Genomic DNA, 230,686 nt, shown 5'->3' with positions numbered 1-230,686 from the left:
CCCACTCCTGCGGCGGCGGCCGACGACAGCAGCAGCGCTCGTCGGGAGATCCGGGGGGACTGGGGTCGGGTCATGGCGGAGTCCTTCACAGGCGGTCGAGGTGTGTGGCGCGGGGCCGAACGGTCCGAGCCGCCCCGAGGCTCTGCGAGATCACTCGCCCGCCGATCCTACGTGGCAGGCCGTCTCCATGCACGGCCGAGGGGCCGGGGGCACCTCAGCCCCGGGCCCGGCGGGGGACGAGTCCGCCGAGGAGCGACGTCAGCCGCCGCCACCGCGAGCGGGGGTTCGGCACCGAGGTCTGCAGCACGAAGCTCGGCCGCTCGGTCGCCGCGACCACCCGGCGGCTCGCCGCGCGCTCGAGGATCTCGCGGGTCAGCTCGCCCGCCTCCGCGTGCACCGCGAGGCCCGACTCCGCCAGTCGCGCCGCGATCTGGACCTGGTGGTCGTCGACGTGCTCGCCGTGCGCGAGGCGGCGCGGGACGAGGATCGGGACGCGGCCCTGCTCGATGGCGCTGAGCGCGGTGCCCACGCCCCCGTGCGCGATTACGACGTCGGCCTCGGCCATCGCCGCCACGAGCTCGCCGTGCGGCACCGAGGGCCGCCCGTCGATGCCGAGGCCGGAGACGTCGGTCATGCCTGTCTGCCAGAGCACCTCGACACCCTCGAGCAGCGGCACCACGGACTCGAAGAAGCGCGAGAAGGGGTACCCGTCCTGCGTCCCCACCGAGACGACGGCGCGGCGGATGGGCTGCGGCGGCACGTCCTCGACGTGGTAGTTCTCGAAGATCGCCCCGCCGAAGCGCCAGCGCGCATCGGCCCACGAGCGGTACTGCGTGTAGGTCGCGACGCCGGGGAGCTTGGCGAGGATGCGACCCGAGAAGGAGGGACCGTCGACCCGGGCGGCGCTCTCGATGTAGTGCGCGGGGATCCCCTGCAGCACCGCGAGCGGGAGGATCGAGAGCGCGGGGCTCGCTCCGGTGCTGAAGACGGCGTCGAACCGGCGGCTGCGCAGGATCCGCCGGCCGAGGAGGACGTTGCGCAGCAGCGGGACGACCGCGCGCGGCGGCGCCTCGTGGAGTGCCGCGACCTCGCGCCCCGCCAGGAGGCTGCGGCTCAGTCCGCCCTCGGGGGTCGCCCAGAACTGCTCCTCGACCGGGATCCGGAGCTGTTCGGCCAGCGTGTGCAGTTCCGACAGGTGGCCGCCGCCGGAGCAGACGAACAGATACGACGCCACGGCGTTCCTTTGCTTCCGGTCGGGGGGAGCCGATGGTGAGGGGGCGGTCACCACAGGGTTCACGAGCAACCTGCGTAGTGCGAGACGGATCGGAGCCTAGCAGGAGTGCATCCCCACCCGAACTGGGGACTTCGACCGGCCCTGTCCACGGCCCGCCGATGCCCTCCCACGCCCTCGCCCGGGGGTCAAGGACGGGCGCGGATCCGCCCGGAGTCGTAGCGTCGGACTCCCGCGCCCGTTCCGTGGACGCGACGAGAGAGGCCACTGATGAGCGAGAACGAGCAGAGCCGGCCGGTCATGGACGGCAGCGACGACGCGACCAACGACGAGAAGCTCAGCGGCCTCGTCGAGCAGGTCGACCACGACCACGGAGCCGAGGGCGCCGGAGCGATGGCCGATGCGCTGCGCGACCGCGCCGACGAGACCGACACCGACATCGTCGACGAGAAGGAGTGACGGGCGGTCGCGTCGATCGGGGTCGCGTGACTCCGCTCGACGCGGCTCCCCTCAGCTCGGCAGGGCCGCTCGGGCGCCGCGGAGGAAGACGGCGGTCATGATCGCGCGGGTGCGCGCAGGCGAGGCGTCGAGGGGGCCTAGGAGGTCCTCGATCCGCTCGAGGCGGTCGTAGAGGGTCTGCCGCCCGATGCCGAGCGCCGCCGCGGTGGCCGTCTTCCCGCCCCAGAGGGAGGCGTAGGTCTCGAGCGTCGGCAGCAGGTCCGGCCGCTGCGCCAGGAGGGGCCCGAGCAGGTCCTCGACGAAGTCGTCGGCCTCGTGCGCCTCGCGCAGGGCGCTGGCGAAGCGCTCGAGCCGGTGCTGGCGGGCGTCGATCACGCCCCCGGGCCGGGCCCACTCGCGCACCCCCCGCACCTCGGCGAGCTCCCGCTGGAGCGAGCGCTGGTCGCCGATGCCGCTCCCGACGCACACCTGGCCGGCGTGCATACCGGCCGCCCTGACGAGCAGCTCGGCGCGTGCCCGCTCCATGGCCGCCACCGTCGAGAAGGCGAGCAGCGCGAGGACCTCCGTGCCGACCACGCTGAGCACCGGCTCCGACTCGCCCACCGCGCGCAGGGCGCCGCGCACCTCCCGCAGCACCCGCTCGTCGTGCTCGACGTCAGCCGAGACCCCGAGGTAGCGCTCGCGCCCGCCCGCACCGAGCCGCTCGAGGAACGCGTCGACCTGCAGATCCAGCGTGCTGGGCGGCTGCGGAGCGCTGAGCACCGCGATCAGCTGCGCCGCGAGCCGCTCGTCGACCGACGGAGGCCGGTTCCGGAGGACCGCGATCGCGAGCACGTCGGGCGCCCGATCCAGGGCCACCGCGACCGAGTGCACGTCGGCGTCGACGTGCGCGCGGAGGTACAGGGTGCCGAGCAGGGAGTCGCCGGCGTGCAGCACTCCCGAGAAGGCGCCCGCTGTCCTGGCCGTGTCGATGCCCCCGCCGGGATCCGCCCGCGCGAGGGGCTCGCCGGTCGCGGAGACCAGAGAGGCGCTCGCGCCCGTCTCGGAGGCGACGACCTGCAGCAGCTCCTCCACCGTCGCCTCCCCGGCCGCCGCTTCGCCGAGGCGACCGGACAGTCTGTCCGCCAGCCGCAGACTCCGGAACTTCTGCTCGGTCAGCCGGGTGTTGATGCTCTCGCACACCTGCACGAACGGCACCCGCTTCGCGAGCGAGAGCACGGGGAGCCCGAGCCGGTCGGCGGCCGCCACGAGCGGCGCGGGCACCTCGGGCAGGCGCGGCGAGAGCTCGACGGCCAGGGCCCCGACTCCGGCCGCGACCAGGGATTCCACGTAGCGGCGGCACTCGGCGGGGTCCTGGTCCGACGCCAGGTGCACGCCCTCCATCAGCAGCAGCTCGCCACCCAGGAGGAGCGGTCCGACGTCGAGCTGCTCGCTCGCGTGCGCCCAGCGGATCATCGCGCGCAGCGCCGGGTCGCCTCCGGCCACGACGACGGGGAGGGCGGCGGAGAGCAGGGGGTCGCGGAGGGCGTCCAGGAGCAGGTAGGCCATACAGAACGTCCTCTCGCGTCACGGCGAATTTACACGGGGGCGCGTCGCGCGAAACCGGTCCGGAGCAAAGTGGCCTCACCGCCGGTCGAGGACCTCCCGCACCACGTCCGCCCGGCGCCCCCCGCTCCCCCACCGCTCCACCTCACTCCGAGAGGATCCGCCATGAGCACCGACGCCCTGCACGGCACCGCCGATTCCGAGGAGGCGCTCGCGCCCCTCCCCGACTCCCGTCGCACCGCCCGCCTCGACGGCCAGTTCTGGATCTGGGCCGGCGCCAACATCGCCCCGATCAACTGGGTCCTCGGCGCCCTCGGCGTGAACATGGGCCTGGGGCTCTGGGACACGGTCACCGTCCTGGTGCTGGGCAACGTGGTCGGCATGGCCGTCTTCGGCTTCTTCGTGCTGCTGGGGCAGCGCACCGGAGCGACGGGCATGCTCATCGGCCGGGCCGTCTTCGGGCGCCGCGGCAACTACGCCCCCGCGGCGGTGCAGGCGGTCGTGGTGATCGGATGGTGCGCCATCAACACCTGGATCGTGCTCGACCTCGTCATCGCGCTGCTCGGCTCGGTCGGCCTCGTCGATCCGGAGGAGTCGAACATCGGCTGGAAGATCGCCGTCGCGGCCGTGATCATGGCGATCCAGGTCGGGATCTCGTTCCTGGGCTACCGCGCGATCGCCGCGTTCGAGCGCTGGACCGTGCCGCCGACCCTGATCGTCCTCGCGCTGATGTCGGTCGTCGCGTGGTTCTTCCTCGACATCGACTGGTCCTACGCCGGCCCGGCCGAGGGCGCCCTCACCGGCGGCGACCGCCTGGCCGCGATGTCGATCGTGATGACCGCGATCGGCATCGGCTGGGGCCTCACCTGGCTCGCCTACGCCGGCGACTACTCCCGCTTCGTCAGCCCGCGCGCCTCGCGGCCGAAGCTGTACTTCGCGAGCGTGCTCGGCCAGTTCATCCCGGTCGTCTGGCTCGGCCTGCTCGGTGCGACCCTCGCGACGAAGAACGGCGGCGTCGACCCCGGCGAGCTCATCGTCGACAACTTCGGCGCCCTCGCGATCCCGGTGCTGCTCCTGGTCGTGCACGGCCCCATCGCGACGAACGTGCTCAACATCTACTCGTTCAGCATGGCCACGCAGGCGCTCGACGTGCGGCTCGGACGCCGCACCCTCAGCCTCATCGTCGGCGTCCTGGCCTTCGCCGCCGCGGTCTTCTTCGTCTTCCAGGACGACCTGGCGACCACGCTCGACGCGTGGCTGGTCGGACTCGTCGGCTGGGTCGCTCCGTGGGGCGCGATCGTGCTCGTGCACTACGCGGTCTTCGAGAAGCGCGTCCGCTCCTTCGGCCACCTCTTCGCCCCGGTGGGCTCGCCGCTGCTCCCGGACGTGCGCTGGCGCGCCCTGCTCTCGTTCGCGATCGGCGCGACGCTGACCTGGATGTTCATGAACGGCTCCGTCCCCGCCCTGCAGGGGCCGGCCTCGACCGCCCTCGGCGGCATCGACGTCTCGTGGCTGGCCGGCGCGGTCTCGGCCGGCGTCGCCTACCTTCTGCTCGGACGTCGCGACGCGACGGCCTGGGTCGAGAGGCGCGAGGCCCTGGAGCGGGCGCCGCGGGCGGCCGAGCCGGTCCTCGGGTAACCGGCCCCGTCCCTCCGCTCTCCTCTCACCCCCGCTGGACCGCCCGCACCGCCTGCTCCAGACGCTCCACCGCACCTCGAACCACGAACGGAACCGCCATGCCGCTGCTCATCACCGACGCCTCCGTCATCACCATGGACCCGGTCTCGGGCGCCGTGCCGATCACGGCGAGCATCCGGATCGTCGACGACGTGATCGTCGCGATCGGCCCGGGGCTCGCCGCGGAGCCGGGCGACGAGGTGATCGACGGCCGCGACCGCCTCGTCACCCCCGGCTTCGTCAACGCGCACACCCACTCGTGGGAGTACCTCTACAAGGGGCGCTACGACAACCTGCCGCTCGAGCTGTGGATGCTGCTCTCGTACCCGATCCTCGGCGACAGCCGCGTCGCGCCGGACCTGGTGCGGCTGCGCTCGTCGCTGTTCGCGCTCGAATCGCTGAAGGCCGGCGTGACGACGCTGGTCGACGACGTGCTCGAGAACCCGGATCAGGACGCCGCGCAGCTCGCGGCGGTGTTCGACGCGTACGACGAGATCGGGATCCGGGCGAACATCTCGGGGCACGTGATCAGCAAGCCGTTCTTCGAGACGATGCCGTTCCTCGAGGAGCTGCTGCCGGCGGACGTCCTCGAGTCGGCGCGGGCGGCCTCGCGGCCGACCACCGAGGGGTACCTCGCGTTCAGCCGTGAGGCGTTCGCGAGCCAGCACGGGCGCGGCGGGGGCCGGCTGCGCTACATGGTCGCCCCCTCCGCTCCGCAGCGGGTCGCGCCCGAGCTGCTGGTCGGAGCGACCGAGCTGGCGCTCGAGCACGACGCGGAGTGCCACATCCACGTCCTCGAGACGAAGACCCAGCTCGTCACGGGCGAGGAATCGTACGGGGGCACCCTCGTCGAGTACATGGAGCGGATCGGGGCGCTCTCGCGGAACACCACGTTCGCGCACGGGATCTGGCTCACCGACTCCGACATGGACCGGGTCGCGGCGGCCGGCACGTCGATCTCGCACAACCCGCTGTCGAACCTCAAGCTCGGCTCGGGCATCGCGCCGTGGCGGGCTCTGCACGACGCCGGAGTGAACCTGGGGCTGGGCACGGACGGCTGCTCGAGCAGCGACTCCCCGCGGATGCTCGACGTGATCAAGGCCGCGGCCCTGCTCCACAAGGTGACCGATCCCGACCTCGCGTCGTGGCCGACCGTGGCGGAGGTGCTCACGGCCGGCACGATCGGCGGAGCGCGCAGCGCGGTGCTCGACCACGTCACCGGCAGCATCGAGGTCGGCAAGCAGGCCGACCTCGTGCTGTTCGACCTCGAGACCCTGAACTTCACGCCCCGGCAGCGACTCGAGAACCAGCTCGTCTACTCCGAGAACGGCTCCTCGATCGACACGGTGATCGTGGCCGGCCGGGTCGTGGTGGCGGGCGGCGAGTCCACGACGGTCGACGAGAAGGCACTGCGGGCGGATCTGGCTGCGCAGCTGGGCGGGATCGTCGCGTGGCAGGACTCGCTCGACCGCACCAACGGCGTGCTGACCGCGCCGTTCCACCGCATGTACGAGCGGGCGATGGCGCGCGACGCGTCGATCGACCGGTTCAGCGGGCGACGCCTGGTCTGACGGCTCGCCCCTGCGCCACCTCCGGCTCGCAGGAACCCGTTCGGCTCGCGAAACTCCGCAGATTCTGCGAGCCGTGCTCGAATCGACGAGCCGGAGATCGACGCCCCTACGCCGGTCGCATCGTCGACTCGCAGGAATCCGTTCGGCTCGCGAGAATCCACAGATCCCGCGAGCCGGACACGAATGCACGAGCCGGAGATGAGGCCGGGCGGGCCGCGGGTCAGTCGGCGAAGATCTCGCCGACGGGCTCGCGCTTCTCGGCCTGGAATCGGTCCTCGGCGCGGCCGAGCGCCCAGTAGGCCGACAGCGACAGAGCGCGGCGCTCGAGGCCCCAGTCGTCCTGCAGGAGGGCGCGCAGCTCCTTCATCGCCCCGCGCTCGCCGTGCGCGAAGACGTCGAGCACCCCGGTCGGCCGCGACTCGGCGCGGACGGCGGCGACCAGCGCTCGGCCGGCGGCGAGCTCGCCGCGGTGCAGCCAGCGGACCTCGACGCCGTCGGGTGCCGGAAGGGGCTGCTCGTCCTCGGCGCCGTGCACCTCGATCAGCGCGAGACCGCTCGCGTGCGCGGGCATCGACTCCAGCGCCGCGGCGATCGCAGGCAGAGCGGAGTCGTCGCCGAGCAGCAGGTGGAACGCCCCCGGCTCGGTGCTCGGCGACCACGCGCCGCCCGGGCCGTTGAAGGCGATGCGGTCGCCGGGGACGGCCGACGCGGCCCACGGCCCCGCCACTCCGTCGTCGCCGTGCAGGACGAAGTCGATGGCGAGGCTGCGGTTCGCCGGGTCGACGGAGCGGATCGTGTAGGTCCGGCGCACCGGCAGGTCCTCGGGGGCGAGGGTCGCCCGCAGCGCGTCGAGGTCGTAGGGCGGCTCGACGTCGACACCGGCGCGGGGCAGCAGCAGCTTCACGTACTTGTCGGTGGTGGCGAGAGCCGCGGGGTCCGCCTCCGCGGCGAAGGCGTCGAAGCCCGGACCGCCGAGGTGCACGCGTGCGAGGTGGTCGCCGAACCGCTCGGTCCGCAGCACTGTCAGCACGTGCTGCGTGCGCACGGGGCGCTCGCCCCGGGGACGGGCGGCGGCGGGGCTCGCGGACGGGGATGCGGAGGCGGAGGCGTCGGTCATCCCTCCAGCATGCCCTCCCGCCCGAGGCGCGCTCTAGCGAGCGCCAGGGAGTTCCCCGGCACGGCGCGGTGCCGGTGCTGCGCCGTAGCCTCTCCTCCGTGCCCACGACCTCGGATCACCTCCTTCCGCGCAGTCCTGTCCCTGCGGCGCTGCGCGGGCTCGGTGGCGCACTCGTGCTGGTGCTCGCACTCGCGGCGTGCGCTCCCGATCCGGGCGTGGCTGGAGCGGGCGCCTCGGGTGCGCCCGCCGCCAGTGCTTCCGCGACCCTCCCGCCCGACGCCCCGGAGATCGACGCCGCCGCGATCGACGCCGCCCTCGCCGCCGACGAGGCCGAGTACGACGCCCGCATCGGACTCGTCGCGGTCGACACCGAGGACGAGCGCACCCTCGAGCACCGCGCCGACGAGCGGTTCCGCTCCGCCTCCTCGATCAAGGCCCTGGCCGCGGGCGCGCTGCTCGCCCGCACCGAGCCGGCGGATCTCGAGCGCGTCGTCACCTGGAGCGACGTGGTCGACCACTCCCCCGTCACCGGTCCCGCCACTGCGACGGGCCTGCCGCTCGGCGAGGTCGCCGAGGCCGCGGTCCGCCTCAGCGACAACACCGCTCACAACGTGGTGCTGCAGGAGCTCGGCGGGCCGGCCGGACTGCAGGAAGCGCTCCGCGCACTCGGCGACGACGTCACGCGCGTCGACCGGATCGAGCCCGAGCTGAACCGGGTCTCACCGGAGGGTCTCGACACCGGCACCGCGCGGTCGCTCGCGGCCGACCTGCGCGCGCTCCTCCTGGGCGATGCCCTCGATCCGGCCGATCGGGCCCAGCTGCGCGACTGGATGAGCGGCAACGCGACGGGCGACGCTCTCGTGCGCGCGGGCGCTCCCGACGGCTGGAGCGTCCTCGACAAGTCCGGCGGCGCGGGCGGTCTCCGGAACGACCTCGCGGTCGTCGAGCGGCCGGGCGCGGCTCCGATCGTGATCGCCGTGCTGACCGAGCGCCGTGACCCGTCGCTCCCCTACGACGACGCCCTCGTCGCCCGCGCCGCGTCCGTCGCGCTGGAGGCGCTCCGCTGACGTGGAGGTCCCGGCGTGTCGGAGCCGGTCGGGTCAGCCGTCGACGGAGCGAACGGACTCGATGCCGCCGATCTCGGGGACGATCTCGACCTCCCACCGGCGGTGATCGGTTCCGGGCTCGACGGTGTCGAGGTAGTCGCGCACCTGCTGAGCGGCTCTGTCGAGTAAGTCGACCTGGGTCGCGGTCTCGCCGTCGATCCGGAGCTCCCAGCCGTGCACCCAGCGGTGGGCGGTGACGGTGACGGTCATCGGTCCTCCTCGGAGAGCGATTCAACCGCGCCCGACCGGCAAGCCCGATCCCGGCGCGAGACGCCGCGCCTACCCTGAAGCCGTGCCTCCCGCTCTCGCCCCGGCCGCCGGGATCTCCGTCTCGGCCGTCCTCCTCTTCGGACTCCGCCTCCCGCTCGCGGGCTACCTCGTGCTCGGCGCGAGCCTGCTCCTGGCCCTCGTGATCGACCGCGTCCTCGCGGTCGACCTGTCGCTGATCGCCGCCGGGCTCGTGATCGTCAGCACGATCTCGGTCGAGGCGAACCTCGACTACCCGAACATGGCCCTGATGGGCGCCGTGCTGTCCGCGGCCGTCGCCGTGCCCTGGGCGATCGACCGCTACGGCACGAAGCGGTCGATCATCCGCTTCCCGCTGCGCACCGGGCAGAAGTGGACGCCGCTCGAGAAGTCGTACCTGCCCGCCGTGCTCGTGCTCGGCTGGATCCTGCTGCCGTTCTACTTCATCCGCTCGGGCGCCTACCTGAACTGGCCCGCCATCCACGCTCCGGATGAAGTGGCGCGCCTCTTCGTCGGAGTCGGCTTCGTCGGCATCTGGGACGAGCTGTTCTTCATCTGCGTCGTCTTCGCGGTGCTGCGCCGCCACCTGCCGATGTGGTGGGCGAACGTGCTGCAGGCGGTCGTGTTCGTGTCGTTCCTCTGGGAGCTCGGCTACCGCGAGTGGGCTCCGGCGTTCACGATCCCGTTCGCGCTGCTGCAGGGCTGGATCTTCTCGAAGACGAAGTCGCTGACCTACGTGATCTGCGTGCACCTGCTCTTCGACCTCGTGGTCTTCCTGGCCCTGGTGCACGCGCACAACCGCGACTGGCTGCGCTGGTTCGTGTACTGACGCCTCCCTTCCAGGGGCCAGTACGGGCGGAGTGTTACGGCGGACGTCACGCGGCCGACGCAGGGCGGCGGCGATGCTCCATCATCGTCCCCGTGCGCCGACGGCGCCCGCTCCGCCCCGTCCCGGAAGGACAGCAGGCATGATCCGCCTTGAGCAGCTCACGAAGGTCTACGGACACGGCGACGGCGCCGTCACCGTGCTCGACCGCCTCGACTTCTCGGTCGCGACGGGCGAGATCTTCGCCGTCGTCGGCCCGAGTGGCGCCGGGAAGAGCACGCTCGCCGCGTGCGTGAACCTCCTCGAGCGCCCCACCTCCGGCTCGGTCGTCGTGAACGGCGATGCGCTCTCGCAGCTGTCCGAGCAGGAGCTGCGCGTCGCGCGTCGCCGCATCGGCACCGTCTTCCAGTCCGACGGCCTCTTCAGCCGCCGCACCGCGGCCCAGAACGTCGCGCTGCCGCTCGAGTACCTCGGAGTGACCCCCGCCGAGACGAAGCGCCGCGTCGCCGAGCTGCTCGACCGCGTCGGACTCGCCGAGCGCGCCCGCCACTACCCGCACCAGCTGTCGGGCGGGCAGCGCCAGCGCGTCGGCATCGCCCGGGCCCTGGCCCTGCGTCCCAGCGTGCTGCTCTCGGACGAGGCCACGTCAGGGCTCGACCCCGCGTCGACGACCGCGATCACGACCCTCCTCAAGGAGCTGCGCGACGACCTCGGCCTGTCGATCCTCTTCATCACGCACGAGATGGAGACGGTGCGGCAGGTCGCCGACTCGGCCGCCCTGCTCGATCACGGCCGCATCGTGGAGTCGGGGCGCCTCGTCGATCTGCTCCGCGACGCCTCCTCGCCGCTGGGCCTCGCGCTCAATCCGCTGCGCCCGGCCGCGACTCCGGCCCCCGGGCTCACCGAGTGGGTGCTCGGCTACGCGCGCTCCGACGTGCCGGCCGACTGGATCGCCCGCCTGGGCGAGACGGTCGGACCGGTGTCGCTCCTGGGCGCCGCCATCGAGACGATCGGCGGCCGGGCCGTCGGCCACGCCACGATCGCGCTCGGACCCGTCGACGAGCTCCGTCTCGTCGACGCCGCCGGAGCGCTGGGCCTGTCGGTCCGCCCGGCCCCCGCGCGCGTCGACTCCGCCCCGCTCGAGCTCACCGAGGAGATCGCCGCATGAGCCTGCACCTCGACAACCGCGTCCCGATCGCCGAGATCCCGGCGCTCGTGCTGCCCGCGCTCGGCGAGACCCTGATCATGGTCGGCATCGTGATGACGATCGTCGTGCTCGTCGGCATCCCCCTGGGAGCCGCCGTGCACAACCTGGCGCCCGGCGGACTGTTCGAGAACCGCGCCGCCCACCAGACGCTGAGCTGGGTGATCAGCATCGGCCGCTCGCTGCCGTTCCTGATCCTGATGGCCTCGATCATGCCGTTCACCCGGCTGATCACCGGGACCAACATCGGCATCGCCGCGGCCGTCGTGCCAATGTCGATCGCGGGCATCGCGTTCTTCACCCGCATCGTCGAGAACGCGCTGCGGAGCGTGCCGATCGCGCTGACCCGCGTGGCCCGCGCCTCCGGAGCGTCGCGACTGCAGGTCATCCGCTCGGCGCAGCTCAGCGAGGCCGTGCCGCAGATCATCGGCGGCCTGACCATCAACACGATCGCGATGATCGAGTACTCGGCCATCGCGGGCACGATCGGAGCCGGCGGCATCGGCTACGTGGCCGTCACCTACGGCTACCAGCGCTTCGACAACACGGTGATGCTCGCGACGATCGTGATCCTGGTCGCCACGGTCGCGCTCGTGCAGCTCACCGGCGACGCCCTCGTGCGCGCCACGACGCCGAGCGCCTCGCGCACCCGGCGGTCCGAGCGCGTCGCCGTCGCGGTCTGAGACAGCTCTCCTCTCTTCTCCCCCACCCCTCGCCCGGCCTCCCCCCGCGGCGTCCCTCTCGCGCGCCCGGAACCCGGCGCGCGCACTCCGGAAGGCCTCTCATGCCCACGCAGAACGACACCCCCGCCACCTCCGACACGCTCGGCTTCGAGCTGAAGAAGAAACGCCGCTGGCCGTGGATCGCCGGAGGCGCGGTCGTCGCGCTCGGCGTCGGCGCGGCGATCGTCGTCCCGATCCTCTCCCCCGCCGTGTCGGCGAACGAGACCGAGGGAGCGACGCTCTACGTCGCGACCGCCGAGGGCAACGCGTCGGAGCAGGCGCTCGTGCAGTTCGTCGCCGACGAGGTCGCGCCGAAGTACGGCATCGAGGTGGAGTTCAAGGGCCTCTCGGACAGCAACACCATCAACCGCGCCGTGAGCGAGGGCGAGGTGGCGGCGACCGTCTACCAGCACAAGCTCTGGCTCGGGCAGGTGCTCGAGTCGAACCCCGACTTCGAGGAGGAGGCGGCCACTCCGGTGTTCCGCTGGGGCTTCGGACTCTGGAGCGACAAGTACGGCGACGTGTCCGAGATCCCCGACGGCGGCACGATCTCGCTCTACTCCGACCCGGCGAACGAGGCCCAGGGCCTCTGGCTGCTGCAGAGCGCGGGGCTGATCGAGCTGAAGCCGGGCACCGAGCCCGGCACGGCGACGCAGGACGACATCGCCTCGAACCCCAAGAACCTGAAGTTCACCCTGCTCGACTTCGCGGCCCAGTCGCGCGCGCTGCCGGACCTCGACGCGGCCGTCGGCTACACCGAGTACTACCTCGCCGCCGACATCCCGATCGAGAAGCAGATCTTCGCGCCGACCGCTCCCGACGACTTCGCCGGGCAGCTCACGATCGGCTCCCGCTACGCCGACACCGAGAACATCCAGAAGCTCGTGCAGGCGTTCCAGGACCCCGCGGTGCAGGAGTTCCTGGCGACCGACGAGACGGTGAAGGGCATCCTGCTGCCGCTCGAGGGCTGACGTCGACGGCCGGCGGCCGGGGTCTCCTCCGGCCGCCGGATTCGTGATGCGTTCGTTGTGTCGGGACGTCGTGTCGCAGGGCTCCGCTCCGCCAGGATCAGCACCAGGGGGCGCATCGCCCCCGGATCCATGGGGAAGCCGGGAGAGCGCACTGCGCCCCGGAGGAAGTAGGAATCGTGCGTACAGCGCGAGGGGGCCGCACGGCCTCCGTCATCACGACCGCCGCACTGCTGGGAGCGCTCGCGTTCCCGAGTGCGGCGGGGGCCACCGAGATCCTCGAGGCGCGCGCCTCCGAGGCGACGCCGACCGCGGTCGCGCCGGTACTCGAGCCCACGCCGACCCCGGTCGCCACGATCGATCCGGAGGCGACGAGCACGCCGGAGCCGACGAGCACGCCGAAGGCGACGGCCGAGCCGGTCGAGGCACCGATCGCCACCGAGGCGCCCGTCACCGCACCGCCTGCGCCCAGCGCGGCACCGGTGGCAGTGGCCCCGGTCCTCACTCTGCCCCGCACCGACTTCGTCGCGGGCGCCGGCATCATCGGCGACCGCTCGACCGGTTGGGGCGACGGCCTCGACGTCGTCGGCTCCGGCTTCGCCGCGGGCTCCTCCGTCGTCGTCGCGCTGATGGACGGCCCGACCCCGGAGGCCCGCACGACCGTCGTCGCGTCCGCCACCGGCGAGGTCGTGCTGAACGACTGGTTCCCCGGGAGCCTGGACGACCGCAACAGCCTGTATCCGCACCTCCCCCGCGCCGGGGAGCAGATCACCGTCGTGGCCTCGGCGACCGACGCGGTCGGGGGGCCGCTCCTCTCGAACGCCGTGCCGCTCACGGTCACGCAGCCGGACCCGGCCGTCTCGTTCGTCCTCGCCGAGGACGGCTCGCCGTTCGAGCTCGGCGCCGAGGTGAGCGTCGCCGGCTTCAGAATCTTCGGCATCGCCGCCAAGCTGCGGGGCTTCGACCGCGACGAGGACGTCACGATCACGCTGACCGCGCCCGACGGCTCCGTCACGACCATCGAGAACGGAGACCCGCGGACGGCGATCTACGGTGAAGCGGATGTCATTCTCGACGAGAGCACGATGGTCGACCAGTTCGGCACGTTCACAGTGACGGGCACGGGGGCGGCCAGTGGACGCACCGCCTCGGCCTCGCTCGTGCAGGTGCCCGACAAGCCCGGCGTCCGGATCTGGCCCCAATGGGCTCCCCTCGAGCCCTCCGCCCCCGACGACGAGCTGACGAGCGGCGGTGCCGTCTTCGGCTTCGCCGCGGGCGAGCGCGTCTCGGTGAGCATCCACTCCCTCGACGGCACCCGCCAGCGCCTCGTCGACGGCGGCACCCGTCTCGACTTCACCGTGGACGCGGTCGGCTGGAGCCTGATCGCGCTGGGCGAGTACCCGCTCGCCGACCCGGAGCCCGAGATCTACTGCGTCGTCGCGCTGGGCACGACCAGCGGTCGCACCGCCACTGCGGAGTACGACTACGGCCGGTCCGTGTCCGACCCGGTCGACTGCTCGGCGGCCGAGGCGGCGGCTCGCGCGGGCAGCGGCGCGGGCTCCGGAGTCACGGCAGGTCGGCCCGTCCTCGCCACGACCGGCGTCTCGCCCGCGACTCCCCTCGCCCTCTCGGCGTTCGGGATCCTCGGCGGACTCGCGCTGATGATCACGCGCCGCCGCCGCGCCTAGCGGTCACGGCAGCACCGGAGGGGCGTCCCGAGAGGGGCGCCCCTCCGTCGTTCCATCAGTGCGCGCCGCTCGAGGCGCAGCGTTCAGAGGTCGCGAGAGAAGCAGAGCGACCACTCGCCGCCGATGTAGGCGCCGAAGAGCGGGACGGACGTGTAGCCCTCGCGCTCGTAGAAGCGGACCGCGTCCGGCTGCCGGGTGCCGGTCTCGAGGACGAGTCGCGTCGCTCCGAGCCCCGCCGCGAGCTGCTCGAGCCGGCGGAGGACGAGGGTCGCGACGCCGGAGCCGCGCGCCGACGGGTCCACGAACATCCGCTTGACCTCGATCACTCCGGGGCCGAGGACCGAGTCGGCCAGCGGGCGGAGGCCGCCGCAGGCTCGCGCTGTGCCGCCGGCGTCGCGGGCCACGACGAACACGGGGACATCGGCGGCCGAGGGAGGCACTCCGGGCTCGTGGTCGGTGCTGCCGTAGCGCTCGTCGAGCTCGACGCGCTGAGCGGCGCGGAGCGCATCCGCGTCGGGATGGTCGTAGGGGATCGTCTCGAGCTGCCAGGTCATGGGCGCCTCCGTTCGGCCTTCACCGTAGCGGGGGGGGCACGGACGTCAGGCGACCGGGAAGGCCCGGCGGCGGGTGGTAGCCCTCCGACCCCGTCCCGTGGCAGGGTCGGGAGCGCCGACGAGAGGACGAGGATGTCGAACGACCGAGCACTGCGGGTGGCACTCGTGGGGACCGCTTTCATGGGCAGGACCCATTCGCACGCCTGGCGCACCGCCGCCCGCTTCTTCCCCCTGCCGCTCGAGCCCGAGCTCGCGGTGCTCGTCGGGAGCAACCCCGAGACGACCCGCGAGCGGGCGGAGGTCCTCGGCTGGAGCGAGTCCTCGACCGACTGGCGGGCGGTGATCGAGCGCGACGACATCGACCTGATCGACATCTGCACCCCCGGAGACACGCACGCCGAGATCGCGATCGCGGCTCTCGAGGCGGGCAAGCACGTGCTCTGCGAGAAGCCGCTCGCCAATTCCGTCGAGGAGGCCGAGCGGATGGCGGCCGCCGCGCGCGCCTCCGACCGCGTCGCGATGTGCGGATTCAGCTACCGCCGCACTCCCGCGCTCGCCCTCGCCAAGCGCTTCGTCGACGAGGGGCGGCTCGGGGCGATCCGCCACGTCCGCGCGCAGTACCTGCAGGACTGGCTGCGCGACTCCGAGGCGCCGCTGACCTGGCGCCTGCAGAAGGACCGGGCAGGATCGGGCGCACTGGGCGACATCGGCGCGCACAGCATCGACACGGCGCAGTGGCTGACCGGCCGGCGGATCTCCTCCGTCTCGGCGGTGCTGCGCACCTTCACGACCGAGCGCCCGGTGCTGGCCGAGCAGTCGGGGCTCGGCGGACGCGCCGAGGAGGGGGCGGAGCGAGGACCGGTCACGGTCGACGACGCGGTCGCGTTCACGGCGGCGTTCGAGGGAGGAGCCCTCGGCGTCTTCGAGGCGACCCGCGTCGCGACCGGCCGCCGCAACGCCAACCGCATCGAGATCGACGGCGAGACCGGCTCGATCGCATTCGACTTCGAGCGGATGAACGAGCTCGAGTACTACGACGCGCGCGACGCCGACGAGGCGCAGGGGTTCCGGCGCATCCAGGTGACCGAGCCCGCGCACCCGTACATGGAGGCGTGGTGGCCCACGGGGCACGGCATCGGCTACGAGCACCTCTTCACGCACCAGGTCGTCGACCTCGTCGAGGCGATCGCGGGCGGCACCCCCGTGGCTCCGACGTTCGACGATGCGCTCGACGTGCAGCGGGTGCTCGACGCGGTCTCGACGAGCGCCGGGCGCAACTCCGAGTCGACGTCGATCGCGCGGGGATCCGGCCCGGTCTGATCCTCAGGGGCGGCGATCGATCGGTGGACCCTCGCCGACCGACCGGCCGGAGTCGCGGAGCCGGTCTCGCCTCGTGAGGCGAGCTTGCGCCATAATGCGCCTATGAGCAAGAAGATTGACGCGGCCCACCAGGCACTGGTAGCAGCCCTCGACAAGCACGCCCGACTCGTCTCCGACAAGGACTCGAGCCCTCGGAAGGTCGAGCGCGCCGGAGCCGAGCTGCGGTCCGCCACGAAGGCGTACGCCGCGCTCGTCACGGCCCGCACCGGATCGGCGAGCCCGTTCGCCGACCTCGCGGATCCGCGCCTGGACCAGCCGACCATCGCGTCGCTCCGAGCCGAGCGCGACGCGATCGCGAAGCGCCTGGCGAAGCACGAGGCCGCGGAGGCCGAAGCCCTCGCGGGCTGACCCTCCTCCCCGGCGGCGCGAGTCGTCGTGTTACGCGCATGTTTCGCATCCACGGCGCGACATCCGTACCGTGGTCCCCGGGATCCGCGTCGACGCGGCGTCGTGCGACCGGAGGCCGGTCGCAGCGCCGGCGGTGATCAGCACCGCCCGTGGTCGCCGCTCCGTCAGAAAGCAGCACCGAGCGGATCCTCTCCACGGAAGGATCCACACAGCATGTCCCTGCGCACGACGCTCCTCGCGACCACCGCGATCACCGCCTCCGCCCTCCTCCTCGCCGGCTGCTCCGCCTCGGCGGGCGGGAGCGACACCGTCCGCATCGGCGTCGTCGGTGCCAGCGACCCCTACTGGGCCACCTACGAGGAGGCCGCGGCCGACGCCGGCATCGACGTCGAGATCGTCGACTTCAGCGACTACAACCAGCCCAACCCGGCGCTGTCCGAGGGCGAGATCGACCTCAACCAGTTCCAGCACATCGTCTACCTGGCGCAGTACAACACGTCCGCCGACGAGGACCTCGTGCCTATCGGCGCGACCGCGATCTATCCGCTCGGCCTCTACTCCACGCAGTACGACAGCGTCGAGGACATCCCCGAGGGCTCGACCGTGGCCGTCCCGAACGACGAGAGCAACCAGGCCCGCGGTCTGCTCGTGCTCCAGTCGGCCGGTCTGATCGAGCTGAAGGACGGCGGCAGCATCTTCTCGAGCGTCGACGACGTCGACACCGCGACGTCGAAGGTCGAGGTGACCGCCCTCGAGGCGTCGCTGACCCCGACCTCGCTGCCGGACGTCGCCGCCGCGATCATCAACAACGACTTCATCGAGAACGCCGGCCTCGAGGCCACCGACGCGATCGCGACGGACGACCCGAGCGACCCCAACGCGCTCCCCTACGTCAACGTGTTCGCCGCCCGCTCCGAGGACGCCGACAACGAGACCTACCAGGAGCTCGTCGACATCTACCAGAGCACGCAGGCCGTGCTCGACGGAGTGTCGGAGCAGTCCGGCGGCACCGCGATCTTCGTGAAGACCCCCGCCGACGAGCTGGAGGCCTCGCTCGAGACCGTCGAGGCGGACACCGCCGCGCAGGGCTGACCCGCCCTCCCCTCGCGACGGGATCCCCTGCTCCGGCGGGGGATCCCGTCCGTCCGCCGGGACACCGGCACCCCCGCCCGAACCCCTCGAAGGGAGCGCCGTGCCGCTCATCCGCCTCACCGACGTGAGCAAGGTCTACCCGCCCCTGTCCCGCGGGGCGACGGCCTCGACCGCGGTCGACGGCGTGAGCCTCGACATCGAGGCCGGCGACGTCCAGGGCGTGATCGGCTACTCCGGTGCCGGGAAGAGCACGCTCGCGCGCCTCGTCAACGCGCTCGAGCCCGCGACGTCCGGCAGCATCGAGATCGACGGCCGCGACATCGTCGGCCTGCCCGAGCGGGAGCTGCGCCGCATCCGGCTCGGCATCGGCATGATCTTCCAGCAGTTCAACCTGTTCGGCTCGAAGACGGTGTGGCAGAACGTCGCCTACCCGCTGCAGGTCGCCGGCACTCCGCGCGCCGAGCTGAAGACCCGCGTCGACGAGATGCTGAGCTTCGTCGGCCTCTCGGACAAGGCGCGCAGCCACCCGGAGCAGCTCTCGGGCGGGCAGAAGCAGCGCGTGGGCATCGCCCGTGCCCTCGCCGCCTCGCCGCGCATCCTGCTCGCCGACGAGGCCACCAGCGCTCTCGACCCCGACACGACCGGCGAAGTCCTCGCGCTTCTCCGGCGCATCAACGAGGAGCTCGGAGTCACGATCCTCGTCATCACGCACGAGATGGACGTGATCCAGCAGCTCGCGACGAAGGTCGCCGTGATGGAGTCGGGTCGCATCGTCGAGCGCGGCGACGTGTTCGACGTGTTCTCGGCTCCGCGCGAGCCGGTCACCCGGCGCTTCGTCTCGACCGTCGTCCGCTCCGTGCCCTCCCCTGCCGAGGCGGCCGTGCTGTGGCAGCGCCACCGCGGCCGGCTCGTGACGCTCTCGTTCTCGGACGGCTCCGCCTCGCAGGGCGACGTCTTCGCCGACATCGCCGCCGCGGGCGTGCCGCTCGAGCTGGTCTACGGAGGCATCACCGACGTCCGCGGACGCGCCTTCGGCCACCTCACGGTCGCCCTCGACGCGTCGGACGACGTCGTCGAGCCCCTTCTCGCCCGCCTCGGCGCTCGCGTCGGCCTCACGGAGGTGCCCCGTTGAACGCCCTGATCGAGCTGCTCCCCGAACTCGCGAAGGCCACCGGCGAGACGCTCTACATCGTCGCCCTCAGCCTGCTCTTCGGCGGGCTCGGCGGCCTGCTGATCGGCCTCGGCCTCGCGCTTACCCGCGGCGGCGCGCTGTTCGCGAACCGCCTGGTCTACGGACTGCTGAACGTGATCGTCAACGTCTTCCGGCCGATCCCGTTCATCATCTTCATCGCGGCCGCCCAGCCGCTCGCCCGCCTCGTGGTCGGCTCGGGCATCGGCACCGACGCGATCATCTTCTCGCTGTCGCTCGCCGCCGCGTTCGGCATCGGCCGCATCGTCGAGCAGAACCTGCTGACCGTGCAGCCCGGCGTGATCGAGGCCGCACGCTCGGTCGGAGCGAGCCGGCTGCGCATCGTGCGCACCGTCCTGCTCCCCGAGGCGCTCGGCCCGCTGATCCTCGGCTACACCTTCGTCTTCGTGGCCATCGTCGACATGTCGGCGGTCGCCGGGTACATCGGCGCGGGAGGCCTCGGCAACTTCGCGATCCAGTACGGCTACCGCCAGTTCGAGCCGGTCGTGACCTGGGGTGCGGTGCTCGTGATCATCGTGATCGTGCAGCTGGTGCAGCTGCTGGGCAACGTGCTCGCGCGGCGGGTGCTGCGGCGCTGAGGGCGAGCGGAGTGACGGGGCCGGTCCGAGCGCGCGGGCCCGCGCCTCGTAGGCTCGTCGCACCATGACCTCCACCACCGTTCCGACGCTCGTCGCGGTGCTGGTGCTCGCGCTGGTGACGACGGCGATCGTCGCCGCGCTGCGACTCGAGCGGCCCGGTGCCCAGGCGGTCGCGATCGCGCGGGCGGCGCTGCAGCTCGGACTCCTCAGCCTCGTGCTGCACGGCATCATCGAGGATGCGCGGCTGGTCGCCGCGTTCCTGGTGCTGATGCTCGTCGCGGCGACGTGGACGGTGCGCACGCGCGCGGGCCTGGACCGTCACGGCCTGCGGACGTTCGTCGTGCTCCTCGCCGCGGCGGGCGTCCCTCTCGCGGTCGTCGCGGCGACCGGGGCCGTGGGATCGGAGCCGCGGTACCTGCTCGCGACCGGCGGCATCGTGATCGGCGGCGCGATGACCGCGGCCTCGCTGATGGGGCGGCAGCTGCGGGCCGGTATCGCCGCGGGGACGGAGGAGGTGGAGGGCTGGCTGGCGCTGGGCGCCACTCCGCGCCGCGCCGCCCTGCGCCTGGTGCGCGCGGCAGCCTCGACGGCGCTCGTGCCGGCGACGGACCAGACGCGGACGACCGGGCTCGTCACCCTGCCTGGCGCCTTCGTCGGGGCGGTGTTCGCGGGAGCGTCGCCGCTGGAGGCCGCGCAGTTCCAGCTCGTCGTGCTCGCCGCGGCCCTCGCGGCGGGCGCCGTCGTCGCGGCGACGACCGCGCTGCTGTTCGGCGCGCCGCGGCGGCACCCGGAGTAGGGCGGGGGCTTGTGGAGACGGGGGTCTCGATACGCGGCGTGCCGCCGCTACTCGACCAGCAGGGATGCGCGCAGCCGCGCCCACGCCCTGCGCCCCGCATCGTCCCTCGCTGATCGAGTAGCCCGCGGGAGCGGGCGTATCGAAATCCGCCCCGCCCGCGAGTCGACGCCGACCGGGCTTCGGCTGACTCTGTGCGCCCGCTCCGCGACGAGTCCCCCTCCGCAGCCGCGGTGAGTGGACGCGAACAGGGCACCGGCGGGCGGGCAGGGCCCGTTGCGCGTCCACTCGGAGGAGCGGCGGGACGACGGAGGGGCCGGGCCGCCGGCGGGGAGCGGTGGCTCCTCGGTCGGCGGACCGGCCCCTCGGGGTCGGCGCGCGAGCGCTAGTAGCGCGGCTTGCGGTCCGGGCGCTCGGACGAGCGCGACGGGCCCGAGGGGCGTCCGCCGCGGTCGGCGCCGGCGCGGCTCGGGCGGCGGTCGGGCTTCAACTCGATCAGCTGACCGCTGATGCGGGTGTCGGCGAGGCGGTCGAGCACGTCCTGGGGCAGGTCGGCCGGCAGCTCGACGATCGAGAAGTCGGGGCGGATGTCGATGTGCCCGAAGTCGCCGCGGTTGAGGCCGCCCTCGTTCGCGAGGGCGCCGACGATCTGGCGCGGCTCGACGCGCTGACGGCGGCCCACCTCGATCCGGTACGACGCGAGGTTGCTGTTCGCCGGACGCTGACGGCGCTCGGGACGCTCGCCCCGGTCGCGGTCGAAGCGGTCGCCGCGCTCGGGGCGGTCGCCCCGGTCGGGACGCGGCTCGCGGTCCTCGCGCTCGCGGCGGGCGAAGCGGGGGTCGTCCGGCGAGAGCAGCAGCGGCTCCTCGCCCTGAGCGACGATCGCCAGCGCCGCGGCGACATCGGACTCGACGACGTCGTGGTGCTCGACGTAGTGGCCGATGATGTCGCGGAAGCGCTGCAGGCGCTCGGAGTCGGCGAGCGCCGCGGTGATCGCGTCGTCGAAGCGCGAGAGGCGCGTGACGTTGACGTCCTCGACGCTGGGCATGCGCATCTCGGTCAGCGGCTGGCGGGTCGCCTTCTCGATCGCGGCGAGCAGGCGGCGCTCGCGCGGCGTGACGAAGCTGATCGCCGCTCCGCTGCGCCCGGCACGGCCGGTGCGGCCGATGCGGTGCACGTACGACTCGGTGTCGATGGGGATGTCGTAGTTGACGACGTGGCTGATGCGCTCGACGTCGAGGCCGCGGGCCGCGACATCGGTGGCGACGAGGATGTCGAGCTTGCCCGACTTCAGCTGCTCGACGGTCCGCTCGCGCTGGGCCTGGGCGACGTCTCCGCTGATCGCGGCGGCGGTGTAGCCGCGGGCGCGCAGCTTCTCGGCCAGCGTCTCGGTCTCGCTCTTGGTGCGGACGAAGACGATCATGCCCTCGAAGTTCTCGACCTCGAGGATGCGGGTGAGGGCGTCGACCTTCTGCGGGTACGACACCATCAGGTAGCGCTGCGTGGTGTTCACCGAGGTCGTGGTCTTGTTCTTGACCGTGATCTCCTCGGGCTCCTTGAGGTACTTGCCCGAGATGCGGCGGATCTGCGAGGGCATCGTCGCCGAGAACAGCGCGATCTGCTTCTCGACGGGGGTGTCGGCGAGGATCGTTTCGACGTCCTCCGCGAAGCCCATCTTGAGCATCTCGTCGGCCTCGTCGAGCACCAGGTACTTCAGCGCCGAGAGGTCGAGGGTGCCCTTCTCGAGGTGGTCCATGATGCGGCCGGGCGTGCCGACGACGACGTGGACGCCGCGGCGCAGCGCGGAGAGCTGGGTGCCGTAGCCCTGGCCGCCGTAGACGGGGAGCACGTGCACGCCGCGCAGGGCCGACGCGTAGCGCTCGAACGCCTCGCACACCTGGAGCGCGAGCTCGCGGGTGGGCGCGAGCACGAGGGCCTGCGGGGTCTTCTGCGAGACGTCGAGCCGGGAGAGGATCGGCAGCGCGAACGCGGCCGTCTTGCCGGTGCCGGTCTGGGCGACGCCGAGGACGTCGCGGCCCGAGAGGAGGGACGGGATCGTCGCGGCCTGGATCGCCGAGGGCGTCTCGTAGCCGACCTCCTTGAGAGCCTTGAGGACGGGCTCGCTGAGGCCCAGTTCGGAGAAGGTGAGCGAGCGGGGCTCGTCGGAGGCCGCGGCGGCGGGTGCGGCGGGGGCCTCGGTGGTCGGAGCCTCGGAGGCACTCTGAGCCGCGGTCGCGCTCTGATCCTCGGGGGCGGTATCGGGTGTTTCGGTTGACGCCATGGTGCAACGGTAGGCCGTCGAGGCCCTCCGCGGTGGCCGCATCGCCCTGATCGGCCCGGATCGTAGCCGATCAGGGGGCCTGTGGAGGCGATTCGGAGGTCCGCGGCGCCGATCCCGGTGCGCGAAGGGCCTCCCCCGGCCGTCGAGTACGGTGCCCGATCCGTCGCGGACGGCCGCCGTTCTACGATCCGGGCGACCCTCCGCGACGGATGGCCGAGACGAGCCCGGCGGCCCGCCCGCCTCAGTAGAACTCGACCGTGTCGACGCGGTTGATCAGCTCCTCGCCGTCGAGGAACCGCGTCGCGTTGCGCGCGAAGAGCTCGGCGATCAGCCGGTCCTCGGCGGAGTTCAGCGCCGCGGTGTGCGGGCTGATCAGCACGGCCGGATGCGTCCACAGCGGGCTGTCCGCGGGGAGCGGCTCCTGCGCGGTCACGTCCAGCACCGCACAGCCGACGCGGCCGTCGTCCAGCGCGGCGAGCAGCGCCTCCTCGTCGATCACGGTGCCTCGGCCGACGCTGACGAGCGTCGCTCCCGGCCGCAGCGCCTCGAAGAACGCGGCGCCGACCAGCTTCTCGGTGGCGGAGGTGCCGGGCAGCGTCACGACGACCCCGTCGATCCGCTCGGCCACCTCGGCGATCGCGTCGGGCCGCACGATCTCGTCGACGTGCTCGACGGAGTCCTCGTGCCGACTCGTGCCGATCACCCGCGCACCCAGGCCCTGGAGCTTCTGCGCGGTGGCCCGGCCGATGGTCCCGAGTCCGACGATCAGGATCGTCTGCTCCGAGATCAGGCCCATCGTCCAGCGCGAGCCCCACTCCTTCCGCTGCTGCAGCTCCTGGAGCCTCGGCAGCGACTTCGCGCCGGCGAGCAGTCCGAACACCGAGAACTCGGCGAGCGGCTGGGAGTGGACGCCCGCGCTCGTCGAGAACGCGATCCGCTCGAGCGAGTCGGGGTCGAGCCCCGCGGCCTTCACCTGGCTGCCGCCGCCCGCCGGCATCGTCTGCACCCACCGCAGCGACGGATTCGCGGCGACGGTGCGCGCGAGGGCCGACGGCGTCTCGTCCGGGACCCCGTAGAGAACCTCGGCGGAGTCGACGAGCTCGTCGAACGCGGCCTGCTGCTCGGGAGTGCGCTCGAAGGCGGGATCACCGCCGTGGTCGCCGGGGTGGCGCATCGGCGGGAGCAGGCTCTGGTCGGCCACGAAGTCGAGGCGCGGCTCGAGCTCCACCACGCGGGCGATCAGCTCGTCGCTGATCGGGGTGGCGGCGACGACGCGGAGGCGGTCGGTCATGGGGAGGTCCTTCGGTCGGGGTCGGAGGGGAGCAGCCGCATCAGAGCACTCGCGCGGTCCAGAGGATCCCGCGCTCCACGAGCGTGCGCACCGTCGGATGACGCAGCACCTCGACGCTGTGCCCGGGGGTGCTCACCGCGATGCGCCCGCGCCCCCAGTCCCGGGTCCAGACGGCCGGTGACGTGACGGGGCGGTGCCACTCCTGCCAGGCCTCGGCGGGATGCGTGGTCGTGGCGAGCACGTCGCTGAGGTCGTCGTGCAGCACCCAGTACTGCTCGGTCACGAGCTCGAAGTCGTCGAGTCCGGCGGTGATCGGGTGCTCGAGCCCGGTGAACTCGATCCGGTGCCGACGGAAGGCGTCCTCACTCCCCTCCGTCACCGCGGGGTGCGTGGCGAACTGGCCGCCGACGAGCTGCAGGTAGTCGGAGGAGGCGCGGAAGGAGTCGGCGATGCCGCCGTGCCAGCCGGTGAACCCGGTGCCGCCGGCCACCGCGGCGCGCAGGCCCGCGATCGCGGCGGGCGACGCCTCCGACATGGTCACGCACTGCACGACGACGTCGAGGCCGGCCATCGCGTCGCCATCGGCGTAAACCTCGGGCGAGTCCTCGACGCGGACCGCGAAGCCCTGTTCCTCGAGGAACGGGAGGAACAGGTCGGTCGCCTCGACCGGCTGGTGCCCCTCCCAGCCGCCGCGCACGATGAGTGCGCTCCTGGTCCGCGTGGTCTCCGGCATGCTCGTCCTCTTCCTCGTCGACGTCCCCTCGACGATGCCATGCCGAACGCCGCAGGCGCGCACACACGGGGCGGATCCTGCGGTTCCGGGACGGGAGGCGCGCAGAACATCTGCTGAGAAGGGGGTCTCTCGGCTGTCAGCGGTCAGAGCCCCTTCTCGGCTCAGGTTCTGCAGGGCTCATCGCCCTATGTGGTCCGGCGGTCCGGGCCTGTACCGCTAAATCTCCGCAAGCGAAGTCCTAGAGTGGGCGAAAAGCCGCAGATGCGGAAACGCTCCGACCCGAGGATCCGCATGCTCCGTGTCCGCTCCCTCGCCGCCCTCTCCGCGGTGGCCTTGGCGGGCTCCCTCGCCGGCTGCTCCCCCGATGCAGCGCCCGAGCCCCGCGGCATCACCGTCTTCGCCGCCGCCTCCCTCACCGGCGTCTTCACCGAGCTCGCCGACGAGTTCGAGGCCGCGAACCCCGGCACCTCGGTCGAGCTCTCGTTCGCCGGATCCTCCGATCTCGCCACGCAGATCGAGAACGGCGCGCCGGCCGATGTCTTCGCCTCGGCCGACACCGCGACGATGCGGACGGTGCAGGAGGCGGGGCTCACCGCCGCCGATCCCATGCCGTTCGCGACGAACGTGCTCGAGATCGCCGTGCCGCCGGGGAATCCCGCGGAGGTCCGCTCCCTCGCCGACCTCGCCCGCGAGGGCGTGGCGACGGTCGTCTGCGCACCGCAGGTGCCGTGCGGAGCCGCGGCCGACGCCGTCGAGCGGGCGGCGGGCCTCACGATCGAGCCCGTCAGCGAGGAGTCCTCGGTCACCGACGTGCTCGGCAAGGTCCGCTCGGGCGAGGCCGACGCCGGCCTCGTCTACGTCACCGACGTCCGGGGCGCGGGCGACGACGTGCTCGGCGTGCCGTTCGCCGAGGCCGGGCAGGCGGTGAACACCTACCCGATCGCCCCGCTCACCGGCTCCGAGGCGGCCGCGGCGTTCACCGCGTTCGTCACCGGGGACGCCGGCCGCGCGGTCCTCGCCGCGGCCGGCTTCGGCGCTCCCTGACGACCACCCTCAGCGCAGCAGCCGCCGGCCCAGTGCCACCACCGCGAGACCGCCGAGCACCCAGGGCCCCGCGACCAGCAGCGGATCCAGCACCTGGTGCCGCACGTCCGCGCGGCCGCGCCGCGACGCGATCGGATGCGCCTTCAGTTCGGAGAGCACGCCGGTCTCGGTGACAGGGTTGTCGGGCCGCAGCGTTGCGAGGGAGCGCAGGTGCGCCCCGGTCGCGTCGACCCGGTCGCCCAGCACCAGCAGCAGCCAGTGGGCCGCGCGCCCCTCGCTGAAGCGGTCGTACGCGTAGCGGCGGATCGCTCCCGAGACCCCGTGCAACGGCTGCGCGGTGCCGAAGACGGGCGGAAGCTCCTCGTGCTCGATGCTCTTCTCGCGGTACTCCCCCGGATCCATCGGCTCGGGCTTGTGCCAGTGCGCCCCGGTCTCGAGATCGAAGCGCTCGCGCGGGAACGAGGGCCGGTCGGCCGGGTCGAGGTCGGCGCCCCAGCCGGGGATGCGGGCGCGCAGCTCCTCCGCGGTCGGCGGCGGGATCGGCTTGTCAGCGGTGTACGGCACGGTGACCTCCTACGGCACCACGACGGTCTTGATGCAGCCGTCGAGCTTGGATGAGAACAGGTGGTACCCCTCGGCGATGTGCTCGAGCGGGATGCGGTGCGTGATCATGTCGCTGGGCTTCAGGTACCCCGCCCGGATGTGCTCGAGCAGGCGCGGCCACTGGCGCTTCACCGGCGCCTGGTTCATCCGGAGCGTGAGGCCCTTGTTCATCGCGTCGCCGAACTTCACGGCGCTGAAGAGCGGACCGTAGGCGCCCATCACCGAGATCGTGCCGCCCTTGCGCACGCCGTCGATCGCCCAGTTGAGCGCGACCGGCGAGCCGCCCTGCAGCTTGAGCTTGGCCGAGGTGACGTGCTGGATGAGACTGCCGTCGGCCTCCGCCCCGACCGCGTCGATGACGACGTCAGCGCCCAGGCCGCCGGTCGTCTTCTTGAGGTGCACGACGACGTCGTCGTGCTCGAGGTAGTTCACGGTCTCGGCGAGCGCGAAGTCGCGCGCCTTCGCCAACCGGTACTCGAGCTGGTCGACGACGATCACGCGACCCGCTCCCATCAGCCAGGAGGAGCGGGCGGCGGCGAGGCCGACGGGCCCGGCCCCGAGCACCACGACCGTGTCGCCCTCGACGATGTCGCCGAGCTGCGCACCGAAGTAGCCGGTCGAGAACGCGTCGGTCAGCAGCAGCGCGTCCTCGTCGGGCAGCCACTCCGGGATCACGCTCGGCCCCACATCGGCGAACGGCACGCGCACGTACTCGGCCTGCCCGCCGTCGTAGCCGCCGGTCGAGTGCGAGTAGCCGTAGATGCCGCCGATGGCCGTGGCGTTCGGATTCACGTTGTGGCAGTTGGAGTAGAGGCCGCGCGCGCAGAAGAAGCACGTGCCGCAGTAGATGTTGAACGGCACCATCACGCGGTCGCCGACCTTCAGGTTCTGCACCGACGAGCCGACCTCGTCGACCACTCCGATGAACTCGTGGCCGAAGGTGTGGCCGATCCTCGTGTCGGGCATGAGCCCGTGGTACAGGTGCAGATCGGAGCCGCAGATCGCGGCGAGCGTCACCCGCACGATCGCGTCGTTCGGGTGCTCGATGCGGGGCCGGTCCTTCTCCTCGACACGGACCTTGTACGGACCCCGGTAGGTCATGGCGCGCATGCGTCCTCCTCCTCCTCGACGCCGACAGCCTCCGTCGCGCTCCCGCCGGAGCTGTAGGGGGTTGCCACTGCCAGGCCTTCCGTGGAAGCCCCCGGGCGTCTCCGCGTCCGCGGTCGTAGAATCCTCCTCATGCCGCAGATCCGGATCCGTGACGCCGCCGCCGCCCTCGGAGTGAGTGACGACACTCTGCGCCGCTGGATCGACAACGGGGTCCTCGAGAGCGGCAAGGACGCCTCCGGCCGCCTCGTCGTCGACGGTCTCGCGGTGGCCGAGCTGGCCCGGGCGAACGCGGTGCTGCCGGAGGATCCGTCGCCCGTCGCGCGCTCGGCCCGCAACCGCTTCGTCGGCATCGTGACGAGCATCGTGATGGACACCGTGATGGCGCAGGTCGAGCTGCAGTGCGGTCCGCACCGGGTGGTCTCGCTGATGAGCAGCGAGGCCGTGCGCGAGCTCGGCCTCGAGCCCGGCTCCCCCGCCACCGCGGTGGTGAAGGCGACCACCGTGATCGTCGAGACGCCGCTGCCGCGCACCTGATGCGCACCGGATCCGCGCCGCCGCGCTGGGTCGCGGCCCTCGCCGCGGTCGGCGCGCTGCTGGTCCTGCTGCCGCTCGTCGCGATCCTCGCGCGGGTCGACTGGCCGCGCTTCGTGCCGCTGATCACCTCCGACTCCTCGATCGCGGCACTCCTGCTGAGCCTGCGCACGTCGGCCGCGGCGACCCTCCTGTGCGTGCTGCTCGGGACGCCGATGGCGCTGGTGCTCGCGCGCACCGCGTTCCCGGGGCAGCGGATCCTGCGCGCGCTGGTGCTGCTGCCGCTGGTGCTGCCGCCGGTCGTCGGCGGACTCGCGCTGCTCTACACCTTCGGTCGGCTCGGCCTGCTGGGCGGTGCGCTCGACGCGGTGGGGGTGCGGATCGCGTTCTCCACGACCGCGGTGGTGCTCGCGCAGACGTTCGTGGCGCTGCCGTTCCTGGTGCTGAGCCTGGAGGGCGCGCTGCGCACGGCGGGGGCGCGCTACGAGGCGGTCGCCGCGACCCTCGGCGCGTCGCCGGGCACCGTGCTGCGCCGGGTCACCCTGCCGCTGATCCTGCCGGGGCTGGCGAGCGGAGCGATCCTGTCGTTCGCGCGGGCGCTCGGCGAGTTCGGCGCGACGCTGACCTTCGCGGGCAGCCTCGAGGGAGTGACGCGCACCCTGCCGCTCGAGATCTACCTGCAGCGCGAGAGCGATCCCGACGCGGCGGTCGCGCTGGCCCTGGTGCTCGTGGTCGTCGCGGTGCTGGTGATCGGGCTGGCGTACGGCCGGCGGGGGGCGCGATCGTGACCCTGCGGTTCGAGGCGCGCCTCGCCTCCCGCGGCTTCGACGTGGCGCTCGAGGTCGCCGACGGCGAGACCGTGGCGGTGCTCGGGCCCAACGGCGCCGGCAAGTCGACCCTGGTCGAGCTGCTCGCGGGCCTCGTGCGCGCCGATTCGGGCAGCGCTCGCCTGGGCGACTCCGTCCTCTTCGGGCCGGGTGCGTGGACTCCTCCGCACCGTCGCGGCGTCGCCCTGCTCGCGCAGGACCCGCTGCTGTTCCCGCACCTGAGCGTCCGCGAGAACGCCGCGTTCGGTCCGCGCAGCGCGGGGGTGGGCCGGGCGGAGGCGCGCGCGCGTGCCGAGCGCCGCCTCGCCGATGTGGACGCCCTGACCCTCGCCGATCGCCGGCCGGGGACCCTCTCGGGCGGGCAGGCCCAGCGCGTAGCACTCGCACGTGCCCTCGCGACGGATCCGCGACTCCTGCTGCTCGACGAGCCGATGGCGGCGCTCGACGTGCGGGTCGCGCCGGTGCTGCGGCGGATGCTGCGGACCGTGCTCGGCGACCGCACCACGATCCTCGTCACCCACGACGTGCTCGACGCGTGGACTCTCGCCGACCGCGTCGTCGTGCTGCACGAGGGCCGCGTGGTCGAGGAGGGGCCGACCGCCGACGTGCTCGAGCGGCCGCGCACGGCGTTCACCGCCGAGCTGTCGGGGCTGCGCCTGGTGCGCGGGGTGCGGACGGCCGTCGGTCTGCGGTTGGAGGACGGGCGCGAGATCGCGGGGGTCTCGGATGCTTCGGCAGGGTCGGCCGTCGCCGCCGCGGTGCGCCCCTCCGCGGTGACGCTGGGTGAGGGCGGGCTGCGGGAGGAGATCGTCGATCTGGAGCCGCGCGGGGACGCGGTGCGGGTGCACGGGCGGGTGCTTGCGGCCGACGTGACTCCGGCCGAGGCGGCGCGGCGCGAGCTGGCGCCGGGGGTCGAGGTCGGGTTCGTGATGGAGCCTGTCGAGCTGTACGCGGTGTGAGCTAGGACGTCGGCGCCCGGCGCGCAAGGGGCGCGGGCACCCGGTGACGGCGGGCGGGGTGGCCCCTACGGTGGGCACATGACCGACTCCGGCTCCCCCGCCCTGCACCACGACGTTCTCGTCATCGGCGGTGGCAACGCGGGGCTCTCGGTGGCGGGGCGGCTGCGGCGCTACGGAGTGTCGGACGTCGCGGTGATCGAGCCGCGCACGACGCACTACTACCAGCCGATGTTCTCGCACGTCGCCGGAGGCACGGCGCCCGCCTCGAAGGCGACCCGTCCGCAGGGCGAGGTGACGCCGAAGGGCGTGACGTGGATCCGGGACCGGGTCGCGACGATCGACCCGATGGCCAAGACGGTGACGCTCGAGAGCGGACGCGCGGTCGGCTACGGCCAGCTCGTGGTCTGCCCGGGCATCCGGAAGGACTGGGACGCGGTGCCGGGCCTCGTCGAGGCGATGGAGTCGCCGGTCGGCATCTCGAACTACGAGTACGAGTACGCGCGGAAGGCGTCGAGCGTGCTGCGCGACGTCCGCTCGGGGACGGTGGTCTTCACGCAGCCGAGCGGGCCGGCCACCTGCTCCGGGGCCTCGCAGAAGCCGATGTACCTGGCGTGCGACTACTGGCGGAAGACCGGGGTGCTCGACGACATCCACGTGGTGCTCGTGGTGCCGACTCCGACCCTGTTCGGCATGCCCCTCATCGACGCCGAGCTCGAGCGCAAGGTCGCGGAGTACGGCATCGAGGTGCACTACGACCGCGAGCTCGTCGAGGTGGATGCCGCATCGCAGACGATCGAGCTCGCGGGCGACGACAGCTCCACCGCGCTGCTCGGACCCGACCACTCGACGTCGCTCGAGGGTCTGGAGGGCGACCACCGCGAGACGCTGGCCTACAACGTGCTGCACGTCGTTCCTCCGCAGTCGGCGCCCGCTTTCCTCGAGGGGTCCGGCCTGACCGCCGGGGGCTTCGTCGAGGTCGACCCGCTGACGCTGCGGCACGTCCGCTTCCCGGACGTCTGGTCGCTCGGCGACGCGGCCGCGACGACCAACTCGAAGTCGGGCGGGGCGCTGCGCCCGCAGGCGAAGACGCTGGCCAAGAACCTCGTGGCGGCGCGGAAGAGGAAGCCGTTGCCGATGACCTACAACGGCTACTCCGTCTGCCCGTTCGTCGTCTCGCGGAAGACGGTCGTGTTCGCCGAGTTCGACGACCGCTACCGGCCGAAGCCGACGATCCCGTTCTGGAAGGGGCTCGCGAAGGAGCGCCGGGCGACGTTCCTCGCGGACCGGTTCGTGCTGCCGTGGGTGTACTGGAACCTGATCCTGCAGGGACGGGCGTGAGCACTGGTCGCGCGGCCGCCTCGCCGGCGTACACGACGACGGTGGTGCTGGCCGTCACCGGGCTCGTGCTCGCGCTGTTCCCCATGGTCGACGTCGCAGGGCTGGTGCTGAGCATCATCGCGTTCCGGAGGAGTCGCCATGACGGCGGGCCGCGCGGGCTGGCGCTCGCGGGGATCATCGTCGCGTCGGTGACGATCGTGCTGTTCACGGCCGGAGCGGTGCTGCTCGGGACGCTGTTCGGCGGGCTCTTCGCGACGTGCGCGGAGCTGGGCGAGGGCGTGCACGTGGTGGACGGGGTGACGTACACCTGCTCGTGAGGCGCTGACGAGCCTCAGACCGACGAGGCGATCCCCTGCCCGAGGGCGGCGAGGACGTTCTCGTTGCGGCGGTAGTGCGAGAACTGGCCCAGGCGCGTGCAGGTGACGAGGCCCGCGCGCTGCAGGGTCGACATGAACTGCGACGCCGTCGACTGGGATACCTGCGCCCGCGCCTGGATGTGCTTCAGGCAGACTCCGACCTCGGCGGCGGGCCTGTCCTGAGGCGGGAACGACTCCGGATCGCGCAGCCAGCCGAGGATCGCGAGCCGCGTCGGGTGGCCGAGGGCCTTGAACGCCGCCACGAGCTGCTCGTCCGTCAACTGCACCATGCGCCTACTGTATCGCTGTATCGGGATATGTCGATGCTGTGCGACCTCTTAGATCGGTAAATCGCGATTCAACGATGGAGGAAGCATGACAGCACGTACAGCACTGGTCGTCGGAGCACGCGGAGTGATCGGAGGGACCCTCGTCGACCATCTCGAGCAAGAGGGCGGCTGGAACGTCGTCGGGCTCTCCAGGCGCGGCGGAGCGGACGGCGGCGTCGTGCGACACCGCTCCGTCGACCTGCTCGATGCGGAGGGCACCGCCCACGCTCTGCGCGACCTCGCCGACGTCACCCACGTCTTCTACGCGGCCTACCAGGACCGGCCGACGTGGGCGGAGCTCGTCGCACCGAACGTCGCGATGCTGAGGAACGTCCTCGACGCGATCGAGCTCGTCGCACCCCGCCTCGAGCACGTCAGCCTGATGCAGGGGTACAAGGTCTACGGCGCCCACCTCGGGCCGTTCGCCACGCCCGCCAAGGAGGACGACCCGCCCCATATGCCGCCGGAGTTCAACGTGGACCAGCAGCAGCTGCTCGAGCGGCGCCAGGCGGGAGCGGCCTGGTCGTGGTCGGCGCTGCGGCCCTCCGTCGTCGCGGGAGTCGGGCTCGGCAACCCGATGAATCTCGCGGTGGCGATCGCGGTCTACGCCTCGATCAGCAAGGAGCTGGGCGTGCCCCTGCGGTTCCCCGGCTCGCCGGGTGCGTACGACGCCCTGATCGAGACGACGGACGCGGGACTCCTCGCGCGGGCGACCGTCTGGGCCGCCACCGACCCCGGCAGCCGGAACCAGGCCTACAACATCACCAACGGGGATGTGTTCCGCTGGTCCCGGATGTGGCCGGCGCTCGCAGCGTTCTTCGAGCTGGAGACCGCCCCTCCCCTCCGGATGGAGCTGGCCGAGGTCATGGCCGACAAGGGTCCGCTGTGGGACGGAATGGTCCGCCGCCACGACCTGCTGCCCACCCCCTACGAGGACGTGTCACCGTGGCGGTTCGGCGACTTCGTCTTCTCGTGGGACTACGACGTGCTCGCCGACGCCTCGAAGTCGCGACGCGCAGGCTTTCACGAGTACGTCGACTCCGAGGCGATGTTCCTGCGGATCTTCCAGGACCTCCGCGACCGGCGGATCATCCCCTGAGCCTGCCTCCACCTCCGGAGGCGGATCAGCGTCGCTCCATCGGGCGCTTTCCGCTGCTCCGGAGCCCGGAGAGCAGCAGAACGCGTCCAATGGCGGTGAGGATCGCGTGCGGAGGAGCGACCGCAGGGGGGCTAGCCCTCCGCGCCGACCGGCGCGGCAGGCGCTGCGGGCACCGCCGCCCGCCGGAAGCCGTGCACGGTCAGGTACACCCCGAGGAACAGCTCCCACGCGATCTCGGGGAGCGTCAGCAGCCCCGACCGCACCGACGTCTGCTCGTAGGCGCCGAAGAGAACGGCGATGCCGGACAGCGACATGAGCGGCCCGCCGACCAGGCCGAGGAGTGCGACCGGTCGCGGCACGAGGTGCGCGCGGTACAGGAGGAAGCCCAGGAGCAGGCCGTTGCCGATGCCGACGACGAAGCCGGGGCCGAGGAGGAAGGTCGCGTCGTGCACCGCGACGAGCGCCTGGGCGACGGCTCGCGTCGCTCCCTCCTCCGCACCGTTCGACGCCTGCCGCAGCTCGACGACCGACACGACCGCGAGCATGCCGACGACGATCAGGGTGCACTCCATGACCCGCGCGACGACGTAGGCGAGGGCGGCGGTCTCGTGGTGCCGGCGGAGGACCGGGTAGAGCCCGAGCGCCGTGCCGAGGTTGGTGATGACGAGCACGATCTCGCAGACCACTCCGATGAGCACGCGGGTGTCGGCTCCGGGACCGAGCACGTAGTCCGGATCGGTGAGCAGCGGCAGGTAGAGCACGGCCCCGGCGACGGCCGACGCGAAGGTGAGGAGGAAGAGGACGCCCGTGAGGCGGGCGGTCCGATCGACGGAGGGCATGGGCGTCCTGTTCCCGGCCGTGCGGCCAACTCGTGGTGTACGGCGTACACCTTCGGCCGCGAGGCTAGGTGTATCGCGTACACTTCGTCAAGAGGCGACGGGAGGAACGCGTGACCGAGCAGACCCCCCGACGACCGCGCCTGAACCGCGAGACGGTCCTGCGCGCCGGCGTCGCCCTCGCCGACGAGGTCGGGATCGACGGCTTCACCATGCGCACGCTCGCCGAGCGCCTCGAGGTCGTCCCCATGGCCCTCTACAAGCACGTGCAGAACCGCGAGCACCTGCTCGACGGCATGGTCGACCTGGTCTGGAGCGAGGTCGCCCTGCCCGACGCGGCCCGCGGCTGGAAGCCGGCGATGCGCGAGCGCGCCGCCTCCCTCCGCGCCGCCCTCACCCGGCACCGGTGGGCCGTCGGGCTGATGGAGGCGCACGGGCGGCCCGGATCCGAGAACCTGCGCCAGCACGACGCGATGATGGGATGCCTGCGTGAGAGCGGCTTCTCGTTCCGCACGACGGTCCACGTCACGTCGCTCCTGGACGCGTACGTCTACGGCTTCGCCCTGCAGCAGAAGACGCTCTCGTTCGAGACCCCGGAGGAGTCGGCCGAGGCCGCGGCCGCGACGCACCGGGACCAGCCCGCCGAGGCCGCGGCGCTGTACCCCTACCTGATGGAGGTCGTCGTCGAGCTGGCGCGCGAGGGCTACGACTACGACGCCGAGTTCGAGACGGGGCTCGACGTGCTGCTCGACGGGGTCGAGGTGCTGCGGGCGGGGTGGCGGTCGGAGGCGGCGACGTCGCGAACGACAGCGGCCGCGACCGCGACCGCGAAGGACACAGCACCAACGCGAGAGTAGAACAAAGATGAATACGATTCGGAGGGTGAAAAGGTGGACACCGCGCCGAGTCCGTTCACTCCTGGCTATGGCAGGAAGCCTGCCGTCTTCGGCGGTCACGGAGAAGAGCTCACCGAGCTCCGAGTGGTGTTCGACACGCTCGACTTCGGCGAGAACCACTCCGTTCTCGTCTCGGGTCTGCGCGGCGCAGGCAAGACGTCGTTCCTGACGACTCTTCAGGACGAGGGCCGAGCACGCACCGCGCCCTGACGGACCCGACGTCGTCCCGGGCAAACGGCCGATCCTCTCGCCCCGTTCGCCACTTCCTGCTGCGTCAGCGAGCCGAAAGCAGCGGAGAGTGTCCAACGGAGAGACGCCCGGCGCCTCAGCCCGCCTGGTCCGGCAGCGCCGCCGTCCCCGTCGTGCGCAGGCGCTCCTTCACCAGCTCCGGGAACAGCGGCCGGCCGTAGAAGTAGCCCTGCGCCCGCTCCGCGCGCAGCGAGGTCAGCAGCGCGTGGGCCGACGGCGTCTCGACGCCCTCGACGATCGTGTGCATGTCGAGGTCCGAGACCAGGTTGATGATCGAGCGGAGGATCGTGGCGTGCTTCGGGTTCTCCTCGTCCGCCAGGAAGACGCGGTCGATCTTCACGATGCTCAGGGGCACGGTGAGCAGGGCGGCGGCGGCGGCGTGCTCCTGGCCGTAGTCGTCGAGGGCGATCGCGATGCCCTCCTCCGTCAGCCGGCGCACCCGCTCGATCACCTCGGCGTCGACGCGGCCGATCGAGCCCTCGGTCAGCTCCAGGCAGAGCTGGATGCCCTTCTCGGCCGTGCGGTGGCCGCGGACGAGGTCGAGGAGGTCGTCGTGCAGGAGCTGGTCGGCCTCGAGGTTGACGCTGAGGAAGGCGACCGTGTCGTCGATCTCGCGGAACTCGACCATGCAGGCGACGGCCTGGTCGATGATCTGCATCGTCAGCCGGTCGAGCAGGCCCAGTGAGCGCGCGACGTCGATGAGCGTCGGCGGGCTCAGCGGAGTGCCGTCGCGGCGGGTGTAGCGGGCGAGGGCCTCGAAGCCGATGATGCGGCGCTCGGCCACGTCGATGACCGGCTGGAACGCGACGCGCACCGCCTCGTCGAGCACGGCCTCGTGGATCTCGGTGAGCAGGTCCTCGCCCGTCGGGTCCTGGGGCGCCCCCTTGCGCTCCTTCTTCGACTCGTACATCCGCTCGTCGGCCTCCTGCATGACCCGGTCGAAGCTGCCGCCGTCGACGGCGACCGGGGCGCCGATGCTGATGCGGGGGTGGAGGGTGAGACCGCCGACGAGGACGGGGCGCTCGACGGCGCGGCTGATGCGCTGGGCGACGGCTCCCGCCGTGGCCGAGTCGAGCAGCACGGCGAACTCGTCGCCGCCGATGCGCGCGACGACGTCGTCGCTGCGCACGCTCTCGCGGATCCGGCGGCCGACCTCCTCGAGGACGGTGTTGCCCGTCGAGTGGCCGTGGGTGTCGTTGATCGCCTTGAAGGCGTCGAGGTCCATGAACAGCATCGCGCGGCGCGACGGGTCGGTGATCGCGTCGAACTCCTCGTAGAGGCCGCGGAGGTTCGTGAGGCCCGTGAGCGAATCCGTCGTGGCCGCATCGCGCAGGGCGCGGGTGTTGCGGCGGTCGTAGAGGGCCTGAGTGGCGATGTGGGCGAGGGCCAGCAGCGTCCTGTGCTCCAGGGGGCTGAAGCCGTCGGAGTCGGGGCGGCGGGTGAGGACCACGTGGCGGACGCCGGTGCCCGGCGCGGTCACGGGCGCGGACAGCTCGAAGGGCCGGCCCGGCTCCTCCGCGATGCGGATGCTCGCCGACGGGATCGACTGCCGCGCGGACTTCTCGAGCGTCTCGAAGATCGCGGCCTGGTCGCCCCACGGCAGCGCGAGCGACGCCTGCACGAGTCCCTCGAGCTTGCGCTCGACGCGGGTGCGGCGCAGGTGCTGGCTGACGACCGCGATCGCCAGCGCGATCAGCAGCAGGGTGTTTGCCGAGCGGATGTCGACGCCGACGCCCAGGTCGATCCGCTCGATCCCGGAGGAGAGCCGGGCGCCGTAGGCGAGCGCCACGAGTCCGATGTTCAGGGCGAGCGCGAGGGCGACGCGGTCCGCGCGCAGGGTCGGGCGCGGCGCGTCCGGCACCTCGTCGAGCGTCAGCCACGCCTGCAGGTACTCGACCCCGATCGCGAGCAGGCCGTAGGCGAGCACCGCGGGGACGGCGGCGATCACCGGCCACCAGCCCGTGTGCGGGAAGAGCGAGAGCGTCAGGAGGAACGCACCGCCCGACAGGCCCGCGAGCCCGGTCAGGTAGACGATCACCATCCACGGCCGCCGGTTGACGACCAGGTACGCGGCGAGCGCCAGCACCCAGAGCACCAGCGCCTGGGGCCGCGGGACGTCCTCGGCGAGGAACGCGAGGACCGACACCCCGACTCCGAAGGTCACGGTGCCGATGCCGGAGGAGAGCTCGAGCCGGAACGACGCGGTGATCCACATCGCGGCGAGCAGCACGAGGAACGGCAGGCCGAGCGCGGGCAGCGCGGTCGCGTTCGGCACGAGCAGGACGGCGGTGAGGAGCAGCCCCGCGGCACCGACGCCGAGGCGGAGAGCACGGATGCGCGCGGAGGCGCGGGCCCGGTCGCCGTTCGGCAGCACGATCGTCTCGTCAGCGCGCGCGCTCACGACTCCGTCACTCACTCGGACCCCCCGCGTCCGCTCTGGTGCGGATGGGCCCACTCTGGCAGATCGGCGGGCGCGAGGGCCCCTCCCCTGCGGGATCGGGATCGGCGCTCCGGCGACGCGGGACGGGAGCCGCGCCCCGCCTGTGGCGCGACGCCGTCACGGCCTCAGCCCCGCACCGGCAGGCGCGCCGCGAGCCGCGCGCCACCCGAGGCGGACGGCAGCAGTTCGAGCCCGCCTCCGTAGACCGCGAACTGGCGGGCCAGGCGGTCGAGACCGCTCCACTCCGGAGCCTCGCCCGGGCCCCGCCCGTCGTCCTCCAGGGACACCAGCACGGCAGGAGCGTCGTCGACCGCGACCGTCAGCCGCACCGCGGCCGCCCCGCCGTGCTTGAGCGCGTTCGTCAGCGCCTCCTCGACCGTGCGCACGAGCAGGACGCGCTGCTCCAGGGGGACGGCGCGCTCCTCCACCTCGGCGTAGCGCTCGTCGATGTCGAGCTCCACCGCGATCTCGAGCGGGAGCCGGGCGAGGAGGTCGCGCACCGCCGCCACGAGGCCGTGGTCGATGTCGACCGGGTAGAGCGCGCCGCTCGCGGCTCTCACCTCCTGCTCGCGGAGCTCGTCGAGGCGGTCGGCGATCGAGACGACGCGGGAGCGATCGGCCGGGGCGTCCGCCGCCGCGCGCAGCTCCGCGCTCAGCACGACGAGCGAGTTCTGGAGCCGCCCGTGCAGGTTCTGCGCGACCTCGCGGCGCACGCGCAGCTCCTCCTCCTGCAGCGCCTGCACGGCCTGGACCGCCTGGAGCAGCACGCGGGCGTTCTCGCGCTCCTTCTCGCGCACCCGCCGCGCGGTGCGCACGAGCAGGAAGCCGAAGGCGGTGATCATGCCGATGACGACGGTGCCGACGGCCAGCTCGACCACGAGGGCGTCGACCGCGTCGAGCGGGTACACACCCGCCAGCACCTGCAGCGTGCAGCGCACGAGAGCGACGCCCACCGCGAGCGCGACGACCGCGGGCAGCGAGACGCGACGCGGGAACCGCTCGGGGCGCAGCACCGCGAGCAGCAGGACCGCCAGGGCGATCGCCGAGACGTTGACGCTCACCCGGACCACGACGTCCAGGACGGGCCCGCCCGACACTCCGCGGACCGTCTGCGACAGCATGCCGAGCGCGAAGACCGCCTGCAGCGCGGCCAGCACCGAGAGCACGCCGCCCAGGAGCGACACGACTCCGATCAGGATGCGGTTGTCCTGGCGGAGGTCCTCGCGCGTGGGCCGGGTGCCGTCGACGAGGGTCATCCGGTGTGCTCGAGGAACTGCAGGGTCGCCTCGACCCGGGGATTGCGGGCGCCGTCGGCGCGCAGGCCCAGGCCCGCGTAGACCGCGTTGACGTGGTTGTCGACCGAGCGGACGGCGATGCCCAGCTTCTCGGCGATCGCGGCGTTGGTGAGCCCGGCCGAGAGCCAGGTGAGCACCTCGTACTGGCGGCGGCTGAGGGCGGCGACCGGCGAGTTGCGGCGGGCGGTGCGGGCGGCGACGAGGGCCGGATCCAGGACGGTCCGCCCGTCGGACGTCGCGCGGATCGCCGTCAGCAGAGCCGGGGTCGAGAGCGAGGACGTCTTCGAGAGGTAGCTCCAGCCGCGCGCCTCGGAGCGGTCGAGCCGGAGGAAGCGGTGCATCGCGTCGACGGCCGAGAGCAGCACGACGGCGAGCTCGGGATTGCGGGCGCGCAGCTCGCGGCCCAGCTCGATGCCGTCGCCGTCGCCCAGCTCGATGTCGAGGATCGCGACGTCGAGCGACTCCGGCTGCAGCCGCTCGCGCGCCTCGGCGACCGAGGAGGCGTCGACGACGCTCCGCACGCCGGGCACCGAGCGCAGCATCGACGCCAGCATCTGCCGGTAGAGGGGCTGGTCGTCGACGACGGCCACCCTCAGATCCCGAACGCCCCCCACGGAAGTCACGGATCCATGATCGCGCATCGACACGGCGGTCGAGGGCCCCCGGGCCCCGGGATATACCCCTAGAAGAGGGCCCCGCTGAGGGCGAGACCGAGGAGCGCCGCGGCGAGCGCCGCCGCCCACGTGCCCAGGCCGTAGGCGAGGGCCGCGGCCCGGCGCCCCTCGAGCAGCATCCGCGCGGCCTCGACGCTCGCCGTGCTGAAGGTGGTGAATCCGCCCAGGAGCCCCGTGCCCAGCAGGATCCGCCACTCCTCGGCGACGACGCCCGCGAGGGCGAGACCGGCGACGAGTCCCAGGAGCAGCGACCCGGCCACGTTGATCAGGGCCGTGCCGATCGGCCAGCGGACGGGCACGAGCGAGCGCGCGACTCCGTCGACCACGAGTCGGGCGGCCGAGCCGGCACCACCGGCCAGCGCCGTGCCCAGGAGGAGGGCGAGCGGAGTCACTCCGCGGCCCGTCCGGCGGGCGTCGGTTCTGCGCGCGCGGTGCGGTGGGCGAGCAGGATGCCCAGCACGGCGGCCGAGGTGCCGAGCACCAGCGTGATCGCGACGGCGAGCGCGGCCTCGGCGACGCGTCCCGCGAGGAGCAGCTCCGCGGTGTCGAGCGAGAACGCGCTGTAGGTGGTGAAGCCGCCGAGCACGCCCGTGCCGAGTAGGAGCCTCGCCGTGCGACGGCCGCCGTCGTCGGGGCCGCTCCGGGCGAGCGACTCGAGGAGCACGCCCAGGAGGAACGCGCCGACGAGGTTCACCGCGATCGTCGGCAGGGGCAGGCCCCCGACCGGAGGCAGTGCGAGCGCGGTCGCGTACCGGGCGGCGGTTCCGGCGGAGCCGCCCGCCGCGACGAGGAGGATCGGACCGGCGCGCAGGTGCAGCGGGCGCGTCACTCCGCCAGATCCCACGGCACGCGGTGCGCCGGGTCGCGCTCGGCACGCGGCACCACCACGACGGGCCGGTGCTGGCGGTGGGCCAGGTGCACGGCCACGCTGCCGCTGAGGAACTCGGCGATGCTCGCGAGCACACCGGAGTCGCGGGTGCCGACGACGATCATGCGCGCGTCCGTCTTCTCGGCGGCATCGCTGAGCGCGAGCGCGGGCTCGCCCTCCGCGACCTGGAACGTGTGCTCGGCGCCGTCGAGGATCGACTCGACCTCGGCCACGAGGCTCGGCGGAGCAGTCGGGCGATCGGCCGGACGGCCTCGACCGACGACCGGGATCGCGCCCGTCATCGGATCGACGTACTCGCCGACGAGGTAGGGATCGGGGGCGGCGTAGAGGACGAGGAGCGGAGCGCCGAAGTCCTTCGCGAAGCGCGCGGCGGTGCGCAGGACCTCCGGTCGCTGGCCCTCGGCGACGCCGACGAGCACGGGACCCGTGGGGGTGGACTCGGTCATGGACGGCTCCTTCCCTTGCCCGTCCATCCTGGCACCGGGGACCGCAGGACGGGTCGTGATCCTTTCGTTATCTGCGAGGGTCGGGTTAGACTCGCTCCTCGCCGGTGCCCGACCGGCCCCGCCGGTGGCCCCGAAGCCCCGCGGACGGACGATCCCGAGGAGTACGCGCGCGTGTCGAACCCTGGCGTTCCCGAGAATCCGGAGCGCGTGGAGGGGGCGGCACCGGTGCCGTCGACGCGGCGCGAGGCGCGAGCGGCGGAGGCTGCTGCGGCGGCCCGCGTCGTCGCTCCCGCTCGCGCTGCGACCACCCCGCGCTCCTCCGCCCGCCCCGCCGCGTCGAGCACCCCCTCTCTCAGCCGCCGCGCGCTCGGCTTCGCCACCTTCTCGATCGTCGGCGGACTCGTCGCGACCACCGCGATCCCGGCGTACGGCGCCCGCGGCACCACCGCCGCCTCGGGCGGAGCGGGCACCGCCGCGAACCGCGCGGGACTGCAGAACCTCACCGTCTCCTCCGAGACCGCCGGGCAGACCGCCGTGCGCGACGCCTTCGCTGCGCCGACGCAGGCGCAGCTCGACGAGGCGAGCCGCCAGGCGGCCGTGCTCTCGGGCTCGAACGGCGGAGAGTTCACGACCGTGCAGACGCGCGCCGTGGGCGACGACTACCCGTGGCCCTCCGAGACCATCGACGACGACGGCGGCGGACTCTCGCCGCTCGGCTACTACTACCGCGAGTGCGTCGACTTCGTCGCCTGGCGCCTCAACCGCGACGCCGGCGCGACCGCGGCGCCGTGGACGTACACCTGGGGGAACATCACCCCGATGGGCGGCAGCGCGTGGGAGTGGCCCGACAACTGGGCCGCCAAGGGCTGGGCGACGAGCAGCGTGCCGATCGTGGGCTGCGTCGCGTGGTGGACCTACAACCACGTCTCGTACGTGCAGAAGGTGAACGACGACGGCACGGTGCTCCTCGAGGAGTACAACTACGGCGGCAAGCACAGCTACGTGACGCGGACGTACCCGACGGCGCAGGTGCCCCTCTTCCTGTACCCGCCGGCGCTGTAGCGCTCGGGCGCTCGCGCGGTCACGGCAGCAGGGTCAGGAGGGTGTCGAAGGCGGGGGTGCGCGGGTCGACGAGATCGAAATGGTCGGCTCCGGCGAGTTCGAGGAGGCGCGTGGACGGATGCCGGGCCGCGTAGGCACGGTTGAGGGACGGCGGCGCATCGGAGTCGTCCGTGCCGTGCACGAGGGTGACGGGCATCGGAGGTGTCGGCAGCTGCAGCGGGTCGGCGGGGGCGAGCGGATGGTCGCCGAGCAGCTCGAGCACGGCGGCGTCGCTGAGGCCCAGCTCGGCGGCGGCGCGCAGGTCGGCGACTCCGGCGAGCGCCACGACCGCCTCGACGTGGGGCGACGGATGCGCGGCCTGCGACCACAGGGCGAGGTGCCCGCCGGCGGAGTGTCCGACGAGCGTCGTCCGCGGAGCCGCGCCCACGAGAACGGGCAGGGCTGCGAGGAACGCGACGACGTCGGCTCCGGTCCCCGGCCAGCCGCCTCCGGGATCGCCGACCCGGCGGTACTCGGGCAGCAGCACGTCGTACCCGCGGTCGGCCAGCGCCGCGGCGAGCGGACGGAGGTGGCTGCGATCCCAGCGGGCGCGCCAGAATCCGCCGTGCACGAGCACGACGCGTCCGCGGCCGGATGATCGCGGGGCGTAGCGGTCCGCGATCTGCTGCGGAGCCGCTCCGTAGCGCAGGACCGCGTCGGGCTCGCGCGCCACGAGGTCGAGGAGGTCGGTCACCCCGGCACTCTAGGCGGCCGGGCTGCGGGCATCGGGTCTCGAGACGCGCCTGCGGCGCTACTCGACCAGCAAGGGAAGGGGCGCCGCCTCCCCCTGCTGATCGAGTAGACCGCGCAGCGGGCGTATCGAGATCCGCCGACTCCGGACCTGGTGGGTCTCGGTACGCCCCTGCGGGGCTACTCGACCAGCAAGGGGGGAGGCGTCAGCTCTCGAACCAGCCGCGGGGGTGGTGGTCGGCGGTGAGCGGGGTGCGCTCGCGGGTCGGGCGGGCCCAGCGGACGGCGTTCGCGAGCACGCGCTGGATGTCGGGGTGGTGGTAGACGGGGTAGTCCTGGTCGCCGGGCGAGAAGTAGAACACCTTCCCGAGGCCCCGCGTGTAGGTGACTCCCGAGCGGAACACCTCGCCGCCGGTGAACGTCGAGAGGAACACCGTCTCCTCCGGCACAGGGATGTCGAAGTACTCGCCGTACATCTCCTGCTGCGGGATCACGATCGGGCTCGGAACACCCTGCGCGATCGGATGCGTCGGAGCGATCGTCCAGACCAGCTCGCGGTCCTGATCGTTGCGCCACTTCAGCGAGCACGTCGTGCCCATCAGCGCCTGGAAGATCTTGGAGTAGTGGCCGGAGTGCAGTACCAGGATTCCCATCCCCTCCTGCACGTGCCGCAGCACCCGCTGCACCACCTCGTCCGACACCTCGCCGTGCGCGATGTGGCCCCACCACAGGAGCACGTCGGTGCGTGCCAACGCCTCCTCGGTGAGACCGTGCTCGGGCTCGGGGAGCGTCGCGGTGCGCACCGCGACGCCGTCGCCGAGTGATTCCGTGAGGCCTTCCGCGATGACCCGGTGGATGCCCTCCGGGTAGTGCTTCATCACCGTCTCGTCGCCGCGGGTCTCGTGGCGGAACTCGTTCCAGACGAGGACCTCGACGGGTCCGGCCGGGGTGCTCGCGGGGGTCGTGTCGAGGGCGCTCATGCGACCGCCACCTCCTTCTTCTCGGCTGCGGAGCGGTAGATCGCGTCGATCACGCGGCTGCGGTGCAGCGCGTACTCGCCGTAGTGACCGGAGTAGCGGGGCTCGCCGGCCGGGACGTCGGCTCCCGAGGCGATCGCGTCGAGGAACTCGGCGATGACCGAGCGGTGGTGGCCCGACGGCACCGGGATGGTCGGGCGCGAGGTGGTGGGGGCGCCGGCGACCTCGGAGTAGAGGGTCACGGTGCCCTCCGTCGCGTAGTCGGCGACGTGCAGGCGGGCGCCGCCCGCGGAGCCGAGGAGCTCGACCTCGATGTCCTCGTCGACCTTGGAGTAGCTGGCCCAGGAGGCGTCGAGCTGCAGACTGCGTCCGTTGTCCAGGCGCAGGAGCGCGCTCGAGAAGTCCTCCACCTCGAACGCGTGCGTGCCGCTCGCCGCGACTCCGTAGGGGCGGCCGCCGCGCCCGGAGCGCCCGATCTCGCCGTAGGCGACGGCCGAGACGCTGGTGACGCGCGGCTCGTCGAGCAGGTGCAGCGCGATGTCGAGGACGTGCGAGCCGAGATCGATCAGCGGACCGCCTCCGGCCAGCGCCTTGCTGGTGAACCAGGAGCCGATGCCGGGGATGCCGGTGCGCCGCTGCCAGCTCGCGCGGGCGTGGTAGACGTCGCCGAGCGGAGCGTCGTCGAGGTAGCGGCGGAGGTACGCCACGTCGGCGCGGCGGCGATGGTTGTAGGCGATCTCCAGCACGCGGTCGGCGGCGCGAGCGGCCTCGACCATCTCGGCGGCGAGGTCGGCGGTGGTCGCGAGCGGCTTCTCGCAGAAGACGTGCTTGCCGGTCGCCAGCGCGGCGACGGCGATGGGGTGGTGCAGGTGGTTGGGCACGCCGATCGAGACGACGTCGAGGTCGTCGCGCGCGACGAGGTCCTCCCAGTCGGAGTAGAGGTCGGGGACGTCGCGGGTCGCGCCGAGTTCGCGCAGGCGCGCCTCCTCCTGACCGGCGAGGGCGACGACGCGCGCGCCGGGAAGGGCCTGGAAGGCGTCGAGGTGGGTGGTGCCGGCGAAGCCGAGGCCGACGACGCCGACCCGGAGCTCGGAGGTGTTCTCAGTCATGCTCGAAGCCTAGTCGAATTGATTCGAGCGCTGGATAAACTCTGGGTGTCCAACTTCGACAACGGCGCCCGGCCCGAGGTCGACTGGACGCGAAGCGGGGCCTGAAGCACATCGACGACCCGGTTCGCGACGACTCGGCGGGGCCAGTGACGCCGACTGGGCGGGGAACGGGCTCCGGCGCAGGCGCGAAGCCCGGTTCGCGTCCCCTGGAGTGCCGCGACTCCCCTGCCGATCGAGTGGACCGCGCAGCGGGTGCATCGAGATCCACCAGCACTGGAGGACGGGGGTCTCGATACGCGGCCTGCGGCCGCTACTCGACCAGCGAAGGAGAGGCCGGGCCACCCCTGCTGATCGAGTAGCGCGCGCAGCGCGCGTATCGAGATCCACCAGCGCTCGAGGAGGGCGCCGCGGTCTGCGAAGGGTGAGGCGGGCGCTGGCAGCATGGGGGCATGAGTGCAGTGGAGCAGCAGGCCGGGATCGACGACGACGAGGTTCTGCGGAGGCTGCCGAAGACGGAGCTGCACTGCCACTTCGCGTCGACGATGAGCGCCGCGCATCTCGTCGCCTCGGCGGACCGCTACGGGGTGGAGCTGCCGTCCACCGACCCGGCGACGCTGTTCGACTTCGCCGACCTGCAGGAGTTCCTGGTCGCCTTCCGCGCCGCTCACCGGGTGCTGCGGACGCCCGCCGACCTCGCGACGGTCGCCTACGACGGGGTGCGCGCGGCGGCGGCCCAGGGACTGCGCTACCGCGAGTACGCGATCAACCCGCAGTACTTCGCCGACTCGGCCTACCTCGGCTGGAGCGGGCTCGGGTACGCCGACGTGCTCGATCCGATCCTCGACGGACTGCGCGCCGCGGAGGCCGACCTCGGCGTGGGATTCCGGATGGTCGTGGCCGTGAACCGCAGGGAGTCCGCGGGCAGCGCCGTCGAGCTGGTCGAGACGATCCGCCGGCACCCGCGCGAGGAGGTCGTCGCCCTCGGCATGGACGATCTGACGCCCGAGGGCGCGGAGGATCCCGGCCGGTTCCGCGAGGCGTTCGCGCTCGCGCGCCGCTCGGGACTCGCGCTCACCGCCCACGTCGGCGAGACGGACCGCTCCGAGCCCGACTCCGTGCGGATCGCGCTGGACGTGCTGCAGGTCGACAGGATCGACCACGGCTACCGGATCCTCGACGACCCGGATCTGGTCGCGAGAGCCCGGGATTCCGGCATCGGATTCACGACCACTCCGGTGTCGACGACGATCTGCTCGGGATGGACGCTCGACCCGCAGCACCGGATCGCGGAGATGGTGCGGGCGGGGCTGCGCGTCACGGTGTCGACGGACGACGCCGTGTTCTTCCGCACGGACATCGGCCGCGAGTACCGGGAGGCGCTGCCCGCGCTGGGGCTCGGGATCGAGGAGGCCTGCACGATCGCACGGAACGGGGTGGAAGCCGCGTTCTGCCCACCGGAGCAGAAGGCGCGGCTGCGGGCGGAGTTCGGTGCGGTGATCGCGGGGCTGCTGGGCGAGCGCGAAGGCTTCTCGAAGCGCTCCGACCCGCAGAAGTAAGGCTCAGCGCAGCCGATCCGTCGCATCGGCGCGGATCGAGCCCCTCAGCCTGAGTTCTGCTGACGAGGCGACGGCAGGCGCGCCAGCAGGTCGGCGTGGGCGCGCACGCGCACCGCATCCACGCCGGCGTCGTCGTCGAGCGAGATCAGCAGGATCTCGAGGCCCCGCCAGAACGCCACGATCTCGCGGGCCAGCACGGGCACCTCCTCCGCCGGCACGCCGGATTCGGCGAGCGCCCGGCGCAGCTCCGGCTGCAGGAACTCGTCGAAGCGGCCGCGCGTCGCCCGCCACTCCTCGGCCTGCTCGAACGCCGCGAGCCCGAAGACCTGGAAGAACAGCCGCAGGTAGGGCCGGTTGCCCGCCGAGGCGAGCGCCTCCCAGGATCGGTCGAGCCGCTCGCCGAGCGGGCGGCCGGGCACCAGCAGCTCGTCGGCCGCGCGCTGCATGTCGGGGAAGCGCACGGCCGCGGCGATGAGCGCCTCCGACAGCAGCTCGGCGCGGGAGCCGAAGTAGTAGAGCAGCATGCGGTTGTTGGAGTCGGCCGCGCGGGCCAGAGCACGCAGCGACACGGTCGCCACGCCGTGCTCGAGGATGTGGTCGACGACGCTCTCGAGCAGCAGCGATCGCCTCGTCGGAGCGGTGGTCATCGCGTCGCTCCCCTCGGCCGGACCCGCGTCAGCGTAGCGGCACCCTGCCGCGTCCCACGAGCCGTGGTGTATCCATGGGCGGGAGCACGGTGCACGGGCACCGCGCCGCACCGGAGGGGGACGCGATGGCACCGCCGCGCAGGAAGGCCACGCTGCTGGCCGTCGCCGAGCACGCCGGGGTGTCGCTGAAGACCGCGTCGAACGTCGTCAACGGCACCGGGCGGATGGCCGACGAGACCCGTCAGCGCGTGCGGGCGGCGGTGGACGAGCTGGGCTACACCGTGAACGTCGCCGCGAGGAACCTGACCCGCGGGCGCACCGACTCCGTCACGCTGGCGGTGCCCACCCTGAAGGCCGCCTACCTGGCCGAGCTCGCCGAGGTCGTGGTCGACACCGCGCGCCGGAGAGACCTCGTCGTCTACGTGACGACGTACCCGGACGAGGGCCGCACGGGCTCGCGCCGGCTGCTGCAGCAGTTCAACTCTCAGCTCACCGACGGGCTGCTGCTCTCGCTGTCCGAGCACGAGACGCTCGACCGCGAGGCGCTGGACGTGCCGTATCCGCTCGTCTGCCTCGGCTCGCGGAACACCTACGGCCTGACCGATCGGGTGACCACGGACGACGTCGACGACGCCCGCACCGCCACCGCGCACCTGCTCGAGCGCGGCAGCACGTCGATCGCGGTGGTGGGCGCGCACGTGCCGTTCGACGCTACGGGCATCGGCGCCGCGCGCGAGGGGAACGCCGAGCTGCGCCTGCGCGGGGTGCTCGAGGAGGTGACCGCGTGGGGCGGCACCCTCGATCCGCGCCTGGTCGGAGTGACCGGCTACGACTGGACCATCGGCTCGGGATTCCGGGTGGCCCGCGATCTCATCGAGTCCGGACGGTCGTTCGACGGCCTCGTCTGCCTCAACGACGGCCTGGCGATCGGAGCGGTCTCGGCGCTGCGCGAGGGGGGCCTGCGCCTCCCCGAGGACGTCCAGGTCATCGGCTTCGACGACGTCGAGGAGTCCGCGTACCTGAATCCGCCGCTCACGACGATGGACTCGCGGATCGACTGGATCGCGGAGACCGCGCTCGACAAGCTGATCGCCCGGATCGACCGCGCGGCGGGCGCGCCGACGACCGAGTTCGCCCACTCCAGGGTGATCGAGCGGGCGACGACGAGGACTGTCGGAAAACGCTTCTTGCGGACGGAGCCGTCCTCGGTCTAGATTCGCCCCCGTGGTACAGCGCTGTACCACGTAGGACCTGCGACGACGGAGGACTCCCTTGACGCGATCGATCCCACGATCGACCACCCGCCCGGCCACCCGGCCCGCGACTCGACGGCTCACCGCCCTCGTCGCGGCGCTTCTCGCCGGACTGCTCGTGCTCACCGGCCAGACCGCCGTGTCGAGCGCCGAAGCCGCCGAGGTGCAGACCTCCACGGTCGCCTTCACCGACACGACGACCGTCCGCGGCACGCCGCTGAAGACCTTCTACGAGGGCGCCTGGTCGAAGAACAGCACCCACACCTGGGCGACCGGCGGAGCCGCGTTCGAGATCGCGTTCACCGGCGAGACCATCGCCCTCTCGGGCCGCAAGGCCACCACGAACGGCACGGCCGACGTCTTCGTCGACGGAGTGAAGGTCGGCTCGGCCGACTACCGCGGCGCCCGGTCGACCACCACGGTGCCGATCTTCAGCCACACGGGCCTCCAGCCGGGCGAGCACGTCCTGCGCGTGGTCACCGTGGGCTTCATCAACCACGCCTCGGCCGAGTTCACCGCCACGACGCAGGTCGACGAGCGGGCGCGCCTCACGGAGGCACTCGACCGGCTGGGCGCGTCGTCCGCCGACGACTTCACCGCCTCCTCCTGGACCGCCTTCTCGGCCGAGCTCGCGGCCGCCACCGCGGTGCGCGACTCCGCCGCCGCCACGGACGCCGAGCTGATCGCCGCCCGCGCCGACCTCGAGCAGGCCGCGACCGCCCTGGTGCGCGTCTCGGGGCTGCGCGAGATCCTCGAGCAGTACCGCACCCGCGTCCCCTCCGCCTACACGGCCGAGTCGTGGGCGCCCTTCGCCGCCGCGACCGTGACGGCCGGCGACGTGCTGGAGGACCCGGCCGCGAGCGCCTCCGCCGTGGTCGCCGCGAAGAACGGCCTGCAGACGACGGCCGCCGCGCTCGACCCGCTCTCGGACGGCGACCTGCAGACCATCGAGAACAACCGCTTCTGGCGCGACACCGCGGGCGACCCGATCTTCTCGCAGGGCGGCGGCATCTTCCGCTTCGGCGACCGCTACTACTGGTACGGCGTCGAGTACACCGGCTCGCAGCAGTACTACGACTCCCCCACCCGCACCTACACGCGGGCCGGCGAGGTCGACTTCGTGGCCGTCACCGCGTACTCCTCCGAGGACCTCGTGAACTGGACGTTCGAGAACGACGTCGCCACGAAGGACACCCCGCTGCACATCCCGACGTCGAAGGACGTCACGGGCTCCTACTTCTCGGACATGGAGACGCTCGCCGACGCCGTCTGGATCGGGCGCCTCGGAGTCGCCTACAACGAGAACACGGGACGCTACGTGCTGCTCACCCAGTTCGAGAGCCCGGACCCCGCTCGGATCACCAACGCCGGTGTGCTGTTCCTCAGCGGCGACTCCCCCGTCGACGACTTCGAGTACGCGAACCTGCAGACCCACATCCCGGGCGTCTACAACAACCCGAACAAGCCCGGCTGGAACCAGGGCACCGGCGACCAGACCGTCTTCACCGACGACGACGGCTCGGACTACCTGGTCTTCTCGTACCGCGACGGCCGCAGCCGCACCTACGTGGGCAAGATCAGCGACGCCGACTCGCTCTCGGTCGAGACCGCCGTCGAGGTGTACCGCGGCGCGGGCCGCGAGGGCAACGCGATGTTCAAGCTCGACGGCCAGTACTACGTCGCGAGCTCGGACCTGCACGGCTGGAACACCTCGCAGACCTACCTCGTGCGCTCGCTCGAGGGACGGATCCAGGGCCCCTACTCGAGCATGTACGTGCTGCCGGGCACCGAGAAGGACTACAGCCACGTCACGCAGAGCGGCTTCTTCCTCACCGTGCAAGGCACCGAGCAGGACACCGTGATCTACGCCGGCGACCGCTGGGCCGACTTCGCCTGGAACGGACTCGGCTACAACCAGTGGGTGCCGCTCTCCGGCACCGGCGCCGACGTGTCGTTCAACTCGCTCAGCGAGTGGGAGATCAACGCCCGCACCGGCGCGTGGGAGGTGGGCGAGGGCAACAACTGGATCCTCAACCCCGACTTCGCCGCCGACCGCATCGCCGTGACGACCGTGACCGGATGGACGCAGGTCACCGACCCCTCCTCCGCCACCACCGCCTTCGTGCAGAACACCTCGCCGGGCGCCGACGGCTCCCGCTTCGCCCTCCGGCTCGGCGCGGCCGAGGCCTTCTCGGGCGGGGTGCAGCAGGAGGAGGAGGTGCCCGCGGGCGTCTACTCCCTGGCCCTGAAGGCGAGCAACCCGGGCGGCCTCACCGCCGCGCAGGTGTCCGTCACCGGCGCCGACGGCGTGACGCACACGACCGCGATCCCCGTGACCGCCGTATGGACGGACGTCGTGTCCGAGCAGTTCGTCCTGCCGGCCGGCACCGCCCGCGTCGCGATCACCGCGACCGGCACCGGCGGGCAGTCGGTGAGCGTGGACGCGCTGTCGCTGCGGAAGCAGAGCGTCGACACGGCGCCGCTGCAGGCCCTCGTCGACGCGACGACCGGCCTCGTGCCCGCCGACTCCACGGTCGGCAGCTGGGCTCCGTTCGCCGAGGCCCGGTCGGCGGCGACCGCCGTGCTCGCCGGTCCGGCGACGCAGGCGGCCGTCGACGCCGCCCGCACCGCGCTGGAGGCGGCCCGCGCCGCGCTCGTCCCCGCCGTCCGCTCGATCGTCGTCGCCCCGGCGACGGTGCTCGTGCCGGTCGGAGCCGCGTTCGACCCCGCCTCGATCACGGTCACCGCGGCGCTCGCCGACGGCGGCACCCGCACCCTCGCCGCGAGCGAGTACCGGGTCACCGGGTTCGTGACGACGACGGCGGGCGTGCGCACCGCGACCGTCGCGGTCCTCCCGGCGCTCCTCGCCGAGGGGGCGACCGTCGAGGCCCCCCTCACCGTGTCGGTGCTGCCGGCCTGGAACGCGAAGGCGGTCTACCAGAAGGGTGCTGCGGTGCTCTACGCCGGATCCGAGTGGCGCGCCTCCTGGTACTCGAGCAACCAGAAGCCGGGCGACGTGAACGGACCGTGGCAGCAGATCCTGACCGCGCCCGACGGCACGGCGATCTGGACCGCCTCGCGCATCTTCGACACCGGCGACGTCGTCGTCCACCAGGGACAGCGCTTCCGCGCGAAGTGGTGGACGCGCAACCAGGCCCCCGGCGACCCGTACGGCCCCTGGCAGCCCCTGCGCTGACCTCCCTCCGCTCGCACTCGGACCCCCGAGTGCGCCCCCGGCCGACCCCGGAGGAGCGGATCCGACCACGATCCGCCCCTCCGGGAACGCCGCGGAAACCCTCCAGCACCCGACACAGCACCTGCCATCACAGACAAGGAACAGACACCGTGCGAACTCTCTCCAAGAAGGTCACGACCGCCGTGGCCGTCGCCCTCCCCCTCGCTCTCGCCCTCACGGCCTGCTCCGGCGGAGGCTCGTCCTCCGGCGGCGACGGCGGAGGCGACGGGGACAACACCCTGACCGTCTGGGCCTGGGACCCGGCGTTCAACATCGCGGCCCTCGAGGAGGCCGAGAAGATCTACCAGGAGGACAACCCGGACTTCTCGCTCGACATCATCGAGACGCCGTGGGAGGACCTGCAGCCCAAGCTCACGACCCTCGCCCAGTCGCGGCAGTACGAGGAGCTGCCCGACATCTTCCTCATGCAGAACAACGCGTTCCAGAAGAACGCGCTCAACTACCCCGAGATCTTCAGCGAGATCTCGACCGACGCCGTCGACTTCTCGGAGTTCCCCGAGGCCGTCACCGCGTACTCCACCGTCGACGGCGTCAACTACGGCGTCCCGTTCGACTCGGGCACCGCGGTCACCGCGCTGCGCACCGACGTCCTCGAGGCGGCCGGCTACACGATCGACGACTTCACCGACATCACCTGGGACGACTTCCTCACCAAGGGCAAGGACGTCCTGGCGAAGACCGGCTCGCCGCTGCTGTCGGGCCAGGCCGGCTCCGCCGACATGATCATGATGATGCTGCAGAGCGCGGGAGCGAGCCTCTTCGACGACGAGGGCATGCCCACGATCAGCGACAACGACGCGCTGCTCAGCGCCATCGACACCTACAAGCAGCTCGTCGAGTCGGGCGTCTTCGTCGAGGTCAACTCGTGGGACGAGTACCTCGGCACGTTCGTGAACGGCTCGGTCGGCGGCACCATCAACGGCATCTGGATCGTCGGCTCCATCCAGGCCGCCGAGGACCAGGCCGGCAAGTGGCAGGTCACCAACGTGCCGTCGCTCGACAGCGTCGACGGTGCGACCAACTACACCGCGAACGGCGGATCGTCGTGGACGATCAGCTCGAACGCCGACGTCGACCTCGCGACCGACTTCCTCGCGTCGACCTTCGCCGGCTCGACCGAGCTGTACGACACGATCCTCCCCGCCACCGGAGCGGTCGCCAACTGGCTCCCCGCCGCCTCGTCGGCCGCCTACGAGCAGCCCAGCGAGTACTTCGGCGGACAGCCGATCTTCTCGGAGGTCGCCCAGTTCGGCGCCGAGGTGCCCAGCAACAACACCGGTGCGTACTACTACGAGGGCCGCGACTCCGTCAGCGCTGCGATCACGCAGATCATCGGAGGCGCCGACCCGGCCAAGGCGCTCGAGGAGGCGCAGGCGAACGTCGAGTTCGCGATGAGCTGACCGCTCCAGACCGGGCCGGGGCGCACGCCCCGGCCCGGTCCCCCCTCCCTCTCCTCCTGCAGATTGCGAGCACCCCGTGACGACCTCCGCGCCACCGCGCACCCGACCCCGCGTTCCGCCGCAGAGGCAGCGCGACTCCCGCCGACCCGTGAGGATGACCGGCGAGCGCCGCCGCAGCCTCACCGGCTGGGCCTTCCTCCTGCCTGCGTCGCTGCTGATCCTGCTGGTCAGCTTCCTGCCGATGGCGCAGGCGTTCCTGCTCTCGCTGCAGACCGGACGCGGCGCGAACCTCTCGTTCGCCGAGCCCTTCTGGCTCAACTACGAGCGGCTGCTGCAGGACGAGATCTTCCGCCTGACGCTGCAGAACACCTTCATCTACCTGCTCATCCAGGTGCCCGTGATGCTGATCATGGCGCTGGTGCTCGCCAACCTGCTCAACGACCGCACGCTGAAGTACAAGACCTTCTGGCGCACCGCGATCTTCCTGCCCTGCGCCGTCTCGCTCGTCGCCTACTCGCTGGTGTTCCGCACGATCTTCGCGAACGACGGCTTCGTCAACGACCTGCTGCTGGGCATCGGCCTGATCGACAGCCCGGTCAACTGGCTCGGCAACCCCGACACCGCGCGCTTCGTCATCATCCTCGGACTGCTCTGGCGCTGGACCGGCTACAACATGGTCTTCTACCTGGCGGCCCTGCAGAACGTCGACTACTCGAGCATCGAGGCGGCGAAGATGGACGGCGCGAGCTCGCTGCAGACCTTCTTCCACGTCACGATCCCGCAGCTGAAGCCGATCATCCTGCTCACCGCGATCATGTCGACGAACGGCACCCTGCAGCTCTTCGACGAGTCGTGGGCGCTCACCCGGGGCGGACCGGCGTACACGACGATGTCGATGTCGCACTACCTCTACGAGGTCTCGTTCCTCAAGAACCCGAACTTCGGCTACGCGTCGGCGCTGTCGTACGTGATCCTCATCCTCGTCGCGGTCCTCGCGTTCGCCCAGCTGAAAGTCGGTGACAAGCGTGACTGACCCCGCCCGCACCCTCCCCGTGACGGATGCCGTCCTCTCGCTCCCCGAGACGGAGTCCTCCGGGCCCTCGACCCCCGCCAAGCGCTCGGTTCCGGTGGCCTCGCGCCTGCGCGCGGTGCCGAAGTACGCGTTCCTGACGGTCTTCGCGATCTTCTCGATCTTCCCGCTGTACTTCATGGCCGTCTCGGCGACCAACACCAGCCAGGACGTGCTCGACTCGCGGATGCTGCCCGGCACGCAGCTGTTCGAGAACTTCAGCAAGCTCTCGGGGCTGCAGGACGTCGGCGGAGCGATGTGGAACTCCGCCACCGTCGCCGTCGGCACCACGATCCTCGCCCTGATCGTCTGCTCGATCGCCGGCTACGGCTTCGAGGTCTTCCACTCGCGGGGCAAGGACCTCGTGATGGCGATCCTCCTGATCGCGATCATGATCCCGTTCGCGGCGACCATGATCCCGCTGTTCCAGGTCTTCGCCGAGCTCGGGATGGTCAACTCGCTCGCCGCGGTGATCATCCCGGCGATCTCGACGCCGTTCCTGATCCTGCTGTTCCGTCAGGCCTCGCGCTCGTTCCCCTACGAGATCATCGAGGCCGCGCGGATCGACGGAGTGAGCGAGCTGGGCATCTTCGCGCGCATCTACCTGCCGTCGATGAAGTCGACCTACGCGGCCGCCGCCGTCATCACCTTCATGACCGCGTGGAACAACTTCCTCTGGCCCAAGGTGATCCTGGTCAACAACGACTTCCAGACGATGCCGATGCTGATCTCGAACCTCGCCGCGGGCTACGTCACCGACTACGGAGTGCTGATGCTGGCCGTGCTGCTGGCCTCGGTGCCGACGATGGTCGTCTTCATGATCCTGCAGCGCTCGTTCGCCGAGGGCATCACGGGAGCGATCAAGTGAGCCTCGCGCACGATCCGCGGCCGGCCGCAGCCGCCTCGCCGGGGTTCGACCCGTCGCGGCTGTCGGATCCGGGGTACTTCGCCGAGAACCGGCGCCCGGCCCACTCCGACCACCGCTGGTTCCGCTCGGTGGACGAGGCCGCGACCGGCGTCAGCTCGTTCGAGCAGTCGCTGAACGGGCGCTGGCGGATCCACTACTCGCCCGATCTCGCGGGCACGGTACCCGGATTCGAGCAGCCCGACTTCGACGCGGACGACTGGGACACGATCCCGGTCCCCGCGCACATCCAGCTGCACGGCTACGACCGCCCGCAGTACGTGAACACGCAGTACCCGTGGGACGGGCACGAGGACCTCGCCCCCGGGCAGGCTCCGCAGCGCTTCAACCCCGTCGCGTCGTACCGGACGGTGTTCACCCTCGACGCGCCACTGGAGCCCGGCGAGCGGATCGCGCTCGACGTGCGCGGCGCCGAGAGCGCCATCGCGCTCTGGCTGAACGGGCGCTGGCTCGGCTTCTCGGCCGACAGCTTCTCGCCCGCCGAGTTCGACCTCACCGACCTGCTGGTCGAGGGCGAGAACGTGCTGGCCGCGAAGGTGGTCAAGTGGAGCGCCGGGTCGTGGCTCGAGGACCAGGACTTCTTCCGCTTCTCCGGGATCTTCCGCGACGTGGTGCTGCTGCGGCGCCCGCGGACGCACCTGGAGGACCTGCGCGTGACGACCGTCGTCGGCGACTCCTGGGCCGAGATCGCGGTGGAGCCGAGACTCGACGGCGACGGCTCGGTGGTGGTCGAGCTCGAGGGCGTCGGCGTGCTGCGGCAGGACGAGGACGGGCGGCACCGCCTCCGACTCGCCGACCCGCGGCTGTGGAGCCCCGAGGACCCGCACCTGCACCGCCTGATCGTGCGCGTGCGCGACGCCGAGGGCGCCGAGACGGAGGTGGTCCCCCAGTCGGTCGGCCTCCGCCGCTTCGGGATCGAGGACGGGGTGCTGCGGTTGAACGGCCGCCGCATCGTGTTCTTCGGAGTGAACCGCCACGAGTTCGGCGTCGACGGCCGCGTCGTCACGCGCGAGCAGACGGAGGAGGACCTGCGGATCCTCAAGCGCGCCGGCGTGAACGCGATCCGCACCAGCCACTACCCCAACAACTCCTTCTTCTACGAGCTCGCCGACGAGTACGGGTTCCTGGTCATCGACGAGATGAACCTCGAGACGCACGGCGTGTGGGACCGGGTGCGCTACCTCGACGCTCCGCTCGAGGAGGCCGTGCCGGGCGACGACTCCCGCTGGGCCGCGGCGCTGGCCGACCGCGCACGGAGTCTCGTCGAGCGCGACAAGAACCACCCGAGCGTGGTGATGTGGTCGCTCGGCAACGAGTCGTTCGGCGGCAGCGTGCTGCGCGACCTCTCGGACTGGTTCCGCGAGGTCGACGACCGGCCCGTGCACTACGAGGGCGTGCACTGGGACTCCCGCTACCCCGACACGACCGACGTGGTCAGCCAGATGTACACGCCGGCCGCCGAGGTCGAGGAGTACCTGCGCGAGCACCGCGACAAGCCGTTCATCCTCTGCGAGTACGCCCACGCGATGGGCAACTCGTTTGGCGCGGTAGACCGCTACCTCGATCTCGCCGCCCGGGAGCCGCTGTTCCAGGGCGGCTTCATCTGGGACTTCGCCGACCAGGCGATCGCGATGGTCGACCGGCACGGCGTGCCCTACTTCGGCTACGGCGGCGACAACGGCGAGGCTCCGCACGACGGCGACTTCAGCGGGAACGGGATCCTCTTCGCCGACCGCACGCCCACGCCGAAGCTGCAGGAGGTCGCGTTCCTCTACCAGCCGTTCCGGATCGATGTGTCGGAGGAGGGGATCGCGATCGAGAACCGGCTGCTGTCGACTCCGTCGTCGGCGTTCGACGCGGTCGTGACGCTGCGGCGGGAGGGGCGGGTTCTGGCCGAGCAGCCGCTCGAGACCGCGGTCCAGCCCGGCGGGCGCGCGACCTTCGCGAGCCCGGTGCCGGTGCCCGAGCTGCCGGGCGAGTACACGCTCGACGTCGAGCTGCGGCTGGCGTCGTCGACCCGCTGGGCCGAGGCGGGGCACGTGGTGGCCCGCGGTCAGCGGGTGCTCGAGGTGGTCGGCCGACCGCACGTCGAGAGCCGGCCGCGACCCGAGGTCGTCGAGGGCACCCACAACGTGGGCGTCCGCGGCGAGGGGTTCAGCGTGCTGTTCTCGCGCCTGCACGGCGGACTGCAGTCCTACCGCTGGGGCGGCGGGGCCGAGGGCGGGCGCGAGCTGCTCGACTCGATGCCGATGCCGTCGTTCTGGCACGCGCCCACCTCGAACGAGCGCGGCTGGGGCGGGCCGTTCGAGGACGGCCAGTGGCTGCTCGCGAGCCGGTACGCCCGGGCGGCGGGCGGGGCGCTGCGGACCGCGCGGGTCTCCTCCGACGACAGCGCCGTGACCGTGGGGTACACCTACGAGCTGCCGACCACCCCGCGCGCCTTCTGCGACGTCGACTACCGGGTGACCGGCGACGGGCGGATCGAGGTCACGGTCGCCATGGACGTGCCGGACGGCCTGCCCGACCTGCCCGAGTTCGGGATGCAGTGGACGACGAGCGCCGACGCGCACCGCCTCCGCTGGTACGGCGACGGACCCGACGAGTGCTACTCCGACCGCCGCCTCGGCGCGCGGCTGGACGTCTGGTCGAGCGACGTGGGGCGGGAGCTGACCCCGTACCTGAAGCCTCAGGAGGCGGGCAGCCGCACCGGCGTGCGCTGGGCCGAGGTCACCGGCGACGACGGGTGGGGCCTGCGTCTCGACTGCGACGGCGGGATGGAGTTCTCGGCGCTGCACTGGACGCCGTTCGAGATCGAGAACGCGCAGCACCCGAACGAGCTGCCCCCGGTGCAGCGGACCGTGCTGCGGCCGGCGCTGCGGCGGCGCGGGGTCGCGGGAGACGACTCCTGGGGGGCGCGGACGCATCCGGAGTACCTCGTGCGGCCGCGCGACGGCCGACTGGTGTTCCGCTTCGGGGTCTCGGGGGTGTCCGGGAGCTGACGCGAGGCACTGCCTCCGCTACGGCGAACCGATTGGTTCAGATCGCCGCCCGTCCTTGATGACGGGCGGCGATCGCCGTACTCGACGAGAGGGAGGCGCGGCTCGTGCAGTCGGAGCTCCGCCGCCGAGGGCGCCTCGACCCGGAGCCGGTCGGCGCGACTTTCCGCGAGCGCATGCTGGGCGCGGGGCTGCACCTGGCGCCCGAGCACCACGTGGAGTCCTTCCGACCGGCGGCCACCGAGTAGCCCCGTCCGCAACCGAGGTCAGGAGTGGCCGCGACGGCCGATCCGGGACGCGCAGCCGCTCCCGACCTCGGTTCCGAACGCCGCGAGCGTCACAACGAAGGCTGAGACGAGCGATCCGCGCGACAACCGCCGGATCGGGCCGATGAGCCTTGTTCGTGCAGGCCCGTCGTCGGCCCCCCGCAGTGCGGCCCGCGCAGAACCTCGGCCGGAAGTGGGGCTCAGCCACCATCGTGGCTGACGGGCATTCCTGGCCGAGGTTCTGAACGCAGTGGCAGGGAGACGGGGTCAGGTGACGCGGACGAGGGTGCGCTGCCAGCCGGACGAGCCGTTGGGGGCGATGGGGGCGCGCTCCTCGATCTGGAGGGTGCCGTTCGCGTCCGTCGCGCGGACGGCGACGTAGTGCGAGCCGGACTCGGCCTGCCAGTCGACGTACCATTGCACCCAGGTGTCGGTGTTGACGGGGGTCGAGAGCGTCGCGGGCTGCCAGTCGCCGTTGTCGATGCTCACCTCGACCTTCTCGATGCCGACGGTCTGCGCCCAGGCCATGCCGGCGATCTTCGTCGGGCCGGCGGGGATCGCGGCGTCGATGCGCGGGGTGTCGATGCGCGCCGACATCTTGATCGGAGCCTCGGCGGAGTAGCCGCGCGGGGTCCAGTAGGCCTCGTCGGCGGCGAAGGTGGTCACCTTCAGCTCGGTCAGCCACTTCGTCGCCGAGACGTAGCCGTACAGGCCGGGCACGACCATCCGCACCGGGAAGCCGTGCTCGAGCGGGAGGGGCTCGCCGTTCATGGCGACCGCGAGGATCGCGTCGCGCCCGTCGTCGGTGAGGGCCTCGAGGGGCGTGCTCGCGGTGTAGCCGTCGACGCTGCGCGAGAGGACCATGTCGGCTCCGGACTGCACGCCCGCGCGGGCGAGCACGTCGCGGATCGGGACTCCGAGCCACTTCGCGTTGCCGACCAGGCCGCCGCCGACCTCGTTCGAGACGCAGGTCAGCGTCACTCCGTACTCGTCCAGGCCCATGTCGAGCAGGTCCTGGAACGACAGCACGACCTCCTGGTCGACCATGCCGGTGATGGTGAGGGTCCAGGTCGACGGGTCGATGCTCGGAACGGTGAGCGCGGTGTCGACGCGGTAGAAGTCGGCGTTGGGGGTGAAGAGCGGCGTGATCCCGTCGATGTCGAGCTCGGCGCCGGCGGGCACGGTCAGGGCCGTGCGCGGGCTCGGCAGGCGCAGCGCCTCGCGCACCCCGGCGATGGTGGAGGTGGCGGCGCTGACGACGCGGGCGCCTGCCCCGACGACGATCGCGCCGACGGCGGCGATCAGCGACACGCGGAGGAAGCCGCGGCGCTCGAGTCCGGCCGAGTGGGCGGGCACGCGCCCCTGCGCCTCCGCGGCCCGGGCCGAGCGCCAGCGGCGCAGGCGCGAGGTGAGCAGGTGCAGCACGACGACCGCGACGACGAGTCCGACGAGGGTCGGCACGGCCGACAGCGGAGTCGCTCCGGCGCGCGTGACGATCGCGGCGATCGAGAGGACGCCGGCGAGCACGAGCACGAGCTGCCCGAGCGGCGGCCGTATCAGCTGCAGCACTCCGGCGAGCGCGGCGGCGACGAGCACCGCGACCCCGATCCCGGCGAGCAGGAAGACCTTGTCGTTCTCGCCGAACGTCGTGATCGCGAACTCCTTGAGGGGCCGCGGCACGATGTCGACGATGAAGGAGCCGAGGGCGAGGACGGGGCTGGCCGTCCGGGCGACGGCGAGGGCGATCAGCTCGGCGACCGCGAGGAGGACACCGGCGGTGACCACCCCCGCTAGGGCGGCGAGCAGGAGGAATCGCCTCTGGCGCACGGGTCCCGCTGTCTCGTTCATAGGGGCAGTTTTCGCCCCTGACCTGCCCGTTCACCGGGTACCCCTGGTTTGGTCGCGCGGGCCCCGATCCGATAACGGTTCGGTAACGCTTCCCGCTCGGATCCCCTCCGCGAGATGCCACTTCAGTACACGACACGCCGGAGAACGCGTACCGGAGTGGCATCTCGCGGCGATCAGCACCAGTCGAGCGACGCCCCCGCCAGCACGTGGTCCGACCCGCCGGTCTCGACGTCGATCAGCACGGTGCGGTCGACCACGGTCGATCCGGCGGGGGCGGTGTGCACCGCCAGGTACTGGCCGTTCGGCGACAGGCACGTCGAGACGAGGGCCGATCCCTCCGCGGGCCGGAACAGCTCCCGCTCGGCGTACCCGTCGAAGAGGACCACGGCGCTGGACACGTCGAAGGCGCCTCCCGAGCGGTCCGTGACCGTCCGCAGGTAGGAGGATCCGTCGAGCAGCCGCTCCTCGCTCGACGCCGCGCCGTCCGCCCGGGCGGGCAGCTCGAGCGGAGCCTCCCGGCCGGTGCGCAGATCCACTACGGCTCCCCCGCCCGGGTCCGACACCACCAGGTCGGACGTCCCGGGCACGAACCCCCGCAATTCGCCGTGCTCGCCGAGGACGGTCGGCGCCTCCGTGCCCGCGTCGACGCGCAGGAGCACGCCGTCCTCGGTGAGCGCGGCGAGCGACGTCGATCCGGGCTCGAAGGCCCACTGCGCGATGGCGAGCGCAACGCCGTCCTGCCCGGCGACGACGACGGGCTCCGCCTCGGGGTCCGAGACGTCGAGCGTCCGCAGCACCGGTCCGTCGACCGTGGCGACGGTGTACCCGATGCGGGGAGCGGACGACGAACCGCGGATCTCGATCACCGCCGAGGGGATCGGGACGGTGCGCCGGGCGCCGGTGACGACGTCGACCGTCTCCAGGAGCGCCGTGCCGCCCTCCTCCACGACCGCGGCCAGCACCGTCCCACTCACGGCGTAGGCCGACATGGAATCGGCTTCGAAGAGCACCCGCTCCTCGCCGCCGTCGAGCGGCCGGCCCGTGATGCGGTCCGGCCCGTCGTCCGAGGTCTCGAGCGCGAGGACCTCGGGCTCCGCCGTCGTGAACCGTGTCACGAGATCCGACGTCGTGCCGGTGCGGGAGCGGACGTCCGCGATCGTCACCGTGTAGTCGGTGCCGTAGCGCAGCAGCTCGGTGAAGGAGATCGTGATCTCGGAGCCCACCACCGTCACCTCCGATCCGGCGGCCGGCTCGATCGACACGCGCTCGGCCACCGAGCCGTTCACCGGGCGGTCGAGCCGCAGGCGCAGCCGGGCCCCGTCGCGCTCGACCACGCCCTCGGGGCTCACCTGGACGCTCGTCACCTGCGGTCCCTGGCGTGTGGTCGCCACCGTGAGCGAGGCCACGAGGAGCAGCAGCACCCCCACCGCCGAGCGCAGCACGAGCCGGTACCTGCGCATCGGCCGGTCCACGGGCTCCGGAGGGGGGCCGACGGCCGGACGGGACTCAGTAGACATAGGGCATCGCCGGTTCCGCGATCGGAGTGAGGACGTCGGGATCCAGCACGATCGACTCGGCGCTGGTCGCGCTCGGGTTCGTCGCGAATCCGCCCGAGACCTCGAGCCAGGAGTCGACCTCGTACTCCTGCTGCCAGCCCGGCCGGTGCACCGGCACGCCCACCGGCTGGGCATCGACCGCACAGCAGGTGACCACGAACCGTGCGACGTAGAACACGTTCTCGGGGTCGTCTTCGTCGGGAGTGACGAAGCCGCTCACCGTCGCGGAGCGGCCCGCGAAGAACTGCTCCGGCTCGCCCTGCGCCAGCAGCGCCGCCCAGTCCTTCACCGTGTAGTCGGCGTACTCGCCGGTCGGCTCGGACGCCTCGATCGCGCCGGTGTTCATCTGGCGGGCGCTCGCCGTGGCGGTGGTCAGCGTCGCAGGCGGCAGCACGAGCAGGGCCACGAGCGCGCCGAGGACGATCGCGGACCCGCCGATCGCGACGAGGGCGGAGCGGCCCGTGCGCTCGTGCGCGCCCTCGTCCCCTCCGTCGTGCGCGTGCGTGTGCGGCTCCGCTCGCACGACCGCCGTGGCCACCACCACCAGCACCGCCGCGATCACCGCGAGCACGGTCGTGAAGACGAAGTACCGCGGATGGATGTAGAGGCCGAGCCGACCGGTCGCGGCCAGCCAGAGGGTCGCCGCGAGCGCGACCAGGCTGAGGACCACGCCCTGCCAGCGCCGAACGAGGCCGGCGAGAGCCTCCGCGCGCCGGCGCTCACGCGGCAAGGTTCACCGCCAGGCCGAGTGCCGCGGCGCACAGCGTCACGAGTGCGGTGATCCGCACCAGCGCCCCCGCCGTGAACGTCGTGCGCAGCAGCGCCAGCATCTTGATGTCGATCATCGGCCCGAAGACGAGGAACGCCACGATCGCCCCGGGCAGGAACGTGCCGCCGAAGGAGAGCACGAAGAACGCGTCGACGTTCGAGCAGACCGAGATCACGAAGGCGAGCACCATCAGAGCGAGCACCGACCAGAGCGGATCCGCGCCCAGCGTCGTGAGGAGGTCGCGCGAGACGCCGACCTGGATCAGCCCCGCGATCGCGGCTCCGACGAACAGCGCGGGGAGCATCGCGCTGGTCTCCTCCGCCAGCGTCGAGAGCCCTCGGCGCACCCGGGTCGCTCCCGAGCCGTGCGCGGCGTCGCCCGCCGCGCACACCGCCCGGAACACGGGGGTGAGCAGCTCGGTCGGGCGCGGATGCAGGCTCAGCAGCCAGCCCACGAGGTTCGCGATGACGAAACCGCCGACCACCCGCGAGACGAGGATCCCGTCGGCCCAGCCGAAGGCCTGGTACGTCGTCACGATGGTGATCGGGTTCAGGATCGGCGCGGCGAGCAGGAAGGTCACCGACTCCGACACGCTCAGCCCCTTCGCGACCAGCCCGCGTGCGAGCGGCACGTTGCCGCACTCGCAGACCGGCAGCAGCACGCCCAGGAGCGAGATCACGATCCTCCGCGGCAGCGCGCGCCGGGGCAGGACCCGCAGCAGCACGCGCTCCGGGACCCAGAGCTGCACGGCGATCGACAGCAGGATTCCGAGGAAGACGAACGGCAGCGACTCGATCACGATGCTGATCGACAGCGTTGCGAAGTCCCGCGCCGTGTCGGTCAGAGCCGCGTCCGGCGGAGCCACCACGCGCAGCAGGAGGAACGCGCCGAGCAGCCCGGCTCCGATCAGCATCCGGGGCGGCCGGGGCCGGCTCCTCGCCGGCGGCGGCGGAGCGGGGGTCAGCACGGTCATCGACGACTCCTCCTGAGGTCACGACGGGCGGCACGGACAGCGGCCGCCGGGGATCCCCCCGACGGCCGCCGCCGTTCAGTGCGGTGCGCTCAGCAGGTGCGCGCCGTGTAGGTCGCCGGCGTCGCGGCGGTGACGGGCGAGCCGTTCACCGTCCCGGTCGCCGTGACCGTCACGGAGCCCGCCGCGATCGACGTCGCGCGCGTCGTGAACGCGTGCGTCACCGTCTTGCCCGGAGCGACGCCCGTGAAGGCCTTCGATCCGAACGGCGAGCCGATGGTCAGGCCCGTCGTGACGCTCGAGTCGTTCCGAGCGGTCACCGTCAGCACGACCTTGCCGGTGACGCAGCGCGACGACGTGGTCACGGTGGTCTTCAGCGCCGGGGCGGTCGCCTTCACGATCGCCAGGCGGTAGGTCGCCGTCGTCGTGTGGTCCTGGGCGGCGGAGGTGATCACGACGTTCGTGGTCCCTGTCGCGGCCAGGCGCACCGTGCGCAGCTCGGTGTCGTCGATCAGCACGCCGTCCACGCGGACCAGTCCGCTCGCGACGGCCGGGTCGAGGTCGAGCGAGACGCTCGTCGTCGAGGCGGGCACCGTGAGCGTGTAGTCGCGCACGCCGGTGGCCAGCGCCGGAGCGAGGGTCCCGACGCCCGACGTCATCCTCGCAAGCTCGGCGTTCGTGCCGAACGAGGTCGACTCGGTCGTGTAGACGCCGAAGACGCCGCCGACGTTGCTCGTCGTGTTGATGCCCTGGAAGCGCACGGTCACGACCGGCACCTTCTGGCCCTTCGCGTCGAGCACGTAGTTGCCGGCGAGGTCGCGCTTGTAGCCGTCCCGCGCAGCGATCCCGTCGAGGACCGCCTTCGGGATCTCGTCGTACTGGATGTACCAGTTCGTCGATCCGGCCGCGCCCGAGACCACCTCGGTCTTGAGCTTCACGCCGTTGAGGAGGACGTCGAACGTGCGTCCCGCGTCGCCGCCGTAGTAGCGGACGCCGAGGTAGTTCTTCGGCAGCGTCGGGTCGACGATCATGTCGTACTGGAACCAGGCCTCGGGCGAGCGCTCACCGTCACGGTAGCCCTCTCCCCGCCAGGTCCCGACGCTCGACCGGTTGTACTTGTAGTTCTTGTCGGCCTCGCTGTTGTTGTTGTCGAACGAGGTGAGCGAGTCGATCGTCGTCTCCTCGGTGCGCAGCTGCTGCTTCTCCTTGAGGATCAGCGCCTGCGCCTCCGGGGAGTCGGGGGCGATCAGCGTCAGGTAGGTCGCGTACCGGGCGTCGTAGAGGCTGTAGTACGGCTCGAAGACGCGGGCCGCGGAGGCGGCGTCGACGTTCTTCATCCCGAACCGCATGGTCTCCAGGCCGTTGTTGTTCACCGCGTCGGGCAGGCGCACCAGGTTGTCCCGGATGCCGGCCTTCCAGGCGTTCGCGTCGGCGACGGTCACGCTGGAGTTGACGGACTTGTCGGCGACGCCCATCTGCACGAGCACGCCCGCGGGGTAGGACGCCTCGACGTTGTTCCGGTTCAGCTCGGTCGCGAGCAGCACGGGGCCGTACTTGAACGCCGCGAAGTTCGCGTTCTCGGTCTCGGCAGAGACGGTGACCTTCACCGGGAGCTTCCAGGTGAGGGTGTCACCGGCCGCGACGGGGACGACGACGTAGCCGCCCTCGGTGATCGAGGCGATGCTACGCGGCGCCCCGTTCACGGTGAGGGTCGGCGCTCCGTCGACCCAGGCGGGGATGCGGAGGCGGACGGTCGTCCCCTCGGCGACGGCGCCGCCGTCGAGTCCGGCGATCGAGTAGGTCGCGGTGTCGGTGTCGGGGATGTCGGCCGTCTGCGTGAGCTTCAGGTTCGACGCCTGCGAGCTGAGCACCGAGGAGCGGAACAGGTTCACGTAGACCGTGCGCTCGCCCTCGAAGTAGATCGAGTCGCCGAGCTTCGTGAAGCTCTCGATGCCCGATCCGTGGTCGCACCAGAACTCGTCCTGCTCCTTGCCGAAGACCTTGGCGTAGCCGGCGGTCTGGGGCTGGAAGTAGGTGACCATGCCGGTCTCGGGGTTCTGCGAGGCGAGGATGCCGTTGATGTACGCGTCCTCGTAGAAGTCGGCGTACTTGACGTCCTTCGTCACCTGGAACAGCGCCCGGGAGAGCTTCAGCATGTTGTAGATGTTGCAGCCCTCGGACGTCGAGTTCTCGCCGTATCCCGTGGTGCGACCGCTCGTCGCGTACTGGTAGAGCGTGCCGGGAGCGTGGAAGTGCTCGGACTCGCTGTTGCCGCCGTTGGCGTAGGTGTGCGTCTCGTCGACCATGCGGAAGAAGTTCTCGGCCGCTCGGCGGTACATGCCGAGGTCCGCCTTCTCGGCGTCGGTCAGCGTGGCGTACAGCGCCGGGTCGTCGGTGAACACCGTGTAGCGCTTGAGCGCGCCGATCAGCTTGGGGATCGTCGTGTTCGCGTGGAGTCCGTTGAGCACGTCCTCGTTGTTCGCGAGGCGCTCGAACAGGGCCCGCTCGTCGAAGTACTCGGCCGCGCGCTTGTGCTCGGACTTGCCGGTGATCTCGAAGAGCTTGTAGAGCGCCTCGTTCATTCCGCCGTACTCGGTGCGCAGGAGCAGCGTCGGGTCGGCCTGGCGGCCGCCCCAGTTGCGGATCCAGGTGCCGAAGCCGTCGGCGACCGTGAGGGCCTTGGCCGACACGTCGCGGGGAGCGTACTTCTGGGCGTCGAGGAGGCCCGCGAGCACCTTGTGCAGGTTGTAGAACGGCACGAGCAGTCCGTCGGCTCCCGAGGGGAGGTACGAGACGGGGAACGGCGAGACGTAGCCCGCGTCCGTCGGGTTCTTGAGCGCATAGGCGTCCTGGACCCGCTTCAGGCCGTCCACCGAGGCGGTCAGCTTGGCGAGCAGGGTCGCCTTCGTGGTCGGGTCCTCGGCGGTGGAGTAGGCCTGCGAGAGGGCCGAGACGTAGTGGCCGAAGAAGTGGCCCTGGAAGCGGACGTTGGTGTCGCGCTCCCATCCGCCGTACCCGCCGGCCGTCGTGGGCGCGAGGCCCGCCTCGCGGTAGAAGGAGTAGAGGAAGCGCTCGGGGTCGAGGCTGAGCAGGTACTCGACGGTCTGCTTCTCGCCGTTCTCGAGGTACGGGTCCTCGACGTCGACGTCGGAGAGACCGGCCTCGAGCAGGTAGATCGAGCTCTCGAGACCCTCGGGGAGGACCTGGACCGTGAAGGTCTTCGTCACCGGCACGCTGCCACCGTAGCTCGCCGAGCCGGTGAGGGTCACGGAGGAGGGGGTGGAGCCGGTGGGCGGAGTGACGACCGCGTTGCCGCCGTCGATCGCGATCCGCGCGGGGTCGGAGGAGGTCCACGAGAACGTGGAGCCCTTGGCTCCGGTGGTCGGCACCGGGAAGTCGAGGACGGTGCTCGAGGGCAGAGCGACCGCGTCGAGGTCGCTCTTCGCGACCGCTGCGGCGTCGAAGGAGGGGTTCCCCGCCTTGGTGAGCGTCACGACGTCGGTCGTGGTCGCGACTCCGTTGTAGAGGACGTACTCGTCGAGCAGGCCGCGCAGGTGCGCGCCGTTGTACTGCGGGCCGTTGAAGCCGATGGTCTTGGTCGACGTGCCCTCGGAGCCGAGGACGCCGGACGCGGAGGTGGAGGGCGCGGTCTTGACCGCGCTGGGCTGCTTGACGCCGTTGCGGTAGAAGGCGACCTGCTTGGTGGCCTTGTCGTAGGTGGCGACGACGTGGGTCCACGTGTTCGTGGGGAAGAAGGAGGCGCGCGGGGACTCGACGGCGACCTTGTAGGGCTGACCGGTCGAGGGGCCGATCGAGAGCGCGAGCGGAGTGCCGTCGCCCTCGGAGGTGAGGTACCAGCCGTCGGAGTTGTAGGCCGTCTTGTTCCAGGTGAAGACCTGCTCGCCGGTCATGGCGACGCTCGGGTTGTACCAGAACGAGACGGTGAGGTCGGCGGGCTGGAGCGCGGCCGAGGTGCCCAGGCTCACGGCGTTGGAGCCGTCGAAGGCGAAGGCCTGGCCCGAGAGGCCTGCGGCGTAGCCCGCGGTGCCCTTCTGCATGCCCGTGGGGGTGCTGCGGCCGCTGGTGTCGGTCAGGCTGCCGTCGAAGGGCAGTTCGAGCACCTTCTTCGCATCGAGCGAGGTGCTCGGAGCGGCGTTCGCGGGCGCTCCGACCGACAGGAGTCCTGCCGCGAGCGCCATCACCGCCGCGACTGCGATCGGGGTCCGTCGTCTGGTCGTCATTCGTGGTGCCTCTCGTCGTTGAGATCGTCGTCCGGGGCGTCGGGGGGCGCCGTGGACGGGGATGTGCCGAATGTTACCGTTAACAATTACCTTTCGGTGAGGTTTCGGCGGGCGGACTGAGCGGGCTCGAAGGGGGCGCGGCGGTGCGGGTGGATCTCGATGCGCCCACTGCGCGGGCTACTCGATCAGCAGAGGCCATGCCCCGCTGGTCGAGCAGCCCCGCAGGGGCGTCTCGAGACCCGCCGCGGTCAGGCCCCGCGCTTCTCCAGAGCCGCCCGGAGGTACGGTGCCGTGCGGCTGCCCTCCACTCGGGCGACCTCCTCGGGCGCGCCCGTCGCGACGATCGTCCCGCCGGCCCGCCCGGCGCCCGGACCGAGGTCGATGACGTGGTCGGCGTCGGCGACGATCCGCATGTCGTGCTCGACGACGATCACCGTGTTGCCCGCGTCGACGAGGTGCTGCAGGTGCGTCAGCAGCCGGTCGGCGTCGGCCGGATGCAGTCCCGACGTCGGCTCGTCGAGCAGGTAGAGGGTGTCGCCCCTCTGGGCGCGCCGCAGCTCCGAGGCGAGCTTCACCCGCTGCGCCTCGCCGCCCGAGAGCTCGGGGGCGGGCTGACCGAGCGCGACGTACCCGAGGCCGACGTCCACCAGCGCATCGAGGTGCCGCGCCACCTCGGGCTCCGCCGAGAACACCTCGCGCGCCGCCGAGACGCTCAGCGCGAGCACGTCGGCGATGCTCCGCCCGTCGAGCGTCACCTCCAGCGTCTCCGAGTTGTACCGCGTCCCACCGCACTCCGAGCAGGGCGCCTCCACCGTCGGCAGGAACAGCAGCTCCACCTCCATGGTCCCCTCGCCCTTGCAGACCGGGCACCGTCCGCTGGGCAGGTTGAACGAGAAGCGGCTCGCGGAGTAGCGGCGGCGCTTCGCCTCCGGGGTCGCGGCGAAGAGCGCTCGCACGCGGTCGAACAGACCGGTGTAGGTGGCGACGTTCGAGCGCGAGGTGCGCCCGATGGGCGTCTGGCTCACCTGGACCACCCGGCGCAGACGTTCCACCGGTCCCTGCGCCCGGCCGAGCGTGACGTCCGCGGCGGGGCCGAGCAGCGGATCCACTCCCCCGCGGTCGTCCTCGGGAGAGGTGTCCTCGGCGAGGTCGGCGTGCAGGCTCGCGCGCAGCAGATCCGGGAGCGCCTGGTTCACCAGCGTGGACTTTCCCGATCCGGACACCCCGGTGACCGCCGTCAGGGCACCCACCGGGAACGAGACCGCGAGGTCGCGGAGGGTGTTGCGCGTCACTCCGCTCAGCTCGATGCTCTGCGACGAGCGGCGACGCTCTCTGAGCGGAGCGACGGAGTCGGCGTCCGGGAAGAGGTACCGCCGCGTCGCCGAGTCGGAGACGTGCCGCAGCCCGTCGAGCTCCCCCGAGTAGACGACGGAGCCGCCCCCGGTGCCCGCCGCGGGGCCGATGTCGACGATCCAGTCGGCCTCGCGCACGACGTCGAGGGAGTGCTCGACGAAGAAGACCGTGTTGCCTGTGGCGCGGAGCGTGCGGAGGATGCCGAGCAGCGCCTCCGTGTCGGCCGGATGCAGACCCGCCGACGGCTCGTCGAGGACGAACACGACGCCGAACAGCCGCGAGAGCACCTGGGTGGCCAGCCGCATCCGCTGCAGCTCGCCGGAGGAGAGGGTCGGCGTCGACCGGTCGAGGGAGAGGTAGCCGAGGCCGAGGTCGACGATCGGAGCGAGGCGGGCGATCAGGTCGCCGACCAGGCGCTGCGCGGCCAGCCGCGTCTCGGGAGCGGGGGCGCCGGCACCGAGGGGGATCCAGTCGGGCTCGAGCACGCGCCGGAGGAGCACCTGGAGGTCTTCGAGCGGGAGCGCGGCGAGCTCGGTGATGTCGTGACCCTCGAAGGTGACGGCGAGCGCCTCCGGCTTCAGCTTGCGGCCGTGACAGGTGCCGCAGGCGACGCTGACCAGGAACGTCGCTGCGCGCTCGCGCATCCGGGCGCTCTTGGAGCCGGCGAAGGTGTCGAGGACGTAGCGCCGCACTCCGAGGAACGTGCTCATGTAGCGCGGCTCGAGCCCCGCCGCGACGGCCTTCCGCACCTCGGCCGGCGAGCGATCGGTGAAGATCGGGACCTGCGGCGACTCGTCGGTGTGCAGGATCCAGTCGCGCGCGTCGACGGGCAGCGTCCGCCACGGCACGTCGATGTCGTGCCCGAGCGAGATGAGGCTGTCGCGCAGCTGCTTGCCGTGCCACGCCGTGGGCCACGCGGCGAGGGCGCCGTCGCGGATGCTCAGCGAGTCGTCGGGCACCATCAGCTCGTCGGGCACGTCGTAGACGCGGCCGATGCCGTGGCAGGTCGGGCACGCGCCCTGCACCGTGTTGGCCGAGAAGTCCTCGGCGAGGAGCATCGGGGCGCCCTCGGGGTAGGTGCCGACACGCGAGAAGACCATGCGGACCACGCTCGAGAGGGTGGTCGCGCTGCCGAGGGTGGAGCGGGCCGAGCCGGCGGAGCGGCGCTGCGGCAGGGCGACGGCCGGCGGGAGTCCCTCGATCGAGTCGACGTCGGGCACGCCGACCTGGTCGATCAACCGGCGGGCGTAGGGCGCGACCGACTCGAAGTAGCGGCGCTGCGCCTCCGCGTAGAGGGTGCCGAACGCGAGCGAGCTCTTGCCCGAGCCGGAGACGCCGGTGAACGCGACGAGCGCGTCGCGCGGGAGGTCGACGTCCACACTCTGCAGGTTGTTCTCGCGGGCGCCGCGCACGCGCACCCGGTCGAGGGAGGAGGGGGGCGTCGTTCCAGCGGCAGGCATCCGCTCAGCATCCCACCCCCCGATGGGCGCCCGCCGAGCGCGGGGGCGGGGTGCGGCGGATCCCGAGCCGGCCGTGCACCGGAAGCCCGGCGGACGGGGATCTCGATACGGCCGCTCCGCGGCCTACTCGATCAGCACGACGGCCCGAGGCCGGCCTGCAGCCGGAGTCCGTCGAGCAGTAGGTCGAGCCCGGAGCGGAACACGTCGAGGTCGTCGTGCGTGGCCATCTCGTCCGCGACCTGGTGCGCGAACGGGAACGCCTCGGGGTCGAGTGCGCGCCAGCGGTCGGCGAACTGCGCCAGGAACTCCAGTCGGCCGAGTCTGCTCTCGAGGAACTCCTTCGGCGGCGGCTGCGCGAGGTCGATCGCGACACCCACGACGTAGCTCACGATCGACGACGCCGCGTGGAAGCGCTGCCGGGGCGTCAGGTCCAGCCGCATCAGCTGCTGGCCGATCCGCTCGTGCATCGCCATCGAGTTGGGCTGCAGCCCGTTGTTGCGGAGCATGAACTGGCCGAACCACGGCCGACGGACGAACTCGTCGAAGAGCGCGAGGGCCAGGGCGCGCAGGTTCGCCACGGGATCGGGTCCGTGGGTGAGCGGCTCGCTGTCCTCGAGGACCCGGCCCATCACCTCCTCGGTCGCCAGGTCGAGCAGCTCGTCGCGGCTCGCCACGTACCAGTAGATGCTCGCCACTCCTCCGCCGAGCCGCGCCGCCAGCGCCCGGAAGGTCAGCGCCGGCTCCCCCGATTCGTCGAGGATCGCGATCGCCTCGGCGAGCACCGTGTCGAGCGAGTGCGACGCCCGCTGGCGCCCCCGCGCACGGGTGGGTGCCGCTTTGGTTCGCGCGGTCTTCTCGGTCGGATCTGCAGGCATGTGTTGCATCGTATCGAACATCGTTCTATGTTATCGAACGTCGTCCGATACTCGTACGGCGTTCGATCCGAGAGGTCCATCATGAGCACGCTCGTCGCCACGCCCACCACGCCCCCCGCGTACACCTCGCTGCGCGCCGCAGCGCTCCCCCTTGCGGCGCTCTGCCTGGCCTTCTTCGTCGAGATGGTCGACAACACGCTGCTCTCCATCGCCCTGCCCACGATCGGCCGATCGCTCGACAGCGGCACGGCCGGGCTGCAGTGGGTGACGGGCGCCTACTCCCTCACCTTCGGCGGCCTGCTGCTGATCGCCGGCTCGGCCGCCGACCGGTTCGGCCGCCGCCGAGTGCTGCTGAGCGGTCTCGCGGCCTTCGGCCTGATCAGCCTCGCCGTCGTCCTCGTCGCCGACATCGGCCAGCTCATCGCGCTGCGGGCGCTGCTCGGCGGCGCCGCTGCAGCCATGGCCCCGGTCACGATGTCGCTGATCTTCCGCCTCTTCGACGACGCGAGACTGCGCATGCGCTCGATCACGATCGTGATGATCGTCGGCATGTCCGGATTCGTCCTGGGCCCGATCCTGGGCGGCTCGGTCCTCAGCCACCTCAGCTGGCAGTGGCTCCTGATCGTCAACGCGCCGATCGCCCTCCTCGCCTGGATCGGCGTCCGCGTCGGCGTGCAGGCCGACCGGCGCGCGGATCTCACCTCCGAGCGGCTCGACCTCCCCGGCGCCGCCCTCACCGTCACGGCCATCGGACTCGGCTGCTACACCCTCACCAGCGGCGTGCAGGACGGCTGGCTCTCGCTCGCGACCCTCGCCTGCGCCCTCGGCACGGTCGCCGCGATCGTCGGCTTCGTCCTCCGGGAGCGGCGCGCAGCCTCGCCGATGATCGACCTCGCACTCCTGGGCACCGGACCGGTCCGAGGCGCGGCGCTCACGCAGCTCGCGGCCTCGATCGCCTTCGCCAGCGTCCTGTTCGGCCTGATCCTGCACTTCCAGTACGCGTACGGATGGAGCCCGATGCAGGCCGGCATCGCGAACCTGCCGATCATCGTCACCATGATCGCCGCGACGCCGATCGCCGAGCGGCTCGCGTCGCACCTCGGCCACCGCCTCGCCTGCCTCGTCGGCACGGCCCTGCTCGTCGGCTCGCTTCTGGGCATGGCCTGGGCGGTGGACCACGGCTACCTCGCGATCGCCGCGATGATGGTCCTCCTGACGATCGGCCTGCGGACGATCATGACCATCTGCGCGGTCGCCCTCATCGAGGCGATGGACGAGAACCGCACCTCCATCGGCGCCGCGCTCAACGACACCTCCCAGGAGGTCGGCACCAGCATCGGCACGGCCGTCGTCGGCACCCTCATCGCCGCGCTGGTCACGACGACGCTCCCGTCCGGCGCCTGGAGCTCCGACCTCGTCCAGACCTTCTTCGCCGGCGAGCGGATCGCGTACCTGGCCGTCGCCGTCCTCGTCGGCCTGATCGCGACGATCGGCTCGCTCTCCCTCACCGACTCGCGAGTCACGGAGGAGCCCGCGCCGTCCGAGACCCCCCGCACCGCTGAATGACCCCGGCGGACGGCACCGCGTCCCGATCGGCCGCTGACTTCCGCTGGTCGATTAGCCGCGCCGCGGCGTATCGAGACCCGCACCCACCAGAAGCCCGGCAGACGCGGATCTCGATACGGCCGCTACGCGGCCTACTCGATCAGCAGAGGAGCAGCGCTCAGCAGCGGCGGGCCGCGTAGGGCGCCTCGAGCACCGTGGAGGCGCCTCCGACGGTCACGGTCGCGCTCAGCGACCCGGCCGCCACCGACACCGCGCGGGTGGTGAAGGCGTGGGTCGCGGCCGCTCCGGGCGCCGCGGTCAGCACGGGCGACGTGCCCCAGGCCGAGCGCAGCACGACACTCGCCGGCGAGGCGCCCGTGTTCCGCACCACTCCGGTCGCCACGACCTTGCCGCCGATGCAACGGGTCGACGCGGTGAGCGTCGCGGACACGGCGGGCGCCGTCACCACGACCGTCGCCGTGACGCGTACCGCCGTCGAGCTCGACAGCACCTTGCCCGTCGCGTTCCACGCCGTCGATCCGCCGGCACCCACCCACTGGTTCTCGTTCGCGCCGATCGTGCGCGCCACTCCGGTCACCGCGTAGCGGCCGGGAGTGGAGGCGCGGACCGCGGACGTGTCCCAGGTGATCGGCTGCGAGGCCGTGCCGCGCCCGTAGGCGAGGACGACGTCGGTCCGAGCGGGAAGCGCGGCGACGACCGCGTCGGCGGCAGCTCCGGAGGCGACGCTCACGTCGCCCAGGTCGGCGCGCACGGCCGACGCCGCGTCCGCCTTCCGCACCTCGTCGTACTGCCCCGCGGTCAGCGACACGATGCCGCCGTGCTTGGTCGACGGCGCCATCGAGAACCCGGGATCGGTCAGCTGCGTCCAGCCCGCGTCGAGGTCGGTGGTGACCATCGGGCGGTAGCCGGTCGAGGGGATCACGTCGACGTACAGGTACCAGCGGTCCTCGTCGTGGTCCTTGAAGACCGCGGGTCCTTCGACTCCGCCCGCGTTGCCGCCGGCCCAGACCGCTCCGATCCGGTCCTGGATCGGTGTCCACCGTGCCGTCGGCAGCCACCACTGGGCGGCGGTCGTCGACTCCATGTAGATGCCGCGTCCGGTGCCGTTGTCCTTCGAGATGCGGTAGGTGGTGCCTCCGTCCTGGATCAGCGTCGTGTCGATGACGTCGGCTCCGGTGTCGACGAAGGTGCCGCCGTAGGAGTAGGTCTCCTGCGTGAAATCGGTCGTCGAGCCCCAGAGGATCCGCGACGCTCCCGTGCCGGGCGTGTGCGCCGCGGTCGGGTAGACGGTCGAGGACCAGTAGAGGACGAACGAGCCGTTCCCCTGCCCGTCGAAGTCGTCGACCCAGGTCGCCTCGGGCGCCCACATCATGCCGGCCTCGAGGGCCCGCCGCCCGGCGTCGTCGAGTGACACGTCGAACTGGCGCAGGTCGCTCCACGACACGAGGTCGGTGGACTCCCAGACGTTCATCTTCACGCTGCCCTGGGTGGTCCAGTAGCACCACGAGGTGCAGGAGCCGGTGCCGCTGTCGCCGCCGAAGACTCGGAGGTCGGTGGCGATGATGTAGTACTTCTCGGTCTCGGGATTGTAGGTGAGGTACGGGTCGCGGACGCCGGTCGTGCCGAGGTCGGACGCGAGGATCGGCTTGCCGCCGTTCAGCGGGTCCCACTTCTCGGGGTCGTCGCCGCGCGAGACGTCGAGGTAGATCTTCTCGGCGTAGCCCTGCGCGTCCTCGATGAAGTGGACCATCAGGTACCCGTAGGGGGTGTCGACGCCGACCTGCGGCTCGACGGTGACGGCGATCTGGCGGGTGGCGGCGACTCCGCGGATGCTCGCCGTGGCGGTCAGGGTGCTCGTGCGCGCCTGCTGGCCGGCCGCCGGGCGGTCGGCGCTCAGCGTGCGGCCGTCGGCGCCGATCCGCAGGGCGGGGTCGCTGGAACTCCAGGTCACCGCTCCCCCGTAGTCGGGGAGGTTCGTGGTCGAGTCGTCGACGGTCAGCGGAGCGACTCCGTCGAGCACCGCGGAGGCGAGCGGCGCGAAGGTGCTCGCGTGCAGCTGCGCGTCGGCGGTCGAGACCGAGGCGACCTCGGTGCCGGTGAGCGCCCGGTCGTAGACACGGAACGTCGACACCTCGCCCTTGTAGAAGGGGTCGGGGTACGGCGCGCGGCCGATGGTGTTCAGCGACTGGTCCGTCACCGAGGACGGACGCAGCGCGGTCGGTGCCGAGGCCACGCGCACGCCGTCGACGAAGAACGAGATCGTGCCGGCCGCGCCGTCGATCACCGAGGTGAGGCTGTACCAGCGGTCGGCGGCGATGCCCGAGGCGCCGCGCGCGTTGTTCTCGGCCCCGCCTCCGTTCGTCGTGATCGCCGTGCGGACGCGGTCGCGGACCGACGCGAACCAGTACTGGCTCGTGCTGTCGCTGCCGATGTTCCAGAGGAAGTGGAAGGTCGAGAGCATCGACGCGTCGGCGCGGGTCTCGACCGTCACGGTGGCCGACGAGCGGCCGGTCAGCAGGTCGTCGGGAAGCTCGACCCACGGCGCGGCGCTCGTCTTGGCGCCGCCGGGGAGACGGAGCGACGTGCCGGTCCACAGGGAGTCGGTCCCGTTCACGACGCGCGCGGGCCCCACGGCCGAGGCCGCCGTGTTGGGCACGCTCGCGCCCGTCGCCTGGGTGAAGCGGTACTCCGCGAGGAGTCCGGACTGCGGGATCTGCGCGGGCTCCGCGGCGGCGACCGGAGGGGCGACGAGGCCCGAGAGCAGCACCGCCCCCAGCCCGAGCGTCGCGAGGGCGGCGCGCAGCGGTGCGCGCCTGGTGCTGGTGGTCATGGTGTGCTCCTTCGCACGAGGGGGTGTCGGGGTGGATCTCGAGACGGCCGCTGCGCGGCCTACTCGATCAGCGGGCAACCCTTGCTGGTCGAGTAGCCGCGGAGCGGCGTATCGAGACCCGCGACTCCAGAGGACGCGGATCTCGATACGGCCGCTGCGCGGCCTACTCGATCAGCAGAGCGGAGGCCGCGCAGCGGCCTACTCGATCAGCGAGGGTGCGGGCCTAGCCGCAGGTCAGCGCCGCGTACGCGGACTGCACTGCGGCCTTGCGCCCGGCGTCGTCGATCCCGGCCGCGGTGACCGTCGTCGATCCGGCCGGCAGGGCCACCTGGCGCGTCGTGAAGCTCGCCGTCGCGGTCTTCCCGCCGCCCAGCGCCGGGAAGGTCTTCGTCCCGGACACCGAGGCGACCGTCACATCCGCCGGCAGGTCGTCGGTGTTGCGGACCGTGGTGGTCAGCACCGCCTTGCCCGAGATGCACCGTGCGGTGGTGGTCGCGGTGACCGTGAGCGGCGTCGTCGACTCCGGGGCACCGACCGACACGCGGTAGCGCTGGCAGTCGTTGTTCAGCACGTCCCACTGGCCGATCAGCGTCCCGTCGAGGGCCGAGCAGTTGAACAGGTCGAGCGCCTTGCCGCTGTGCACGGCGCGCAGCTCGACGGTGCCGTCGTTCGCCGGACGGAGGCGCCAGGCGCTCCCGGTGACGCCGCACGCGCCCTGCGTGACGGTCGCGCCGTTCGCGGTGGAGCCTCCGGTGACCGCGAGGCACTTGCCCGCTGCCGTCACCGGGTGCATCTCGACGTCGCCCGCGCCGGTCGGCGTGAACGTGACGCGCTGGCAGGCGGCGCCGGTCCACTCCCGCTGCTGCAGGGCCGTGCCGTCGGCGGTCGAGCAGCCGGGCAGGTCGAACGTCTTGCCGGTGGCGAACGAGCTCACGGCGACCGCTCCGGAGGGTCGGAGCGACCACTCCTGCGCAGCCGCACCCGATGCCGTCGCCTGCCGCACCGAGGTGCCCGACGCCTCGAGCAGTCGGCCGCTCGTGCGCGAGGTCAGCGTCGAGTACCCGCCGGTCCCCGGGTTCACGCTCCACTGCTGGCAGCCGGTCGCGAGCCACGAGGACTGCTGGATCCCCGCGCCCGAGGCCGTCGAGCAGCCGACCGGCCCGAGGGACTTGCCGCTGCTGGCGTTCACGATGCGGACGAAGCCGTCGCCCGTGCTGTCGAGCTTCCAGTTCGCCCGGGGGGTCGAGCAGGAGCCCTGCACGACGGCAGCGCCGTCGCCGCTCGCGGTCGGCGAGACCGTGGCGCACTGGCCGGTGCTGCGGTTGACGAGCTGCCACGGAGCGCCTTCGACGCGGGCCGTGATCGGCGCGTTCTCGCCGCTGGGGACGGGGATCTGCGCGCTCGTGCCGAGCGGGGTCCCGAAGTCGGGCTCGCCCTCGGCGGTCCAGTCGACGATGTGCGCACGCGCCGAGCGCTCGCGCGAGCAGCCGCCGTCGGGGCGGGCGTTCGCGTGGTAGAGGTTCCACGTCTCGGTGCCGTCGGGCGAGTCGAAGAAGTCGTTGTGCCCGGTGCCGAACTCGCCGTTCGCCTTCGAGAAGACCGGTCCGTCGCTCTTGGTCCAGGAGGAGGCGAGCACGGGGTCGCCGGTGCCGTCGTACTCGAGGGTGGCGAGCTGGTAGTCCTCGGTGCCGCAGAAGCTCGCCGAGTAGACGATCCAGGTGCGGCCGTCCTTCTGCAGCGGGACAGGGCCCTCGTTCACAGGGGCGCCGATGGTCTCCCACGGCTCGACCGGCTGCGAGAGCACGTTCAGCGGTCCGGTGGCGGTCCAGGGGTCCGACATCCGGGCGATGTAGTTGTTCTGCAGGCGGTTCGGCCCGGGCGAGAACGCCGACCAGGTGATGAAGAGCTCGCCGTTCAGCTCGAGGTACGCGCCGTCGATGTTCCAGTCGTCGGTCGGGATCGGGCGGCCCTTGTAGGTGTAGGGGCCCATCGGGTCGTCGCCCGCGCTCTCGATGACCTGCAGGTGCTGGCGGTCGAAGTTGCCGGCGGTGCCCATCGTGTACATGAGGTACCAGCGGGGCCCGTTCGGCCCGTTCAGGCGCTGCAGCTCCGGAGCCCACATGTTGGCGTTCCGGCCGGGGTTGGTGTCGGTGTACACGGTCACCGGAGTCGTCGTGCCCAGCGCCGCGAGGGTCGGGGCCTTCCGCATCACGACGCGGTTGTCCCAGGTCGTGGCGACCATGTAGTAGTTGCCGTCGTGGAACTCGATCGTCGGGTCGGCGGTGTCCGGGTCGATCGGGTTGGTGAAGGTCGGCTCCCCGAGCGCCGCGGCCGGAGCGGCGGCGAGCATCGGGAGGGCGACGACGCTCGCGAGGAGGATCAGGAGCCCGGCCGTGAGGCGGCGGCGCACGGACGTCAGCACGTCGTCACCACCCGGGGACAGACGCTCGTGGGGCAGGGGGCTGCTGTCATGGGTGACTCCATCGTCGAGGGTGCGTCGCGGGGACGCGGTGCGCTGCGGACAGCCGGGAGGCCTTGGTGCGGAGGGGCGCCTGGTCGTCCTCGACCTGCTCGCCCCCGCGGCCCTCCGGCCTTGTTCACGGTAACATCGCGCCTCGCGAGCGGTCAATCCGTCCGCCCGCGGCCCGCGACCCCGGCCGGGCGCGGCGCTCCTCCGTCAGCCCGCGTTCGGCAGCAGCACCTCGACGCGGCCGTCGGACACCCTGGTCTCGAACCTCGGCTGCGGCGACGTGGCCGGGCCCCGGAGGACCTCGCCCGAGTCGAGCGAGAACACGCTCCCGTGCCACGGGCACGAGACGCACGCCTCGCCGGACCGGTCGCCGACGGCACCCTCGTCGAGGGGGCCGGAGAGGTGGCTGCAGACGTTCGACAGCACGCTCACCCGGTCGCCGCGGCGGAAGGCGAGCAGCGGCACACCGCCGACCTCCTTCACGACGGTCTCGCGCTCGGGCAGCTCGTCCAGCGGCGCGAGGTCCTGCCAGCCCGAGGGGAACCGGTGCGGCACGTCCTCGGCGTGGTTCGCACCCGCCGCCTGCCGGTAGCTGAGGTGGCCGCCGAGGTAGCCGCCGCCCGAGACGACGGCGAGCCCGAGCATGCCGAGGACCTTGCCGCTCGTCCGGCGCCCCCGCGCCCGCTGCACGAAGGAGGCGGCGTAGAGCGCCGTTGCGACCACGTTGGCGGAGGCGTGCACGAGGCCGACCCGTGTCTGCTGCTCGTGCAGCTCGGACCAGTCCGTCCATCCGGCCGCCGCTGTCGGCAGCACGCTGACGACACCGAGGCCGACGAGGGTGCGCGCCGCGCGGTCGTTGCCGGGCAGCAGGTCCAGGACCGCGGCCGACACCCACGCGCCGGTCGGCACGAGCACGAGCAGCGGATGCACGGGATGCCCCACCGGGACGCCGTGCAGCACGTCGCGCACGGGCTGGGGGCGGATCACGGAGTTCACGACCGCGCGGGCCCGCTCGACGAGCGGATCCAGAGCGGCGGCGTTCTCGAGGCGGCTGACGAGTCTCACGAACTTCATTTCGCGCATGCTCCAGGACACCGCGGGAGAACCGGGCGCACCAGGGGGTTGTGGCGGAGCGGCCGGAGCCATGGCGGGATCAGCGCGGACGAGGCAGCAGCTGCACGGCGCCGAGGGTCGCCGCGATCGCGGCCCACCGCACCCGCATTCACCGCCCCCTCCACCGCAGAGTCCCGCGCCTGACGGCGCACTCGGCGTGCTTAAAGCGTTCCCAGCGCGATCCGCGGCAGCAGGCGCTGGATCGCTGTCGCGGCGGCTCCTCTCGCCCATTCGACGAGCCCTCCGTCATCGACGATCAGCGTCAGCGGATCCGCGTCGGGGTCGCGGGTGCCCGCGATCACCGCGTCCACCACCTGGGGCTGCTCCGTGTAGAGGGCGACCCCCTCGCCGGCGAGGATGACGGTGTCCGCCATCGACAGATTCGCGATGGCGGCGATCATCGTCCCCAGCGCGCGCGCGGAGTCGTCGAGGATCCTCGCCGCTCCCGCGTGGCCGTCGCGAGCGGCCACGAACCCTTCGGCGAGGGACAGCTCCCGCCCCGTTGCGATGAAGAGCTGCCGGGTGAGCGAGGGCAGGCTGAGCATGGCGGTCGAGCAGCCGCGATGGCCCGCCTCGCAGACCGGCCCGCCCGGGTCGAGCGGGTAGTGCCCGCCGAGCCCCAGACCCGCGGACGGCGGTGCGACGACGCGGTCGTGCACGACCAGACCGTAGCCCACACCCGCACCGACGGTGAGGACGGCGAAATGGGGGATGCCGCGTCCCCTGCCGAACCAGTGCTCGGCGCCGGTCAGCGCGACGACGTCGTTCTCGAGGGCGACCGGGAGGCCGAGTGCGGAGGAGAGCGGGCCGGCGAGGTCGACGTCGCGCCACCCCAGGAACGGCGCGCGGCTGACCCTGCCGTCGGCGCCGATGCTGCCGCCGACGGAGACGCCGAGACCGGCGAAGAGGGCGGTTCCGCCGAGCTCCTCCACCACCTCCGCGATCGCCGCGATCACGTCCTCGGGACGCCTGCCGGGCAGGGCACGCTCGAGTCCGACCTCGGTCCGGGCGCGCAGATCGGTCCGGACAGCGAGGATCTCGCTGCCGGTGACCTTGACGCCGACGAAGCTCAGGGCGTCGGCCCTGATGTCGAGCGGTCGGGCGGGTCGGCCGACGCCCGCGGTCAGTTCAGGGCCCTCGACGAAGAGGCCGCCGTCGATGAAGGGACGAGCGAGACGGGTGAGGCTGGCGGGTGAGAGCCCGAGACGGCGCCCCAGGTCGGAGCGGGCGATGGGGCCGTGGATGAGGACTTCGCGCGCCAGCAGCTCGGCCGAGCTGCCGGAACCGTCATCGGACCCGATGGTGTCGGTCACGGCACCCCTTCTTTTCGTTTCAACAGGAATGTAGCGGCTTGCGGGCGGTCCGGCACAGAAAGAGCACCGCTCGGATCGCCTTGACACCCCTATTACTTCTGCTATAGAAATAACGCATGCACCGCAGCATCGCGTCCACGAACGAGTCCCACGCCCGGATCGGCCTCGAATCCCGCCTGTTCCACCTGGAGAGCGGCGGCACGAGCGTGGTGGTCGACGCCCGGCTCGAGACCTTCCCGACGATCGTCCACTGGGGTGCCGCGCTCGGGAATCTTTCCTCCACTGAACTAACTTCTCTCGTCGACGCCGCTCTTCCGCAGCGCGTGTCCGGCGGACTCGACGCCTTCGCCCCCCTCGGACTCGTCGCCGTCGAAGCCGACGGCTGGCAGCACGCGCCGACGTTCGAGGGCACGCACGACCGCAGCACGGCGTCGGAGCGTTTCGACGTCGTGAGCATCGAGTCGATCGGCTCCTCCTTGCGCATCAGCGCGATCGGAGCAGGCGTGCGCGTGACGATCGACCTGGAGGTCGACACCGCCGGTCTGCTCACCCAGAGGGCCCGGGTCGAGAACCTCGACGCCCGACCCTTCCGCCTCGAGCGACTGGAGCTCGGCTTCCCCCTTCCCGCCACCGCGCGGGAGATCCTGGACACCACCGGTCACCATCTGCGGGAACGCCACCCGCAGCGCCACGAACTGACGATCGGCGAGCACGTCCGTACGACGCGGCGCGGACGCCCCGGAGCGGATGCGACCCTCCTGCTCGCCGTCGGCACTCCCGGCTTCGGATGGGAGCGCGGTCTCGTGCACGGCGTCCACTTCGGCTGGAGCGGGAACTCCGCCGTCCGCGCCGAGCGCACGGTCGAGGGCGTCTCGTTCCTCGCTACCGGGGAGCTGCTGCGCCCGGCCGAGGTCGAGCTGGCGCAGGGCGAGAGCTACGAGACCCCCGTCGCCTACGGCTCCTGGGGTGACGGCCTCACCGCGCTGCAGTCCCGGTTCCACGCATCGGTCCGTGCGCGACCGCAGCACCCCTCGACTCCGCGACCGGTCACACTCAACACCTGGGAGGCGGTCTACTTCGACCACGACCTCGGGCGTCTCACCGCCCTCGCCGCGCGCGCCGCGCGGATCGGCGTCGAGCGGTTCGTCCTCGACGACGGCTGGTTCCTCGGTCGGCGCGACGACACCGCCGGCCTCGGCGACTGGACCGTCGATCCCGACGTCTGGCCCCAGGGTCTCTCGCCGATCATCGACGCCGTCACCGGGCTCGGGATGCAGTTCGGCCTCTGGGTCGAGCCGGAGATGATCAGCCCCGACTCCGAACTGGCGCGCGCGCACCCGGAGTGGATCCTCGGACCAGCCGGGCATCTGCCGCCCTCGGGACGGCAGCAGCAGGTCCTCGATCTCTCGCAGCCGGGCGCGTTCGACCACATGCTCGGCGCTCTCGACGCGCTGCTGGCCGAATACCCGATCGCCTACCTCAAGTGGGATCATAACCGCGACCTGATCGAGGCGGTGTCCCCGGCCACGGGGCGAGCGGCCGTGCGCGAGAACGTGCTCGCGCTCTACCGGCTGCTCGACGAGCTGCGTGCACGGCACCCAGGAGTCGAGATCGAGTCCTGCGCCTCCGGAGGCGCCCGTGTCGACCTCGGGATCCTCGCTCGCACCGACCGGATCTGGACCAGCGACTGCATCGACCCACTCGAGCGGCAGACCATCCAGCCCTACACGCAGCTCGTCGTTCCACCTGAGCTGATGGGACAGCACATCGGCGGCCCCCAGTCGCACTCGACCGGCCGCACCCAGTCGCTCGCGTTCCGTGCGGGCACTGCACTGCCCGGGCACCTCGGCATCGAGTGGGACGTCTCGGATCTCGACCCCGCCGTCGAGGACGAACTGGCAGCCTGGGTCGCCTTCCACCGCGAGCACCGCGTACTGCTGCACACCGGCACCGCCGTGCGCGCCGACCTCGCGGATGATGCGGCCGCGCTCTCGGGCGTGGTCGCCGCCGACCACTCGGCCGCCCTGTTCACCTTCGCCCAGCTGCGCACCGGCGAGAGCTACCCGCCGGGACGCATGACCCTCCCCGGACTCGACCCGGACGCCGCCTACTCCGTGCGGCTGGCGCCGGTCACCTCGCCCCTCGGCGGTCCCGGGCAGTCGCCGCTCCCCTGGACCGAACGCGAGACCGTCCTCAGCGGACGAGTGCTGGCGACCGTCGGCCTGCAGGCGCCCGTCCTCGCTCCCGAGCAGCTCGTCGTCCTCATCCTCACGGCGATCTGATCGGCCTTCCTCGTTCACTCCACCGGCGGACCGTTCGCCGATCCCCGCGCCGGCATCACCTCGTGAGCCAGCGCGCTCGATCTCATCCCCCCGCGCAAGGAGGCGCTGCATGACCCCCCGACACGATCCCCCCGGGTTCTCCCGGAGGCTCTTCCTCTCCGTCCCCCTCGCCGCGGCGTCCGCTGCGGCCCTCGCCTCCTGCGCCTCCCCCGGGGCTGCGGACGGCGTGACCACCCTCGACTTCTTCCAGTTCAAGGCCGAGGCGGTCGAGGACTTCGCGCGCATCATCCGCGACTTCGAGGCGGCGAACCCCGACATCCGCGTGATCGCCAACAACGTGCCCGACCCGGACACGGCGATCCGAACGCTCCTGGTCAAGGACAAGGTCCCCGACGTGCTGACCCTGAACGGCAGCGGCTACTACGCGGACCTCGCGAAAGCCGGCGTCTTCCACGACTTCACGGGCGACGAGCTCGTCGACCGGGTGAATCCCGCGGCGCTCGAGATCCTCGCCGACCTCGGCAGCTTCGAGGGCGACGAGATCAACGCCCTCGCGTTCGCGAACAACGCCGACGGCATCCTCTACAACCGCACGATCTTCGCCGAGAACGGCCTCGAGGTGCCGACGACCTGGAGCGAGCTGATCGCGGTCTGCGACGCCCTGGTCGCCGCGGGCGTCACTCCGTTCTACGGCGCCCTGCTCGACAACTGGACCGGCGCCCCCGCCTTCAACGCCATCGGCGGGCAGCTCCAGCCCGAGGGCTTCTTCGAGGCGCTGCGGCAGGAGGGGGCGGACCTCGGCCCCGACTCTCCGGTCTCGTTCTCGAAGGACTACGCGACCACGATGGAGCGACTCGGCACGCTCTTCTCCTACACCCAGGAGGGCGCGTTCGGCCGCGGCTACGACGACGGCAATCAGGCCTTCGCCGCCGGCGAGGCCGCGATGTACGCGCAGGGCATCTGGGCGATCAACCCGGTCCGCACGAACAACCCCGACATCGACCTCGGCGTCTTCCCCTACCCGGTGCTCGACGATCCCGCCGAGACCCGCGTCACCTCCGGGGTCGACGTCGCGATCGCGATCGGACGCGGCACCCCGAAGCTCGAGGCGGCCCGCCGCTTCGTCGACTTCCTGCTCACCCCCGGTGTCGTCGAGCCGTACGTCGCCAGCCAGGCCGCGTACTCGCCGCTCGTCGACGCCGCGCCCAACGCCGACCCGACCCTCGCCGAGCTGCAGCCGTACTTCGCCGAGGGGCGCCTGATCGGCTTCGTCGACCACCAGATCCCCGCGAGCATCCCGCTCAACCCCACCCTCCAGGCGTTCCTCGCCGACGGGGACGCCGATGCGGCGCTCCGGACCCTCGACAGTGAGTGGCGCAAAGTCGCGGCACGCACGACCAGGAAGTGACCCGGCCCATGACCACGACCACCACGGCGCCCGCGCAGACGCTCGCGACGACTCCGCCCCGCTCGCCGCGCAAGCGCACGATCGGCCGCACCTCGAAGACCTTCTACTGGATGACGATCCCCGCGGTCCTCCTCTTCTTCGTGCTGCACACCGTGCCGGTGCTCACCGGCATCTTCTTCAGCTTCACGAACTACGCCGGCTACGGCGCGTGGGACCTGATCGGCTTCTCCAACTACGTCGCCCTCCTCCAGGACGACCGGGTCTGGAAGGCCTACGGCTTCACCTTCGGCTTCGCGATCGTGGCGACGATCCTCGTCAACGTCATCTCGCTGGCCATCGCCATCGCGCTGAACGCGAAGATCAAGTTCCAGACCGCGTTCCGGGGCATCTACTTCATCCCGTACGTGCTCTCGACGCTGGTCATCGGGTACGTGTTCCAGTACCTCTTCGCGAACTCGCTGCCGCAGATCCTCGGAGGCATCCCGGTCGTCGGGGAGAACATCCTCGCGAACCCGGACTGGGCCTGGGTCGCGATCGTGGTCCTGGCGGTCTGGCAGGCGTCGGCCTTCTCGATCATCATCTACCTCGCCGGCCTGCAGACGATCCCGGGGGAGCTGTACGAGGCGACCTCGCTCGACGGAGCGTCGACCTGGCGCCAGTTCACCTCGATCACGTTCCCGCTGATCGCCTCGTTCTTCACCATCAACATGGTCATCTCGATGAAGAACTTCCTGCAGGTCTTCGACCACATCGTGGCGCTGACGAACGGCGGGCCGGGCACCTCGACGGAGTCGATCACGCTGCTCATCTACCGCGGCGGCTTCCAGGGCGGCGAGTACGCCTACCAGACGGCCAACGCCGTCCTCTACTTCCTCATCATCATCGTGGTCTCGCTGATCCAGTTCCGGGTCCTCAGCCGCAGAGAGGCGTCGTTCTGATGACCGCCACCGTCACTCCCACCACCGCCATCGCCCTCGGCCAGGACGGCACCGGTAAGCGCCGCCCCTCCCGCGACACCTACCGGATCAACTGGTGGGCGACCGCGCTGATCGCCGTCTGCTCGCTCACGATCCTCCTGCCGCTCTACTTCGCCGTCGTGACGGCGCTGAAGACGCCGGACCAGCTCGGCGGCACCGGCTTCGAGCTGCCGACCTCGATCTCGTGGGGCAACTTCGCCGAGGCGTGGACCGCGACCCGGTTCCCTCAGGCGTTCGTGAACACGGCGCTCATCACGGTCGGAGCCGTCGTCCTGACGCTCTTCTCGAACTCGATGGTCGCGTACGCCGTCGCCCGCAACCTCGACAAGCCGTTCTTCAAGGGCGTCTACTTCTACCTGCTCGCCGCGGTCTTCGTGCCCTTCCCGATCATCATGCTGCCGGTCGTGAAGGAGACCGCCCTGCTGGGCCTGGACAACCAGGTCGGCCTGATCCTGCTCTACGCGGTCTTCGGCCTGTCGATCAACACGTTCATCTACACGGCCTTCATCCGCTCGATCCCCATCGAGCTCGAGGAGGCGGCGCGCACCGACGGGGCGTCGACCTGGCGCACCTACTGGCAGGTGATCTTCCCGCTGCTCGGACCGATGAACGCCACCGTCGGCATCCTGACCTGCGTCTGGGCGTGGAACGACTTCATCCTGCCGCTCGTCGTGCTCTCGGACCCCGCCGCCCGCACCCTCCCGCTCGCCGAGTACGTCTTCCAGGGGCAGTTCAACACGAACTACACGGTCGCCTTCGCGTCCTACCTCATGGCGATGGCCCCGCTGCTGATCGTCTACCTGTTCGCCCAGCGCTGGGTGGTCAGCGGAGTGATGCGCGGCTCGATCAAGTAGCGGAGCGGCAGCCCCGCGTGGCCCCGCTCCGTACCGACGGCCGTAGCGGGGCCACGCGGGGCTGCCGTCGGACAGTCGTGCTCACGATCCCGTGGGTCCTTGGTCTGCTACGGGTAACGTTGTCATGGCGCTTGCGCAATCTTCGGCGTCGGTACAGCTCACAGCGATGTCGGGAGGATCCATGGTCAAGGCACCCGGCATGGTGGACGTGGCTCGGTTGGCAGGCGTGTCGCATGTGACGGTGTCGCGGGTCCTGAACGGGCACCCTCCCGTCCGGCCGGAGACGCGCGCGAAGGTGGAGGCCGCGATCGAGGAACTCGGCTATCGCCGGAACAGCCTCGCGCGAGCCTTGAAGAGCGGCCGATCGTCGACGATCGGAGTGGTCATCGCCGGGTCGGAGTTGTTCGAGCTGCCGCGGATCCTGCTCGGTGTCGAGAGCGAGGCGAAGAGCGCCGGATTCTGGGTGACACTCGCGAGCTGGCAGGGGGGCGACCAGGGCGACCTGGAGGAGACGCTGAGCAGGCTGTCGGATCAGGCCGTCGAGGGCATCGCCGTCATCGCCGACCGTCCGCTCGCCGTGGAGGCGCTCGCGTCCGTTCACACGCGCGTCCCCACGACGGTCGTCATGTCGGGTCAGGTCGAGGGGACCGGTCTGAGCTTCGTCGAGCTCGATCAGGTGCTCGGGGCCCGCCTGGCCGTCCGTCACCTGCTCGAGCTGGGGCACTCTTCGGTGGCTCACATCAGCGGCGCGCTGCGCACCTTCGATGCTCGCGCGCGCGTGGAGGGGTGGCGTACAGAACTGCACTCCGCCGGTCGAGGCGAGGGCCTGCTGCTCGAGGGCGACTTCACGGCCGACAGCGGATTCCGTCTCGCGAACGAGCTGCTCGAGCGGCCGGAGGCTCTGCCGACGGCGATCTTCGTGGGCAACGACCACATGACCATGGGTGTCCTGGCCGCTTTCGCGCGTCGAGGTGTCAGCGTGCCGGAGGACGTGTCCCTCGTCGGCTTCGACGACATCGCGGGCGCCGGGTACCTCGTGCCGGCCCTGACCACCGTCCGTCAGGACTTCGTGAATCTCGGGTCGCTCTCCATCAGGATCCTGACCGAGATGATGCGGGGGGACGCGCCGCGTGTGGCGCGGATCCCCCCGGACCTCGTCCTGCGTGAGAGCACCGCTGCGCCGAGGAGCGGACTGGTCGGTCAGACCGCCGGAACCAGCCGAGCGGCTGATTCCGCGAAGGCGCTGCGCACGTCCTCCTCTGCACTCACGTCGAGGTAGTCGAAGTGCGGGAACCGCGCTGATGCGGTGGACCGGTGTCCGTTCGCCGTGGCATAGGGGCCGAGCAGGACTCCGACGAAGCCGCCGGCGGTCTGCGTACTGAGCAGTCGTCCATCCGCCTGCCCGAGCCGGGTCGGGAGCAGGTGACCGGAGGGCCGGAAGGCGATCGTGTAGTCGAGGCCCGCCGCGCCCACCAGGATCTCGACGTCGCCGTCCGGCAGCTCCGCGACAGCCGTGTCCGTGCGGACACCTGCGGCGAACTCCGACAGGACGAGCTCGCGCCCCTCCCGCCCGCGGCGCACGGTCACCGTGACGTGCCCCGACTCGCCCTGGTGCAGCGCCAGCCCCGCCTCCTCCCCCGCCTCGAGCGGTGCGAAGTCGACGACGAGGGTGGCGGTGAAGTGCATCGACGTCTGCCTGCGGCCGACGAACGAGGGGCGGCCGCGACCGGCGAGGGTCCCCGATCCGGTCGGCAGCGAGAGCACGCCATCGGGGCAGCGAGGGGGAAGCGCGCGCAGGGAGAGCCACTCCGGTCCGAGCGCACCGTTCACGTCCGGACGCAGACCGGATCCATCCGGTGCTTCGCGGCGACTCGTCGCACTGCTCTCGGCCGACGCGGTCATCCGTGGTCGCGTCTCCAAGCTCCGGACGCGGCCGGTGCCCGGGGCGAAGACCGGCCCCGCCGCGCTCCACGACACCGGTACCAGGAACACCTCGCGGCCGAGCACGTGGTGTCCCTCGCTCGGGCGGGTGCCGAGCAGCACTGCCCAGGTCTCCCCCGTCGCCGTCTCCACCAGGTCGGCGTGGCCGACGTTCTGAATGAGCTCCTCCGGACCGTGGTGCCGATGGGTGAGGAGCGGGTTCCGAGGGTCGCCTGTGTAAGGGCCGGCCACCGTCTCAGCGCGAGCGACGGTGACCGAGTGGTTCCCCTCGGTGCCCCCTTCGGCCGCGATGAGGAAGTAGTCGTCGCCGCGTCGGTGGATGTGGGGCCCTTCGACCCACGCTCCGCGGACGGCGCCGTGCCAGAGGACGTGCGTCGGACCGATCAGTCGCAGCGTGTCGAGGTCGAGTTCGCGCATCCACAGCTCCCCCGGCCCTCCGACGGCGGGATGGAGCGCGTCGCGGCATCCCGTGAACCAGCAGCGTCCGTCGTCGTCGAAGAAGAGGGACGGGTCGATCCCCTCCGCGTCGAGGGTGACCGGGTCGGACCAGGGGCCAGCGGGGGTGGTGGCCGTCGCGAGCAGCGTGAGGATCCCCTGCCGTTCGCGGGCAATGGTGGTGACGACGTAGAAGACACCGCGGTGGTGCCGGATCGTCGGAGCCCACAGCCCGTCGGAGACGTCCAGACCGCCGAGGTCGATGACGCCCGGGCGGTCGAAGACGTGGCCGATCGGAATCCACGACACCAGGTCCCTGCTGTGGAACACCGGAATTCCGGGGAGGTAGGCGAAAGAGGAGACGACGAGGTAGTAGTCGTCGCCGACGCGGCAGACCGACGGGTCGGGATGGAACCCCGGGAGGACGGGGTTGGTGAAGACGGCCATGGCTTCCCTCGAGGTGCGGCGCTGATGCGCTTGACAGATGACAACGTTAACATCAGCATAGGTCCGGGCGCCAAGAGCCCTCAACAGCACCGCACCGCACCCGGGATTCACCGGGGCGGGTACACGTCGAAGGAGATGTGGGATGTCCGCAGCCCGTTCCGAAACTGCACACGCCTCGGCAGCAGCACGCCGCCGTCGCACCATCCGAGCGGGCGGGGTGCTCGCCGCGGCAGCACTGGCCTTCTCGCTGTCCGCTTGCTCCAGCGGCGCTGAGGCCGGCGGCCCGGTCGAGCTCGAGTTCTGGACGTACAGCCTCAAGGGCGGTGACCCCGCCGCTCAGGCGATCATCGACCGATACAACGAGGAGAACCCCGACGTCACGGTGAAGCTCTCCGAGGTGGGCGGCACCGCCGAGACGGCATCGAAGCTCCTCGCCGCCGACCGCGCCGACGAGGCGCCCGATGTCGTTCAGGTCGAGTACTTCGCCCTGCCGTCGCTCGTCGTCTCGGGAGCCGTGAAGGACATCACCGAGGACGTCGCCGACGCGAAGGGCGGCGTCGAGCAGAACATCTGGGACCTCACCACGTTCGGCGACGAGGTTTACGGCGTCCCGCAGGACATCGGCCCGATGATGCTGACCTACCGCGCCGACCTGTTCGAGCAGTACGGCGTGGCCGTCCCCACCACCTGGGCCGAGTACGCGGACGCCGCCGAGAAGATCCACACCGCCGACCCGGAGGCGTACATCGCCAGCTTCTCGGCCACGCAGTTCGAGTTCTTCGCCTCGCACGCCGCGCAGGCCGGCGCTCAGTGGTGGACGAACGACGGCGACGCCTGGTCGGTCGACATCGACAGCGAGGAGTCGCTGCAGACCGCCGACTTCTGGCAGGACCTCGTCGACCGCGACCTCGTCACGGTCGAGCCCCTGCTCACTCCGGAGTGGAACGCGAAGGCCAACAGCGGCAAGATCCTCAGCTGGGCCGCCGCCTCCTGGGCGCCGAGCGTCATCTACTCCGTCGCCCCGGACACCGCGGGCAAGTGGGAGTCCGCACCCCTTCCGCAGTGGACCGCCGGCGACGCGGCCGTGCCGTTCCTCGGCGGATCCGCTTACCTCGTTCCCGAGAAGTCGCAGCACGCGGAGGAGGCGGCGAAGTTCGCCGCCTGGCTCGGCGCGTCGGACGAGGGCTCGGAGCTGCTGCTCACCCTCGACATCTTCCCGGGCGGGAACGCCGGCCGCGAGGCGACGCTGAGCGCGGCGCCCCCGAAGCTGATGCCGCAGCAGACGGACTTCTACCAGGTCGCCGACGAGGTCATCGCGAACACGACGGTGCCGGTCGTATGGGGCCCCAACGTGAACGTCGCCGCGTCGACCTTCGGCGACGCCCTCAACGAGGCGGCGCTGAGCAAGACCTCCTTCCGCGACGTCTACACGGCCACGCAGGACGCGGTCGTCGCCGACCTCGAGAAGCAGGGCTACACGGTCACCGAGTGACCACCGGGAGGGGCGGCACCCACCGCCCCTCCTCCCTCGCACCACTCCCCAGCACCACCGAGCAACGGAGCACGAGCCGCTGATGTCAGCCACCGTCGACAGCACCGCCCTGCGGGAGCGACCACCCGCCACCACCCGGCGCCGATCAGCGCGCAGCGCCCTCGTGCCGTGGATGTTCGCCGGACCGGCGATCGCCTTCTTCGTCGCCTTCCTGATCATCCCGATCCTCTACGCGATCTACCTCAGCTTCCGCGGCTTCGTTGTCGACGGGGGCGGCGCCTTCGGCCGACGCGTGGAGACCTGGGTCGGCTTCGACAACTACGTCGCCGCGCTCACCGATCCGGAGTTCGTCGCGGGCCTCGGCCGGGTCCTGCTCTACGGACTCATCGCGATCCCGAGCGTCCTGGGCCTGGCCCTGCTGTTCGCGCTCCTGCTCGACACTCCGCGCGTGAGGGCCCGAAGCTTCTCGCGGACCGTCATCTTCCTGCCCTACGCCGTCCCCGGCGTCATCGCGAGCCTGCTCTGGGGCTTCCTCTACCTGCCCAGCACGAGCCCGGTGAGCTGGATCACCCGTGCGCTCGGCGGCGGATCCGTCGGCTTCTTCGAGGGCCCCGCGCTGTACTTCTCGTTGGCCAACATCGCGCTCTGGTCCGGCGTCGGCTTCAACATGATCATCATCTTCACGTCGCTCCGAGCGATCCCCACCGAGATCTATGAAGCGGCCCGCATCGACGGGGCGAACGAGCTGCAGATCGCCTGGCGGATCAAGATCCCGCTCGTGACCCCGGCGCTCGTTCTGACCGGCCTGTTCTCGATCATCGGCACCATCCAGCTCTACAGCGAACCCGCGACCCTGCGGCCCCTGACGACGACCATCTCGTCGACCTGGGTGCCTCTGATGAAGATCTACCGCGAGGCGTTCACCAACGACAACCTCGGAGGCGCTGCAGCCGCCTCCGTCGTCCTCGCGATCGGCATCCTCGGCTTCTCGCTGCTCGTCCTCCGCTTCTTCCAGCGCCGCACCTTCGGAGACAACTGATGAGCACCGCACTGCACTCCTCCGCCCCCACCGACGCTCAGGAGCAGCGGGCGACGTCCGCTCGAGGAGACCGTCGGACTCCTCCCCGAGCACCGCGCCGACCGCTCGGCTCGACCCTGGCCACCGCCGCGCTCCTCCTGGGAGCCCTGTACTGCCTCGTCCCCGTCCTCTGGGTGGTCATCGCCGCCTCGAAGTCGCCGCGCGAACTGTTCACGACCTTCTCGTTCGCGCCCGGCTCCGGAATGCTCGACAACCTCGTCGCGCTCAGCGCCTACGGCGGAGGGCAGTTCTGGCAGTGGGGACTGAACAGCGTCCTCTACGCCGGAGTCGGCGCCGTCGCCTCGACCCTCGTCTCGGCCATGGCCGGCTACGCACTCGCCAAGTTCCGCTTCCGAGGCCGCGACACGCTCTTCGCCGCGATCCTCGCGGGCGTGCTCGTGCCCGGCATCGTGCTCGCCGTCCCGCAGTACCTGCTGCTCGCGAGCGTCGGTATCGCCGGGACCTACTGGTCCGTGCTGCTGCCCGTCATCATCAACCCGTTCGGCATCTTCCTCTGCCGCGTCTTCGCCGCCGCCGCCGTACCGGACGACACCCTCGAAGCCGCCCGCATCGACGGCGCGAGCGAGATACGCATCTTCGGAGCGATCGCGCTGCCGATGATGTCCCAGGGACTCGTCACCGTGTTCCTGCTCCAGTTCGTCGGCATCTGGAACAACTTCCTGCTCCCCTTCATCATGCTCAGCGACCAGGACAAGTACCCCATCACCCTCGGGCTCTACACCTTCCTCTCGAAAGGCGCCGGCGACTCCGACCTCTACCCGCTGGTGATCATGGGCTCAGCGGTCTCCGTCATCCCGCTGATCATCCTCGTGCTCGTCCTGCAGCGGTTCTGGCGAGCCGACCTCCTCGCCGGCGGTCTCAAGGGCTGAGCCGCCACTCGCCGTCAGGCGATGCCGCACACATCTCGACGAGGTCCTCGAAGCGCACCTCGTCGTCGTCCCCGGCGACGACGAGTACCGGCATCGCACGCCGCGCGAGGTCCTCGACGCTCAGCAGCGGGGCGATCTCGTGCAGAGCGGCCGATTTCGCCACGACCACTTGCCAGTGGTCGCGGCCGTCGGATGACAGCTCCGCGTCGGCGTCGGCCATGAAGGCCGGTGGGTCACCGCCGAGAACTCCGTCCCGCCATGCATCACCGTAGGCAGCACCTGAGCGGGGCGGCAGTGGCAGGTACTCACCCTCTGACGCGAGGGGTCTCCCGAGGATCATCGGGGTAGTACTGGTCCCTCCCTCCTCGGCCGGTCCGCGCCTAGCGTTGCCCGCATGCCCGCATCGACTCACTTCTCCGGCACACGTACACGCAGCACCACGAGACGGACCGCCGCGGCTCTCGGGGTGATCGCGTTCAGCGCGATGACGTCCGCGTGCTCCAGAGAACAGGCCGAGCCCGCGACATCGACCGCGTCCGAGAACGCGACCGCTTCGGCCCCCGCACCCGTCGTCACTCCCACGAACCCTTCGCCGGCCCCGGACGTCGAGGTGACGTCGTACGAGGACGGTGAGTACTTCGCAGAGGGGTGGTACGGGTCCGGTCCCTCCCATCAGGACGTCACGTTGACCATCAAGGACGACCTCGTCGCAGCGGTCGAGATCACCACCCCGGCGGAGAGCGGGAGGACTCCCTCCTCAGGTCCACGCCAGAGCAGGGAGTACTCGCTCTGGATCGCGGTCAGCGGCTGGACGGCGTGGGCGCGTCGGATCGTCTCCAGGCCCGGCTCGGAGAGCCCGAAGTGCAGCACCTTCCCTTCGGAGATGAGGTCCTGGACGGCCCCGGCGACATCCTCGATCGGGACGGCGGGGTCGACTCGGTGCTGGTAGAGCAGGTCGATGTGGTCGGTTCCGAGGCGCTCGAGCATCCCGTCGACGGCGTCGCGGATGTGGTCGGGGCGGCTGTTGAAGCCTCCGAGCATCTGTCCGGTCTCCAGGTCGACGTTCCACCCGAACTCCGACGCGATGACGACGTCGTCGCGCACTGATCGCAGTCCCTCGCCGAGGATCCGTTCGCACTCGAACGGTCCGTAGGCTTCCGCGGTGTCGAAGAAGGTCACGCCCTGATCGACGGCGGTGCGGATGAAGTCGACGACGTTCTCGCGGCTGGAGACGGGGCCGTAGAGGAGCCCGTGCAGCGTCTGCGTTCCCAGTCCGACGCTCGACACCTCCAGCTCTGCGAGCATCCGGCGGCCGGAGAGCGTGGTCGCTGAGGCGACCGTGCTCGTGGTGGTGCCGGCGGCAGTCCTCGGTGACGGGGTGTCGGAGGCGGCGGGCGTGCAGCCGGCGAGTGCGACAGCGAGGGGAGCTGTCGCGGCGCCGAGCAGGATGCTCCGGCCGCCGACGTTGCGGGGGCCTTCTGAGGATCGGGCAGTGATGTTCTTCATGGGTGTGCTTCCTAGGTGGGTCGTACACGGAACGAACGGGCGCAGTGGAAGTCGAAGGATCGGGTCCGAGCAGTCGCAGCGGCAGCACCGGAGAGGGTCCTGGTGCGGGTCAGAACGCTGCACGGAAGGAGTGGTCGCGGGGCCCGGCGGAGGACGGGATGTCGTCGAGGCGGATCTCGAACCGCGTCCGCAGGGTGGAGCGGAAGAGCTTCTCGAGCTCGCGCCGGACTCCTCGCGACGCTCTACCTCATCTCCTACAGCGGCGCCGCGATCCCGGGACTTGCCGCGGGACGCCTCGCGGACGTCCTCGCACCCGACCAGATCGCGTACGGGTACGGCGCACTCGTCCTCTCGTGTGCTGTGACCGCACTGCTCGCGCTGCGTCGCCCCCGCTCTCGCTCGAAGCCGTCGGGCAGCGACAGTCCGGACGCGCCCACAAGAGCGTGAGCGGGCGAGGCGACGGCGGTCCGCGACGGGATGATCTCCGAACTCGCCGCCTCACGCTCCCGACCTCGGTGCCTCCTCAGGAGAGGCGCGGGAGCATACTCCCCCGCCCGAGGGAACTGTCAACGGGCCTTCGCTCCGCGGCCATCCTGCCTACCGTCGGTATCGAGGACGGCGTCGACTCGGGCCGTCCTTCCTCCGCCCCACCGGCACTCGAGAAGCAAGGAAGTCCCATGATCGACACCACCGCTATCGACAGCATCTACGGCTCGACCGTCTACGGATCGGACGGCGACAAGATCGGCTCGGTCGAGCAGGTCTATCTCGCCGACGACACCGGGAACCCCGTCTGGGCGACCGTGCGCACCGGCCTCTTCGGCACCAAGGAGACCTTCGTCCCCCTCGAGGGCGCCTCCTTCGACGGCGACCGCCTCACCGTCCCGTACGACAAGTCCTTCGTGAAGGACGCCCCGAACATCGACGCCGACGGCTCCCTCACCGAGGACGAGGAGGCCGAGCTGTACCGCTACTACAACCTCTCCGGCGCCGCCTCCGTCTCGAACGGCGTGGACGGCGCGGCGGGCTACGCCGACACGACGACCGGCACCGGCACCACCGGGCTCGACGCGACCGGCACCGGCACCACCGGAGTCGACACGAACGTCGGCCGTGACACCTCCGGCCCGACCACGGACGACGCCATGACGCGTTCCGAGGAGCAGCTGCACGTCGGCACCGAGCAGGTCACCACCGGCCGCGCCCGCCTGCGCAAGCACATCGTGACCGAGCAGGAGAGCGTCACCGTCCCCGTCTCGCACGACGAGGTCCGCGTGGTCCGCGAGCCCATCACCGACGCGAACGTCGGCGCCGCCACCTCCGGCCCCGAGCTCAGCGAGGAGGAGCACGAGGTCGTGCTGACCGAGGACCGCGTCGTCGCCGCGAAGGAGACGGTCCCCGTCGAGCGCGTCTCGCTCGGCACCGAGACGGTCACCGAGCAGCAGCAGGTCACCGAGGACGTCCGCCACGAGGAGATCGAGGTCGACGACGACGGAGTCACCCCGCGTCGCGACCGCGACGGACTCTGATCCCCGTCGCCGGCGGCGGGACCCCACCCGCCGCCGGCACCCCTCCCACTCCGCAGCCCGTGAGGAACCCCGTGCCCGACAGCCGACCCCCGGCCGACCGCCCGTCCGACGACGCCGTCACGGTGATCCGCTCGGAGGAGCGCCTCTCGGCGACGACTGTGCGCACCGCCACCGAGAGGGTGCGGATCCGCCGCGTCGTCGTGACGGAGGAGCGCACGGTCACCGTGCCGCTGCGCCGTGAGGAGCTGGTCATCGAGCGCGAGCCGATCGACGGCGCCGGGCCCGCGATCGATGCCGAGCCTCCCGCCCCGATCATCTTCGTGCTGCACGCCGAGGAGCTCGTGCCGACGACCCGCGTCGTGCCCGTCGAGCGGGTCAGCGTGCTCGTCGACCGGATCGTCGAGATGCGCACCGTCTCGGACTCGGTGCGGAAGGAACGCGTCGACGTGCAGACCTCCGTCCGCGACCGGCTCGACGGCGACGCGGAGTAGCGCTCGCCCCCATCGGACCCTCTGCGGGTGGGCGCATGCACGATCTGCAGGGGATCCGGCGCCCCTCCGCCCTCGTGCCGCGGCGGGAACCGCATTCCTGTGCGAAGTACCTGCAGATCGCACACTTCCCCTCCCGCTTCGGAGCCGCGCTCGCGCCCGGCGGCTCGCTACGGTGACGGAGTGACCCGCCCCGCACCCGTCTCCCGATGACCGCCGACGGCTGGTGGGCGCTCGCCCTCGCCGTGCTCGGCGGCGCCGTGCTCGTCTGGTGCGCGCTCGTCCTCGTGCTCTGGCGCGAGCAGCGGCGGAGGGGCCGCGCCATCGACTGGAGGGAGGCGCTGCGCCTGATCCCGGACGTCGTCCGGCTCCTCCGCGCCCTCCTCGCCGACCGGACGGTGCCGCGCGTCGTCCGCTGGTCGCTGGTCGGCCTGCTCGGCTACCTCCTGCTCCCGATCGACCTGATCCCGGACGTGATCCCCGTGCTCGGAGTCGCGGACGACGTCCTCGTCGTCGCCCTCGTCCTGCGCTTCGCGATCCGCCGCGCAGGGCCGGAGGCGATCCGCCGGCACTGGCCGGGCAGCCAGGAGGGGCTGAGCAGTCTGCTCGCGCTGACCCGCTCCCGCTGACCGCGCCCGCCCCGGCCGCCGCAGCGCCCGGCCCCGACGCACTCACCCGTTGCCCCTCCCGAACGCGGACGACCGACGTCGTCGCGAACTTAATAACAAAAGAAACGTTAGTACTTCCCAAACGACTTCGACGCGGCTAGCGTCGCTACCACCACCTCCCACGACCGGCCGTCGCTCACGCCCCGCCGCACCGTGACCCTCGAGGCGGACTCCCCACGAAGAAGTGATGGAAGGACTCAGGATGAGCAAGTTCCCCCTCGCGGCCGCAGCGGTCGTCGCGGCCGCCTCCCTGCTGCTCGCCGGCTGCAGCGCCGGTGGAGACGCGGGCGACGAATCCGCCGCCCCCTCGGACAGCGGCCAGGTGACCTGGTGGGGTTGGACGCCCGACACTCCCGTCGCCGAGCGCTACATCGCGGCGTTCAACGAGGAGTACCCCGACATCGAGGTCACCTACAAGAACTTCGAGAACGTCGACTTCCGCACCGCGCTGACCCCGGCGCTCGACTCCGGCGAGGGCCCCGACGTCTTCGACCTCTCCCCCGCTGGCGGATCGCCCGACACCTGGGGCCCCTACGCCATCGACCTCGCCCCGCTGGCCGAGGACACCCTCGGCCAGGACTGGTCGACCAGGCTCGGCGGCGGCTACACCGACCAGCTGACCGCTTCGGACGGCCGCCTCGTCTCGCTCCCCCTCGGCGGGATGTCGGCCGGGTTCCTCTGGTACGACCAGAACGTGCTCGACGAGGCCGGTGCCGAGATGCCGACCGACTACGACTCCTGGGTCGACACCTGCGAGAAGGTCGCCGCGATCGGCAAGACCTGCTTCACGATGGGCGCCGGCGGCGAGGACACCTTCCCGAGCGAGCTGTACCACGCGATCGCCAACTCGGTCGATCCCGACTTCTTCATCGAGGCGGCCACGGGCGAGGCGAAGTGGGACGACCCGCAGGGCATCGAGGTCCTCCAGATCATCAAGGACATGAAGGAGGACGGGATCATCGGCCCGGACGCCCTCGACGGCACCCAGTACCCGCTCGCGAACGAGGCCTTCATGAAGGGCGACGCCGCGATGGTGCAGATGGGCTTCTGGTACACCCAGTACTCGGGCGCCGAGTCCTGCAAGTCGGCCATGGAGGCCGCCGGAGTGAGCGACCCGACCTGCTTCGTGCAGCTGCCCGCTCCGTTCCCGGATGTCGCCGGCAAGGGCAACGGATCGGCCTACTTCGGCGAGGCCGACTACGGGCTGGCCATCAACGGCGACTCGCCGAACATCGCCGCAGCCAAGACCTTCGTCGCCTGGATGACCATGTCCGAGAACGGTCAGCAGAACGTGGCGAACGCCCTCGACCTGCTCCCCGCACTCCAGGGCATCGAGCCGGACTGGTCGCAGGTGTCCCTCGTCGACGAGGCCGTGCAGCGCCCCGCGATCGAGGAGCTCCTCGCCGCCAGCACCGCGACCGAGCAGTCGCGCCAGTGGCAGACCACCGAGACCACGCTCGACGCCGTGGTCATCGCGATCCAGCAGGTGCTCGACCCGACCCTCGACCGCACGATCGAGCAGATCGCGGCCGACGTGCAGGCGGGCTCCGAGGCCAGCTCCATCGGGATCGACTGAGCGGCGTGATCGGGATCGGAGACACCTCGCCATGACCGCGACGGTCCAGCGTCCGACCGGCACCGGCCGGCCCTCTCGGGAGGAGAAGCCCGGCGGCGCGATCCGCAGGGTCTCGCACCTCCTCCCCGGGGGGCTGCCCTGGATCCTCCCCGGGTTCATCCTCTCGGTCGGCCTGATCTACTACAGCATCTTCTACTCCGGCTACCTCTCCTTCTTCGAGTGGGGCGGCGGCCGGCAGCGGATGATCCCGGTCGGCGTCGACAACTACGTGCAGGCCTTCAGCGACCCGGTGTTCTGGGGCGCGATCCGCAACACGGCGGTCTACTTCGTCGTCGTGTTCGCGGTGCAGGTGCTCGGAGGCGTGCTGTTCGCCGCCGCGATGCACTCGAGGATCCTGCTCGCGAACGTCTACAAGGTGATCATCGTGATCCCGGTCGTCGTCGCTCCCGCGACGCTGGCCCCGGCGCACATCCAGGTCTGGCAGACCGACGGGACCCTGAACCGGATCCTCGACGCCGTCGGCCTCGGTGCCGTCGCCCAGGGCTGGCTGGGCCAGTCCGCCACGTCCCTGCTGGTGATCATCGTCGTCGGCTGCTGGGGATCCGTCGGGTTCGGCTTCATCCTCTACTACGCCGGCATGGCGCAGATCGACCCCGAGATGCTCGAGGCCGCGCGGATCGACGGCGGCGGGAACCTCCGCATCCTCTTCTCGATCGTGCTGCCGAACCTGCGCTCGATCACGGTGTCGCTGGCGGTGCTGAACTTCATCACCGCGCTCAAGCTCTTCGACAACGTCTGGCTGCTCACCCAGGGCGGGCCGGCGCACTCGTCCGAGTTCCTCGGGACGATGATCTACGCCGAGACCGCCGGGTCCTCGCGGAACCTCGGCTACGCCGCGGCCCTCTCGGTGATCCTGCTGGTCATCGCGGTCGGCACGTCGGTGATCATCCAGGTCCGCGGACGCGAGCGCGTGCCGGTCGTGCCGGTGACGAAGGAGGCCCCCCGTGTTTGAGACCCGCTCGGTGCGCGCCCGGCTGCTGCTGCAGCTCGTGGTGACGATCGCGATCATCCCGTTCGCGATCCCGATCTACGCGATGGTCACGCGCTCGTTCGCCGGCGCCGGCTGGGGCAACTACGCCGCCGTCCTCGCAGTGCCCGGGTTCGCGCGCTTCTTCCTCAACTCGGCGATCGTCGCGGGCGGGTCGATCGTCATCATCTACCTGGCGACGATGATGGCGTCTTTCGGCTTCTCGAAGCTCCGCATCCGGCGCAAGGAGGTCTTCTTCTGGATGATGATGGCCGCGCTGACGCTGCCCGAGGTCGTGCTCATCGCCCCGCTCTACGCCACCGCGGTGCAGCTCGACCTGCTCGGCACCTTCTGGTCGGTGATCCTGCCGATCGCCGCGCTGCAGATCCCGTTCACGGTGCTGATCACCCGCGGCTACGTCGACGGGATCCCGGACACGCTCTTCGAGGCCGCCCGCCTGGACGGGGCGGGGACGTGGCGGATGTTCTGGTCGATCCTCCTGCCGCTCGCGAAGCCCATGGCCGTCGCGCTGATCGTGCTCGTGCTGATCAACGCCTGGAACGCCTACCTGCTGCCCAAGGTGTTCCTGATCAACGAGGACATGGGCGTCGTCACCCTGCTGCCGGAGTTCTTCCGGCGCCAGTACAACGACGACACCCCCAAGATCCTCGCCGCCGCCGTCGTGACGGCGATCCCCACGATCGTCGCCTACATCGCCCTGCAGAAGCAGTTCGAGCGCGGCATGGCGGCCGGTGCGATCAAGTAGGAGCGCGTCGTCGGCCGGCCGCACGCGACCCGGCCGGCCGATGATGCGGGCAAGATGAACGAGTACCGGACGGAAGGAGGAGAGATGAGCGCAGTAGGACTCGCCGTTCCCGCGAGCAGCATCGACGACCACTTCGTCGCAGCACTCGTGCACGCGCTCGCCGATCCCCTCCTCCAGGCCGGTCGAGGCCTCGTGACCCGGGTCGTCGAGGATCGCGACGCGGAGGAGCGGGCCTACCGCCACTGGGCCGAGGTGGGCGGGATCGACGCGGTCGCCCTGCTCGACGTCCACCGCGAGGACGGCCGGGTGGAGCTCCTCCGCTCCCTCGGCTTCCCCCTGGCGGGCGTGGTCCACTCCTCGCTCACGGTCGACTTCCCCGCGGTGTCCGTCGACTTCGACGCCTCGCTCTCGGTGCTGCGCGCGTTCCTCGCCACCCGGTCGCACGACACGGCCGTGTACATCACCGGTCCTGACGACGGAGGCATCGGCTCGGCCCGGTCGGCGGCGGTGGAGACCGCGGGCGGCGACGACCTGTTCCACGTGGTGCGGGTCGAGCGCGGGGTCGACTCCGCCGTCTCCGCCGCGATCGCCGCCGTCCAGGCGGGTCCGGTGACCCTCGTCTTCGACAGCGACGTGCACGCCGCCGCGGCCCTCGGCGCCCTCCGCGAGCGCGGGTCGCGGATCCCGGAGGACGTCGCGATCGTCTCGTGGACCAACTCCGCCCTCTGCCAGAGCGCCAGTCCCTCGATCACCGCGCTCGACCGCCGCGGCACCGAGATCGGCGCCCTGCTGGGCGAGCGGATCCTCCACGCGATCGACGGCGCCGACCGCTCCTCCGCCCGGGCCCCCGAGCCCTTCGTCGTGGTCGGGGAGACGACGTGAGCCTCACGCGGCGCATCGGCCCCTCCTCCGAGAACACCCGCAGCGCGATCCTCGACATGGTCCGCTCCAGCGGCACCGTCAGCCGGATCGAGCTGGCCGAGATGTCGGGGCTCACCGCCACGTCGATCACGCGCATCGTGAAGTCCCTGATCGAGGACCGCCTGGTGATCGAGACGGGCTTCAGCGATTCCACGGGGGGCAAGCGGCGCAGCCTGCTCGAGCTCAACCCCCGAGCGCGCTACGCCGTGGGCGTCTCGCTCGACGACGAGCGCCTCACCTACGTCGTCGTGGATCTGGGCGGCTCCGTCGTGGGGCAGCTGGTCTCGGCCGGCATCGGCAAGTCGGCCCCCGCCGACGTGGTGCCCCGCGTCGCCGAGGAGCTGGAGCAGCTGTTCCGCCAGCTCGACATCCCCCCGGCGGACGTCGTGGGCGTGGGGGTCGCGGGAGCGGGTCTCGACCTGGACACCGGGGCCGGCCGCCTCTCGCTCACCGCCGACGAGTGGGACTCCTTCGCGGTGCGCGAGGCGCTCGAGACCCGGATCGGCCTGCCGGTGGTCCGCGACAACGACGCCGCCTGCGCGGCGCTGGGCCAGTTCTGGGTGGGCCGGATCCCCGCCACCGAGGACTTCGCCACGCTCTACATGTCCAACGGCTTCGGCCTCGGGCTCATGGTCGGCGGGAGCGTCAGCCGCGGCGCGTCGTCGAACGTGGGCGAGATCGGCCACATGGTGGTCGACCTCGACGGCCCCGACTGCTGGTGCGGAGCGCAGGGCTGCCTCGAGATGGTCGCCGCCCCGCGGGCCGTCGTGGCGCGCGCCCTCGAGGACGCCGCGCTCGCCGCCGAGCTCGACCTGTCGGGCGACGACGATCGCCTCCGGCACGACTTCAACGCCGTCGCCCGTGCCGCGGCGAGCGGGGAGGCCCGCTGCCGCGCCCTGATCGAGCGCTCGGCCTCGGCGGTCGCGGCCGCCGTGCTGTCGACCGTGAACCTCCTGGACCTGGACCGGCTCTTCCTGGCCGGTCCCGGTTTCGCGGATGCGGGAGCGGTCTACGTGCGCTCCGTGCGCGACCGGGTCACCCGGCTCGCCCGCGCCCGCGCCGTGCACAGCGTGCAGGTGGAGCTCTCGGATCCCGGCCTCGATGCGGCGGCGATCGGAGCGGCGACCCTCGCGCTCCAGCACGTGCTGCTGCCGCACACCCGGATCGAGCGCCTGCGCGCCGACCCGGACACCCGCCGCCGGGCGTGACCCCGGCCATCGCGGCCCCTGCTTCTTCTCTCGTCCGAACTTACTATCAAAAGGTTATATAGTTTCTTTCGTCGACATCGTCGCCGACCCCGGGCTCCGGCCCCCTCTCCAGAAAGGACTGGCCCGTGGCCATTCGCTCCGTCCTCCTGCACGTGACCGACGTCTCCCGCTCGGTCGACTTCTACACGCGGTTCCTCGGAGTGGAGGTGGTCGAGCAGTCCGAGGACTCCGCCGTGCTCGACGCCGTCACCGCCGTGATCCGCCTCGCCCGCCTCGAGAGCGCGGAGCCGTCGACCTTCGAGCCCGACGACCTCCAGGCGGGCTTCCGCCACATCGGCTTCAAGGTCGCCGATCTCGACCAGCGCGTCGCCGCTCTGCACGAGGCCGAGGTGCCCTTCCAGCTCGAGCCGATCCACGCAGAGGGCGACGTGCGCATCACCTTCTTCTACGACCCCGACGGCACCCTGCTCGAACTGGTCGAGGGGCCGCTCCAGTACCACGAGGTCTACGACCGCGAGGCCGTGGACCGCGACTGGGGACTGGGCAGCCCCGACCGCCCGCGCTTCGACCACGTCGCCGAGACCGTCGAGGACCTGGCCGCCACCGAGGAGTACTTCGGAGCCCTGGGCTTCACGCGCATGGCGGGCATCCACCAGGCGCACGACCCGCGCGGCTTCGAGATCGACTTCCTCCGCGACGGCGACACGTCGCTCGAGATCTTCACCTACTCCCGGGTCGAGAAGTCGCACCGTGCCGCGCAGGTGGCCTCGACCGGTTTCGTGGCCGCCGAGTTCGAGGGCGCTCCGCCCGCGGGCGCCGTCCCCGTCGGCTCCGCCGCCGGCCTCGATCTGTACACGGATCCCGACGGCCTCGTGCACGCGGCCACCGGAGCCTGATCCGTGGGCTGGGAGCTCGCCCCGCTCGGCTCGACCGGACTGCGCGTCAGCCCGGTGACCCTCGGCGGCGCTCCGCTGGGCAGCATGCCCGAGAACTTCGGGTACTCCGTCGCCGAGCGCGACGCGATCGACGTCGTGCTCGCGGTCCTCGACAGCGAGATCCGCACGATCGACACCGCCAACGGCTACTCCGGTGGCCGGAGCGAGGAGCGGATCGGACGGGCTGTCGCCGAGTACGGCGGGCTGCCCGAGGACGCCCTCGTCCTGACGAAGGTGGACCCGCTCGACGGCGACTACAGCGGTGACCGCATCCGCGCCTCGCTCGAGGAGAGCCGGGAGCGGCTCGGCTTCGACCCGCTCCCGGTCGTGCAGCTGCACGACCCCGAGTTCCACTCCTTCGAGCGGATGACCGGGCCGGGCGGTGCCGTCGAGGTGCTCGTCGCCGCCCGCGACCGCGGCGAGATCGGGCACCTCGGCCTCGCCGGCGGGGACGTGCGCGTGATGTCGCGCTACCTCGACCTCGGCGTGTTCGACGTGCTGCTCGTGCACAACCGCTGGACGCTCGTCGACCGCAGCGCGGGCCCCCTGCTCGAGCGCGCCGCGGCGGACGGGCTCGCGGTGCTCAACGCCGCGGTGCTCGGAGGCGGGATCCTCGCCGACGACTCGGGGTCCCGGACGCAGTACGGCTACCGGCCCGCCCGCCCGGCGACTCTCTCTGCGATCACGGCGATGCGGGAGGTGTGCCGTGACCACGGGACGGATCTCGCGACCGCCGCGCTCCGCTTCTCCACCCGTGACACGCGCATCTCGTCGACCGTGGTCGGCATCAGCCGGCCCGAGCGCATCGCCACCACCGTGAGCGCGGCCACCGCCGAGCTCCCCGAGGAGTTCTGGGACCGGATGGAGCAGCTGCTCCCGCCTCCCGAGAACTGGCTCGACTCCTCCGACTCCGCACCCCTCACAGAAACCGAGTGACCATGCCTCTCGTCCGCATCGACATGCACGACCACCTGGCCGACCTCCGGCCCGCCATGAGCGAGGCCGTGCACAGCGCGCTCGTCGAGGGCTGGGAGATGCCCGCCGACGACCTCTTCCAGATCTTCCGCCTGCACGAGCAGGGCGACCTCTTCTACAGCCGGACGTTCCCGGACGCCGACCGCAGCGACATCGTCTTCGTCCAGATCCTCGTGTACACCGGCTACAGCCCCGAGGTGAAGCAGCGCGGGGCCGCGCTCGTCGTCGAGAGGCTCGCCGCGCTCGGGATCAAGCGCGACGACATCCTCATCGCGCTCAGCGAGAACGGCGACGGCGACTGGCTCGCCCCCTCGAAGGAGGCGTGACGTGGTGCAGCGCTCCGACCTGCCGTCCGACTTCGTCTGGGGCGCCGCGACCGCCTCGTACCAGATCGAGGGCGCCGTCGCCGAGGACGGCAAGGGCCCGAGCATCTGGGACGCCTTCGTGCAGCGCCCCGGAGCGATCGCCGACGGCCGCACCGGCGAGCCGGCCGACGACCACTACCACCGCGTCGACGAGGACGTCGCCCTGATGGCCGACCTGGGCCTCGACGCGTACCGGTTCTCGATCGCCTGGCCGCGCATCCAGCCCGACGGCACGGGGCGCGCCCTGGCCGCCGGGCTCGGCTTCTACCGGAGCCTGGTCGAGAAGCTGCTCGCCCGCGGCATCACGCCCTGGGCGACGCTCTACCACTGGGACCTGCCCCAGGCCCTGGAGGAGCGGGGCGGCTGGCTCGAGCGCGACACGGCGCTCCGCTTCGCCGACTACTCCGAGCTCGTCGCTCAGGAGCTCGGCGACGTGGTGTCGCACTGGATCACGCTGAACGAGCCGTGGTGCTCGTCGTTCCTGGGCTACGCGAGCGGGCACCACGCCCCGGGACGGCAGGAGGGGAGCCGCGCCGCGCGCGCCGCCCACCACCTGCTGCTCGGCCACGGTCTCGCCGTGCCGCGCCTGCGCGCCGCGGCTCCCGAGGCCGAGGTCGGCATCACGCTGAACCTCTACTCGGTGCGCCCGGCGAGCGGCAGCGCTGCCGACGCCGACGCCGCCCGCCGGATCGACGGGCTGGGCAACCGCCTCTTCCTCGACCCGGTGCTGCGCGGCGCGTACCCCGCCGACGTCCTCGACGATCTGGGCCAGGCGGAGTGGTTCGCCGAGAACGCGCCCGCGGAGGACCTCGCCGCGATCGCGGCTCCGATCGACTTCCTCGGCATCAACTACTACAGCCGGCACACGGTCGCCGCGGCCGACGCAGCCGTCGTCGATCGGGACGCACCGCCCTCGGCCTACCCCGGCAGCGAGAGCGTCGTCTTCGCCGGCACCGACGCGCCCCGCACCCAGATGGGCTGGGAGATCCACCCCGACGGTCTGCAGGACGTCCTCGCGATGGCGCACGAGCTCGCTCCGGAGCTGCCGCTCTTCATCACCGAGAACGGCTCGGCCTATCCCGACACCGTCGACGAGGACGGGACCGTGCACGATGCGGAGCGCGCCGACTACCTGCGCGCCCACCTCGAGGCGTGCGCGGGCGCCGTGGCCGACGGCCTGCCCCTGCGCGGCTACTTCGTCTGGTCGCTGATGGACAACTTCGAGTGGGCGTGGGGGTACAGCCGCCGCTTCGGGATCGTGCACGTCGACTACGAGACGCAGCAGCGCACGGTGAAGTCGAGCGGCCGGTGGTTCTCGGAGTTCCTGCGGGAGGGGGCGGAGTAGCGTCCCGCGGTCGAGGGGGCTCGCGCTAGTCCCGCTCGCCCGCGCCGTGCGCCAGCAGCACCACGATCCGGCGCAGGTGCAGCGCGACGAGCACTCCCGGCCCGAGTGCGCTGCCCGCCGCCACCGCCCGCTCGTCCACCGCCTGCACCAGCAGGCGCACCGAGCGGGTCGCCTCGGCGAGCAGCCGGTGCGCCTCGGCCGTCCCCGCGCCGTGGCGGTCGACGGCGGCGGCGACCGTCCGCAATGCGTCGCCGAGCGGGCGGCGCAGCTCCTCGTCGAAGCGCAGCGCCCCCGGCCGGTCCCACAGGGTGTCGGCGAGGGCGCTCGTCGCGTCGCGCACATGGAAGAGGACCGTGTCGAGCACGGCCAGCCGGTCGTGATCGGATCGGGAGTCGCGGCGGTGCAGCAGCGCCCGCGGATTGCCCTTGCGGCTCTCGTCGGCCTCGACCAGCGTGCGCCGCACGTCCTCCGAGGTCGCCGCGAGCTCCTCCCCCGTGCTCGCCCACGAGTCGTGCTCGGGCGGCCACGGCTCGTCGAGGGCGGCGGCCGTGTCGCGCAGCACGCCCGCCAGACGCTCCTGGAACTCGTCGACCCGGGCCGCCGCCGCCTCGCTGGTCAGCCCCGGCACCACGATCAGGTTCACGAGGAGTCCCACGACCACTCCGACCGCCATCTGCACGAGGTAGCCGAGCGAGTAGTCCTCGGCGTCCGCTCCTCCGATGATCAGCACGAACAGCGCCGCCATCGGCACGTACTCCTTGCCCGCGCCGAACCAGCCGGTGCCCGAGACGAGCACGCCGAGCCCGACGATGATCGGGATGGTCCACCACGTCGGCCCGACGGTCACGACGACGAGAGTCGCGAGCGCGATCCCCGCTGCGAGCCCGGCGAGCGTCTGGAGGCCCGTGCGCGCCGAGCCCATCAGGGTCGGGTACATGCTCACCAGCGCGCCGAGCGGTGCGTAGTAGGGGTACTCCTCGGCGACGCCGGGCACGTGCGGCGCGAGGGTCCAGGCGACGCCGACCGCGAGCGCGGTCTTCGCGGCGAGGAGGAGGCGCGGCGCGGCCGTCGCCGCTCGCCAGGCTCGGGCTGCTCGGGTGCTGGTCACCAGGGGACCCTACGCGAGGGCCGCGGCGAGGTGGGGGTGAGCATCCGGATGTCCGCGCGACCGGATCCGGGGCGCGCGGTCAGGCGGACGGCGGAGTGCCGCCGCCCCCGCCGCCCATCCCGGTCGCCGCCTGCTGCTCGACGCTGCCCGCGTAGTCGTCCGTCGGGTCGCGGTAGATCGTGTGCACGTGGCCCCAGCCCGAGGTGCTCACCCCGTCGACGTCCGCGCCGGCGGAGCCGTTCTGCGCCTGGAACCCGACGTAGACGTTCGGGCCGGAGATCGAGAAGCTGATGCCGTCGCCCGTGCTCATGTCGTACGTCGTCTCTCCGGACCAGGCGATCACAGTGGTGTCGAGGGTCGCCTCGATCTCGGCGCGGGTGGCCGCGGCGCTCTGCTCGTCGGCCATGCCCGACCAGTTCGCGATCAGGTCGAGCAGCAGCTCGCGCTGCTCGTCGGTGAGGTCGGCGCCGGTGAGGCCCGATCCGGTCGTGAACTCGCAGGTGTCGCCGGGGGCGCACATGGTGACGTCGCCGGCGGTGAGTGCCGCCTGCTGCTCGGCGGTCAGCGAGTCGACGAACGCGAAGGCGTCGGTGTAGATCCCGTCGAAGGCCTGCACCTCGGTGCCGTCGGCGGCGATCCAGTCGGCGGGCTGCACGCCGAGGTGCGTCGGGGCGAAGGTGATCGCGTCGGCCGCGCCGTCGAGGGTGGCGTTGATGCCGAGGTGGTGGCCGCCGAACTGCACCTCGTAGGCGCTCGTGTCGGAGGCGTCGCCGAAGAGCGCGAGGTAGTACTGCCCGAGCGAGTCCTCCGTGGTGCTGCTGTTCTCGACGAGGTACTGATCGCCCGCGATGATGCTCGCGACCGTCGCGAACGCCTCGTCGCTGAGCAGCGCCTCCATCACCTGGAGGGCGGCGACCTGCTGCTCCGGAGTGAGGTCGGCGAGGTTCAGACCCGCTCGCTCGACGAACGTGACGGGGAAGTTCGACCACGACGTGGTCTTCGTCTCGTCGTCGTAGTCGTACGTGACCGCTTCACGCTGCTCGTCCGAGAGCGTCGCGAGGAACGCCTCGACCGCGGCGGTCGTGTCCGCGATCGTCTCGGCGGTGGTCGTGGCGGTCGAGCTCGTGACCTGCGTCGCCGAGTCGGCCACGGTGGAGGCGGCCAGAGAGGAAGTAGTAGATGAAGAAGAAGGGGCGGCACTCGTGTTCTGCGTCGCGCAGCCGGCCAGGAGGAGCCCGCTCACGAGGAGCATGCTCGTCCCCAGCAGGAGTCTCGATCGTCGCGGGCGCGGGGTGGGGTCCGTGGTCATCATGGGACGACCGTAGGCAGCCCGCTTCTCCCGACCCTTTCGGAATCCTCTGAGCCCCCGATGAGCGTCCCGCCCTCGCGAGTTGCCCGAGAAGGCTCGTTCTCGCTTACAAGAACGGACCTTTGCGGGCAACTCGACTCGCACTCGTCCGGGCGGATCAGCTCTCGACGACGGGCAGCTCCGCGCTGGCCACGACGTCGCCGCCGGCCGCGACGATCTCGACGGCGGCCACCGACTCGCGCGGCACCGCCGCGTTCATCTCGCAGTCGATCTCGACCGCACTGCCCAGGAACGAGCCCGACGGCAGCCGCTCCCCCGACTCCGTGACCAGCACCAGGTCGTAGCTCTCGCCCACCGCGAAGCCGCTCGCCCGCAGCACCGTCTCGGTCCCCCAGGTGTGCGCGATCACGGAGCCCTCGACGTCCACCGCCGCCGACTCCTCGAAGGCGATCGTCTCGACGGCGCCGAGGGTCCCCGGAGGTCCGGCGACGGGCCGCTCGCCCGTGCCCTGGAGCAGCGTCGCGCCGAGCGCGCCGACGGCGACCGACGCCGCGACGGCTCCGACAGCGAGCGCGAGGCGACCGCGCCGGGGCCGCGCGGGGGCCTCCTCCTCCTCGATGCGCAGCACGCGCGAGCGGAGCGCGGCCGACGCCTCGCCGCCCTCCCACCCGCCGAGAGCCGCGAGGCGGTCGACGACGACGCCGAACGCCGCCAACTCGCGGTCGACGGTCGGGTCCTCGGAGCGAAGACGGTCGAACTCGACCGCCTCCTCGGCCGAGAGCTCGCCGGCCAGAGCCGCGGCGATCAGCTCCTCGCGGCGTCCGCCGGGGTGCTCGGTGCCTGTCATGGTCGCTCCTGGTCGGTGGGGTCGGCCTCCGCGAGGTGGGTGCGGAGTGCTCGGAGAGCGTAGAAAGCGCGGGTGCGCAGCGTCGCGACCGGCACGCCGGTGGCCTGCGAGAGATCGGAGTAGCTCTCGCCGCGGAGATGGATCGCGACCACGACGGCGCGGTGCTGCTCCGTGAGCCGCGCGAGCGCCTCCGCCATCGCGAGCGGTTCGAGGGGGTCGCGCTCGTCGCCCGGGACCTCCTCGAGGACCTCCGCCTCGACGAGGCGGGGCAGGCGCTGCAGCGATCGGTGCACGTCGATCACGACGTTGCGGGCGATCGCGAACAGCCACGTGCGCAGGCTCGCCCGCTCGGCGGAGTAGCCGGCGCGCGACCGCCACGCGCGGAGGAACGTCTCCTGCACGCAGTCCTCCGCGAGCTGGCGGTCACGCAGCGCGTTCACCGCGAAGCCGAGCAGGGCACCGCCGTGCTCGTCGTACGCGGCTGCGAGGTCGAAACCGGCCCCGGGATGCAGCGGAGCGACCGGGGCGGGGTCGCGAGGGAGCCTCGTCACCGCGGGCTCCTCCCGTCGTCGCATCGCCGTCGCCGTCATCGGCACCTCCCCGATCGTGGGCCGATCGGCCCGTCGAGAGGAGTACGTCCGCGCGGGACGCCCCGTTCATCCGGAGGCGGATCCCGAGTCTATGAAGAACTTCTCAGAAGCGGATGAACGCGGAGCACCCCGCGTCCGTACACCCCTGCATCGGGCCCACCCGGTCGCCCGCGAACGAAAGGCTCCACCATGACGAAGACGTCCGCCACCCGGAACCGCCTGCTCGCCCTGGGCGGCATCACCGCCGTCACCGCCGCCTCGCTCCTCGCCGCCGCGCCCGCCCACGCCGAGACGGAGGTGGCCGCGCCGTCGAGCTTCACCAGCGCGTTCACCGTCATGGCCACGCCCGACCAGGTCGTCAACGCCGACTCCGTAGCGACCCCCGGCGAGGCGGGAGCCGCCGGCGAGATGACCTTCCGGGTCAACAGCGACCTCGAGATCATCTGCTACGACATCACCCTGACCGGCGTCACCGGCGAGTACCAGAGCCCGGCCAAGACCGCGACGCACATCCACCAGGCCGCGCTCGGGAAGTCCGGCCCCCCGCGGATCGCGTTCCCGAACCCCTCGCCGGTGGGCGACGGACCGCGCACCAGCTCGGGCTGCCTGCAGGGCCCGTTCACGACGGGCGTGCAGGCGAACGGCGCCGACACCGGCGCCGGCTTCTCGTTGAAGGCGCTCGAGGCCGACCCCGCCGGCTTCACCGGTGACGCGCACACCGCGTCCTTCGCCGCCGGCGTCGTGCGCGGCCAGCTCTCGCAGGTGCCCGTCGGCGGCCTGCAGACCGGTGGCGGCGCGACCGCGGCCGGCCCCGACGCCGGAGTGATCGGAGTCGCGGGCATCGGCGCCCTCGCCGCGCTCGGCGCTCTCGGGGTCGTCGTCGCCCGCCGACGCACCGCCTCCTGACTGTGGGCACTCGACTGAGGAGCGGTGCGGTCCTCTGCGCGGCGCTGCTCCTCAGCGGGTGCGCCGCGTCCGCGCCTCCCGCGTCCGAGGCGGCGGGAGCGGCGCCTCCCGCGGTCGCGTCCCCGCGCGCGACGACAGAGCCGGCGGCGGCCGCTCCGACGGCGACCACGCCGACCCCGTCTTCCCCGGCGACACCGCCCCCGACGGACTCGGCGCCGGTGGCGCCCGCTCCGGTCACGGCCGCCCCGACCCCCGTCCTGGGCGTCGGCGTCGAGCCCGCGCGCCTCTCCGTGCCCGCGATGGGCCTCGACGAGGCGCTGATCCCGCTGGGGATCGCGGCGGACGGGACGATGGAGGTGCCCGTCGACTACGACGACGTCGGCTGGTTCTCGGGCGGTGGCCGTCCGGGCGGGACCGGCCGCACGGTGATCGCCGCGCACGTCGACTCCCGCTCGGGCCCGGCCGTCTTCTTCCGCCTGGGCGAGCTCGGCGTCGACGACGAGATCGAGCTCACCGGAGTCGACGGCTCGCTGCACCGCTACCGGGTGACCGCGACCGAGGCGCACCCGAAGGCCGCCTTCCCCACCGCCGCCGTCTTCGGAGGCACCCTCGAGGACGAGGTCGTGCTCGTCACCTGCGCCGGCGACTACGACACGGCCATCGGCCGCTACGAGGACAACCTCGTCGTCTTCGCCTCCCGCCTCTGACGCTTCCCGACGGCCCTCCTCGACGGATCGACGACGAGCGCCACCCATCCGGCGAGAACGGCCGCCCCTCGCTCGGCCGTGCGGCCGTTCGCGACGGATCGGACACGACCCGCGGCCGAGCCGGTTGGACACCGGAACCGTCGTGCGCCACACTCGTCGGAGTCACGAGACCCGGACCCGTCTCGATCCGGAACCCGGCGACCGCGGAACACCGCGTCGCAGGGAGCGGGACGGCCCCCGGGTCGAGCAGGCGTTTCGGGTACGCCGCTCTTCCCCCGCCGTCCTCACGGGTGGGGTCGTCCAGGGTCGGCCCCACCCCTCTTCGCTCAGCGGCTCAGCGGCTCAGCGGCTCAGCGAGCCAGCGAGCCAGCGGCTCAGCGAGCCAGCCGAGCACCCCCTCACCCGCGCCGCGCGAACGCCCCGAGGCTGTACCCGAGCAGCAGCGCCGCCATCACGACTCCGGACGCCACCGCCATCGCCTCCGCCGCACCCGTCAGCAGCCCGATCCCGCCGAGCACGACCAGCAGCCCGCCCAGCAGCGCGAACATCTTCTCGTGGAACGCCCACGAGAAGGGCAGGAAGTGCAGACCCACGACCAGCGCGATGAGGGCGGGCCGCAGCGAACCGGCACCCGTCTCCTCCAGCAGCCGCGTGCCGACCGCGATGAGCGCCAGCTCGCCGACGACGCAGGCGAGGTAGACGGCGATGCCCACTCGTGTCGGAGGTGCGAAGCGGCCGAGGCCGCGCGGCCGGACGAACAGGAACCAGAGCGTTGCCGCGATCAGCGCAACGGCCCCGACCCTGACCACCAGCGCCGCAGCGCCGGAGGACGTGTACGAGAAGACGAACACCGCGGCTCCGGCCAGCCCGATCAGCGCACCGGTGCGGCGAGGATCGGCGAACCGGGGCGGGGCGGGAGCATCGTCGGTCATCGGGCGAGCCTCTCAGACGAGCACCGCGAGCGGTAGGCCGGGCTCCGCCGGCGACGCGACTCCCCTCGCCGACGACCGCGTCCCCGCACCCCTCCTGCCTGCGCGAGGATCGTCCCCGTGACCGCCTCGATCGAGTGCACGACCCGCTCCTCCCTCTCTCCCGCCGAGATGTTCGACCGCGCGCGGGACATCGGCCTGCACACCGCCTCGCAGTCCGCGGCCGACGAGCGCGCGGTGGCCGGAGTCGTCACCGGCCTGATCGGTCTCGGCGAGGAGGTGACGTGGCGGGCCCGCCACTTCGGTGCGCCGCTCCTCCTCACCAGCCGGATCACCGCGTTCGACGCCCCGCACCGCTTCGTCGACGAGCAGGTCCGCGGCCCGTTCGCCCGATTCCGGCACGAGCACCTCTTCGAGGCCGACGGCACCGGCTCCGTCATGATCGACCGTCTCGAGTACGCGGCTCCGCTCGGCCCGCTCGGCGGCATCGCGGAGCGCCTCGTCGTGACCCGGCACCTCCGCCGGCTGCTGCAGGCGCGCGGCGCCTTCCTCGCCGACCCCTGAAGCCGGGCCCGGTCCCATGAGAGCGCGCCCTGAAAGGGGGTCCGCCCCTCCGGTCCCCTTCACAGCGGCTGACTATGCTTGTGCCACCCACGACCGGCGAGTCCGTGCCGATCCGCGGGTTCGCGACCTCGACGCCCGGGGACCGGAGGGGGTGCACATGGCCGACCGGCCCAATCTGCGGCACGTCGCCGCCGTCGCCGGCGTCTCGCACATGACGGTGTCCCGCGTGCTGAGCGGTCATCCCAACATCAAGGAGTCGACCCGGCAGCGGGTCCTCGAGGCGGTCGACGAGCTCAACTACCGGCCCAACATCGCGGCCCGCTCTCTGGTCACGCAGCGTACCGACCGCATCGGCGTGATGGTCGAGAGCGGAGCCGAGTTCGGGCCCTCGAGCACGCTGCGGGCGATCGAGCGCGCGGCCCGCGAGAAGGGCTACTCGATCACGTCGGTCGCCCTGCGCGACGACCACGACATGACTCCGGTCGACGCGATCAACCACCTCACGGGCCTCGGGATCGACGCTCTCTGCGTCATCGCCCCGCGCTCCTCCTCGGTCGCGACCCTGCGCACCGTCGAGATCGGAGTGCCGACCCTCGTCGTCAAGTCCGACAAGGACCCCACCTTCCTCACCGTCTCGGTCGACCAGCAGGCGGGCATGGCGCAGGCCGTCGACCACCTCGCGGCGCTCGGCCACCGCGACGTGCTCCACATGTCCGGCCCGCTCGACTGGCTCGACGCCCGGGCCCGCGAGCGCGCCTTCCACGCGCGGGCGAAGGCGTGGGGCATGCACGAGCGGCCCATCGTGGTCGGCGACTGGACCCCCGACTCCGGCTACGACTTCGCGACCAGCCTGCGCTCGGTGCCCGACTTCACCGCGATGGTGGTCGCCAACGACGAGATGGCGCTCGGAGTGATCCACGGACTCGTCGAGCGCGGCATCCGCGTGCCCGAGGACGTGAGCATCATCGGCTTCGACGACCTGCCCACCGCGCGGCACTTCCTGCCGCCGCTCACCACGGTGAAGCAGGACTTCGACAAGCTCGGCTCGACCGTCGCCGAAGTGATCCACGCACGGATCCGCGGCCAGGAGATCCCGCAGCGCACGCGGATCCCCACGGAGCTGATCGTGAGGGAGTCGACGGCCGCTCCCCGGTCGTGATCCTTCCGGGACCTTCCCGGCCCCCGCGCTCGCGTATCATCGGCGGCACCCATTGGCGTGAGACATCTGCTCGCGCGCGACACGAACCGAGGGCGGCACGTGGCAGTTCAGTCGAGGACGACGGAGCGCTCCGCCGTCCCCGTCGTCGAGATGACGGGCATCACGGTCTCGTTCGCCTCGGGCCGCGCCCTCGAGGACGTCGGCTTCCGCCTGTTCCCCGGTGAGATCCACGGCCTGATGGGCGAGAACGGCGCGGGCAAGTCGACGCTGATCAAGACGCTCACCGGCATCCACCGCCCCGACGCCGGAGTGATCACCGTGGACGGCGTGGAGCGCAGCTTCTCGGGGCCCGCCGACGCCAAGTCCGCCGGCATCTCGGCCGTGTTCCAGGACGAGCGGCTGACCGACAACCTCAGCATCGGCGAGAACATGATGCTCGGGCAGGAGGTCCGCGGACGCTTCGGCATCTCGTGGTCGCGCACCCATCAGCGCGCGGCCGAGATGCTCGGCGAGCTCGGTCTGGGCGACCTCGATCCGCGCCTGCCGCTGCGCTCGCTCTCTCCGGCGATCCGCCAGCTGGTCGCGATCAGCCGCGCGATGGTCGATCATCCGCGCGTGCTCGTGCTCGACGAGCCCACCTCGAGCCTCGACCTCGGCGACGTCGCCCGCCTCTTCGCCGTGCTGCGGCGCCTGCGCGACTCCGGCGTCGCGATCCTCTTCGTCTCGCACTTCCTCGAGCAGGTCCTGACCCTCAGCGACCGCCTCACGGTGCTGCGCGACGGCGGCACCGTCGGCGAGTACCCCGCCCGGAGCATGGACCGCGCGGAGCTGATCGCGAAGATGATCGGCAAGGACATCGACGCGCTGCGGCAGATCGGCTCCGACCGCCGCGAGCACCGCCGCCAGCCCACGGGGCCCCCGATCTACCGGGCGTTCGGCCTCGGCCGGCGCGGAGCCGTCGCCCCGACCGACCTGGAGCTGCACCGCGGCGAGATCGTGGGCTTCGCGGGTCTGCGCGGCTCCGGGCGCACCGAGCTGGCCTCCCTCCTGAGCGGCGTGGATCGCGCCGACTCGGGCCGCGTGCTGATCGACGGCGAGCCCGCGCAGATCACCGACCCGGGCTCGGGCCTGCGGAACCGGATCGCGCACTCGAGCGAGAACCGCCGCGAGGACGGGATCATCGGCGACCTCTCCCTCCGCGACAACCTCGTGCTGGGCCTTCAGGCGCTGCGCGGCTGGGCGCACCCGCTCTCGGCGGCCGAGGCCGACGACCTGGTCTCCACGTACATCGAGGCGCTGAACATCACTCCGGCCGACCCGGACATCCCCGTGAAGTACCTCTCGGGCGGCAACCAGCAGAAGGTCGTGCTCGCGCGCTGGCTCGCGACCCGCCCCCGGCTGCTCGTGCTGGACGAGCCGGCGCGCGGGATCGACGTGGCCGCGAAGGTCGAGATCCAGGCGCACGTCTCGCAGCTCGCCAAGGAGGGCGTCTCGGTCGTCTACATCTCCTCGGAGCTCGAGGAGGTGGTGCGCCTCAGCGACCGCATCGTCGTGTTCAAGGACCGCGAGAAGATCGGCGAGGTCAGCAACGGCCCGTGGCTGACGGTCGACACGATCGTCGAGATGATCGCCGCGGACGCGGATCCGGACGCCGACGAGGACGACACCGACCCGTTATAAACCGGTCATTGCACCGCCAAGATTGTTCACGGTAACATTCGGAACAGGACGCGCTCCCGTCGTGTCCACGAGCACTGCAATCACCGCATCTCAGGGCCCCTGGGCCCCATTCCCCGGGTCTTCGGACCCACCCCATCCCGGGCGCTCCTCAGCGCGCCCGCGGTCTCAAGGAGGAGACACATGTCCACGAAGAGGCGTATCGGCCAGTTCCTGGGTTTCGCAGCGGTCGGAGCGATGGCCTTCGGCCTCGCAGGCTGCTCCGGAGGCGACTCGGAAGCAGGCGCCGGCGGCGAGGGCGACCTGACCACCATCGGATTCGTGGCCGTCGGCCCCGAGGGCGCGTGGCGCCAGGCGAACGAGACCAACATCGAGGACACGTTCACCGAGGAGGCCGGCTACGAGCTCAAGTATGCCCCCGCCACGAACGGCGACCAGAAGTCGCAGATCGACTCCTTCACCTCGTTCGTCGACGAGGGCGTCGACATCATCCTGCTCTCGGCCACCGAGGGCTCCGGCTGGGAGGACTCGCTCGAGCGCGCCCAGGAGGCCGAGATCCCGGTCATCCTGATCGACCGCGGCATCGAGCCGGACAACACCGACCTCTACGTCACCCGCATCGCGCCCGACAACATCGCGGTCAGCACCTCGGTCGCCGACTGGGCCACGACCACGTTCCCCGACGGAGCGAACTACTTCACGCTCGAGGGCCCCGCGGGCGTCTCGGTCGTCAACGAGCGCAACGAGGGCTGGGACGAGGTCATCGGAGCCGACTCGAAGTTCGTCAAGCTCGGCGCGCAGACCGCCAACTGGTCGACCGAAGAGGCGAAGAGCGTCTTCGAGACCGTGCTGAAGTCGAACAACAACGACGTCCAGCTCGTGTTCGCCCAGAACGACGAGATGGGCCTCGGAGCCGTCCAGGCCGTCCAGGAGGCCGGCCTCACCCCCGGCACCGACGTCAAGATCGCCACGATCGACGGCACCAAGAACGCGCTGCAGGCCCTCGCCGACGGTGAACTCAGCTTCGTCGCCGAGTACAACCCGCTGTTCGGCGAGACCGCCCTCGACGCCGTCGAGAAGACGCTCGCCGGCGAGACCGTCGAGTCCTCGATCGTCGTCCCGAGCGAGACCTTCGACTCGCCCGAGGTGGCCGCCGAGGTCCTCCCCGACCGCAAGTTCTAGTCGGAACGGTCCAGTCGGAACCGTCTGATCGGACCCACCGGGAGGCGTCGCAGGTCGGCGCCTCCCGGGAGGCAGCACCACCAGGGCTCGCGCCCACCCCTGCGGACGACGCGGGGCCCGGACGATCTCCGGGCCCCGCGTCTCCGTCCCACGGCGTCACCGCTCCGGTCCGCCCCGCTCGAGAACGGAAGGACGCGACATGACAGCTTCGCCTCCGATCGTCGAGATGAAGAACATCTCGATCAGCTTCCCCGGTGTCAAAGCGCTCGACGGCGTCGACTTCCGCCTCTTCCCGGGCGAGGTCCACACGCTCATGGGCGAGAACGGCGCCGGCAAGTCCACGCTCATCAAGGCCCTGACCGGCGTCTACCGCATCGACAGCGGAGAGATCCTCGTCGCGGGCTCGCCCAAGCGCCTCTCCGGCACCGCCGATGCGCAGGCAGCCGGCATCTCCACCGTGTACCAGGAGGTGAACCTGGTCACGAACCTCTCCATCGGCGAGAACGTGATGCTCGGCTACGAGGTCCGCGGCCCCTTCGGCATCAACTGGAAGGCCACCCACGCGGCGGCCAAGGTCGCCCTGGCCAAGCTCGGGCTCGACCACCTCAACACCCGCCAGTCGCTCTCGTCGCTCTCGATCGCGATGCAGCAGCTGGTCGCGATCAGCCGCTCGACGGTGAGCGACTCGAAGGTCCTGATCCTCGACGAGCCGACCTCGAGCCTGGACGCGAACGAGGTCGAGAACCTCTTCGTCGTCATCCGGCGGCTGCGCGCGGAGGGCGTCGCGATCCTCTTCGTCTCGCACTTCCTCGACCAGGTCTACGCGATCAGCGACCGGCTCACGGTGCTGCGCAACGGCACGTACATCGGCGAGTACCTCACTCCCGACCTGGACCGCACCTCGCTCATCTCGAAGATGATCGGCAAGGACATCGCGGCGCTGCGCTCCCTCGACTCCGAGCGGGAGAACAGCGACCACCTCTACCGCGATGCGCCGCTCTACTCGGCCAAGGGCCTCGGCCGGAAGGGCTCGATCGAGCCCACCGACATCACGCTGCACCGCGGTGAGGTCGTCGGCTTCGCCGGCCTCCTGGGCTCCGGCCGCACCGAGCTGGCCCGCCTGATCTACGGCGTCGACAAGCCCGAGACGGGCGAGATCACGCTGCACGGCAAGAAGGTCGACGTGCCCACGCCCACCGCCGGGCTCGCGCACAAGATCGCCTTCGCGAGCGAGAACCGCCGCGACGAGGGCATCATCCGCGACCTCTCCATCCGCGAGAACCTGATCCTCGCGGTGCAGGCCAAGCGCGGCTGGGCCCGCCCCCTCTCCAAGAAGGAGAAGGACGAGATCGTCGACAAGTACCTCGTCGAGCTCAACGTGCGCCCCGCCGACCCGGACCGCCCGATCAGCAAGCTCTCCGGAGGCAACCAGCAGAAGGTCCTCCTGGGCCGCTGGCTCGCCACGCACCCCGAGATCCTGATCCTCGACGAGCCCACCCGCGGCATCGACGTCGGCGCGAAGGCCGAGATCCAGGAGAAGGTCGTCGCCCTCGCCGGCGAAGGCGTCGCCGTGATCTTCATCTCGTCCGAGCTCGACGAGGTGGTCCGCCTCAGCGATCGCATCATCGTGCTCAAGGACCACCGCGTCATCGCCGAGATCCTCAACGGACCCGCGGTGACAGCGGAGTCCATCGTCACTACCATCGCCGCAGAGGGAGTCGTCGACGAGGACGTCGTCGTCCTCGAAGGCGCCACGCAGGAGGCCGCATCATGAGCAGCGACACCCGAACCGGGAGGACCTCGCTCCTCACCGGCCTGATCCGGCGGCAGTGGTTCTGGGGAGCGGTCGCGATCGTCCTCCTCCTGCTGATCAACGTGGTCAAGGACCCCGGATACCTCTCGGTCTCCATGAGCCCGACGACCGGCTACCTCGTCGGCAACGTGATCGACATCGCGCGCGCAGCGGCTCCGATCCTGATGATCGCCGTCGGCATGTGCCTCGTCGTGGCGACCGGAGGAATCGACCTCTCGGTCGGCTCGATCATGGTCGTCGCCGGCGCCGTCTCGATGGAGTTCCTGAACGCCCAGGGCGCTCCCGACTCCCTCGGCGCCGCCGCGGCCGCCTTCGGCCTCGCCCTGCTGGTCAGCGCGGTGCTCGGAGCGGTCAACGGCGTGCTCGTGTCGGTGGTGGGCCTGCAGCCCTTCATCAGCACCCTCGTCGTCATGCTCGCCGGCCGCGGACTCGCGAAGGTGATCACCGGCGGCCAGAACACGGCCGCCACCAACGAGCCGTTCCGCTGGCTCGCCAACGGCTACGTCTTCGGCCTCCCGGTCGTCTTCCTCCTCGCCATCGCCATCGTCGTCGCGGTCGGCCTCCTGGTCCGCCGCAGCGCGCTGGGCCTGATGATCGAGGCCATCGGCATGGACGCCAAGGCCGCCCGCCTCGCGGGCATCAACCGCCGCGGCCTCCTCCTCACCGCCTACATCAGCAGCGGCGTGCTGGCCGGAGTCGCGGGCGTCTTCGCCACCGCGAGCGTCATGACCGTCGACACCTCCCGCACCGGGTACCAGCTCGAGCTCGACGCGATCCTCGCGGTCGTCATCGGCGGCACCTCGCTCGCGGGCGGCAAGTTCAACATCGCCGGCGCCGCGGTCGGAGCGATCCTGATCGCGACCCTCGACAAGACCGTGGTCTTCCTCGGCGTCTCCTCCTCCGCGACGCCCGCCTTCAAGGCGATCGTGATCGTCGCTCTCTGCCTCCTGCAGTCCGAGCGCGTCCGCTCCGCCTTCTCCCACCGTCGCGAAGCGCGTCGTCGCGCCCCGCAGAAAGAGGCGATCCCCGCATGAGCGCCCTGCTGACCCGCTCCGCCCCTCCGGCGAGCTCCGAGCGCACGAGCGCCCGCTCCTTCTTCAGCCAGCACCTCGACAAGCTGCCCACCGTGGCGGCCCTGGTGATCTTCGTCGGCATGCTCGTCTACGGCGAGGCGGCCTACGGCCGGATCCTGCAGGCCAGCACGCTGTCGAACCTCCTGGTCAACAACGCGCACCTGATCATCCTGGCCGTCGGGCTCACCTTCGTGATCCTGACCGGCGGCATCGACCTCTCGGTCGGCGCGGTGATCGCCTTCAGCAGCGTCAGCGGCGTGCTGCTGATCAACGCGGGCTGGAACCCCTGGCTCGTCATGGTCCTGATGGTCGTCATCGGATCGGCCTTCGGCCTGATCTCGGGCATCCTCATCCAGTACTTCGACGTGCAGCCGTTCATCGCGACGCTCGCCATGATGTTCCTCGCCCGGGGCCTCGCCTCGATGCTGAGCACGGTGCCCGAGCGCCTCCCCGAGGACTCGGCGGTCACCTCGCTCGCGACGCCGATCAAGCTGATCGACGGCCCGAAGGTCAACGACTTCGTGATCAGCCCCGGCGTGATCATCGCCCTGCTCGTGGTCGCCGGAGCGTTCTTCGTCCTGCACCGCACCCGCATCGGCCGCACGGTCTATGCGATGGGCGGCTCCGAGCAGTCGGCGGCCCTGATGGGCCTCCCGGTGCTCCGGACGAAGCTCTTCATCTACGTGATCAGCGGCACGCTCGCCGGTCTGGCCGGCGTCGTCTACACGGCCCGCCTCGGCAGCGCGCAGAACATCACGGGCACCGGATGGGAGCTCGACGCGATCGCGGCGACCGTCATCGGCGGCACGCTGCTCACCGGCGGGGTGGGCTTCGTGCTCGGCTCGGTCGTCGGCGCCCTGGTCCTGGGCCTGATGAACGTGCTGATCACCCGCGACGGCGGCATCCCCCCGGAGGCCACCACGATCATCACCGGCGGCATCCTGCTCGTCTTCGTCCTCCTGCAGCGCGCGGTCATGTCGCGCAGCAGGACCTAGCGGGCGCCCCTCCGACGCTCGCTGCGACGGCACCTCCGCGCCCCTGCCCGGGCGCGGGGGTGCCGTTCGAGCATCCGGTGATCGAGTGCGATCGATACCGCCGGAGCCCTTCACGTTGACGTGAACATCGTGTTACCGTGAACACGCCGAGAGTCTCGGCACCCCCCCCTCCCTCAGCAATGGTGCCGATCCAGGAGCAAGCGCGATGAAGCCCTACCTACGACCCCTCGTCCTGGCGACAGCCGCGGCGTTGGCCCTCCCCCTCCTCTCCGCGATGCCGGCCCAGGCCGCCGCGAACCCCGAGAACCTCGTGCTGCGCTACCAGCTGAACGAGACCAGCGGCACTGTCGCTGTCGACAGCTCGGGGAAGAACCGCAACGGCACGCTCGTCGGAGGTGCGAAGACCGGCGGCGACGCGGGCGTCGTCCTCGACGGCACCGACGACGCCGTGAAGCTGCCCGACAACATCCTCGCCGGGCTGAACTCGATCACCGTGAGCACCGAGGTGCTGGTGCGGCCCGAGCAGTCCGGCAACTACTTCGTCTACGGACTCGGCACCGCCGCGACCAGCAACTCCGGCGCCGGCTACCTCGCCACCCTCGCCGACAACCGCTACCGCACGACGATCACGCCCAGCAACTGGCAGGGCGAGCAGAACGCCGAGACCACGTCCCCGCTCCCCCGCGGTGTCTGGAAGACCCTCACCTACACGCTGGACGACGCGAGCGACACCGCCCGCCTCTACCTCGACGGCACCCAGGTCGCGGTGCAGACCGGCGTCACCACGAAACCCTCCGCGATCGGCGGCGGCACCACCACCTCCAACTTCATCGGCCGCTCCAACTACGCCGCCGACAAGACGCTCGCCGGCAGCGTGCGCGACTTCCGCATCTACGACAACGCGCTCACGGCCGCCGAGGTGACCGCCCTGCAGCCGACCGCGGCGACGAAGGCCACCCGCGACGCGTCCGCGCTGTCGCTCGGCGACCTCTCGGCCGTCCAAGCGAACCTCGCGCTGCCCGCGACCGGTGCCAACGGCTCCGCGATCACGTGGGCCTCGAGCGCTCCGCAGACGATCTCGACCAGCGGAGTCGTCACGCGGCCCGCCGCGTCGGCCGGCAACGCGACCGTCACGCTCACCGCCACGATCACGAGCGGCTCCGAGACCCGCACCAAGGCCTTCACCGCCACGGTCCTCTCGATGGCCGGCGACCAGCAGATCGTCGACGCGGCCGCCGCCGGCCTCTCGATCCCGGACCTCACCGATGTCCGCGGCAACATCACGATCCCCGCGGCTCCCGCCGGCACCTCGATCAGCTGGACCTCCAGCGACCCCGCGGTCGTCTCGACCGCCGGAGTCGTCACGCGCCAGTCCGCCGACCGCACCGTGACGCTCCGCGCCACCGTGACCAAGAACTCCGCCACCGCCACTCGCGAGCTCGTCGCCACCGTGCGCGCCGCGAAGCAGCTCGCTCCGCTCGAGGGCTACGCGTTCGCCTACTTCACCGGCAACAGCATCGAGGGCGAGAACATCTTCCTGGCCGCGAGCAAGGGCAACAACGCCCTCGCCTGGGACGAGCTCAACGGCGGTCAGCCCGTGCTGACCTCGACCTTCGGCGAGAAGGGCCTGCGCGACCCGTTCCTCATCCGCTCCCCCGAGGGCGACACGTTCTACCTGATCGCCACCGACCTCTCCATCGGACGCGACGGGAACTGGGACCGCTCGCAGCGCCAGGGCAGCCGCTACCTCGAGGTCTGGGAGTCGCACGACCTCGTGAACTGGTCCGAGCAGCGCCACGTGCTGGTCTCGCCCGAGACCGCCGGCAACACCTGGGCGCCCGAGGCGCACTGGGACGCCAGCATCGGCGCCTACGTCGTCTACTGGGCCTCGAAGCTCTACGCCGAGAACGACCCGAACCACACCGGCAACGTGAACAACGTGATGATGTACGCCACCACCCGCGACTTCACGACGTTCTCCACTCCGCAGGTCTGGCAGGACACCTCGCGCATCGACTCCACCGTGATCGAGCAGAACGGCACCTTCCACCGCTTCACGAAGGACGAGGGCGCGAGCGGCACCGGCTGCTCCGACATCATCCAGGAGAAGTCGACGCAGCTCCGCGCGCCGCTGACCGGCTGGACCACCGTCGACAGCTGCATCGGCCGCGACGCCGGAACCGGCGCCGTCGAGGGCCCCACCGCCTTCGCCGCGAACCCGGGCGACGTGAACGGCCAGACGAACTACCTCTTCGTCGACGAGTACGGCGGACGCGGCTACATCCCGCTGAAGACGGCCGACCTCAACGCGCCGAACTGGCAGGTCGCCTCGAACTACGACCTCCCCGCGAGCCCGCGCCACGGCACGGTCCTCCCGGTGACCGCCACCGAGCTCGCCGCCTTGCGCGCCGCCGAGCCGGCCGGCCCGACTCCGGTGACCGCGAACGCCGCCGGTGAGATCCTGCGCTACTCCTTCGACAACGGCTCGGGCACGACGCTCGAGGACGTGTCGGGCAACGACCGCGACGCGACGATCGTCGGCGGCGCCACCTGGCAGTCCGGCGCCCTCGCGTTCGACGGCAACGACGACCACGTCGACCTGCCGGACGACGTGCTGACCGGAGTCGAGGACATCACCGTCGAGGCCGAGGTCAAGATCGACCCGACCCAGGGCACGCCGTACTTCCTCTACGGACTCGGCAACTCGTCGAACAACGCCGGCAACGGCTACCTGTTCACCACTGGCGACTCGTACCGCACGAGCATCGCCTCCGGGAACTGGCAGACCGAGCAGACCGCCGGGACCGGATCGAACCTCCCCCGCGGCCAGTGGGCGAAGCTCACCTACACGCTCTCGGGCGGCACCGCGACGATCTACCTGAACGGCGCGAAGGTCGCCACGAAGACCGGAGTCACCACGACGCCGGCCGACCTGGGTGGCGGACGCACCGCGGCCAACTACCTCGGCCGCTCGCTGTACGGCGGCGACAAGCTGTTCAAGGGCGAGTACCGCGAGTTCGCGCTCTGGAACCGCGCTCTCAGCGAGAGCGAGGTGCTGACCCGCTCCGGGTCGGCCGACCAGATCGCCGGAGTCACGCTCACCGCACCCGACGTGCTGAAGGTCGCTCCGCTCGTCGACTCGACCGCCCGCACCGTCACCTTCGCGGTGAAGCCCGGCACCGACCGCTCGAAGCTGGCCCCCGTGTTCGCCACGGCGACCGGCACGACCTCCTCCCCCGCCTCCGGCACCGTCCGGGACCTGCGTACGCCGGTCACGTACACGCTCACGGCAGCGGGTGGAGCCACCGCCACCTGGACGATGAAGGCCGTCGAGATGAAGAGCCCGGTGATCCCCGGTCTCTACGCCGACCCGAACATCGTCGCGTTCGGCGACACCTTCTACATCTACGCGACGTCCGACGGGTTCCCGGGCTGGGGCGGCAAGACGTTCTACGTCTGGTCCTCCAAGAACCTCGTCGACTGGACGCGCTCGGCGCAGCCGATCCTCACCCTCGACGGCCAGAACGGGAACGTCCCCTGGGCGACCGGCAACGCGTGGGCGCCGACGATCATCGAGAAGGGCGGGAAGTACTACTTCTACTTCTCGGGCCACAACGCCTCGCTGGACCGCAAGACGATCGGAGTGGCCGTCGCCGACAGCCCCGCCGGTCCGTTCACGGCGCAGCCGACCGCGATGATCACCAACGGCGAATCCGTCACCTCGGGTCAGGCCATCGACCCGGCCGCGTTCACCGACCCCGCCACCGGCAAGAGCTACCTCTTCTGGGGCAACGGGGCGCCCGTCTACGGCGAGCTGTCCGACGACATGCTCTCGATCAAGGCCGGCACCATCAAGCGGATGAGCGGACTGACCGACTACCGCGAGGGCAGCTTCGTCAACTACCGCCAGGGGCTGTACCACCTGACGTACTCGATCGACGACACCGGCTCCGAGAACTACAAGGTCGGCTACGCCACCTCGACCAGCGTCGACGGCCCGTGGACCTACCGCGGCGTCCTCCTCGAGAAGAACCCGTCGCTGGGGATCCTCGCGACCGGCCACAACTCGATCGTCAACGTCCCCGGCACCGACGACTGGTACATCGCGTACCACCGGTTCGCGATGCCCGGTGGAGACGGCCAGCACCGCGAGACCACGATCGACCGCGTCACCTTCGACTCGGCGACCGGGCTCATGCAGAAGGTCGTCCCGACCCTCGAGAGCGTCGCACCGCAGACCATCACCGACCCGGCGCCGCTGCGTGCGACGATCACCGGTGCGGCGACGGTCGGCACGACGCTGACCGCGACCGCCTCGACTCCCTGGACCGCCACGGCGTACCAGTGGAAGCGCGGCGGAGTGGACATCGCCGGCGCGACCGCGTCGACGTACGTCCTGACCGCGGCCGACCGCGGCACGGTGGTCTCGGTGACGGTGTCGGCGACGAAGCCCGGATGGTCCCCCGCCACGGCGACGGCGCAGACCGCCGCGGTGGCCGGGACGACCGGTATCGTCGGCGCGACTACCACGACCAGCACCCGCTGCGTCGCCGGCAAGCCGGTGATCACGGTCACCGCGAAGAACCCGAACGCCTTCCCGGTCAAGATGACGGTCACCTCGTCCGCCGGCTCGAAGACCTTCGCAGAGGTCGGCGCCGGCAAGACGGTGACCGCGGCCTTCACCGCCCGCACGGCGAGCATCGCCGCCGGCGAGGTCACCACGACCTCGACCGCCTTCGTGGCGAACCGTCCCGCGACGGCGACCACCACGACCCCCACCTCCGCGATCAGCTGCGGCTGACCTCGGTTACCATCCGACACACAGAACCGCGGCGGCGACGGCGCCGCCGCGGAGAACGGAGAACACCCGCAATGAACACCCGAACGATCGTCTCCCGCGGAGTGGCCGGCCTCGCCGGCGGCTTCCTCCTCCTCGGCGTCGCCGGCACCGCGATGGCCGCCGAGCTCGACTCCAACGACGTCGACGTCAACGTCGAGATCACCGAGCTGCCCGGAGGCGGCACGCTGTCGATGACCGTCGCCGGCGACTCCACCGAGCTGACCGAGGAGGGCTCGACGTCCGTCATCCGCCAGTTCACGGGCACCCTGCCCACCGTGACCGTCGCCGACACCCGCGACCCCGAGGACATCCCCGCCGAGGCCGGCTGGTACGTCGTCGGATCCGCGTCCGACTTCACCAACACCGCCGGAGACGTCATCCCCGCCGGCAACCTCGGCTGGCAGCCTCGCGTGATCGAGGGCGGCGACACCGGTCTGGTAGCCGAGGGCGACCGCGTCGAGACGATCATCGACGAGGGTGACGACGCCGTCGGCCTCGTCGACCAGGAGCTCCTGGCCCTCACCAACCAGTCGGCCGAGGTCGCTCCCACCGGCCCCTTCACCGCGAACGCGGACCTCTTCCTGAGGACCGCCCCCACGGTCGAGGCCGGCGACTACTCGTCGACCCTCACCCTGTCGCTCTTCGAGTGACGCCGGGGGGCTCCGGCCTCCCGCACCCTTCGACGCGGTCGAGCAGCCACTGCTCGGCCGCGTCGCCCTTTCCCCGACCGTGGCATCCTGGACACCTCATGACCGATCAGCGACGATCCTCCCGCCGGCCGCGAGCCGCCCTCCGCACCCTCCTCGCCCTCGCGGTCGCCGCGGTGGCCGCGTCCGCGGCACCTCCCGCGCTCGCCGACGACACGGCCGGGCAGATCTCGTGGGCGATGCGCCCCGCCGCAGACGGCGCTCCCGACAAGCGCTCGTGGATCGAGCTCGATCTCGATCCCGGCGCCGAGGCGCAGGAGGAGGCCGCGGTCAGCAACCTCAGCACGCAGCCCGTGACCTTCCGCATCACCGCGGCCGACGGCTACTTCACCGACACCGGCCGCTTCAACATGCTCTCCTCCTCCGAGGAGTCGGTCGAGGCCGGCACCTGGATCGACGCTCCCGAGAGCGTCACCGTCGACCCCGGCGCCACGGCGATCGTGCCCTTCACGGTGACGGTCCCGGAGGACGCGGAGCCGGGCGACCACGCCGCCGGCATCGCCGCGTCCGTCCTCTCGGTCGGCTCCGAGGCGGGCGGTGCCGCCGTGGGCGTCGAGAGCCGCATCGGCTTCCGCGTGATGACCCGCGTGTCCGGCGACGTCTCTCCGGGAGTCGCGGTCGAGAACGTGCAGAGCGACTACCGCCTCTCCTGGAACCCGCTGCGTCCCGGCTCCGTGACCGTGGACGCCGAGGTGGTCAACACCGGCAACGTGCGCCTGCTGCTGGACGGCACGGTCAGCGCGCAGGGCGCCTCCGCGGCGCTCATCCCCGAGGACGCCACCGCGCAGGAGCTGCTGCCCGGCGACCGCCGCGCGGTGTCGGTGGCCCTCGACGACGTCTGGCCGCTGTTCTCGGTGCCGGTGGACTTCACCGTGTCGCCGACCGTCGTCACCCCGTCGGAGGAGCAGATCGAGGTCGCTCCGGTCTCGGAGTCGTCCTCGGTGACCGCGATCCCGCTGCCGCAGCTGCTGGCCCTGCTCGGCATCGCGCTGATCCTCTTCGCCCTCTTCGCCGGGCGCATCCGCTCGCGCCGCCGCATCGAGCGGCTCGTGCGCGAGGCCAAGGAGGAAGGACTGCGCGAGGGCGCCCGCACGGGCGTCTGATCCGCAGGAGGCACGGCATGAGCACCGAGGACGACGCCCGCCGGATCGCCCTGGCGCTGCCGGAGGTGCACGAGCGGACCTCGTACGGGACGCCCGCCTGGGCCGTCGGGCGGACCGTCTTCGCCCGGCTGCTCGAGCGGCCGGGCGAGCTGCTGTGCTGGTGCGCCGACCTCGCCGAGCGCGAGGCGCTGTTGCACCGCGACCCGGAGGCGTTCACGACGACTCCGCACTACGACGGGCACGCGAGCGTGATCGTGCGGCTGGAGCAGGTGTCGGCGGAGGAGCTCGAGCAGGTGCTGCACGAGGCCTGGCGGGCGCGCGCTCCGAAGCGGTTGCTCGGCGACGACTGACGCGGCGCATCCCTCCCAGTCGCGTGGTTGACCCTCGTGAAAGGGGTCGCCTAGGCTGGCAGACGTGCCGGGAAAACGCATTCCTGCTTCCCGGACTCCATCGATGCCGAGGGATTCAATGCCGAATTCGTTCCTACGTCCACGCCGTCCGGTCCCGACCGGGCCCGCCTCCTCCCGCCGGGCCCTGCGCTCCGGCCTCTGCCTCGCCCTGGTCGCCGGCGTCTCGTTCGCCGCCGCCGCCCCCTCCTCCGCCGCCCCGCTGACCGCGCCCGCCGCGAATCCGCTGCTCACCCAGCAGCTCGAAGACCTCGACCGCGGAGTCGTCGCCCTCGCCTCGCCGGACGGCGGTGTGTTCGTCAGCTGGCGACTGCTCGCGACCGAGGTCACCGGCTCCTCCGCGACCGGCATGGTCGGTGCCGACTTCGCCGTGCTCCGCGGCACCGAGCGGATCGGAGTCGTCACCGACAGCACCAACCTGCACGACCCCGACGGCGCCCCGGGCGACGAGTACCGGGTCGTGCCGATCGTCGACGGCGAGCCGGGCGAGCCCAGCGCTCCCGCCACCGCCTCGGCCGACGCGTTCGAGACCCTGCCGCTGCAGAAGCCGGCCGACGGAGTCACTCCGGCCGGCGAGGCGTACACCTACAGCGCCAACGACATGAGCGTCGGCGACATGGACGGCGACGGCGACTACGAGTACGTCGTGAAGTGGTACCCGTCGAACGCGAAGGACGTCTCGCAGAAGGGGTACACCGGGAACACCTACCTCGACACCTACGAGGCCGACGGCACACTGCTGCACCGCATCGACCTGGGCGTCAACATCCGCTCGGGCGCGCACTACACGCAGTTCATGGTCTCGGACTTCGACGGCGACGGCCGCTCCGAGATCATGACGAAGACCGCACCCGGCACCCGCGTGCTGCCCGGCGGTGACGCCTCCGGGGCGGAGTCGATCACCCTGCTGCCCGAGGACGTCGCGGCCGGCGTCACCGCCGACGACGACTACAGGATGTCCGCGGCCGACTACCGCGAGCACCTCATCGGGGTCTTCCAGGGCTGGGGCGAGCGCGAGGAGGTGACGAGCGCGCAGTGGCCCGCGACCCTCGAGGAGGCGTTCGGCACCACTCCGACGCACGAGTACCCGCTCGACCGCGCCGGCGCCGAGGAGCTCGTCGACTACTTCATCGACGTCTACGCGCCCAGCCGCAGCGACCGCAACGACCTCACCACCTTCGAGGGCTTCGTCCTCACCGGCCCCGAGTACCTCACCGTGTTCGACGGCGAGACCGGAGCCGAGCTCGAGACCGCCGCCTACGAGCCGGGCCGCGGCGACGACGGACTGCTCTGGGGCGACTACGCGATGTCGCGCATCGAGCCCGGCAACCGCGTCGACCGCTTCCTCGCCGGAGTCGCGTCGTTCGACGGAGAGACCCACTCGGCCGTCTTCGCCCGCGGCTACTACACGCGCGCCGTCGTCGTCGCCTACGACTGGGACGGCTCCGACCTGACGCGGCGGTGGATCGCCGACAGCGGACACGTGCCGATGACGAACCCGTTCAACGACGGCCCGCACGGTCGCGAGGGCACCAGCGAGGAGTGGGGCCGCCTCACCACGCAGGGCTTCCACTCGCTCAGCGCCGCCGACGTCGACGGCGACGGCCGCCAGGAGATCGTCTACGGCTCCGCGACCCTCGACGACGACGGGAGCCTGCTGTACACGTCGTTCGACACCCTGCCCGAGGGCAGCGCGGCTCCCGGCACCGAGGCGGGACTCGGCCACGGCGATGCGATGCACGTCACCGACATCGATCCCGCCCGCCCCGGGCTGGAGGTCTTCACGGTGCACGAGGGCGGCGCGTACGCCCCGTACGGCTACGCGCTACGCGACGCGGCCACCGGAGAGGTGCTCTTCGGCGCCTACACCGGCAAGGACACCGGTCGCGGCATGATCGGCGACATCGACCCCGCCCTGCCCGGCCAGGAGGTCTGGGCCGTCGGCACGCTCAGCGCGAGCGGTGAGCCGCTCTCGGACACGCAGCCGGGCACCAATCAGAGCATCCGCTGGGCGGCCGACATGACCACCCAGATCGTCGCGAGCACGACGATGCAGGACGCGACTCCCGTCACTCCGACGATCGTCACCGGTGCCGGTGAGGTGCTGCTCTCGGCAGAGGGGACCGTCACGAACAACGGCACGAAGGGCAACCCTTCTCTCGTCGCCGACGTGCTGGGCGACTGGCGCGAGGAGCTGCTGCTGCCGACCGCCGACTCGAGCGCGATCCGGATCTACTCGAGCACCGAGGTCACCGATCGCAAGCTGACGACGCTGATGCACGACCCGCAGTACCGGGTCGAGGTCGCGCGCCAGAACACCGCGTACAACCAGCCGTCGTACACCTCGTACGGCCTGGCGAGCGACATCGACTGGTCGACGGTGCCGGTGCTCGCGCAGGAGGGGACGCCGGGGCCGGCGCCGGAGCCGACGCCTGGACCGACCGTCGAGCCGACTCCGGGACCGACCGCGGAGCCGACTCCCGAGCCGACCGCGACCGCTCCGGCGCCCGTCGCGACCGCTCCGGCGCCCGTCGTGCCGGGTCCCGAGCCGACCCGCACCGCGGCGCCCGGCGCCTCGGGCGGCTCGCACGGAGGGCTGGCGTCGACCGGAGCCGACCTGTCGCTGCTCCCGGCCGGAGTCCTCGCGCTCCTGCTCGGCGGCGCCGCCCTGCTGATGGGCTCCCGCCGCCGCTCCTCGAGCACGGACTGATCCCGTGCCCCAGGTCGGCATCCGCGACGTCGCCGCCCGCGCCGGCGTCTCGGTGACCACCGCCTCGTACGCGCTGAACCGCCCCGAGCGGGTGTCCAGCGCGGCGATGGCGGCGGTCGCCGACGCGGTCGCCGCCCTGGGGTACATCCCGAACGTGGCCGCCCGGCAGCTGCGCGCGGGCAAGAGCATGGCGGTCGGCATGGCCGTCGTGAACCTGGGCAACCCGTTCTACGCCGAGCTCGCGCTCGGAGCGGAGCACGGCGCCGAGGAGGCGGGCTACTCCCTCGTCCTCGGTGCCACGCAGGACTCCGCGGCCCGCGAGCTGCGCTACCTCGACCTGTTCGCCCGCCAGCGCGTCGACGGCGTGCTGCTCGCGCCGATCGCGTCCTCGCTCGACCACCTCGACGTCTTCGAGCAGCGCGGCGTGCCGGTCGTGCTGGTCGACCAGGTCGATCCGCGCGGCCGGCTGCTGTCGGTCGCCCTCGACGACGTCCTCGGCGGTCGGATGGCGGCCGAGCACCTCCTCGCGAACGGGTGCCGCCGCCTCCTGTTCCTCGGCGGCACCCTCGGGATACCGCAGGTGCGCGACCGTTTCGACGGATGCTCGGCGGCCGTCCGCGCGTCGGGCGCCGCCTTCTCCTCGATCGAGACCGTCGGCATGGGTCCGGGCCTCGGTCGGGAACTGGGCGAGCGGATCCTGGCGATGCCGGCGGACGAGCGGCCCGACGGGATCTTCGCCGCGAACGACGAGCTGGCGCTGGGCGTCATGCAGAGCCTGGTCCGCGGCGGCGTCTCGATCCCCGGCGACATCGCCCTCGTCGGCTACGACGACATCCCGTTCGCCGACGCGGCCGTCGTGCCGCTGACCTCCGTCCGGCAGCCCACCCACCGCATGGGCGAGCGCGCTGCAGAGCTGCTGATCGCGGCGATCCGCGGCGACGCCGACGTCCGCTCCGCCGGCTTCGACCCCGAGCTGATCGTCCGCGCGTCGACCGGCGGCGTGCGCTGACGCTCGTCGCCGACTCGTGAGCACCGCCTGCCATCATGGGCGGGTGAAGGAGTCGATCGCGCGCTGGTCGACTCTGGCCGGCTGCATCGCGGTGATCGCGGGCGCCGCCGTCCTGATGTCCGTCGGACAGTCCCGATGGGCCGCGGCCCTGTGCGGGCTGCTCCTGGGTGCGATGCTCTGGTACCTCTCCCGCCGCGGAGCGCTGCTGACGGAGCGTGCACTCCGGCGCCTCCTCCCCGACGCCGTGCTCTTCCCGGCGCGGGGCCACGCCGCGGGCGACGATCTGGGAGTGAAGGACCTGACCGACCGGCTCGCCGAGAGGGCGCCCGCGTGGAGCGTGTCGATGCACTACGTGCTGAGCGTCGACGACGACCGGATCGCGGTGTGGCGGACGGATCCCCCGCGAGAGCTCGTCGCACTCCCGCTCGCGGACGTCCTGTCCGCCGAGGCGGTCCACGTGAACGGGGTGGATCCGATCCCCGCACTCCGGATCCTCTGGCGGCACGGCGCCGAGGAGGTCGAGTCGGACTTCCTGCTCGTGTCGAGGTCGCTCCCCTTCGTGCGCGGCTACTCGTACGAGCTGGCGGCCGAGGCGGCGGCGCAGATCAGCGCTCGGCTCGGCCGGACCGCCGACGCCTGACCGCGGCCGAGGTGGCAGGATGCGACGATGCGCATCCTCGTCCCCGTCGACCGGCCCTGGGAGATCGTCGGCGGCGGGCCGGACGACGTCTCCGTCGCGTCGGACGGAGTCGTGCTGCGGACGCTGCTGAGAACGGGCACGCGGATGGTCCGGGACGCGGTGCTCTCCACCCCGACCGACCGCCGGGCCGTGGCGGCGCTGGCGGCCAGGAGCCTGCTGCTCGAGACGACCGTGTTCGCCGGCTCGCGGGCCGAGAACCGTGCAGCCATGGAGGCGGTCTCGCTGCAGGCCGACCTGCTCGCCGCGACCGGAGGGGACTGGGAGCCGCTCGACGTCGACGGTACGACGTTCGCGCTCTGGACCACGCGGTTCGACGCCGGAGTCGCGGCCGCCGCTGATCTCGGACCGTGCGTCCTCGCGGCGTGGAGCGCCGACGCTTCGGCGAGGCTGCCTGCGCTGACGCTGGTCGACGCTCCGGAGTAGCGCGGCGAGTGGTCGCGGAACGGGCCGGCGGGCGCCTTCAGAGCCCGACTCGTGCCGACTCGCGGCGATGACGGACTCCGAGTGGGCCCGAACCGGGCTCTCGGAGCGGCGCAGGCCCCGTTTCGGGGCCGCTCGGCCACCGTGCATGCGGTGGGGGGTCTCGATACGCCCGCTGCGCGGGCTACTCGATCAGCGAAGTCCCCCGCTGGTCGAGTAGCGCGCAGCGCGTATCGAGACCCACCACCGCTGAGCTCGGGGGCCGCCCTCCGCCTACTGGTACGTGACCAGGTCCGGCAGCGGCGACACCTCCGCCATCGTCTCGGCGGGGGTGAGCATCGGCAGGTCCTCGTCGTAGAAGTTCTTCCAGCCCCAGGCGAGGTCCTCGGGGGCGTCGCGGTGCAGCGCGTTCCAGGTGGCCTGCTTGTCGGGCTGCGCGCCCTGGCCGTCGACGTGCACCAGGAACTCGAGCTCGGGGCGGTCGCGGCGGATCCTCGAGCGGTCCTGCAGCATCGACGACCGGAACTGGTGCAGCACGAACATCTTCGGCGGCAGTCCGAGGTCGCGCACGAGGTCGGCGAGCCAGCTCGACACGCTGTCCACCTCCGCGGCCGACACCCGGCCGATCTGGGCGAGCGGCACCTCGTCGGGGGCGAGCCGCCACTCCGGATCCAGGGCGAGGCCCACGTTCGGCAGCCGCAGCAGCTCCTCGTAGGCGCGGGCCTGGGTGAGGAAGTCGGACCGGCCCGGCTGCAGGTCGAGCACGACGTACATGCCGGCGGCCGCCGCCGCGTCGATGTAGGGACGGATGCCCTCGGCGGGCAGCTCGTTGGAGTAGTCGCCGTCGCCTCCCGCGCTGCCGGCCGCGACGGTCGTGATGATCTCGAGGCTGGGCACGACCTGCAGCGGAGTGAGCTCGCGGTACGGCTCGGCGACGGTCGCAGCGCGCTCGATGGTCGCCTCCAGGCCCTGCTCGCCGAGGACCCCGAGCACGGGGGCGCCGGGGGTGCCGTAGATCGCGACGAACAGGTGCCCGCCGAACAGGCGCTGCCCGCCGCCCGGCAGCTGCCAGCCGGTCGCGGCGGCGCGGAGGGACCACTCCGGAGCGGTCTGCGCGGCGAGCTGCGCCCCGAGCAGGAGGGTCGCGGTGGGAGCGGAGTCGGCGACGGCGGAGACCGCGGCTCCCGAGGCGAGGAGATCGGCGCTCTCGACGAGGGTCACCGGAATCCCCGCCGCTCTGGCCGTGGCGAGCGCGGGCACGTCGGCCTCGACCGGCTGCGCGAGCGCGAGGACGCCCGTGAGCGGCTCCGCCCGGTCGGGCACTGCGCCGAAGGGCGGCTCGGGGAGCGAGCCGGGAGCGAAGGCGGCCAGGTCGGCGATCGCGAGAGCCGACACCTCGACTCCGGTGGCCTCGGCGATCGCCTCGGGTGCCGCCTCGGCGCGCACGGTCTCGATGCCCGCCGGCTCGGTGACGGAGCCCACGGCGACGACGCGCTCGGTGCCGAGGCGCTCGAGCTCGGCATCGAAGGGACCCGGCGCCGGGGACGCGGAGGCGGAGCCGGCGGGAGCCACCAGCAGCGGCACCCCCCACGTGATCGCCAGCTGCGCGGCCAGCATCACGGAGGCGGGAGCCTCCTCGACGACGACGACCAGCGGCGCGCTCGTGAACAGGGCCGCACTGACGGCGGCGGCATCGGCGGCGAGCACGACCGGGCCGGCGGGTGCGGCGGTGACCGTCCTCGGGCGCTGCGGGGCGTCGGACGCCTGCCTCTCGCGGCCTCCGCCGTCGGGCGTGCACGCACTCAGCAGAGGCAGGACCGGCAGCGCGGTCAGGCCGAGCACGATCCCGCGCCGAGACAGCGCGCCTCTCGTGCGGATGCGACGGGCGTCGGATGCCATGGCGGTTCCCTCCGGTCCGAGCCGGGCGGCTCGTGCTCACTCCCGTCCACTCTCGCAGGCGGAAGCGACATGCGAGGCCGAGCTCGGACCGGGGCAGCGGGTCAGACCGTGCGCGGCGCCTTCGCGAGGTTCGCCTCGAGCTCCGCGCTCGACTGCCGCACGCCGTAGGCGGGGCGGTCGCGCTCCACGCGCCACGACTCCGACAGCGGAGTGACGGTCACGGTGTCGAAGCCGAGCCGGTCGTAGAGGTCGGTCACGAAGTGCAGCGCCTCGGGGTAGTCGCTGGACGCGACGAGAGCGCGGCGCTGCGGGTCGCCGGCGGGGAAGCCGTCGGTGGTGATGTCGGCGGCCATGATGTGGTTGAAGGCCTTCACGATCTTCGACTCGGGCAGGTGCGCCTGCGCCATCTCGGCCGTGGTGGTCTCTCCCGCGTCGAGCGCGGAGATGTGCCCGTCGCGCTCGAAGTAGTAGTTGTTCGTGTCGAGCACGATCTTGCCCGCGAGCGGCGCCACCGGCACCTGGTCGAGGTTCTTCAGCGGCACCGTCACGACGGCGACGTCCGCGGCCTCGGCCGCCTCCTGCGCCGTCGCGGCCCGTGCCCGCGGGCCGAGCTCCGCGATCAGGTCCGCGAGCGTCTCGGGTCCGCGGGAGTTCGCGATCACCACGTCGTCGCCCTGGCCGATGACCGCGCGAGCGATCTGGCTACCGATGTTGCCTGCTCCGATGATTCCGTAAGTCGTCATACGGGCTTCAACGCACTCCCCGCGCACGTGTTCCCGTTCCCGGACTTCGCACAGTTCTTTGAGGAAAGGCGTCATCACCGAATCTGCACCAGTACAGAGCTCGCCTCCCAGGCCGAACGGCCGCGCTTCCTACCCGCGCTCGTCGCTGAAGGGAACGACTCTCGCAGAGGCGTCTCCGGTCACTGGCAGACCACCTCCTCCTCGGAGCATCGTCCCCACGGCGGATCGATAGGCGGCGCGGACGCGGCTTGCCTCCTCGGAGGCGGCACTCCGGCGTTCCGGGTGGACATCTGCCTCCAGCTCGAGGGCGAGAAGATACTGCACGGCGCTGCCGACCGCGACGAAGAGGTCGAAAGAGAGCGCGGGTCGGTCGGCATCACGCTTGACGAGGATGTCGGTCGCAGAGTCCGATTCCTCGTACAAGCGAGCGAGGGTTTCAGGATCCGGAGCGTCTGATCTGGCCTTGCGCACCAAGGCGGCCAGGACGACGTCCCTCAGCTCGACCGCGCCGAGTTCCTGGAGGAGCCTTGTCGCCCTCCTCAGGGCCTCGATCGACGTCTCGGACGACTCGACCAACTCGACGGCGATACGCCTCGCCGCTTCCTTCTCGCCGACACCCGCGTAGACGACACAGGCGTAACCCCAAGCTTCAGGTTTCTCCTCTTCGTTCACGCTCGCCAGCGCGTCTTCCGCCCGTTGCAGGGCCCTGGCGGCATCAGCACGAGAGAGACAGAGCAACTTCAGTCGAAGGAGACCGATGCTCGACATGGTCATCCATTCCTCGATCACCCGCGAGATCGACCTGGGGAGTTCCATGACGGAGGTCGCGTCCCCCGAGGCGAGCAGCACCAGGGACTCATCAACCCTGAGGAGAAGTTGCTCGAACAGATCGGATCGCTCGCGGTGATCCCATTCATCGCTCGAGATGAGCGTCGCCCAGTCACGCGCGAGCTCGATTGCAGGCCGCCCGTCGCGCAGTGCCGCGTCGAGATGCGCCTCGACGCTCGAGCTGCTCCACACTCCGTCGATTTCCTCCGGCTCGAACCATGCCGTGAGGAAGTCCACGGCCAGTTGGATCGGCTCCCCCCGCGACTCCTTGATCTGGAACACCAGTCGGGCGAGCGGCTCGGCCAGCTCGTACATCTGCAGACGCTTGTCGAGCATCTCTGTCAGAGCACCGTCGTAGGGAACGGCCCACCCCTTAGATCGGAGATCGGCTATCGTGCGCGCGGCGCTCCGCTCTGCGATCCCCGTGGCTGCAGCGATCCGCTTCACCGACATCGGGTGGTCGGCTTTCGCGAGAGCTCGCACGATCTTCCGCTCGTGAGGCGACAACCGCGCCAGTTGCTCCTGGTAGTAGGGAGTCAAGTCATCGAACCGGTCGATCAGCGGCGCGACGAGATTCTCGAGTCCGTGCACCGAGAGCCCGGACGCCAGCAGCGCCCACACCCGAGGCTGACCACCCGCCAGGTGCTCGATCACGGAGAGCCTCGACCGCCCGCGAGTCGAACCGAGCGCCCCGACCAGCTCCTGGTCGCCGTCGAGGCGGGCGATGGCGGTCAGCATCTCCCGCGCCTCGTCCGTGGTGAACGGCTTCAGCGGGACCTCACGGAGGTATCCGTAGAACGGCGACTCCTGACGGTGGGTCGCCGCACCCTCCTTCTTCTGCGCAGCGAATTCGCCGGGCTGGAGCAGGCGCGTCGACGTCGCCATGAGGAGGAGCGCGTTCGTGTTCTCGAGGAAGGCGCGCAGGCGCCGCTGCCCCTCGCCGCCGATCGCGTCGAGGATCTGGTCGACGTTCTCGACGAAGACGACGATCGGGCCGTGACGGCGCGACCAATCGGCGATGATCCGCTCCGGCGGTCCGTCTCCGTCGATGGACGGCTCGGCGTGCTCGACGACCGAGGCGAAGAAGTCGTCGCCCGAATCGACGAGCCATGGATCTTCGGGAAGCCAGCTGAGCGCGAAGCGTGCACCGAAGTCGTCCCTGCGCTTGCCCCGGTAGTAGTTGAGACTCGTCAGGTGGGTCTTGCCCGCTCCGCGCGGTCCGACGAACACGAGGTGCGATCTCGAGTCCGAGACGACGGCCTCGTCGATCCTGCCGGCCACCATGCCGAGGAGGTTCTCTCTCGCGACGAAGAGAGTCTCGAGGTCCGCCTCCTGCATGAGGCTGGGGGTGAAACGACTGCGCAAAGCTTTGCCGCGGCTCTCACTCATACGCTTCTCCTCCCTCTCGTGCGCAGCGCCCAGAAGCGGCGAAGGACGTCGTACCGCCAGCGGCACGACCCGTCGTCGACGAGGTAGTGATCGAGCACGAGAAGCCCGAGAACGCGCTCGACATCGCGCACGGACGCGTCCGCCTTCTCCGCGCCCAGATCGCACAGTTCGACGAACGAGCGACTACCGGTGCACGTGTGGTCCAGCAGCGATTCCGCCAGCACGTCGTCCGGTCCGTAGAAACCGGAGACTCGCGTGAGCAACGGCGTCAGCTGCTTCGAGTGATCCAAGTCCCGCATCACTCCGAGGAACGTAGCCTCGAGCGAGGGTGCGGAGATCTCCACGACACGGCTCTCCTCGACCGCCACTGCGACCAGGTGGATGACGAACGGGATGCCGTCGCTGATCTCGACGAGTGCGAGGACGACCTCACGGGTCGGCGCAATGATTCCCGCGCCTCTCAGAGTCTTCCTCGCGACGATCGCAGCATCATCGGGGCCCAGGGGTCCCAGACGGAGGTTCTGGAGGTCGTTCGTCACATCGACGGTGATCGCGAGCTGCCGAACGACGTGGTGGAGCCCGACCGAACCGGTCAGGATCCACCTGATCGCCCCCAGCCGCGGGTCCTCCCGCCACCGCCTCAGCATTCGGAGCAGGCGGATCGCGCTCGCCTTCCCCTCGTTCGCTGCGATGGCGGACACCATGTCGGGGACTTCGTCCCAGGCGAGCAGGAGCATCGAGCCATCCTGGTTCCTCGCGGCAGCGACCAGCACCTTCTCGAGCGCACTCAAGGGGTCGTCGATGAAGACCGGGGACAGGGAGAACGAGGTGCCATCATTCAGCGTGAAACCGAACTGACTGACGGTGGAGCCGAACGCCTTGAGCGACATCCACATCCTGGTGCCCGCGCCGGCGGCGTTCATCATCGAGCCGATGGCGGTCTCGGCCATCTCGGCGAGAGTGGAAGCCGCCTGAAAGGACGTGACCACGACCGTCCACTCGTCAGCGGGCGCTCGCGCCTTCAGTACTTTGAGCGCCTGGGTCTTGCCGAGTCGACGCGGCTCGCTCAGCAGGCCCGACCCCGATCGCAGCACGACCAGCCAGCGGTCCACCGTTTCGTCGCGCCCGACGATGTCGTCGAGCGACAGGGCGCCTCCGGGCGTGGGTCGTGTGCTGTCGCTCATGGTGATCCCGTCGTACGTGAGATTCCGAGTGCACTTGTACACCCGATCTCACGTACATGAGCGGCGCAGAAGATCGCGCTGTCAGCGCGCCTCCCCCGACAACCGCACCGCCAGCGCCGCGAAGACCAGGCATCCGAGCGCCGGCACCACGAGCGGCGCCAGCTGCCACGCCGACACGACGGTCAGCAGCAGCCCCCCGGCCAGCAGAGCGGATCCGCGCACGTCGCGCACCGAGCGCCGGGCGGCGGACCGCACGAGCGCCCCCCACCGCGACCCCGGCTCCCAGTCGGTCGCCGCGACGAGCACGACCACCGCGATCGCTGCGAGCAGCGCCGTGCAGACCACCGCCACCGCGACTCCGCCGGGCAGCACGCCCGACGAGATCAGCACGAGGTCGGCGCCGAGCACCACACCGGCGAGCGCGACGCCGGCCCCCACCGGCAGCACGCGGACGAACCCGGCACGGACGTCGGCCCACACCAGCGCGAGCCCCGTCGCCTCGGCCAGCACGAAGCGGCGGAGGTGGCGGATGCCCACGGCCAGCGCGAGCGGGATCGTCACGATCCCGAGCGACACGATCGCGACGATCAGTCCCGTGAACAGGACCTCCGCGAGGAGGGCGAAGCGGTCGGCGGCACCGGGCCAGCGCAGCCCGCTCCCGTCGGCGGCCGCGCGCCGGGCCGAGGCCGTCGCGCGCGAGCGCCGCTTCGACTCCCCTCGCTGGAGCGTCATGTCAGCCCTTCAGACCCTGCGTCGCGACCCCGTCGACGAGGAAGCGCTGGAAGATGATGAAGAAGATCAGCACCGGGAGCAGCGCGAGCACCGAGACGGCGATGGTCGCTCCGTAGTCGGACGCCGAGGTCTGGTCGTTGTAGACGCGCAGGGCCAGCGGCAGCGGCTGCTTGTCGGGGGTGTTCAGGTAGAGCAGCGGGCCGAGGAAGTCGTTCCAGCTCCAGATGAACGCGAAGATCGACGACGTGATCAGCGCGGGGCGGATCAGCGGGATCGTGATCGAGCCGAAGACCCGGATGTGGCCGGCCCCGTCGATCCGTGCGGCCTCGTCGAGCTCTCGGGGCAGGTTGCGGATGAACTGCACCATCAGGAAGACGAAGAACGCCTCGGTCGCGAGGAACTTGCCGATCAGCAGCGGCCAGTAGGTGTCCATCATGCCGAGCGTGCGGAAGATCGTGTACTGCGGGATGAGCAGCACGTGCATCGGCAGCAGCAGCGTGCCGATCATCAGCGCGAAGTAGAGCGGACGGCCGCGGAAGTCGAGGCGCGCGAAGGCGTAGGCCGCCATCGACGACGAGATCACGACTCCGATGACCGAGCCGATCGCGAGGACCGTGGAGTTGAGGAAGAACTGCCACAGCGGCACTCCTCCCACCCCCGCGAAGACCTTAACGAAGTTGTCGATCGTGGGGTTCTGCGGCAGGAGCGACGTCTGGCCGCCGAACTCGCTGTTGGGCTTGAACGCCGCGGCGCCCATCCAGATCAGCGGATAGAGCACGACCGCCGTCAGGGCGATCATCGCGACGATCCAGACGATCGTCGTCGCCTTGGGGCGCTTGCGGGCGGGACGCTTCTTCGGCGCCGGCTCGGTCAGCACCTGAGTGTCGGCCGAGGGAAGAGTGGTGTCGAAGGTGGTCATCGCGTGTCTCCCGAGTAGTGCACCCAGCTCTTCTGGGTCTTGAAGAGGACGAAGGCGAGGATGCCGACGAACAGCAGGAGGACCCAGGCCATCGCGGAGGCGTAGCCCATCTGGTTGTTCGTGAACGCACGGGTGTAGAGGTACACCGTGTAGAAGTTGGTCGCTCCGGCGGGGCCGCCGGTGCCGTTGCCGATGATGTACGCCGAGGCGAAGACCTGGAACGCGTTGATCATCTCGAGCAGCAGGTTGAAGAAGATGACCGGCGAGAGCATCGGCAGCGTGACGCTGCGGAACTTGCGCCAGAATCCGGCGCCGTCCATCATCGCGGCCTCGTACAGCTCGGCCGGGACCTGCTTGAGACCGGCCAGGAAGATGACCATCGGGGCGCCGAACTGCCACACCGCGAGGATGATCATCATCGGCAGGATGAGGGCAGGCACGCCGACCCAGCCGCCGAAGTCCATCCCGAAGACCTGCAGACCGGAGTCGACGGGGCCGTCGGTCGAGAACATCGCGCGCCACACGATGGCGATGCTGACGCTCGCTCCGATCAGCGACGGTGCGTAGAAGGCCGAGCGGAAGAATCCGGTGCCCTTGGCGGAGTAGTTGAGCAGCATCGCGACGACCAGCGCCGCGGCGAGCTTGACCGGCGTCCCGATGAACACGTACGCGAGGGTCAGCTGCACCGACTGGAGGAACTTCGGGTCGCCGATCAGGCGCTCGAAGTTGGCCAGACCGACCCACTCGGGTGCGGTGAAGAGGTTGTAGTCCGTGAAGGCGAAGTAGAGGGACATCAGCATCGGGCCGAGCGTGAGCCCGACGAAGCCGATGAGCCAGGGGGACAGGAAGGCGTATCCGGCCAGAGTGTCGCGCTTGGGGCGGCGCCGCGGCCCGTCACCGGCCGGACGAGGAGTGCTCGTCCGGCCGGCGGTGGGCGCGACGCGACCGGTTGCGGCGGTGCCGCTCGGGGTCGACGTCGTCGTCATGGGTGATGCCTTTCCTGGCCGTCGGGATCGATCAGTTGCCGAGGGTGATGGCGGTCTCGTCGAAGAACTGCTGGACCGCCTCGTCGACGCTCACCGCACCCAGGCCCAGGCTCGTGCCCAGGTCGAGGAAGTTCGCCTCGATGGCGCCGTAGCCGGCGACCGGAGCGGCCGGGGCCTCTCCGATGCGGTCCGAGACCGACTCGAGGTAGTCGGAGACCTGCTTGTCCGGGCCCTCGAGGTTCGCGCCCTCGAGCTGGGCCGAGGAGGCGGGGATGCCGAGCGTGGCGCCGAAGATCTCGCCGACCTCGGGGCTGTTGATGAGGAAGTCGAGGAACGTGGCCGCGGCCTCGGGGTGCTCGGTGGCCGAGGAGATCGCCTGCATCAGGCCGACCTTCTGGTAGAGGTCCTGGGTGCCCTCGTCCGCGGTGGGCGGCGCGGTCATGACGATCTCGGAGGCTCCGGAGTCGCCGATGTAGCCGCCGAGGAAGTTGCTCCAGCTCATCTCGCTCGAGGCGATGCCGGCGCCGAAGCCGGACTTGGGCAGCAGCTCCTGGAGGCGCGCGGCCGGCACGCCGGTCGTGGTGCGCATCTCGTCGCCCTGCTCCCAGAACGCCGCGAGGTCGTCCTCGGTGAAGCCGAGCTCGCCGTCCTCGGTGAACAGCTCCTTGCCGTCGGCGCGCAGCTGCAGCTCGAAGTTCTGGATGCGGCCGGTGTAGTCGGTGCCGCCGTAGACGGCGCCGCCGGTCTTCTCGGTGACGTCCGCGACGTAGGCCGCGTAGTCGTCCCAGCTGCCGCCGCCCGGGTAGGGCTCGAGGCCGTTCGCGGTGAGGAGGTCCTGGTTCTGGAAGATCGCCCAGGCGCTGTAGCCGGTGGGGATCGCGTAGGTCGCGCCGTCCAGCTCGCCGGTCGCGAGGAGGTCCTCCGAGATGGTGCTCTCGTCGACGACGCCGCCGAAGTACTCGCTGAGGTCGCCCAGCAGGCCGTTGTCGCCGTACTGGCGGAGGTAGGTGTAGTCGAACTGCATCACGTCGGGCAGTCCGCCGCCGGCGGCCTCGGTCTGGCGCTTCTCCCAGTAGCCGGGGTAGTCCGTGAAGGTGGAGTTGATCGTGATGTTCGGGTGCTCCTCCTCGAACAGCGCGATGGCCTGGTCGTAGCGGGCGGCCCGGTCGTCGTTGCCCCAGAAGGTGTAGTCGAGCGTGATCTCCTCGTCGGGGTCGACGGTGGCGGAGCCGGAGGCACCCCCTCCGGAGCAGGCCGTCAGGCTGATCGCTGCGACGGCGGCGATCGCCGCGGCGGCGAGTCGTGTGCGCTTGGTGCTGAACATCATCGTCCTCTCGTGAACTTCCTCGTTCCAGTCCCGGAGCATTCGACCCGAACCTACCCGACATCTGTCGGGGGTCCGCATCGGCATGTGAAACGTTCCGGGAAAGCGTTTGCCCTACGATAGGTTCGATATCGGATGGACGTCAAGTAGCGGATCCGCGGCACCGTCGCCGCACCGCGGAAGGAGACCCCGATGCCCCAGTTCGACCTGCCCCTCGAGCTCCTCGAGGAGTACGCGCCCGAACTCGCCGAGCCCGAGGGCTTCGCCGACTTCTGGCGGAGCACCGTCGCCGAGGCCCGCGCGCTGGCCGACGAGCCCGTGTTCGAGCAGGTCGACGCCGGATTCACGCTGCTCGACACCTTCGACGTCACGTTCTCGGGCTGGGGCGGCCACCCGATCCGCGCCTGGCTGATCCTCCCCCGCGGCGTCGAGGGCCCCCTCCCCGCCCTCGTGAGCTACATCGGCTACGGCGGCGGGCGCGGGCACCTCACCGAGTGGACCACCATGAGCGCCGCCGGCTACGCCCACCTCGTGATGGACACCCGCGGCCAGGGCACCGGCCACCGCACCGGCGACACCCCGGACCCCGTCGGCAGCGGCCCGCACGCCAACGGCTTCATGACCCAGGGCATCGCCTCGCCCGAGGAGTACTACTACCGCCGCGTCTTCACCGACGCCGTCCGCGCCCTCGACGTGCTGCGCGCGCATCCGGCCGTCGACCCGTCGCGGGTCGCGATCTCGGGCGGCAGCCAGGGCGGCGGCATCTGCCTCGCGGTGGCGGGCATCCTCGGGATGCTGGATGAGTCCTCGTCGGCGCAGGCCGCGATCATCGACGTGCCGTTCCTCAGCCACATGCGCCACGCCACGCGGATCATCGACACGATGCCGTACGGCGAGATCGTGAAGTACCTGCGGATCCACCGCGGCTCCGAGGAGCGCGTCTTCACGACCCTCGCCTACTTCGACGGCACGTCCTTCGCGCCGCACGCGCGGATCCCCGCGATGTTCTCGGTGGGCCTCCTCGACGACATCTGCCCGCCGTCGACCGTGTACGCCTCCTACAACCGCTACACGGGCCCGCGCGAGATGCGGGTCTACCCGTACAACGGCCACGAGCAGGGCGAGGCGTTCCAGATCGCCGAACACCTCGCGTTCCTGGGGCGGCAGCTGGGCTGAGGGGTCAGGGGGACGCCCGGAGCCGCATCGCGGCGCCGATCCGCTCCTCCAGATCGGAGAGCTCGAGGAGGACGTCGGTGGCGACCCACGCCTGATCGCGAGTCCTCTCGGTGAGCGGGAGGAGGACTCCGGCGTCGACGAGCTGCTTCACGGCGGAGCCGACGCTGGACGCCGCCCGACCGGTGATCGCCCGAGCGCGCGCAGTCGTCAGGACGGGATCGTCGAGGAGCGCGTCGAGCAGGAGCGCCGCGGAGCTCCCTGCGCGCGGAGCGACCTCCCGAGCCCAGAGACCGGGGAGCCGCTCGATCTGCTCGGCGGTGCGGCCCGCCTCCTCCGCGGCGACGAGACCCGCGGTCGCGAGCTCCCGGACGAACGGGGCGAGGGACCCCTGGCGGTACTCGTTCACCAGCGAGAAGTACCGCGAGCGCCGAGCCGCGAGCGCGGACGCGATCGGCACGACGACCACGGTCGTCAGACCCCGTCTGCGCAGGATCGCGGTGATCAGCGCCCGGCCGATCCTCCCGTTCCCGTCGGTGAAGGGATGCACCGACTCGAACTGCGCGTGGGCGATCGCCGCCTGGACGATCGGGTCGACGTCGTCCCTGTTGGCGAAGGCGAGCAGATCCGTCATGTACTCGGGCACGCTCCCCGGAGGCGGAGGGACGTGGACGGCGTCCCGGGGCGAGTAGTCGCTTCCGCCGATCCAGTTCTGCATCGTCCGGTAGGCGCCCGCGTACCGTCCGTCCATCGGGTCGTCCGCGAGGAGCGTCCTGTGCGCCGCGAGCAGGGCCTCCTCCTCGATCGTGCCGGAGAGGCCCGCGCGGTCGACCATGGTCGTCAGCGCCTCCGTCGCGGCCACCATCGACAGCGCGCCCGCGTTCGCACGACTCCCGACCGTCGCCCGCGCGTAGTCCTCCAGGGTCGCATCGACCCGCTCGATCCTCGACGACGAGACGGCCTCCGTGCGCAGCAGGAGCCGGCCGAGTGCTCCGAGCCGGTTCCCGTGCCGGGCGTCGAGACCGATGATCGCCCGACGCGCCGCGTCGAGCTCCTGCTGCAGGTCGACTCCGGCGTCCCAGGTCAGCCCGGCGAGGAGCGGCGGGAGCGAGACGACGACCGCGGACAGCGTCCTGTCCGCGCGCGATCCGGCGCGAGCGGCCTGCCGCCACGGCCGCGTCTCGGATCGATGCGGCGGCCACTCGGTCGTCGATGCCATGGACGTGCCCTCTCGCAACCCGAATCATCGCAGGAGATGATTCGGGTTGACTCTACAACCCGAATTATCTCTGGCGATGATTCGGCTTGCGGACGCGACACCGACGCCCGACACTCGTCGTTGTGTGACGCCCCGCGTCGGGCGCCCGCCGAGTCCTCCGGAGCGTCGGGCACTATCGTGCCCATGACCCGCCAGATCCGCTTCAACGCCTTCGACATGAACTGCGTCGCCCACCAGTCCTCCGGCATGTGGCGCCACCCCCAGGACCAGTCCTGGCGCTACAAGGACCTCTCGTACTGGACCGAGCTCGCGAAGCTCCTCGAGCGCGGCACCTTCGACGGCATCTTCATCGCCGACGTCCTCGGCACCTACGACGTGTACGGAGGCTCCAACGAGGCCGCCATCCGCCACGGCGCGCAGGTCCCCGTCAACGACCCGATCCTGCTCGTGTCGGCGATGGCCGCCGCGACCGAGCACCTCGGCTTCGGCATCACCGCCGGCACCGCCTACGAGCACCCGTACCCGTTCGCGCGCCGCATGTCGACGCTCGACCACCTGACCAAGGGCCGCGTCGGCTGGAACGTCGTCACCGGCTACCTGCCCAGCGCCGCGCGCAACATGGGCCACGAGGACCAGCTCGAGCACGACGACCGCTACGACGTGGCCGACGAGTACCTCGAGGTCCTCTACAAGCTGTGGGAGGGCTCGTGGGAGGACGACGCGGTCGTCCGCGACCGCGACTCCGGGGTCTTCACCGACCCGTCGAAGGTGCACGAGATCGGGCACCGCGGCAAGAACTTCACCGTGCCCGGCATCCACCTCTCGGAGCCGTCGCTGCAGCGCACCCCGGTGATCTACCAGGCCGGAGCGTCGCCGCGCGGGGTCCGCTTCGCGGCGGGCAACGCGGAGGCGATCTTCGTCGCGTCCTCGACGAAGGCCGGCCTGAAGGCCACCGTCTCGCGGATCCGCGACGCGCTGGAGGCCGCGGGCCGCGACCGCTACTCCGCCAAGATCTACACACTGCTGACGATCATCACGGCCGAGACCAGCGAGGCCGCGCACGAGAAGCACCGCGACTTCCTCTCGTACACGAGCGAGGAGGGCGCGCTGGTGTTCATGTCGGGCTGGATGGGCATCGACCTCTCGCAGTACGACCTCGACGAGCCGATCGGCAACGTGAAGAGCAACGCGATCCAGTCGGCCGTCGCCAACTTCCAGGAGGCGAACGAGGACGGCAGCGAGTGGAAGGTCCGCGACATCGCCAAGCTCAGCGTCATCGGCGGCCTCGGCCCGTTCGTCGTCGGCTCGCCGACCGAGGTGGCCGACCACCTGCAGGAATGGGTCGAGGAGACCGACGTCGACGGGTTCAACCTCGCCTACGCGATCACGCCGGGCACCTTCGAGGACGTCGTCGAGTTCATCGTCCCGGAGCTGCGCCGCCGCGGTGCTTACCCCGACGAGTACGTCGAGGGGAGCCTCCGCAACAAGCTGCACGGGCGCGGCGACCGCCTGCCGTCCGAGCACCTGGGCGCGGGCTTCCGGTACCGGGCGGCGACGACTCCGGCCTGACCTCCGGGATCACCTCCGGCTCGCGAGAACCCGTTCGGCTCGCAGGATCACTCGATTCCTGCGAGCCGAACGGGTTTCTGCGAGCCGAACGTCCTCCCGAGCCCGGGACACCTCAGTCCGCGTCGCAGCGCAGCACTCCCGCGTCGACCCGCACAACCGCCGCACGCACGTGGCTGCGCCGCCGCGCCCGATCGGCCGGCGCGTCGGCCAGCTCCGCGCCGTCCCACCCCGGATGGGTGAAGTACACGATCAGCGCCGACTCCGCGTCGAGCCCCACCACGTCCGCATGGCGCCCCACGACCGGCCGCTCGCCGAGCCGCTCCGGCGCCGTCAGGATCAGCCCCTGCCGCTCCCAGCCGCTGACCCCGTCGGGCGAGGAGTGCACGGCCAGCCCGCGCCACTCGTCGGTGATCATCCAGTACCGCCCGCCGAGCACGAACACCTTCGGCCCCTCGTGCGCCCGTCCGCCGATCGCGAGCCCCTCGACCCGCCACGACTCCGGATCGAACGGGTCGTCCGACACCGCCGCCCACGTCGTCGAGTCCTGCTCCTCGTCCTTGTACCAGAGCCGCCAGCGGCCGTCGCCGCACCGGGCGATCGCCGCGTCGATGACCCGGTCCGAGCCGACGTCGACGGCGCCCAGGCGCGTCCACGACACGAGGTCGTCACTCGCGAACTGCACGAGGGACGCGCGCCCGGTCCAGTCCGAGCGCACGCCCTCGATCCAGCTCAGCGTCATCAGGTAGCGGCCGTCGATCCGCACGATGTCGGGCGCCCACTGCGTCGACGGGTCCGGGGCGCCGGCGGGATCGAGGCCGTCGACCGTGCCGAGGTACCGCCACGACGCGCCGTCCGCCGACTCCGCGACTCCGATGCGCGTGCCGTGCACCCACTCGACGCCCGGCAGATCGAGGGCGGCCCTGCGCTGCGTGTAGAACAGGCGCCACGAGCCGTCGGGCGCCTGCACGAGCACGGGATCCGTGGGGCCGTCGAGCGCATCCTCGTAGGGCGAGCCGAGGGTGTCGCGGTGCAGCGCCGTCACCAGGCGGCCCCGATCGCCTCCGCCTCGAGCTCGCCGTCGGCGACGAGCACCTGCCAGCGCCAGCGCGCCGACTCGGCGGGCGGCAGGGTCCAGACCTCGTGGAAGAACGGCGCGGCGCACAGCATCGGCGTGCCCTCGCTCCGCACGAACCACGGAGTGGGCGCCACCGGGTTCTCGGGATCGGCGCGCATCGCCACGGTGACGCCCGCGCCGACCAGCGCGAGCCACTCCTCCGATCGGCCCATCGCCTCGGCGCTCTCGCTGCGCGGAGCGAGCACGCGGGCGCCCTCGAGGCTCGGCGCCGCGCGGAGGAACAGACCGCCGTATCCCGCTCCCGGCCGCCCGGCCGTCGTCGGCGAGCCGAAGCCGAGCGGACGGTCGGTCTGCGACGTCCACTCGCTCACGACCTCGAGCACCGTCGCGGTCGGCCCCTCGTGCACGGTCAGCCGACGCTCCTCCTCGAGGAACCGGCGGCCCCCGGCGTCGTACCAGCCCACCCGCAGCCGCACGCCGTCGTGCTCCTCCGTCACCGACTCGACGAGCTGGGAGCCGTTGTTGTCGAGCTGGCGGTAGCCGTCGCCGGCGACCCAGGTGACGCCGCCCCAGAGGTTGATCTCGTCGGCCTCGTCGCCGATGCGGATGTTCGACACGGCGAGCGAGAGGCCGTGGTGCCAGTCGTGGTCGGCCGGGCGCAGATCCGAGACGACGACTCCGGAGGGGGTGCGCAGCGGATGGACGAACGGGCGCGGCGACTCGACGTGGCGCGGTGCGTCCTCGGCGAGCACGAGGACGCCGAGGCCCGCCGGCAGCTCCACGGCGCTCATCGGCGCTGGTCCCGCACGTCGGCGCGCATCGGACCGCGCAGCGCGGGATCCGCGAGCTCGTCGATCCGCACGGGGCCGCCGCGGGTGCTCGAGAGGTAGAGGGCGGCGACGATCTCGAGCGAGCGGGCCGGTCCGGAGGCGACGTCGGGCAGCGGGCCGCCCGTCGCGATCGCGTCGTACACGGCGTCGAGGTAGGGCGCGTGGCCGCTGGGCACGTCCTCGTCGTCGGGGAACGCCCAGGCCTCCGCCTCCTCCGGCGCGACCTCGCGCGACGGCGTGATGCGCCAGTGGGTGCGACCGTGGCCGTAGAGGTGCTCGACCTCGATCGTGGCGCGCTCGGTGTCGAGGCGGATCGCGCTGACCTCGCGCGGCGAGACGGCCGACGTGAGCACCGACGCGACGGCTCCCGAGGCGAAGCGGAGCACGCCCGTCGAGACGTCCTCGGTCTCGATGTCGCGGGCCTCGCGCCAGGCCTGGCCGGTCACCTCGAGGACGTCGCCGACGAGGTGCGCGAGCAGGTCGATCTGGTGGATGCCGTGGCCGAGGGTGGTGCCGCCGCCCTCCGACTCCCAGGTGCCGCGCCAGGGCACGGCGAAGTAGGCGGGGTCGCGGTACCAGAGGGTGTCGCAGCGGGCGATGAGAACGCGGCCGAGCGCTCCGGAGTCGAGCAGCCGCTTCACGTGCGCGGCGGCGGTGCCCGTGCGCTGCTGGAAGACCACGGCGAGGAGGCGACCGGCGGCGTCGGCCGCGGCGGTCATCCGATCGACCTCGGCGAGCGAGAGGGCCGGCGGCTTCTCGACGACGACGTGCGCGCCCCGGGCGAAGGCGGCCTCGGCCTGGGCGGCGTGCACGGCGGGCGGGGTGCAGAGGTGCACGACGTCGACCTCGGGCAGGTCGTCGATGCTCGTGCCGTGCGCGGGGATGCCGTAGCGCTCGGCGAACTCGGCGGCGCGGACCGGGTCGGTGTCGACGGCGGCGACGAGGCGCACGTCGGCGCGGGTGGCGAGGGCCTGCGCGTGGAGATGGGCGACCGCGCCCGTCCCGACGAGGGCGGCGCGGAGGAGGGGGGCGGCGGTCATGGCGTCCTTGCGGCGATCGACGGTGATGCGGAGTTCCGATGCTACCCGGGTCGGGTCGCTTCTGGAAAGCGCTTGCCCGTCTCCTGGCGCTGCCTCTGTGTTCGCAACCGAGGGCAGGAGCGGCCGGAACGGCGGTTCGGGCCACGCCTCGCCGATCCGACCTCGGTTGCTGACGGACTCAGCCTCCGAACGCCTCCGTGTACAGCGCCTCGAGCTCCGGCGAGTCCTCGCCGCTCAGCCCGCAGGTCGAGATCACGCCGTCGCGGGTGGCGAGCAGGTAGGTCTCGCCCTCGGCGAACTGCAGAGGCTCGCCGTCGATCGCCGTGCCGCCGCCCTGGGGCGCCGTCACCGTGTCGCCGACCTCGCCGTGCAGCACGTCGAGGACCGACAGGGTCACGACGTCCCCGTCGATGCCGGTCACCTCGGCGCGGAAGGCGGTGTCGGAGTCGGCGATCGCCTCGGCGGTCACCACCGCGCACATCGCGCTGAGGCCGCTGCCGGCCGGCGGCTGATCGAGACGGGTCGGCGCGGAACCGGGGCCGAGCGCGAGGGTCAGCGCGACGGCGGCGGCCGCGAGCCCTCCGGCGAGCGCGCCGATTCCGCCGAAGAGGGGCGCCCGGCGGCGGGCGGTCGTGCGGGCGGGAGTGGTGGCGGGATTCTGGGTCATGGCGTCCTCCACGAGTCGGGCGAGCTGGTCGTCGCGCAGGGGCGCGAGCGACGAGGCGGGGTCGGCGGCGCGGATCAGCCGGCGCAGCTCGTGCGCATCAGGATCGGTCATCGTCCGCTCCCCTCCTCTTCTCCTGCATGTCCGGCGCCGCCGCCGGTCTTACTCCAGAGAGCCGCGAATCTCGCGCGGGCCCGGTGCAGCCGCACCGAGACGGCACCCGGAGTCACCCCGAGCACGTCCGCGATCTCGCGGGGGGCGAGCTCCTCCCAGACCGAGAGCCGGAGCAGCTCGGCGTCGGCGGGCTTCATCTGCGCGAGCACCCGCGAGACGGCGTCGGCGACGTCGTCGTCGGGCTCGGGTCCGGTGTCCCGCGGCGGGTCGACGACCAGGATGCGATGCGCCAGCCTGTCCTGCCGTCGGCGGCCGCGCTCGGCGTTGGCGAGCTGCAGGCGGGCGATTCCGATCGCCCAGGCGATCTCCTCCTCCGGCACGGCGTCGATCCGGCGCCAGAGCACGATCATCGTCTCGGACAGGACGTCGTCGGCCGTGGCCTCATCGGTCCTGCGGTGGAGGTAACGGCGCACCGGATCCGCGGTCCGGGCGACCAGCGCCTCGAACCGCTCTCGTCGCTCGTCGGCGGGAGGCATCTGCACAGTCTTCCCTGTCCGGCTCCGCCGCGATCCTTACCGGAGTCGCGAACGCCTCCCCTCCCTGCTGGTCGAGTAGCCCCGCAGGGGCGTATCGAGACCCAGCCGGCCCAGAAGAAGCCCCCCGTCGCCGGCGGATCTCGATACGCCCGCTCCGCGGGCTACTCGATCAGCAAGAAAGGGGGGGCGGACGCACGAGCACCCCGCCGCAGTGCGCGACGGGGTGCTCGAAGTGCGTGGAGCCGGGGCTCAGCTCTCGAAGGTGGCGTCGAGGGTGATCTCGACTCCGGTCAGCGCCTTCGAGACCGGGCAGGTGGCCTTGGCCTCGTCGGCGGCCTTCAGGAACGCGGCCTCGTCGATACCGGAGACCTCTCCGCTGACGACGAGGTTGATGCCGGTCAGCTTGAAGCCGCCCGCGGAGTCCGGGCCGAGCGAGACGTCGGCGCGGACGTCGAGCGCCTCGACGGTGCCGCCGGCCTGGCCGAGCACGGCCGAGAACTGCATGGCGTAGCAGGCCGAGTGGGCGGCGCCGAGGAGCTCCTCGGGGCTGGTCGCGCCGTTGGCGTCGTCGGCGGCGCGCTTCGGGAACGAGACGTCGTAGGTGCCGAGCTTCGAGCTCGAGAGCTCGACCTGGCCCTCGCCGGTCTCGAGCGAGCCGTTCCAGGCGGTGCGTGCAGAACGAGTGGGCATGGTTCCTCCTCAAGCAGACGGGGAGAGCAGTAGAACGATCGTTCTCCCCTGATGCTCCGAGCCTACGGGGAACGCGCGTTCTCCTGCAACCACCCCTCGGGATGCACAGCGAGATGCCGGTTCGGGACGCCCACCCCGGCGTGTCGCGGACCGGAGCGGCGTCTCGCGGATCAGTGCAGGACCTTCAGCCCGATCACGCACGCGACGATTCCGAACACCAGCAGCGTGCGCACGAGCGAGAAGCCCTCGCCGCCGAAGAACATGCCGTACAGCACGGTCAGCGAGGCGCCGATCCCGACCCAGACCGCGTAGGCGGTGCCGGTGGGCAGCTCGCGCATCGCGTACGCGAGGCCGGCCATGCTGGCCACGACGGTGACTCCGAACACGACGGTCGGGCCGACGCGGGTGAATCCCTCGGACTTGCCGAGGGCGGTGGCCCACACGGCTTCGAGGACCCCCGAGAGAACGAGCACGATCCAGGACATGACGACTCCTACCGAGTCAGTCTTGTCGCTGTCCGGGTACTGCTCCCTCGTCCGGTCGCCGTCATCGGCTGTCCCCCATTGTGGCAAGCCTCACTGTGCGGACCGTGTGCAGTCAGCGCGGCTGAGCGGGGTTCGTCGGCACCCCGTGCGACGGCGGATTGATCGGCGGCCCGGACGTCGCGGGCGACACCGGCGACCCGGTGGATCCCTGCGACGTCTCGGGCAGCGACTCCGGAACGCGGCCGGCGGGCTCGGCGCCCTCGCGCAGCTGAGCGAGGCGCGAGCGGAGGATCGTGGTGATCGGCGCGCGGTCCCCGTGCGCCTCCTCGTAGCTCAGCAGGGCGACGACGCCCTCCTCGTCCAGGGGGCGGATGCGCTCGGCGACCGTGCCGAGCGGGATGTCGTTCCAGTCGGGCAGCGGCAGGTCCTCGCGGGAGGGTTCGGTCGACATGGTGTTCCTTCCGTTCGCCTCCATCCCAGCGGTTCCGGCCGCCAGGCCCCAGGGGCTTGACCGCTGCTCAGGAACCGAGCCGCCCCGTCAACCGGCGGTGGAACCCGGTGCTGCGCTCGTCGAGCCCTTCGATCGACACGGTCGCGCCGTGGTCGCGGTACTTCGTCTCGATCGAGTCGAGCGCCGCGACGGTCGAGGCGTCCCAGATCTGCGCGTGCCGGAGGTCGACCACCACGTGCGCGGGGTCGTCGGCGTAGGCGAAGCGGTCGACCAGGTCGTTGCTGCTGCCGAAGAAGAGGGGCCCGGTCACGTCGTAGCGCACCGACTCGCCGTCCTCGGCGAGGATCCGCTCGACCGCGATCACGTGGGCGACCCGGCGCGCGAACAGGACCATCGCCAGCACCACCCCCACCAGCACGCCGAGCGCGAGGTTGTCGGTCGCGACCACGACGACCACGGTGACGACCATCACCAGCGTCTCGGGCAGCGGCATCCGCCGCAGCGTCGACGGACGGAGGCTGTGCCAGTCGACCGTCGTGATCGCCACGATCATCATCACCGCGGCGAGCGCCACCATCGGGATCCGCCCCATCAGCGAGCTCAGCCCGGTCACGAGCGCCAGGAGGAACACCCCGGCGACGACGGTGGAGAGGCGGGTGCGCGCGCGTCCGGTCTTCACGTTCAGCACGGTCTGCCCGATCATCGCGCAGCCTGCGATGCCGCCGTAGAAGCCCGCGAGGATGTTCGAGACGCCCAGCGCCCACGACTCGCGGCCCTTGTGCGACGGGGTGTCCGTCATCTCGTCGACGAGCTTCGCCGTCAGCAGCGTCTCCATCAGCCCGACGAACGCCACGCTCAGCGCGGTCGGCAGGATCAGCTGCAGCGTCTCGAGCGTCAGCGGCACCAGGAACGGGGTGATGCCGGGCAGCTGGCCGGTGAGGGGCCCCTCGTCGGCGACGTCCGGCACGACGAGTCCGGCGACGATCACGGCGGTGGTCACGACGACGATCGCGACGAGCGGAGCCGGCACCGCCTTGGTGAAGCGCGGCAGCACCAGGATGATCGCGAGCGTCACGGCGAAGAGCACGTACGCGACCCACGGCACCCCGATCACGTGCGGCACCTGCGCGACGAAGATCAGGATCCCGAGCGCATTGACGAAGCCGATCATCACCGAGCGCGGGATGAACCGCATCAGCCGAGCGAGGCCGGCGAGGCCGAACACGATCTGGATCACCCCGGCCAGGATCACCGTGGGCAGAACGTACTGCACCCCGTGCTCGCTCACGAGCGGGGCGATGACGAGCGCGACGGATCCGGCGGCCGCCGTGATCACTCCGGGCCGCCCGCCGAGGATCGACATGGTGAGCGCGAGCACGATCGACGAGACGAGGCTGACCATCGGATCCACGCCCGCGACGACCGAGAACGAGATCACGTCGGGCACGAGGGCGAGTGTGGTCACCATGCCGGCGAGGACCTCGCGCGACAGCTGCCGCGGGGAGCGCAGCGCGTCGAGCACGGTGATGACCCGGTGCACGGGCTGGGGGCGGGCGGGAACGGGGCGGGCGGGAACGGCCATGGGGTGGCTCCGGGGCGGGTCGGCTCTGTCGAGCGGCTGTCGAGGGAGGAGCGCCACATCGCGCCGGGACCGCTCCGGCCGTGCCGGAGAATGGGGGCGGGGAGCGGATCGACAGCAAACCTACCGCAACGTGAGGTTTGCGGACACCCCGAGCGAGCGGAGCAGTGAGTGACGGACGAGCGGACGGCCGAGGAGGTCGAGGCGACCCTGCGCATCGGCGAGCTCGCCGACCGCTCCTCGATGTCGCTGCGCACCCTCCGCCACTACGACGAGGTCGGGCTGCTGAAGCCGAGCGGACGCACGGTCGGCGGGTTCCGCCTCTACACCGAGCGCGACGTCGACCGGCTGCTCCTCATCCGCCGGATGAAGCCGCTCGGCTTCTCGCTCGACGCGATGGCCGAGCTGCTGAGCGTCGTCGACAGCCTCGAGAGCGCGGCTACCGCGGAGGAGGCGGCCGCGATCCGCACGCGCCTCGATGCGTTCGTCGCCGACGCCGCCGCCCGCCGCGCGAAGCTCGAGGAGCAGCTCGAGATGGCCGACGAGTTCCTGGCACTGCTGCGCGCGCGGTAGGCGGACGCCGTCACCGGGAACGGCTGATCGACACCACCGTCGCCGCGGCGTGCCTCAGAAGTAAGGCTCATCGACCCGATGCGGCGGTTTCCGCTCGCATCTCGGCACTCAGCCTTGGTTCTGCGGGCCGAGCGGTCCGCAACCGAGGTCGGGAGCCGCGCGGACGACTCGTACGCACCCCTCGAGCCCTCCTGACCTCGGTTCCGGACAGGACGACGACGCGGACCGACACGAACCCCCCGCCCGACGAGCAGCCGCGCAACGGCGTATCGGGACCCACCACCGCCCGGAGCCGACCCGTCAGCGGGACGCGCGCGGGGGCGCCGAGCTCTCGCGGACGATCAGCTCGGGGCGCTCCGACGAGAAGGTGGCGCCCCCGCCGTCCTCCATCGCGCGCAGCAGCAGGCCGAAGCCGCGGCGGCCGAGGCCCGCGAAGTCCTGGCGCACCGTCGTCAGCGCGGGGGTCCACATCCGCGCGAGGGGATGGTCGTCGAAGCCGACCACGCTGACGTCCTCCGGGACGCGGAGCCCCGACTCGGTGAGCCCCTTGATGACCCCCATCGCGATCTCGTCGTTGCCGCAGAACACCGCCGTGACCTCGGGATCCTCCGCGAGCCGGTGCGCCAGAGCGCGCCCCGACTCCGGCTCCCAGGTCGCCTCGAGCGGAGTCGGCGCCACGGCGACGCCCGCCTCCTTCAGCGCCCGGCGCCATCCCGTGGTCCGGCCGTCCTCGCGGCGCGACGGCGGCACGCGCACGTGGTGCACGGTCCGGTGTCCGAGTCCGAGCAGGTGCTCGGTCAGCGCCTGGGCCGCGTGCAGCTCGTCGAGCACGGCCTGCGGGATCCCCCGCCCGCGCACCCCGGAGAGCGCGACGACCGGCACTCCGGGCGGCAGCGCCGCGACCATGGCGACGCCGGGCGGGTCGAACTTCAGCACCGCGATGCCGTCGGGGCTCTGGCTCAGCACGAGCGAGAGCGCCTTCTCGATGTCGTCCGGGTCGGCCGACTCGATGACCGTGATGGTGACGGTCCAGCCGCCGGCGCGCGCCTCCTCCTCGATGCCGCGGATCGCCTCGGCGTAGCCGTACTGCGAGGTGTTGCCGGCGACGACCGCGATCGTGCGGGAGCGGCGGGTGACGAGGGTGCGCGCGGCGGCGCTGGGGCGGTAGTTGAGCTCGGCGATCGCGGCGAGCACGCGCTCGCGCTTGTCGGGAGCCACCTTCGCGGCACCCGTGAGCACCCGCGAGACCGTGGGCACCGAGACTCCCGCGAGCGCCGCGACGTCGGCGATGACCGGGGCTTTCGCCGCCCTGTCCCGCTTCATGTCGTCTCGCTTCCGTCCTCGGCCGTCGCGCTGGTGCAGGGCGAGCCACGAGGGGGCGGAGGCGACCGGCGCCGCGTCGGTCTCGGAGGCGCTCACTTCACCGCGCCGCTCGTGATGCCCGAGATGATCTTGCGCTGGGCGAAGACGAACACCAGGAGGAGGGGCAGGCTCATCAGGATGATATAGGAGAAGATCAGGTGCCAGTTCTGGAGGTAGAGCCCCGCGCTGGCCACCTGGTAGAGGTTCAGCGGCAGGGTGTCGAGCCGCCCGCCGACCACGAACAGCGCGTAGAAGACGTCGTTCCAGATGTACAGGCAGATGAGGATCGTCGCCGTCGCGAGCACGGGCATCAGCAGCGGCAGGATGATCGTGAAGAACACCCGGAACGGTCGCGCCCCGTCGACCCGGGCCGCCTCCTCGAGCTCCGCCGGGATCGTCCGGACGAAGCCGGTGACGAAGAAGATCACCGTCGAGAGGTACATCCCCATGTACACGCCGACCATGCCGACGGCGGTGCCGGCGAGTCCGAGCTGGCGCAGGAGGAGCACCACGGTCACGACGGCCGGCGGCAGGACGATGCCGCTGATCGCGAGGGCGTAGACGAGGGCCATCCCCCGCCCTGTGCGGCGGCCCAGGATCCACGCGGCCATCGAGCCGAGCACGAGCACTCCCAGCACCGACGGCACCATGACGAGCACGCTGCCGAGGAACGCCTGCACCATCCGCCCGTCGGTGAAGACGGTGGCGAAGTTCTCGAGCAGCTGCCACTGCGACGGAGCCGCGAGGTTCGGGTTCAGCGCCTCGGCCTGGGTCTTGCCCGCGGTGCTGACGATGAGCCAGAACGGGACGCCCAGGAGCAGGACGACGGCCGCGAGCGCGGCGGTGGGTTGCGCGAGGCGGGCGAGCGTCCGCGAGGCGGACGGGCGGTTCCGGACGGGGGTGGGAGCAGGTGCGGGGTTCCGCGCCGGAGCGAGCTTCTCGACCATGGTGCTCACAGCACGTCCTCTCGACGGCGCAGGATGCGGATGACGGGGAAGGCCAGGAGGGCGACGGCGACGAAGAGGATGAGGCTCATCGTGGTCGCCTGGGCGAACAGGCCCTGGCCGAAGGTGCGGAAGATGAAGATGTTGAGCAGCTCGGTCGTGCCGCCCGGGCCGCCCTCGGTGGTCGCCTGCACGATGTCGAAGCCGTTCATCGATCCGAGCAGCGCGGTCGCCACGTTGAAGGTCAGCGCCGGCGCGATCAGCGGGAAGCGGATGTCGCGGAACGTCTGCCACCACGAGGATCCGTCGAGGCGCGCGGCCTCGAGCACGTCGCCGCTGATCGTCTTGAGGCCCGCCAGGTAGATCAGCATCGAGAGGCCCATCCACTTCCACGAGTGGATGAGGGCGACGACGACGATCGTCCACGTGGTGTCGCCGAGCCACGCGGTCGAGACGGTCTGGCCGGTCACGAACGACAGGATGCCGTTGAGCGCGCCGTCGGGCTTCAGCAGCGCCTGGAACACGTAGCCGACGGCGAGCGCCGACATGATCACCGGGATGAAGAACATCACCCGGGCGAAGCGGTTGACCCGCGTGTCCTTCTCGAAGAGCAGCGCCAGGATCAGCCCGAACAGGTTCTGGAACACCGCGACGAGCACCGCGTAGACCAGTGTCACCCGCAGCGCCTGGATCAGCGTGCCGCTCTGGAACAGGTCGACGAAGTTCGAGATCCCGACGAAGCCGATGGCCGACTTGAAGCTCGACCAGTCGGTGAACGCGTAGACGAAGTTGAAGAGTGTCGGCACGAAGAAGAACACGACCAGCACGACGAGGGCCGGCACGAGGAAGACCAGCGGATGATCGGACCGGCGACCGCGGGGCGACCCGTCGGACTTCAGGGCGCGGGCGAGGACGCGGGGAGGCGCGGCTGCTCGGGTGGTGGACACGCGGTCACTGCCTTTCGATGGGGAGGAGTGCCGGGGCCCGTCGTGCGGACGGGCCCCGGCGTCGAGTGGCTAGAAGCCGGTGGCTCCCTGAGCCTTCGCGAGCTGCGCGAACTGGTCCTGCGTCGCCTGCGCGACCTCCTCCGGGGTCTTGGTGCCCTGGATCATGTCGGCGAGGTAGATGTACAGGTCCGGGTTGGCGATCGCCAGGGCCTGCATCGAGCCCACGGAGGTGCCGACCGACTCGCTGACCGAGACGAGCGCGGTGGGGACGGTGTCGGGCGTGGTGACCGAGGGCTCGAGCGAGATGGTGTTCTGCGCCTCGACGAAGTCGGCGTAGCCGTCGCCGAGCCAGTAGGAGAGGAGCTGGCGCGAGGCCGCCTCCTTCTTCTCGTCACCGGTCTTGAAGGCCACGAGAGCGTTCGACTGGTCGGGGATGAAGGTGCCGACGTTGCCCGAGGGCGAGATCGGGAAGAAGCCGATCGTGTCGTTCAGCGTCTCGGTGTCGGACAGCGACTGCAGCTGGCCGAAGAAGGAGTTGACCTGCACGACCATCGCCGCGTCACCGGCGAGGAGGGCGGCGCCCTGGTCCTCGAAGGTGGCGGTCTTGATGTCCTCGTTGAAGAGGCCCTCGTCGATCAGGCCCTTGTAGGAGTCGATCGCCCCCTGGATGGTCGGGTCGGTGAACTTCTCCTCGCCGGAGTTGACGCGGTCCCAGAGGCCGTCGGCCGCGGCGTCGGCGAGCTGCACCTGCACCCACCACTGGGTGGCCCAGCGGTCGGCGCCCATCTCGAAGAACGGGGTCTCGCCCGCGGTCTTGAGCTGGCGGGCGGTCTCGAGGAACGAGGCCCAGTCGGTGGGGAGCTCGGTGATGCCGTTCTCCTCGAAGACCTTCTTGTTGTAGTAGACGCCCTCGACCGCGGGGGTCGAGACCAGCGCCGCGTAGCGGGTGTCGTCGAGCGTGCCGGTGATGTCGGCGAGCGCGGGATCGAAGTCCTCGAGCCAGGGAGCGCCGTCGAGGCTCTGCAGGTTGGTGGTCGCGTTGAGCGCGGTGAGCTGCGAGGCGGTGGGCTGCCAGAACGCCAGGTCGGGCTTGTCGCCGGTGGCGACCTTGGTCTGCACGCCCTGCTCGTAGGGGTCCGGGATCGTCTCGATCTCGACGGAAGCGCCCGTGAGCTCCTCGAAGCCCTCGACGACCGACTCCGGGACGGTGTTCGAGTTCTGCGCGGCCCAGATGGTGAGCTCGGTGCCCTCGAGGTCGGCGTCCTGGGCGGGCCAGGAGGCGGGCGCGGCCGCGCCGCCGTCGGTGCCGCCGCCGGCCCCCGGGTCGCTGCAGCCGGCGAGGAGCAGGGCGGAGGCGGCCGTGAGGACGGCCGCACTGAGGAGTGACTTCTTCATCGAAATACTCGAGCTTTCTGTGTGTGGAGAGGGTATGCCGGGACGGGTGGACCCGGCAGGGGGGTCAGGTGGTGCGGAGGGACAGTCGGAAGGTTCGGGCGGAGGGACCGGAGCCGGTGGGCCGGACGGTGAGGCGGGCCGTGGACGCGTCCCAGTCGGCGCCCCAGGCCGGGAGCGCCACGGGGAAGACGACCGACACGTCGACGTCCTGCCCGAGCAGCTCCGGGAAGTGCAGCACGACGTCGTCCGTGCCGCTGCGGCGCCAGAGGGAGACGAGGTGCTCGTCCTCGGTGCGCAGCGCCAGGGCGACCGCGTCGTCGGTCCAGCCGGGCAGGCCGAGCGGCCAGCGGGGCACGGAGGAGGCGATCGCACCGCGGAGCGACTTGGCCGCGGTGACGGCCTCGTGCACCAGCGCGAGCTGCGGGTCGGACATCCGGTTGAGGTAGCCCGAGAGGTAGAACCGGCCGAGGAGGCCCGTGACCAGGCAGAACGCGATCTCCTCGTCGTCCATGTCGGCCTGCGGGTACGCCCAGCTGGCCGCCTGCTCCGGGAGGAGCATCATCGGCGCCGCGGCCGCGATCGGCGGGTAGAGGCGGAAGTCCTGCTGGTCGGAGGTCGACTGCATCTGCAGCCGCGACATCACGGCCCAGTCCTGGCGCATCGCCCCGGAGGAGCAGCTCTCGATCACCAGGGTCGGGTGCCGGTCGAGCAGGGCGTCGAGCCAGGCCAGGTAGGCGCGGTTGTGGCCGAGCAGTCCGTCGCCGACGGAGTCGGAGGCCGCGTCGGTGCCCGGGCCCGCGTCGATGTTGTAGTCGAACTTGAAGAAGCCGATGCCGAAGTCGGCGACGAGGCGGTCCACCGTCTCGTCGAGGTGGGCGACGGCGGCCGGGTGGCGGAGGTCGAGGTGGAAGCGCTCGTGCTCCTCGATGCGGATGCCGCAGCGCTGCAGGAACGCATCGTCGGGGAGGCGGTCGGCCATCGGGCTGTCGACGCCGATCACCTCCGGCTCGAGCCAGAGGCCCGGGACCAGGCCGTGCCCGTGGATCCGATCGACGACCTCGCCGAGACCGCCGGGGAAGCGCTTCGCGGACGGCTGCCAGGCCCCGACGCTACTCCACCAGCCGCCGGGCACGCCGCTCTCGTCGTACCAGCCGGCGTCGATGCAGAAGATCTCGGCACCCGCGGCGGCCGCGGCGTCGATCAGCGGCAGCAGCTTCTCGGTGGTCGGGTCGCCGTTGAGGGTGTTCATGTAGTCGTTGAAGACGACGGGCAGGGCGGTGTCGTCGGGGTGGGACCGGCGGGTCGCGCGACGGTGGTGCGTCAGCGCGGAGACCGCGGCGTCGGCCGTGGCTCCGAGCGCCACGGTCACCGGGACCGAGGTGAAGACGTCCCCCGCTTCGAGGGCGCGGATCCAGCCGTGATCGAGGTCGGTCGGACCCGAGAGGGCGAGCGTTCCGCCGTCGATGTCCTCGCCCACCTCCCAGCGCCACGCTCCGTTGTGCTCGATCTGCCAGAGCAGGGCGGCGTCGGGGGCGAGGAGGCCGCCGACCGGGAGGTGCGAGCCGGTGGACCAGCTGCCGGTGGACACGGCGCCGACCGCGCCGCGCGGGTCGTGGCCGGTGATGTCCTCGCGGAGCGTCACGAATCCGGAGTCGCGGGCGGGCGCGGTGCGCCAGCGCCCCTCCCCCAGCCAGTCGTTCTCTCCGCGCAGCAGCGACCAGCGGGTGAACGCGTCCTTGCCGTCGGCGCCGGACGGGGCCCCGACGTCGGCGCTCCAGGACGCGACCGAGCGCAGGACCTGGCGCGACAGCGCTCCGACCGCGACCTCGGACGTGACGGCCGGGACTCCGACGACCTGCCGCAGTACCGCCCGGGCGACGACGCCGAACGACGGAGCCTCGGCCTCGATCTCGAGGACGGCGACTCCGTCGACGAGGCTCTCGCGGTGCGAGACGTAGCGCATCGCCGCACCGATGCGGGTGTGGGTGAGGCGGGAGCTCGCGGGGTCGTGGCCGGCGGCGGCGGTGGTGATCTCGAAGAACGGGGCGACGTGCGTCGCCTCGAGCCGGACGCCGGGAGCGGCGACGGCGGACAGCGCGAGCGGAGCACCGGGCGGGCAGTCGAAGGTCAGTCGGAGCCCGTCGCGGGGCCCCCAGGTCAGCTGCTCGGGCACAGGGGCTCCTCGTCGTCGCGGAGTGGGAAGGGCGTGGTCCCGGAATCGGGACTGGACAGATACTGATACCGATTTCACGAAAGTGCAAGCCCGTGATGAAAGCGTTATCTGCACGCTCGGCCGGCCGGGCGATGGAGTCTGGTAGCGATTTCAGAAATGTCTGGAGATCAGCTCGTGATATCGATATCGTGCTGGCACCGACCCGTCTCGACCTCGCCTCGACAGCGAGTCCAGATCCCTTCTCAGCGTTGAGGAACCGATGCACACTCCCCACCCCTTCTCGAGGCGGATCACCGCCTCGATCGCCGCCCTGGTCGCACTGCCGGTGCTGGCCGCCTCGACACTCGTCGGCGGCGGTCCCGCGGCAGCGGTCGACACTCCTCCCACCCCCGCCGTCCTCTACACGTTCGACCAGAACCCCTCGGCGGCCACCATCGCCAACCAGGGATCCCTCGGCTCCGCCTTCGACGCCCGCGTCCGCAACGCGACGTCGCTGCCGCGCGGAACCGGTCCGGTCGCCGGGTCCGGCGCCTCCGGCCTCTTCCCCGGAGGGGCGCAGGGCTCGTCGACGACCGCCGCGCCCTACCTCGACATCCCCGCGGGACTCTTCGCGGACACGTCGGCGATGACCGTCTCGACCTGGATCAAGTGGGACGGCGCCAACGCCGGCCAGCTCCCGTGGTCTTACATCATCGGCAGCGACGCGCTCCCCCGCGACAACTGGGGGCTCTACCACGTGCCGAACGAGGGCGGGCAGTCGAAGGCCGCGGCCAACACCGGCACCGAGGTCAAGGCGGTGTCCTCCACGCCGCTGCCCACGAACACCTGGGCGCAGATCACCACGGTCGCCACGACAGACTCCGTCTCGTACTACATCAACGGCTCGCTCGTGCGGACGGAGGCGGTCTCGCTCGACTTCGCGAAGCTCGCCTCGCCGTCCAGCACCCGCTCGGGCCTCATCGGCCGCGTGCCGTGGGCTGGGCCCTACGCCGCGTTCTTCGGCGGCCAGTTCGACGACTTCGCGGTCTACCGCACCGCCCTCACGGCTGAGCAGGTCTCGAACGCCTACCTCGAGGACGCGGGCGCGATCGTGTCGGTCGAGCGTCAGAGCTTCAGCGTCTCCACCGCCGCGAAGGTCGCGCCGGCCCTCCCCGCGACCGTGAACGTCACGCGCGAGTCCGGGCCCGCCACCGCGGCGATCACCTGGGACGCCGTCCCCGCCTCGGCCTACGCCACCGCCGGTGCGACGTTCACCGTGAACGGCACCGTCGCCGGATGGTCGACCCCGTTCACCACGACCGTCACGGTCACGGCGCGGCCGACCGAGCCGATCGCCGTCGACTTCGGTCAGGACACGGGCGAGTTCCGCGGAGGAGCCTCCGGCACCCTCTACGGCCTCGGCGACGAGGGCTCGCCCACGCAGGCGCTCGTCAACGGCGCGGCGATGACCAACGTGTCGCAGAAGCCCCCGTTCGGCACGCAGCACCCGGGCGGCGACGCCTTCACCGTCGAGAAGACCTTCTTCGACAAGTACGGCGAGGACCTCTACCTCTACACCCAGGACTACTACCCCGACTGGCCCTACAACGGCGGGAAGCGCCCCGGTGACGACCGCAGCTACGTCCGCGACGCGAGCGGACGCCTGACCGACGTGTTCACTTCTGCTCCGAACGGCGTCTGGGACTACCTCGAGGTGCTCGAGATCGTCGTCGACGAGGTCGCCCGCGAGGCCGAGAACCCCGAGAAGTACGTCTTCATCCCGTTCAACGAGGTCGACCTGCAGTGGCTGAACTCGGACGACCTCTACAACCGCTACATGCACGTCGGCAACCAGCCGAACAGCTTCACCCCCGGTGGGGCGACCGACTGGAAGGCGGCGTGGGACGTCATCACCGCCACCTACGCGAAGCACGGTCTCGCACGTCCGCAGATCGCGGGCCCCGGAGACGCCGCCTGGCGTGGTGAGGGCAACATCAAGACGTTCCTGAACATGGCCCGCGCGACGAACACGGTGCCCGACATCTACGTCTGGCACGAGCTCCGCGGCTACCAGTGGCTCCCCGACCGCGCGTCGGACTTCCGCCGCTACGCCGCCGAGGTGGGCATCGCCGCCGCCGACATCCCCTCGATCAACATCACCGAGTGGGGCGCCAGCACCGACATGAGCTCGCCCGCCAACCTCCTGCGCTGGTTCGCCGGCTTCGAGGCGGCCAAGATCGACGCCCAGACGGCCTACTGGACCGCCTCCGGCACGCTCTCGGACAACCAGGCCAAGGTCAACGCCGCGAACGGCGGCTGGTGGCTCTTCAAGTGGTACGGCGACATGACCGGATCGCGCACGGCTGCGGTCACCACGAACCGCGAGAAGGCGATCGCCGCGATCGACCGGGACGCCGACCGCGCCCAGGTCATCGTCGCGGGCATCCCCGACGGCCGTGACGGCGCGCTGACGCTGAACGGCCTCGACAGCGCGACCTTCGGCCCCTCCGTCGACGTCGAGGTCCGCGAGGCCGTCGTCAGCGGCACCGACGGCATCGCGGGGACTCCCCGGGTCGTCCTCGCCGACGACGCCGTGTCCGTCGTGAACGGTCGCGTCGAGCTCCGGATCCCCTCCGCGAACTCGTCGAGCGCCTACCAGGTCGTCGTCACTCCCGCCGCGACCCGCGACGTGGAGGCGGCCGCCGCCGCCCAGGGCGAGCGCCACGTGATCGAGGCCGAGGCCACGCGCCTCACCGCCGCGGCCACCCGCACGCCCGACGGCTACCGCGCCTCCGGCGACCGCGACGTCTCCGGCTTCGCCGCCGTGGGCTCGCGCGCCGACTGGACCGTCTCGGTGGCGCAGGCCGGCCTCTACCGCCTGCAGATCCTCGGGGCTACGCCCGGCAGGGCCGCGCAGCACGCGGTCTTCGTCGACGGCGCGTTCTCGACGCTCGCCCAGTACGGAGCGAACGCGATCAAGCCGAGCAACGTCCGCACCGTCGCCCGCGGCAGTGCCGAGGTGTACGTCGCCCTCAGCGCCGGCACCCACACCGTCGGAGTGCGCACCAGCAAGGACGGGACGACCCTCCTGCCCGGCGCCGGTGCCGACGGCGGAGTGACGCTCGACCGCTTCGAGCTCGTCCGGGTCGGCGACACGGCGAACACCGAGTCCGTCGAGTACCCGGCGACCGCGTTCCGCCTGATCGACGGTGCGACGCTCTCGGGCGGACGCCTCTCGCTCGAGACCGGCGAGCGCGCCGACCTCTACCCGTCGACGTTCGAGTCCGGCTACTACGACCTCGCCGTGGCGTGGGAGGGTGCCGCCGGCACCTCGCTGACGGTCGACGTCAACGGCCGCCGCGCGGGGACCTTCGCGCCGGGCACGACGACGGTCCGCGTCCACCTGCCCGAGGGCATCAGCGAGGTCGAGCTGGCGAGCACCGGCAGCGTCCGCGTCGGGTCGGTCACGACCACCCGTGCGGTCGCGGGTGACGCCTCCATCGTCCGCGTGCAGGCCGAGGACCTCGCCACCGTCGACCTCGGCGGCACGGCCGCGGTCGCCGGCTTCGGCGGAGCCCTCACCAACGGATCCGGGACCGGATACGTGACGGGGCTCGGCATCACCGACGCGAACCCGGCGAACGAGGGCACGCTCACGGTGCCCCGTCTCCCGGGCTTCGACAAGGCCGGCGCCTACGACGCCGTCGTGCACTACTCGAACGACGACATCGAGGGGACGCACGACTACAACCCGCAGGTCGTCGACCTCGGGCTGCAGGCCGAGGAGGCCGGCACCACGGGCCTCGTGGGCCGCACCACCTTCCGCTACACCTACTCCTCCAGCAACTTCTGGGAGGCGGTCCTGCCGCTGGACCTCGCGACCGACTCCGGTCCGGTGACCTTCGGCAACACCCGCTCGACGCTGTTCATCGACGAGGGCCCGACGACCAGCACGAGCGACGACCGGGTCCTGCCCGGCTACGCGGTCGCGCCGGACGTCGACTGGATCGACTTCGCTCCGTTCGTCCTGCCGGCGCAGGAGACGAAGCTGAACGTCGCCAGCACGGCCGCCGTGCGCTGCATCTCGGGCAAGGCGGTCGTGACGGTCACCTCGGTCAACCGCGACGCGGTGCCGGTCGACGTGACGATGACCCGGGGGACGACCGTGAAGTCGTTCGCGTCGGTCGTGCCCGGCAAGGCGGCGACCCACGCCTTCAGCACCCGCCTGGCGGTGCTGCCGGCCGGCGACGTGTCGGTGGCGGTGAGCCGGTCCGGCGGCGGAGCGGGAGCGCACACGCAGACGGTGGCGCACCCCGCGCTGACCTGCCGGTGAGGCGCGGGCGGTGAGCGGCGGACCTGGTCCGACGTGATCCGGCCCTGACGACGAGGACCTCCCGAGTCGAGCTGCTGCTCGGCCCGGGAGGTCCTCGTCGTCTGGGCGGGTCTCGACCGTCGCGAATAAGGCCGAGGAGGGCGATCGGGCCTGTTCCCAGAGGATCGCGCCGCTCAGCCTTCGTTCTGCAGGCCGACCGCGCGCGACCGGGGTCAGTCGCGGTCGCGGGCCCGCTCGCCGCGCTCGCTCCGGCGCTTCGTCGCCAGGTGCAGCAGGGCGCCGATGCCCAGCAGGGCGGCGCCGTAGGCCCAGACGATCGGGTCCTGCTGCGTGAGCAGGAGGACGCAGGACGCGACTCCGAGGACCGGGATCGCCGTCCAGACGCGGAAGTGGTCGTGCTCGACGCGGTCGCGGCGCAGCACCAGGACCGCGACGTTGGTGCTGATGAAGACGAGCAGGAGGAGGAGCACGACGGTCTCGGCGAGCGTCGCCAGATCCCCGACGAGCGTCAGGAGGCACGCCGCCACGGTGGTGACGACGATCGCGACCCAGGGCGTGCGGCGCTTCGGCAGGACCTTGCTCAGCACGGCGGGCAGCAGCCGCTCCTCGGCCATGCCGTAAGTGACGCGGCTGGCCATGATCATGGTCAGCAGGGCGCCGTTGGCGACTGCGATCAGCGCGATGAGGCTGAAGAGCCAGGCCGGGACGCCGACTCCGGAGGCGGTGACGACGTCGAGCAGCGGCGCGGAGGATCCGCTCAGCTCGTCGGCGGGCAGCGCGATCGAGCTGGCGAGGCCGACGAGGACGTAGACGGCACCGGCGGCGAGCAGCGATCCGAAGAGGGCGCGCGGGTAGACGCGGCTGGGGTCGCGGACCTCCTCGGCGACGTTCGCCGAGGTCTCGAAGCCGACGAAGGAGTAGTAGGCGATGATCGCGCCGCCGAGCACCGCGAGGGCGGGCCCCTGCTCGCCGCCGATCTCGACCGTGCGCGAGAGGTCGCCGCCCCCGCCTGCGACGAGCAGCGCGACGCAGGCGATCACGATGAGGAGGCCGCTGACCTCGATCACGGTCATCACCGTGTTGCTGAGGAGCGACTCCGCCACGCCTCGCGCGTTCAGGCACGCCACCAGGATCAGGAACACGATCGCGGCGGGCACGGTGGGCACGTCGAGGAAGGTGCCGAGGTAGTCGCCGGCGAACGCGAGCGACAGACCGGCCGCGCTCGTCACTCCGGCCGCGAGCATCGCGAACCCGACGAGGAACGAGACGATCGGACGGCGGAACGCGCGCTGGGCGAAGACCGCGGCGCCGCCCGCCTTCGGGTACTTGGTGACAAGTTCGGCGTAGGAGCCGGCCGTCAGGAGTGAGAGGCCCAGCGCGAGCAGCAGCGGCATCCAGACGGCGCCGCCGACCTCGTTCGCGAGGGTGCCCATGAGGGCGTAGATGCCGGCGCCGAGCACGTCGCCGAGGATGAAGAAGAAGAGGAGCGGGCCGGTGATGCGGCGCTTCAGCTTCTGTCCGTCGGTGGTCGTCGTGGTGGGCTCACTCGTGGTCGCCATGTCGTCCTCCCGTCACGTGCGCTCCGGGATCGGGCGGCACGACGGGCCAGGCTAGGCCGGGCGCAGCGGGGGCGGACAGAGACTTGACCGGGTGGGACGCGGCACGATAAGGGACGGATGTCGGGTTCGGCGCGCTCTGGCGTCAGTCGTGCACGACGTGGCCGCCGCCGCGCTGGCGGGCCATCGCGGCGCCCTCGCGCTCGGCCTCGTCCCGGTCGGAGTGGTGGGTCAGCGGGACGCGGGCGTCGGCGATGCGGTTGTGCCAGCCGTCGTCGTCGGCGTAGGTCTCGATGGGGGCGATGCGGGTGGTGCTGGACTGCACGGGGCTCCTGTCGTGTCGGGTCCTCCAGACAATCGTGCGGGCCGGAGGGGCGGGAGGGGCTTGACCGGTGGGGCGGCTGCGGCGACCCTGGCGGCCCGCGACTCCGCGGAAGTCGTCGTACTCGGCGCTCGAGTACGACGACTCTTGGCGAGTGGAGCGCGTCGGAGGCGGGGCGCGGCTTGCAGGAACGCGTTCGGCTCGCAGGATCCGGGGAGTCCTGCGAGCCGAAACGATGTGACGAGCCGGAGGTGCGGAGCCGGCCCCCGATCCGGCTAGGAGATCTTCGCGCGCAGAGCCGCGGCGGCCTCGCCGACGTCCGGCGCACCGTAGATGGCGCCGCCCGCGACGGCGACCACGGCGCCCGCGGACTGCACCGACTCGATCGTGGCGGTGCTCACTCCGCCCGCCACCGAGAACGGCACGCCCGAGGACTCGCCGTCGCGCAGCAGCGTGTCGAAGGTGAAGCCGTCCTCGGCCTGCTCGTCCAGGCCCGCGTGCATCTCGACGAACTCGGCGCCGAGCGCGACGACCTCGCGGGCGCGGGCGGCCTTGTCCGGCACGCCGATGAGGTCGACGACCACGCCCTTGCCGTGCTTCTTCCCGGCGGCGATCGCGCCCGCGATCGTGCTGTCGCCGGCGACTCCGAGGACCGTCACGAGGTCGGCTCCGGCCGTGAAGGCCATGTCGGCCTCGAGCTCGCCGGCGTCCATGGTCTTGAGGTCGGCGAAGACGATCTTGTCGGGGTGGGCGTCCTTGATCGCGGTGATGGCCGAGAGGCCCACGCTCTTGATGAGCGGGGTGCCGAGCTCGAGGATGTCGACGTGCGGAGCCGCGGCGGCGGCGAGCTCGAGGGCGGCCTCGGTGCTGAGGGTGTCCATGGCGAACTGGAGCTTCACGGGGTTCTTCTTTCTCTAGGGAGTGCGGGGAGTGCGGGGGTCATTCGAGGTTCGCGTGGCGCGGCCAGAGCTCGTCGGCGCTCTCGCCGCGGCGCTTCCACAGCGCGTGGAACAGGGCGTCGCCGGTGAGCACGACGACCTGCTCGAAGAGCCCGCCCGAGTACTGCGCGGAGGCGGTCCCGGAGCGGTCGAGCTTCTCGGCCGCCGGCACGATCACGACCGCGGAGGCGAGCTCGGCCAGCGGCGATCCGGAGGCCGTCGTGATCGCGGCGACTCGAGCACCGGCGTCCACGGCCGACTGCGCCGCGCGGACGATGCCGCCCGTGGTGCCGGAGCCGCTCGCCGTGAGCAGCACGTCGCCCTCGCGGATCGCAGGAGTGGTGACGTCGCCGACCACGTGCACGACGAGACCGAGGTGCATGAGGCGCATGGCGGTCATCCGCAGGGCGAGGCCGGAGCGGCCGGCGCCGTGCACGAAGACGCGGTCGGCGTCGGCGAGCAGCGCGGCGACGGGCTCGAGCCGGTCGTCCTCGGTGAGGGACGTGGCCGCCGCGGTCACTTCGGCCACGATCACGGCCAGCGCCGTCGCGGGGTCTGCGGTGGGGTCCTCGATGTCGGGCATGAGTCCAGCCTGCTCTCGCCGGTCGCCGGAGTCGGCCCCCTGATGGAGCAGGCACGCCTACCCGATCAGGTAGGCGGGCCTCGGAGGAGGTAGGACGGGTAGGTTCGACGGATGGACTCCTTCCCCGCCTCCCGCGCGCTGCTGCTCGAGCACGCCCGCACCGTCGCCGAGCAGGCCGACCGGCACGCGGTCGCACTGGAGTCGGTGCTCGCCGCCCTGCGCGCCGAGCGCCTGGACGATCGGGCGGCCCGCGCCGTCGCCATCGACATCGCCGCGAACGCCCTCGTCGAGCTGCGCACCGCGACGGACGAGCAGCGCAGCGCCATGCTCGAGCCCGTCGTGGGCGCCTTCGCGCGCCTCCGGAGCGACCTGCGCCCGCTCGTGCGCTTCGGCGACCTGGACGTGCAGTTCGTCGAGCCGCCGACCACCGGTCGCGCCCTGCCCGGCGAGGTCGCCCACGCGGCCCGCGCCATCGTCAGGAGCGCGGTGCTGGCCTTCGTCGAGTCGGAGCAGACGCGGCGCGTGCGGATCCAGTGGGACTGCGACGGGCTCAACCTGCTGATCGAGATCCGCGACGACGGCCGCGGCGAGCTGACCGCCCGCGACGAGGCCCTGCGCCCGATCGCCGAGCGCGTCCGCGGCCTCGACGGCGACCTCGCGATCACGTCGACCGCCGGCTGGGGCTCGACCCTGTCGATCCGCCTGCCCCTGGACCCGCCCGCTCAGCCCGACGGCCTCGACCTCGCCGAGCTGAGCGCCCGCGAGCGCGAGGTGCTGCACCTGATCACGCTCGGCGCCTCGAACCAGCGCATCGCCGACGACCTCGGCATCAGCGGCAACACGGCGAAGTTCCACGTCTCGAACCTGCTGCGCAAGGCGGGGGCGCGGAACCGCGCGGAGCTGGCGGCGCTGGCGCGGTGACTCCGGGCGACTCCGCTCGACTCCGCTCTTCCGCCGGTGGCAGCGTGAACATAGGCTGGGGGCCGGTCCTCGTGCGACCTCGCCCCGACGAAGCCGTCGGGCACAGGCGGATCACAGGAACGACCCAGGGCCCTCATCGACTCCGACCGTAGTCTCGCCCGCACGACGCCTTCGAACCCGGAGTGCGACGGACACCACGACGCCAAGGACGACGCCGATGAACCGCACGAAGATGATCACCGCCCTCGCGGCCGGACTCCTGCTCACCACGGGTGTGGCCGCCCAGCCCGCCGCCGCGTCGGAGTCGTCGAACACCTCCGAGGACCGCGGCGTCGACAACCCCGACACCCTGCTCATCAACGGGCGCGCCTACACGCTCGACTGAACTCGAGTCGGCTGCAGAACGTCAGCTGAGCGAGGGGCGTCTCGCCTGTCAGGCGTTAGACCCCCTCCGCGACTGAGGTTGCGTCGGCGCATCCGGCGTCGGACACCTTCACAGCTCCGGCCCCGCCCCCTCGGGCTGCTCGATCAGCGAGGCGGGGGGGCGCCCGCCGATCACCCCACCCGGCGCCCGTCGACCAGCCGCACCACCACACTCCCCACCCCGAGATCCGACGCGTCGTGCGTCGCCTCCACCACCGTCGCCCCGCGCGCCAGCTCGAGCGACACCGCCCGGCGGATGAGGCGCTGGGCCTGCGCATCCACCCCCGACGTCGGCTCGTCGAGCAGCAGCAGATCCGCGCGTCGCGCGAGCCCCTGCGCGACCAGCGCACGCTGGCGCTGACCGCCCGAGAGGCGTGACAGCGGCCGTCGAGCGAGATCGCCGATGTCGAGCGCCTCGAGGCACTCGTCCACGATCGCGCGGTCGGCCCGCCCCAGCGGCAGCCCGAGCGGCCGGCCCGCCCAGCGCCCCATCGACACCACGTCGCGCACCGTCACGGGCAGTCGGTCCGGCACGGCGCTGCGCTGCACGACGACGCCGATCGACACTCCGGGCGCCCGGTCGACAGTGCCCGCGACGAGCGGATGCACGCCCGCGAGCACCGAGAGCAGCGTCGACTTCCCCGATCCGTTCGGCCCGACCAGCAGGGTGTGCGAGCCCCGGTCGAGCGTCACGTCGACGCCCCGCAGCGCGGGGACTCCGTCGTGCGCGGCGTCGACCGAGCGCAGGCGGACGACGGGGGCGAGGAGCGCGGCGGAGGAGGTCACGGCTTGATCATAACGATAATCGTTTTCATATAGGGTCGTGCCCCGTGCCCTTCCTCCTCGATCCGTTCACCTCCGGCTTCCTGTTGCGCGCCCTGCTGGGCGGCGTGCTCGTCGCCGTGCTGTGCGGCGTCGTCGGGACCTGGGTCGTGCTGCGCGGCATGGCGTTCCTCGGCGAGGCGATGGCGCACGGACTGCTCCCCGGGGTCGCGATCGCGGCCCTCCTCGGCCTGCCGCCGGTGCTCGGCGCGGCCGTCAGCGCCGGCGTGATGACCGCGGGAGTCGGCCTCGTCGCCCGCCGCCCCCGCTCCTCCCCCGACGTCACGATCGGCCTGTTCTACGTCGGGATGCTCGCGCTGGGCGTGATCATCGTGTCGCGCTCGCGCTCCTTCGCCACCGACCTCACCGCGATCCTGTTCGGCGACGTCCTCGCGATCGGCGAGGGGGATCTGCTGCTGCTGGCGGTCGCACTGGCCGTCGTCCTGGTGCTCGTCGTCGTGTTCCACCGCCCGTTCGTGGCTCTCGCGTTCGACGAGCGCGTCGCCGCGACGCTGGGCCTGCGCCCCCGACTGGCGCACGTCGTGCTGGTCGGGCTGGTCACCCTCGTGGTCGTCGCGTCGTACCAAGCCGTGGGGAGCCTCCTCGTGGTCGGCCTGCTGCTCGCGCCCGCCGCCGCCGCCGGGCACTGGACCCGCGGGATCCCCGCGACCATGGCGCTGGCCGCCGTCCTCGGCGCGGTCGCCGTCGTGATCGGGCTGCTCGTGTCCTGGTACGCCGCGACGGCCGCCGGTGCGAGCATCGCCGCGGCGTCCGTCGGGCTCGTCGTGGTCTCGGCGGCGCTGCGCGCGGGAGTCGCCCGCCTGGCCGCGCGATCGGGAGCGGCGCTGGCCGCGGTCCCGGCCGCCGCCGCCGCTCCGGTCGCCGCGGCTGCCGGCTTCGACTCCGACCCCGCCGCCACTGCCGCGTGCGACTCCAGCTCCGCCGCCGCCTCCGTTCCGCTCGCCGCCGCTGCCGTCTCCGGTTCCGACTCCGAGTTCAACTCCGCCACCTCCTCCGCCGCCGACACGAAAGAGCCGTCCCACCCGTGACTCCCCGTTCCACCCCGCTGCTCCTCACCGCCTCGGGCGCGCTGCTCGCCCTCGCCGCCTGCTCGAGCTCCCCCGCCGCCTCCGACGCCACGGGTTCCGACGCCACGAGTTCCGGCGCCGCAGACTCCGACGGCCACGGCTACATCCAGGGCGCCGCCGAGATGCAGGAGCCGCAGCTGCGCCTCGTCACCCTGTCCGGCGCCGTGCTCAGCGCCTTCGACCCCGCCACGGAGGAGTCGGTCGAGCTCGCCGAGTTCGACGGGGACGTCACCCGGCTCGAGACCGACGGCCGCTACGCCTTCGCCTCCTCGGCCGACGGCGTGCTCCGCATCGTCGACGGCGGGGCGTGGACGGTGCCGCACGGCGACCACTCCCACTACTACCTCGCCGAGCCGCGCGTCGTGGGCGAGATCGACGGCGGTGCCGGAGAGGCGCGCGTCGCCTCCTCCGCCACCCTGACCGCGGCCTGGTTCGGCGACTCCGGAACGGGCGTCGTGCTCGACGCCGACGCGCTCGCCTCGGGCGGGATCGAGGAGCGCGGGCGGATCGAGGGCGTGCCGCACGACGGCGCGCTGCTCCCGCTGGGCGACGTGCTCGTGGGCTCCGTCGCGGAGGAGGGCGACGAGCGCGCCTCCTCCGTCGCGGTCTTCTCGGCCGACGGCGAGGCGACCGGCGACAGTGCGGAGTGCCTCGAGCTGCGCGGCTCCGCGATCACCCGGGTCGGCGCGGTCTTCGGCTGCGCCGACGGCGCGGTGCTGGCCGTCGCGGGCGACGACGGAGTCGTGTTCGAGCGCATCCCGTACCCGGAGGGGACCGCCGCGGCCGACGTCGCCGGCGCGTTCTCGTCGCGCCCGGGCCGCCCCTCCGTGGCCGCCGTGGCCGGCGAGCGCGGAGCGTGGCTGCTCGACACCCGCGCCCGCACCTGGACCCTGATCCCCACCGCCGAGCCGCTGCTCGCGACGAGCGCCGTCTCGGACACCGACGACACCGTGGTCGGCCTCGACCGCAGCGGCCGCGTCGTCGCCCTGACTCCGGAGGGGGGCGCCGCCGCCACGGACCCGCTGCTCGCCGCCGACCTGGTCGACGGACGCCTGCCCGCCGGAGTCTCGCTCGAGGTGGACGTGTCGCGCGCCTACGTGAACTCGCCCGCGACCGGGCTCGTGCACGAGATCGACTACGACGACTCCGCCCGCCTCGCCCGCAGCTTCGCCCTCGACGCCCGCCTCCTCGTGGAGACCGGACGATGAGGCGCCTCGCCCGTGCGCTCGCCGCCTCCACCGCCCTCTCGCTCGGCGCTCTGACCGCGGGATGCTCCGGCCCCGCCTCCGCCGACGGGCCGCTCGTCGTCGTCACCACGAACATCCTCGGCGACGTCGTCGAGCGCCTCGTCGGCGACCAGGCCGAGGTGATGACGCTGATGGCGCCCGACGCCGACCCGCACTCCTTCGAGATCTCGGCCAGGGAGGCGGCGCGCCTGCTCGACGCCGACCTGATCGTCTCGAACGGGCTGGGCCTGGAGGAGGGACTGCAGCAGCACGTCGACGCGGCCGCCGCCGAGGGGGTCGAGGTGGTCGCCGCGGGCGACCTGATCGAGACGCTCGCGTACACCGAGGGCGACGCGGAGGGCGAGGTCGACCCGCACTTCTGGACCGACCCGCAGCGGATGATCGACGTCGTCGACGGCCTCGAGCCGCGCCTCGCGATCGACGGAGTGGATCCCTCCACCCTCGCCACGAGCGTCGCCGCGTACCGGGGCGAGCTCGAGGCGCTGGACGCCGAGATGACGGCGTCGTTCGCCGCGATCCCGGAGGAGCGCCGCGCGCTCGTCACGAACCACCACGTCTTCGGCTACCTCGCCGACCGCTTCGGCTTCCGCGCGGTCGGCGCGGTGCTGCCGAGCGGGACGACGCTCGCGGCGCCCAGCGCCTCCGACCTCGAGGAGCTGACCTCGGCGATCGAGGAGGCCGGAGTGCCGACGATCTTCGCCGACTCGTCGCAGCCCGACCGCCTCGTGCAGGTGCTCGCCGACGAGGCCGACCTCGACGTCGACGTCGTCGCGCTGTTCACCGAATCCCTGACCGCCCCCGACGGAGGCGCTCCCACCTACCTCGAGATGATGCGCAGCAACGAGCGCCTCCTCTCCACCGGACTGTCTCCCTGACACTCCGTCCACGCGCCGGGAACGGCTCGACCACGAAGGAAGCCATGAACACCCCTCACCGCCGCGCGCTCGCCGCCGCCGCACTCGCCGCCACCGCGGCTCTCGCCCTCACCGCCTGCTCGGGCTCCGGGAACGCCGCGTCGCCCACCTCCTCCGCGGCCCCCTCGGGACCGCGCGTCGCCCTCACCTACGACGGCGGACTGCTCGTGCTCGACGGCACGACGCTGGACCTCGAGTCCGACATCGAGCTCGCGGGCTTCAACCGGGTCAACTCCGCGGGCGACGGGCGCACGGTGCTCGTGTCGACGGAGGAGGGCTTCCGGGTCCTCGACACGGGCGCCGGAGCCGGCGAGCCCGAGCTGACCGACCTCGTCTTCGACGCACCGACCCCGGGCCACGTGGTCCGCCACGGCGGGAAGACGATCCTGTTCGCCGACGGCACCGGAGCGACCACCGTCTTCGACACCGCCGACCTCGCCCCGGCCGTGGCCGACGGCGAGCTGCCCGAGTCCGAGACGATCGAGTCCCCCGCCGCGCACCACGGCGTCTCGATCGAGCTCGAGGACGGCACCCTGCTGACCACGATCGGCGACAGCGAGTCGCGCACCGGAGTCCGCGCCCTCGACTCCTCCCGCGAGGAGATCGGCCGCAGCGAGGACTGCCCCGCCGTGCACGGCGAGGGCGCGGCCGCCGACGAGATCGCGGTCTTCGGCTGCAGCAACGGCGTGCTCGTCTACGACGACGGCGCCTTCACGAAGATCGCGGCTCCGGACGCCTACGGCCGCACCGGGAACCAGTACGTGAGCGAGACCTCGGCGATCACGATCGGCGACTACAACAGCGACCCGGACGCGGAGGGCGTCGAGCTCTCCTCCGTGGTGCTGACCGACACCGTCGCCACGACCTCCACCGTGCTCGACCTGCCCGAGGGCGTCGGCTACACCTGGCGCGGCATCGCCCGCACGAGCGACGACAACGGCCTGATCCTGGGCACCGACGGCGCGCTGCACGCCCTCGACGTGACCACCGGAGAGATCACCGCGTCGTACCCGGTCGTCGCCCCGTGGTCCGGCCCGATCGAGTGGCAGGACGCGCACCCCGCGCTGGTCGTGCTGGGCGACGTCGCGTACGTGACCGAGCCCGCCACCTCCGAGATCCACGCGGTCGACACCGCGACGGGCGAGATCCTCGAGACCACGTCCCTCCCGGGCGCCCCGATCGAGATCGCGGCCGTCGAGGGCTGATCGCCCTCCCTCGCTGATCGAGTAGCCCGCGCAGCGGGCGTCTCGAGATCCGCCAGCTCCAGGACATCGCGGGTCTCGATACGCGCCGGCGGCGCTGCTCGACCAGCAGGGGCGTCAGGCCGGCTCCGCCACGCGCTCGGCGGCGGCGCGCGGGCGGGCCGCTCCGGTGAGCAGCGACACCGCCGCGACCAGCACGAGGACCACGATCATCGCGCCGCGCAGGCCGAAGTGCTCGCCGAGGAATCCGAGCAGCGGGGGCCCGACCAGGAACGCCACGTACCCGGCGGTCGCCACCGCCGCGACGGTCGCGGTCGGGTCGTCGCTGTCGGCGGCCGAGGAGAGCGTGACGGGGAACCCGAGCGCCGCGCCCAGCCCCCACAGCGCGACCGCGACTCCGGCCATCGCCGCGCTGTCCGCGAACACCACGACCGCGATCCCGGCGGCCGACACCAGCGCGCTCGCCCGCAGCACGGCCACGTTGCCGAACCGGGCGAGCAGCGGACCGCCGACGAAGCGCCCGACGGTCATCGCCGCCGCGAATCCGGCGAACACGATCGTGCCGACCGTGGCGGTCGCTCCGTAGCCGTCCACCATCAGCAGCGGCAGCCAGTCCATGGCCGAGCCCTCGGCCAGCGCCAGGGCGAGCACGATCGCCCCGAGCGCGAGCACGCGCGGCTGCCGCCAGACCGGTCCGCCCGTCCGCACCGCGGCGGGCTCCCCGGGCGCTCCCGGCACGATCTTGCCCGTGTCGGTCGGCACCGACCGGATGACCGTGACGAGCAGCGCCGCGCTGAGCGCCGCCACCGCCAGCAGCTGCCAGAGCACGGGGAAGTCGATCGCGGTCAGCCCGATGCCGGCCACCGCGCCGAGGACGGTGCCGAGGCTGAAGCAGCCGTGCAGCGCGGGAAGGACCGAACGGCCCGAGACCGCTTCGAGCGCCGCTCCCTCGAGGTTCAGCGCGATCTCGGACACGCCGATGCCGAGGCCCACGAGCGCGAGGCCGACGAAGACGCCCGGAGCCGACGAGAGGTCCGCCGCGAGACCGACGAGCGCGACTCCGCTCGTGAACGAGACGCCGCCGATCGTCACCGTGAACCGCACTCCCCGGCGCCGCACGATTGCCGCGGAGGAGAGGACGCCGGTCATCGAGCCGACCGAGAGCCCGAGCAGCACGAGTCCCATCTGCGCGGTCGAGGCGCTGAGCAGGTCGCGCACGGCGGGCGTGCGGACCACCCACGACGCCATCCCGATGCCGAAGACGAGCATGAAGGCGAAGATCGCGAGGCGGCGGCGGGCGACGGAGGGGGGCATGGTTACGACCGTAGGTGCACGACAGCTGTCGGCGGAACCGGCGCGGGCCGCCGGTCGTCGCGTGGACCTCTCCGCGTCCGAGGCGATGGAGGAGGCTCGACGGAGCGGTCATCGCGGATTCACCTGCAGAACGAAGGCTGGTCACGCCGATCCGAGCGATCCCGCCTCGTTCGAGCCCCTCAGCCTTCGTTCTGAGGGCGATCGGAGCCGCATCCGCCCACATGAACACCCCCTGTCCAGATTCCGTCGCCCGCCGCTCCGGGCGCCGGCGGCGTGCGACGCTGGAGGGTCCCCCTCCGCTCCCTCCCCCGCTTGGACTCCGTTGACCGACGTCAAGACCCCCGTGTTCCCCTGGATCGGCCTGCTCACGCTGGCCGGCGCGATCTTCGTCTCGGTGACGAGCGAGTTCCTGCCGACCGGGCTCATCCCCGACATGTCGCGCGACCTCGGCGTGAGCATCCCGCTGACCGGCCAGCTGGTCACGATCTTCGCGGCGACCGTCGTGGTGGCGACCACTCCGCTGACCCTCGTCACGCAGCGCTTCTCGCGGAAGAGCCTCGTGCTCGTCGCGCTCGGCACGATCGCCGTCGCGAACGTCCTCGCCGCCCTCGCGCCGACCTTCGAGCTGCTGGTCGGCGCCCGGATCCTCGGCGGACTCGCCCACGGCCTGTTCTGGGCGGTCGTCGCCGCCTACTCCGCGCACCTCGTCGCTCCCGAGCACCTCGGCCGGGCGACCGCGATCACGGCAGGAGGCGGCTCCGCGGCGTTCGTGCTCGGCGTGCCGGTGGGCACGGCACTCGGTCACGCGTTCGGCTGGCGGCCGACCTTCGCGATCCTCGGCGGCATCGTCCTGATCCTCGCGCTCGTCGTCATCCGCTACCTCCCCGCGGTCGAGCACATCGTCCCGGTGCGCACCGGCGAGATCCGCCTCCCCGCGCGCAAGGACCGGTCGCTGCCCCGGATCCTCGGCGTCTGCCTCGTGATCCTGCTGGTGCTGATCGGCCAGAACACGCTCTCGACCTACATCACGCCGTGGTTGGAGGAGGCGCAGTTCGCGCCCGACACGATCCCGCTCGTGCTGTTCGCCTTCGGCGGTGCGGGAGCCGTGGGCCTCGTGCTCGCGGGCTTCGCGACCGACCGGTTCCCCCGCTCCGGATTCGTGGTGGCCGCCCTCGCGGTCCTCGCGGCTCTCGCGGGGCTGTCGTTCGCGGCGGGCTCCGGAGTGCCGGCGCTCGTGGTCGTCGCGGCGGTCGTCTGGAACATCGCGTTCGGAGGCATCCCCGCGATGCTGCAGACGCGGATGCTGCGGACCGCCTCCTTCCAGCTGCGCAGCCTCGCGGCCGCCCTGCAGACGACGGCGTTCAACATCGGCATCGGCGGCGGAGCGATCGTGGGCGGCCTGGTCATCGACGGCAGCGGCCTCGGCGCGCTGCCCTGGTTCGCCCTCGGCATCGTGGCCCTCGGGCTCGTGGTGAGCCTGCTGGTGGAGTGGCGCGCGGGCCGGGCGGCGGCTCCGGTGCAGGGTCGGGCGGAGCGGGTGAGGAGCGACGCGACGCGCTGAGACCGCACAAGCGGCCGTTCCGGTGCCAGCGCGACCGTCAGAATCGAGTCGGTCGTCGACCGTCGATCGTGTCCCCGCGCGCGGCCACGATCCCGGGGAGGCGGGAATGGCTGCGGATCCATTCGGCCAGGTCGGGGTCGACGTACAGCGCGAGCTCGCACATGTAGCGATGGTCGACCATCAGGTCGCGCGCGTGGACGGGCTCGTGATGCGCCGCCCGGTTGCGCAGCAGCCGGAGACGCTCCATGCGCCCATGCAGCTCCCCGCGCCGACCCGTGAACATCGGGAACGCGAACCGGAGCGCCGGCTCCCACAGCGAGCGGTGGTAGCGGTTCACCAGCATTCCCTCCCAGAAGGACGCCTTGACCTCGGCGACGACATGACCGGGAGACCAGTTCCCGGCACCCCGTCGGCGTTCGAGGAAGCGGATGGCGTCGCGGATCTGGTCGGCCTCGTTCGCCCGCAGCGGCGCGGAGTCCCACCAGGACTCCTGAGACCAGTGCGCGCTGAGTTCGCGGTGCATCGAGTTCCGGACACCCACTTCGAGCGCGCCGCTCGCACCGAGGATCGCGGCACCGGCTTCGATGTTCCAGCAGTAGAGCCGGATCGCAGCGGCGGCGTCCCCGCCGGTCGAGGCGAGGTACGGCGTCAGTCGGCCGGTGCCGATGAGCTCGGCGAGACGGGTCGATTCGGCGGGGTCGAAGAGGTTCACAGTGGTCCCGGAGGTGGATCGGAGGACGAGGTCCTGGTACCGTCGGTCGGGTAAGCCCCAGACGGGACGCTCCGGCGTCGGCGCGCTGGGGCAATCATCGTTAACGGGGTGCTCTCTCGACAGCCGATGTCGTCTCGTCGGCGCGGATCACCGCAGGCGGACCCTCGGCATCGACTCGAGGAGGATCTCGCAGGTCCCCCTGGCGAGGGAGGGCGGGCGGAGCACGCGCGGGTAGCGTCGAAGACATGGCCGCGCCGACTCCTCCGCTGCACCTGCCCTACCCGGGAGCGCCCGCCGGGGAGGCGATCACCCGCTTCTTCCGCAAGTACGCGACGTTCAGCGGGCGCGCGAGCCGCGCGGAGTACTGGTGGATCATCCTCGCCACCCTGATCGTGAACCTCCTGCTGCGGTGGGCCGACGGGTCGCTGTCGCGCTACACGTTCACGACGTCGCCCTTCTCGACGGGGACGGACTTCGCGACGCCGTGGGTCACCGGGCTGTCGATCCTGATCGCCCTGGTGACGCTGATCCCCGGACTCGCGCTGATCTGGCGGCGCCTGCACGACGTGGGTCGCAGCGGCACGTGGTTCCTGATCATCCTGATCCCGATCGCGGGCTGGGTGGTGCTGATGATCTGGTTCCTGATGCCCGGCCGCGTTGAGGGCGAGCGGTTCGACACGCCGCCGGTGGAGTAGCTGCGCGGGCCCGCAGTTCTGGTGACGGGGGATCTCGATACGGCCCCTGCGGGACCTACTCGATCAGCCAGGAGGCGCGGGCCCCCTCTGCTGGTCGAGTAGCCGCGCAGCGGCATATCGAGACCCGCATCCACCAGCAGTCCCGGGAGACGGGGGATCTCGATACGGCCCCTGCGGGGCCTACTCGATCAGCAGCAGCCCCTACGCGCACCAGTCGCGCGAGACGCCGTTCACGCTGCGGGAGGTGTCGCCCGAGCCGAGGTCGACGAGCACCGTCGAGGTCGCGCTGAAGCCCGGCACCTCGGGGTAGTCGTCGGGCTCGCCCTCGACCGACACCGCCTCGACGGCCAGGAACTGCCCGTTCGGCGAGAGGCAGATGCTCCGGATGCGACCCGTCGGCGACGTGCGGAAGATCTCGGTCGTGCCGCTCGCGTCGACCCGCACGACCGAGTACTGCGTCGATCCGTCCTCGGGCGAGTACTCGGCCTCGAGCTCGACGTAGCTCGAGGAGTCGAGCAGCAGCAGCTGCACCGGCGACGCGGTCGCGCTCACGTCGGCGACCGGCAGCGCGAGCGTCTCGACCGAGCCGTCGGCCAGGTCGATCAGCGCGCCGCGGTCGGGGTCCGCGACCACGAGCCGGTTCGCGCCGGGCACGAAACCGCGCAACTCGGCGTGCTGCCCGAGCGGGCTGATCGCTCCGGGCACCAGCAGGTCGACCAGCAGCACCGTGTCGTCGACGGAGTGGGTGACCACGGAGGTGGTGCCCGGCACGAACAGCCAGTCGCGGGCGCGCAGAGGGCCGCCGTCGATCCCGGTGACCGCGACCGCCTCGGCCTTCTGATCGGTGAGGTCGTAGGAGTAGAGCGCGCGGTCGAGCGGACCCGTCGGCGCCTCGCCGGTGAAGGTCCAGCCCAGCACGCCCTTCTCGGACGCCGCGTGCAGCTCGCGCACGACGCCCGGTCCGGGCAGCGGGATGACGCCCTCGTCGCCGGTGTCGAGCGCGACGGTCCGGAGGAGGTTCGTGTCGTCGGGCTCGAGGGTCGCCAGGACGAGCAGCGGGCCCACCACGACGTAGTCCTGGATGCGGTCGGCGGTGGCGACGACGCGCGCCTCCCCTCCGGACAGCGGGCGCACGCGGATCGCGTCGGGCTCGGCCGGATCGGCGGTGCGGTCGAGGGTGAAGAGGTCGGGGTCCTTCGTGGTGAAGGAGGCGGTCACGTCCGCCGTCGCGCCGGTCGCCAGGCCGCGTGCGTCATCGATCGCGATCGAGTACTCCGTCGCGTAGCGGAGGGTGTCGGCGAAGGTGACGGTGACCACGCCGTCCTCGAGCTCGACGGCGTGCTCGGCCTCGGGAGTCACGGTGACGCGCTCGAGCGCGTCGGGAGCGAGGTCCTGATCGAGGTGCACCCGGGCCCGTCCGCCGTCGCGCTCGACCACGCCGTCGGCGCTGACCTCGAGCGAGGTCACGCGGGGGCCCTTGCCGATCGTCGCGGCGGTCAGCCCGCCGACCCCGAGCACCAGGGCCAGGGTCGCGCCCCAGAACACGCGGGAGAAGCCGCGGGCGGAGGCGGCACGCGGCTCCCGGGAGCGGCGCGGCCGGAACTCCCCCGCGTCCTCACCCCAGGGGTCAGTAGACATACGGCATCGCCGGCTCGTCGATCTCGGCGACCGCCGACGGCTCGAGCACGACCGCCTCGGCGCTCGTCACGCTCGCGTTCGCCGCGAAGCCGCCGGACATCTCGAGCCACTGGCCCTCGGTGTAGGTGTCGGCCCAGCCCGGCTGGTACACGGGGACGCCGACCGGCTGCGCGTCGACGGCGCAGCACGTGACGACGAAGCGGGCGACGTAGAAGACGTTCTCGGGGTCGTCGGCGTCGGGGGTCACGAATCCGCTGACCGTCGCGGTCGTGCCCGCGAGGAACTGCTCGCTCGCTCCGGAGCGCAGCAGCGTGGCCCAGTCGCGCACCGAGAAGGACGCGTAGTCGCCGGTGGGCGCATCGACGACGGCGCTGGTGTCGACCGCGCTCGTGTTCACCTCGCGCTGCACGGCGGTGCCCGCGGTGAGCGCGGCGGGCGGCACCACGAGCAGCGCGACTCCCGCCGCCACGATGATCGCGACCCCGCCGAGCACCGCCAGCCGCGCCCGCCACGGGTTCCCGGGCGCGTGATCGTGCAGGTGCCCGTGCGCGTCCGACTCCTCGACACTGGCTCCCTCGCTCTCGTCGGCGCCCGGCACGATCGCGAAGGCGAGCAGCAGCAGCACCGCCGCGATCGCGGCGAGGATCACCGTGAACTCGAAGTAGCGCGGGTGGATGTAGAGGCCGAGCCGACCGGTCGCCGCGAGCCAGAGCGTCGACACGACGCCGATGACGCTGAGGACCACGCCCTTCCAGCGGGCGAGGAGTCGCTCAGAGCGCATAGTTGACCGCCAATCCGAGGACGGCGGAGCAGAGTCCGACCAGGACCGTCATCCGCACGAGGGTGGGCACCGAGAAGGTGGTGCGCAGCAGCGCCAGCATCTTGATGTCGATCATCGGGCCGAAGACGAGGAACGCGATGATGCCGCCGGGCAGGAACGTGGAGCCGAAGGACAGCACGAAGAAGGCGTCGACGTTCGAGCAGATCGAGATGACGAACGCGAGGACCATCAGCGCGAGCACCGACCAGAGCGGGTTGCCGCCGAGCGTGGTGAGCACGTCGCGCGAGACGCCGACCTGGATGAGCCCCGCGATCGCGGAGCCGACGAACAGCGCCGGCAGCATCGCCCCGGTCTCCTCGGCGAAGAGCAGGACGCTGCGGCGGGAGCGGGCGCGGAGGGTCCCGGGGGCGCGCTCCCCCGCCTCGCAGGCCGCGCGGAAGCGGTCGGTGAGCAGCGACATCGGCTCGGAGTGGCGGCTGAAGATCCAGCCGACGAGGTTCGCGATCACGAAGCCGCCGACGATGCGCCAGACGAGGATCCCGTCCTCCCAGCCGAACGCCTGATAGGTGGTGATGATCGTGATCGGATTCACGATGGGCGCCGCGAGTAGGAACGTCATCGACTCCGAGACCGACAGGCCCTTCACGATCAGCCCGCGGGCCAGCGGCACGTTGCCGCACTCGCAGACCGGGAGGAGCACCCCGAGCAGCGAGATCACCAGTCGCCGCGGCAGGGCGCGCTTGGGCAGGATCCGGAGCAGCACCGCCTCGGGCACCCAGAGCTGCACGGCGATCGAGAGCACGATGCCCAGGAACACGAAGGGCAGCGACTCGATGACGACGCTGATCGAGAGGGTGAGGAAGTCGCGCATCGCGTCCGAGAGCACGTCGCCCGCAGCGTCCGGCGAGAGCAGGCGCAGCGCGACGGCGGCGACGAGGGCGAGCCCGATGCCCACTCGGCGACCGGTGCGGGACCGGGGGCGGGGCGGGGCGGCGATCGACATCGCGATCCATCGTAGGCGGGGGCGGGTGGAGGCGAGGGGGCTGCGGCTGCTGCTGCAGGCGGTGGACCACGGTGTCGGGCTCCCGACCTGCCGAGATGAGGCTGAGCGGCGCGATCGCTCCGTCTCTGACGACGTCGACGCTCTCCTCCTTACTTGTGCGGGTCCCACGGCTCGCAACCGAGGTCGAACGGGGCGGATCGGCGTCGGAAGGGGCTCGCCGACGCTCCCGACCTCGGTTGCACACCTCGACGGCCGCCTTCCGCCCGACGACCGTCCCTCGTCCGGTGGACATCCAGCACAAGCTGAGGTTCCGTTCAGTCTTTGACCCCCGAGCGACGGGTGAGCGGCCCTCGATCCGCGCTCCTAACCTGCGGTGCGAGAACGAGGGGCCGCCTCGCTCCGCCGAGGAAGACAGGGGTCCGCCGTGCGTCTACGAGCCGTTCGAACGAGTGTCCTGGCCGCGATCGCGTCCGTCGCGACCGCGGTCGCGCTGAGCGGAGGAGCCTCCGTCCCGACCGCCGAAGCCGCCGAGACGAGCACCCCCGCCGCCGCCGTCGCTCTCGCCGCCCCCGCGCCCGCCGAGGGCTGGACCATCGTCTTCGCCGACGACTTCACCGGCGCGGCCGGCTCCCCCGCGGGCTCCGCGTGGATCCACGAGCTCGGCACCTGGGGCACCGGCGCGATCGACCGCACCACCGCCTCCACCAGCAACGTGTTCCTCGACGGCGCCGGCAACCTCGGCATCCGGGCGCTCCGCGACGCGTCGGGAGCCTGGACCTCCGGCCGCATCATCACCGCCGACAAGTCGTTCTCGGCGCCGGCCGGCGGGCAGCTGCTGATGACCGCGTCGATCCGCCAGCCGAACCCCGTGCAGGCGACCGGCTACTGGCCCGCGTTCTGGGCGCTGGGCCTCGACGAGAACGGAGCGATCGACTGGCCGCGGACCGGCGAGATCGACATCCTCGAGGCGGTCAACGGCACCTCGCAGGTCATCCAGACCTTCCACTGCGACCTGGTCGACGCCGGCGAGTGCGACGAGCCGTACGGGCTGACGAGCGGGCTGCAGGACTGCGCCGGCTGCCTGACCGAGTTCCACACCTACTCCGCGCTCATCGATCGGCGCATCGCCGGCCAGGAGTCGCTGCAGTTCCTCGTCGACGGCGAGGTCCGCCACACCGTCGAGCAGGCCGGCCTCAGCCCTGAGGCCTGGAGCGCCGCGATCGGCAACGACTACTTCCTGATCCTCAACCTCGCGATCGGAGGCGGCCTGCCGAACGGAGTCTGCGGCTGCGACAGCGCGAGCGCGCCGAAGTCCTCGGGCGGCACCATGAGCGTCGACCACGTCGCCGTCTACCGCTCCGACGCTGCGCTGAGCGCCGGCGTCCCCGTGATCACCGGGACCGCGAAGGTCGGCTCGACGCTGACCGTGCAGCCCGGCGTGTGGACTCCCGCTCCGGTCGCCCTCTCGTACCAGTGGGAGGCGAACGGCGTGCCGATCAGCGGGGCGACAGGAGCGACGCACACGGCGACCAGCGCGACCGCGGGGGCGGTCCTCACCGTCGACGTGACCGGCTCGAAGGCCGGCTACGCGCCCGAGACCCGCACCTCCGCTCCCACGGCGCCGGTCGCCACGGGGACGCTGACCGCGGCGACGCCGACGATCTCGGGGAGCGCCAGGATCGGCTCGACGCTGACGGCCAAGCCGGGCACGTGGGGTCCGTCACCCGTGACGCTGAAGTACCAGTGGCGGGCGAACGGAGTCGCGATCAGCGGAGCGACCGCCGCCACCTACAAGGTGGGCACTCTGCTGCTCGGCTCGAAGATCACGGTCTCGGTGACCGGCACGAAGACCGGCTACACGAGCACCGTGCGCACCTCGGCGGCGACCGCGTCCGTCACCCGCTGAGGCTCAGACCTCCTCGACCTCGCGGTGACGGCGCGGCACGATGCGCATGATCGCGGTGCCCGTGGCGATGAGGGCGAAGGCCGCCAGGCCGAACCACAGCGAGTTGAACCCGGTCGACGCGAGGACTCCGGCGCCGGCTCCGGCACCCAGGGCGGGCGAGAGGTTGCTGTACATGATCTGGATCTTCCTTCCGATTCACCACGCGCGCTGACGGCGGGTCAGCGCATCGAAGTAGGCCTTGGTGTGCACGATCTGCAGGAACAGGTCGAGGAACAGCTCGTACATCGACGCGGCGAGCAGCATGTGCTTCCACCCGCGGTCGCGCACCGTGACGATGCGCTCGACGACGAAGATGAGGGTGATGCCGAGCCAGAACGGCTGGATCGAGAGCTGGCCGAGCGCGAGGGCGTAGATCACGGTCGCGAGGTACACGTAGGTGATCACGCAGCCGGCCATGGTGAGCAGCTGGCGGCCCCAGTAGGGCCAGGTCACGCGGGTGAGGCCGTACTGCACGCAGTTCTCGACGGCGCCGCGCTTCCAGCGCAGGCGCTGGTGCCAGAGCTCCTTCCACGTGGGCATGACCTCGGTGACGAGGGTGCAGCCGGCGGGGCTCAGCACGTCGTAGCCGAGGTGCTTGATGGCGAAGGTGAGCTCGTTGTCCTCGGTCAGGACGGTCGTGTCGTAGATGCCGCCGCGGCTGTCGCCCGAGGGGAGGCTGCCGTCCAGGCGGGCCCGGCTGATCTCGCGGAGCATCCCGCCCTTGAGCACGGCGGCCGTGCCGGTGACGACCAGGCACTTGCCGTTCAGGCGCCGCACGTCGCGGGCGTAGCGGGCGTACTCGTTGCGCTGCAGGTGGCCGACGACGCCGCCGCCCGGGGTGCCGCGGAACACGCCGCCGACGGCGCCGATCCGCTTGATGCCCACCTTGAGGCGCGCGATCGCGAGGAAGTCGGGGTCGAGGGCGGAGTCGGCGTCCTGCACGAGGACGAGGTCGTCGTCCTCGAGCTCCAGCAGCAGGACCTCGAGGAACTGGTTCAGCGCCCCGGCCTTCTTGTCGGTGTTGCCGACGGTCGCGAAGACCTCGGCGCCCTCCTCGAGCGCGATGCGCGCGGTGCCGTCGGTGCAGTTGTCGGTGACGACGACGATCCGGTCGGGCGGGGAGGTCTGGTTCTGCAGGCCGTGGATCGCCGCGGCGATGCCGGCCTCCTCGTTGTGCGCGGGGAGAACGGCGACCAGGCGGCCGACGACGGGCGAGGCGTGGCGTCCGCCGCGGGTCTGCGACCGGCGGACGGGCTCCTCCGGAACGGCCTTCGCACCGCGGGCCGGGGCGTCGACGAAGCGCACGGGGAGCGGCTTCGCGTTGCCGGCGGCGACCGGGGTGAACGGGGCCGCGGCGGTCAGCGGACGGGCGGCGGGGCGCTCGGTGAGCGTCGCGGCGCGCGTCGATGTCGTGTGCGGGAAGGGCGTCCGCACAGCGGGCATCGTGCCCGCGGAGTGCACAGTCAAGGCCAGGGTCCTCGAGTCGGAGGGCGCGATCGGGGGAGGTCGCGCGCTGAGGGGGGTCGCGTGGGGGCCGCGATCGGGGGGAGGCGTTCGGGAGCGCGTTCGGGCGCGCTCACGAAACGTTCGGACGGGGACGACCGGCGATTCGGGAGCGCGTTCGGGCGCGCTCGAGGATCGTTCGGACGGGGAGAGCGGGCGCACCTGACGCGCTCGGCCGGCGATTCGGGGCGCCGGTCGAGCTGAGGAGGAGTGACCTGCCTGCTCTCGGGTGAGCGCGGTGGCGGGTAGCGGATCCGTCAGCATCGGGTTGCTTGATGGTGAAGCTACATCCTCGATCCATGCGGAATCAAGGAAATTTTCACCCCCGGTTGCGGGGGTGCAGGGGGGTTGCCGCGAGAAAGGCCTTCTGGATCGATGTTCGCCTCCTTTCTGAGACACCGTGACGCGACGAATCAGGGAAAGGGGGAAGAACGTCCGTTCTCCCTCCGATATCGACGGTGTAACCGATATCGACGGTGCTGTTCGGAGATCGGTAGGGCCTTCTCCAGTAGCTGGGATCCGGAGGAATGAGACGGGTGCGATCACAGCGGCGGAACGTGTCCGGAGGGGGAGATGATCGGCGTCCACGGCAGGCCCCTCCTGACGGAGCAGAGGCAGCGCGCCGACGATGACGCAGGTGGAAACGTAGCTGTGACCAGGATTTCCACCCGACCGGAGGCTCGAGGGACGCCTGCTCGCACCGGCGCGGAGAGCGGGGACAGCGGGAGGGACGAGCGCCGCTCGGGCGGAACGGGACAGCGCTCGGGAGAGCAGTCACCCCGAAGGAAAGGTGCCGAGTCGTCTCCCGAAGACCCTTCTCCGAGCGGAGTCGATCACTTGTCCGAGAAGTCGGCTCCTCCTCGCTTCCGCGCAGCGCCCACTCCTCCGAAGTCGTCGTACTCGAGCTCGAGTACGACGATTACCGCGGACTCGCGGGGCTTATTCAGGGCGAATGTCGCGCGGCGTCGGATGGACGGCGTCCGGTGCACGCTCTTCGGCGTGTCGCGGGTTCGCTTCGGCGTGTCGCGGGCGGGTCATCGGCGTGTCGCGCGTTCGGGACGACCCTGCGGCGGGGGCCCGGGCCGACCCCGAGTCGCGAGCCTGAGACACCCCCCGGACTCCCGCGGCGGCGGCCGGACGGGCCGCGGTCGGATCGGAGCCGGGCTCGCTGGAGCAGGAGGACGTCCCGCGGTCCGGAGGAGCGCCGACTCGGCTCTCACCACTCCCGCTCCGAGGTGGTCGGCTTCTGCGCCCCGTGCGACAGGCTCGTTTCGGCAGGTTTCCGCCGTGTGAATGTTCGCGCGCGGAGCCGCCGCCCCTCCTCCTGCGGCGGATAGGGTCCTGCACAGGCGCCCGTCACCCGTCGACGGGAGCGCCCCACAGCCCGCCGCTTCGCCGAGGAGTCCCGCCGTGTCCGAGTCCACGCCCCTCCACCGCCTGAGCGGTTCCTGGCGGCTGGGCACCTGGCGGCTCTCGAACTCGCGGGCGCCCGCAGCGGCCTGACCGCGGCACCGCACGCGCTCAGCTCCGCGCTCGCGTGAAGCTCCCGACGCCTCGACCCGTGTCGCGAGCAGCCGGATCCGCGGCGCGCGCTGCTGCGTGCGCGATCACGGGGGTGCCACTGGCGTCCTCCCAGCGAGGCCGGCTCGCCGGAGGACGTTCGCGCGTCGCAGGCACGTCCGAACCGACGGGGCTCCTCCTTCGGCGTCCCTGCCCGTCATCCGCTCGCCGTCATCGCGGCCGAGACGGTCTTCCTCCGCACCCCCTCCCCTCCTCCACCCTCCCTCTCACCGAAAGCGAGACCACTCATGCCCGTTCACTTCTCCGACGACCCCTGGACCCGCGTCACCTCCGTCCGCGGCTACGCCGCCGATGAGCTCATCTCGACCCTGCAGAAGTCGATCCGCCGCGGAGACACGCGGCTGGCCCTGCTCGTCGGCCGCGAGATGTACGAGTCGAGCGCCGACCTCGAGGAGATGATGTGGGCGCGCCTGAACGTCATCTCGTGCGAGGACGTCGGCGACGGCAGCTACTCCGAGCCGGTCGTCGTCAACAGCCTCTACCTCATGCACGAGCGCCTCGACCGCTCCTTCGGCGACCGCTGGCTGTTCGCGACCCACGCGATCCGCTTCCTGTCCGAGCGGACGAAGGACCGCACCTCGGACGAGCTCGCCAACCTGACCCTGCACCTCATCAACGCCTCCGAGAAGCCCTTCGAGATCCCGGACTACGCGCTCGACGTGCACACCCGCAGGGGTCAGCTCGCCGGCCGCTCGGTCGACGACTTCTGGGGCGACGGCGGAGGGTCCGAGCTCGTCAACGAGGTCGCCGGCCGCGACGGCTCGCTCAAGGAGGAGATCCTCCGCCTCCGCGCCGCCGGCGAGTGGCGCGCGTGACCGTCGCGCCGGGGCGGCCGACGGGCGGCGGCTCTCTCCGCTCGCACCGCTGACCGCCCGGCGCCGCCGTCGGCGCTCCTCCAGAAGTTGCGGGAAGCGTGAGCGATCACCGCGATTTCTGGAGGAGCGCGACGGGGCCCGGCTCGCGCTTCCTCAGAAATTGCGGGAAGCGCGGGCCGTTACCGCGACTTCTGGAGACCTTGGTTAACGTCTAGGCCGGGTGCCGCCGACGCCGTCGCGATGGAAAATGCACGCCCGCAACCTGCTGCGAAGGAAGCCGTGTATTTTCTCGGCCGAAAATGTACGCCGCACCTCGATCGCCCCGCTGGACGTGCACTTCTGAGCCATCCACGCCGACCGAGCACAGGGCGTGTGGCACGATCTGGCTATGCCCGGATCACTCCACGCCCATGTCGTCGAAGGAACCCACCTGCGAGTGGATGTGGTCTCGGATCAGGGAGCGACGCTGTCACTCTCCGGCGAGTTCCACGACCTCGAGCCGTCCGCAGACCGCGAGACCGTACTCGCGAGCAACCCCGCACTGCGCAGCAACATGTGGGCCTACGCGAAAACCTGGTTCGCGGCCCGCTCGGCCTCCAACGCCGAGGCTCTCTCCCTCTCCGATCCGGCAGAGCAGAAGGCCGCCCTCCGGCAGGTGGAGGAGGACCGCAAGACCGCGCAGAAGCAGGCCGACGCCTACGCGAAGACCGCGCAGTGGATCGCGGACGTCGCCGACGACGTCTCGCTCCTCGACGTCGAGCAGGCCTGGTGCTCCTCCTGCTTCTTCAAGACCGAGCATCGGAAGTCCAACCGGCCCGCCGGACAGCTCCCGGTCTACGTCTGTCAGGGCTGCGGGTCGCCCACGCTCCCGTGCCTGGCTTCCGGATGCAGCAACATGGCAGTACGCGAGCGCGGCGCGGTTCGGGTTCCCCAGTTCTGCGCCGAGCACCGACACGACATCCCCGGTTTCGAGAAGGCGCATGGCACCTTCGGCGAGCTCCACGACTACGAGGACTTCCTCAAGTACGAGAAGCCGGACCTCATCGCCACCTCGAAAATCGTCCTGGGAGGCGCGGCTCTTCTGACGGTCGCCGCCCCCGTCGCGCTTCTCGCGGCTCCGGCGATCGGTGGCGCCATCGGCTCACTCGGCGTGTTCGGCGGTCTGACCGGCGCCGCCGCGAGCTCTCATGGCCTCGCGCTGCTCGGAGGAGGGACTCTCGCCGCGGGCGGCCTCGGCATGGCCGGTGGGACGACCGTCGTCACCGCGGTCGGAGCCGCCGTCGGAGGAGTACTGGGCGCTTCGGTCTCGAACGCCTACCTCCGGGAGGACAAGTCCTTCGGCATCGAGTTGCTCCGCCCGGGCAAGGGAGGCGTGCCGGTGATCGTCGCGAACGGTTTCCTCACCGAGGGCGCCGGGGAGAAATGGGGAGGCTGGAAGGCGATCGTCGACGAGCGGTACTCGGATTCGCCGGTCTACCGCGTCCGGTGGGGCTCGAAGGAGATCCGCGACCTCGGCGATCTCGTAACGGGCTCTGCAGGAAAGGTCGGAGGCGTCGCCGTGGCACGAGCCGCTGCAGCCCTCGCCACGAAGGCCGGAGCCAGGCTGCTCGGCAACGTCGTCGGGCCGGGCCTGATCGCAGCGGACCTGGCCAAGAACCCGTGGCACGTCGCCAAGAACCGTGCAGACAAGACCGGGGTCATCCTCGGAGACCTGCTGGCTCGTACCGAGGCCGAGTCCTACGTGCTCATCGGGCACAGCCTCGGAGCGCGCTTGATGGTGGTGGCCGCGGAGGCAATGGGCACGAAGCCCGGTGGACCGAGGATCGAAGCCGCTCACCTGCTGGGTGCTGCCATCGGAGCGAAGGGCGACTGGACATCGCTGACCGCCGCCGTCGATGAGGGCGTCTACTGCTACCACTCACGCAACGACAACGTGCTGAAGTTCGTCTACCGAGTCGCGCAGGCGGGAGAGACAGCCGCCGGGCTCATTGGCTTCACCCCGATCTCGAGCAAGCTGCAGAACATCGACGTATCAGAGCTCGTGACCACGCACTTCGAGTACCAGGACAAGGTCCACCTTCTGGAGGCCCCGAAGTTCAGCCAAACCTGAGGGAACCGGACAGGCGGATCGGATCACGACGACGGGCTTGAGCACCCACACCCCAGCTGATTGCACTGAGTTACCCGGAAGGGCTCGTTCTCCCTCCAGAGAACGGGCCTTCTCGGGCGACTCGACCGCGCTGCACGGTGTTCCCGCGACACTCCGGTACCGCTCCGCAGCGCACCCCGGACCGGCGTGATCTCGCGTCAAACGGGTGCCGTTCTCCGCCACGTGTCGGAGTCGCCGCCGCATCGCCAGAACAGGACGCGCACGCGTCATGTGGCGGCAGATCCCGCAGATGGCGCGGAAGTGCGGCTCTCACCAAAGACCGGCAGAGACGATGAGCGCCCGATCCTGAGAACTCTGTGAGTGCCGGATGACCGCCTCCTGACCCCACCCCGAGAAGGGGCGCACGACCCCCTCTCCCACGTGACTCCTTAGGGGGACAAGATCACTCCCGCCGCGACCGTATCTTCGTATCCGCTCAGCCCGGACGGTCCGGTGAGCGCTCCGGAGGGTCCCGATCATGGCGGCAATGCGCGCATCTCGGCGCCGCCCCATCGACCTCGCCCACCGCGCATCCCCACGCCCCACCGCCCTCATTCTCGTCCTCGCGCTCCTCGCCGCCGTCCTCGTCATCGGCCCGACCGCGGCAGAGAGAGCCGACGCCGCCACCCTCCTCGTCCAGGAGTCCTTCGGCGGCACGAGCGTTCCCGACCCGGCGTGGCAGGCGCTCGATGCCGCCTGCCTCACGAAGGCGACGACCGCCCCTCCGGCGGGCTCGTCGAACCTCGGGGTCTGCACGAACCGCGTGAACTCGCCGACGACGGGAGCGACCAACGGATTCCTGCAGCTGACCGACAACCGCACTAATGCCAAGGGCGGTGCGGTCTTCAACAAGGCGATCCCGGCCGCGGGCGGCCTCGACGTGCTCTTCGACCAGTACCAGTACGGCTCCGCCCTCGGATTGAACGGAGCCGACGGCATCGGCTTCTTCCTGACCGACGGATCGCGGAACCTCACCGCGTCGGGCGCTCCCGGCGGCTCGCTCGGCTACGGCCAGTCGGTCGACCGGACCACCAACCCCATCACTTCGGTCAACGGCGTGAACGGCGGCTACCTCGGCATCGGGCTCGACGCCTACGGCAACTTCTCGAGCTCGGGCGGAGGTCTGGGCGACGGCTGCACGTCGACGCCCGCCGCGCCGGGACGGATCGCCAACTCGATCGTCGCCCGAGGCCCCGGGCAGGGCATCACCGGATACTGCTACCTCGGCGGGGCGGTCTTCCCCGACGGCGGCTCGCTCCGCACCGGCATCAACCTGAACCTCGGTAATCCGGGGCTGAGCTACGGACGCACCGTCCGCGTCACCGTGTCGCCCGCCGCGTTCCCCGTGGTCACCGTCTACGTCGGGACTGCGGCCGGTCAGACCGCCGCGCAGCTCAGGCAGGTGCTCCAGTTCACGATGACCACGGCCGCACCCGCCACCTACAAGCTCGGCTTCACCGCCTCCACGGGCGGGTCCAGCGACACGCACCTGATCCGCAGCGTCTCGGTCTCGACGATCAACGACCTCGGCGCCCTCAACCTCGTCAAGCAGATCGACCGCACCACGGCGCAGCCCGCCACCTATGCCGAGGGGCAGACGATCCCGTACCAATTCGTCGTCACCAACACCTCCGCGCTCGTCTCGCTCACGAACGTCGCCGTGAGCGACCCGAGGATCCCCGTGGTGACGTGTCCGTCGACGACGCTCGTCCCGCTCGGTTCGATGACCTGCACGGGCAGCAAGGTCGTCACGGTAGCCGAGGCGGTGGCCGGTCCGCTCGTCAACACGGCGACCGCCTCCGCGCGCTCCGGCACCACCACCATCACGAGCAACACGTCCACCGTCACCGCCCCCATCACCACCCCCGCCCCCGTGATCACCCTCGCCAAGACCGGCGCGCTGGCCGACACCAACGGCAACACCCGGGCCGATGTCGGCGAGACGGTCACCTACTCCTTCGTCGCCCGCAACACCGGAAATGTGACGCTGACCGGAGTCGCGGTCACCGACCCGAAGGTCGCCGGCATCACGCCGACCACCGCGCAGATCGCACCGGGCGGGCAGGCGACCTTCACCTCCGCCCCGTACACGGTGACGCAGGCCGACATCAACGCGAACACGGCGCTCACCAACACGGCGACGGTCAGCGGGCGGACGCTCGCAGCGACTCCGACGACCGTGACGGCCACCAGCACCGCCACGACGCCCATCCGCTACGCCCCCGGCCTCACCCTCACCAAGGACGGAACGCTCACCGGCACCGCCGTCGTCGGGGCGCGGATCGACTACACGTTCTCGCTCACCAACTCCGGCAACGTGCCGCTCACGGCCGTCGGCATCGCCGACCCGCGGGCGACGGTGACCTACGGCGCCTGGCCGGGCACCGCGAACACGCTCGGAGTCGCGCAGACGGTCACCGCGACGGCGAGCTACGCCATCACGCAGGCCGACATCGACGCGGGCAGCGTGCTCAACACCGCGACTGCGACGGGCACTCCGACGAGCGGAGCGGCCGTCACGTCCACCGCGTCGAAGACCGTCGTGCTCACCCGCGCCAACGACCTCGCCTTCACCAAGACGGCGAACCCCTCGTTCATCAGCGCGGCCGGCACCGTCATCACCTACACGTTCCGCGCCACGAACACCGGCAACACGACCCTCACGAGCGTCGCGATCAGCGATCCGAAGGCCGGGCTCTCGACGATCACCCCGACCTGGCCGGGAACCGCCGGCCGCCTCACTCCGGGGCAGATCGTCACCGCCACTGCCACCTACACGACCACCGCGGCCGACGTCACGGCCGGCACGATCGCGAACACGGCGACCGTCACCGCGACTCCGCCCACGGGCCCCGCGTTCACCCGCACCGCCTCCGTGGCGATCACCGTCGTGCCCGACCCGGTCGCCGACTCCGTGACCGTGGTGCAGGGCGGCTCGGTCGTGATCGACGTGCTGGCCAACGACGGGGCGGTCGCCACCGGTGCCACGTTCTCGCGGGCGCAGCTCTCGGCGACGCCCAAGAGCATCGGAGGCGCGGCGTCGCCCGCGCCCGCCACTCCCGTGCAGGGGTCGGTCACCTGCGTCGACACCGGAGCGACGCGCGGCCAGTGCACCTACCGCCCCATCGCCGCGTACGTCGGCACCGACGTCTTCGACTACGCGCTGCAGAGCACCTACGGCACCTGGAACGTGCGGGTCACGGTGACGGTCACCGCGGTGAACCACGCGCCCGTCGCCCGCGCCGACCGGGCGGTCGCGATCACCGGAGGCGCGCCCGTCGCGATCTCGCCGCTCGCCAACGACACCGACGAAGACGCGGGCACGACGCTCACCTTCACGGCGCAGACCCCTGCCCGCGGCACGCTCTCGTGCACCACGACCTGCACCTACACGCCGCCCGGCGGCGGCTTCACCGGCCCGGTCGTGATCGCGTACACGGCGAGCGACGGCGCACTCACCGCGGCGTCCACGATCACCGTGTCCGTCGATCCGCAGCCCCTCACCCGCCGCGGCTTCACCGACACCGACGTGACCAGCGGAGCCGTGAGCCTGGGCACGTGGACCCGCTCGGCCGTCGTGGCGACCCCCGTCGCGAGCTGCACGGCGAACCGGCCCACCGTGCTCGTCTCGTGGGCGGCCGTGGCGGGCACGACCGGCTGGACGCTCGAGCGCCGCACATCCGGCACGACGCCCGGACCGTGGACCGTCGTCGCGACTCCCACCGCCGCGGCCACGTCGTTCACCGACGACCGGGTCGGCGAGGGCCGCGGCTACCAGTGGCGGATCCGCCCCGACCTGCAGCGCTGGCTCGGCGTCGCGTCGCCCGCCTCGACCGCCGTGACCACTCCGGCCGTCGTCTCGGCGAGGGGCTGCTGATGCCCGCTCGCCCCCTGAAGCTTCCCTCTGCGCAGTCCTGCGAAAGGGAGACCACGCCCGCACCGGGCACTGACCAGAGAGGAACGGTCGCCATGACCTCCGCAGCACCCCGACCCACCCGCACGACCCCGTGGAAGAAGATCGCCCTCACCGGAGGTGTCCTGCTCGCCGCGGGAGCGCTCGCCGGCGCCGGCGCCTTCGCCGTGTTCACCGACTCCGACACCGCCGAGACGACCGTCGACGCCGGTCAGCTCGACATCGTCGCCACCGGCGACTGGGTGATCACCGACATCGCCCCCGGCGACACGGTGCAGCGCCCGCTGCTGATCGAGCTGCCGAACGCGACCAACGACGGCAACCTCGTCGAGTCCGTCCGCTTCTACCAGGACGTCACGGCCCAGACCCTCGGCACCGACGACCCGGCGCTGACCGGCCTCGGCGAGTCGCTCGTCACCGGCACCGACGGCCTCGACTACCGCCTGCTCACCTGCTCGGTCGCCTGGACGACCTCGACCGCGCCGACCGGCCCGTACACCTGCGGCGGCGACACCACCGTGACCTCCCAGGGCAAGCTGTCGACCATCGGCGGCCTCGCGAACGCGATCGACTTCGGCCCGGCCGACTTCGGCCTGACCCCGACCACCGAGGGCACCTTCCCGTCCGACACCGGCACCGGCGCGACCCTGAACTCGCTCGTCGAGCTCGTGCTGCCCACGGCCGCCGACAACGACTACGAGAACGCCGCGGCGACCATCCAGTACACCGCCGCTGCGATCCAGCGCGACGGCATCCAGAAGTAGCACCCCGTCCGCGCCCGGCCCCCGTGGTCGGGCGCGGACCCCTCCCTCTTACTCCCGGAGTCACCATGCATCCCGCCCGCGCGCTCGGCGCCGTCCTCGCGACGGTCCTGCTCGCGCCCGCGGCGATCCTCCTCGCGCCCGCGGCGAGCGCCGAGCAGCGCGACGTCCTCGACGTGCGCGAGCGCTCCTCCTCGACGCTCGCCCTCGCCGATCTGGCGCCCGGCGACTCGTCGGAGTGGGCCGCCGAGGTGACCAACACCGACTCGGTCGGCCACGCGCTCACCGTCGGCTTCGACTCCGAGGGGCCCCTGCTCACCGCTCCTGACGGGCTCCGCCTCGCCGTCGACCTCTGCGACGCCCCCTTCGACTCCACTCCGCTGCCCACTCCCGAGGGCCGCACCGTCGAGCGCTTCACCTGCGCCTCGGGCGACGTGCCGCTCGGATCGGGGCCCGCCGCCGGGCTTGGCCGGCTCGAGACCGCCCGCCCGATCGCCGAGGGCGCGACCGTCGGCGTCCGGGTGCGCGTGGCGTTCCCGGAGTCGGCGGGGAACGCGCTCGAGGACGCGGACGGGTCGTTGCGGGTCGTGTTCTCGGTGGCGGGGGCGGCGGAGGCGGACGGGCCTGGTGTCGGGAGTCCGGGTGCCGGGGGTCCCGGCGCTGGCGGGCCCGGTGCCGGCGGTCCCGGCGCTGACTCCGGAGTCGCCGCCCCCGACTCCCCCGCGCGTCCCGGCGGCCTCGCCGTCACCGGACGCGACCTCGGCGCCGCGCTGCTCGGAGCGCTCGTCGCCCTCGCGGCCGGACTCGTTCTCGCCCGCCGCCGCCGGGAGGACCCCGCGTGATCCGCCGCCTCCTCCGCGCCCTCGCCGGCGTGCTCGTCACCCTGCTCGCGGTTGCGGGCGTCGCCGCGTTCGCCCTGTCGGCGCTCGGAGTGGTCCGCCTGGTGCCCGTGCTCTCCAACTCGATGGCCCCCGGCATGCCCGTCGGATCCCTCGCCGTCACCCTCCCCGCCGCGCAGGCCGAGATCCGCGCCGGCGACGTGATCGTGTTCACCGACCCGACCGCGTCCTCGCGCCGCGTGATCCACCGGGTGACCCTCGTCTACTCCGAGGCGGACGCCGCGCAGCTGCGCGGCCGCGAGCCCGGCGAGCTGGCCCTGACCACGAAGGGCGACAACAACTCCTCCGCCGACCCGTGGATCCTCACCATCGGCGACGCCCGCGTCTGGCGCGAGGAGGCCGTCGTGCCGCTGCTGGGCTGGCCGGCCCTCGCCCTGACGACCCCGGAGGCGCGCTTCGCCCTGTTCGCGGGCGGCGGCGCGCTCGTGGTCGCCGCGGTGCTGCTCGTCATCTGGCGGCGGCCCGCGGGCGGGGCGGAGGAAGGTGCGGCGGAGCAGAGTGGTGCGGCCGAGGGAGCCACCCGCACCCCCTCCGGAGCCGCCTCGTGACCCGCGCCGCACACCGCGCCACGCGCCGCCGCCCCCCGCGCCGCCACCGCACCCTGCTCGCCGCCGGACTCGCGGCCGCGCTCGTCCTCGCCGGGACCGCCACCGCGACCGCCCTCTTCACGTCGCGCGACTCCGTCCAGGCCCGCACGAGCTCGGGAGTCGTCACCCTCTCGTTCACCGCGACCACCGCCACCACCGTCCCGGTGGCCGTCACCGGACTCGTGCCCGGAGGCACCGCCCGCCGCCTCGTCGACCTCACGAACGCCGGCTCCGTCGCCGTCTCGGCCCTGCAGCTCGAATCAGCGGCGCCCGTGGTCGGAGCGAGCACCTCCGACGGCCTGCAGATCGCGCTGGACCGCTGCTCCCAGCCCTGGTCCTCCGACGGCGCGACCTGCGGCGGCACGATCACCGCCGTCTCCCCCGACCGTCCCGCCACCGCCCGGATCGACCTGCCCGCCTCCCCCGCCCTCGCGAACGGAGTGACGGATCACCTCCGCCTGACCCTGCGGCTCCCCGAGTCGGCACCCTCCGCCGCCCAGGGCACCACCGGCTCGATCACCCTCACCGCCGTCGGCGTGCAGCGCCCCGGCCGCCACGTCTGAGCCGCGTCCCGTCCCGCCCTTCCGCAGAAGTTGCCGTAACCGCGCGCCCCTCCCGCAACTACTGGAGAAGCACTGCACAGCCCTAGCCCCAGCACCTCGGCCGCTTCCGCCCTTCCGCAGAAGTTGCGGTGACCGCGCGCGGTTCCCGCAACTACTGAGGAACCACCGCAACGAGACAGCACCCGCCTCCCGCAGCCCCCTCACGCCTGCGCCGGCGTCAGCGTCGACACCGCCTCGTGGAACGTGCCCACCCCCGCGGCCACGCCCTCCAGACTCAGCACCGTCCAGGTCGGCCCCGTCCGCACCAGCACGCCCAGCTCCTGCGCCGGCCGCGTACGGGTGCGCCGCAGCTCCAGCACGAACACCCCGGGTCGCGCCTCGCGGACCTCGGGGCTGCGTCGATCGGGCAGTCTCACGCCGCCCTCCTCCCGTCCTCCGAGAGCGGCGTCAGCGGTAGACGCTCCACTCCTTCTTGACCACGTGCTTCTCCTCGCCGTTCACCGAGACGATCCACTCGCCGTCCCGCTTCGCGATCACGCGCCCGCGCAGGTACTGCGGCTCCCAGCCGTCCGCCCGCGGAACCCACTTCACGAAGCGCGCGAACCGCCCCGGCGCCACATCGTCCCTCGACATCGTCGACTCCCCTCGTCGCACCCGGGGGCCGCCGCGCTCCGAGTCGGTCGCGCGGTTCCTCCGGGATGCTCTGGACACTAAGTCGGGCTCCCGTGCCGTGTGGAGGGCGTTGACTCCGCCGCCCGTCTCTGGCAGTGCGCGCGCGGCCGAACGGACCACCCCGCCGCACCGTCCCGGCAGCGACCGCGACCGACGGACCGGGAGCGAAGTCGTCGCACTCCCGGCTTCCCCTGCCCGCCGACCCGTCCGTAGATTCGAGGCATGTCCTCCTCCGATCGCGAAGCCCGCCTCGCCGACGTGTTCGTCGCGCTCGCCGACGCTCTGCGCCCCGAGCACGACGTCATCGACACGATGGACACGCTCGTCGACGCCGCGACCCGCTTCACCGCGGCGGTCGACGCCGGCATCGTCCTGGCCGACGGCGAGGGCGCCCTGCACGTGATGGCCTCCACGAGCGAGCGCGCCGCCGAGATCGAGGAGGAGCAGCTCGGCACCCACGAGGGCCCGTGCCTCGAGGCGTTCCACAGCGGCGCCGTCGTCGAGCTCGCCGACCTGCAGCAGTCCGAGCGCTGGCCCGACTTCACCCGCACCGCGCTCGACCGCGGCTTCCGGGCCGTGCACGCGACTCCGCTGCGCCACCGCGACCGCACCCTCGGCGCGATCAACGTCTTCGCGACCGAGCCCGGCCCCTTCAGCGACAACGACGTGGCCGTCCTGCAGGCCCTCGCCGACGTCGCCACCCTCGGCATCGTCTTCAGCGAGACCCTGCGCGAGCAGAACGACCTCACCGCGCAGCTGCAGCACGCGCTCGACTCCCGCATCGTGATCGAGCAGGCGAAGGGCGTGCTCGCCGAGCGGCAGAGCATCAGCATCGACCACGCGTTCACACTGCTCCGGAGTCACGCCCGCCGCACCGGCGCGCGGTTGCGCGACGTGGCGAACGGAGTGGTCTCAACCACCGGCACCCTCTGATCCCGCAGCGAGGGAGACTCTGCCGGACCGGACCGGGCCGCTGCGCCTCCCCCTCGCGCGACCCGGCCGGGCGCAACCCCACCGACGCATCCCGGGCGGGGGCGTAACGTGGCTCCCGCATCCCGGACCACGATGCACGGCCGACAGGCCTCAGAGGGTTGGGGAGACGCATGGACACGGCACGCACGGACGGACCACGAGCACGGCGCGGGGCGGCGCCATGGGCTTCCTGAAACTCGACTCCCTGCCGTCCCTGCAGGTGGACGACGCCACTCTCACCCGTCTCGAGTACGCGACGGCGATCCTTCGCCGCGACGGAGGCTCCGGCCTGTTCGTCTGGGTCGCCGAGGGAACCCCGCTCTCGGTCGCCACGATCGCGCTGTCGGAGGCGACTCCGATGGTCATCGAGTACGACTCGGCCGAGCCGGACGAGCCGGACATCGCGTCGGTGACGCGACTGCTCGTGCGGGCGCGCGGGGCCACGGGCGAGTGGATCATCGGCCGACTGGCCGACCGGGTGCGCTGACCCGCGAACCTCCATGATCGCCGAGCGTCGAACGTTCGGTGATCGTCGCCCCTCTGACGGCCTGGGCCGCTCCTCAGACCGTCGGGATCGCCGCCGTGTGCACCGCGTGCTCCGGCTCCGGCGAGATCCGCAGGCCCTGAGCGCTGTACGAGTCCATCAGCAGCCGCCGCACCCACTCCGGGTTGATCGACGGGGCGCGCCCGCCGAAGTACTTGAAGCGCAGCGGGATCGCCGGATGCAGCCACAGCGAGGTGCGACCGTCCCCGGCCGCTCCGGCGTCGCGCCACGAGAAGTAGAACGACTCGCCCTTGCCGAGCTTCGTGCCGATCACGATCTGCAGATGCGCGAGCAGGCGATCGTCGAAATCGGCCTCCGTCGTCGAGTCGTAGATCATCCTGCCCATGGTGAACCCCTGTCGCCGTCGCGATCCCCGCCGGACCGCTGCTCGGGCGGTGTCGTGAACCCTCGCATCTTCGACGCTACTCAGGGACCCCCGAGGCGCAACCCCGTGGACAGACCGGACCCGTGCCGTCGCACCCGTCGATCCGCGCCGTCGTCACCGCGCCACGGAGCCGATCCGCGCGTCCTCCTCGAAGTCGGCCTCCTGGAACTCGTCGACCTCGCTCAGCCACCGCTCCTGCACGAAGGCCACGTGCTCCGGATGCGCGTCGTACGCCGCGAACGCGGCCCGGTCGGCGAACACCATCGAGAACTGCCACGCGAGGCCGTTCTTCGGGCTGACCTGCCGGTTCACGGTGAAGTCCTGCACCCCGGGGATCCCCGTCAGGATCCGGCGAGCGCTCGCGAGGAACTCCTCCTCCTCGGACGAGCCTGCCGCGTGCACCAGCGAGAACGCGACGGTGTGCTGGATCGAGGCGCCCGGGGCGATCTCCTCCGAGACCTGCCGGCGGGCCTCGTCGATGGTCGCCATCACCGAGACGATCTCGTGGTGCGGGTGCACGGGCGATTCGACGAGCCCCTGCGCCACGTACGACGCGAAGGCCGTGGCCTGGTGCGCGAGCCCGTCGTGCAGCTCCGGGTGCGAGTCGTCGATCCACGTGGCGGACTCGTCCGCACCGAGTCCTCCGAGGGTCAGGGTGAGCCCGCTCGGGCCGAAGAACGGGCTGTGCACGAGGAGCCGGCCCGCCGATCCGACGACGAGGGCCTCCACCGGCAGTGACGCCTCGAGGGACGTCGACAGCAGCGCCCGCGCGCCCGACTCCGTCTCGAGGAGCAGGTCGGCGCTCGCGTCGACTCCGGTCGCCTGGTTGATCGAGCCGGACGCGGTGACGGAGGAGGGGGCGCCGAGCACCGAGGACGCGAACGAGATCGGGTACACCCCGGCATCCAGCAGCGCGCCTCCGCCGAGCTCGCGGTTCCAGAGCCGGTGCTCCGGGAGGAACGGCATCAGGAACCCGAAGTCGGCGCGCACGAGGCGCAGCTCGCCCAGCACCCCGCTCTCGAGCACCTGGCGGATCACGTCGGCCTGCGGCAGGTAGCGCGTCCACATCGCCTCCATCACGAGCACGCCCGCCGCCCGTCCGGCGTCGGTGATCTGCTCGGCCTCCCGCGCCGACATCGCGATCGGCTTCTCGATCAGCACGTGCTTGCCGGCTGCGATCGCGGCGAGCGCCTGGTCGCGGTGCAGCGGGTGCGGAGTGGCGACGTAGACGACGTCGACCTCCGGGTCCGCGAGCAGCGCCTCGACCGAGTCGTGCACCGTCGGGATCCCGTGCTCCTGCGCGAACGCGCGCGTCTTCTCGGCGTCGCGCGCGGTCACGGCGACGGCGCGCTGGGTCGTGTGCGCGTGGATCGCGTGCACGAAGCGGGCCGCGATGCCGGTGCCGATCACTCCCCAGCGCAGTTCCGGAACGGAGCCGGGGTCGATCGGTCGCGGAGCGGGGAGCGTCACGGTCATGGGTCGCCTTCTCGTGGGGATCGCCTCGGTGCGATCGGTCGTCCGGGCGACGCTAGCACCCGTTCCCGCCTTCGCGTGAGAGCGCTCTAGCGGGTCCCGAACACGGATCCGCGCGGCTCGGGCACCGCGATCACGAGCGTCCGCGACTGCGCGCGCCACCCGCACTCCGGCCCCTCCGGCTCGCCGAGCAGCCGCCACGACAGCGGCTGCTCTCTCTCGATCAGCACCTCGCCCGAGCGGTCCGCGACCGTGACCGTCGCCTCGTCCGGCGGCTCCGTGCCCACCTCGAACACCCAGCCGCCGTCCTCGTCCCGCGCGAGGGGGTAGGTGGGCGCCCCGTCCGGAGTGATCGCCTCGGGCCGCGAGCACACGTCGCCCGAGCACAGCCGCACGTCCGCGACGGAGCCGCTCCCCGGCCCCTCGACGCTCACGGTCAGCGTCGTGCTCCACCCCCGGCATCCCTCGGCCGGCGCGCACCCCGCGAGCACCACGGCCGCGACGAGGACAGCTCCCCCCGCTGCCGCTCGCCGCCTCCGCACGCGCTCATCCTCTCGACCCCGCGGCGCGCCGTCCAGCGGCGGGGGCGGCCGGGCTCGGCGCCTCCGCACCTCACCTGCGCGCCGGCGCTGCTCCCGCACCCGACGGTGGGCCCGACCACCGTGCAACGGCCGTACGCTACGGGCAGCGCAGCGCGCCCCTCACCCCCACTCGATCCGATCGAACACCGCCCGCAGCGCAGCCCCACGAACCGGATTCACCGCCGCCACCCACGCGATCCGCCCCAGCAGATGCGCCCGGAAGTCCCCCACCCCCGCGCGGTTCTGCCCCGCCGGCCCGTGCACGGCGCAGTTGTGCAGGATCGCGTGCAGCCGGTCCACGTCGGCCCGCCGCACGTTCGGCCGGGCGTTCACCACCACTCCGGTCACGCTCTGCCGCACCGACGCCCGCCGGATCCGCGTCTTCCGCGGATTCACCGCGTACCCCGCGTCCTCCACCACCCGCTGCACCCCGCGCGTGAACGCCTCGGCACGCCGCGCGAAGCTCTCGTCGCCGCTGAACGCGAGGTCGTCGGCGTACCGGGTGTAGCGCGCGCCGGCCGCCTCGGCGTACCCCGTGAGCCGCGCGTCCAGGCGCCGCAGCGCCAGGTTCGCGAGCGCCGGCGACGTCGGCGCGCCCTGCGGCAGGTGCGGCAGCGTCAGCGCCCGCCGCAGCCCCGCGCGCTCCTCCGGGGACCCACCCTCGGGCAGCCGCCGCAGCACCGCGACCGGCACCTCGTGCGTGCAGAGCCCCGTCAGCGTGTACGCGACCGCCTCCGGCAGCCCCTCGCGACGCAGCAGCCCGAACACCCGCGGCGCCGTCACCTGCGCGAAGAACCGCTGCAGATCCAGCGTCACGACGACCGCGCTGCCGACGTGCTCCGCCGCCCCGGTGATCGCGCTCCGACCCGGCACGAACCCGTGCGCGGCGGGATGCACCGGCGCCAGGCCCACGATCTCGTCCAGCACCGTGCGCTGCACCGCGCGCAGCCGACCGCGCGGCATCTCGAGCAGGCGCGCGACGCGGCCCGGCCGTTCCCGCCAGACGTGGTCGTAGTGCTGCAGCCGCCCCTCCGGAGCCCGACGGTTCCAGGACCCCGCGTCGGCGAGCCCGTCCAGGGCGTCGACGCTCAACCCGAGCAGCGCGGCGAGATCGGCGATCCCGTCGATCCGCGGCACCGGCGACGAGGACTCGGCCGCTCTCGCCGCCACCGGCGCGAGGTGCGCGACGACGGGCTGCGCCCGGTCCGGCAGCAGCGCCGCGATGCAGCGCCCGAGCTCGCGAGGAGCGTCGACCGGAGGATGCGGGAACGCGACGAGCACGCGCGTCACGAGCGGTCCGAGCCAGCGCCGACGGATGCCGAGGGAGTCGGCCGCCGCGGCGCGCAGGGCGTCGTGCGTCCACTCCGCCCCGAGGAACGCGTGCACGAGCGCCTCGACGAGCACGTCCCGACCCCGCATGCGAACCCCCCGCACCAGCCTAGGCTGGGCGGCACCGCTCCCTCCGGGCGAGGCGGACGATGCACGAGCTGCACCGTCCTCTCCGGGGTCACCCCGGGGCACGTGGATCGACCAGGCACCGCACCGCAGGCACCCGCCCGCGCTCCGCGCGGCTCAGCGCCCGCACTTCCCGACAGGTCGCCCGGAGGGAGCGGCCCGCTGTTCACCCGGGTGCCGCCTCGGGGTCCTTGCGCCGGGCGCTCCCGCCCCGCAGGCTGGCGGCATGACGAACGAGCACAGCCCCTCCTCGGGCGCCGGAGCCGGTGAGATCACCGGCCTGGTCGTCATCGCGGTCGCCGCCCTCGCCCTCCTGGCCTCGGCCTTCGCCGTCGGCGCGGGGATCGAGATCGCCTTCCTCGGCGCACTCGCGGCCTTCGCCGTCGGGATCGCGGGCTTCGGGATCCACCTCGCGAGCCGCGAGGCCCGGTTCCGCCGCGACAACCGCTGACCCCCGCCCGCCTCACAGCGACACGACCGGCGCAGAGACCGCCGCTCCTCGGGGCAGAACGTCAGCCCGGAGTGACCCCTGACGTCTGACAGCCGATATCCCCCTCCCTCAGCTCATGTTCTGCGAGCCGCCACCACCCCTCCGACGTCGCACTCACCCCGAGGTGAGCCACCCCCCGGCCGGGTCGCCCCAGCTGTGGGGGGAAGAAGCCCTGATCGCGCGCGGGATCGTGACATCGGTGAACCGTTCGGATACATTCGCCCGTATAGAGCACCCGACACCCCGGTGCCGTCCTCCCCTGGGCGTGCGGAGCGGAGAGGACGAGCGATGGACGAGTGGCGGCCCCACCTCCCGACCGACGACGACTGGTCGCCCCGGTTCTCGGGCTCGGTCGAGTCGGTGCCCGCCGAGACCCTCGACGCGGCGGTGCGGATCCTGCACCTGCTCCCCGAGGTCGAGCAGCTGACCCTCGAGACGGCGGAGGGACCCGTGTCCGTCGAGCGCCGCTCCAGTGCCGCGGCCTGGCGGGCCGCGGACGCCGTCGCCCTCGCCCTGCTCGCCTCCTCCGGCACCGTCGCCGGCATCAGCGCTCGCTCGTTCGACCGCCGTGACGGAGTGCGCCGCGCGACTCCCGCCGATCCGTTCCTCACCCGCGACGGCGGTCGCGCCGCCGCGATCCGCGCCTCCGAGGAGCGCGGCGAGATCTCCGCCGCGGAGGCCGAGCGGCGCCATCGGGAGCACCTCGACGGCGTCGACCGCGAGGACCCGCTCGAGACCCTCTGGGACGGTCCGTCCCTCCGCTGACATCAGCGACATGTGCAAGACTGTTCATATGAACAGGCATTCAGGAGCGGCCTGACCGTGGGCGCCGGGCACTCCCACGTCCCCGCGGCGAGCGGATCAGCAGCGAGCGGATCCGCCGCCGCGCGCCACCGCGGCCCCCTCCTCGCGGCCTTCGTCCTCACCGCCGCGTTCATGGTCGTCGAGTTCGTCGTCGGCGTTCGCACCGGCTCCCTCGCCCTGCTCTCGGACGCCGCGCACATGGGCACCGACGTGATCGCCCTGGGCATGTCCCTCGCCGCGATCTCGCTCGCCGCCCGCCCGGCCGCCCGCGGCCGCACCTACGGCTCCTACCGCCTCGAGGTCCTCGCCGCGCTGGCCAACGGGCTCCTCCTCTTCGGCGTCGCGGCCTTCGTGATCGTCGAGGCCGTGCGCCGCTTCGCCGAGCCGCCCGCAGTCCCCGGGCTGCCTCTTCTCCTCACGGCGATCGTCGGACTCCTGGTCAACCTGGTGAGCCTGCGCCTGCTCTCGGCCGGCGCGAAGGAGAGCATCACCCTCCGCGGAGCCTCGCTCGAGGTGCTCGGCGACGCGCTCGGCTCGGTCGGAGTGATCGTGGCCGCGATCGTGCTGCTCACGACCGGCTGGGCCTGGGCGGATCCGGTGGTCGGCGTGCTGATCGGGCTGCTGATCCTGCCGCGCACCTGGTCGCTGACCCGGCAGGCGCTGGGCATCCTGATGGAGTCGGCGCCGGCGCACCTCGACGTCGACGCGATCGAGCGCGACGTCCGCGCCGTGCCCGGAGTGCTCGCGCTGCACGACCTGCACGTCTGGACCATCACGTCCGGCATGGAGAGCGCCAGCGGCCACATCGTGGTCGCTCCCGACGCCGACTACCGCGAGGTGCTCAGCGCGGTGCTCGCCGTTCTGCGGGAGGATCACGGAGTCGCCCACGCGACGATCCAGTGCGAGCCGGAGGAGTTCCCGGAGCAGGCGCATGCGATCTGAGCCCGGGGCGACGGGACCCGACCCGGAGGGAGCAGTCGTGACCGGACTCCCCTCCGATGCCGCCGTCGCCGACCTCGCCGACGTGTTCGGCCTGCTCGGCGACCCGGGCCGGATGCGGATCCTGCTCGCCCTGCTGGGCGGCCCCCTGCGCGTCGGCGAGCTCTCGGAGCGCAGCGGGCTGAGCCCGTCCGCCACCTCGCACGCGCTGCGGCTCCTCCGCTCGCACCGCGTGGTCGAGGTGCGCCGCGAGGGCCGCACCGCCTCGTACGCCCTCGCCGACGCCCACGTGCGCGACTTCCTCGAGCTCGGCCTCGCCCACGTCGGCCACACCGTGCTGGTCCACCACGTCGACCCCGCCGCGGAGCCCTGCGACCCGCCCGAGCACCCCTGACCCCGCCCGCCTCCCGCGAGATGCCACTCCGGTACGCGACACGCCGGAGCACCTGTACCGAAGTGGCATCTCGCGCAGTCGGAACCGGAGTCGCGCCCCCGTCGGCGATCCCGGCACCCGCCCGCCTTCCGCATGGTGACGTCAACATGTAGCGTGGGCCGTCCGGACGTGTTCACGCGAACACGCGCCGCTTTTCACTGGCGAAAGAGAGACAGCATCAATGTCGATGTCCGTTAGACGACTCGCCGCGCTCGCCACGAGTGCCGCACTGGCCGCCGGGGCGGTGCTCGCCCTCCCCACGGCGGCCGCTCCCGCCGAGGCCGCGGACGGGGTCCGCATCACCCCGAACCCCGCCTACTCCGGAGAGGCCTACGAGGGATGGGGCACCAGCCTCGTCTGGTTCGCGAACGCCACCGGGAACTACCCCGAGGCCCTCCGCGAGGACCTGTACCAGAAGGTGTTCGGCGAGGAGGGCCTCGACCTCAACATCGCGCGCTACAACATCGGCGGCGGCAACGCCTCCGACGTGAAGGACTACCTCCGCCCCGGCGGCGCGGTCGAGGGCTGGTGGGCGAAGAACCCCACCGGCGACGCGTCCGTCTACGGCGGCACCTCCACGAACCTCGCCGATCGCGACGCCCTGCTCGCGAAGTGGGATCCGGCCGATCCCGCCTCCTACGACTTCACCGCCGACGAGACGCAGCGCTGGTGGGTCGAGAAGCTCGCCGCCGAGCAGCAGATCACGCACTGGGAGTCGTTCGCCAACTCCGCCCCGTACTTCATGACCGAGAGCGGCTACGTCTCGGGCGGCTTCAACGCCACCAGCGAGCAGCTGAAGCCCGCCGCCGAGGCGAAGTTCGCCGAGTACCTGGCCACCGTCACCGAGCGGATGGAGGCCGAGTACGGCATCGAGTTCGACACCCTCGACCCGTTCAACGAGCCGAACACGAACTACTGGGGCACCACCCTCACCAACGGCGTCCCCACCGGCGGTCGCCAGGAGGGCATGCACATGGGCCCCGCGGCCCAGGTGAGCCTGCTCCCCGACGTCGCCGCCGCCCTGGCCGCATCCGACTCCGACGCCGGCATCGCCGCCATGGACGAGACCAACCCCAGCATCTTCAAGACCAACTGGGCCGCCTACCCGCAGTCCGCCCGTGATCTCGTCGACCGGATGAACGTCCACACCTACGGCACCGGCGACCGCCTCGCGGTCCGCGACCTCGCCAAGCAGGCCGACAAGGACCTGTGGATGAGCGAGATCGAGGGCAACTGGGTCCAGGGCTGGAACCCCACCAGCATCGAGAACGGCCTCGGCATCGCCGGCCGCATCACCGACGACCTCCGCGAGCTCGAGCCGAAGGCGTGGGTGCTCTGGCAGCCCGTCGAGGACTACTACAACATGGAGAAGGCTCCGCCCAAGGGCGAGAACCTCAACTGGGGATCGGTGTTCATCGACCTCGACTGCAAGCCTTACCAGGAGGGCGGGGCCGAGGTCTGGAAGTCGGTGCGCCGCGTCGCGGACGCCGGTGGCGACTCGACCAAGGCTCCCGTCTGCGGCGTCGAGACGAACTCGAAGTTCAACACGATCCGCAACTTCACCAAGTTCATCCAGGAGGGCGACCACCTGATCGCCGTCGACGACGCCGCGACCACCGCCGCCACCCGCGCGGACGGCTCCGGAGCGACCGTCGTGCACACCAACACCACCACCGCCGAGCGCACCGTCACCCTCGACCTCTCGCGCTTCGGCACGATCGCCGCGGGCGCGTCGGTCACTCCGTACGTCACGACCCAGGCCGCCTCGGCCGCAGCGCCCACCGGCAACGCACTCGTCGAGAAGGCCCCCGTCGTGATCGACCGCGAGGCTCGCACCGCGACCGTCACGGTGCCCGCCAAGTCGGTCACCACCTTCTCGATCGACGGAGTCTCGGGCGTCGCCGAGAACGCCCCCGCCCTGCGCGACGGCCACGACTACCAGCTGGTCGGCACGCAGAGCAGCAAGGCGCTCACCGCGACGACCTCGTCGACCGCGATCACGACGGTCGCGACCGACTCCGCCACCGCCGCCAAGCAGACCTGGACCGTGCACGAGGTGCCGGCCGGCGAGCGCGAGGCCACCCGCCGCGTCGTCCTCGAGAACGCCGACGGACGCGTGCTCGGAGCGACCAGCGCCGGCACCGACCTGCGGAGCGTCTCCGTCGCCGCCGCGAAGGCCGCCCCCGCGACCCGCTGGATCGTGAACACGACCGACGGCGTCCGCTACACCCTCGTCAACGAGGCGCTCGGGCTCTCGCTCGACGTCAACGGCCAGTCGACCGCCGAGAACACCACGGTGGGCGTCTACGGCTCGAACGGCGGAGCGAACCAGTCGTGGCAGCTGCGCGACCTCGCGCCGCTCGCGACCCAGACGGTCCCGGTGCGCACCACGGTGGGCGTCGCGCCGACCCTGCCCGCCTCCGTGACCCCGCAGTACCAGTGGGGCGCGGGCGCACCCGTCGCGGTGACCTGGCAGCAGCCGGCGTCCTCCGCGTGGGGCACCGCCGGCCGCGTCGAGGTGCCCGGCACCGCGACCGACCTCTACGGGCAGTCGATCGCCGTCACGGCGCTCGTCGACGTGGGCGGACTCACCGCCACCGACCCCGTGTCGGTGACGGTCGCCAGCGGAGCCTCCACCAGTGCCGTCCGCGCCGCCGCACCCACCACCGTCCCGGCCCGCGTCGGAGCCTCGACCAACACCTTCCCGGTGCCGGTCACGTGGGACTGGACCCCGCTGACCACCGCCTCGCTCGCGCAGACCGGATCCGTCCGGATCACGGGCACGGCGACCGCCGACGGAGCGACGCTGCCCGCGACCCTCACGGTGCTCGTCACCGCGGGAACGCCGCGGAACTTCAACCCGGACGCCGGCATCGTCGCGACCGCGTCGTCGTCGGAGTCGGGCTACGGACCCGAGCGCACCCGCAACGGCGTGCTCGGCGACAAGGGCTGGTCGAACTGGGTCGCGTCGAACAAGGCGACCCAGAGCACGCTGACCTACACCTTCCCGGCCGCGAAGCAGGTCGAGAAGGCGAGCGTGCAGTTCTACCGCGACGGCACCAACAGCTGGGCGCAGACCATCCAGCTGCAGGCGCGCGGAGTCGACGGCGTCTGGACGTCGGTCCCCGGCTGGGAGACGGCGCAGCCCGTCGAGTCCCCCGCCGGCGGAGCCCCGACGTACACCGCGTCGTTCGCCCCGGTCACCGCGACCGCCTTCCGCGTCGTGATGAACGCCTACGCCAACACGCACATGATCGTGTCCGAGGTGCAGCTGTTCGACGCGGCCGACAAGGTGGCCGTGCCCGCCTCGGTGAGCACGCTCGGCGCCCTGCGCGTCGACGGAGTCGGCGTGGCCGGCTTCGACCCGGCGCGCACCGACTACGCGGTCGTCGTCGAGGGCACGCGGATTCCGGTGCTCACCGCCGTCGCGACCGACTCGGCCGCGACCGTCCGCGTGACCCAGCCCAGCACCGCGACCAACGGAGTCGGCACCGTCACGGTGACGTCGGCCGACGGCTCGCGGACCAGCACCACCCGGGTCACCGTGGAGCTGCGGCAGCCCGCCGCGCTCGCCCTCACGGTGACGGCGTCCACGCGCTGCATCGCCGGCAAGGTGACGCTGACGGTGACCGCGCGCAACGACTCGGCCGTGCCGGTGTCGCTGACCTCGGCCTCGTCGTGGGGCTCGAAGCAGTTCACCGGAGTCGCCCCCGGCAAGAGCGCGGTCGCCGCGTTCTCGACGCGGGCCGTCTCGGTCGCCGCGGGCCAGGCGTCCGTCACCGCGACCGCCGTGGTCGACGGGAAGACCGTGACGACGGTCGTCCCCGCGGCCTACACGGCCCGCGACTGCGGCTGACGCTCCGGCCGCCGCACCACCTGTGACCGCCTCCGCCCTTCGGGGCGGGGGCGGTCACGTCGTCTCTCTGCCGGTCAAGGAGCCTGGCGGGGCGGCACGCGAGCATCGCCGGCGAACCGCCGAGTGATTCGTCGAGGAGGGCCGCCCCGGAGTTTCCCGGTCGGCCGTTCGTGACGGATGACCGGCGGGCCGCGTCGCGGACGACGTCGGCCGCCCCTCCTCACTGACGACGGCCGCCGCAGAACGTCAGCCAGGAGCACCCGGCAGCCACCATCGCGGCTGAGCAGCACTCTCGGCCGAGGTTCCGCGCCGTCGCGGGTCGAGTAGCCCCGCGGGGCGTATCGAGACCCACCCACCCCAGGACATCGCGGATCTCGATCCGCGCACTGCTCGATCAGCAGAGGAGGCCGCGGCGGCCGCCCGCGCTCAGTGCGCCGACGGCGCCGGCGCGCCCTTGCGGCGCAGCGCCGAGACGCCCGTGATGATCGCGACGATGATCGCTCCGAGCACGAGGCCGAAGATCATCGAGACGAAGGTGTCGGCCAGCCACACGACGACCGGGCCGGCCGCCTCGACCGCGTGGGTCACGACGTGCACCAGGTCGTAGGGTCCGTGCCAGAAGGTCTCGGCCAGGTTCGCGATCACGAGGTGCCCGCCGACCCACAGCATCGCGAGGGTGCCGATGATGCTGATCACGCGGAACACGAACGGCATCGACGCGACGATGCGGACACCGGCGCGACGGACTCCGCGCGAAGGGTTCTTCATCATCCCCAGGCCCACGTCGTCGATCTTCACCAGCAGCGCCACGGCACCGTAGACCAGCGCGGTCATGCCGAGGCCGATGATCGCGAGCGCTCCGAGCGTGGGCCCGAATCCGAAGTCGGGGTCGAGCCCGTCGAGCGCGATCAGCATGATCTCGGTGCTCAGGATGAGGTCGGTCCGGATCGCGCCGAAGACCAGCTTCTTCTCGTCGCGCGCCTCGGTCTCGGCGGCGGCGTGGTGCAGTCCGAACCACTCCGACACCTTCTCGGCGCCCTCGAAGCAGAGGAACGCGCCTCCGATGATGAGCAGGAACGGCAGCACCCCCGGCGCGAACGCCGACAGCAGCAGCGCCAGCGGGATGATGATGACGAACTTGTTGAACAGGCTGCCCAGCGAGATCTTCCACACGACGGGCAGCTCGCGCGCCGGCGTCAGGCCCTGCACGTACTGCGGAGTGACGGCCGCGTCGTCGATGACGACTCCCGCGGTCTTGGCGCTGGCTTTCAGGGCGGCGGTGAGGATGTCATCGACCACCGCGAGCAGACCGACCGACATGTTCTTCTCCCGTATCGTCTCGCCCGGCCGCTCGACCGGGACGACGTCCACAGTACCGACGCGCGCACCGCGCGCCCGGTCCCCTTGACGGCGCCGAGACCGCACGTCGCCGAGTCGCCCGGAAGGGCTCCCGACACGCCGCCGGCACGCGCCCTTCCGGGCGACTCGGCGCGGGCGGACCGGGAGCGACGGCCTCAGGCCGGGGCCGGCCCCGTGCTGGCGCGGACGACGAGGCCCGTCGGGACGAGCGTCGCTCCGGTGCGCTCGCCCGTCTCGAGCTCGCGCAGCAGCATGTCGACGGAGCGGCGGCCGGTGTCGGCGAACGACTGGCGCACCGTGGTGAGCGGCGGCCAGAAGCTCGCCGACTCCTCCATGTCGTCGAAGCCGACGACGCTGACCTCGCCCGGGACAGCGCGTCCCGCCTCGTGCAGGGCGCGCAGCACTCCGAGGGCCATCTGGTCGTTCGCGGCGAAGATCGCGGTCACCGCGGGGTCGGCGGCGAGCTCGACGCCCAGTCGGTGGCCCGAGGCGCTGGACCAGTCGCCGACGAGCGCCTCGGGCACCTTCGCGCCGCGGGTGCGCAGCGTCGCCTCCCACGCCTCGCGGCGGCGCTCGGCCGAGTAGGAGCGCGGCGGGCCCGAGATGTGGTGCACGGTGCGGTGCCCGAGGTCGAGCAGGTGCTCGACGGCCTGGCGGGCGCCCGACATCTGGTCGGTGTCGATCACCGAGTGCTTGTCGTCGCCGGCGGAGTCGACGACGACGACCGGCAGCTCGGGCGGCAGCACGATGTCGGCCTCGTCGAGCAGGTGCGCCTCGACGATGATGATGACCCCGTCGACGGCCTCCTCGCTCAGCCGGTGGAACGCGACCGAGACCTCGCCCTGCGTCGGGTGCGGCACCGGGATGAGGGTGATGGAGTAGCCCGCGTCGGCCGCGGCGACGGCGATCGCATCGAGGGTGCGCATGTTGCCGAAGGAGGACAGCGTGAACATGATCACGCCGATGCTGTGGAAGCGGCCGGTGCGCAGGGCTCTGGCGGCGCTGTTGGGGCGGTAGCCGACCTGGCGCATCGCCTGGAGGACCCGTTCGCGGGTCTCGCCGTCGACGTTCGACCGCCCGTTCGACACGCGCGAGACGGTCTGGCCGGACACCTTCGCGAGCCGGGCGACGTCGGCCATGGAGGGCCCGCGGCGACGCGGGGCGGTGCTCGTCGTCGGAGTCGCGTCGGATGCCATGGTCCCTCGTTTATAGCGCGTCGCCGAACATAATCGGGGCGGCCAGGGGCCCCCATGCGGGAAACCACCGTGATCCGATCGATACTGAACGTGTTGACGTGAACATGATACGGTGGCGATCTGCCATGTTGACGTGAACACGCCGCCTCCCCCACCGTGGCCGAAATCGAACGGAAGTCACTGATGACGACGACGTCTCCACCCGTCCCCCTGCGCGAGGTCGACCCTCCTGCGGCGCCGCTGAAGCAGGTGCCGCGCTCGCGAGCGAAGAGCGAGTGGAAGGGCCTGGCCTTCGTGGCCCCCTTCCTGGTCGTCTTCCTGCTCGTCTTCATCGCTCCGGTGATCTACTCGATCTACCTCAGCCTGTTCCGCGAGCAGCTCGTCGGCGGCACCGCCTTCGTCGGCCTCGACAACTACCTGACGCTGCTGGGCGACGCGAACTTCTGGGAGGGCTTCGTCCGCGTCGTCCTGTTCCTGGCGGTCCAGGTGCCGGTCATGCTGGTGCTCGCCCTCGTCGCCGCCCTCGCGATCGACAGCGGCCGCCTGCACGGCACCGGCTTCTTCCGCATCGTCGTGTTCCTCCCCTACGCGGTCCCGGCCGTCGTCGCGGTCCTGATGTGGGGCTTCATCTACGGCGACAACTTCGGCCTCGCGGCGAACGTCAACGACCTGCTCGGCTCCGATGTCGTCGCTCCGTTCTCGCGCGACTGGATCCTCGTCTCGATCGGCAACATCGTGACGTGGGAGTTCGTCGGCTACAACATGCTGATCTTCTACTCCGCGCTCAAGACGATCCCCGGCGAGCTCTACGAGGCCGCCGAGATCGACGGAGCCGGCCCGATGCGCGTCATCCGCTCGATCAAGCTGCCCGCCCTGCGCGGCGCGATCGTCATCGCCACGATCTTCTCGATCATCGGCAGCTTCCAGCTGTTCAACGAGCCCAACATCCTCCGGACGCTGGCGCCGAACATCATCACCACCTACTTCACGCCGAACATGTACGCCTACAACCTGTCCTTCGCCGGTCAGCAGTACAACGCGTCGGCCACGGTCGCGATCGTGATGGGCGTGATCACCGCGATCATCGCCTACGTGGTCCAGCTCCGCGGCGCGCGCAAGGAGAACTGATGGCCGTCACGACCGCCTCCCGCCCGACCGCCTCCCGCGTCCGCCGCGCTCCCCGCCGCGGATCCTCCGTCCACCCGAAGAAGTCGATCGCCTTCACCCTGCTGATGTCGGCGTTCATCCTCTACAGCCTCGTGCCGCTGGCCTGGCTGGTCATCAACGCGACCAAGACGCAGGCCGGGCTGCTCTCGAGCTTCGGGCTCTGGTTCGACGGCGACTTCGTCTTCTTCCAGAACATCGCCGAGACGCTGACCTACCGCGACGGCATCTTCCTCCGCTGGCTCGGCAACACCCTCCTCTACGTCGTCGTCGGCGCCGGAGGAGCGACGCTGCTCGCCACGCTCGCCGGCTACGGCCTCGCGAAGTTCCGCTTCGCCGGCCGCAAGGCGGTCTTCGCGGTGGTCCTCGGAGCGATCGCCGTGCCGGGCACCGCCCTGGCCGTCCCGACGTTCCTCATGTTCAGCCAGCTGGGCCTGACGAACACCCCGTGGGCGATCATCATCCCCTCGCTGATCAGCCCCTTCGGCCTCTACCTGGTCTGGGTCTACGCGGTGGAGTCGGTGCCCACCGAGCTGCTCGAAGCGGCGCGGATGGACGGCGCGGGCGAGTTCCGCACCTTCTTCACGATCTCGATCCGCCTCCTGGCGCCGGGCATCGTGACGGTGCTGCTGTTCTCGGTCGTCGCGACCTGGAACAACTACTTCCTGCCGCTGATCATGCTGAGCGACCCCTCGTGGTACCCGCTCACCGTGGGCCTGAACCAGTGGAACGCCCAGGCCACCGGCGTCAGCGCGCAGCCGATCTACAACCTGGTGATCACGGGCTCGCTGCTCACGATCATCCCCATCGTCGTCGCCTTCCTCGGACTCCAGCGCTTCTGGCAGTCCGGGCTGAGCGCCGGCAGCGTCAAGGGCTGACGCCCTCCGACCTCCCCCCTGCAGCCGGAGCACCCGCGCCGGCCGCCACCACCCGCAGCACGAAGAAGTGAAGGGATCCCCCCCTATGAAGTTCACGAGCTCCGCCCTCCGGCGGACCCTGACCGTGGCCGCCGCGGCCGCCCTGGCCGCCGGCTCGCTGGCCGCCTGCTCCGCCCCCTCCCCCGGCGGGAACGGCGGCACCAGCGCCGAGGGCGGCACCGCGGCCGACCTCGACGCCGCCCTCGAGGCCGGCGGAAAGATCACGTACTGGAGCTGGACCCCCAGCGCCGAGGCGCAGGTCGCCGCGTTCGAGGAGGCCTACCCCGAGGTCGACGTCGAGCTGGTCAACGCCGGCACGAACACCGAGGAGTACACCAAGCTCCAGAACGCGATCAAGGCCGGCTCGGGCGCTCCCGACGTCGTGCAGATCGAGTACTACGCCATGCCGCAGTTCGCCCTATCGGACTCGCTGCTCGACCTCTCGCAGTACGGCCTCGGCGACCTCGAGGACAAGTTCAGCGCCTCCACCTGGGGCAGCGTGAACGTCGACGGCAAGCTCGTCGGCCTCCCCCAGGACTCGGGCCCCATGGCCATGTTCTACAACAAGACGGTCTTCGACCAGTACGGCATCGCCGTGCCGACCACGTGGGACGAGTACGTCGCCGCGGCAGAGAAGCTGCACACCGCCGACCCCACGAAGTACATCACCGCCGACACCGGCGACGCGGGCTTCGCGACCAGCATGATCTGGCAGGCCGGCGGCCAGCCCTTCCAGTTCGAGGGCACCGACATCACCGTCGACGTCGCCGACGAGGGCACCAAGAAGTGGACGGGCGTCTGGAACCAGCTCGTCGAGAAGGGCCTGCTCTCGGACACCCCCGGCTGGGGAGACGAGTGGTACAAGGGCCTGGGCGACGGATCGATCGCCTCGCTGATCACCGGCGCCTGGATGCCCGGCGTGCTCGAGTCCAGCGTCGCCGACGCCTCGGGTGACTGGGCCGTCGCGCCGATCCCGACCTACGACGGCACCCCCGTCAGCGCCGAGAACGGCGGAGGCGGCCAGTCGGTCACCTCGCAGAGCGAGAACCCGGCCCTCGCGGCCGCGTTCCTGCGCTGGCTGAACAGCGACCCGGCCTCGGTCGACGTGTTCCTCGAGAGCGGCGGATTCCCGTCGACCACCGCCGACCTGACCGACCCCGAGTTCGTCTCGGCCGAGTCGGAGTACTTCGGCGGCCAGAAGATCAACGAGGTGCTGACCCAGGCCTCCGAGGACGTCCGCCCCGGCTGGTCGTACCTGCCCTACCAGGTCTACGCGAACAGCGTCTTCGGCGACACTGTCGGACAGGCCTACGCCAACGGCACCAGCCTGGACGACGGCCTGGCCGACTGGCAGAGCAAGCTCGTGCAGTACGGCAACGAGCAGGGCTTCACGGTCTCCGAGTAGTCGCAGACCCCCTGGGAGGCCGGCCGGATCGCTCCGGCCGGCCTCCTCGCGTACCACCCGCTTCTCCTGATCCGAGGGATGATCATGACCACCGCACCCGAGAGCCGCTTCGCCATCGGCGCCACCGACTTCGAGCTCGACGGACGGCCGCACCGGATCCTGTCCGGCGCGCTGCACTACTTCCGGGTGCACCCCGACCTCTGGGCCGACCGCATCCGCAAGGCGAGGCTGATGGGCCTGAACACCATCGAGACCTACGTCGCCTGGAACGCGCACGAGCCGGTCCGCGGCTCCTTCCGCGCCGAGGGCGGCCTCGACCTCGGCCACTTCCTCGACCTCGTCGCCGCCGAGGGCATGCACGCGATCGTGCGCCCCGGCCCCTACATCTGCGCGGAGTGGGACAACGGCGGGCTCCCGGCCTGGCTGTTCCGCGACCCCGAGGTGGGCGTCCGCCGGTCCGAGCCGCACTACGTCGCCGCGGTGAGCGAGTACCTCCGAGAGGTCTACGCGATCGTCGCGCCGCGGCAGATCGACCGGGGCGGGCCGGTCGTCCTGGTGCAGATCGAGAACGAGTACGGAGCGTACGGCTCCGACAAGGAGTACCTCGCCGAGCTCGTCCGCGTCACGCGCGACGCCGGAGTCACCGTGCCGCTCACGACCATCGACCAGCCGACGCCGCAGATGCTCGCCGACGGCAGCCTCCCCGGCCTGCACCTGACCGGCTCGTTCGGCTCGCGCACGCCCGAGCGCCTCGCGACGCTGCGCGAGTTCCAGCCGACCGGCCCGCTGATGTGCATGGAGTTCTGGTGCGGCTGGTTCGACGACTGGGGCACCCAGCACCACACGACGGACGCCGACGCCTCGGCCCGCGAGCTCGACGCGCTCCTCGCGGTGGGCGGCTCCGTGAACATCTACATGCTCCACGGCGGCACGAACTTCGGCCTGACCAGCGGAGCGAACGACAAGGGCCGCTACGCCGCGATCACCACGAGCTACGACTACGACGCCCCGCTGGACGAGGCGGGGCACCCGACCGACAAGTTCTGGGCGTTCCGCGAGGTCATCGCGCGCTACGCACCGGTGCCGGAGGAGGTTCCCGCCCCGCGGACGCCGTCGCCCGCGCTCACCGCGCCGCTGCTCCCCGGCCCCGCTCTGCTCGGGCTCGACGCCTTCGGCGAGGCGACCGCGCTCGAGGCGATGGCGTCGTTCGACGAGCTCGGCCACGCCGACGGCTTCGTGCTCTTCGAGACCGTGCTCGACTCCTCCGACGCCCCCGCCCGCCTGGTCGTCGGTGAGGAGGTGCGCGACCGCGCCTGGGTGCTGCTCGACGGCTCGCCCGTGGGCGTGCTCGCGCGCGACAACCACGAGCGCGCGCTGACGCTGCCCCGGGGCCGCGGGGCGCTCGCGATCCTCGTCGAGAACCAGGGGCGCGTGAACTACGGCGTGCGGATCGGCGAGCACAAGGGACTGATCGGCGGAGTCGAGCTCGACGGGGCACCCCTCACCGGATGGACGGCCCGCGCGCTCGACGTGTCACGCCTGCCCTCGCTCGCCGGGGCCGCGGAGGGCTTCGCCGCCGGGCCCTCGCTCGCCTCGGGGTCGTTCGAGCTCGATGCTCCGTCCGACCTCTTCGTCGACACGCTGCACTGGGGCAAGGGCCTGGTCTGGGTGAACGGGTTCCTGCTCGGCCGCTACTGGCGGCGCGGACCCCAGCGCACGCTGATCGTGCCGTCGCCGGTGACGCGGGCGGGGTGGAACGAGGTCGTCGTGCTCGAGCTCGAGGCGTTCGCCGAGACCGAGATCCGGCTGCTGGACGCGGCGGATCTGGGCCACACCGAGATCTGATCGACGTGGGAGGCCGGGGTGCGCCCCCGGCCTCCCGCATTTCTGGACCCCACCCGGAAAGGGGCCGCCGCGGAGGGACATCCGCCCGTTCCTGCGCGGATGTTCACGGTAACGTCAGCCGACTCCTCAGCGGCGAGGAGGTCGGCGGGAGCTCATGCCTCCGCCACTGCCGCTCAGGGCACTCAGCGAGGACCGACCCAGAGGACGACCATGCGACGACGACACGCCCTGCTCCCCGGAGCGCTCACCGGACTGCTGCTGGCCTCCGGCCTCGTCGCCGGCGGATCCGCCGCGGCTCCGGCGGCGGCCGCTCCGGTGGCCCCCGCCGCGCCCGCCCCCGCTCCCGCCGCTCCCGCTCCCGACCGCCCCGTCGCGGCTCCGGACGCCGAGCCCACCGTGATCGAGCCGGAGGCGGACGCGACGACGCAGCAGGCCGCCCTCGCCCTCGACGCCGACTTCATCGACGTCGACATCCCGGCGCGCGCCCAGGTGCAGACGCACCGGGTGACGATCGCGCTCGTCGCTCCGCAGGGCACCGTCCCGGGTGGGTACACGACCGCCGACGCCGTCCGCGCCCTCGACCTCGTCGACCGGTTCTACTCCCGCGAGACCGGTGGGGCGATCCGCTTCGAGCTCGACCAGGTCGTCGACTGGCAGGTCGTCGACCAGCCGATCGGCTGCACGAACACGGGCGGGCTGCAGGACTGGATCGCTCAGAGGACCGGCTGGCAGCGCGGACCGGGCAAGCACCTGGTCGCCATGGTGCCCGAGGGCGACCCGTGCCCGAACTGGGCCAACGGCGAGCAGCCCGGCGATCCCGACGACGGCGGACGCGCGTTCCAGCCCGGACCGGACGCCTACTTCCTCGCGCACGAGCTCGGCCACAACCTCTCGCTGCCGCACGCCTACAGCGTGAACTGCGCGACGACCCGCGACTACGCCTCCACCCCGCTGCCCGCGGACTGCCGCCGCGAGGAGTACGGCAACCGGACGGACGTGATGGGCGACTCCTGGTCGTTCCTGCCGCTGTCGTCCCCGTCGCTGGCGCGCCTGGGCACGCTGCCGAACACCCGCCAGCCCGTCTGCGGCGCACCCCGCACCACGACCCTCGACACCCTCGGAGCCGGACCCGCCGGGCGGCGCGCGCTCACCTGGAACGACCCGCAGGACGCGGGCATCCGCTACTGGGCGCAGTACAACGACCGCGCCGACACGACGTCCGACGGCGGCGCGTACACGAGCCCCTTCCAGGTGCGCCGCGACGTCTCAGGCGTGCAGATCCTGCGCTCGAACCCGGGCCAGCCGTACGCCGGCGACCTGCTCGAGCGTCCGGGTGACGCGAGCGAGGCGAACGAGTTCGTGCTCGCGGGCGAGAACGCGGTGCTCAACTCCGGCATGTCGGTGCGGGTCGACCGGATCGACGAGCTCACCCGCACCGCGACGGTCACCGTGACCGTTCCGTGCACCGACTACGTCGGCGACATCGCTCCACTCGCCTCGTCGACGAGCGCCTCGTACACCTCGCCGTGGACCTCGGTCGGAGCGGTCGCCGACGGCGCCGCCTCGACGATCTGGGGCTCGTGGCCCCGGGTCGGAGATCAGCACGTCGAGCTGCGCTGGCCGAGCGCCGTGACCGTCGACAGCGCCTCGGTGCTCTTCGCGAGCGACGCGGCCGACGCCGACGGACGCGGTCTGATCCCCGCGCGGTCGTGGCGGGTCGAGCACCTGGTCGGCGACGTCTGGACTCCCGTGAGCGGAGCGGCTCCCGGCCGCGAGCGCGACGTGCTGAACCGCGCGGCGTTCGCTCCGGTGACCACGACGGCGCTGCGGCTCGTGTTCACGGCGTGGGGCGCCGGCGAGTACGGCGGATCCACGGGCGTGGCCGAGATCGAGGTCAACGGCATCGCCCTCGCGGCCTCGGCAGAGGCGCGCGGGACGCTGCAGAGCGTGCCGACCGCGACGACGCGCGACCTCGCGCAGTCCGTGCTGGTGCGCGACTCCTCCGGTCGCGCCCTCGCGGGCCGCTCGGTCGGCTTCGCGATCACCGGGCCGGCGGCCTTCGAGAGCGGAGCGACGACCGCCGCGGTGCTGTCAGGCGCCGACGGCGTCGCCGCGCTCCCCCGGATCCGCACCGGCTCCACCGCCGGCACCGTCTCGGTCACCGCGCGCGTCGACGGGGTGACGACGGCGCTGGCCGGAGCGAGCGTCGTGCCCGGTGCCTCCGTCACGGCGAAGGCGACCTCGCGGGTGATCCTCGGGAAGGTCGTCGTCACGGTGACGGCGACGAACACCGGCCGCGCGGCCGCCGATCTGACCGTCGTGACGCCCTACGGGACGGCGTCCTCGGCCGCGGTCGCCCCGGGCGCCACGGTGACCAAGGTGTTCCGCACGGGCAAGAGCTCGATCGCCGCGGCCACCGGCACGGTCACGGCCGTCTCGGGCGGCTCGCGCGCGAGCGTCTCGGTGGTCATCCCGCGCGCGTGACCGGGACGGGGGCCGACCGCCCGCCCGGACAACTCCGTCCGGGCGGGCGGCTGCTGTTAGCGTCGAGGTGACGCGCCCGGCGACAGGCCGTGGCGGAGTGATCGGGGGACACGATGAGGCGGACGACCGCAGGGATCGCACTGGCAGGAGCACTGCTGCTCGCACTGACCGGATGCGCGGGCGGAGGCGGGACGGTGGGCGAGGTCAGCACGCCGAAGCCCATCCCGACCCTCACGCCGACGGCCGCCGCCCCCGCGGCCCCGGTGGCCACCGCTCAGCTGGGCGAGCCCGAGCTGGCGGCCGTGTTCACCGGCATCCAGTTCGTCCCGGACCAGTACGCGAGCATCCAGGAGATGCTCGACTCGATCTACCCGGGGCTGACCGCGACGGACGCGAGCTGCCTCTCGCCCTTCGGGCTGGGCTGGGACACGGCGTCACCGGGCTCGACCGTGCAGTACGGCACGAGCAACGACCGCTCGATGACCTCGGTCGTGGCGAGCGCGGCCGACCCGACCGCCGCCTCCGCCCTGGTGGCCGACGCGAAGGGCGCCCTCGAGCGGTGCGCGAGCGGCTCGGCGCTGTTCGCGATGGAGGGTGTGCCGGTGCAGACGACGGTCGCGCAGACGGTGCCGGCGACGACCGGGACCGACGAGTCGGTCGGCTGGACCGTCACCGGCGCGGTGGGCTCGAGCCCGTTCACGCTGGTCGGGATCACGGCGCGGGTCGGCGGGAACGTCGTCGCGCTGGTCGGCTGGGACCCGGCGACGAACGCGTCGTACGTGCCGCAGGCGACGCAGATGTTCGTCGACGCGCTGTAGCGGCGCCGACTCCTCGGAAGTCGTCGTACTCGGGCTCGAGTACGACAACTCCTGAGGACTCGAATGCGGCCGTCCCTCGCACCTCCGCCCAGTCCGCGAAATTCGTCGTACTCGCGCTCGGCTACGACAATTCTTGAGGACTGGACTGCGTCGCCCTCCGCGCCTCGATCGACTCCGCGAAATTCGTCGTACTCGGGCTCGAGTACGACGATTCTTGCGGAGTGATGAAGAGCGGCGGTCAGGTCAGCCAGGACAGGCGGCCGCCGTGCGGGGTCGCGCACGCAAGCGGGACGCCGTCGGCGGCGAGCAGGAACGGCGTCGGCTCGGGAGCGGCGAGAGCGGCGCGGGGCGCGACGAGGTGCGCGAGCAGCGACTCCGCCTCGAGGGTGACGAGGCTCGCCCCGCGCGCCGCGACCGCGTCGAGCACGCGCTCGCGGGCCGGACGCGGGAGGTAGACCAGCGTGCCGAGCGAGACGACGACGGCGCGCATCCCTCGCGGCACCTGCGCGAGCAGGGCGGGCAGCGCGTCGGCGGCGTCGCCGGCGACGATCGGCGGAGGATCCTCCCGCAGCACCTCGACGGCCTCGCGCAGCCGCGCGGTCCGCTCCGGCCGGTCCGGCGGCAGCAGCGCCTCGAGCCACGCGCGGTCGTCGGCCGAGCGCACATCGAGGGGCCGCAGGTCGAGTCCGCGGCGCCACGCCACGAGCGGGAGGCGCGCGGGCGCGGAACCGCCGGTCACGGTGCACTCGAGCAGCGGGCCGCCCGAGCCCAGGCGCACGATGCTCTCGCCGGTCGCGAAGGCGTAGGAGTAGCGCTCCGGAGCGAGGCAGAGACCCGCGGAGGCGCCGATCTCGATCAGCGCGATCGGCTCGTCCGGCGCGGTGATCCGCTCGAGGGCGGCGACCAGCGGCGCGCACCGCAGCGCCTCGTTCGTCTGGGTGAGGCGCTCGGCTGCGACCGGTGCGACGCGCGGCCACTCGGCGACGAGCCAGTCGGCGAACGCCTCCGTCGGCGCGCCCAGGTACCGGGCGACCGAGAAGAGGAGGGAGGGCTGGCGGTGCGCGCGCGGCAGCTCGTCGATCAGCGCGAGCAAGTCGTCGCGCCCGGCCACCTCGAGAGCCCAGCCCACCTGCAGCTCGGACGTCTGCGCGAGCTCGCGGGCGGCCCGGCGGTACCAGTCGGCGGTCGAGTCCATGCCCCCATCCTGCGCGACGCGGGCGGTGGTCAGCGCTCGAGCCGGGGCGGGTGGTCGCCGTGGCGGTGCACGAGCTTCCAGCCGCGGCCGTCGAAGCGGCGGTAGACGTGGGTGACGCGGATGACGAGCGGGCGCGGCTCGCCGCCGTCGAGGCGGGTCGAGCCGAGCTCGCGGCCGACCGTGTAGGCGAGGTCGCCGGAGGCGTGCACGACGTCGTAGCGCGGGCGCAGCTCGCCGTCGGCGAAGCGGCTCGCGACCCAGCCCAGGGTCTCGTCGATGGCGGCGCTGCCTCGCTCGATCGTGCCGAACGCGCCGTAGAGGGTGGAGTCGTCGATGTCGGCCCAGCAGCGGCGGTACGGATCGGCGTCGCCGGCGGCCATCGCGGCGAGCGCCTCCTCGACCCTCGCGATCGCGGCGACGAGGTCCGCCGGAAGATCGGCGGGGAGGTCGGCCGCGGGCTCGACGGTGTCGCTCATGCGAGGGACTCTACTGCGGGCGTCGTCGACGGACGAAGGGGCCGCCGAGTGCTCGATGTCGGAGGTCGCCGGTAGAACGGACTCATGTCCGCGACCCGGGAACGCACGCTGCTCGACGTGCGGCGCATCTACGCCGAGCCGGCGGCGCTCGAGCAGCCGCGAGGGCAGGAGATCGTCGCGCGCTGGCCCGGCGCCGAGATCGTGCCGGTCGAGTCGCACTGGATGATCCCCGAGGTGCACGGCGACGAGACCAACGTGGCGCGCTGGGTGCGGATCAAGACCGAGGCGCTCGTGCTGGGTGTCAAGAAGTCGCTGGTCACGCGTCCGAACGGCCGCTCCGCCGACTTCATCGCGCCGTCGCACGCCAACGGCTGCGCGATGGCGTGCGTCTACTGCTACGTGCCGCGGAGGAAGGGCTACAGCAATCCCGTCACCGTCTTCACCAACATCGAGCAGATCCAGCGGCACCTCGCCCGCCACATCGCCAAGCAGGGCCCCAAGACCGAGGGCAACCAGTGCGACCCCGACTCGTGGGTCTACGACATCGGCGAGAACAGCGACTGCTCGGTCGACGCGATGCTCAGCGAGAACGTGCGCGACCTCTGCGAGCTGTTCCGCATGTCCCCGACCGCCAAGGCCTCGTTCGCGACGAAGTACGTCAACCGCGACCTCCTCGAGTGGGATCCGCTCGGCCGCACGCGCATCCGCTTCTCGCTGATGCCCGCCGAGACGGCCAAGGTCACCGACATCCGCACCTCACCGATCGCCGAGCGGATCGCCGCGATCAACGACTTCGTCGACGCCGGCTACGAGGTGCACGTCAACTTCTCGCCCGTGATCCTCACCCCCACCTGGCAGCGCGACTGGGCCGAGCTCTTCCAGCAGCTCGACGCGGCGCTGCACCCGCGGGCGAAGGCGCAGCTCGCCGCCGAGGTGATCCTGCTCACCCACAACGAGCGGCTGCACGAGGTGAACACGGGCTGGCACCCGAAGGCCGAGGAGCTGCTCTGGACCCCGGGCGTGCAGGAGTCGAAGGTCTCCGAGAACGGGGCGGTGAACATCCGCTACCGCCGCGACCTCAAGCGCGCCGCGCTCGACCGCTTCCTCGCGCTGCTGCATCAGCAGCTGCCCTACTGCCGCGTCCGCTACGCGTTCTGAGCGGCTCCCGGCGCCGCGCGGAGACCCTCCGCTGAGGCACCCCACAGGCGCCTGCGGGCAGCTCGCAGCACGGTTTCGCAAAGCGGATAGGAACCGGGACCGCACCCTGCCCCTCCCCTACTTTGGTGTCACGGCGGGACGAGCGATCCCCGTCGGCCTGCCACCGCCCCGCGACTCCGGACTCCGGAACCCGGGCGACGAACGGACGCCGCTCCCCCGAGCAGGCGCCGCCCCCCGAACTCCCCACCCCCGACGGATCCGTCGGGACGCCCCGCACGAGTCGCGGCCGACACCGCGGCGATCACACAGAACGGACTCCGCACATGGGTTCCCTCCTCTACGGCACTCCCGCCACCGCCCACGACATCGACGACCGCGCCCTCGCGCACCTGCAGATCGTCATGATCAACAAGTTCCGCCGCAACGAGGCGTTCGCGTTCCAGATCGAGGCGTCGAACACCCACGGCACCGGACGCCAGACCCTGTGGCTGCACCCCGCCATCCCGCTGCAGTTCTCGTTCAATGGGAGCCGCATGCCCGCGATCAACCCGACGTGGGTCCGCTCGCTGATGGAGGAGGCCAACAGCGGCCGCGGCCTGCGCGTCATCCCGGAGCCCGCACCGCAGCCCGAGAGCGTCGGCCTGACGAACGCGGCCTGAGCCACGATGACCTCCTCCGGTGACGTCGAGAACGACCCGGGGGACGCCTCGAGAAGGGGGAGCACGATGACCGGCACAGCATTCGATGCGCCCACCGTCGAGATCACCGACTTCCTGGGTCTCGCCGGCCGCGAGGATCCGCAGTCGGTCTTCACCTGCTCCTCCCGCGTGCACGGAGTGACCGGCACGCTCCTCGTCCTCCCCGACGCCCTCGTCCTCAGCGAGGACGACGGCACGGTCCGGATCCCGGCGGACGAAGTCGACGCGTGGTGGGACTCCGCCTCGGGCGACGCCTTCTCGCTCGCCGTACAGGGACGCCACCGGCACTCGGTCGTCCTGCTCTCGGAGTTCCGCAGTGCGACGGTGCACGCGATGACCCGGGCGTACGGGCCCTTGAATCGGTTATCCGCTTAACGAACTGTGCCCTCCTCCGCATCGACGCGGGGCCCTCCCGCGTGGGACGCTCCTCGGGATGAACGACTCCTCCCCCGACGTCGTCCGCTCCGACATCAGCGGCCACGACATCGACGAGGCCCGCCTGATGTTCGAGGGGGCCTACAACGGCCACCGCTTCGCCGTCGAACCCGGCGAGGACTTCGCGTACCGCTACACGTCCGTCGGCGACTCCGAGGTGACGCTCCGGGGCAGCTACTTCGGCGGCTCCGTGCAGGGCCGCATCCAGACCGAGGGCGAGTACGTCGTCTCGTGGCTGACCGCCGGCACCGGAGTCACCGACATCGACGGCGATCCGGTCGCGCTGCAGCTCGGGCAGCCCGCGATGTTCGTGAACGGCCGGCCGACCGCCTTCGAGTTCCACGACTACCGGCAGAACCTCATCCACTTCGACGGCGCCTACCTCGAGGGCGTCGCCCAGGACGTCGAGGGCGTCGAGGGCGGTCCGCTGCTCTTCGACTCCACCGCGCGCCCGACCGGGGAGACGCTGCGGCGCTGGTCGGCGACCGTCGCGGCGATCGCGCGCGTCATCTACTCCGACGAGAGCACGCCGCTCCTGCGCAGCGAAGCGAATCGCGCGGCGGCGATCGCGCTGCTCGAGACGTTCCCCCACGCGGTCCTCACCGCGCAGACCGACCTCCTCGTGCCGCGCAGCGGACGGCTGCGCACCGCCGTCGAGTACATGTACGAGAACGCGCACCTGCCGATCCGCACCGAGGAGATCGCGCAGGCGGCCGACATGAGCCTGCGCACCCTGCAGAGCGAGTTCCGCCGCGAGTTCGACATGACCGCGCTGGACTACCTGCGGCGGATCCGCCTCGACGCGGTGCAGAAGGAGCTGCGCGGGAGCGACTCCGGCACCGTCACGGTCACCGAGGTCGCGCACCGCTGGGGCTTCGCGCACCTGGGCCGCTTCTCGGCGTCGTACGCGCACCGCTTCGGCGAGAGCCCGAGCACGACACTCGAGAAGTAGGCCCTAGAACCGGTGAACACGATCTCGTGTCCACCAGGCCCTAGAGGAAGTCGTCGTCGTCGATCTCGGCCGGCTGCGCCTGCGGCCGCGCGGGCTGCAGGCGGCGGGTCTTCTCGCGCATCGACTCCACCGCGTCGGGGTCGTCGAGGTCGACGCCGCGGTCGAGCGCGGGGCTCGCGAAGAGCTGGCTCGCCGGGCCCAGCAGCAGCCGCGTCTCGCCGAGCATGCCCTCGTCCGACAGCGACGGCACGACGACGAGGTCGGACTTGCCGACGTTGGCCAGAGCCTGCGCGTACTCCACGACCGCCGTGCAGATGGTGTCGCCGAGGAGCACGTATCCGCTGGCGTAGTAGAGCTTCTGCATGGTGTCCTCCCGGTCGTGCGCCCTGCGGGATCCCCGCATCCGTCTTCTCCGACGGTAGGACGCCGCCACCGGCGGACCCACCCCTTGACGGGGCGCGCTGGAGGCTCCTCTGCGCATCGGTCCGGTCGCGCGACGACGGGAGCGCTTCTCCCCCAGAAGCAAGGCTGAGGGGCCGGATGCGGCCGTGGATCGACGGATCCGGCCCCTCAGCCTTACTTCTGCAGGCGGATCAGCGCGCACCGTCACTCCGACGCGCGCGCCACCGCCTCGAGCCGCGCGCGGTGCGCGGCCCACCAGGCCGCATCCCCCTCGGGCAGGTTGTCGCCCTCGCGGCGGAGTCCGACCCGGCCGTCGATCAGCTCGCGGACGATGTCGGCGTGGCCCGCGTGCCGGTGGGTCTCGACCGCGATGTGCACGAGGATCCGGTGCAGGGTCACGTCGCGGTTCGTCCACCAGGGCACGACGCCCGGGGCGTCGAGCGGCAAGGCGGCGACGACCGCGTCGGAGTGGGCGTGCACGCGGCGGTAGAGGCCCACGATCTCCTCGCGCGACTCCTCGGCCGTGGCCCACATGTCGGAGTTCGGCTCGGAGTCGTCCTCCATCCAGGCGAGACGCTCGGGGAACGGCCGGCCGAAGACGAGGCCGAGGTAGCCCGCCTCGGTGCCCGCGACGTGCTTCACCAGCCCGAGCAGATTGGTGCCCGTGGGCACCAACGGCCGGCGAGCGTCGTACTCCGACACACCCTCGAGCTTGCTCAGCAGGGCGTCGCGGCCCTCCTGCAGGTACAGGAGCAGGGTCTGCTTCTCGTCGATCATCGCCCCAGGATGGACCCGCCCACTCGATCGCGCGAGAGCCGGCGGCGGCCCCTGCATCCCGGGCCGCGCCGCGCAAGCCTCGCCCCGGAGCGATGCGGCGCGCCAGACTGGCGTGCCCGCACCGCCGCGAGCACCGATCGAGGAGCCCGCCGATGACCACCAGCACCGCCCCGTTCTCCTTGGACCGGACCCCGCGATGAGCGGCTCGAAGACGGCCCGGCTCTCGGCCTGGCACGAGAAGTTCGTCGTCGAGGAGCGCACGCTCCCCGCGGCCGCCCGGCGCCGCCTCCTGATCACGGCGGGCCTGCTGACGCTGCTCGGCGGAGTCGCGTTCGTCGCGATCCTGCTCGGCGTGCTCACGCAGACCGGGATCGAGCGGCTCGACGGACCGGTCGAGGACTTCTTCGACGCGCGCGTCGAGCGCGACCGGACCGGGCCCATGATCGCGCTGGCCGTGCTGTTCGGGCCGATCGTGCTGCCGATCGTGGTGCTCGTCGTGCTGATCGGCTGGATCATCCTGGCCAAGCACCTCTGGCGGCCGCTGCTGCTGCTGGTCGGCATGGCGACGGGCGTGATCCTCGCGCAGGTGATCGCTCCGCTCGTGCAGCACCCGCGGCCGCCCGTCGCCGAGATGCTGTTCGGGCCCGACCGCACCTTCTCGTTCCCCTCCGGCCACGTGCTCGGCACGGCGGACTTCCTCCTGATCACGACCTATCTGCTGGCGAGCAGACTGCAGCGGCGCTGGTTCACGGTGACCGCGATCGCCGTGGCGGTGACGCTGATCGTCGTGCAGATCGTGAGCCGGCTCTACCTCGGCTACCACTGGCTGAGCGACACGGCGGGCTCGGTCGCGCTGTCGATGGTGATCACGGGCGTGGTGATCGCGGTCGACGTGCGGCGCACGGTGCGGGTGGAGTGACGCGAGGCGGGCTGCGGCCGTGACCTCCGGCTCGTGGAATCGCGTTCGGCTCGCGGAAACGGCCCGATTCCGCGAGCCGAACGTCGTTCTGCGCGCCGGAGATCCCTCCGGGAACCGACGCTCGCGGGGCCGACGGAACTCGGGCTCGTCGACTCGCGTTCGGCTCGCAGGAATCGCCGGATTCCGCGAGCCGAACGTATTCCTGCGAGCCGGAGGTGTCCGCACGAAGGGGCGGCGGCGGGCGCATCGACGTCCCCTTCCTGCGCCGACGCGCGACGGCCTACCGTGGCAGCACACGACGGAGGGACGGCGATGGGCGACGACACAGGCTTCTCGGCGGAGGAGAAGGCGGCGATGAAGGCGCGGGCGGCCGAGTTGAAGGCCGAGGCGCGCGCGGGCAAGGCGGCCGAGAAGGCCGAGGCCGAGCGGGTGGCGCAGGAGGAGAAGATCGCCGAGATGCCGGAGCCGGACCGCGCGCTCGCCGAGCGGCTGCACGCGCTCGTGACGGAGGCGGCGCCGGTGCTGCGTCCGAAGCTGTACTACGGGCAGCCGGGCTGGGCGAAGGAGGGGCGCATCGTCGTGTTCTTCCGCAGCGGACTCGTCGACAAGGCGCGGTACTCGACGATCGGCTTCAGCGTCGACGCGGCGCTCGACGAGGACGGCGGGCTGTGGCCGACGTCGTACGCCCTCGACCACCTCGACGACGCCGGGGCGGCGCTGCTGGCCGAGCGGGTGGCGCGGGCCGCGGGCTGACAGGCGGACCGCTCGGCTGCCGCGGGCCCCGGGGTACTCTCGCACGGTGCCGACGACACTCCACTCCCTCTACCGCTACCCGGTGAAGGGGCTGACGCCGGAGCGGCTCGACAGCGTGGTGCTGCGTCCGGGTCGCGGGTTCCCGGCCGACCGGCTGTTCGCGCTCGCGAAGCCCGACGGCGCCTACCGGGCCGACGCGTTCGTGCCGCTTCCCAAGCGCGAGTACTTCGTGCTGCTGAACACCGAGCGGCTCGCGGGGCTGCGCACCCGCTTCGACGACGACGCGCGGCGGGTCGAGGTCACGGTGCAGGGCCATCGGGTGCTCGAGGCCGACCTGGCGACGGCCGACGGGCGCGAGGCATTCGTCGAGCTGTACGCGCGGGTCGCGGATCTGCCCGACGGCGTGCGGCCCGTGCTCGCCGAGCAGGCCGGCTACAACTTCACCGACAACGCCAAGAACGGGCCGCGGCTGATGAACGCGATCTCGCTCGTGTCGCTCGCGTCGGTGCGCGACCTGTCCGAGCGCATCGGGCGCGAGCTCGCTCCGCTGCGGTTCCGCTCGAACGTATACCTGGACGGGCTCGAGCCGTGGGCCGAGCGCGACTGGGTGGGGCGCGAGCTGCAGCTGGGCGACGTGCGGGTGCGCGTGCTCGAGGAGACCGGGCGGTGCGCGGCGACCGAGGTCGATCCGACGACGGCGCGGAGGGACGTGCCGGTGGTGCGGCTGCTGCACGAGAACTACGGGCACGAGAACGTCGGGGTGTTCGCCGAGGTGCTGTCGGGCGGAGTGCTGCGGCCGGGCGATGCGGTGACGGTCGACGCGGTGGTGGCGGCGTGAGGCTCGTCGTCGCCGAGCGGCGGATGCTGACGGCGGACGTCTGCGAGTTCGTCCTGCGGCGGGCGGACGGCGGGGCCCTGCCCGCCGCCGAGCCGGGCGCGCACGTCACGGTCGCGACGCCCTCGGGCGAGAAGCGCAGCTACTCCCTTACCGGCGACCTGCGCGATCGGAGCCGCTTCACGATCGCGGTGCGGCGCTCGTGGGAGGGACGCGGCGGCTCGCGCAGCCTCGTCGACTCCGTCTCGGCGGGCGACTCACTCGAGGTCGAGGGGCCGCGCAACTCCTTCGAGCTGGTCGAGGCGCCCGCCTACCTCCTGATCGCGGCGGGGATCGGCGTGACTCCGATCCGGGCGATGCTGATCGAGCTGGGGCACCGCGGCGCGACGGACGTGGAGCTGCTGTTCCTGGCCCGCTCGCGCGAGCAGGCCCCGTACCTCGACGAGCTGACCGCCGCGGTGCCCGCACTGACGGTCCACCACCGCCGTGAGCACGGGCCGGTCGACTGGTGGTCGCTGCTCGCCGACCCGGGCGAGCGGCACCTCTACGTGTGCGGGCCGGAGGCGCTGCAGGACGAGGTCCGCGCGCTGACGATGCACTGGCGGCCGAGCCGCGTGCACGCGGAGGACTTCGCGGGGGTGCCGGCGTTCGGCGGGCTGACTGCGCCGTTCACCGTGGAGTGGCAGCCGACCGGGGCCGAGATCG

Annotated in this window: 202 protein-coding genes and 1 riboswitch (2 of these 203 running past the window's edge); of the genes, 112 read left to right on the top strand and 90 right to left on the bottom strand. The window is 71.8% G+C overall.

The window, feature by feature from the left end; genetic code table 11:
• Together ASF48_RS02525 and ASF48_RS02520 are read right to left on the bottom strand one after the other, a co-directional pair.
• Positions 1–74: the 5' portion of a hypothetical protein gene (locus ASF48_RS02525; protein WP_055785886.1), read on the bottom strand. The gene continues 841 nt to the left of window position 1, outside the view; only the first 74 of its 915 coding nucleotides appear in the window; it begins with the start codon at positions 72–74; its stop codon lies beyond the left edge, outside the window.
• A gap of 140 nt (positions 75–214) precedes the next feature.
• The gene (locus ASF48_RS02520) at positions 215–1,234 is read right to left on the bottom strand and encodes a glycosyltransferase (protein ID WP_055785884.1); all 1,020 of its coding nucleotides are present in this window, start codon (positions 1,232–1,234) and stop codon (positions 215–217) included.
• Between the two features lie 267 nt (positions 1,235–1,501).
• Here ASF48_RS02520 and ASF48_RS02515 point away from each other — a divergent pair, with 267 nt between their 5' ends.
• Entirely contained in the window at positions 1,502–1,690 is a 189-nt protein-coding gene (locus ASF48_RS02515; protein WP_055785881.1) for a hypothetical protein, read from the top strand.
• A 51-nt stretch (positions 1,691–1,741) separates the two neighbouring features.
• Here the strand turns inward: ASF48_RS02515 and ASF48_RS02510 are convergent, their stop codons facing one another.
• On the bottom strand, positions 1,742–3,238 hold the full coding sequence (locus ASF48_RS02510; protein ID WP_055785878.1) for a PucR family transcriptional regulator: 1,497 nt from the start codon (positions 3,236–3,238) through the stop codon (positions 1,742–1,744).
• Between the two features lie 162 nt (positions 3,239–3,400).
• Between ASF48_RS02510 and ASF48_RS02505 the strand changes: the two genes are divergently transcribed.
• Positions 3,401–4,873, top strand: a complete 1,473-nt coding sequence (locus ASF48_RS02505) for a purine-cytosine permease family protein (RefSeq protein WP_055785875.1) — start codon at positions 3,401–3,403, stop codon at positions 4,871–4,873.
• 98 nt (positions 4,874–4,971) lie between these two features.
• Positions 4,972–6,483, top strand: a complete 1,512-nt coding sequence (locus ASF48_RS02500) for an amidohydrolase family protein (RefSeq protein ID WP_055785872.1) — start codon at positions 4,972–4,974, stop codon at positions 6,481–6,483.
• Positions 6,484–6,703: 220 nt separating this feature from the next.
• Here ASF48_RS02500 and ASF48_RS02495 read toward each other — a convergent pair whose 3' ends face one another.
• Positions 6,704–7,600 (bottom strand): siderophore-interacting protein, encoded by an 897-nt coding sequence (locus tag ASF48_RS02495; RefSeq protein ID WP_055785870.1) that lies wholly within the window; start codon positions 7,598–7,600, stop codon positions 6,704–6,706.
• 98 nt (positions 7,601–7,698) lie between these two features.
• Between ASF48_RS02495 and bla the strand changes: the two genes are divergently transcribed.
• Entirely contained in the window at positions 7,699–8,667 is a 969-nt protein-coding gene (gene bla / locus ASF48_RS02490; RefSeq protein ID WP_200930953.1) for a class A beta-lactamase, read from the top strand.
• A gap of 33 nt (positions 8,668–8,700) precedes the next feature.
• On the opposite strand, the gene ASF48_RS02485 is transcribed toward bla, so the two are convergent.
• On the bottom strand, positions 8,701–8,916 hold the full coding sequence (locus ASF48_RS02485; RefSeq protein ID WP_055785867.1) for a hypothetical protein: 216 nt from the start codon (positions 8,914–8,916) through the stop codon (positions 8,701–8,703).
• Positions 8,917–8,998: 82 nt separating this feature from the next.
• Between ASF48_RS02485 and ASF48_RS02480 the strand changes: the two genes are divergently transcribed.
• The 5 genes from ASF48_RS02480 (at position 8,999) to ASF48_RS02460 (ending at position 14,360) form a co-directional block, all read left to right on the top strand.
• Entirely contained in the window at positions 8,999–9,781 is a 783-nt protein-coding gene (locus tag ASF48_RS02480; RefSeq protein WP_055785864.1) for a CPBP family intramembrane glutamic endopeptidase, read from the top strand.
• Between the two features lie 139 nt (positions 9,782–9,920).
• Entirely contained in the window at positions 9,921–10,946 is a 1,026-nt protein-coding gene (locus ASF48_RS02475) for a methionine ABC transporter ATP-binding protein (protein WP_055785861.1), read from the top strand.
• Positions 10,943–11,665 carry a methionine ABC transporter permease gene (locus ASF48_RS02470; RefSeq protein ID WP_055785857.1) on the top strand — a complete coding sequence of 241 codons (723 nt, stop codon included), beginning with the start codon at positions 10,943–10,945 and terminating at the stop codon, positions 11,663–11,665. The genes ASF48_RS02475 and ASF48_RS02470 overlap by 4 nt, the downstream gene beginning before the upstream one ends.
• A 101-nt stretch (positions 11,666–11,766) precedes the next feature.
• On the top strand, positions 11,767–12,675 hold the full coding sequence (locus ASF48_RS02465; protein WP_055785854.1) for a MetQ/NlpA family ABC transporter substrate-binding protein: 909 nt from the start codon (positions 11,767–11,769) through the stop codon (positions 12,673–12,675).
• A gap of 176 nt (positions 12,676–12,851) precedes the next feature.
• Positions 12,852–14,360: a hypothetical protein gene (locus ASF48_RS02460; RefSeq protein WP_055785851.1), complete on the top strand. Its 1,509-nt coding sequence runs from the start codon at positions 12,852–12,854 to the stop codon at positions 14,358–14,360.
• Between the two features lie 83 nt (positions 14,361–14,443).
• On the opposite strand, the gene ASF48_RS02455 is transcribed toward ASF48_RS02460, so the two are convergent.
• Positions 14,444–14,914 (bottom strand): GNAT family N-acetyltransferase, encoded by a 471-nt coding sequence (locus tag ASF48_RS02455; RefSeq protein ID WP_055785848.1) that lies wholly within the window; start codon positions 14,912–14,914, stop codon positions 14,444–14,446.
• Between the two features lie 132 nt (positions 14,915–15,046).
• Between ASF48_RS02455 and ASF48_RS02450 the strand changes: the two genes are divergently transcribed.
• The 6 genes from ASF48_RS02450 (at position 15,047) to ASF48_RS02425 (ending at position 20,318) form a co-directional block, all read left to right on the top strand.
• A complete protein-coding gene (locus tag ASF48_RS02450) occupies positions 15,047–16,234 on the top strand; it encodes a Gfo/Idh/MocA family protein (RefSeq protein WP_055785845.1) in 1,188 nt (395 codons plus the stop codon).
• A gap of 102 nt (positions 16,235–16,336) precedes the next feature.
• Positions 16,337–16,642 (top strand): hypothetical protein, encoded by a 306-nt coding sequence (locus ASF48_RS02445; protein ID WP_055785842.1) that lies wholly within the window; start codon positions 16,337–16,339, stop codon positions 16,640–16,642.
• Positions 16,643–16,855: 213 nt separating this feature from the next.
• Positions 16,856–17,734 (top strand): MetQ/NlpA family ABC transporter substrate-binding protein, encoded by an 879-nt coding sequence (locus tag ASF48_RS02440; protein WP_055785840.1) that lies wholly within the window; start codon positions 16,856–16,858, stop codon positions 17,732–17,734.
• Between the two features lie 100 nt (positions 17,735–17,834).
• Positions 17,835–18,866 carry a methionine ABC transporter ATP-binding protein gene (locus tag ASF48_RS02435; RefSeq protein WP_055785837.1) on the top strand — a complete coding sequence of 344 codons (1,032 nt, stop codon included), beginning with the start codon at positions 17,835–17,837 and terminating at the stop codon, positions 18,864–18,866.
• On the top strand, positions 18,863–19,522 hold the full coding sequence (locus ASF48_RS02430) for a methionine ABC transporter permease (RefSeq protein WP_055785834.1): 660 nt from the start codon (positions 18,863–18,865) through the stop codon (positions 19,520–19,522). The genes ASF48_RS02435 and ASF48_RS02430 overlap by 4 nt, the downstream gene beginning before the upstream one ends.
• A 64-nt stretch (positions 19,523–19,586) precedes the next feature.
• Positions 19,587–20,318, top strand: coding sequence for an ABC transporter permease (locus tag ASF48_RS02425; RefSeq protein WP_055785831.1), 732 nt, complete (start codon positions 19,587–19,589; stop codon positions 20,316–20,318).
• Between the two features lie 382 nt (positions 20,319–20,700).
• On the opposite strand, the gene ASF48_RS02420 is transcribed toward ASF48_RS02425, so the two are convergent.
• From ASF48_RS02420 to ASF48_RS02410, 3 genes are all read right to left on the bottom strand, one after another.
• The gene (locus ASF48_RS02420) at positions 20,701–22,596 is read right to left on the bottom strand and encodes a DEAD/DEAH box helicase (protein ID WP_082480931.1); all 1,896 of its coding nucleotides are present in this window, start codon (positions 22,594–22,596) and stop codon (positions 20,701–20,703) included.
• 241 nt (positions 22,597–22,837) lie between these two features.
• Positions 22,838–23,887 (bottom strand): D-2-hydroxyacid dehydrogenase, encoded by a 1,050-nt coding sequence (locus ASF48_RS02415; RefSeq protein WP_055785825.1) that lies wholly within the window; start codon positions 23,885–23,887, stop codon positions 22,838–22,840.
• A gap of 40 nt (positions 23,888–23,927) precedes the next feature.
• Positions 23,928–24,620: a ThuA domain-containing protein gene (locus ASF48_RS02410; RefSeq protein WP_055785822.1), complete on the bottom strand. Its 693-nt coding sequence runs from the start codon at positions 24,618–24,620 to the stop codon at positions 23,928–23,930.
• Positions 24,621–24,911: 291 nt separating this feature from the next.
• On the opposite strand from ASF48_RS02410, the gene modA reads away from it, so the two are divergent.
• Positions 24,912–25,664, top strand: a complete 753-nt coding sequence (gene modA, locus ASF48_RS02405; RefSeq protein WP_055785819.1) for a molybdate ABC transporter substrate-binding protein — start codon at positions 24,912–24,914, stop codon at positions 25,662–25,664.
• 9 nt (positions 25,665–25,673) lie between these two features.
• Here the strand turns inward: modA and ASF48_RS02400 are convergent, their stop codons facing one another.
• Together ASF48_RS02400 and ASF48_RS02395 are read right to left on the bottom strand one after the other, a co-directional pair.
• Positions 25,674–26,228 (bottom strand): hypothetical protein, encoded by a 555-nt coding sequence (locus ASF48_RS02400; RefSeq protein WP_055785817.1) that lies wholly within the window; start codon positions 26,226–26,228, stop codon positions 25,674–25,676.
• Positions 26,229–26,237: 9 nt separating this feature from the next.
• Positions 26,238–27,377 carry a zinc-dependent alcohol dehydrogenase gene (locus ASF48_RS02395; RefSeq protein ID WP_055785808.1) on the bottom strand — a complete coding sequence of 380 codons (1,140 nt, stop codon included), beginning with the start codon at positions 27,375–27,377 and terminating at the stop codon, positions 26,238–26,240.
• A 129-nt stretch (positions 27,378–27,506) separates the two neighbouring features.
• Between ASF48_RS02395 and ASF48_RS02390 the strand changes: the two genes are divergently transcribed.
• The 5 genes from ASF48_RS02390 to ASF48_RS02370 all read left to right on the top strand — a co-directional run bounded on the left by ASF48_RS02390 (position 27,507) and on the right by ASF48_RS02370 (position 31,349).
• Positions 27,507–27,911 carry a TOBE domain-containing protein gene (locus tag ASF48_RS02390; RefSeq protein ID WP_055785804.1) on the top strand — a complete coding sequence of 135 codons (405 nt, stop codon included), beginning with the start codon at positions 27,507–27,509 and terminating at the stop codon, positions 27,909–27,911.
• Positions 27,911–28,696: an ABC transporter permease gene (locus ASF48_RS02385; RefSeq protein ID WP_055785801.1), complete on the top strand. Its 786-nt coding sequence runs from the start codon at positions 27,911–27,913 to the stop codon at positions 28,694–28,696. The genes ASF48_RS02390 and ASF48_RS02385 overlap by 1 nt, the downstream gene beginning before the upstream one ends.
• Positions 28,693–29,694, top strand: a complete 1,002-nt coding sequence (locus ASF48_RS02380) for a sulfate/molybdate ABC transporter ATP-binding protein (protein WP_055785799.1) — start codon at positions 28,693–28,695, stop codon at positions 29,692–29,694. Before ASF48_RS02385 ends, ASF48_RS02380 begins: the two co-directional genes overlap by 4 nt.
• 78 nt (positions 29,695–29,772) lie before the next feature.
• Positions 29,773–31,032, top strand: coding sequence for an NAD(P)/FAD-dependent oxidoreductase (locus ASF48_RS02375; protein WP_055785796.1), 1,260 nt, complete (start codon positions 29,773–29,775; stop codon positions 31,030–31,032).
• Positions 31,029–31,349, top strand: a complete 321-nt coding sequence (locus ASF48_RS02370; RefSeq protein ID WP_055785792.1) for a hypothetical protein — start codon at positions 31,029–31,031, stop codon at positions 31,347–31,349. Before ASF48_RS02375 ends, ASF48_RS02370 begins: the two co-directional genes overlap by 4 nt.
• Positions 31,350–31,363: 14 nt before the next feature.
• Here ASF48_RS02370 and ASF48_RS02365 read toward each other — a convergent pair whose 3' ends face one another.
• Entirely contained in the window at positions 31,364–31,678 is a 315-nt protein-coding gene (locus tag ASF48_RS02365; RefSeq protein ID WP_055785789.1) for an ArsR/SmtB family transcription factor, read from the bottom strand.
• Between the two features lie 85 nt (positions 31,679–31,763).
• Here ASF48_RS02365 and ASF48_RS02360 point away from each other — a divergent pair, with 85 nt between their 5' ends.
• A complete protein-coding gene (locus ASF48_RS02360) occupies positions 31,764–32,816 on the top strand; it encodes an SDR family oxidoreductase (protein WP_055785786.1) in 1,053 nt (350 codons plus the stop codon).
• A gap of 131 nt (positions 32,817–32,947) precedes the next feature.
• Here the strand turns inward: ASF48_RS02360 and ASF48_RS02355 are convergent, their stop codons facing one another.
• Positions 32,948–33,655, bottom strand: a complete 708-nt coding sequence (locus ASF48_RS02355) for a DUF4386 domain-containing protein (protein WP_055785783.1) — start codon at positions 33,653–33,655, stop codon at positions 32,948–32,950.
• 110 nt (positions 33,656–33,765) lie between these two features.
• Between ASF48_RS02355 and ASF48_RS02350 the strand changes: the two genes are divergently transcribed.
• Entirely contained in the window at positions 33,766–34,509 is a 744-nt protein-coding gene (locus ASF48_RS02350; RefSeq protein ID WP_082480929.1) for a TetR/AcrR family transcriptional regulator C-terminal domain-containing protein, read from the top strand.
• Between the two features lie 33 nt (positions 34,510–34,542).
• Positions 34,543–34,758 carry a hypothetical protein gene (locus ASF48_RS19220; RefSeq protein WP_157603025.1) on the top strand — a complete coding sequence of 72 codons (216 nt, stop codon included), beginning with the start codon at positions 34,543–34,545 and terminating at the stop codon, positions 34,756–34,758.
• Positions 34,759–34,873: 115 nt separating this feature from the next.
• Here the strand turns inward: ASF48_RS19220 and ASF48_RS02345 are convergent, their stop codons facing one another.
• The 6 genes from ASF48_RS02345 to ASF48_RS02320 form a co-directional block, all read right to left on the bottom strand.
• A complete protein-coding gene (locus ASF48_RS02345) occupies positions 34,874–37,198 on the bottom strand; it encodes an EAL domain-containing protein (protein ID WP_157603024.1) in 2,325 nt (774 codons plus the stop codon).
• A gap of 164 nt (positions 37,199–37,362) precedes the next feature.
• On the bottom strand, positions 37,363–38,493 hold the full coding sequence (locus tag ASF48_RS02340; RefSeq protein ID WP_055785778.1) for a sensor histidine kinase: 1,131 nt from the start codon (positions 38,491–38,493) through the stop codon (positions 37,363–37,365).
• Positions 38,490–39,122 carry a response regulator transcription factor gene (locus tag ASF48_RS02335; protein ID WP_235577172.1) on the bottom strand — a complete coding sequence of 211 codons (633 nt, stop codon included), beginning with the start codon at positions 39,120–39,122 and terminating at the stop codon, positions 38,490–38,492. Before ASF48_RS02335 ends, ASF48_RS02340 begins: the two co-directional genes overlap by 4 nt.
• A gap of 92 nt (positions 39,123–39,214) precedes the next feature.
• The gene (locus tag ASF48_RS02330) at positions 39,215–39,598 is read right to left on the bottom strand and encodes a CrcB family protein (RefSeq protein ID WP_055785775.1); all 384 of its coding nucleotides are present in this window, start codon (positions 39,596–39,598) and stop codon (positions 39,215–39,217) included.
• The gene (locus ASF48_RS02325; RefSeq protein WP_157603023.1) at positions 39,595–40,035 is read right to left on the bottom strand and encodes a fluoride efflux transporter FluC; all 441 of its coding nucleotides are present in this window, start codon (positions 40,033–40,035) and stop codon (positions 39,595–39,597) included. Before ASF48_RS02325 ends, ASF48_RS02330 begins: the two co-directional genes overlap by 4 nt.
• Complete coding sequence (locus ASF48_RS02320; protein WP_055785770.1) at positions 40,032–40,541, bottom strand: universal stress protein; 510 nt, start codon at positions 40,539–40,541, stop codon at positions 40,032–40,034. Before ASF48_RS02320 ends, ASF48_RS02325 begins: the two co-directional genes overlap by 4 nt.
• Positions 40,542–40,712: 171 nt before the next feature.
• On the opposite strand from ASF48_RS02320, the gene ASF48_RS02315 reads away from it, so the two are divergent.
• Positions 40,713–41,603 (top strand): CHAP domain-containing protein, encoded by an 891-nt coding sequence (locus ASF48_RS02315; RefSeq protein ID WP_157603022.1) that lies wholly within the window; start codon positions 40,713–40,715, stop codon positions 41,601–41,603.
• 19 nt (positions 41,604–41,622) lie between these two features.
• Here the strand turns inward: ASF48_RS02315 and ASF48_RS02310 are convergent, their stop codons facing one another.
• The 3 genes from ASF48_RS02310 to ASF48_RS02300 form a co-directional block, all read right to left on the bottom strand.
• Complete coding sequence (locus ASF48_RS02310) at positions 41,623–42,336, bottom strand: alpha/beta hydrolase family protein (protein WP_055785765.1); 714 nt, start codon at positions 42,334–42,336, stop codon at positions 41,623–41,625.
• A 202-nt stretch (positions 42,337–42,538) separates the two neighbouring features.
• On the bottom strand, positions 42,539–43,312 hold the full coding sequence (locus tag ASF48_RS02305) for a ThuA domain-containing protein (protein WP_055785761.1): 774 nt from the start codon (positions 43,310–43,312) through the stop codon (positions 42,539–42,541).
• The gene (locus tag ASF48_RS02300; protein ID WP_055785758.1) at positions 43,309–44,418 is read right to left on the bottom strand and encodes a Gfo/Idh/MocA family protein; all 1,110 of its coding nucleotides are present in this window, start codon (positions 44,416–44,418) and stop codon (positions 43,309–43,311) included. Before ASF48_RS02300 ends, ASF48_RS02305 begins: the two co-directional genes overlap by 4 nt.
• Positions 44,419–44,867: 449 nt before the next feature.
• Between ASF48_RS02300 and add the strand changes: the two genes are divergently transcribed.
• On the top strand, positions 44,868–45,974 hold the full coding sequence (gene add / locus ASF48_RS02295; RefSeq protein WP_082480927.1) for an adenosine deaminase: 1,107 nt from the start codon (positions 44,868–44,870) through the stop codon (positions 45,972–45,974).
• Between the two features lie 44 nt (positions 45,975–46,018).
• Here add and ASF48_RS02290 read toward each other — a convergent pair whose 3' ends face one another.
• A complete protein-coding gene (locus tag ASF48_RS02290; protein ID WP_055785752.1) occupies positions 46,019–46,621 on the bottom strand; it encodes a TetR/AcrR family transcriptional regulator in 603 nt (200 codons plus the stop codon).
• A 125-nt stretch (positions 46,622–46,746) separates the two neighbouring features.
• On the opposite strand from ASF48_RS02290, the gene ASF48_RS02285 reads away from it, so the two are divergent.
• The 7 genes from ASF48_RS02285 (at position 46,747) to ASF48_RS19215 (ending at position 57,768) form a co-directional block, all read left to right on the top strand.
• A complete protein-coding gene (locus tag ASF48_RS02285) occupies positions 46,747–47,835 on the top strand; it encodes a LacI family DNA-binding transcriptional regulator (protein WP_055788791.1) in 1,089 nt (362 codons plus the stop codon).
• 58 nt (positions 47,836–47,893) lie between these two features.
• Positions 47,894–51,070: a carbohydrate-binding protein gene (locus tag ASF48_RS02280; RefSeq protein WP_055785749.1), complete on the top strand. Its 3,177-nt coding sequence runs from the start codon at positions 47,894–47,896 to the stop codon at positions 51,068–51,070.
• Between the two features lie 149 nt (positions 51,071–51,219).
• A complete protein-coding gene (locus ASF48_RS02275; RefSeq protein WP_055785746.1) occupies positions 51,220–52,530 on the top strand; it encodes an extracellular solute-binding protein in 1,311 nt (436 codons plus the stop codon).
• A gap of 154 nt (positions 52,531–52,684) precedes the next feature.
• Positions 52,685–53,563: a carbohydrate ABC transporter permease gene (locus ASF48_RS02270; RefSeq protein WP_055785743.1), complete on the top strand. Its 879-nt coding sequence runs from the start codon at positions 52,685–52,687 to the stop codon at positions 53,561–53,563.
• The gene (locus ASF48_RS02265) at positions 53,556–54,467 is read left to right on the top strand and encodes a carbohydrate ABC transporter permease (RefSeq protein ID WP_235577171.1); all 912 of its coding nucleotides are present in this window, start codon (positions 53,556–53,558) and stop codon (positions 54,465–54,467) included. The genes ASF48_RS02270 and ASF48_RS02265 overlap by 8 nt, the downstream gene beginning before the upstream one ends.
• The gene (locus tag ASF48_RS02260; RefSeq protein WP_082480926.1) at positions 54,464–57,523 is read left to right on the top strand and encodes a glycoside hydrolase family 2 TIM barrel-domain containing protein; all 3,060 of its coding nucleotides are present in this window, start codon (positions 54,464–54,466) and stop codon (positions 57,521–57,523) included. Before ASF48_RS02265 ends, ASF48_RS02260 begins: the two co-directional genes overlap by 4 nt.
• A 104-nt stretch (positions 57,524–57,627) precedes the next feature.
• The gene (locus ASF48_RS19215; protein ID WP_157603021.1) at positions 57,628–57,768 is read left to right on the top strand and encodes a hypothetical protein; all 141 of its coding nucleotides are present in this window, start codon (positions 57,628–57,630) and stop codon (positions 57,766–57,768) included.
• A gap of 285 nt (positions 57,769–58,053) precedes the next feature.
• Here ASF48_RS19215 and ASF48_RS02255 read toward each other — a convergent pair whose 3' ends face one another.
• The 7 genes from ASF48_RS02255 to ASF48_RS02225 all read right to left on the bottom strand — a co-directional run bounded on the left by ASF48_RS02255 (position 58,054) and on the right by ASF48_RS02225 (position 70,858).
• A complete protein-coding gene (locus ASF48_RS02255) occupies positions 58,054–59,634 on the bottom strand; it encodes a molybdopterin-dependent oxidoreductase (protein WP_055785740.1) in 1,581 nt (526 codons plus the stop codon).
• Positions 59,635–59,807: 173 nt separating this feature from the next.
• Positions 59,808–61,094 (bottom strand): Ig-like domain-containing protein, encoded by a 1,287-nt coding sequence (locus ASF48_RS02250; protein WP_055785735.1) that lies wholly within the window; start codon positions 61,092–61,094, stop codon positions 59,808–59,810.
• Between the two features lie 46 nt (positions 61,095–61,140).
• A complete protein-coding gene (locus ASF48_RS02245) occupies positions 61,141–61,920 on the bottom strand; it encodes a TIGR03943 family putative permease subunit (protein WP_082480925.1) in 780 nt (259 codons plus the stop codon).
• The gene (locus ASF48_RS02240; protein ID WP_235577170.1) at positions 61,910–62,932 is read right to left on the bottom strand and encodes a permease; all 1,023 of its coding nucleotides are present in this window, start codon (positions 62,930–62,932) and stop codon (positions 61,910–61,912) included. The genes ASF48_RS02245 and ASF48_RS02240 overlap by 11 nt, the downstream gene beginning before the upstream one ends.
• Before the next feature lie 89 nt (positions 62,933–63,021).
• The gene (locus ASF48_RS02235; RefSeq protein WP_055785727.1) at positions 63,022–67,170 is read right to left on the bottom strand and encodes a beta-L-arabinofuranosidase domain-containing protein; all 4,149 of its coding nucleotides are present in this window, start codon (positions 67,168–67,170) and stop codon (positions 63,022–63,024) included.
• 248 nt (positions 67,171–67,418) lie between these two features.
• The gene (locus tag ASF48_RS02230) at positions 67,419–69,983 is read right to left on the bottom strand and encodes an excinuclease ABC subunit UvrA (protein ID WP_055785724.1); all 2,565 of its coding nucleotides are present in this window, start codon (positions 69,981–69,983) and stop codon (positions 67,419–67,421) included.
• Between the two features lie 131 nt (positions 69,984–70,114).
• Positions 70,115–70,858: a TetR/AcrR family transcriptional regulator gene (locus tag ASF48_RS02225; RefSeq protein WP_055785721.1), complete on the bottom strand. Its 744-nt coding sequence runs from the start codon at positions 70,856–70,858 to the stop codon at positions 70,115–70,117.
• Positions 70,859–70,939: 81 nt separating this feature from the next.
• Between ASF48_RS02225 and ASF48_RS02220 the strand changes: the two genes are divergently transcribed.
• Positions 70,940–72,424 carry an MFS transporter gene (locus ASF48_RS02220; RefSeq protein WP_055785718.1) on the top strand — a complete coding sequence of 495 codons (1,485 nt, stop codon included), beginning with the start codon at positions 70,940–70,942 and terminating at the stop codon, positions 72,422–72,424.
• 157 nt (positions 72,425–72,581) lie between these two features.
• On the opposite strand, the gene ASF48_RS18840 is transcribed toward ASF48_RS02220, so the two are convergent.
• The 4 genes from ASF48_RS18840 to ASF48_RS02200 form a co-directional block, all read right to left on the bottom strand.
• Entirely contained in the window at positions 72,582–75,254 is a 2,673-nt protein-coding gene (locus ASF48_RS18840) for a LamG-like jellyroll fold domain-containing protein (protein ID WP_082480924.1), read from the bottom strand.
• 223 nt (positions 75,255–75,477) lie between these two features.
• Positions 75,478–77,676 carry an RICIN domain-containing protein gene (locus ASF48_RS02210; protein WP_200930952.1) on the bottom strand — a complete coding sequence of 733 codons (2,199 nt, stop codon included), beginning with the start codon at positions 77,674–77,676 and terminating at the stop codon, positions 75,478–75,480.
• Between the two features lie 255 nt (positions 77,677–77,931).
• Entirely contained in the window at positions 77,932–78,807 is an 876-nt protein-coding gene (locus ASF48_RS02205) for a Rieske 2Fe-2S domain-containing protein (RefSeq protein ID WP_055785715.1), read from the bottom strand.
• A 191-nt stretch (positions 78,808–78,998) separates the two neighbouring features.
• Positions 78,999–80,150: an ROK family protein gene (locus tag ASF48_RS02200; RefSeq protein WP_055785712.1), complete on the bottom strand. Its 1,152-nt coding sequence runs from the start codon at positions 80,148–80,150 to the stop codon at positions 78,999–79,001.
• Between the two features lie 116 nt (positions 80,151–80,266).
• Here ASF48_RS02200 and ASF48_RS02195 point away from each other — a divergent pair, with 116 nt between their 5' ends.
• The 5 genes from ASF48_RS02195 to ASF48_RS02175 all read left to right on the top strand — a co-directional run bounded on the left by ASF48_RS02195 (position 80,267) and on the right by ASF48_RS02175 (position 86,950).
• Entirely contained in the window at positions 80,267–82,432 is a 2,166-nt protein-coding gene (locus tag ASF48_RS02195) for an alpha-galactosidase (protein ID WP_055785709.1), read from the top strand.
• A gap of 109 nt (positions 82,433–82,541) precedes the next feature.
• The gene (locus tag ASF48_RS02190) at positions 82,542–83,840 is read left to right on the top strand and encodes an ABC transporter substrate-binding protein (RefSeq protein WP_055785707.1); all 1,299 of its coding nucleotides are present in this window, start codon (positions 82,542–82,544) and stop codon (positions 83,838–83,840) included.
• An 8-nt stretch (positions 83,841–83,848) separates the two neighbouring features.
• Complete coding sequence (locus ASF48_RS02185; protein WP_055785705.1) at positions 83,849–84,778, top strand: carbohydrate ABC transporter permease; 930 nt, start codon at positions 83,849–83,851, stop codon at positions 84,776–84,778.
• Entirely contained in the window at positions 84,778–85,671 is an 894-nt protein-coding gene (locus ASF48_RS02180; RefSeq protein WP_082480923.1) for a carbohydrate ABC transporter permease, read from the top strand. The genes ASF48_RS02185 and ASF48_RS02180 overlap by 1 nt, the downstream gene beginning before the upstream one ends.
• A gap of 181 nt (positions 85,672–85,852) precedes the next feature.
• On the top strand, positions 85,853–86,950 hold the full coding sequence (locus ASF48_RS02175; protein WP_082480922.1) for a LacI family DNA-binding transcriptional regulator: 1,098 nt from the start codon (positions 85,853–85,855) through the stop codon (positions 86,948–86,950).
• Here ASF48_RS02175 and ASF48_RS02170 read toward each other — a convergent pair.
• The gene (locus tag ASF48_RS02170; protein WP_055785702.1) at positions 86,872–88,494 is read right to left on the bottom strand and encodes a glycoside hydrolase family 43 protein; all 1,623 of its coding nucleotides are present in this window, start codon (positions 88,492–88,494) and stop codon (positions 86,872–86,874) included. The two genes, ASF48_RS02175 and ASF48_RS02170, sit on opposite strands and share 79 nt — an antisense overlap.
• A 142-nt stretch (positions 88,495–88,636) precedes the next feature.
• Between ASF48_RS02170 and ASF48_RS02165 the strand changes: the two genes are divergently transcribed.
• The 3 genes from ASF48_RS02165 (at position 88,637) to ASF48_RS02155 (ending at position 91,954) form a co-directional block, all read left to right on the top strand.
• Entirely contained in the window at positions 88,637–89,986 is a 1,350-nt protein-coding gene (locus tag ASF48_RS02165) for an ABC transporter substrate-binding protein (protein ID WP_055785699.1), read from the top strand.
• Between the two features lie 82 nt (positions 89,987–90,068).
• Positions 90,069–91,025 carry a carbohydrate ABC transporter permease gene (locus ASF48_RS02160; RefSeq protein WP_055785696.1) on the top strand — a complete coding sequence of 319 codons (957 nt, stop codon included), beginning with the start codon at positions 90,069–90,071 and terminating at the stop codon, positions 91,023–91,025.
• Positions 91,025–91,954, top strand: a complete 930-nt coding sequence (locus ASF48_RS02155) for a carbohydrate ABC transporter permease (protein ID WP_157603020.1) — start codon at positions 91,025–91,027, stop codon at positions 91,952–91,954. The genes ASF48_RS02160 and ASF48_RS02155 overlap by 1 nt, the downstream gene beginning before the upstream one ends.
• Here the strand turns inward: ASF48_RS02155 and ASF48_RS02150 are convergent.
• The 3 genes from ASF48_RS02150 to ASF48_RS02145 all read right to left on the bottom strand — a co-directional run bounded on the left by ASF48_RS02150 (position 91,944) and on the right by ASF48_RS02145 (position 93,460).
• Positions 91,944–92,174 carry a hypothetical protein gene (locus ASF48_RS02150; RefSeq protein ID WP_055785690.1) on the bottom strand — a complete coding sequence of 77 codons (231 nt, stop codon included), beginning with the start codon at positions 92,172–92,174 and terminating at the stop codon, positions 91,944–91,946. The two genes, ASF48_RS02155 and ASF48_RS02150, sit on opposite strands and share 11 nt — an antisense overlap.
• Before the next feature lie 188 nt (positions 92,175–92,362).
• The gene (locus tag ASF48_RS19210) at positions 92,363–92,530 is read right to left on the bottom strand and encodes a hypothetical protein (protein WP_157603019.1); all 168 of its coding nucleotides are present in this window, start codon (positions 92,528–92,530) and stop codon (positions 92,363–92,365) included.
• A gap of 96 nt (positions 92,531–92,626) precedes the next feature.
• Complete coding sequence (locus ASF48_RS02145; protein WP_082480921.1) at positions 92,627–93,460, bottom strand: aldo/keto reductase; 834 nt, start codon at positions 93,458–93,460, stop codon at positions 92,627–92,629.
• A gap of 677 nt (positions 93,461–94,137) precedes the next feature.
• Between ASF48_RS02145 and ASF48_RS02140 the strand changes: the two genes are divergently transcribed.
• From ASF48_RS02140 to ASF48_RS02085, 12 genes are all read left to right on the top strand, one after another.
• Positions 94,138–94,989, top strand: a complete 852-nt coding sequence (locus ASF48_RS02140; RefSeq protein ID WP_055785686.1) for a DUF2382 domain-containing protein — start codon at positions 94,138–94,140, stop codon at positions 94,987–94,989.
• A 71-nt stretch (positions 94,990–95,060) separates the two neighbouring features.
• Complete coding sequence (locus tag ASF48_RS02135; RefSeq protein ID WP_055785682.1) at positions 95,061–95,480, top strand: YsnF/AvaK domain-containing protein; 420 nt, start codon at positions 95,061–95,063, stop codon at positions 95,478–95,480.
• A gap of 206 nt (positions 95,481–95,686) precedes the next feature.
• Positions 95,687–96,106 (top strand): YkvA family protein, encoded by a 420-nt coding sequence (locus ASF48_RS02130; RefSeq protein WP_055785679.1) that lies wholly within the window; start codon positions 95,687–95,689, stop codon positions 96,104–96,106.
• 241 nt (positions 96,107–96,347) lie between these two features.
• Complete coding sequence (locus ASF48_RS02125; RefSeq protein WP_055785676.1) at positions 96,348–97,721, top strand: ABC transporter substrate-binding protein; 1,374 nt, start codon at positions 96,348–96,350, stop codon at positions 97,719–97,721.
• Positions 97,722–97,752: 31 nt separating this feature from the next.
• On the top strand, positions 97,753–98,733 hold the full coding sequence (locus ASF48_RS02120; protein ID WP_055785673.1) for a carbohydrate ABC transporter permease: 981 nt from the start codon (positions 97,753–97,755) through the stop codon (positions 98,731–98,733).
• Complete coding sequence (locus ASF48_RS02115) at positions 98,726–99,514, top strand: carbohydrate ABC transporter permease (protein ID WP_055785668.1); 789 nt, start codon at positions 98,726–98,728, stop codon at positions 99,512–99,514. The genes ASF48_RS02120 and ASF48_RS02115 overlap by 8 nt, the downstream gene beginning before the upstream one ends.
• An 84-nt stretch (positions 99,515–99,598) precedes the next feature.
• Positions 99,599–100,396: a substrate-binding domain-containing protein gene (locus ASF48_RS02110; RefSeq protein WP_055785665.1), complete on the top strand. Its 798-nt coding sequence runs from the start codon at positions 99,599–99,601 to the stop codon at positions 100,394–100,396.
• Positions 100,393–101,643: an ROK family transcriptional regulator gene (locus tag ASF48_RS02105; protein WP_055785661.1), complete on the top strand. Its 1,251-nt coding sequence runs from the start codon at positions 100,393–100,395 to the stop codon at positions 101,641–101,643. The genes ASF48_RS02110 and ASF48_RS02105 overlap by 4 nt, the downstream gene beginning before the upstream one ends.
• A gap of 125 nt (positions 101,644–101,768) precedes the next feature.
• Positions 101,769–102,539, top strand: a complete 771-nt coding sequence (locus tag ASF48_RS02100) for a VOC family protein (protein WP_055785658.1) — start codon at positions 101,769–101,771, stop codon at positions 102,537–102,539.
• Between the two features lie 3 nt (positions 102,540–102,542).
• Entirely contained in the window at positions 102,543–103,514 is a 972-nt protein-coding gene (locus tag ASF48_RS02095; protein ID WP_055785653.1) for an aldo/keto reductase, read from the top strand.
• A gap of 2 nt (positions 103,515–103,516) precedes the next feature.
• Positions 103,517–103,879 carry a tautomerase family protein gene (locus tag ASF48_RS02090; RefSeq protein WP_055785648.1) on the top strand — a complete coding sequence of 121 codons (363 nt, stop codon included), beginning with the start codon at positions 103,517–103,519 and terminating at the stop codon, positions 103,877–103,879.
• Between the two features lies 1 nt (position 103,880).
• Positions 103,881–105,263 (top strand): GH1 family beta-glucosidase, encoded by a 1,383-nt coding sequence (locus tag ASF48_RS02085; RefSeq protein ID WP_055785645.1) that lies wholly within the window; start codon positions 103,881–103,883, stop codon positions 105,261–105,263.
• Positions 105,264–105,288: 25 nt separating this feature from the next.
• On the opposite strand, the gene ASF48_RS02080 is transcribed toward ASF48_RS02085, so the two are convergent.
• The 4 genes from ASF48_RS02080 to ASF48_RS02065 all read right to left on the bottom strand — a co-directional run bounded on the left by ASF48_RS02080 (position 105,289) and on the right by ASF48_RS02065 (position 109,078).
• Positions 105,289–106,371: an aromatic acid exporter family protein gene (locus ASF48_RS02080; protein ID WP_235577169.1), complete on the bottom strand. Its 1,083-nt coding sequence runs from the start codon at positions 106,369–106,371 to the stop codon at positions 105,289–105,291.
• A 79-nt stretch (positions 106,372–106,450) separates the two neighbouring features.
• Positions 106,451–107,683: a DUF3500 domain-containing protein gene (locus tag ASF48_RS02075; protein ID WP_055785639.1), complete on the bottom strand. Its 1,233-nt coding sequence runs from the start codon at positions 107,681–107,683 to the stop codon at positions 106,451–106,453.
• 154 nt (positions 107,684–107,837) lie between these two features.
• A complete protein-coding gene (locus ASF48_RS02070; protein WP_055785636.1) occupies positions 107,838–108,527 on the bottom strand; it encodes a hypothetical protein in 690 nt (229 codons plus the stop codon).
• On the bottom strand, positions 108,524–109,078 hold the full coding sequence (locus tag ASF48_RS02065; RefSeq protein WP_235577168.1) for a sigma-70 family RNA polymerase sigma factor: 555 nt from the start codon (positions 109,076–109,078) through the stop codon (positions 108,524–108,526). Before ASF48_RS02065 ends, ASF48_RS02070 begins: the two co-directional genes overlap by 4 nt.
• A 228-nt stretch (positions 109,079–109,306) precedes the next feature.
• Between ASF48_RS02065 and ASF48_RS02060 the strand changes: the two genes are divergently transcribed.
• Both ASF48_RS02060 and ASF48_RS18835 read left to right on the top strand, forming a co-directional pair.
• The gene (locus tag ASF48_RS02060; protein ID WP_055785632.1) at positions 109,307–110,023 is read left to right on the top strand and encodes a CHRD domain-containing protein; all 717 of its coding nucleotides are present in this window, start codon (positions 109,307–109,309) and stop codon (positions 110,021–110,023) included.
• A gap of 218 nt (positions 110,024–110,241) precedes the next feature.
• Positions 110,242–110,730 carry a class F sortase gene (locus ASF48_RS18835; RefSeq protein ID WP_230672475.1) on the top strand — a complete coding sequence of 163 codons (489 nt, stop codon included), beginning with the start codon at positions 110,242–110,244 and terminating at the stop codon, positions 110,728–110,730.
• A 398-nt stretch (positions 110,731–111,128) separates the two neighbouring features.
• On the opposite strand, the gene ASF48_RS02050 is transcribed toward ASF48_RS18835, so the two are convergent.
• On the bottom strand, positions 111,129–111,662 hold the full coding sequence (locus ASF48_RS02050; RefSeq protein ID WP_055785628.1) for a DUF7010 family protein: 534 nt from the start codon (positions 111,660–111,662) through the stop codon (positions 111,129–111,131).
• A 117-nt stretch (positions 111,663–111,779) separates the two neighbouring features.
• Here ASF48_RS02050 and ASF48_RS02045 point away from each other — a divergent pair, with 117 nt between their 5' ends.
• The 15 genes from ASF48_RS02045 to ASF48_RS01975 all read left to right on the top strand — a co-directional run bounded on the left by ASF48_RS02045 (position 111,780) and on the right by ASF48_RS01975 (position 132,021).
• Entirely contained in the window at positions 111,780–112,223 is a 444-nt protein-coding gene (locus tag ASF48_RS02045) for an SRPBCC family protein (RefSeq protein ID WP_200930950.1), read from the top strand.
• Positions 112,224–112,380: 157 nt separating this feature from the next.
• Positions 112,381–113,382 (top strand): LacI family DNA-binding transcriptional regulator, encoded by a 1,002-nt coding sequence (locus ASF48_RS02040; RefSeq protein ID WP_055785626.1) that lies wholly within the window; start codon positions 112,381–112,383, stop codon positions 113,380–113,382.
• 150 nt (positions 113,383–113,532) lie between these two features.
• Positions 113,533–115,062, top strand: coding sequence for a sugar ABC transporter ATP-binding protein (locus ASF48_RS02035; protein ID WP_055788768.1), 1,530 nt, complete (start codon positions 113,533–113,535; stop codon positions 115,060–115,062).
• 180 nt (positions 115,063–115,242) lie between these two features.
• Complete coding sequence (locus tag ASF48_RS02030; protein ID WP_055785623.1) at positions 115,243–116,241, top strand: ABC transporter substrate-binding protein; 999 nt, start codon at positions 115,243–115,245, stop codon at positions 116,239–116,241.
• A 199-nt stretch (positions 116,242–116,440) separates the two neighbouring features.
• Positions 116,441–118,015 carry a sugar ABC transporter ATP-binding protein gene (locus ASF48_RS02025; RefSeq protein ID WP_055785620.1) on the top strand — a complete coding sequence of 525 codons (1,575 nt, stop codon included), beginning with the start codon at positions 116,441–116,443 and terminating at the stop codon, positions 118,013–118,015.
• Entirely contained in the window at positions 118,012–119,088 is a 1,077-nt protein-coding gene (locus ASF48_RS02020) for an ABC transporter permease (protein ID WP_055785615.1), read from the top strand. The genes ASF48_RS02025 and ASF48_RS02020 overlap by 4 nt, the downstream gene beginning before the upstream one ends.
• Entirely contained in the window at positions 119,085–120,122 is a 1,038-nt protein-coding gene (locus tag ASF48_RS02015) for an ABC transporter permease subunit (RefSeq protein ID WP_055785612.1), read from the top strand. The genes ASF48_RS02020 and ASF48_RS02015 overlap by 4 nt, the downstream gene beginning before the upstream one ends.
• Positions 120,123–120,327: 205 nt before the next feature.
• Complete coding sequence (locus ASF48_RS02010; protein ID WP_055785609.1) at positions 120,328–124,923, top strand: family 43 glycosylhydrolase; 4,596 nt, start codon at positions 120,328–120,330, stop codon at positions 124,921–124,923.
• A gap of 71 nt (positions 124,924–124,994) precedes the next feature.
• Positions 124,995–125,612 carry a hypothetical protein gene (locus tag ASF48_RS02005; RefSeq protein WP_055785604.1) on the top strand — a complete coding sequence of 206 codons (618 nt, stop codon included), beginning with the start codon at positions 124,995–124,997 and terminating at the stop codon, positions 125,610–125,612.
• A gap of 98 nt (positions 125,613–125,710) precedes the next feature.
• Positions 125,711–126,772: a WxL protein peptidoglycan domain-containing protein gene (locus tag ASF48_RS02000; RefSeq protein WP_055785602.1), complete on the top strand. Its 1,062-nt coding sequence runs from the start codon at positions 125,711–125,713 to the stop codon at positions 126,770–126,772.
• A gap of 17 nt (positions 126,773–126,789) precedes the next feature.
• On the top strand, positions 126,790–127,122 hold the full coding sequence (locus ASF48_RS01995) for an MmcQ/YjbR family DNA-binding protein (RefSeq protein ID WP_055785599.1): 333 nt from the start codon (positions 126,790–126,792) through the stop codon (positions 127,120–127,122).
• A gap of 118 nt (positions 127,123–127,240) precedes the next feature.
• Positions 127,241–129,889 carry a rhamnogalacturonan lyase family protein gene (locus ASF48_RS01990; protein WP_162238015.1) on the top strand — a complete coding sequence of 883 codons (2,649 nt, stop codon included), beginning with the start codon at positions 127,241–127,243 and terminating at the stop codon, positions 129,887–129,889.
• Between the two features lie 4 nt (positions 129,890–129,893).
• A complete protein-coding gene (locus tag ASF48_RS01985) occupies positions 129,894–130,898 on the top strand; it encodes a LacI family DNA-binding transcriptional regulator (RefSeq protein WP_055785595.1) in 1,005 nt (334 codons plus the stop codon).
• Between the two features lie 43 nt (positions 130,899–130,941).
• Positions 130,942–131,538 carry a hypothetical protein gene (locus ASF48_RS01980; RefSeq protein WP_055785592.1) on the top strand — a complete coding sequence of 199 codons (597 nt, stop codon included), beginning with the start codon at positions 130,942–130,944 and terminating at the stop codon, positions 131,536–131,538.
• 27 nt (positions 131,539–131,565) lie between these two features.
• The gene (locus ASF48_RS01975) at positions 131,566–132,021 is read left to right on the top strand and encodes a hypothetical protein (protein ID WP_055785590.1); all 456 of its coding nucleotides are present in this window, start codon (positions 131,566–131,568) and stop codon (positions 132,019–132,021) included.
• A 270-nt stretch (positions 132,022–132,291) separates the two neighbouring features.
• On the opposite strand, the gene ASF48_RS01970 is transcribed toward ASF48_RS01975, so the two are convergent.
• The 8 genes from ASF48_RS01970 to ASF48_RS01935 form a co-directional block, all read right to left on the bottom strand.
• Positions 132,292–133,917: a hypothetical protein gene (locus tag ASF48_RS01970; RefSeq protein WP_055785587.1), complete on the bottom strand. Its 1,626-nt coding sequence runs from the start codon at positions 133,915–133,917 to the stop codon at positions 132,292–132,294.
• 101 nt (positions 133,918–134,018) lie between these two features.
• On the bottom strand, positions 134,019–134,687 hold the full coding sequence (locus ASF48_RS01965; protein WP_268788494.1) for an NADPH-dependent F420 reductase: 669 nt from the start codon (positions 134,685–134,687) through the stop codon (positions 134,019–134,021).
• Between the two features lie 102 nt (positions 134,688–134,789).
• The gene (locus tag ASF48_RS01960; RefSeq protein ID WP_055785581.1) at positions 134,790–136,877 is read right to left on the bottom strand and encodes a hypothetical protein; all 2,088 of its coding nucleotides are present in this window, start codon (positions 136,875–136,877) and stop codon (positions 134,790–134,792) included.
• Positions 136,874–138,061: a hypothetical protein gene (locus tag ASF48_RS01955; RefSeq protein WP_157603016.1), complete on the bottom strand. Its 1,188-nt coding sequence runs from the start codon at positions 138,059–138,061 to the stop codon at positions 136,874–136,876. The genes ASF48_RS01960 and ASF48_RS01955 overlap by 4 nt, the downstream gene beginning before the upstream one ends.
• 81 nt (positions 138,062–138,142) lie before the next feature.
• Positions 138,143–138,793 (bottom strand): hypothetical protein, encoded by a 651-nt coding sequence (locus tag ASF48_RS01950; RefSeq protein WP_055785574.1) that lies wholly within the window; start codon positions 138,791–138,793, stop codon positions 138,143–138,145.
• 1 nt (position 138,794) lies between these two features.
• Positions 138,795–139,712: a carbohydrate ABC transporter permease gene (locus ASF48_RS01945; protein ID WP_055785571.1), complete on the bottom strand. Its 918-nt coding sequence runs from the start codon at positions 139,710–139,712 to the stop codon at positions 138,795–138,797.
• Positions 139,709–140,698 (bottom strand): carbohydrate ABC transporter permease, encoded by a 990-nt coding sequence (locus tag ASF48_RS01940; protein WP_055785568.1) that lies wholly within the window; start codon positions 140,696–140,698, stop codon positions 139,709–139,711. The genes ASF48_RS01945 and ASF48_RS01940 overlap by 4 nt, the downstream gene beginning before the upstream one ends.
• Before the next feature lie 31 nt (positions 140,699–140,729).
• Positions 140,730–142,025 carry an ABC transporter substrate-binding protein gene (locus ASF48_RS01935; RefSeq protein WP_235577167.1) on the bottom strand — a complete coding sequence of 432 codons (1,296 nt, stop codon included), beginning with the start codon at positions 142,023–142,025 and terminating at the stop codon, positions 140,730–140,732.
• A gap of 189 nt (positions 142,026–142,214) precedes the next feature.
• Between ASF48_RS01935 and ASF48_RS01930 the strand changes: the two genes are divergently transcribed.
• Positions 142,215–143,198: an acetylxylan esterase gene (locus tag ASF48_RS01930; RefSeq protein ID WP_055785565.1), complete on the top strand. Its 984-nt coding sequence runs from the start codon at positions 142,215–142,217 to the stop codon at positions 143,196–143,198.
• Between the two features lie 4 nt (positions 143,199–143,202).
• Here ASF48_RS01930 and ASF48_RS01925 read toward each other — a convergent pair whose 3' ends face one another.
• Complete coding sequence (locus ASF48_RS01925; protein WP_055785562.1) at positions 143,203–144,414, bottom strand: Fic family protein; 1,212 nt, start codon at positions 144,412–144,414, stop codon at positions 143,203–143,205.
• A 183-nt stretch (positions 144,415–144,597) separates the two neighbouring features.
• Between ASF48_RS01925 and ASF48_RS01920 the strand changes: the two genes are divergently transcribed.
• Positions 144,598–145,983: an LLM class flavin-dependent oxidoreductase gene (locus ASF48_RS01920; RefSeq protein WP_055785559.1), complete on the top strand. Its 1,386-nt coding sequence runs from the start codon at positions 144,598–144,600 to the stop codon at positions 145,981–145,983.
• 112 nt (positions 145,984–146,095) lie between these two features.
• On the opposite strand, the gene ASF48_RS01915 is transcribed toward ASF48_RS01920, so the two are convergent.
• From ASF48_RS01915 to ASF48_RS01875, 9 genes are all read right to left on the bottom strand, one after another.
• The gene (locus ASF48_RS01915) at positions 146,096–147,025 is read right to left on the bottom strand and encodes a family 43 glycosylhydrolase (protein ID WP_055785554.1); all 930 of its coding nucleotides are present in this window, start codon (positions 147,023–147,025) and stop codon (positions 146,096–146,098) included.
• Positions 147,022–147,849 (bottom strand): PmoA family protein, encoded by an 828-nt coding sequence (locus ASF48_RS01910; protein WP_055785552.1) that lies wholly within the window; start codon positions 147,847–147,849, stop codon positions 147,022–147,024. Before ASF48_RS01910 ends, ASF48_RS01915 begins: the two co-directional genes overlap by 4 nt.
• Positions 147,846–148,928 (bottom strand): Gfo/Idh/MocA family protein, encoded by a 1,083-nt coding sequence (locus ASF48_RS01905; protein ID WP_055785549.1) that lies wholly within the window; start codon positions 148,926–148,928, stop codon positions 147,846–147,848. Before ASF48_RS01905 ends, ASF48_RS01910 begins: the two co-directional genes overlap by 4 nt.
• A gap of 178 nt (positions 148,929–149,106) precedes the next feature.
• Positions 149,107–149,706, bottom strand: a complete 600-nt coding sequence (locus ASF48_RS01900) for a hypothetical protein (protein ID WP_055785544.1) — start codon at positions 149,704–149,706, stop codon at positions 149,107–149,109.
• Positions 149,703–150,242 carry an RNA polymerase sigma factor gene (locus tag ASF48_RS01895; RefSeq protein ID WP_055785542.1) on the bottom strand — a complete coding sequence of 180 codons (540 nt, stop codon included), beginning with the start codon at positions 150,240–150,242 and terminating at the stop codon, positions 149,703–149,705. Before ASF48_RS01895 ends, ASF48_RS01900 begins: the two co-directional genes overlap by 4 nt.
• Before the next feature lie 249 nt (positions 150,243–150,491).
• Entirely contained in the window at positions 150,492–150,932 is a 441-nt protein-coding gene (locus tag ASF48_RS01890; RefSeq protein WP_055785538.1) for an OsmC family peroxiredoxin, read from the bottom strand.
• A 170-nt stretch (positions 150,933–151,102) separates the two neighbouring features.
• On the bottom strand, positions 151,103–151,417 hold the full coding sequence (locus ASF48_RS01885) for a DMT family transporter (RefSeq protein ID WP_055785535.1): 315 nt from the start codon (positions 151,415–151,417) through the stop codon (positions 151,103–151,105).
• 10 nt (positions 151,418–151,427) lie between these two features.
• A riboswitch (guanidine-III (ykkC-III) riboswitch) is annotated at positions 151,428–151,491 on the bottom strand.
• Positions 151,492–151,529: 38 nt separating this feature from the next.
• Positions 151,530–151,868: a hypothetical protein gene (locus ASF48_RS01880; RefSeq protein ID WP_055788763.1), complete on the bottom strand. Its 339-nt coding sequence runs from the start codon at positions 151,866–151,868 to the stop codon at positions 151,530–151,532.
• 67 nt (positions 151,869–151,935) lie between these two features.
• Positions 151,936–153,450, bottom strand: coding sequence for a SulP family inorganic anion transporter (locus ASF48_RS01875; RefSeq protein WP_055785533.1), 1,515 nt, complete (start codon positions 153,448–153,450; stop codon positions 151,936–151,938).
• Between the two features lie 168 nt (positions 153,451–153,618).
• Here ASF48_RS01875 and ASF48_RS01870 point away from each other — a divergent pair, with 168 nt between their 5' ends.
• Positions 153,619–154,020, top strand: a complete 402-nt coding sequence (locus tag ASF48_RS01870) for a MerR family transcriptional regulator (RefSeq protein WP_082480919.1) — start codon at positions 153,619–153,621, stop codon at positions 154,018–154,020.
• A gap of 300 nt (positions 154,021–154,320) precedes the next feature.
• Here the strand turns inward: ASF48_RS01870 and ASF48_RS01865 are convergent, their stop codons facing one another.
• The 5 genes from ASF48_RS01865 to ASF48_RS01845 all read right to left on the bottom strand — a co-directional run bounded on the left by ASF48_RS01865 (position 154,321) and on the right by ASF48_RS01845 (position 160,841).
• Positions 154,321–155,343 carry a LacI family DNA-binding transcriptional regulator gene (locus ASF48_RS01865; protein WP_055788757.1) on the bottom strand — a complete coding sequence of 341 codons (1,023 nt, stop codon included), beginning with the start codon at positions 155,341–155,343 and terminating at the stop codon, positions 154,321–154,323.
• A gap of 92 nt (positions 155,344–155,435) precedes the next feature.
• Positions 155,436–156,329 (bottom strand): carbohydrate ABC transporter permease, encoded by an 894-nt coding sequence (locus tag ASF48_RS01860; protein WP_082481069.1) that lies wholly within the window; start codon positions 156,327–156,329, stop codon positions 155,436–155,438.
• Positions 156,330–156,334: 5 nt separating this feature from the next.
• On the bottom strand, positions 156,335–157,273 hold the full coding sequence (locus ASF48_RS01855; RefSeq protein ID WP_235577166.1) for a carbohydrate ABC transporter permease: 939 nt from the start codon (positions 157,271–157,273) through the stop codon (positions 156,335–156,337).
• A 69-nt stretch (positions 157,274–157,342) separates the two neighbouring features.
• On the bottom strand, positions 157,343–158,668 hold the full coding sequence (locus tag ASF48_RS01850) for an ABC transporter substrate-binding protein (RefSeq protein WP_055785530.1): 1,326 nt from the start codon (positions 158,666–158,668) through the stop codon (positions 157,343–157,345).
• Positions 158,669–158,732: 64 nt separating this feature from the next.
• On the bottom strand, positions 158,733–160,841 hold the full coding sequence (locus ASF48_RS01845) for a glycoside hydrolase family 36 protein (RefSeq protein ID WP_055785527.1): 2,109 nt from the start codon (positions 160,839–160,841) through the stop codon (positions 158,733–158,735).
• Between the two features lie 259 nt (positions 160,842–161,100).
• Here ASF48_RS01845 and ASF48_RS01840 point away from each other — a divergent pair, with 259 nt between their 5' ends.
• A complete protein-coding gene (locus ASF48_RS01840; RefSeq protein ID WP_055785524.1) occupies positions 161,101–165,153 on the top strand; it encodes a LamG-like jellyroll fold domain-containing protein in 4,053 nt (1,350 codons plus the stop codon).
• A gap of 212 nt (positions 165,154–165,365) precedes the next feature.
• Here the strand turns inward: ASF48_RS01840 and ASF48_RS01835 are convergent, their stop codons facing one another.
• The 4 genes from ASF48_RS01835 to hxlB all read right to left on the bottom strand — a co-directional run bounded on the left by ASF48_RS01835 (position 165,366) and on the right by hxlB (position 168,552).
• A complete protein-coding gene (locus ASF48_RS01835; RefSeq protein ID WP_055785521.1) occupies positions 165,366–166,712 on the bottom strand; it encodes an APC family permease in 1,347 nt (448 codons plus the stop codon).
• Between the two features lie 142 nt (positions 166,713–166,854).
• On the bottom strand, positions 166,855–167,034 hold the full coding sequence (locus ASF48_RS01830) for a DUF2188 domain-containing protein (RefSeq protein WP_055785518.1): 180 nt from the start codon (positions 167,032–167,034) through the stop codon (positions 166,855–166,857).
• A gap of 272 nt (positions 167,035–167,306) precedes the next feature.
• Positions 167,307–167,930, bottom strand: a complete 624-nt coding sequence (hxlA, locus tag ASF48_RS01825; RefSeq protein WP_055785514.1) for a 3-hexulose-6-phosphate synthase — start codon at positions 167,928–167,930, stop codon at positions 167,307–167,309.
• Positions 167,931–167,970: 40 nt separating this feature from the next.
• Complete coding sequence (gene hxlB, locus ASF48_RS01820; protein ID WP_055785511.1) at positions 167,971–168,552, bottom strand: 6-phospho-3-hexuloisomerase; 582 nt, start codon at positions 168,550–168,552, stop codon at positions 167,971–167,973.
• A gap of 111 nt (positions 168,553–168,663) precedes the next feature.
• On the opposite strand from hxlB, the gene ASF48_RS01815 reads away from it, so the two are divergent.
• Both ASF48_RS01815 and ASF48_RS19205 read left to right on the top strand, forming a co-directional pair.
• Positions 168,664–169,473 carry a LuxR C-terminal-related transcriptional regulator gene (locus ASF48_RS01815; protein ID WP_055785496.1) on the top strand — a complete coding sequence of 270 codons (810 nt, stop codon included), beginning with the start codon at positions 168,664–168,666 and terminating at the stop codon, positions 169,471–169,473.
• Positions 169,474–169,690: 217 nt separating this feature from the next.
• Entirely contained in the window at positions 169,691–169,858 is a 168-nt protein-coding gene (locus tag ASF48_RS19205; RefSeq protein ID WP_157602134.1) for a hypothetical protein, read from the top strand.
• Between the two features lie 170 nt (positions 169,859–170,028).
• Here the strand turns inward: ASF48_RS19205 and aztA are convergent, their stop codons facing one another.
• Positions 170,029–170,682, bottom strand: coding sequence for a zinc ABC transporter ATP-binding protein AztA (aztA, locus tag ASF48_RS01810; RefSeq protein WP_230672528.1), 654 nt, complete (start codon positions 170,680–170,682; stop codon positions 170,029–170,031).
• A 44-nt stretch (positions 170,683–170,726) separates the two neighbouring features.
• Between aztA and aztB the strand changes: the two genes are divergently transcribed.
• Genes aztB through aztD form a run of 4 tightly spaced genes read left to right on the top strand, consistent with a single transcriptional unit; the run spans position 170,727 to position 175,172 of the window.
• Positions 170,727–171,767, top strand: coding sequence for a zinc ABC transporter permease AztB (gene aztB, locus ASF48_RS01805; RefSeq protein ID WP_082480918.1), 1,041 nt, complete (start codon positions 170,727–170,729; stop codon positions 171,765–171,767).
• Positions 171,764–173,014: a hypothetical protein gene (locus ASF48_RS01800; protein ID WP_055785493.1), complete on the top strand. Its 1,251-nt coding sequence runs from the start codon at positions 171,764–171,766 to the stop codon at positions 173,012–173,014. The genes aztB and ASF48_RS01800 overlap by 4 nt, the downstream gene beginning before the upstream one ends.
• Entirely contained in the window at positions 173,011–173,928 is a 918-nt protein-coding gene (gene aztC, locus ASF48_RS01795) for a zinc ABC transporter substrate-binding protein AztC (protein ID WP_055785485.1), read from the top strand. Before ASF48_RS01800 ends, aztC begins: the two co-directional genes overlap by 4 nt.
• Before the next feature lie 44 nt (positions 173,929–173,972).
• Complete coding sequence (aztD, locus tag ASF48_RS01790) at positions 173,973–175,172, top strand: zinc metallochaperone AztD (protein ID WP_055785482.1); 1,200 nt, start codon at positions 173,973–173,975, stop codon at positions 175,170–175,172.
• Positions 175,173–175,286: 114 nt separating this feature from the next.
• On the opposite strand, the gene ASF48_RS01785 is transcribed toward aztD, so the two are convergent.
• Entirely contained in the window at positions 175,287–176,483 is a 1,197-nt protein-coding gene (locus ASF48_RS01785; RefSeq protein ID WP_055785480.1) for an MFS transporter, read from the bottom strand.
• Between the two features lie 322 nt (positions 176,484–176,805).
• On the opposite strand from ASF48_RS01785, the gene ASF48_RS01780 reads away from it, so the two are divergent.
• Complete coding sequence (locus ASF48_RS01780; RefSeq protein ID WP_055785477.1) at positions 176,806–178,044, top strand: MFS transporter; 1,239 nt, start codon at positions 176,806–176,808, stop codon at positions 178,042–178,044.
• A gap of 37 nt (positions 178,045–178,081) precedes the next feature.
• Here ASF48_RS01780 and ASF48_RS01775 read toward each other — a convergent pair whose 3' ends face one another.
• On the bottom strand, positions 178,082–178,756 hold the full coding sequence (locus ASF48_RS01775; protein ID WP_055785474.1) for a hypothetical protein: 675 nt from the start codon (positions 178,754–178,756) through the stop codon (positions 178,082–178,084).
• Positions 178,757–179,001: 245 nt separating this feature from the next.
• On the opposite strand from ASF48_RS01775, the gene ASF48_RS01770 reads away from it, so the two are divergent.
• A complete protein-coding gene (locus ASF48_RS01770) occupies positions 179,002–179,451 on the top strand; it encodes a DUF805 domain-containing protein (protein ID WP_055785470.1) in 450 nt (149 codons plus the stop codon).
• Between the two features lie 201 nt (positions 179,452–179,652).
• On the opposite strand, the gene ASF48_RS01765 is transcribed toward ASF48_RS01770, so the two are convergent.
• From ASF48_RS01765 to ASF48_RS01755, 3 genes are read right to left on the bottom strand one after another with little or no spacing between them, the layout of a single operon-like run.
• Entirely contained in the window at positions 179,653–181,089 is a 1,437-nt protein-coding gene (locus tag ASF48_RS01765) for a hypothetical protein (RefSeq protein WP_157603015.1), read from the bottom strand.
• Positions 181,079–181,870 (bottom strand): TIGR03943 family putative permease subunit, encoded by a 792-nt coding sequence (locus ASF48_RS01760; protein WP_055785458.1) that lies wholly within the window; start codon positions 181,868–181,870, stop codon positions 181,079–181,081. Before ASF48_RS01760 ends, ASF48_RS01765 begins: the two co-directional genes overlap by 11 nt.
• Positions 181,860–182,873: a permease gene (locus ASF48_RS01755; RefSeq protein ID WP_055785456.1), complete on the bottom strand. Its 1,014-nt coding sequence runs from the start codon at positions 182,871–182,873 to the stop codon at positions 181,860–181,862. The genes ASF48_RS01760 and ASF48_RS01755 overlap by 11 nt, the downstream gene beginning before the upstream one ends.
• A 424-nt stretch (positions 182,874–183,297) precedes the next feature.
• On the opposite strand from ASF48_RS01755, the gene ASF48_RS01750 reads away from it, so the two are divergent.
• Positions 183,298–184,779 carry a family 16 glycosylhydrolase gene (locus ASF48_RS01750; protein WP_055785453.1) on the top strand — a complete coding sequence of 494 codons (1,482 nt, stop codon included), beginning with the start codon at positions 183,298–183,300 and terminating at the stop codon, positions 184,777–184,779.
• Between the two features lie 3 nt (positions 184,780–184,782).
• On the opposite strand, the gene ASF48_RS19725 is transcribed toward ASF48_RS01750, so the two are convergent.
• Both ASF48_RS19725 and ASF48_RS01745 read right to left on the bottom strand, forming a co-directional pair.
• Complete coding sequence (locus ASF48_RS19725) at positions 184,783–184,953, bottom strand: hypothetical protein (protein WP_170116332.1); 171 nt, start codon at positions 184,951–184,953, stop codon at positions 184,783–184,785.
• Between the two features lie 21 nt (positions 184,954–184,974).
• Positions 184,975–186,279, bottom strand: a complete 1,305-nt coding sequence (locus tag ASF48_RS01745; protein WP_235577194.1) for a glycosyltransferase family 2 protein — start codon at positions 186,277–186,279, stop codon at positions 184,975–184,977.
• Positions 186,280–188,129: 1,850 nt separating this feature from the next.
• Between ASF48_RS01745 and ASF48_RS01740 the strand changes: the two genes are divergently transcribed.
• From ASF48_RS01740 to ASF48_RS01710, 7 genes are all read left to right on the top strand, one after another.
• Positions 188,130–188,717 carry a hypothetical protein gene (locus ASF48_RS01740; protein ID WP_055785450.1) on the top strand — a complete coding sequence of 196 codons (588 nt, stop codon included), beginning with the start codon at positions 188,130–188,132 and terminating at the stop codon, positions 188,715–188,717.
• A 388-nt stretch (positions 188,718–189,105) separates the two neighbouring features.
• Positions 189,106–190,827, top strand: coding sequence for a DUF726 domain-containing protein (locus tag ASF48_RS01735; protein ID WP_082480915.1), 1,722 nt, complete (start codon positions 189,106–189,108; stop codon positions 190,825–190,827).
• Between the two features lie 526 nt (positions 190,828–191,353).
• Entirely contained in the window at positions 191,354–194,743 is a 3,390-nt protein-coding gene (locus tag ASF48_RS20000; RefSeq protein WP_157603013.1) for a DUF7507 domain-containing protein, read from the top strand.
• A gap of 92 nt (positions 194,744–194,835) precedes the next feature.
• Positions 194,836–195,543 (top strand): TasA family protein, encoded by a 708-nt coding sequence (locus ASF48_RS01725; RefSeq protein WP_055785443.1) that lies wholly within the window; start codon positions 194,836–194,838, stop codon positions 195,541–195,543.
• Between the two features lie 65 nt (positions 195,544–195,608).
• Positions 195,609–196,382 carry a hypothetical protein gene (locus ASF48_RS01720; RefSeq protein WP_055785440.1) on the top strand — a complete coding sequence of 258 codons (774 nt, stop codon included), beginning with the start codon at positions 195,609–195,611 and terminating at the stop codon, positions 196,380–196,382.
• The gene (locus tag ASF48_RS01715; RefSeq protein ID WP_055785437.1) at positions 196,379–196,987 is read left to right on the top strand and encodes a signal peptidase I; all 609 of its coding nucleotides are present in this window, start codon (positions 196,379–196,381) and stop codon (positions 196,985–196,987) included. The genes ASF48_RS01720 and ASF48_RS01715 overlap by 4 nt, the downstream gene beginning before the upstream one ends.
• Positions 196,984–197,589, top strand: a complete 606-nt coding sequence (locus ASF48_RS01710) for a hypothetical protein (RefSeq protein WP_055785433.1) — start codon at positions 196,984–196,986, stop codon at positions 197,587–197,589. The genes ASF48_RS01715 and ASF48_RS01710 overlap by 4 nt, the downstream gene beginning before the upstream one ends.
• 200 nt (positions 197,590–197,789) lie before the next feature.
• Here the strand turns inward: ASF48_RS01710 and ASF48_RS01705 are convergent, their stop codons facing one another.
• Together ASF48_RS01705 and ASF48_RS19200 are read right to left on the bottom strand one after the other, a co-directional pair.
• Complete coding sequence (locus tag ASF48_RS01705; RefSeq protein WP_055785431.1) at positions 197,790–198,005, bottom strand: hypothetical protein; 216 nt, start codon at positions 198,003–198,005, stop codon at positions 197,790–197,792.
• A gap of 31 nt (positions 198,006–198,036) precedes the next feature.
• Positions 198,037–198,222, bottom strand: coding sequence for a hypothetical protein (locus tag ASF48_RS19200; RefSeq protein WP_146168385.1), 186 nt, complete (start codon positions 198,220–198,222; stop codon positions 198,037–198,039).
• A 261-nt stretch (positions 198,223–198,483) separates the two neighbouring features.
• Between ASF48_RS19200 and ASF48_RS01700 the strand changes: the two genes are divergently transcribed.
• Together ASF48_RS01700 and ASF48_RS01695 are read left to right on the top strand one after the other, a co-directional pair.
• Positions 198,484–199,194, top strand: a complete 711-nt coding sequence (locus ASF48_RS01700) for a GAF and ANTAR domain-containing protein (protein WP_055785428.1) — start codon at positions 198,484–198,486, stop codon at positions 199,192–199,194.
• A 220-nt stretch (positions 199,195–199,414) separates the two neighbouring features.
• Positions 199,415–199,720, top strand: coding sequence for a hypothetical protein (locus ASF48_RS01695; RefSeq protein ID WP_055785424.1), 306 nt, complete (start codon positions 199,415–199,417; stop codon positions 199,718–199,720).
• Positions 199,721–199,793: 73 nt separating this feature from the next.
• Here the strand turns inward: ASF48_RS01695 and ASF48_RS01690 are convergent, their stop codons facing one another.
• The 4 genes from ASF48_RS01690 to ASF48_RS01675 form a co-directional block, all read right to left on the bottom strand.
• Positions 199,794–200,123, bottom strand: coding sequence for a DUF7882 family protein (locus tag ASF48_RS01690; protein WP_055785422.1), 330 nt, complete (start codon positions 200,121–200,123; stop codon positions 199,794–199,796).
• A 153-nt stretch (positions 200,124–200,276) separates the two neighbouring features.
• Positions 200,277–201,638 carry a Gfo/Idh/MocA family oxidoreductase gene (locus ASF48_RS01685; protein WP_162238014.1) on the bottom strand — a complete coding sequence of 454 codons (1,362 nt, stop codon included), beginning with the start codon at positions 201,636–201,638 and terminating at the stop codon, positions 200,277–200,279.
• 86 nt (positions 201,639–201,724) lie between these two features.
• The gene (locus ASF48_RS01680) at positions 201,725–202,069 is read right to left on the bottom strand and encodes a hypothetical protein (RefSeq protein ID WP_157603012.1); all 345 of its coding nucleotides are present in this window, start codon (positions 202,067–202,069) and stop codon (positions 201,725–201,727) included.
• A gap of 267 nt (positions 202,070–202,336) precedes the next feature.
• Positions 202,337–203,635, bottom strand: a complete 1,299-nt coding sequence (locus tag ASF48_RS01675; protein WP_082480914.1) for a reverse transcriptase family protein — start codon at positions 203,633–203,635, stop codon at positions 202,337–202,339.
• A 262-nt stretch (positions 203,636–203,897) separates the two neighbouring features.
• Here ASF48_RS01675 and ASF48_RS01670 point away from each other — a divergent pair, with 262 nt between their 5' ends.
• The 5 genes from ASF48_RS01670 (at position 203,898) to ASF48_RS18830 (ending at position 210,193) form a co-directional block, all read left to right on the top strand.
• Positions 203,898–204,122: a hypothetical protein gene (locus ASF48_RS01670; protein WP_055785417.1), complete on the top strand. Its 225-nt coding sequence runs from the start codon at positions 203,898–203,900 to the stop codon at positions 204,120–204,122.
• A 327-nt stretch (positions 204,123–204,449) separates the two neighbouring features.
• The gene (locus tag ASF48_RS01665) at positions 204,450–204,926 is read left to right on the top strand and encodes a hypothetical protein (RefSeq protein WP_055785414.1); all 477 of its coding nucleotides are present in this window, start codon (positions 204,450–204,452) and stop codon (positions 204,924–204,926) included.
• A 57-nt stretch (positions 204,927–204,983) separates the two neighbouring features.
• A complete protein-coding gene (locus tag ASF48_RS01660; protein ID WP_055785411.1) occupies positions 204,984–205,907 on the top strand; it encodes a cation diffusion facilitator family transporter in 924 nt (307 codons plus the stop codon).
• 37 nt (positions 205,908–205,944) lie between these two features.
• Entirely contained in the window at positions 205,945–206,298 is a 354-nt protein-coding gene (locus ASF48_RS01655) for an ArsR/SmtB family transcription factor (protein ID WP_056867379.1), read from the top strand.
• Positions 206,299–206,524: 226 nt separating this feature from the next.
• Entirely contained in the window at positions 206,525–210,193 is a 3,669-nt protein-coding gene (locus tag ASF48_RS18830) for an RICIN domain-containing protein (RefSeq protein WP_162238013.1), read from the top strand.
• Between the two features lie 426 nt (positions 210,194–210,619).
• Here the strand turns inward: ASF48_RS18830 and ASF48_RS01645 are convergent, their stop codons facing one another.
• Together ASF48_RS01645 and ASF48_RS01640 are read right to left on the bottom strand one after the other, a co-directional pair.
• Positions 210,620–211,513 carry a DUF808 domain-containing protein gene (locus ASF48_RS01645; RefSeq protein WP_055785402.1) on the bottom strand — a complete coding sequence of 298 codons (894 nt, stop codon included), beginning with the start codon at positions 211,511–211,513 and terminating at the stop codon, positions 210,620–210,622.
• Positions 211,514–211,707: 194 nt separating this feature from the next.
• Entirely contained in the window at positions 211,708–212,748 is a 1,041-nt protein-coding gene (locus tag ASF48_RS01640) for a LacI family DNA-binding transcriptional regulator (RefSeq protein ID WP_055785399.1), read from the bottom strand.
• Positions 212,749–212,931: 183 nt separating this feature from the next.
• Between ASF48_RS01640 and ASF48_RS01635 the strand changes: the two genes are divergently transcribed.
• From ASF48_RS01635 to ASF48_RS01610, 6 genes are all read left to right on the top strand, one after another.
• The gene (locus tag ASF48_RS01635; protein WP_055785395.1) at positions 212,932–213,876 is read left to right on the top strand and encodes a carbohydrate ABC transporter permease; all 945 of its coding nucleotides are present in this window, start codon (positions 212,932–212,934) and stop codon (positions 213,874–213,876) included.
• Complete coding sequence (locus ASF48_RS01630) at positions 213,876–214,790, top strand: carbohydrate ABC transporter permease (protein ID WP_055785392.1); 915 nt, start codon at positions 213,876–213,878, stop codon at positions 214,788–214,790. Before ASF48_RS01635 ends, ASF48_RS01630 begins: the two co-directional genes overlap by 1 nt.
• Positions 214,791–214,875: 85 nt before the next feature.
• The gene (locus tag ASF48_RS01625) at positions 214,876–216,234 is read left to right on the top strand and encodes an ABC transporter substrate-binding protein (protein ID WP_055785388.1); all 1,359 of its coding nucleotides are present in this window, start codon (positions 214,876–214,878) and stop codon (positions 216,232–216,234) included.
• 84 nt (positions 216,235–216,318) lie between these two features.
• Positions 216,319–218,079 carry a glycoside hydrolase family 35 protein gene (locus ASF48_RS01620; RefSeq protein ID WP_055788735.1) on the top strand — a complete coding sequence of 587 codons (1,761 nt, stop codon included), beginning with the start codon at positions 216,319–216,321 and terminating at the stop codon, positions 218,077–218,079.
• Between the two features lie 210 nt (positions 218,080–218,289).
• A complete protein-coding gene (locus ASF48_RS01615; protein ID WP_055785384.1) occupies positions 218,290–220,563 on the top strand; it encodes an Ig-like domain-containing protein in 2,274 nt (757 codons plus the stop codon).
• 113 nt (positions 220,564–220,676) lie between these two features.
• Complete coding sequence (locus ASF48_RS01610) at positions 220,677–221,381, top strand: hypothetical protein (protein WP_157603011.1); 705 nt, start codon at positions 220,677–220,679, stop codon at positions 221,379–221,381.
• 238 nt (positions 221,382–221,619) lie between these two features.
• On the opposite strand, the gene ASF48_RS01605 is transcribed toward ASF48_RS01610, so the two are convergent.
• Both ASF48_RS01605 and ASF48_RS01600 read right to left on the bottom strand, forming a co-directional pair.
• Positions 221,620–222,576 carry a DUF2332 family protein gene (locus ASF48_RS01605; protein WP_055785378.1) on the bottom strand — a complete coding sequence of 319 codons (957 nt, stop codon included), beginning with the start codon at positions 222,574–222,576 and terminating at the stop codon, positions 221,620–221,622.
• A 29-nt stretch (positions 222,577–222,605) separates the two neighbouring features.
• The gene (locus ASF48_RS01600) at positions 222,606–223,052 is read right to left on the bottom strand and encodes a YybH family protein (RefSeq protein WP_055785375.1); all 447 of its coding nucleotides are present in this window, start codon (positions 223,050–223,052) and stop codon (positions 222,606–222,608) included.
• Positions 223,053–223,136: 84 nt separating this feature from the next.
• Between ASF48_RS01600 and ASF48_RS01595 the strand changes: the two genes are divergently transcribed.
• From ASF48_RS01595 to ASF48_RS01580, 4 genes are all read left to right on the top strand, one after another.
• On the top strand, positions 223,137–224,210 hold the full coding sequence (locus ASF48_RS01595) for a spore photoproduct lyase family protein (protein ID WP_055785370.1): 1,074 nt from the start codon (positions 223,137–223,139) through the stop codon (positions 224,208–224,210).
• Positions 224,211–224,533: 323 nt separating this feature from the next.
• Positions 224,534–224,869 (top strand): DUF7882 family protein, encoded by a 336-nt coding sequence (locus tag ASF48_RS01590; RefSeq protein ID WP_055785367.1) that lies wholly within the window; start codon positions 224,534–224,536, stop codon positions 224,867–224,869.
• Between the two features lie 66 nt (positions 224,870–224,935).
• On the top strand, positions 224,936–225,283 hold the full coding sequence (locus ASF48_RS01585; protein WP_055785364.1) for a hypothetical protein: 348 nt from the start codon (positions 224,936–224,938) through the stop codon (positions 225,281–225,283).
• A gap of 58 nt (positions 225,284–225,341) precedes the next feature.
• Positions 225,342–226,295, top strand: a complete 954-nt coding sequence (locus ASF48_RS01580) for a helix-turn-helix transcriptional regulator (RefSeq protein ID WP_055785360.1) — start codon at positions 225,342–225,344, stop codon at positions 226,293–226,295.
• Positions 226,296–226,335: 40 nt separating this feature from the next.
• On the opposite strand, the gene ASF48_RS01575 is transcribed toward ASF48_RS01580, so the two are convergent.
• A complete protein-coding gene (locus tag ASF48_RS01575) occupies positions 226,336–226,698 on the bottom strand; it encodes a hypothetical protein (RefSeq protein ID WP_055785356.1) in 363 nt (120 codons plus the stop codon).
• Positions 226,699–226,901: 203 nt separating this feature from the next.
• Positions 226,902–227,474, bottom strand: coding sequence for a DinB family protein (locus tag ASF48_RS01570; RefSeq protein WP_055785353.1), 573 nt, complete (start codon positions 227,472–227,474; stop codon positions 226,902–226,904).
• A 196-nt stretch (positions 227,475–227,670) separates the two neighbouring features.
• Between ASF48_RS01570 and ASF48_RS01565 the strand changes: the two genes are divergently transcribed.
• The 4 genes from ASF48_RS01565 to ASF48_RS01550 form a co-directional block, all read left to right on the top strand.
• Entirely contained in the window at positions 227,671–228,393 is a 723-nt protein-coding gene (locus tag ASF48_RS01565) for a phosphatase PAP2 family protein (protein ID WP_055785349.1), read from the top strand.
• 312 nt (positions 228,394–228,705) lie between these two features.
• The gene (locus ASF48_RS01560; RefSeq protein ID WP_055785346.1) at positions 228,706–229,146 is read left to right on the top strand and encodes a hypothetical protein; all 441 of its coding nucleotides are present in this window, start codon (positions 228,706–228,708) and stop codon (positions 229,144–229,146) included.
• A 46-nt stretch (positions 229,147–229,192) separates the two neighbouring features.
• Complete coding sequence (locus ASF48_RS01555) at positions 229,193–229,984, top strand: MOSC domain-containing protein (protein WP_082480910.1); 792 nt, start codon at positions 229,193–229,195, stop codon at positions 229,982–229,984.
• Positions 229,981–230,686, top strand: the 5' portion of a protein-coding gene (locus tag ASF48_RS01550) for a PDR/VanB family oxidoreductase (protein ID WP_055785339.1). It continues 218 nt past the right edge of the window; 706 of the gene's 924 nt are visible here — the first part of the coding sequence; it begins with the start codon at positions 229,981–229,983; its stop codon lies off the right edge, out of view. The genes ASF48_RS01555 and ASF48_RS01550 overlap by 4 nt, the downstream gene beginning before the upstream one ends.

Source organism: Rathayibacter sp. Leaf299 (assembly GCF_001423055.1).
Taxonomy (GTDB): Bacteria; Actinomycetota; Actinomycetes; order Actinomycetales; family Microbacteriaceae; genus Rathayibacter; species Rathayibacter caricis.
The sequence above is the reverse complement of the archived record's forward strand: the minus strand, read 5'-3'. Positions and strand labels throughout refer to the sequence as shown.

Excerpts from the sequence above, each read along its gene's own strand:
- ASF48_RS01975 (WP_055785590.1), top strand. The coding sequence starts at position 131,566 with ATGCGCATCCTCGTCCCCGTCGACCGGCCCTGGGAGATCGTCGGCGGC.
- ASF48_RS01640 (WP_055785399.1), bottom strand. The coding sequence starts at position 212,748 with ATGGCATCCGACGCGACTCCGACGACGAGCACCGCCCCGCGTCGCCGC.
- ASF48_RS01875 (WP_055785533.1), bottom strand. The coding sequence starts at position 153,450 with ATGGCCGTTCCCGCCCGCCCCGTTCCCGCCCGCCCCCAGCCCGTGCAC.
- ASF48_RS02415 (WP_055785825.1), bottom strand. The coding sequence starts at position 23,887 with ATGACCGACCGCCTCCGCGTCGTCGCCGCCACCCCGATCAGCGACGAG.
- ASF48_RS02165 (WP_055785699.1), top strand. The coding sequence starts at position 88,637 with ATGTCCGCAGCCCGTTCCGAAACTGCACACGCCTCGGCAGCAGCACGC.
- ASF48_RS01670 (WP_055785417.1), top strand. The coding sequence starts at position 203,898 with ATGACGAACGAGCACAGCCCCTCCTCGGGCGCCGGAGCCGGTGAGATC.
- ASF48_RS20000 (WP_157603013.1), top strand. The coding sequence starts at position 191,354 with ATGCGCGCATCTCGGCGCCGCCCCATCGACCTCGCCCACCGCGCATCC.
- ASF48_RS01995 (WP_055785599.1), top strand. The coding sequence starts at position 126,790 with ATGAGCACCGAGGACGACGCCCGCCGGATCGCCCTGGCGCTGCCGGAG.
- ASF48_RS02360 (WP_055785786.1), top strand. The coding sequence starts at position 31,764 with ATGACAGCACGTACAGCACTGGTCGTCGGAGCACGCGGAGTGATCGGA.
- ASF48_RS01760 (WP_055785458.1), bottom strand. The coding sequence starts at position 181,870 with ATGCGCTCTGAGCGACTCCTCGCCCGCTGGAAGGGCGTGGTCCTCAGC.
- ASF48_RS02040 (WP_055785626.1), top strand. The coding sequence starts at position 112,381 with ATGGCCGACCGGCCCAATCTGCGGCACGTCGCCGCCGTCGCCGGCGTC.
- ASF48_RS19725 (WP_170116332.1), bottom strand. The coding sequence starts at position 184,953 with ATGTACAGCAACCTCTCGCCCGCCCTGGGTGCCGGAGCCGGCGCCGGA.
- ASF48_RS02030 (WP_055785623.1), top strand. The coding sequence starts at position 115,243 with ATGTCCACGAAGAGGCGTATCGGCCAGTTCCTGGGTTTCGCAGCGGTC.
- hxlB (WP_055785511.1), bottom strand. The coding sequence starts at position 168,552 with ATGCCCGACATCGAGGACCCCACCGCAGACCCCGCGACGGCGCTGGCC.
- ASF48_RS02475 (WP_055785861.1), top strand. The coding sequence starts at position 9,921 with ATGATCCGCCTTGAGCAGCTCACGAAGGTCTACGGACACGGCGACGGC.
- ASF48_RS02025 (WP_055785620.1), top strand. The coding sequence starts at position 116,441 with ATGACAGCTTCGCCTCCGATCGTCGAGATGAAGAACATCTCGATCAGC.
- ASF48_RS02205 (WP_055785715.1), bottom strand. The coding sequence starts at position 78,807 with ATGCGCGAAATGAAGTTCGTGAGACTCGTCAGCCGCCTCGAGAACGCC.
- add (WP_082480927.1), top strand. The coding sequence starts at position 44,868 with ATGAGTGCAGTGGAGCAGCAGGCCGGGATCGACGACGACGAGGTTCTG.
- ASF48_RS01970 (WP_055785587.1), bottom strand. The coding sequence starts at position 133,917 with ATGGCATCCGACGCCCGTCGCATCCGCACGAGAGGCGCGCTGTCTCGG.
- ASF48_RS18840 (WP_082480924.1), bottom strand. The coding sequence starts at position 75,254 with ATGACCACCAGCACCAGGCGCGCACCGCTGCGCGCCGCCCTCGCGACG.
- ASF48_RS01630 (WP_055785392.1), top strand. The coding sequence starts at position 213,876 with ATGGCCGTCACGACCGCCTCCCGCCCGACCGCCTCCCGCGTCCGCCGC.
- ASF48_RS02225 (WP_055785721.1), bottom strand. The coding sequence starts at position 70,858 with ATGCCTGCAGATCCGACCGAGAAGACCGCGCGAACCAAAGCGGCACCC.
- ASF48_RS02495 (WP_055785870.1), bottom strand. The coding sequence starts at position 7,600 with ATGACCGACGCCTCCGCCTCCGCATCCCCGTCCGCGAGCCCCGCCGCC.
- ASF48_RS02035 (WP_055788768.1), top strand. The coding sequence starts at position 113,533 with ATGACGGGCATCACGGTCTCGTTCGCCTCGGGCCGCGCCCTCGAGGAC.
- ASF48_RS02155 (WP_157603020.1), top strand. The coding sequence starts at position 91,025 with ATGAGCACCGCACTGCACTCCTCCGCCCCCACCGACGCTCAGGAGCAG.
- ASF48_RS02320 (WP_055785770.1), bottom strand. The coding sequence starts at position 40,541 with ATGACCGAGTCCACCCCCACGGGTCCCGTGCTCGTCGGCGTCGCCGAG.
- ASF48_RS02130 (WP_055785679.1), top strand. The coding sequence starts at position 95,687 with ATGACCGCCGACGGCTGGTGGGCGCTCGCCCTCGCCGTGCTCGGCGGC.
- ASF48_RS01665 (WP_055785414.1), top strand. The coding sequence starts at position 204,450 with ATGGACGAGTGGCGGCCCCACCTCCCGACCGACGACGACTGGTCGCCC.
- ASF48_RS02290 (WP_055785752.1), bottom strand. The coding sequence starts at position 46,621 with ATGACCACCGCTCCGACGAGGCGATCGCTGCTGCTCGAGAGCGTCGTC.
- ASF48_RS01625 (WP_055785388.1), top strand. The coding sequence starts at position 214,876 with ATGAAGTTCACGAGCTCCGCCCTCCGGCGGACCCTGACCGTGGCCGCC.
- ASF48_RS02120 (WP_055785673.1), top strand. The coding sequence starts at position 97,753 with ATGACCGCGACGGTCCAGCGTCCGACCGGCACCGGCCGGCCCTCTCGG.
- ASF48_RS01910 (WP_055785552.1), bottom strand. The coding sequence starts at position 147,849 with ATGAGCGCCGTGGAGCTGCCGGCGGGCCTCGGCGTCCTCGTGCTCGCC.
- ASF48_RS02300 (WP_055785758.1), bottom strand. The coding sequence starts at position 44,418 with ATGACTGAGAACACCTCCGAGCTCCGGGTCGGCGTCGTCGGCCTCGGC.
- ASF48_RS01685 (WP_162238014.1), bottom strand. The coding sequence starts at position 201,638 with ATGACCGTGACGCTCCCCGCTCCGCGACCGATCGACCCCGGCTCCGTT.
- ASF48_RS02000 (WP_055785602.1), top strand. The coding sequence starts at position 125,711 with ATGACCGATCAGCGACGATCCTCCCGCCGGCCGCGAGCCGCCCTCCGC.
- ASF48_RS01920 (WP_055785559.1), top strand. The coding sequence starts at position 144,598 with ATGACCCGCCAGATCCGCTTCAACGCCTTCGACATGAACTGCGTCGCC.
- ASF48_RS02455 (WP_055785848.1), bottom strand. The coding sequence starts at position 14,914 with ATGACCTGGCAGCTCGAGACGATCCCCTACGACCATCCCGACGCGGAT.
- modA (WP_055785819.1), top strand. The coding sequence starts at position 24,912 with ATGCTCCGTGTCCGCTCCCTCGCCGCCCTCTCCGCGGTGGCCTTGGCG.
- ASF48_RS02005 (WP_055785604.1), top strand. The coding sequence starts at position 124,995 with ATGAACACCCGAACGATCGTCTCCCGCGGAGTGGCCGGCCTCGCCGGC.
- ASF48_RS02305 (WP_055785761.1), bottom strand. The coding sequence starts at position 43,312 with ATGAGCGCCCTCGACACGACCCCCGCGAGCACCCCGGCCGGACCCGTC.
- ASF48_RS01990 (WP_162238015.1), top strand. The coding sequence starts at position 127,241 with ATGCCGAATTCGTTCCTACGTCCACGCCGTCCGGTCCCGACCGGGCCC.
- ASF48_RS02235 (WP_055785727.1), bottom strand. The coding sequence starts at position 67,170 with ATGACGACCAGACGACGGACCCCGATCGCAGTCGCGGCGGTGATGGCG.
- ASF48_RS02385 (WP_055785801.1), top strand. The coding sequence starts at position 27,911 with ATGCGCACCGGATCCGCGCCGCCGCGCTGGGTCGCGGCCCTCGCCGCG.
- ASF48_RS01585 (WP_055785364.1), top strand. The coding sequence starts at position 224,936 with ATGACCGGCACAGCATTCGATGCGCCCACCGTCGAGATCACCGACTTC.
- ASF48_RS01880 (WP_055788763.1), bottom strand. The coding sequence starts at position 151,868 with ATGTCGACCGAACCCTCCCGCGAGGACCTGCCGCTGCCCGACTGGAAC.
- ASF48_RS02505 (WP_055785875.1), top strand. The coding sequence starts at position 3,401 with ATGAGCACCGACGCCCTGCACGGCACCGCCGATTCCGAGGAGGCGCTC.
- ASF48_RS01765 (WP_157603015.1), bottom strand. The coding sequence starts at position 181,089 with ATGTCTACTGACCCCTGGGGTGAGGACGCGGGGGAGTTCCGGCCGCGC.
- ASF48_RS02140 (WP_055785686.1), top strand. The coding sequence starts at position 94,138 with ATGATCGACACCACCGCTATCGACAGCATCTACGGCTCGACCGTCTAC.
- ASF48_RS01595 (WP_055785370.1), top strand. The coding sequence starts at position 223,137 with ATGTCCGCGACCCGGGAACGCACGCTGCTCGACGTGCGGCGCATCTAC.
- ASF48_RS02395 (WP_055785808.1), bottom strand. The coding sequence starts at position 27,377 with ATGCGCGCCATGACCTACCGGGGTCCGTACAAGGTCCGTGTCGAGGAG.
- ASF48_RS01725 (WP_055785443.1), top strand. The coding sequence starts at position 194,836 with ATGACCTCCGCAGCACCCCGACCCACCCGCACGACCCCGTGGAAGAAG.
- ASF48_RS02070 (WP_055785636.1), bottom strand. The coding sequence starts at position 108,527 with ATGACAGGCACCGAGCACCCCGGCGGACGCCGCGAGGAGCTGATCGCC.
- ASF48_RS19205 (WP_157602134.1), top strand. The coding sequence starts at position 169,691 with ATGAACCGCACGAAGATGATCACCGCCCTCGCGGCCGGACTCCTGCTC.
- ASF48_RS01755 (WP_055785456.1), bottom strand. The coding sequence starts at position 182,873 with ATGTCGATCGCCGCCCCGCCCCGCCCCCGGTCCCGCACCGGTCGCCGA.
- ASF48_RS02250 (WP_055785735.1), bottom strand. The coding sequence starts at position 61,094 with ATGCGCAGGTACCGGCTCGTGCTGCGCTCGGCGGTGGGGGTGCTGCTG.
- ASF48_RS02445 (WP_055785842.1), top strand. The coding sequence starts at position 16,337 with ATGAGCAAGAAGATTGACGCGGCCCACCAGGCACTGGTAGCAGCCCTC.
- ASF48_RS02510 (WP_055785878.1), bottom strand. The coding sequence starts at position 3,238 with ATGGCCTACCTGCTCCTGGACGCCCTCCGCGACCCCCTGCTCTCCGCC.
- ASF48_RS01945 (WP_055785571.1), bottom strand. The coding sequence starts at position 139,712 with ATGACCACCTTCGACACCACTCTTCCCTCGGCCGACACTCAGGTGCTG.
- ASF48_RS01865 (WP_055788757.1), bottom strand. The coding sequence starts at position 155,343 with ATGAAGCGGGACAGGGCGGCGAAAGCCCCGGTCATCGCCGACGTCGCG.
- ASF48_RS01580 (WP_055785360.1), top strand. The coding sequence starts at position 225,342 with ATGAACGACTCCTCCCCCGACGTCGTCCGCTCCGACATCAGCGGCCAC.
- ASF48_RS02145 (WP_082480921.1), bottom strand. The coding sequence starts at position 93,460 with ATGAAGAACATCACTGCCCGATCCTCAGAAGGCCCCCGCAACGTCGGC.
- ASF48_RS01620 (WP_055788735.1), top strand. The coding sequence starts at position 216,319 with ATGACCACCGCACCCGAGAGCCGCTTCGCCATCGGCGCCACCGACTTC.
- ASF48_RS01615 (WP_055785384.1), top strand. The coding sequence starts at position 218,290 with ATGCGACGACGACACGCCCTGCTCCCCGGAGCGCTCACCGGACTGCTG.
- ASF48_RS01950 (WP_055785574.1), bottom strand. The coding sequence starts at position 138,793 with ATGACGCTCCAGCGAGGGGAGTCGAAGCGGCGCTCGCGCGCGACGGCC.
- ASF48_RS01770 (WP_055785470.1), top strand. The coding sequence starts at position 179,002 with ATGGCCGCGCCGACTCCTCCGCTGCACCTGCCCTACCCGGGAGCGCCC.
- ASF48_RS01935 (WP_235577167.1), bottom strand. The coding sequence starts at position 142,025 with ATGATGTTCAGCACCAAGCGCACACGACTCGCCGCCGCGGCGATCGCC.
- ASF48_RS02170 (WP_055785702.1), bottom strand. The coding sequence starts at position 88,494 with ATGGCCGTCTTCACCAACCCCGTCCTCCCGGGGTTCCATCCCGACCCG.
- ASF48_RS01815 (WP_055785496.1), top strand. The coding sequence starts at position 168,664 with ATGGACTCCTTCCCCGCCTCCCGCGCGCTGCTGCTCGAGCACGCCCGC.
- ASF48_RS02255 (WP_055785740.1), bottom strand. The coding sequence starts at position 59,634 with ATGAACGAGACAGCGGGACCCGTGCGCCAGAGGCGATTCCTCCTGCTC.
- ASF48_RS02090 (WP_055785648.1), top strand. The coding sequence starts at position 103,517 with ATGCCTCTCGTCCGCATCGACATGCACGACCACCTGGCCGACCTCCGG.
- ASF48_RS02485 (WP_055785867.1), bottom strand. The coding sequence starts at position 8,916 with ATGACCGTCACCGTCACCGCCCACCGCTGGGTGCACGGCTGGGAGCTC.
- ASF48_RS02420 (WP_082480931.1), bottom strand. The coding sequence starts at position 22,596 with ATGGCGTCAACCGAAACACCCGATACCGCCCCCGAGGATCAGAGCGCG.
- ASF48_RS01900 (WP_055785544.1), bottom strand. The coding sequence starts at position 149,706 with ATGACCGATCCTGATGCGCACGAGCTGCGCCGGCTGATCCGCGCCGCC.
- ASF48_RS01695 (WP_055785424.1), top strand. The coding sequence starts at position 199,415 with ATGGGCTTCCTGAAACTCGACTCCCTGCCGTCCCTGCAGGTGGACGAC.
- ASF48_RS02240 (WP_235577170.1), bottom strand. The coding sequence starts at position 62,932 with ATGACCGTGCTGACCCCCGCTCCGCCGCCGCCGGCGAGGAGCCGGCCC.
- ASF48_RS02110 (WP_055785665.1), top strand. The coding sequence starts at position 99,599 with ATGAGCGCAGTAGGACTCGCCGTTCCCGCGAGCAGCATCGACGACCAC.
- ASF48_RS01635 (WP_055785395.1), top strand. The coding sequence starts at position 212,932 with ATGACGACGACGTCTCCACCCGTCCCCCTGCGCGAGGTCGACCCTCCT.
- ASF48_RS02050 (WP_055785628.1), bottom strand. The coding sequence starts at position 111,662 with ATGACCGACGATGCTCCCGCCCCGCCCCGGTTCGCCGATCCTCGCCGC.
- ASF48_RS01600 (WP_055785375.1), bottom strand. The coding sequence starts at position 223,052 with ATGAGCGACACCGTCGAGCCCGCGGCCGACCTCCCCGCCGATCTTCCG.
- ASF48_RS02160 (WP_055785696.1), top strand. The coding sequence starts at position 90,069 with ATGTCAGCCACCGTCGACAGCACCGCCCTGCGGGAGCGACCACCCGCC.
- ASF48_RS02515 (WP_055785881.1), top strand. The coding sequence starts at position 1,502 with ATGAGCGAGAACGAGCAGAGCCGGCCGGTCATGGACGGCAGCGACGAC.
- ASF48_RS01700 (WP_055785428.1), top strand. The coding sequence starts at position 198,484 with ATGTCCTCCTCCGATCGCGAAGCCCGCCTCGCCGACGTGTTCGTCGCG.
- ASF48_RS01895 (WP_055785542.1), bottom strand. The coding sequence starts at position 150,242 with ATGCCTCCCGCCGACGAGCGACGAGAGCGGTTCGAGGCGCTGGTCGCC.
- ASF48_RS02175 (WP_082480922.1), top strand. The coding sequence starts at position 85,853 with ATGGTCAAGGCACCCGGCATGGTGGACGTGGCTCGGTTGGCAGGCGTG.
- aztD (WP_055785482.1), top strand. The coding sequence starts at position 173,973 with ATGAACACCCCTCACCGCCGCGCGCTCGCCGCCGCCGCACTCGCCGCC.
- ASF48_RS02365 (WP_055785789.1), bottom strand. The coding sequence starts at position 31,678 with ATGGTGCAGTTGACGGACGAGCAGCTCGTGGCGGCGTTCAAGGCCCTC.
- ASF48_RS02450 (WP_055785845.1), top strand. The coding sequence starts at position 15,047 with ATGTCGAACGACCGAGCACTGCGGGTGGCACTCGTGGGGACCGCTTTC.
- ASF48_RS02470 (WP_055785857.1), top strand. The coding sequence starts at position 10,943 with ATGAGCCTGCACCTCGACAACCGCGTCCCGATCGCCGAGATCCCGGCG.
- aztC (WP_055785485.1), top strand. The coding sequence starts at position 173,011 with ATGAGGCGCCTCGCCCGTGCGCTCGCCGCCTCCACCGCCCTCTCGCTC.
- ASF48_RS01885 (WP_055785535.1), bottom strand. The coding sequence starts at position 151,417 with ATGTCCTGGATCGTGCTCGTTCTCTCGGGGGTCCTCGAAGCCGTGTGG.
- ASF48_RS01940 (WP_055785568.1), bottom strand. The coding sequence starts at position 140,698 with ATGACGACGACGTCGACCCCGAGCGGCACCGCCGCAACCGGTCGCGTC.
- ASF48_RS02355 (WP_055785783.1), bottom strand. The coding sequence starts at position 33,655 with ATGCCCTCCGTCGATCGGACCGCCCGCCTCACGGGCGTCCTCTTCCTC.
- ASF48_RS01840 (WP_055785524.1), top strand. The coding sequence starts at position 161,101 with ATGCACACTCCCCACCCCTTCTCGAGGCGGATCACCGCCTCGATCGCC.
- ASF48_RS02075 (WP_055785639.1), bottom strand. The coding sequence starts at position 107,683 with ATGATGACCACGGACCCCACCCCGCGCCCGCGACGATCGAGACTCCTG.
- ASF48_RS02340 (WP_055785778.1), bottom strand. The coding sequence starts at position 38,493 with ATGACCCTCGTCGACGGCACCCGGCCCACGCGCGAGGACCTCCGCCAG.
- ASF48_RS02440 (WP_055785840.1), top strand. The coding sequence starts at position 16,856 with ATGTCCCTGCGCACGACGCTCCTCGCGACCACCGCGATCACCGCCTCC.
- ASF48_RS01690 (WP_055785422.1), bottom strand. The coding sequence starts at position 200,123 with ATGGGCAGGATGATCTACGACTCGACGACGGAGGCCGATTTCGACGAT.
- ASF48_RS01645 (WP_055785402.1), bottom strand. The coding sequence starts at position 211,513 with ATGTCGGTCGGTCTGCTCGCGGTGGTCGATGACATCCTCACCGCCGCC.
- ASF48_RS01955 (WP_157603016.1), bottom strand. The coding sequence starts at position 138,061 with ATGAGCGACAGCACACGACCCACGCCCGGAGGCGCCCTGTCGCTCGAC.
- ASF48_RS02150 (WP_055785690.1), bottom strand. The coding sequence starts at position 92,174 with ATGGCCGACGCCGACGCGGAGCTGTCATCCGACGGCCGCGACCACTGG.
- ASF48_RS02500 (WP_055785872.1), top strand. The coding sequence starts at position 4,972 with ATGCCGCTGCTCATCACCGACGCCTCCGTCATCACCATGGACCCGGTC.
- ASF48_RS01735 (WP_082480915.1), top strand. The coding sequence starts at position 189,106 with ATGCCCGGATCACTCCACGCCCATGTCGTCGAAGGAACCCACCTGCGA.
- ASF48_RS02270 (WP_055785743.1), top strand. The coding sequence starts at position 52,685 with ATGACCGGCGAGCGCCGCCGCAGCCTCACCGGCTGGGCCTTCCTCCTG.
- ASF48_RS01960 (WP_055785581.1), bottom strand. The coding sequence starts at position 136,877 with ATGAGTGAGAGCCGCGGCAAAGCTTTGCGCAGTCGTTTCACCCCCAGC.
- ASF48_RS02060 (WP_055785632.1), top strand. The coding sequence starts at position 109,307 with ATGACGAAGACGTCCGCCACCCGGAACCGCCTGCTCGCCCTGGGCGGC.
- ASF48_RS19200 (WP_146168385.1), bottom strand. The coding sequence starts at position 198,222 with ATGTCGAGGGACGATGTGGCGCCGGGGCGGTTCGCGCGCTTCGTGAAG.
- ASF48_RS02015 (WP_055785612.1), top strand. The coding sequence starts at position 119,085 with ATGAGCGCCCTGCTGACCCGCTCCGCCCCTCCGGCGAGCTCCGAGCGC.
- ASF48_RS01905 (WP_055785549.1), bottom strand. The coding sequence starts at position 148,928 with ATGACCGCCGCCCCCCTCCTCCGCGCCGCCCTCGTCGGGACGGGCGCG.
- ASF48_RS01925 (WP_055785562.1), bottom strand. The coding sequence starts at position 144,414 with ATGGCATCGACGACCGAGTGGCCGCCGCATCGATCCGAGACGCGGCCG.
- ASF48_RS01575 (WP_055785356.1), bottom strand. The coding sequence starts at position 226,698 with ATGCGGGGATCCCGCAGGGCGCACGACCGGGAGGACACCATGCAGAAG.
- ASF48_RS02425 (WP_055785831.1), top strand. The coding sequence starts at position 19,587 with ATGACCTCCACCACCGTTCCGACGCTCGTCGCGGTGCTGGTGCTCGCG.
- ASF48_RS02195 (WP_055785709.1), top strand. The coding sequence starts at position 80,267 with ATGCACCGCAGCATCGCGTCCACGAACGAGTCCCACGCCCGGATCGGC.
- ASF48_RS01740 (WP_055785450.1), top strand. The coding sequence starts at position 188,130 with ATGCCCGTTCACTTCTCCGACGACCCCTGGACCCGCGTCACCTCCGTC.
- ASF48_RS02190 (WP_055785707.1), top strand. The coding sequence starts at position 82,542 with ATGACCCCCCGACACGATCCCCCCGGGTTCTCCCGGAGGCTCTTCCTC.
- ASF48_RS01605 (WP_055785378.1), bottom strand. The coding sequence starts at position 222,576 with ATGGACTCGACCGCCGACTGGTACCGCCGGGCCGCCCGCGAGCTCGCG.
- ASF48_RS01835 (WP_055785521.1), bottom strand. The coding sequence starts at position 166,712 with ATGGCGACCACGAGTGAGCCCACCACGACGACCACCGACGGACAGAAG.
- ASF48_RS01850 (WP_055785530.1), bottom strand. The coding sequence starts at position 158,668 with ATGAAGAAGTCACTCCTCAGTGCGGCCGTCCTCACGGCCGCCTCCGCC.
- ASF48_RS02220 (WP_055785718.1), top strand. The coding sequence starts at position 70,940 with ATGAGCACGCTCGTCGCCACGCCCACCACGCCCCCCGCGTACACCTCG.
- ASF48_RS01785 (WP_055785480.1), bottom strand. The coding sequence starts at position 176,483 with ATGCCCCCCTCCGTCGCCCGCCGCCGCCTCGCGATCTTCGCCTTCATG.
- ASF48_RS02465 (WP_055785854.1), top strand. The coding sequence starts at position 11,767 with ATGCCCACGCAGAACGACACCCCCGCCACCTCCGACACGCTCGGCTTC.
- ASF48_RS01860 (WP_082481069.1), bottom strand. The coding sequence starts at position 156,329 with ATGGTCGAGAAGCTCGCTCCGGCGCGGAACCCCGCACCTGCTCCCACC.
- ASF48_RS02285 (WP_055788791.1), top strand. The coding sequence starts at position 46,747 with ATGGCACCGCCGCGCAGGAAGGCCACGCTGCTGGCCGTCGCCGAGCAC.
- ASF48_RS01675 (WP_082480914.1), bottom strand. The coding sequence starts at position 203,635 with ATGCGGGGTCGGGACGTGCTCGTCGAGGCGCTCGTGCACGCGTTCCTC.
- ASF48_RS18830 (WP_162238013.1), top strand. The coding sequence starts at position 206,525 with ATGTCCGTTAGACGACTCGCCGCGCTCGCCACGAGTGCCGCACTGGCC.
- ASF48_RS01890 (WP_055785538.1), bottom strand. The coding sequence starts at position 150,932 with ATGCCCACTCGTTCTGCACGCACCGCCTGGAACGGCTCGCTCGAGACC.
- ASF48_RS02230 (WP_055785724.1), bottom strand. The coding sequence starts at position 69,983 with ATGCCTGCCGCTGGAACGACGCCCCCCTCCTCCCTCGACCGGGTGCGC.
- ASF48_RS02010 (WP_055785609.1), top strand. The coding sequence starts at position 120,328 with ATGAAGCCCTACCTACGACCCCTCGTCCTGGCGACAGCCGCGGCGTTG.
- ASF48_RS01720 (WP_055785440.1), top strand. The coding sequence starts at position 195,609 with ATGCATCCCGCCCGCGCGCTCGGCGCCGTCCTCGCGACGGTCCTGCTC.
- ASF48_RS02020 (WP_055785615.1), top strand. The coding sequence starts at position 118,012 with ATGAGCAGCGACACCCGAACCGGGAGGACCTCGCTCCTCACCGGCCTG.
- ASF48_RS02185 (WP_055785705.1), top strand. The coding sequence starts at position 83,849 with ATGACCACGACCACCACGGCGCCCGCGCAGACGCTCGCGACGACTCCG.
- ASF48_RS01560 (WP_055785346.1), top strand. The coding sequence starts at position 228,706 with ATGGGCGACGACACAGGCTTCTCGGCGGAGGAGAAGGCGGCGATGAAG.
- ASF48_RS01565 (WP_055785349.1), top strand. The coding sequence starts at position 227,671 with ATGAGCGGCTCGAAGACGGCCCGGCTCTCGGCCTGGCACGAGAAGTTC.
- ASF48_RS02410 (WP_055785822.1), bottom strand. The coding sequence starts at position 24,620 with ATGCCGGAGACCACGCGGACCAGGAGCGCACTCATCGTGCGCGGCGGC.
- ASF48_RS01570 (WP_055785353.1), bottom strand. The coding sequence starts at position 227,474 with ATGATCGACGAGAAGCAGACCCTGCTCCTGTACCTGCAGGAGGGCCGC.
- ASF48_RS02390 (WP_055785804.1), top strand. The coding sequence starts at position 27,507 with ATGCCGCAGATCCGGATCCGTGACGCCGCCGCCGCCCTCGGAGTGAGT.
- ASF48_RS02125 (WP_055785676.1), top strand. The coding sequence starts at position 96,348 with ATGAGCAAGTTCCCCCTCGCGGCCGCAGCGGTCGTCGCGGCCGCCTCC.
- ASF48_RS02375 (WP_055785796.1), top strand. The coding sequence starts at position 29,773 with ATGACCGACTCCGGCTCCCCCGCCCTGCACCACGACGTTCTCGTCATC.
- ASF48_RS01590 (WP_055785367.1), top strand. The coding sequence starts at position 224,534 with ATGGGTTCCCTCCTCTACGGCACTCCCGCCACCGCCCACGACATCGAC.
- ASF48_RS02180 (WP_082480923.1), top strand. The coding sequence starts at position 84,778 with ATGACCGCCACCGTCACTCCCACCACCGCCATCGCCCTCGGCCAGGAC.
- ASF48_RS01930 (WP_055785565.1), top strand. The coding sequence starts at position 142,215 with ATGCCCCAGTTCGACCTGCCCCTCGAGCTCCTCGAGGAGTACGCGCCC.
- ASF48_RS01610 (WP_157603011.1), top strand. The coding sequence starts at position 220,677 with ATGAGGCGGACGACCGCAGGGATCGCACTGGCAGGAGCACTGCTGCTC.